This is a genomic window from Sulfurospirillum sp. 1612, from assembly GCF_036556685.1.
Lineage (GTDB): Bacteria > Campylobacterota > Campylobacteria > Campylobacterales > Sulfurospirillaceae > JAADIZ01.
Genome location: NZ_CP140614.1, coordinates 1,670,844 through 1,901,529 on the forward strand (window position 1 = coordinate 1,670,844; position 230,686 = coordinate 1,901,529).

Below are 230,686 nucleotides of genomic sequence, written 5' to 3' on the forward strand. Positions count from 1 at the left end.
TTTCAAACACTTCTTTGACTTTTTGAAATCCATCTTCTAAGATATTTTGTGCCAATAAGGACATCAAAACAATAGCAGCAACTCCGAGCATTGCCATGAGCAAAAATTTATATCGAATACTCAGGTAATTAATCATTGAGAATTCTGTATCCGACTCCTGAGAGATTTTTGATACATCCTTTTGGAAATTTTTGTCTGATATTTCGCACCAATGATTTGAGTGCATCATCACTCATGATATCATCTTGCCACACATAATCTTGGATCTCTTGATAACTCACGACCCGATGTTTGTTTTGAATCAAAAGTTCAAAAAATAAAATTTCTTTTTTATTGAGCTTGATTTCTTCACCCTCGCGTGTCAGAATTTTATTATCAAAATCATAGCAAAAACCACAGGGTAATATCTCTGTTACAGATCTGACTTTTAATATGGTCTCAATGCATTTTTGCAAGGATTTTTTTAAATCTTTTAAATTAATCGGCTTAATAATATATTGTTCTAAATGCAACTCAATAGCACTCAAAAGATAGTGCATATCGGTATGTGCGGTGGTGATGACAATCGGAATCTGATCGTCGCTTTGGCGCACTTGTTTGATAAACTCAATCCCATTCATCTTTGGCATTAAAATATCTGTGAAAATAATATCGGGATTTTTTTCTTTATAGAGTTTCAAACCACTCTCACCATCGGTGGCCTCAAACACTTCTTTACTATAATATCTAAGGGCATCGGAAATCTTTTTCCGAATACCCTCTTCATCTTCAACATAAAGAATCCGCAACGTTTTGAGCTTATTTAAAAAAAGATTATTCAAAGAAGACTCCTTTTATCAATAAAGAGATTTTACAATGTTTTTTCTTTATAAAAAGCATCAAGCACGCCTTGATATTAATCACTTTGTTTCAAAATACCATCTTTTGCAAAAGCTTTTAGAAATCGCATAATCAACTGATCTTGTTTATGAGAGATTTTTGCCTTTGGCGCCATACTACTAAATATAGCACTCCACTCCAACATCGTGTGTTTTTTAATCACTTTCGCATGATGACATTTTGTGCATTTATCATAAAAGAGATCAGAATTTTTCTCCCATGCCTCATCCATATCATCCGTCAATATTTTTTGGGGGACACTCAAAATGAGCACCCCTTTATCTTTGGATACTTGAATCTCATGCCTTTTACTTTTAACATGGGCGAACAAAAGACTGAGATTGCGAGTCGCAAACAATTTGGTATGATCGTCTTGAGCTACATATCCTATAATTTTAATCTGAGCTTGTTGCCCTTTTTTGGATATGATTTGAACAGGAGTACCATTATATAAAGCCACCCCTTGCTGGGTAACAAAAAGTGATTTTTTTCCTTGCGTATAGATATACGTGGCTCCTTGCATACTGATGTTCAAAAAACAACACGCTACTACCATCATGTAAAACAGTCTCATATCACTTGTCCTCCCTGACTCGTATTTAAATATTAGATACTTTTGGCATCAAATGTGCTTGATTGGGCACAATCTCACCTTTTGCTTTTCTAATCGCCACCAATGCCGTATTAGCAGAACAAGATTGCGACATTTCAGAAGTTGGGCGTGAAGAGGTCAAAACATTGACATTCCCACTATTGCCACGACTGCCTTTTATGGCAGCATTTTCAGGACTATACCAAGCACCTTCTTCAATAGCTACGACACCTTCGCGGACATCTTCTGTCACGACAGCTCCTGCCAACAATGTTCCACGAGCATTGTATACTTCTACCAAATCACCATCGCTGATGCCATATTTTTTGGCATCTTTTGGATTGATTCTGACCGGTTCTCTCCCTTTGATTTTATAAAGTTCTGCAATCCAGACATTATCCAATTGGGAATGTTTTCGATAAGTGGCATGAGGAGAGAGTAGATGCAATGGATATTGGTCTACTTCTTTGCTTCCCAGCCATTCAGCCGGTTCAAACCATGTCACATGCCCTTTGAAATCGTCATATCCATAATCAGCAAACTTTTTAGAAAAAATTTGAATTTTTCCACTTTCTGTTTTCAAAGGATTTTTAATAGGGTCTTCTCTAAAAGAGCTATGTCGAACGTATTTATATGCCTCTTTTGGAATTTGATATTGAATAAAGCCTTTCTCCCAGAACTCTTCAAAAGGAATCGTTTTAGCCGCATCAGATTGTGCATAAAATGATTTAATATGCTCCATCACGCTTTTACCTTCTGTAAATTTTTTATAGTGTTTTTCACTGAATTTTTTGGCTAAAAGCGCATAGATTTCATAATCATCTTTGGCCTCGTATGGGGTATCGACTACTTTACGCATCGCATAGATTTTATCACCTGAATAACTGCCGCTGAGCAAACTAATATCATCACGCTCCAATGTTGTGGTCGAAGGCAAGACAATATCGGCCATTTTTGCTGTTGGTGTCCACCATGGATCTTGTACGATAAGTGTATCGAGTCGCTTAATCCCTTCGATGAGTTCATTCATATCTTGTTGATGACCGACATTGTTAGCTCCCGCTACATACATCAATGAAATCTTTGGTAATTTTATTTTTTCTCCGGTAAAATTAATCTCTTTGCCCGGATGTAACAATGCTTCGTTGATCCTCGACGCGGGGATAATCGCTTCGACTCTGTTTCGGCCTTGAGAAAATCCTCCTGGACCGGCTTTGCCAGCAGCGGCTTGTCCGCCTCCACCGTAATGCATTGAAAAACCAAATCCACCACCAGGAATTCCGACTTGTCCAATCATGGAAGCGAGTGTGATAATCCCCCATTGGGCTTGTTCTCCATGATGGGCACGTTGCAATGCCCAGTTTCCTGCGATAAAGGTTCTCTTTGAGACAAATAAATCTGCTAATTCTTTGATTTTACTAACGGGAACTTCTGTGATTTTCTCTGCCCATTGCGGTGTTTTAGCAATACCATCAGTTTTTCCTAACAAATAAGGCACAAACTGTTCAAAACCATCGGTATATTTTTCAATAAATTTTTGATCATATTTTTTCGTAACATAGAGGTAATGCATCATCCCTAACATCAGAGCAACATCAGTGTTAGGACGAATATGAACACACTCGGCATCAAACATTTTAGCTGTTTGGGTTTTGATAGGATCAATTGAGATAAATTTGATATTAGATTTTTTATACTTTAGATAATACGCATCATTCTTACGATTTGCCACGGCAAAATCGATTTTATTGGTTTTGAATAAATCAGCACCCCACATGACATAAACTTGAGTATTGGCCAAGATTTGCTCATGGGTTGTTTGCAAGGAATATACTTCAATATCACCCACGATTGTTGGATTGGTACGAAGCGCTGCTCCGACACTGTAATCACCATCAGAATTAACTGATCCTCCTTTTACAATATTAAAAAATCTTCCCGCAAGAGTCGGACAATAATTGACCAATCCTGGATGAGCCCAACCATCTGTTGTACCATTGTAGATTTGATCGCGAGGTGTTTTTTTGAGTGCTCCTGCTACAAGATCGAGCGCTTTTTCCCAACTAACGCGTACAAATTCATCATTGCCACGAAGCGCTTTATTGTCAGCTTTTCCTTCTAGATAGGTTTTTCTAACATAAGGATATTTGACTCTGGAATTCGAATAATTTCGATCTACCAAAGCTTTCATCATTCCCGGTCTATCATCAGATTCTTGTGGCTCAACATCCACAATCTTGCCATCTTGAACATAGGCATAAAATGCCCCAAAATGACTGGCACTTGGAATCTTTTTGACAGGAGAAAACAATTCGGTTGCACTCATGGTGGTGCTACCAAGTACTGCGGTCGCAGCAGCACTTCCTTTAAGAAAGCCTCTTCTTGATATTTTCATTTTATATCCTTTCTATAAATTTTAAAGTAGTATAAAAGAAAAAAGAGGCAAAAAAGAGGCAAAATAATTCACCTACGGTTGAGAACCATAGAGGATTATGAATGCCTCTTTTTGTGAAGCATCATGATAGAAGATTAGGGTCTAATGTATCGATAGCCTTGGTCTTCAAGTTGTACAATACGCACAACGCCAGCAGGAACCACTTCAACACCGTCACTCAAAGCGGGGAATTTGCCTGTTTTATTTTTAATTTTTTGCATCGTGTTATGGCATGCTGAAAACTTCACATCACTCATCGCCAAACTCGATACGCGTTTTGAAAACTTACTCTTGCGCGTGAGGATACTCAATCCTGGACCATAGGCGACTATTTCTACCTTAACATTATCCATACCATAAAATTTTTGAAGATTAACGGCATTATTTAATGCTAAATTTTGTGTTTTTAGATTACTACTATCCACCTGAATCACCACTTTTTTGATCGCATCACTACTAGCATATATACTCGTGATACTGAGCATTAAAAGCACTAAGACGCTCCGAATCATGTTACTCATAAAGAGACTCCTTAATTTTTTATTATCATAATATTTTTTTATAAAATGATAGATTTGTTACATTAGTTAATATTATATCATAAGCATTTTATAAAAAATACAAATTTCAGAAAAATATCACTATTTAAAAAATCGTGCTAGAATTATAGTAACAATCAAGGAGGTTTACATGCTCAAATATTTTAAATTTCTCTCTTATGTGCTTTTGGCACTCTTTATGTTAGCAGGTTGTAGCCACAAGATTAATCCTCAAAGCATTAACACCAATATTTTACTCAAAGATGCTATCAGTATCCCCGATTTTATGGCATCAAAAACGTACAGTACCTATGATAGTCAATCCGAGAAAATCACGATGTATCATTTTAAGAAGATTGATGGAGCACTGCAAGTCTCTGAGGTAATTTCTTATATTCCTTTTGATTTTTATCATGAATTGTACCGTGAGTTTACCGATGTTCCTATGACACTAAGATCCCTCACCCACGGTCAAGAGAGCACGTTGGAGAGTGCGCTAGAGGCTGAGGCTGCAAGAAATCACTACACGCGACTCTTTAAGGATAAGGATGAGTTTATCATCGGCAATAACTTTGCCTTTGAAATTCAAACGGCTATTCGAAGATATAAAGAGAGAATGCAACGATATGAACGAGAAGATGACCGAGATAGGATCCGTCAACTCTGATAGTATGAGACCATTCTAAAATTTTGCTCTTTATGAGGAGGCACACGATGACCTATTATAAAACGATTGAGAACAGTGATCGTATTATCTGTCTTTTATGCCAGCATTATTGCAAAATTCCCCTCGGTGGTTTGGGTGTTTGTGGTGTCAATAAAAATGAAAATGGTGTGCTCAAAACACTGGTATATGGACATCCTAGTGCACTAAATATCGATCCGATTGAGAAAAAACCTCTCTTTCATATGCTCCCATCCACTCAAGCCCTCTCATTGGGCACAGTAGGGTGTAATTTCAAATGTCCCTTTTGTCAAAATTGGGAAATCTCTCAAGAACATACAATCGATGAACGTATCATGATAGAACCTCAACAAATTGTCGAGCTTGCCATCAAAAAGGGAGCGAAATCAATCGCTTATACGTACAATGAGCCGACGATTTTTTATCCTTTTGCCAAAGATATTGGAGTGTTGGCCAAAGAGCATGGACTGAAAAACATCTTTGTCACCAATGGCTTTGAATCACCCGAAGTACTCAATGATATGCAACAGTGGTGTGATGGCGCGAATGTCGATCTTAAAAGTTGGAATGAAGATTATTATAAAAAAACGTTAAAAGGCGGTTTGGATGCTGTCAAAAATACCCTAAAAACGATGGTATCCCTCGGTATTTGGGTTGAGATTACCACTCTTTTGATAGAAGGAGAAAATGACTCTAATGCGGATTTAAAAGCGATGGCCTCTTTTATTGCCGATGACTTAGGGGCCCATATTCCTTGGCATTTGAGTGCATTTCACCCTGATTACAAGATGCAAAATCATCACGCCACCACACTCAAAACACTCAAACGGGCACAAAAAATCGCAACAGATGCGGGGCTTTATTATGTTTACATGGGCAATCTTCGCACACAAGAAAACACCTACTGCCCGAAGTGTGGCACCTTGTTGATAGCGCGTGAGGGCTTTCGTATCCTTCAAAATCATCTCACTCATAACCAATGTCCCACATGCCAGCGTGTTATCGAAGGAATTTGGGAGTAGTTTTAACCTTTATCATGATAAAAAAAGGAGCGTGACATGACAATAAGAAAAACCGTTGTTGCAGGACAATTTTATCCAAACAGTGCAACAAAAATCCATGAAATGTTTGCCCACTATAATCAAATCATTGAAACCCACCGAGATTCGAAGGTTCGTGTCAATACAAAACCCCGTGCCATCATCGTCCCGCATGCGGGCTATATCTACTCAGGATTTACCGCAAGTGTCGCTTATAGCTTGCTTCAAAACACTAAACCAAAGCGCATTATCGTAATCGGTCCGAGTCATCGTGCCTATATTGATGGGATAAGTATTTGCGATTATGAACAGTATGAGACACCCCTTGGTGCACTAACTATCGATACCAATTTAGTAGAGGAGCTCAAAAACAGCTTTGATTTACACTTTCATCCAGAAGCTCAATTTGAACACAGTACCGAAGTACAGATGCCTTTTATTAAACACTATATTCCAGAGGCATCGGTGGTTGAATTGGTGTATGGAAGGCAAGCCCCAGAAGCATTGGCCAAACTCATCGCTTTGGTGCTCAAAGATCCCCAAAATGCTGTTGTGATTAGTACCGATTTAAGCCACTATTATGATATTAATAAAGCAAAAAATCTCGACACAGTTTGCTTGGACGCCATAGAGCATCTTGATACGGCCACCTTACATCAAGGGTGTGAAGCGTGTGGTATGATTGGCGTAGAGGCGATGCTTCTTTATGCCAAAAAAGCAAAGTGGCAACCGCTACTCTTAGATTATAGAACCAGTGCTGATGCTAGTGGCGATAAGAGCCAAGTGGTCGGCTATATGAGCGCGGCTTTTGTCCCTCGGGATTGATGTTGTTGAAAACGGGTTAAAAAAGCATTGAGCTGATTGGCAAACTCATGCGCATCTTTACGCCCAAAGGGTGCGGGGCCTCGTGTCTTCTCACCACTATCTCGAATCTCTTGCATCAGATTTCGCATCGCTAAGTATTGCTTGATATTCTCCTTGCTATAAAGAGCGCCTCTGTGGTCGATGGCGTGTGCATTCTTGTCGATAATGCGATCTGCCAAAGGAATATCAGCCGTAATGATTAAATCTCCCGCATCAGCCATCTCGACGATTTTATGATCAGCCTCATCGGCTCCTGCTGCTACGATGATATAAGAGATGTGCTTTGATTTGCCGATATCCACACGCTTGTTTGAGATAACATAAGTCTCTAATCCCAGACGCTCGATGGCACGCAAAAGGATGGGTTTGAGAATATTAGGAAAGGCATCACCATCTACAAACACTCTCACGTAGTTATCCTTTTTCTATCATGATACACCATCCGCCGGTTTTTTCCTCTTTTTTGGATAAGACTTTATGTCCTTCATTTTCAACAGAACCAGGCAGATTTTTGATAGCGGAGCCATCATCGATAAAGAGTTCTAAAATATCGCCTTGTTCCATCTGAGCCAAAACGAGCTTTGTTTTTGCAAAATTTACGGGACAGACAATCCCTCTGAAATCTTTTGTAACTTTTTTCATCTCTATCCTTCACAAATTTGTTGTTCATAATCATGCAATTGCGTGATTTTATTTTTTCCACAGACTCTACATTCTGGGTTTTTTGTAAATTTAACTTTATCAAAATCCATATTTAAAGCATCACATATCAGTAATTGATTGGTTAAAAGCGTGCCCTTTGCCACTAAGTATTTAATCGCTTCAGTCGCTTGAATACTTCCTAATATCCCAGCAATCGTACCAACCACGCCCGCTTGCGAGCACGAAGGCACACTGTTTGCCGGAGGTGGAGCATCAAACACGCAGGCATAACAAGCAGAGACATCAGGTACCACGGTCATCGTTTGTGCTACAAATCGTAAAATCCCGCCATGAGAAAAGGGCTTGTTGGCTAAGATGCACGCATCATTGATTAAAAATTTTGTCGCAAAATTATCAGCGCCATCGATAATAAAATCATAGTCTGAGACAATCTCTAAGATATTTGAAGCATTCAAAAATGTATCGTGCGTGATGATATTGATATCAGGATTAATCGCTTGCATTTTATCTTTTGCCGATTTGGTTTTCAAAACACCAACATCCTCAGTCGTATGAATGATTTGCCTTTGTAGATTACTCAAATCTACCCGGTCCCCATCAGCAATCCCAATCGTACCAACACCAGCTGCGGCCAAATACAAAGCCGCGGGACTTCCAAGTCCTCCCGCACCGATAATGAGAACTTTAGAGTTTAGGAGCTTTAATTGTCCTTCAATACCGATATCTTTGAGTATGATATGTCTAGCATAGCGCTCTATCTCATCCTCTTTAAAATCTGTTTTTGGCATCTTTTCTCACCTCTATAATATTAAAAAAAATTATTTTGCTAATGGTACCCAAGGAGAACTAATATGTCAACTACATGCCCAAAAACATATTCCAAGCGACAATGCTCACAAATGAGACGAGGATACCAAGTGCGAGGGCATTGATTGCGAGATTTTTATTGAGCCCGCCTTTGATGGCATAAACTGTAGCCATCGTCATCGGTGGCATGGCAATCTCTAAGAAGGTGACTTTTGACCATGTTTTTGTCATATCAAAAAACAGATGCATGAGGCCTAGCATCGCCAAAGGAGTTAAAAACATCTTGACAAACAATGCCAAAACGTTTTCTTTAAAATAACTCCCCAGCGATTTTAATTCGAGTTTCATCCCCACAATAATCGTAACAAGCGGGATGAGTGTGGCTTGGAGTTTATCCAAAATCCCTTCTAAATAAGCAGGGAAATCAACCCCATGAAAATAGACGGCCACCACAATGGCAATCAATGGAGGAGAGAGAAAGATTTGCTTGAGGACGTGCTCCTTGTGGCTATCTTGTTTGTTCGCACCCCATGAGATAATCGCAATCCCAAACGTCAACAATGCCACAAAAGTACCCAGTTGGTCATACACAAGCGCATAAACAACCTCTTTCATAGAATAAAGTGACTCTATATAAGAAAATCCCACAAAAGAGGTATTACCAAAGATAGAGACCATCATAAAAGTGGCTAAATCTTTGCGAGAGAGTTTCATCAATTTTCCCAAAGCCAAAGAGAACACAAAGGCGATAAACATGGCCACATAACTAATCCCAATCACTTTAAAGATAATATCATTGTATTCTAAATGTCGTATTTTAGACAGTGCGAGGGCAGGAAGTGAAAAGTAGATGACAAATTCGGTGAGCTCATGAGAGATATCTTCTTTGGCAACTTTAAAGATATATCCTATCAAAACAAACAAAAATACCGGTGCGATTTCTTCTATCATGACCAACTCCCAAAATAACTTTTTGTCTCTAAAGATTGCGCCAAAAGCTCCAAAAACTCCGCCCGCCTCATCTCCTGTGCCCCCATGGACTTGAGGTGATCGGTGGGAATTTGACAATCAATAAAATCTCCCCCTAAGGCATCGACTTTGGCACACAATCCAACCAAAGCAGCTTTGGATGCATCTGATTTGGTGCTAAACATCGACTCACCACAAAAAACGCCCCCCAGATAGAGTCCATACAATCCCCCTACCAATACCCCATCATGATAGGTCTCCACACTGTGTGCAAAATGCTCTAAATGTAGCGTATGAAAGAGTGATTGCAGTGCATCATTGATCCAGCTTTGCTCTCCTGATTGCACGCGCGTCATCCGGCACGCATTCATCACCGCATCAAATTGTGTATCATAGCGTATTTCATACTTTTTCATACTCTTTTTTAAGCTTTTGGAAATCTTTATATTTTGAGGATATAAAACCAAACGGGGATCGGGTGACCACCAAAGAATCGGATCATCGGCATTATACCAAGGAAAAATCCCCTGGGTATAAGCACTCAAAACACGATCTTTGTTGAGATCCCCTCCCCACGCGAGCAAGCCGGTTTTATGTGCTAAGTGTGGATCAGGAAAGATATAAGAAAAAGTATCAATCTTCGGGATAAAGCTATTCTCACGCAATCATCAATGTCCGTATCGAAATGTTAAGTCTTTTTTCTTATAATCAATACTAACCGTACCGCCTTTTTTCAGCTTTCCAAAGAGTATTTCATCACTCAATGGTGTTTTGATTTTCTCTTGAATCACCCGTCTCATGACACGCGCGCCCAACTCGGTACTGTACCCTTCTTGGGCTAAGTATTTTTTGGCGGCAAGACTCACTTTGATGGTGATTTTTTTATCTCTCAATTGTGCTTCTAATTCATCAATCATCTTTTGAACAATTGGGATCATAATCGCTTCACTCAAAGAGGTAAAATGGATAATATCATCCAATCTATTTCTAAATTCTGGGGCAAAAAAGTCCTTGATAGCTCGGTCTGCTTGGAAGGTTTCCTCTTTTTGGAATCCCACATGAACGCCCTCTTTGGAACCCAGATTTGATGTCATGATAATGATGACATTTCTAAAATCGGTCTTGATACCATTATTGTCTGTCAATACAGCACCATCAAAAATCTGCAACAGAACATTTAACAAATCCGGATGCGCTTTTTCGATTTCATCTAGCAATAACACAGAATACGGATGTTTTTTGATGCTCTCAGTCAACTGACCGCCCTCTTCAAATCCGACATAACCTGGAGGCGCCCCGATGAGTCTGCTCACGGTATGTTTCTCCATATATTCACTCATATCATAACGCTCAAAATGCACACCCAATTCACTGGCTAACTGTTTGGCCACTTCTGTTTTCCCCACACCCGTAGGTCCTGCAAATAAAAAAGACCCGATTGGGGCTTGTTGGTTTCCTAAACCGGCACGAGAGCGCTTGATAGCACGAACGAGGGCATGAATCGCATCATCTTGTCCAAATACTTTTGATTTGAGATTTTTTTCCAGATTTTCAATCACTTCACCCTCATCGGCATTAACATGACGATTTGGCATGTGCGCGATTTTTTCTAAAATATTTTCAATATCACCAATGCTGACACTTTTTCGCTTGCGTTTTAACAAATGAAACGATGCCCCCACTTCATCGATGAGATCAATCGCAGAATCAGGTAAAAAGCGGTCATTGATATATTTTTTTGCGAGTTCTACTGTCGTTTTTAAGACAGAGTGCGGGTATTTGACCCCATGATGTTGTTCGTAACGCTCTTTGAGACCGAGGAGGATTTTGTAACTATCATCCAAACTTGGCTCATCTATATCAATTTTTGAAAATCTACGACTAAGGGCGCGGTCTTTGTCAAAGAAATTTCGAAATTCTCCATAAGTCGTCGCCCCGATACACTTCATCTTGCCACTGGCTAGGGAGGGTTTTAAGAGATTGGAGAGATCCATCGACCCCCCACTAGTCGCTCCGGCTCCGACGATGGTGTGAATCTCATCGATAAACAAGATGGCTTTGTCTTCTTTTTCTAATTCACTCAAAATCTCTTTGAGCCTTTTTTCAAAATCACCTCGATATTTTGTACCGGATAAGAGTGCCCCCATATCTAGCGCATATAATGAGGCATCGGCTAAGATATCAGGAACCTTTTGCTCAACAATCATTTGTGCGATACCTTCAACGACGGCTGTTTTACCCACACCGGGTTCTCCGACTAATAGTGGATTGTTTTTCTTTCTCCTGCATAAGACTTGAATCACCCGATCACACTCATCTGCACGACCGATTAAAGGGTCTAACTGCTGTTCTTTTGCAAGCAGGGTGAGGTTGATGCAGTATTTTTGCAACGCGCCCTCTTCTTGCGATGCCTCTTTGTTCTCAGGAGCACTCACATGGGTGATGGCTTCTAAGATTTCTAGTCGGCTAATCCCTTGTTTTTCTAGTAATGAGGCACTAAAAGAATTTTCTTCTTGAAAGATGGAGACCAAGAGATCATAAACACTCGCTTCTATCTTGCCGCTTGATTTTGAGTGAAGCATCATATTTTCGATGACTCGAGAGAGCGCGATACTCTCATAAGGCTCATAATCTTCTTTGGTTACCACCATAGGAGAGTACATACTGAAGTGTTTGCGAAGAGAATCTGAGAGGGCATCCACATCAGCATGGCAGTAGTGTAACACCTCCAAGATGGATTTATTTTTTAGCATTGAGAAAAACAGATGTTCTATTGTGATGTATTCATAATGATGTTCTTTGACAAATTTTAGGGCATCACTAAAAAGTATATTTAATTCTTGACTGACCATTTTCTACTCCTCTTCCATAATAGCACGTAGCGGAAAGTTGTGTTCTTTTGCCAATGCATGTACTTGAGAGACTTTCGTCTCAGCAATCTCGTAGGTAAAAATACCGCAAACAGCCGATCCTTCTTCATGAATCTTAAACATGATGGCCGCCGCTTTTTCACTATTAAAATGAAACAATTCCATCAGTATCATGATAACAAAATCCATACTGGTAAAATCGTCATTTAATAATCGGACTTTATATAATCTTGGTTCATGTAACTCTAATTGTTCCGCACAATCACTTTCAAATTCTTCATTGATTTTTGCCATTTTTATTCCTACCTGTAATCTTTCATCGCTCTGGCTGTCTCTCGTTTGGCGTCTTTTTCTTTGAGTGCTTCTCGTTTATCATGAAGCGCCTTACCCTTCACAAGAGCGATTTGTAATTTAGCAAAGTTTTTCGAATTAAAATAGATACTAAGCGCTACGATACTCAAGCCGTCTTTTTTGACTTTCGCTTCTAACTTCTGTAGCTCTCTTTTGTGTAAAAGGAGCTTTCGGTCTCTTCTCTCATCAGGCGCAAAATGCATATTCACACTACTCATATGTGAGACATGCATCCCAAACAAAAATGCCTCTCCTTTGATGATTTTGACAAAGGAATCTTTGAGATTGACCCGTCCTAATCGTATGGCTTTGACCTCACTACCTTTTAATTCGATTCCAGCTTCATACTTCTCTAGTATCTCATAATCATGATATGCTTTTTTATTTCTTGCTATTGTTTCACCCATTTTTATCCGTCTCTTTCATGCTAAAAAAACTACTGCCACTACCGCTAAAAAACCAATCTTTTTTTCTATAATCCTCGATTTGTTTGTTGACTTTTATAGCCGGACTCAAAAGATCATTTAATTCATAATCTTGATATGTTTCTAGCAATGTTTTACTTTTCATGTGAGACATTTTATCAGATAATTCTAAATCAATCTTATAATGTTCCCGAAAAGCTTTATAAATTTCCGCAGTGTTACATTTAATATTAGGTGTGAACACGTCTAATTTCAAAGGAGGTTCTTCAAATGGCTCTACAATCTCACCAATACCGCTGACATTGGCACTGTGATAATTATAAACAAAAAAAGGCACATCTGCGCCCACCTTGATACCAATTTGTGCGAGGGTATCATGATCTAAATTTAATGCGGCCATATCATTGACAAGATGCAAGAAACTCGCCGCATCACTGCTTCCACCGCCCAATCCGGCAAAAGAGGGAATGTGTTTTTCTACGGTGAGACTATAGCGGTCAAATAATGCCGTTAACGCGGCTTTAAATCCCGCTTCTTGGAGTGCAACATAGGCTTTATAGATAGTATTCTGCTGCAATGCACATCCAAATTCTCCATGCAATTCAAAGGGCTCTTCGGTTTTTTTCGGCGTGAGGACAAGAACATCATAAAGATTCTCAACGCGCATAAATCGTGATTGCAATTCATGATAATGCCCTCTTTTCCCTACAATTTTAAGAAAAATATTGACTTTGGCAAATGCGTGATAGGTCATTTTTTTAATTTTTGACTGAGTTGAGATAATTCTTGCAAATTGACTTTTTGCACCGCTTGAATATTTGAATCCTTCACCGCCTCTTCTAACTCTTTTCTGAGAATTAAAACATCTTTTGGCGCATCGATACCAATACGCACGACGCCTTTTGAAACCTCAACGACGGTGATAGATATCGTCTCATCTATCAGGATAGATTCTCCAATTTTTCTCGATAATATTAACACAATTTTACCTTATTTAAAACATAATCTACCCCATCATCATGTAATTCAACGAGGGCAAATTCATCATTATTTACAATCTTGTAAATACCATTGTCTTGCTTGTCAAAGTTTTGTTTATCCAATTTTCTGCCCAATATGATATCTTCCATTTCACCACGATAATCAATCGATTCCACATTAATAAAATCAAGCGGCGCCAATGCTTTTTCATCATGATACTCAAAACGTCCCTCACTGAAGCGATGCAAAGCGCTCAAAATTCCATCAACGCCTAGTTTTTGAGCGAAAAGATTGCCAATGCTTCGGACATATCCTCCCTCGCTGATACTGATTTCAAAGGTGAGAAAAGGGTGCATATAATGCACAATTTTAAGATCATAAATCGTACTTTTTATTGTTTTGAGCTCAAAATCACACGCATCCCGTGCCAACTGATACGCCCGTTTACCAGCGATGCGTTTTGCGCTGTATTTGGGAGGTAAATATTCAAGCTCTCCGATGAAACTTTGAGCAACAATATTGATAGAATCCATAGAAAAAGGCATCAATGTTTTGACCTCTTCTACTTTTTCGATATCCAATGTGGGACTGCTCGCCCCAAGCCACAACGTCGCGCGGTATTTTTTGGGGGCCTTATCCAAAAAGCGAAAGAGTTTGGTGTATTGACCAAAGGCCATAATCAAAACACCCTCTGCAAAAGGGTCTAGTGTGCCGGAAAATCCTGCTTTTTTGACGCCGTATTTGCGTTTGATTTTCTTCAAGAAAAAATTTGACGAAATATTTTTCGGTTTATAAGCAACAAACAGTCTATTCATATTTTTTCTATAAAAGAGGCTAAAATATCTCTCTTGGTACCGCTAAAATTTATCTTGAGTTTAAATTCTCGCTGCACCTTGCTAATCTCAAAGACGCGACCGATACCAAAAATCTTGTGTTTGACCAAATCACCCTTTTTAAAAGAGGTCGTTTTCTCCAAGATTAAACTCCCTTTACAAACCCCTGATTCTTTCAAAAATCGGCTCTTCATGAGCTCTGCTCGGCGACCTTTATAAAATCTGCTATTTACAAAACTGAGCACCAACTCCCGCTTCGCTCGTGTAATCGCCACATAGCCAAGTCTGCGTTCTTCTTCGATATCACTACCATCTCCAATCAGCGGGAAAAATCCCTCTTCCAAACCGATGACAAAAAGATATTCAAATTCCAAACCTTTACTCGCATGCACGCTCATGATAGAAATATTTTCATTATCAATCTGGTCTTGGTCACTTTGCAATGCCAAATCATTGAGAAAATCTTCAGCGCCCATATCAGGATGTTGCTTGACGTAATCTCTAAAAAGACCATAAAATTCATCAATATTGGAAACCCGCTCAAGGGCATCGGGCATCATAGAGTAATATTCTCGTATCTTAATACAATTTTCTAATTCATAGATAAAATCATAAGTACTATCCGCACTGATTTCTTTGAGTTTTTGAATATTATGAATAAAATCCTCTAATGCGACAAAACTCTTCGCACTGGTGATTTTTTTGACTTCATCTTCATGCGTGACGATATACTCATACAGAGACATTTTGTGCTCATAAGCGAGTTTAAACAGTTTATCAATGGTCACCTTACCAAGCCCGCGCTTTGGCTTATTGATAACACGCTTAATCGAAAAATCATCATTAGCATTGGTAATCACTCTAAGATAGCTAATCAAATCTTTGATTTCTGTTCGCTCATAAAATTTGACACCACCGACCATGTTATAAGAGATACCCTCTTTATTAAGCCCCTCTTCCAAAGATCGACTCAAGGCATTGATACGATATAAAACGGCGATATTTTTAGGCTCAACACCGCCTTTAATCAACTTTTTAATGCGCGCGGCAATATTTTTAGACTCATAATTTTCATCAGGAGATTCGATAAATTCAATCTCTTTACCATCGCCATGAATGCTCTCAAGTTTCTTGCCAATACGCTCTCTGTTGTGCTCAATCAATTCATTGGCCGCTTTTAAGATTTGGTTGGTGGAGCGATAATTGACTTCTAATTTGGTGACTTTAACCGCATCAAAAGATTTATGAAATTCCAAAATGTTTTTAATATTAGCACCCCGCCAGCCATAGATACTCTGATCATCATCTCCCACGACACAGAGATTATTGTGCGCGGTACAGAGTTTTCGTAAAAGTTTGTATTGGAGTTCATTGGTATCTTGATACTCATCCACCATGATATATTGGTATCGTTCACTGATTTGATGAGCGAGTTCATCATCAAGATCTAATATCTTATAGGTGAGTGCCAATAAATCATCAAAATCGACTAAATTATTACTGGTGATGTAGTTTTCATATTGCTCATAGAGTTTGGCTATTTTTTTATAATTTTGTTGTTCTGCTTTATCAAAGGCTTCTTTGGGGGTGATGAGTGAATTTTTGTAGCGAGAGATTTCACTAGCGACTAAAGAGAGTGGCATGTCGGAGCCAAAACTCTTGAGAATACGCTTTTTATCATCGGTGTCAATCACGACAAAATTATTACTGCGTTCTAATTTATTGATATGAAATTTCAGAAACAAAAGTCCAAATTTGTGAAAAGTACACAACATCGGAGGGTAGCGCACTTGTCCTATCAAAGAGAGCGCGCGATCGCGCATCTCATTGGCGGCTTTATTCGTAAAGGTGAGGGTCAAAATATTTGCGGGGTCAATCCCTAAAGAAATCAGATAAGCAACTCGTGCTGTGATTGTCTTCGTCTTACCGCTGCCCGCTCCTGCGAGAATCAAAAGCGGTCCATCAATGTGTTCTGCTGCTGAGCGTTGCTCTTGGTTTAACTCTTTGAGTATGTCTTGCATTGTGTTCCAATTTGTTGTTATTTGTAAATATAATACACTAGGGCTGTTACACATCAACCCTTTATTATTATATTATATCCAAAAAAAAATAAAACCTACAAATAGCTATTGTATATACCATCAATTTTAGTTATAATTTAAAAATATAATAAATTGTAGTTATCATTAAGGAGAATATATGCTAAAAGATTTTACAAAACTCGAGACTTTTTTGACTGTAGTAAGAGAGAAAAGTTTCTCTAAAGCTTCAAAAAAATTAGGCATCAGTCAGCCTGCTGTTACGCAACAAATAAAATTATTGGAAGATTATATTGAAGACAAAATCGTGGATAGAAAAAAGAATGGTATCCGACTCACCAAAACGGGAGAAGAGTTGCACAAAATAGCCATCAAACTTGAAAAAGCCATCAATACCTCTGAAAAAGATATGATTAAGCTCATTGATAAAGATATCGCATTTATCATTGGAGCTTCTTTTATGATTGGAAATTACATTCTCCCGAACTTTTTCAACAAACTCCAAGAAGAAATCAAACGCGAAATCATGCTAAAAATCGATGATTCTGAAGAAATTACTGAAGAATTAATGGACAAAAAAGTAGATCTTGCTATCTTGGAAGCGCCTGTTTTTCGTGAAGATATCATCTTTAGAGAGTGGCTTGAAGATGAATTGTTTATCGTCAGTAAATCTCCCATTCCAAAAGTCGTCAAACCTGAAGATTTAGTCAGTTTTAGATGGATTTGTCGTGAAGAAAACTCTCACACACGCAAGATAGTCCAAGAGGCCTTTGATGCGATGGGTATTGATTGTAAATCTTTTGACATGAAAAGCGTCGTCACCAGTTCAACGGCGGTCAAGCAAATGATTCTCAAAACTGAAGTTGATGAAATCCCAACTGTCTCTATTATCTCCAAGCATATTATCAAAGATGAATTAGAAAGTGGTGAACTCTATTGCGCAAGAATCAAAGGTTACAAATTGGCACGCATTCTCTATATTGCCTACCTAAAAGACAGAAAACACGATGCTACAATCGATTCCATTGTCTCATTTTTGATGAATCGTAAAAGAGTATAATTATTTCTTGAATAATTTTTTATTTTCGGGGTTGGATAATAAGGCTTCCATAGATTTTTTGACCCCCGCTTGTTTTTCTATCTCTTCTTTTTCAAAAGATGGGATAGAGAGATTGATTAAAATGGGAGTTTCTTCTACCAAAATTTGAAGAATACTCAGCAAAGGTACCGAGACAAAAGAGCCAAAATTATGGGCACCAAAGCCTGCTTCAAAGACAATCTTTTCATCATCTAAAACCGTACTTTCAAAGGTATATCCCGCAATCACAAAAAGTGTAATTGGCTTAAAACTCCGCATAATCTCTTCAGGTAGTGGGGGGTCAAAGTTTACTTTTTCAATATTTAATAAAATCGAGAAGCTGATGCCTTTTGTCAAAAGATAATCAATGGTATCTTGTACATGAACTCTCATAATATCACAATATTCTTCATCACCTAACATCTCTTTAAGCATACACACTCCTATCTTTTCTTCTTTTTTGGGATGTACTCAATTTTTTATTATAGCCAATTTTCACAAATTCCCCTCATGCACTCTGATTATTTGGTGATGAGACTCTCTAATACGGCCATTCTCACAGCCACTCCATTTTTGACTTGTTCTAAGACTTTGCATCTTGGATCTTTCATCATGATATCATCAATATCCACATTCCTATGAACCGGTCCGGGATGCAATAGTAAAATATCACGGGTTCCTAATAACTCTTTGGTAATACAAAAATCCTCGGCATAATCTTTCAATGATGCATAAATTTGGTTCGTATGGCGTTCGGTTTGTGTTCTGAGGCTCATGATAATATCCACATCATCAATCACATCAGCAATCTTATGAGAAACACGCAAGTTTGTCTTGGGCAAAAAATGAGGTGGCGCGACTAAAATCACTTCTAATCCGGCGCGACTTAAGAGCTCAATATTACTATTAGCAACGCGTGAATTTTTGATATCTCCCACGATAGCAATTCGCTTGCCCGCAATATCATCATGAAAATGTTGTCGTATTGTAAAAAAATCTAGCAGGGCTTGTGTTGGATGCGCATGCGATCCATCCCCACCATTAATAATGGGACAATTGACATGCTTGGATAAGATATGAGGCACCCCTGCACTTTTATGTCGCACGACAATCGCATCTGGACCCATAGCATCTAGATTTGCAGCCGTATCAAAGAGGGTTTCACCCTTGCTTGAAGAGCTGTGTGAGACATCCAGACTCACCACACTCGCACCCAATCGCTTGGCCGCAATTTCAAAACTACTTCTTGTCCGTGTCGAGTTTTCGAAAAATATCGTAATAATCATGCGTCCTTGCAGAATATCGCGTTGCTTATTATCTAAAAACTCAGCGGCCCTAACAAAAAGGGTATCCACCTCTTGGAGCGTAAAATCTTGTGTATTTATCAGATGTTTCAAAAGCTCATCCCTCAATATTTTTTGTAATTTTATCAGATTTTCTTTTGAATAAGTGTAAAATATAAAAAAACTTTGGGGGAATATTTGAATTTTGACCTCACGCACATCATTTTATACCACAGTCTCATCGTTTTAGGTGAATTTATCATTATGTTTACTTTTGTACATATGATTTACAAGAGAAGATCTCCGGTGAGTATGATTGCCTGGTTTTTATTTATGATTTTATTGCCTTATGTGGCGGTAGTACTCTATTTTATCTTTGGTTTTAGAAAACGAAAAAGCCAATACCTCAAAAGACCCATATCGCTCAAAGAACAAACGTATCAGCAACACCATATCAACCCCATCTGTGATATTTTGAAAAGCTACAGTATCGCAGATGTCAGTATGCACGAACACTTTCGTCTCAGCAGCGATGCTCAAAAATCCTATGAATGGCTCATCGAACAAATCCATCAAGCACAAACGTCCATCTACTTCTCAACTTATGTCCTAAAATACGATTATGTCACAAAAAGAATCTTTGATGCTTTGATTCAAAAAGCCAATGCGGGAGTAAGCATCAAAATTCTAGCTGATACGCTAGGGTCTTGGCAACTCTATTTTTCGCCTTATCGACGCAAAAAACTCCAACGTGCGGGTATTGAGATTCGATTTTTTATGCCCATTTTTCAGATGCCCTTTCGCAACTACATTAATCTGAGAAATCATCGTAAAATCTACCTTTTTGACAATCACAAAGTCATCAGCGGCGGCATCAATCTGGCAAGTGAGTATATTGGCTATGATGCCAATGTCTCACGCTGGGAAGATATGCTTTTTATGGTCGAGGGGCAATCTGTGGCACGTTATTTTGAGATTTTTACCTCTGATTGGTATTATGCAACAAAAGAGCAACTAGTATTTCAACCACCCGATACAAAAGGCAAAGGGCACACCGCACTGCAAGTCGTCCCCTCCGGTCCAGATATGGAACATGATGTTTTGTATGAAGCATTGCTTAGTGCGATTTACAGCGCGACAACACGAATTTGGATTGTCACGCCTTATTTTGTACCGGATGCTTCGATTTTACAAGCACTCATCATCGCGCAGCACAAAGGCATCGATGTCAAACTCATCACGCCAAAACAGTCCAATCACGTCCTTGCAGACCTCGCGCGAAATTCTTATATACATGAATTGGAGGAATCGGGCATCGAAGTGGCCTTACATCATGGCGTTATGCTCCATGCCAAAGCTATTTTATTTGATGATGATAGCGTGATGCTAGGGAGTGTAAATTTGGATAATCGTAGCCTTTTTCTTAATTATGAAATCGCGACGTTTATCTACTCAAAAGATATTATTGAAGAGATAAAAACATGGATGCGCACATTATTGAGCGATTCATCACGTGACACCAAGGAGATATCATCAATCATGAAAATCTTAGAAAATGCGATGCGTATCGTCGCGCCCCAGTTATAATGTTCAAGCCAAATACCCAAATCCAGTGTATCAAAACACACCAGAATCCACCCAAAGATAATTTGGTGATGCTCTGCTGGAATGTCGCAAAACTCACCAATAAGGAGACGTTTACAACCTACTTAGATAGCATTATCAAAGAAAAAAATGTCGATATTTTGCTCTTTCAAGAATTCAAAAAAAGTGTCACCAAAGAGTTGCAAATGGGAGGTTTTTCTTATATTTTAGCCCCCAATATGCAAACTAAAAAAAATATTTTTGGTGTGTTGAGTGCCTTTAAAATTGACTGCAACACCATGCTAACACTCCTTAGCAAAAAACGTGAGTTGCATTATCTTACGCACAAAAGTGCTCTGATTACTCGCCACACTCTTGATGACTCCCATCAACTTCTAATTGCCAATATCCATGCGGTGAATTTTGTCAAAAATCGTGATTTCTTTGATGAAATGAATCAGATCAAAGAGGCCATTTACACCCATCAGGGTCCGATGATAATAGCCGGAGATTTTAACACTTGGAACAAAAAAAGGATGCAATTTTTAAAGATGATGATTCAGGAGTTATCACTCAAAGAAATTCTTCCCCAAGATAATCATTTTAGAAAGAAATTTTTCAAGCATCCACTCGATCATGTTTTCTATCGAGGCTTTGATGTGATGATGGCACAAGTTTTGAATAGTAGAAAAATTTCAGACCATAATCCGCTCTTGGTGACATTTAAAAATACAATTTGTTAAGAAAAACATAGTAGAATGAGCTAGAAGAAATAATTTTTAGGAGGAATATTATGAAAAAAATCTTATTTTTCACTTTGGTGGTCGCCTCTGTAACATCTTTGTTTGCAGAATCGTTCTCATACGAACAACATGTTCGCGTCATCAAAAGTACCCCAGAATATCGAACTGTTACGGTTAGAACCCCCTATCAAGAGTGTTGGGATGAACAAGTACCCGTGACAACCAATAGTGGTGGTAGCAATGATAATGTTGGTGCTTTGATCGGTGGGGTTGCCGGTGGTATTTTAGGTCATCAAGTCGGTGGTGGCAGTGGCAAAACAGCAGCCACAGTCGGAGGTGCGATTATCGGAACATTGGTGGGTAAAAACTTGTCTAACAATCAAAACGTACAAACCACTTCCTATCAAAATCAAAGACGATGTGTCACGCGATATAAAGAATCGACATCCAATAAATTTATCGGTTATCGAAATATTGCAAAATATAAAAACCAAACTATTGTTAAATTTAGCAATTCTCCATTAAAAACCATCAGAGTTCACATCAACGTCTCTTACTAAAAAATTAAAAAAACATACACCCTCACAATAAATTCACCCCTGTTATAGAGTAGAAAGACTCAAGCAGGGGTATGCTTGAAATATTTTTCTCCAAATATAGCGCTTCACAATCAATTCACGTTTAAATCATATCATTTCATAAATCAAATATAAGGAGTCGAAAATGAAAAAGGTACTTTTAATCATCTGTCTGACATTTGGAATGGCACAAGCAGATTCATGGAATCATCAAAACAAAAAAGCAGGATATAACACACAAAGGACGACGGTTGTCACCAAAACAATCTATGTCAAGCAAAACAGACAGCACATGAACCGAACCCAAGAAGTAAACCGTGTTCGTTATGTCACACAAAATCATCAAAATAATCGTGCCGTTGGTGCCGTTTTAGGTGGTGTTGTCGGTGGTATTATCGGAAATCAAATCGGAGGAGGCAGCGGCAATACTGTCGCCACTGTTGGTGGTGCTATCATCGGTACTGTCGTGGGTTCTAACCTTGCAAAAAACCACACAACACAGCGCGTTGTCTACTATAAAACAAGACCAACCCATCAATATAAAAGAGTCGCATCTGTGTCTCATGATAGATTTCACAGAAGAACTCATCGATAATCCCTATAACATCTCAGAAATTCTTTTGTAGGATTTCTGAGCCCCTTTATCAACACATTAACAAATATTTGATAAAATCATACATCTTACTTTTTCAAGGTATATGAATGAAAAAAATCATAAAATTCTTCCTAGACAATTCTCGGATGAATTACACTTTCTTTGTACTTATTTTGGCACTGGGTGTCTATTCTTACACCAAAATCCCAAAAGAAATATTTCCAACTTTTGATCTTGATAAGATTATGGTGAGAGGCAGCTACAGTGGAACCTCCATCAATATTTTAGATAAAATCGCTGTCAAAGATATTGAAGATGCTATCAAAGGTATCGAAGGTATTGATGACATGAATTCTGTCATTGTCCCGGGCTCTTTTTCTATCACACTTGATCTTTTAAAGGGATATGACAAATACAATATCGCCAATCAAATCAAAGATGCCATCAGCGATATTAGTCAAAATTTTCCAAGTGATATGAATGACCCCAAAGTGGTTGTCCTTAACACATCACGCAGTCTGCTCACGCTTGCAGTCTCTTCAGATAAAATTCCACGCGCCCAACTTAAAAAATTTGTCAAAGATTTAAGAACCAAAATTCTCAATGTCAAAGATATCTCTGATGTGACGATTTATGGGGATTCTGATATGTATTATGATGTTAAAGTGAACGAAAAAAAGCTGGATGCATTAGGAATCAATAAAACAACATTTTTCACCGCCCTCTCAAATATCTCCTATATCTATCCGATAGGAAAAATCGAAGGAACGGGGCAGCATTTTTATATCTCAACTTATAATGGTGCCAAAAATGCAAAAGAGATGGAAAAATCGATTATTAAAGTAGGTAATAAAACAATCTATCTCAGCGATGTCGCGACGGTAGAAAAGCGTTATGAAGATGCCACGACTCTTGCGACCATCGACACCCGCCCCTCTTTCAATCTCGCAATCACACAGATTGATGGCGGAAATGCGCTCAATGCAACAAAGAATATCGAAGCCATGCTCAAACCGATACGAGCCAAAAATAAAGAGATAAGCTTTCAAATCACGCGAGATGGCAGTAAAATTATCCGAGATCGTCTCAATATCGTAGTATCAAATATCCTCTTTAGTATGATTCTTGTCACCCTCTTACTGGCTATCTTGATCAATAGTAAGATGGCTTTTATCGTGGGACTTGGTATTCCAACCTCTATTATTATGGCGGTTGTCTATTTTCATTTCTTTGGTTACACTATCAATATGATCTCACTCATTGGGGTATTACTCGCCCTTGGGATTTTAGTGGATGATGCGATTGTTGTGGCTGAAAGTATTCAGCAGTACGTTGAAAAAGGTTATTCCACGTATGAGGCAGCGCTCACGGGAGCCTCTGATGTGGCTAAGCCCGTTATCATGGCATCGGTGACGACACTGTTTTCATTCATCCCGGTGTTGATGCTCTCTGGTACCATGGGAGAATTTATGAAATTGATTCCCATTGCTGTGTCTGCTTTATTGGTCGCCTCATTGGTTGAATCTTTTATTTTCTTACCCCTTCATGCATCACACATACTCAATGCCAAATCCAAAGTACTCTCATGGGACAAACTAAACAAACTCTATAATTATATTATTCACAAATTGATGACGTTCCGCAAAACATTCCTCTTTTTATTTTTGATTATCGTACCCGTTTTGACAGTATTGGGTATCAAACAGGCACGATTTCAAATGTTTCCGAAATTTGACTCTACTTTGATGACAATCTCTATGAAAGCAGACATCAATACCCCTATTGAGGAGACCTATAAAAAAGTCAATGCAATCGCACGAATTTTAAATCAAAACAAGAAAAAATTTGATATAGAATCCATCACAACCGTCGCAGGACATCGTACCAACGCAGAAGGAGGCGGAGAAACCTACCCTTATGTTGCCAATATTAATTTAGAACTCTACAAAATCAAACCAACGGATTTCGTGAACAAATTTGTCACCCCATATTTGAGTCTTTATTATGATAAAAGTGGACGAATACGTACCCAATCATCACAAGAAATTGCCAAAGAAATACGTCAATTTTTGAAAAAAGAAGGATTCAAAAAGAAATTAAAACTCGATGAATTATTTGTAGCAGAAAGACGTGCTGGTCCAGTAAAATCAGATATTAAAATCGGTATCATCTCCAATAAAGTCAAAGAGACACGATATGCCATCACGCAGATCAAAGAGGCCTTGAAAAAATTAAAAGGTATCAAATCTATCTCCGATGATGCAAAAAGTGGTATCGATGAGATAAAATTGAAGCTCAACTCTTATGGCGAAGAGCTAGGGCTCAGTGAGAAATCACTAGGGTCCATACTGTCTGACTTTTTTCTAGAACGCAAAATCAGCACCGCACTTGATTCTACGGATTTATTAGAAATCAAAACTCAAAGTATTGACAAAAATAATCTCCAAGCATTAAAAGATATGCTTATTCCGCTGGGAGATGGTAGAAAAGTGATGTTGCACCAAATCGTGGATTTTAATATTGTTAAATCGTTTGAAAAAGTCAATAAGAATTTTGGTGAAACAACCTTTTATGTTTATGCCAATGTCGATCCGAAGATTCTCACCGCATCTGAAGCCATTGAGAAAATCAAACCAGTCTTGAACACACTGCAAGAAAAAGGAATTCATCTACGATTATTGGGGGAACAAGAAAAAAGTGCTGAACTCAAAACCGATATGCTCAGCGCTACCTTTGTAGCTATTTTATTGATTTTGCTCAGTCTCTTGTATCTTTTTAACTCCTTTAAAGATACATTTATCATTGCTTCAGTGATTCCATTCTCATTTTTAGGCGTCATTATCGGGCATCAGATTATGGGCCTTAATCTTAGTATGCCTTCCATCATCGGCGCCCTTGGTCTTGCGGGTGTGGTCATCAATGACGGTATTTTAATGTTGACATACTTGCGCAAAACCAAAACATTGGATGAGTTTTTTGTCGAATCTTCAAAACGCTTAAGACCAATATTTTTGACCTCCATTACAACGCTTTTGGGTCTATCGACTTTGATTTTCTTTCCAACAGGTCAAGCGGTCATCTTCCAACCACTAGCCGTATCATTAGGCTTTGGATTGGGTTGGGGAACCTTCTTAAATCTCTTGTATGTACCAACACTTTATGCGGTATTGCACAAAAAACGTTACGAAAAAGAGTTGGCACAATATTAAGAAAGAGAAGATGTGGATTTCATGGTTAATGCTTGCAAAATTTTTCAAGGGGTCTACTCTTAAAGCGATACGATATCAAGAATCTAAAATTTAAGCTCACGCGCATCGTTCGTATGCGATGCGCGTGATTTGGTATCAGTCAAGATTCAAAAAGTGTTCGATAATCTCTTTTTTGGAGATTTTATGTTCACCACCACCATAAAGATTTTCTTCAAGTTTTTCTACAATTTGATTGATATAGACATCTGCTTTATCCACGCCTAAGAGCACATCAAAGAGTTCTTTATCCCCCTTAGCTTTTTTGATTTTTTTAATAAGAGGGGTTTCTTGTTGGTTTGAATCATGACGTTTCAAGCGAAGCACCAAGAGCGTACCTCCGATTCCAATCAAAAGTCCTGCCACAAAATACCAATATTTCAGCATATAATTTTCTGTGTTCATAACGGGTGCGGGGTTCACTTTTGAAGTGTTCGTTGTTGCGACTTCTGCCCCTGATGCTTTATGGATTTTTGGTGGTGGTGTCGTAATCGTGCTGCCCCCTTTGACCGTGATAGAAATCGGTCGGGTCGTCTTGGTCACAGCTAACTTTTTGTCTTTATCAAAATAACTAAATTTTAGTGCAGGTATCACAAAATCTTTATCCGCTATAAGCGCGATTTTTTGAGTGAATACTCCACCGTACTCTCCTGCTTTAAAACTCGATTTCAAAGAGGGTTCATCTGAATATTCCACGACATTTGGCAAATTGATAGCAAATTTTTTGATATCATCAATATTGCCAACTCCTGTAATCTTGATAGTCATATTCACAGGCTTATTGGCCACTGTTGTCGTTTTATCCACGCTGGCTTTGATATGAAAGGCCCCATAGACTTCTAAGTTATTTGGAAGGGGCTTGACATTGATGCTGAGTTGATTGGAAAAAATCTTTCTCCATTGAATTTGAGAGTTAAAGGCATTAAAAAACGGATCATTAAAAAAGCTTCCTCGACTTCCATTGGAGCGAGCTACCTTGCCGATATTTGCGACAACTGGGTCTATCGTAAAAGTTCCACTTTTTTGCGGGAATAAGAGATAATGATAGGTTTGAGTGATGCGATCACCATTCATACTTTGTGTTGGATTCGCATCTTTTTTCACCCAAAAATCCTCAGCTTTTGGTTCACTCACCGAAATTTTATCGATATTGGCATTTAATTTGTATTGAATTTTGACATCCAATCTCACCGGTTGTCCCACATATACTTTTGTGTGATCAGCCACAATGTGCACCGAATAAGCATCCCCGGGCTTTGAAGCGCTCGGCTTTACGACATTGACTTGTATCGGATTGGTTTCAAAAGTCTTTCCATCACTTTGTACTTTGAACGAAGGAATCGTGAAACTTTTCGTTGGTGCAATCGTATAAGACTTAGAGATGACACTCTTATAATCACCGTTGATGATATTCACGCGTTGTGATGATGAGACACCAAGGATAGTATTGCCACCAATATCTCTGATGTCTGGAAATTTTGGATTTTTTCCATCGATACTAATAGTATAGTTTAGATTATCTCCTGCATAAACAGCACTTTTATCGACGGTGGCCTTCACCCCGGCAAACAGTGGCAATGCCAATAAAAATATTACAAATATTTTACCAAGGATTTGTTTCATGATGCAAATCTCCTTTTGATTTTAATGGAAGCATAAGAGTATTAACGCCTCTGTTATTTAACATTTTTTGATATTTTCGCTCTTCCATATCACTGATTGGAGGAGCTTTTTTTATACTGCCTTGCGCTTGTTTTTTGCGCTGTTTTTTAGACTCAGGTGTACTTTTTTTCGCATCTTTATTCTGAGTTTTTTTCTGATTTTTATTGTGTTGCTCTTGGCTTTTGTTCTGTTGGTCTTTTTTCCTTTGGTCATTTTTGTTTTGATTGTTTTTATTTTGCTTATTTTGTTGATTCTTTTGATTTTGCTGATTTTTCTGATCATTTTTATTCTGTTTATTTTGCTGATTTTTACTGTTTTGCTTCTTGTCGTTTTTCTTGTTCTTTTGGTTTTTATTTTGTTTTTTTTGTTGCTCTTTTTTCTGTTTTTTCAGCAAATCCAGATTGTATTGGGTATCTTTATCTTTTTTGATTTTGAGTGCTGCTTCATAGCTTTTGATGGCATCATCAATCTTGCCAAGATGTGCATACGTATTACCTAAATTGTGCAATTTTTTGAATTCAAGCTTTTTATCTGTAATTTTTTCATACGATTCAAGTGCTTTTTTGTACTGCTTACTCTTATAGTAACTGTTTGCCAAATCATATCTTCCCCCTGCTTTATTTTCTAGCTTTTTATAGCTTTGAATCGCAGCTTTATAATCTTTGTTTTCATAACTTGTATGCGCCTTATTGACATCTAAAAAATCAAAAATTCCCGCATGCAACAAGGCCATCGTACCTAATAGTAATAAAACACCCCTCATCTTCGCCTCCGATTAATCGAAAAAATACTCAAGAAAAACAATAAAATAGCCACACCCAAAGGGTAATAAAACAACTCTTTTTTATCCACTATCTCTGTCTCTTTGGTGCCAATTGCCTTAAATTGAGATTTGATGGCATCACTCAGTGTCGTCATATCATGAGAAGAGAGCGAATCACGCAAATACGCCCCTCCGGTTTGAAGTGCTAGAGATTCAATATTTTTGTTGATTTTCACGACGACAATATTGCCATTTTTGTCTTTGAGAACGCCTTGTGGCGTCTTGATAACGCCTCCTTTTTCTGTTCCAATATTATAAATAAAGACAACAATATGATGGGCTTTGGCATACGCGATCTCTTTATCAAATCTCTTTTTATCACCACCATCTGTGAAAATCAAAAAGGCTTTTTTCTCTTCATTGCCATACAAATTTTGTGCCGCCTCAAGCGCGCTTAGGATATCTGTCCCACGAAGGCTGATATTGTCCATCCCCATATTTTTTACCAAAAATTCTAAGGAATTATAATCTTCACTCAAAGGAGCGACCAAAAAAGCACGTGAACTAAATGCGAGTACCCCTACTTTTGCATTTTTTAGATTTTTTAATAGCGCATCGAACTTCTGTTTTGCAAAAGCAAGGCGGTTTGGATAGATATCATTGGCAAACATTGAATTTGAGATATCAAATCCAACGACGAGATTAATAAAACTCGATTTGACCTTGACTTCGCCATTATTGATATAGGGTCTTGTGAGTGCTACAATCATAAAAAACAACGACAGTATCATCATGATATTTCGCATTTTTTTGCTCAAGCCTCGATTTTTGACACGGATTTTTTGTAGTACTTCTGCGGAAAAAATCATCTCCAAAGCATTTTTATTGCGTTTTAAAAAATAAAACAAAGGCAAGAGCAACAAAGCACCCCATAAATAATTCAAATGTTCGAATTCTATCATAGTGATTCCTTATTTCTCATGAGTAATAGTACCAACATCAAGCCCAATGCCCCAGCCAAAGGATAGGCAAATAAGTAACGTTTTTTCATGTATTTATTAGCTTTAATTTGGCTTTTTTCCAAGCGATTAATAGTGTCATATATGGCTTGTAGTTTATTCACGCTGTTGGCTTCAAAAAACTTTCCGCCACTCTTTTGTGCAATCTCATGCAAAATATTTGGGTCATAATCACCGGGATTTCCAATCCCTACAGTATAGACTTTGATGCCATATTTTTGTACGGTTTTAATGGCTACAGAGAGGGGAATTGTATTGACATTATTCATCCCATCAGTGAGTAGGATTGCTATTTTTTTCTTGGCATGAGAATGTTTAAAAAGATTCGAACTCAAAAAGAGTGCTTCATACAATGCGGTGGCCTGACTCCCGGCAACGCCGACATTTAATCGTGACAGTAATCTTTTGATACTCTCTTTATCATAAGTCAAAGGCACCGCTACATAGGCAAAATCACCAAAAATACTCAATCCAATCTTATCATGAACCCTTTTGTCTAAAAAGTTTCCGACAATCTGTTTGACAATGCCAAACTTGTTGTTTTCCGCCATCGAGCCACTCGCATCTAATATCAATGATATCTCATATCCTTTATCATTTTGGATACTGATTTCATCTTGTTTAATCGGTGATGCTAATGCGGTGCTTAATAACAATACAATTAAAAATTTGAGAATATTTTCTAGAAAAAGAGTTTTCTTGGCGGCTTTTTTCATAAACTTGATTGTAGGGAAAAAGAGCGCATCATTTTTTTGTTTGCAAAAAATTTGACATACAATAAAAACCAAAATAATCACAAAAGCAAGAGGATACTCAAATATGACTTGATTCAACATCTAATGTAACCTCCCAATAAAATCTTGGATCTCTTTTTTTAGTGCATCATCGAGCATCGGCACCTCTTTTTTGTATTTAAAACGTTCTAGTTTTTTTACTAATTCATTGTACTTGGCTTCATTTTTTTCATTCACAAAATAGATACTATTTAAACAAAATAGATAGGCTACTTCTTTTTGATTTTCAAAATTTATGTTTTTAAGTTTTTTTAAAGCTAATGCTTTGGCTGTGGGTTTTTTTCTTCTTCTCGGTTGCAAATACCAATATATCGCTAACCCTATTAATATCAAAATCACAACACAAAGTGCAATCAAATAGTAAAGAGAATAATCCGTAATAGCTACAATTCCCTTGATATCTCGTAGTTTTTCTGTCATATTAAGCCTTTAGTATTTGAGACATCTTGATAAAAACATCATCATCTGTATAAATTTTGCCATATTTAATACGGTGCATCAAAAAATGCTCATGAAGGGTTTCATCATGTGCTTGAATCAATCTTTTATACTCAGCAATATTGCTTTTATCTAAATTTAAGTTATCCTCTTCCAATGTGACTGGATCAACCAATGAAAAGTCACCTCCTAAGTGAGGATCCTCTTCAAAACGATCTCGAACCATCAAGGCATAGACTTCATTTTTGTGAGCAATAGATGATAAATCAATATCTTCATAAAAATCTCCGATTAAAAAGATTAATGATTTTCTCTTTAAGCTGATATTTATAAAATGACATAATTGCGTCATATCAATTTTTTTTGTCACAGGGTCTAGTGTCAATGCATGTTCAAGCACCTCATCTACCAGTCCCAAATTTTTAGTCGGTTTAAATAGTCTCTCAAGCGCTGAATCAAAAAATAGCGTCGTCAAATTATCGCCATTTCTTAGGGCTGTATAAGAAAGCATCCCCAAGACTTCAGCCATCACCTCTTGTTTGACGCGTTTGGTACCGAAATTAATTGAGCCATTGATCATGAAAACCGTCACAATGTTGAGCTCTCTTTCTTCGTTAAAAACATTGACCTTCAGCCCTACGCCTTTGGCGGAAGATTTCCAGTTGATACTTCTAACATCATCACCGATAACATAATCTTTGATTTCAGAAAAATCTAACCCCGTCCCTTTGAAGGTGCTAATATTATTGCCAAGATTCCCGGTAAAGACCTTTTTTTTGGCTTTTAAGAGTATCTGCTTGAATTTTTTTTCCATCATACGCTCTTTTTAAGGCGCTTTGATGGTGTTCATAATCTTTTGAATAACCGCATCGGTATCCATATTCGATGCTTCGGCCTGATAGCTGAGTATAATACGATGTCTCAAAATGCCATGTACTACTTTGGCGACATCTAGTGGTGTGACAAAGTCTTTCCCTCTTAGTAAAGCCATCGCTCGAGAAGCTCGGTATATATCGATAGATGCTCGTGGACTCGCACCAAATTCTATCATATCCTTGAGTGATTCTAAACCGTAATGTTCCGGCTCTCTTGTGGCAAAGATGATTTTGAGCATATATTGTTGTAATTCATCATCAACATGAACGTGTTGCAATGTTTCTCGCAAGGCTAAAATATCCTGGACAGAAGCCACTTGATGTACGGCTTCAAAACCATTACTAGCGACACGTTTGACGATTTCAAATTCTTCTTCAATGCTATTGTATCCCACCATCACTTTGAGCATAAATCGGTCGAGTTGCGCTTCAGGGAGTCGATACGTCCCCTCTTGTTCCACAGGGTTTTCTGTAGCCATAACCAAAAATGGCTCATCAAGTTTAAAAGTAGTATCAGAAATCGTAATCTGTTTTTCTTGCATCACTTCTAAAAGTGCTGATTGTACTTTTGCTGGCGCTCTGTTGATCTCATCAGCTAAAAGTAGATTGGTAAATATTGGACCTTTTCTGATGACAAAACTCGCATCTTTTTGGTTGTAAACCTCAGTTCCTACCACATCACTAGGCAGTAAATCTGGAGTAAATTGTATCCTTTTAAAATCCAATCCCAACGATTTTGAAAGGGCATTGATTGCTGTTGTCTTTGCCAATCCCGGAACGCCCTCTACTAAAATATGTCCGCCACTAATCAGACCTATTAATAGTGAATCGACGAGTTCTTCTTGACCGACAATGATTTTGCCAATCTCTTGTTTGATCTCTTCTATCTTGTTGTTCACGGCCTTTTCTCCTTGTTTGATGGTAAAATTGTAGTAGCAAAATTTAAATAAAATATTAACATCTGGTAAACTTATTTTGAATTATAGCCCTTTTGTTATCTTCATTATAGTAAAATATGTTTTTATAATCATATGCCCTTGATTGTGGTAAAATCAAGGCTAACACGAGGAATGCCCTATGATAAAATCTGTCATCTTTGATATGGATGGAACGTTGCTTGATTCCAGTTTTGCTATGACACAAACGGTCAATCAAATACGTGACACTTTAGGTTTGAAACCTATCTCGCAAGAATTTCTCGAATTTCACATCAATCAGCCGGATATTGATTTACCGATGACATTTTATGGACTCAAAGAGTACACTCCTGAATACAGAGCACTTTTTAAAGATATATACATGCAAAATTCTACCCGTTATGTCAAACCTTATGAGGGAGTTTTTGAATTACTACACTATCTCAAAGATCATGATATTTTTATGAGTATTGCGACAAATGCGTCAGATTTTTTTGCCAATCATATGCTAGAAGATTGTCATATGCTCGATTTTTTTGATTTGGTCATCGGTGCCAATAATGTTCCCAATAAAAAGCCCGAACCGGATATGGTGCATTTGATTTTAGATCAAAGCAACACCCATAAAGATGCATCAATTTTGATAGGAGATAGTATTAAAGATGAGTGGGCCGCCAAGCATTCAAATGTTCCCTTTATCTTTGCGGATTGGGGGTATGGAACCAGCAACACCGCAACGATGAAAATCGAAACTATCTCAAAACTCAGCGACTATTTTAAGGAGGTACTATAAGTTGATTGTCGCTTTAATTTTCGCCTTTACCGGCTAGATATAATGCAACCGCTTGAAATGGTTTCCCTTTGATTTTGCCGCAAAGGTTATTCTCTTGAATATACACTTTGGCTAATGCTGGTGTTGCAAATCTTATATCTGTTTTTTTACACATTTTGTTGTATATTTTTTTGCCCATCATGGCCATTTTGGCTTGTTTTTTCTTGATGCCCATAATTTCTTTTTTAAGATTTTTCCTGACAATTTTTGAAACTTGTGCATAAGACATAATCTTACCGCCAAATTTTTTAGAAAAATCCAACGCCGCTTTTTCTGTCCCAAAGGCATACTTACTTACCATAGACATGGTACTTGGTTTTTTAGAACCGACAACATAAAATGCTTTGTTGGCATCGATGAATTTCATCGTACTATTATCCACAGCACGTGGTTTCACTACTTTTGTTCCTTTTAACATCGCTTCTTCTATCATACAGTGAATAGAACAATACTGATGTACTTTTCCATTGACCACTGCGGTATGATTAGTACGATAAAATGACGGCAATGTCATACCACACACCGGACAAAACATCTTGGCTTTACCACTTTGTTCAATCTGCGCAGTAGCTGGCGAAACGGCTCTAAAGTCTTTCGCTACTTTCTTATCTTTTGCATTGGCTCCCACGACCAAAACCAAAGCCACACTCATCAAAGATAATAAAATTTTTCTCATCTTTAACTCCTTTTTTAGATTTTGTGAATTATAAGACAAGTTTGTTAAATTTGTGTTAATTAACATAAATTTAACAAATAAAAGATAGAATTCCATAATATTTTTTATAAGAATAAAAAAGGAAACATCATGAAAAAGGTTTTAATACTTGCCATACTTTTATGTGCGACTCATGTTTTTGCGCAGTTTTCAAAAGTCGCCACCCACACTCCAGTTTTAGTACAAGAGGCACACAATCCGTGGTGTCCTATCACAGGACAGAGTATTAAAGAGAACTATAAAACTTCTCTGATTGCTCGCTTGCAAACCAATGCAAGAGCACGACAATACAGTGCTTTAAGTGCTCTTGCCATCGACATGCAAGAGTATGGTATCGATACCAAAAGTATCCAAGCACTTGATGTTATCAGCCAAAAATATATCAATGCCAATAGCGCCTTTTTCTTAATAAATTCTCAAATCAAACCCACATTTGGTACCATCAGTGCGATTGCTTTTGCAAAAAAAGCCGATGCTGATTCTTATCGCAAAACCTATGGTGGCGACGTTGTTTCCTTTGAAGAAGCTCTCAAAAAAGTCACACAAAACCTCAAAAAATCTATCGCCTACATGAAGAAAATCTATAAGAAAAAAACCTATAAGATGGGAGAGCGAATTTACAAAAAAAAGTGTCAGGAGATAGACCCTACGGATTATATTGAGATTAATGATTTGAAAAAGGAAATTGTAGATCAACACTTGTGCGGAACATTAAACGAGCGCTATTTGCAAGCACTTGCTTTATATCTTTGGAATGTCAAAAGAGCCGGAGATTTAGGAGAAAATGAAGAGCGTGTCAAAGTCAATGAAGATGAAAAATGCCCAGTTTGCGGTATGTTTACATATAAATATCCAAGATGGGCCGCTCAAATTTTCTTCAAACACAAAGATCATGAGCATCACTACTCTTTTGATGGTGTTAAGGATATGATGAAATTTTATTTTAATCCTTCAAAATGGGGAAAATATGACTTTGTGACTCATGATAATATCACCAAAATGCTTGTGACGGATTACTACTCTCAAAAAGGAATCGATGCAAGAAGTGCATATTTTGTCGAAGGCAGTGATATTTATGGACCAATGGGACATGAATTAATCCCTTTTTCAACGCAAGACGAGGCTGAAAACTTCAAAAAAGACCACAAAGGTACTCGTATTTTGACTTTTGACCAGATTAAAGAATCTGAAGTTTATGATCTTGATAACCGCTAATGGGGGAGTAAAATCACAAAAATCGCACCCGATTTCACATTGCCCGCTTTAATGGAACCGTTGAATTTGCTCTCAATCACCATACGAGCCATATAAAGCCCAATACCAGTAGATTTGATAATCTTTTTACTGTTAAAGGGCTTAAAAATGTCATCCACCGGTGAGACTTCAATACCACCAGCATTGTCTTGAATACTCAACATGATATGTTTTTTTACATCTTTTAATGAGATGATGATTTCGGGATTTGCGATTTTTTTCGCTTTGAAAATATCCACCGCATTTTGTAAAATTGACAAAACAACTTGTGCTAAGGTATTGGAATTCCCATAGATAGAAATCTTAGAATCCACGTGCTTGATGAGTTTGATTTGATTCAATTTTAATACAGAATCGAGAATATTCAGTGCTTGATTGATAGAGACAATGGGATTAAAGACGGTATTTTTAGTATTTTTATAAAAATCTTCAAAATTCGTAATGGTTTCTGACATAAATTGTATGATGTCTTCATTTTTTTGTGCTTCGGCAATCAATTCTGGGTCTTTGAGTTTATTTCTGACATACATGCAGTTGAAATTTAGCTCAGCCAAAGGTTGCCGCCACTGGTGAGCAATCACGGCAATCATTTCACCAAGAGCTGCAAATTTTGCTTGATGTTGCAGGAGCTTATCTTTGAGTTTTTCTTTGGAAATATCTTGAATATTAGCCACAATAGCAACCGTTTCATTTTCTCCACTGGTACCAAATGATATCCGAATCGGAAACATTTGATTACGATTATTCACCCCTTCTACCTCTAATACTTCAGCTGTGGTGTCAAGCTTCAACGTCTTGATAAAATTTTCAACACCCATTTGTGACAAACGCTCATATTGCTGGGGCACAATCTTTCCGAACGAGGATTGATGCAACATCTGTGCTTTTGTATATCCAAAAATCTGCTCCGCCATTTTGTTATAAGTATGAATTCTCAAGTTTTTATCAAGCGTGATGATGGCATTGGTGCTTGATTCAATAACGGCATTAGAATAATCTTTTTCTTCTGTTAATTCTTGTGTTTTTTTATTGATATTTTTATTGGCCGGTCTGAAGATAAGTATCGCTTCAAAAAACAGTGTCGTTAAAGTCAAGATAAAAATATAAAATTCAAACTCTTTTAACTTTTTTGTATCTGCTCTTGATTGTTCCAAATACAAAGAGACGGCTTTATCCAAATCTAAAAGAAGTGAATTGGAATGCTTCAATAAATAGGTCAGACTCTTTCCATCGCGATGTTCTTCAAAACTTTTTGCATTTTTTAGATACGTTTTTACTTTCTGGTCCAACATCATAGGTTTACTAAAATATGCATGTTCCAATGCTTTTGTCATTGGGGAGGAAATCAAAAGATTGTGTGATGATTCCATCAAAATAAGATTTTTTTTCAGATTTTTGATTTTATAATAGATGGCGTGAAATGCTATCTGCTGCGCCAAAATTTTTTGTCGACTGCTAATACTAATCAGACGAGAATTATCTGATTGAATACTGATTAATTTGTCTAAGTTAAAGTAGGCTAAGGTTGACAAGGTGGCAGTGATACTCAGCGCCAAAACGTATCGTTTGGTGAAGCTGCTCGTTTTAAACATAGATAATGCCTTTAAAAGTTGACGATTAAAAGGTGAAGATTATACCATTATTTATGTTATAATCTATAATATTTCCCCCAAAGAGAGGTGATCATGAAAGAATCCTATGAAATACTACTACGACAAAGTTCCATTCTTCTTGCAGAAGATGACAAAAATGTCCGAGAGAGTTTCAAAAAAGTTTTACTGCTTTATGTCGATACCGTCTATGAAGCCAAAGATGGATACCAAGCCTATGAATTTTACAAAAAATACCATCCCGATATCCTCATCACCGACATTAAAATGCCCCTGCTCAACGGACTTGAATTAATCAAAAAAATTCGATCTGAAAATAGTGATATTCCCATCATTGTCACGAGTGCATTTGCCGACCAAGACTTTTTACTTGAGTCCATCAAGCTCTCACTCGTCGAATATGTCATCAAACCTATCAAAGGAAGTGACTTAACACGACTTTTGGAAGAGTGCGCCACGATTTTGATGAAAAAATCACAAACCATCATCATGCTAGATGAGAGGAGCTCTTATGATTATAAGAATAAGATTTTTACCCATCATGATGAGAGTATTCCCCTCACCCACAAAGAAATTGAATTTTTTGAACTTCTTTTATCGCATCGTGGCAACCTCGTCACAAAACGTAACATTGAAGATAAACTCTACATCTACGAAGAAGCACCCCCTAGTGCTTTGAAAAATCTTGTATTTAAACTCCGAAAAAAGCTAGGAACCGATCATATCAAAACCATAGGTAAACTCGGCTACATGATAGAATAAAATCATTTTACTTAGTAAACTCCTTCTGTATTTCCCTCCCAAAGGTCTCTTTTTGGTCTCTTTTTAAATAAAAAGTAAACGGAGACCAAAAAGAGACTCTAGATGCTGTAAAATTCTTAAAAGTGTTAATTTAGTGTTAAATGACATAAGATTTGTCTCTCTTGATACAAATCAAGGCTTTGCGAAAATTATCTTGTTATAGTTTTCGTTACACAATGTTGATAAGTTTGATTGTAAATTTTTTAAGGAGGATGTGCAATGAAAAGCATAATCACAAAGACATCATCTGTTCTAGCTACCGTAGCAATGATGGCAACGTTTGCCAGTGGTGCGACTGAGTTAGATAAGGTAATGAAAGAAAGAGGGTTGTCACAACAAGATCTCCTCGCAGCGGCTAAGACCTATACTCCAAGCGGCGGCAGAGACAAGTATGTGATTTTTAGTTCAGGTGGGCAATCTGGGCAAATGTTAGTTTATGGTGTTCCTTCAATGAGACTCCTAAAATATATCGGAGTATTCACGCCAGAACCTTGGCAAGGATGGGGATATGATGATGATACCAAAAAGATTTTGGCTGAAGGAAATATCCGAGGCAAAAAAATCACATGGGGAGATACCCATCACCCGGCACTTTCAGAAACCAATGGTGTTTATGATGGTAAATGGCTTGTCGTCAATGATAAAGCCAATCCAAGAATCGCTGTTATTGATTTAGAAGACTTTGTTACCAAACAAATCGTCGTCAACCCGGTACTAAAAAGTGACCACGGTGGCGCTTTTTTCACCCCAAATAGTGAGTATATCTTAGAAGCATGCCAATATGCTGCTCCATTTGATAATGAATGGCACTCTATGGATGATTATGCAGAATCATACCGAGGGGGCGTTACCATTTGGAAATTTGACCCTAAAAAAGGTAAAATCGATACTAAAAAATCATTCACTTTAGAATTACCACCTTATATGCAAGATTTAAGTGATGCCGGTAAAGAAGCGAGTGATGGTTGGGGTTTTACCAATAGCTTTAACTCAGAAATGTACACCGGTGGTATCGAAAAAGGTCTGCCTCCATTTGAAGCAGGCTGTTCTCGTAATGATACCGACTACTTGCATGTTTATAACTGGAAAAAATTAGCAAAACTTGCTGAAGACCCAAAAAATGTAAAAATCGTCAATGGCGCTAAAGTCATTCCTATGGATGTTGCTATTAAAAACAATGCATTGTTCTTAGTTCCTGAGCCAAAATCACCACATGGTGTCGATGTTTCTCCTGATGGTAAATACATTGTGGTTTGTGGAAAACTTGATACTCATGCAACCGTATATAGCTGGGCAAAAATCAAAAAAGCAATCGATAGTAAAGACTTTGTCGGTAAAGACCCTTATGGTATTCCTATTATTGATATGAAAAAAGCTGCCCATTGTCAAGCAGAACTAGGCCTTGGACCATTGCATAATCAATTTGGTAAAAACTGGAAAAAACAAGGTGAAATCTATACATCATTGTATGTTGATTCACAAGTTGTTAGATGGGACTATCTCACTTGTAAAGTTGTTGACAGACAAAATGTAAGCTACAACATCGGTCACCTTTGCGGTATGGAAGGCAAAAGTGAAGACCCACAAGGTGAATATATCATCGCACTCAATAAATTGGCGATTGATAGATTTAATGAAATCGGACCATTGCATCCACAAAATCACCAGTTGATTGATGTGAGCGGTAAAAAAATGCAACTCCTTTATGATATGCCAATTCCTCTAGGTGAACCACACCAAGCAGTCGCCATTCGTGCATCAAAATTGCATACAGATATGCGATATAAAATGGGTATCAATCCATTTACTGGAAAAATCCACAAAGGTAAAACACTAGCTGGTCAAGAAAAAATCGTAAGAAAAGGTAACCATGTTTACGTATATGGCACGATGGTACGATCACACATCAATCCAGAACATGTCAATGTCAATCTTGGCGATACTGTTACATTTTATCTCACAAACCTAGAGCGTGCCGAAGATGAGACACATGGATTTACGGTAGATCAATACAATGTTCATGCATCACTAGAACCTGGTAAAACCGTAGCCTTAACATTCAAAGCCGATCGCGAAGGGGTATTTCCATATTATTGTACAGAATTCTGTTCTGCACTTCACTTGGAAATGATGGGTTATCTTTTAGTTAAAGACCCAAGCAAAAAATATGTATCCGTTCAAAAACTAAAAATGGCAAAAATGAGTCCTGCTCAACTCAAAGCAGAATATGACAAAACGGTTGCCACAAATAGTGCGACTGATTCTGTTATCCAAAGTGTTGTGAAATTTTTGAAAGACAATCATTATGAGAAATACCCAACGGTAAAAAATCTCGTAACCGATGCGCTTGATCAATACAGTAAAATTGCAGAACAAAAGAAACTCTCTGATGAAGCAGTCAAAGCAGGCAATATCAACAAAGCGATTTTGTTTGAAAATATGATTTGGCAATATATGGTAAAAACAGCCGATGTTGGAATCAGAGCCAAAGATTTATTGGTTAAGAAAATTGCAACACCAATGAGTGCAGCAGCACAACGAGGTCATGCAGCGTACCTAGAAGGTGGTTGTAATGGTTGTCATGTTATCGGTAAAGTAAGCTCTGGACCGGATTTAGTCGGGGTACTTGGAAGACATGAAAATGGTGAAAAATGGGTCAAAGAGTGGATTTTACATCCTGAAAAAATGTATGACAACGATTACATTAAATCTATGACAAATTACTTCAACCTTAGAATGCCAAACCAAGGTATGACAGAAGCACAAGTCGATGATATGATAGAATATCTAAAATGGATTGATAAAAACGCAAACTTGTTTTAATCAAAACATCATAAAGATGTCGGCATCACAAAGATGTCGGCATCACCATTGTCTTAATTATGGTTATTTTAAAATAAACATAATTAAGACAAAAAATTAAACGTAAGGCAGAAACATGAAGAATTCACTCACGAAATCAAGGATTTTTTCTTTTGCAGCTCTTGTGCTTTTATTGTACTTTTTTGTTATTCCTGCTGTATTGACTCACAATATAGTAGATTTACAAAAAGAAGATAAAATCGACAAGATATCCGCACTCAATACAAATGTTTGGAACTACTACAGAAAAGGCCAATACATTAGTCCCACAATACCCAAAGATATTGCTCATGATTTAAAGAAACTCTTGGATGAAGATATGGAAATCGGCGTCGTTACCACACCGATCTGGTATGTGGCACTCGAAGCACCCAATTATCCAAAAGAATCTTTTCCTGATGGTATTCCAGTGTATTATCATTTTGATGGTTTTAGCGGCGATGTTTTTGAAATGGAAACTATCAACCATTTTATCGGTATGGATCCTATGGATCGAGGCGCCCCATATCTACGTATGTTAGCACCTTATGCGCTCACATTTGTTGCGTTAGTTATGGTTTTATTTATGCTTTATCGATCAAAATTCTTAAGCCTATTGATGCTCATTCCAGTTGCATTACCATTGATTTTTATCGGGTTTTATTCCTACTGGCTTTATTGGTTTGGACACCACATGCACGAATGGGGTGCCTTTAAGATCAAACCTTTTATGCCAACAGTTTTTGGAGATGGTAAGGTCGCACAATTTACGACACACTCCTATCCAACGACAGGTTTTTGGCTCTTAGTCATCATCAGTATATTGAGTCTTTTAGCAATTGTCTCAAAAAGAAAAGCCCTGAAACTAGAGGCGGATCAAAAGTAATATCATGAAAAGGTTATGGATACTGTGTCTCACTGTTTTACCATTGTTCGCTGCCAATATCTTACAAGAGGCTATCGATAAGGCAAAACCTGGTTCGTTACTAGAGTTGCCAGCGGGTGTTTACAAAGGGAATATTGTCATCAATAAACCTTTGATTATCGATGGCAAAGATCAAAAAGCGATTATTGAAGGTGATGGCAATGGTACGGTTGTGAGAATCAATAGCTCCTATGTTACCTTGAAAAATTTGACCATTCGACACAGTGGCGCCCAACATGAGCGCGTCGATGCGGGTGTGGCTTTGAAAAAGCTCAAACATGTCAAAATTTTGCATTGTAAACTTCTTGATGTCCTTTTTGGTATCGATTTACAAGAAGCAAGCCATTGTACGATTTCATACAATTACATCACATCCAAACCTTTTAGTTTAGGTCTTAGAGGTGATGCGATTCGACTTTGGTATAGCAATGATAATGTTTTAGATCACAATCATGTCTACAAATCTAGAGATTTTGTCGTCTGGTATAGCAATGGCAATCTCATCAAAAAAAATTTAGGGGAATATTGTAGATATTCTTTACATTTTATGTATACGGGTAAAAATATGGTCGAGGACAATGTCTACAAACACAACAGTGTCGGGATCTTTTTTATGTACTCCCAAGACACCATTGCCACGGGTAATGTTGTGGAAAATTCATTGGGGACTACCGGTCTTGGTATCGGTCTCAAAGATGCTTCAAATTTCACAATTAAAAACAATACGATAATCTATTGTGCACGGGGTATTTATGCAGATCGTTCCCCGTTTCAACCGGACACTTTCAATTATATTGAAAACAACAAATTGCTTTATAATAGTGAAGCCGTACATTTTCACTCGTTGAGTATTTCTAATATTTTCAAAAACAATGTGATTAAAGGAAACATTGAGAATGTCATCAATGATTCTTATAATACAAAAGTGGAAAAGAATACTTGGGATGGAAACTACTGGGATGATTATCAAGGATTTGATAAAAATCATGATGGTATTGGTGATACGCCACATGTAGAGAAGTATTATGCTGATAAAATGTGGCTCTTTAATCCAAGCGTGAAGTTTTTTTATGGTTCTCCAATCATAACCATTATCAACTTTCTCGCAAAATTAGCGCCAATATCTGAGCCGGTTATATTAGCGGTAGATAAACACCCAAAGACCAAGATAGGAGATAAATTTTGAAACAAGATGACAAAAAAAGAAGAGATTTCATCAAGCAAATGACAGGCCTTGGTATATTAGGGCTTGCCTGTGGTGCCGGTATATACTTTGCTCCTGAATTAAAGGCCAGTTCTCCAATCTTAAGGCCTCCGGGAGCAGTCAAAGAAGAAGACTTTTTGAAATTGTGTATCAAATGCGGCCAATGCCTCCAAGTATGTCCTTACGACTCAATTGAGCTAGAGGATATTGATGGAGGTGCGAGTGTCGGGATGGCTTTTATTGACCCAAGAAAACGTGGCTGTTATCTGTGTGAGGCATTTCCATGTATGCTCGCCTGCCCTACTGGAGCACTCGATCATGAGCACGACAATATCAAATACGTGCAGATGGGTATCGCCGTAGTAGCAGATATGAATGCCTGCCTCGCACTCACCAATAAACCCGTACCTAATAGTGCGGTTGATAGAATCTATGAGCACACTAAAGTACTCACAGCAGAAGAGCAACACAATAAAAAAGTTGTGCTACGAGGTGATGATAAGGAAAAAGTAAAATTACAAAAGAAAGTCTTAGAAGACCTCGACAAATTTAGAGACCAACCGTGTACTATTTGTGCCTCTTTATGTCCTTACCCAACGCCTGAAGACGCGATTGGAATGGTCAAAAAAGATGGAGGATTATTGCCAGAGATTCGAGAAGCTTGTGTGGGTTGTGGTGCATGTATTGAACTCTGCCCGACCAATGTCCTAAAAGTCATTCCTCGAGAAGACTATCTGAGTGTCTATAAGAAAGGTCAACAATGATGAATACAAAATCACTATTCGTATCTTTATGTGCTGCCGCATTGCTTTTCAATGGTTGTGGAGATAAAGATAAAAAAGATCAAGAATCAAAACAAGAGGTGACTGCCTCAAGTATCAAAGTAACTCAGGATGTCGTCAAGAAAGATGATACTAAAGAGGTTTCAAAAGAGAACAGCGGGCAGTTTTATTACTCTTACAATAAAGAGGGCAAATCAGACGAAGCTAAAAAGATCGACAAATATAATAGCGAAAGTTCAAAATCAAAAACCACCATTGATGCATACTTGCATGTCAAATCTCCATATGAGCACGTGCAAATCACGATGATGATTAAACAACTCAGCAAAAATTACATTATCAAATGTTCACCGTGTCATGATGATTATGCCAATGGTATCATCGGACCTTCACTATTGGATAAAGATAAGCAATTTATTTACCAAAAAATTATCGATTTTAAAACCGGTAAAAGCAAAAATGTCCTGATGGAAGAACTAGTCAAGCAAATTGATAACAAAGAGCTTGAGGATATCGCAGGAGAAATTGCAAACTTCAACAAAGAAATTAGAGAAATGAGGAAAAAAAGATGACAAAACATATCATTGCAGCAGCAGCGACACTCTTAACATTAGCCGCTTTTATCTACATGTTTAATTCAGATGTAGAGGTACAAAAGATGAAGAATATCGCTACTTTGATTGAGAAGAGTAAGATAGAGGTCAAATTAAGTAACAAAAATGAAATCAAACAAGAGATCAAGCAAGAGACAAGTGCGCAGTCCAATAAAAAAGAAGAGAGTGAGATGGACAAAAAGTTAAAAGCACTCAAAGACAAAGCGGGTAATATGGCAGCAATCAATGTCAGCCCACTCTACAAGAAAAACTGTTCTTCTTGTCATGGTACCGTGGGTGAGGGTATTATTGGGTCAAAACTTATTGGGAGATCTCATGATTATATCCTCAAAGCATTGATGGATTTCAAATCGGGAGCAAGAAAAAACTATGTTATGTATGGCTTGCTTGGAAATTTGAACCAAAAACAATTGGAAGAACTTTCAACGGAGATCAGTTTATTTCAAGAGAAATTAGACGCAGCAACAAAGAAATAAAGGGAATATCATGAACAGGTATAGCGGCAGTGTTAGAGAACTAGTCAATGCTTCTTTCTTCTCAACATTCTTAAGTAAGAACAAAGACGGGAAGACAAGGCTCTCATGGAGAGGGTGGCGATGGATCAGTATCATTTTGATGAATCTGCTCTTTTTCCTCTCTTTTCATATTGATATTCAAGTACTTGAGGGGACTTTGAATGGTTCGAGACTTTTGGGTTTCCATCTCATTGATCCCTTTACAGCTTTGGAGATTTTTGTCAGTGAGCATGGTATGCATATCAATGTCATCATTGGAAGTTTGACTTTATTGTTATTTTACTTTTTTGTAGGAGGCAAGGCCTATTGTGCATGGGTTTGCCCTTATGGACTCCTGAGTGAAATCGGAGAGAAAATTCATCTCAAACTTGTGAGCAAAAAAATCATCAAAGAGAGAAAGTTTGACCCAAGAATTCGTTTTTTCTTTTGGATTGTCTTTTTATTGGCTGCTTTTATTGATGGGTATTTGGTATTTGAAGTCATCAATCCTATTGGTATCATCAGTAGATTTATCACCTATGGCTGGAGCATTGCTTTGGTTTGGGTTGTGGTTATTCTTCTTTTTGAAATCTTTTTTTCAAGACGCGGCTGGTGTAAATACATCTGTCCGGTCGGTACGACTTATAATCTCGTCGGATGGGTAGGACTCACTAGGATCAAATGGGACATGGAGAAATGTGACCACTGCTCTGCATGTATCGCGGTTTGTCCTGAAGATCATGTTTTAGAGTTTATCAAACCAAAATACGATAAAGATAGAACCGCACAAGACAAAACAAAAGAGTACATCAAAAATGGTGACTGTATCCTCTGTGGAAGATGCGCCGATGTCTGCCATACTGATGCATATAACTTAGATTTTAGACTGAAAGATTTGGTGTAATATGTTAGTAGAAACACGAAACGTATATAAAAAATTTTTAGGAGAGAATGTTTTAGATAACATCTCTGTGGATATCAATCATGGCGATAGAATCGCCATGATGGGTCCTAATGGCGCAGGTAAAACAACCTTGATCCGTGCTATATTGGGATTTTATCATATTGACAAGGGTTCTATTCGTGTCAATGGTCATGATCCGATTAAAGAGCGTGTCAAAGTCTTAAAAGATATTAGTTTTATCCCACAACTTCCCCCACCCATCAAACTCAATCTTGATGAGATGATTGCTTTTATTGTAAAAAGTTCAAATATATCCAAAGAGATGATATTTGAAGAGGCTCTCAAGATGGATTTGAATATCGAGGGAAATTTGAATAAACAATTTTTTAAACTCTCAGGCGGTATGAAACAAAAGTTGCTCATCGCCATCGCACTCTCAAAGAAAAGTTCTCTTTTAATCTTTGATGAACCCACCGCCAATCTAGACCCAAAGGCACGAGAATATTTTTATAATCTACTACATGATTTAGATGATTCGTGCTCTACACTTTTTATTACACACCGATTAGATGAAATTAAAGATTTGGTTAACCGACAAATCTATATGGATTTGGGAAAGGTAGTTGAAGATGAAAAAATTTGAAATCCTCGCTAGCGTATTACTATTATTGGGGATTTTCCTCTCTGGATGTCAGAAAGAAAAATCAACAGACCCAACAAACATGCACTGGGATAGAGACATTTGCGAACGATGCAAGATGGCTATCAGCGAGAAAAAATTTGCATTTCAAATCGTCAATCCAAAAACCTCAAAAGTCTATAAATTTGACGATATTGGTTGTGGCGTTTTATGGATGGATGAAGAGAAAATACCATGGAAAGATAGTGCTATCTTGTGGGTGACTGATGCCAAAGATGGCAAGTGGATGAATGCAAGAACAGCACTTTACACTGATGATCGCATCACGCCAATGGCTTATGGGATTGCCGCATACAGAAAAGAGACGCTACCAAAAGGAGCGACGGTTATTACGTATGATCAAGCGCGAGATGTCATTTATGAAATTGAAAAATTAAACGTTCAAAAATTACGAGAAATGAGAACACAATGAAAAATCTATTTTTAGTTGCTTACTTAGATATTAAAGAGTCACTAAGGTCCAAGTGGTTTTATGTTTATGCTTTGGTTTTCGGTGGTATTATGGCCCTATTTTTCATATCCGGAATTTCAGATTCCGTGGTGATGGGATTTACGGGATTGAGCCGATTGTTGCTTGTGTTTATCCAAGTCACTATCATCATCTTACCTATTTTTATCCTCATCACTACTGTCAAATCAATTGTGGGAGATCGAGAAAGTAATGTCTTAGAATACATGCTCTCCTTCCCGATTTCTTTGGGCCATTATTATTGGGGAAAGGTTATCGGACGGTTTGCTACGGTCTTTTTACCCATTATTTTTGCACTCATTTTGGGTGTTGTTTTTGGCTTCTCACAAGGTGGCAACCTTCCCTGGGCGATGGTATTACTCTATAGTGCCCTACTCTTTTCCATGTGTTTTATCTTTTTGGGTATTGCATTTTTCGTATCCTCCATTGTAAAATCAACCGATATTGCAATCGGGAGTTCTTTTGCAATATGGATTATCCTATTGGCATTTATCGATATCGCACTCATTGGATTGATGCTACAAGGCGATGCTAATGATGGTTTGATTATCGGTATTGCGCTACTGAATCCAATCGAAGTATTTCGTATCGGAGCCATCTCATTATTTGACCCCGAACTCACGGTTATTGGGCCAGTTGCATATTATTTACTGGACACACTTGGCGCCAATGCATTAATGGTATATTCAATTATTTACCCTATAATTATAGGATTATTATTTTCGTTTTTGGGATACCTTGCATTTAAGAAAAAAGATTTACTATAAGGAGAAAGTGTTGAAAAAAATTATTTTAATTCTGGCCGTTTTATCTATGAGTATGTTCGCATCACAAATCAAACTACTCGATCAAAATGCCAGCGATATTGTCTATAAATTACCTCTCAAAAAATATCCGCAATTATTGTGTGAGGCGACACTTGAAAATGGTGATACCTTGCAGTTTGTATCGGTAAAAGCGATGATGCAAGTATTTTTACATCAAGATTATTTCAAGAAACATCACCTCTTGAAATCTTCTATCAAAGAGATGTTTGTGCAAGATTACTTGACGAAAGAAAAGATAAATATCAAAAATGCTGTCTTTGTATTTGGTAGTAAAATCATCGGCGCACACGGTGATGATTTGATTCCACTCAAAAACCAAGCCAATGCAAAACTTTTTGAAATGAAATATGGTGGCACTAAAATATTGCCATACCAAAAAATCACTGTTGGACTCATTCGTTATTTAGATATGTGATAATTGAGATACAGATGAATAAAAAATTGAGCGTTTCTATACTATTTTTTAGTGCGACTGTCATTCTTTTGACGTTCATACAAATTGTTTATCTTGAGAGCAGAAATACTCATATGAGCGAAAAGCGTTTGCTTGTCAAAAAAACTGCATTGCCAGATCTTGCACTCTCTACCGAAGCGCATTTTATTAGGCATCGCAGTTTGAGTGATCTCTTTTCTATTTTTAGTAATGCTCCGATGTTATTAGAGTATTTCCCCTCAACCTTTGTGTATCACTATTCTGGTGTGACACAGCAAAAAAACCCGGCAAGGATCGAGCTTGAAAAGTAAATTAAACTTCTTATTGTTTGAATTTTCTCTCTCCTCTATTTTTAGGCATGGAGCAAAAAATATCTTTATTTTTTTTGTTTTTACCCTCTTGACCTTTTTGTTAAGTTCGGTACTTTTTGTCTCTAATTCAATCAAAAGTGAGCTTGATGCGACCCTAGATTCATTACCAGATATTACCGTGCAAAAATTACAAGCGGGAAGACAAACCAATATACCCGTTTCTCGTGTTGATGAACTACTGGCTATCCAAGGAGTTAGCAAAGCCGTTCCGAGAATTTGGGGTTACTACTATTTTGCTAAGGCGGGAGTCAATTTTTCAGTCTTAGGAATTGATAGTTTTGATGATCAATATAAATCTTTGTACCGCAAACTCGCAGATCAGTATGATTTTTCAAATTTTGCTGACAAATCTTTGATGCTCGTAGGCAAAGGAGTTGATGGTATTTTAAGAGAGAATTATTATAAAGGCTATTTTAACTTTATCAAACCCGATGGTACATTTGTCAAGATGAATATCGGAGGTATCTTCACCGGTGATACCAGAATGGAATCTAATGATTTAATTTTGATGCCAAAAAGCAAAGCTTTAGAGATTTTTGGCATGCACGATGATGAAGCGACAGACATCGTCATCCGTGTTGCCAATCCTGTTGAAATCCCAAATATTGCTACAAAAATTAGTCTCAAATATCCCGATTGTAGGGTGATTACAAAAGAAGATTTGGTGATTAGCTATCAAAATATATTTGATTATAAAGGGGGACTTTTCTTGGCACTTTTTGTCATCAGTGGGTTTACATTTTTTATGATTATCTACGACAAGGCCAGTGGGCTTAGCTCTGAAGAAAAAAGAGAAATTGGAATTTTAAAAGCATTGGGTTGGAAGGTTGATGATATTTTAAAAGAGAAATTTTACGAAGCTTTTGCTATCTCCTTTCTCTCCTTTATCACCGCCATTTGTATGTCGATGTTTTTTGTCTATTTTTTAAATGCCCCATTCTTGCGCAATATTTTTATCGGATACTCTACTTTAAAACCCGATTTTATCTTGCCTTTTAGTCTCAATTTTCAAACGCTTTCGGTCATCTTTTTTGTGACCGTCCCAATTTATATCGCCGCCACAATCGTCCCATCATGGCGTGTGGCATCGATGGATGCAGATGAGGTGATGCGATGATTGAGTTCAAAAATGTCAGTAAAGTATTTGAAGTCGGCAACAAAAACCGCGTCACAGCGCTTCATGATGTCAATTTTAGTATCAATAAAGGAGAAATTGTCCTTTTAGAAGGTCCAAGTGGTAGTGGGAAAAGTACAATTTTATCACTCTTGGCAGCATTGAGTAAACCAAGTAGTGGCGAAATCATCGTCGCACAGAAAAGAATTTCAAAACTAAGCGATGATTTTACAGCAATCTTTAGACGTGAAAATATCGGATTTATCTTTCAAAAGTTCAATCTCATTCCCACACTAAGTGCAAAAGAAAATGCGATGGTACCGCTCATCCCATCAAATCCTGATGTCAAACAACTTGAAGCACACATTCATACCTTATTTGAAAAATTTTCGATTTTGCCAAAATTAAATATCATGGCAAAAAATCTCTCAGGAGGAGAACAACAGCGTGTCGCAATCTCAAGGGCGCTTATTAATAATCCCTCTATCATCATTGCTGATGAACCCACAGCAAATCTTGATAAATCGCTCTCTTTAGAGTTTATAGAGATTGTCAAAAAGCTCAAAGATGGTCACAATACTATTATTATTGCCTCTCATGATCCACTCTTTTTTGATTTGGATTTTATCGATAGGCGCATTTACATCAAAAATGGAGAGATAGACTCATGCTCTTAACGCCTGAAATTATTTCGATTTTAACGCTTGATTTTATCTTTTTAGCCTTTGGGTTGATTGCCTTTTTGATTAGTCTCAAAATCTATCTCAAATGGAATATCGATTCAACACGCCCAGAACAATACAAACTCGAAAAACAGAGCCATTTGGTAGCGACAATTATCAAGTACATCTTTATTTTAAAATTGCCGTTATTCCTATTTTTTGTCTTCACCTCCGATAAACTCTCTCACGTCATACCAGGAGCCATGTGTGCCGCAGGTGTGGTGGATTCTGTGAATTTTAGTACTGAAATGTTTTTCTTCAAGATATTAAACTTATATATCTTTGGGTTTTGGTTGGTGCTACACTCTTATGATATCAAAAATGAAAAACTCCCCTTTACCCGGTATAAATTTTTGCTCTATTGTATCGGCTTTATTTTATTGGTCATTGAGATATTTTATGAAATTTCATTTTTTACCTCATTGGATATTAGCAAAATTGTCAGTTGTTGCGGGACTATCTTTTCTACCGCTTCTACTTCAGGTTTGGCCTTTATCTTCCAAATCGATAACCGCTATTATGTCATAGCGTTTTATCTCTCATTGAGTGTAGTTTTTCTCTTTTATTGGCTCAAAAATGATTTGCTTTTTTTAATCTCAAATTTCATTTATCTCATCTTATCCATCATTTCATTGATTATGTTTTTTGGGACGTACATCTATCAATTACCGACACACCATTGCCCTTTTTGCATGCTACAAAAAGATTACTATTATGTTGGTTATGGGCTATATATCAGTCTTTATATCGGGACATTTTACGGTATAAGTGGAGCCATAATGGGCTTAATACTTAAAAAACAGCAAAAGAGATACTACAATATCTCAATCACTTTTAATATCATATATGCGCTCATTGTCAGTGCGTATGTGATGGTTTATTTTATAAAAAATGGAGTATGGCTATGATTAAAAAAACGATTTTAATACTGCTACCTATCTTGGTATTAGCAGGACTGTTTTATTACAAAACAACACAAAATATGACAGCAGAAGATATCAAAAATACCGACAAAGTACCACTCGAGTTCCAAGACAATAAAATTCAATGCCCGGTATGTAAGATGTACTTAGTAGGGAAAACTTTTAGTGCGCAAGTCATTACCAAAGATCACAAAACACATTTTTTTGATGATCCAGGATGCGTGGCACTATGGCTTGAGTCCAATAAAATCGATAAAAAAGATGTCACCATCTGGATTTATACTATTGATACCAAACGTTACATCGATGCAACAAAAGCACATTATAGTATTTATGATTATGCCGATCCGATGCATTATGGATTTGGAGCGTATGAGCATAATAAAAAAGGCTTTATCGACTTTGATGAGATGGTACTAAGAATGCTGCGAGGTGAGAATATGACCAATCCAAAAATCAGAAAAAAAATATTACAAGATTTAAAAAAGGATCAACAATGAAAAGACCAGAACCAAGAGATGAAGAGATCATCCTAAATAGAAATAAATATATCGAATCCCAAACCGACACCAAAGGAATTATCACCGATTGTAATGATTATTTTGCCGAAATTTCAGGATATACCAAAGAAGAGCTCATCGGAAAAGCACACAACCTCATCCGACATCCCGATATGCCACGCATCATCTTTAAACTTCTTTGGAATCGTATTCAAAATGGTCATAACATCATTGCCGTTATCAAAAACCTGGCCAAAGATGGCAGATATTATTGGGTTTTTACACATTTTGAGATTATTCGTGACATCAATACAAAAGAGATAACAGGTTATCGGGCCTATCGTAAATATGTCTCCAAACATATCACGGCGGTCCTGACTCCTTTGTATAAAAAGTTGGTTGAACTGGAAAAAGAAGGGGGCATGGAAGCGAGTGAAACCTATCTCAATGCCTTTTTAAAAGAAAAAGGTGAGCATATTACAATCGACAATCTTATGGAAGAAATCTATAGATTTTATTAGTCTTAGTATGGTATCATAGCGTTTAATCCATATAAGAGAAGTCACCATGAATCAAACGCTTAGAGAATTAGAACTGTTTAAAGAATTAAATGATGAAGAGGTACAATATCTCGCTAGTATATCCGTATTGAGGTCTTATGATAAAGACAGTATCGTGTTTTATAGCGGCGAGGAATCCTCGTACCTCCATGTCCTCATAGAGGGAAGTGTCAAGATTTATAAAAGTACGCAGAAAAACAATGAGATTACACTCAAAAAAATCACACGCCCCTCATTAATTGCTGAATTATCCAACTTCAAACACATTCCATACCCATCAAATTGTGCCACGCTGAGTGACTCAAAAATCTTATTGGTGGATTATAAAAAGTTTGAAGAAATCATCTTGCAAAATAGCAGTTATCTCAGACGTTTTATGGATTCGATGGCTGAATCATTGGTAGACCTCAATAGAGTCGTCGCGACTTTTGCCCTCGATGCTACGGCCAAAGTGGCAAAATATATCTTTGAATTTGAAGAAGACTTTAAAAAAAATACCTTCATTCAATCCGCCACGCTTCTTAATATGACCCCTGAGACGTTCTCACGAAGTATCAAAAAGCTCAAAGATGAAGGAGCGTTGCGTGATAAAAAAACAGCCGATAAAGAGAAATTAAAAGACTACTTCTAAGCGAGCAATCAACCACGTCAGACAGAGCAAATCCGCGCTACCTCCGGGGGAGAGATTTTTGGCGGTAAATTCCTGATCCAAGCGCCGTAATGCTGTATCTAAATCTGAGATTTTTGTGTTCTTGAGACATTGTTGTGATTTGTGCTGCACAAAAGTGAGCCCGGCTAATCCTCCTCTTGCAAAAAGATTACTATCTTCAGATTGGCTCATGATAAACAGTAAGGTCATCTTTAAGGCGATGTCATCACCGTAGTGTTGCTGCTTTTCTAAGAAAAAAGGCAAGGATTGATGAAAAATCGTAGGATACCCATTTTGAGCCTCCCCTCGTATACCGCTTTTTTTAGTATCATGATAAAACTGCTCACCATGCGTCATCGCGTGATGCAATAAACCAAAATCTTTTTGTACCAAATCTTTACAGATTTTTTTGATCATCGTTTGCAAATTTTGATAGGTCAATGAAAAAGGACTCGTTTGCAACTTCCCCATGGCTCCTAAAATCACAGCAAGAGAGAAAACCATCCCTTTATGCGTGTTGATTCCTTGGGTTGCGGCAAACATCGCATCTTCACACAATTTTCCCACACGTCTGAGTTCCTCAAAGAGATATTTTAACTCTTTATTTTGTGTTCCCACTTCAAAAAAAATCAGAGCAAACGGCTTGATGGCATGGGCACTTTTATAAAAAGTTTGGATATCCATATCCACATGGGCACCATTGTTCTCTTTATCAACCAAACCGGGTTTTGGGGTGAGTTCTACTTCTTTGATTAATGCCTCAAAGACGAGTTTTTCGATTGTGCTCAAAGTGTTCTACTTTTTCATGAATATGTCTCAATAATGCTGCCAGTGAATGGGTCTGTTCTCTAGCACACACAATAGCGGGTCGGTCGCAAAGGTAGCACGTTCGTTTGGCACTAAGTTGTGCCGCTCTTGAGAGAATCATGCCCTGCTCATCCATCACATCAAGATCCATAAATCGCCCCAATAAATGCGTCTCTTCTATCGAAATCATCGCATTTTTTAGCTCATGCGCGTTTGCATGAACACAAAAAATAGCTTCAAAACCACTAGGAGTATTGAGATTTATCTCTGTCATGATATGAAATTTTTGCTGTTTTATCTCATGCAAAGCCGCTTCAAAAATCACACGAGCATCATGAGAGGATTTTTCTCGGCCGGGAATATTAATACTGATTGAAATCAGAGGAAGATGATAGGTGGCAATCATCTCCTTTTGTCTTCTCGCCCGTGCCTCTTTAGCTTCTAAGATTTGCTCCGGTATTACCATTTATGCCAGTGCCTTGACAACATCCAAAATAGACCCATCGCGATAACGAATCGTGGCGACTACTTTATCGCTGTATGCGATATCCTTTGGTTTACCACATATTTTGATTGCTTTTTCATAAAGTGCATCGATATCAATCAATGTAATCCCTGCTTTTTTTAATCGTTGTTTTAATTCAGGATTCTTAGGATTCACCGCAACGCCCTGATCGGTCACCAAAACATCTACGGTACTACCGGGTGTGATGATGGTATTGACGCGTTTCACCACAGTAGGAATCCGACCACGCGTCAGCGGTGCCACGATGATGGAGAGTTTGGCTTCAGCTGCCGTATCACAATGTCCACCACTCGCACCTCTAAGGAGCCCTTTTGAACCGGTGATTACATTAACATTAAAATCTAAATCAATTTCAAGCGCACTTAAAACGACAACATCCAACTGTTTGACAGCCGCACCTTTGGAGCTGGGATTGGCATATTGATTGGCGCTTATTTCGATGTGATTGGGATTTTCACCCAATGATTTGGCGGCAAATTCATCAAAACTTTGCACATCCAATAACGTTCTGACTTGTCCTTGTTTGAGCATATATACCAAGGTCCCCGTAATACCACCGAGTGCGAAACTGGCCGTTATATTCTCCTCTTGCATCTTTTCACTCAAGAAAATCGTCGTAGCCAATGAGGCACCACCGGTACCGGTTTGAAGGCTGTATCCCTCTTTAAAATATCCAGAATTGACGATCACTTTAGCCGTCCTTCTAGCCAAAAGTAACTCTTTGGGATTGGTCGTCATTCGCGTCGCACCTTCGCCGATTTGAGAAGGGTCTCCCACTTCATCAACCAGCACAATAGCATCCACTTCATCTTGTGAAATAGAGGCTGGAAAATTAGGATACTCTTCCAAACTCTCGGTAATCATGACAACATACTTGGCATAATGTGCATCGCTCATCGCATACCCCAGTGAACCGCATTTTGACCGTCCCTTGTATCCTGTGGCATTTCCAAATTTATCACTAATAGGCACCCCAATAAAGGCCACATCGATGTTAAGTTCTCCAGATTGTATCAAATGTACCCTTCCCCCATGGGAGTGGATTTGAACTGGCTTTTCCATGAGGCCATGAGAGATGGCTTCCCCCAGTTTACTGCGCAATCCTGACGTATAAATCTGTGTCACCACTCCATTTTTGATATGCTCTATTAAGGGGTCATGCACACTAGCTAAAGAACTCGGTGCCAAAGTCAAATCTTTAAACCCCATCTTGGCAATCACATCCATGACTTTATTCAATACCTTATCTCCGCCACGAAAAGCATGGTGAAAGGAGATAGTCATCCCATCTTTGAGCCCAGAGCGTCGAATACTCTCTTCAATACTCGCACATAATTTTGAATCTCTCTCAGCCTCTGTGATATTTTTCTCTTTTTTTTCAAAAAATTTTTCTTGATTTGGCGTCAATACCGCTTTATTTTTTATATCATTGTCATTTATCATTCATCACCTCCTAGCATCCCCGATGCTTTGGCCAATTCTAACGTCCATTCTGCTCTTAGTATCACCGGTGCATCGACCATTTTCCCATCAATGGACACGACGCCCAAATTATTTTCTTTGGCATCTTTTGCCGCTTCGATGACATCAAGTGCCCACTCAACATCTTTTTTGGAAGGGGCAAATACTTTATGTAAAATCGAAATTTGATTGGGGTTAATCAAAGATTTACCATCAAATCCCAACCCTTTGATATATTCGGCCTCATGAATAAATCCCTCTTTATCCTTGACATCAGAAAAGACAGAATCAAAAGCATTGATTTTAGCAGCCCTAGCAGCTAATAAAATCTGGGCACGTGCAGCCACTAATTCAGATCCACTCTTGGTTCTTTGCGTGTGCAAATCACGGACAAAATCTTCAGCCCCCAAAGCAATCCCCATCAATCGATCACTACATCGTGCAATATCAACCGCATTGACAACCCCTTGCGCACTCTCAATAGCGGCTAAAAGTTTGGTTTTTTTCTTGCTACCGATTTTCTTTTCAATCTTCTCCACCACAGCTTGCATTTGCAACACATCTTCCACGCTATCTGTTTTAGGGAGTCTGATAATATCCGTCCCTGCTCGTATCACCGCCTCGATATCCAAAAGTCCATAACTACTATTGAGCGGATTAACGCGTACGGCGGTTTCTAAATTGGCATAAGTAAAATGTTGCAAAGCATGGTAAACCATCAATCGGGCAGAATCTTTTTCACTGAGTGCTACTGAATCTTCCAAATCAAACATCACCGTATCGGGTCTATAAATAAAAGCGTTACAAACCATCGCCGTATTGGAACCAGGCACAAAAAGCATACTTCTTCTTAATTTCATAATTTTTCCCATGTTATCTCAGCGTCTTCACTCGCTCTTAAAATGGCCGCTTGAACTCTTGCTTTTATCACAAAATCCAAAGCACCTTTATCTTGCACCGCAATACTGATAGCATGAACACCCAAGCGATTGACTACTTCCATAATAGAGGCTCTAATGTCATCACCATACAGCTCTTCCACACTGCTTTGCAGTTCGATTTTAATCGTATCTTCTTCTAAGGGCACCACTTCCACGAAGGCATCGCTAGACTCCAAAGTGCCGGCAATGGCGCGTTTTTTTATTTTATTCATGTATTCTCCTGTTGGTGTTTAAAAACTCAAAAGTACTCTTAGGTACCAATTCTTTTAAAAGTTCGAGATTATTATCGCACAAGAGTTGTCGTACTCTTGAGGCCGAAATGGGTAGTGAATGATGCTGACATCTTGGCACTTCAATGACTTCGATTGGATCTGATTGTGAACGCTCATCTTCGAGTACTTTTTTCATATTTTGATTATAATTATCCGTAACAACACAATACGGTTCTGTCCCCACAAACCGATGAGTAATCCCCAAAACTGGGGCAATATGATCCCTAAAAAGGCTCAAATCAAGCTGGGCATAAGTCGCATCAATCTTTCGTTTGTCTTTGATAAAATAGGTCGGAAAGGTTGTCTTGGAGATAATATAATCAGACCCCTCATGAATCGTCACATTTTTTATATGAGCCACACCTTGCTTGACAAGTTCTAATCGGTCTTTGAATTTAAATTCGGAGGCATCCTCTCGCACAACAAAAAGGTGCAACCAATCACAGGCACGGCTAGCCTGCTCAGCCAAATATTGATGTCCTAGGGTAAACGGATTGGCATTCATGACAATACTGCCTATCGTACGCCCATTTTGTTTCTGTGATTTGAGAGATTGTTTATATTTATGAATATTTTGATTGTTTTCCATCAAAATGACACTGTTTTTGTATTTTTGAATGAGGTGAAAGCCACAGCCTTCAAAAAGAGCTTGATTGTTAGGAGTGCTAAAGAGAAACAAATCTTTTTGGTTTCTTTCATAGGCGATATTAATCAACCCCGTCATCAGTGCGAGGATAATCCCCTCACCTCGTCTCTGTGGTAAAACCGCGATACCTTTTAATATTTTGCCAGAGAGTCCTCCCACCGCGATGAGTTCATCATGATCTTTGGCCGTCACGAATATATCCATACCAGAAGGAAGTTCTAAACCAAGGTTTTCTAAAAAAACTTTTATTTTCTCAACGCGCCTGATATTTGAGCTATAAACTTCTGAAAATTTTATTTCTGGGTTCACAAATATCCTATCACATCTATAAATTTCACGCCATTATAGCACGTATAGCTTTTTATTAGTTTAGTAGTTATGAATTAGGATTCGTTTTCGTAGAATAAATCTATCCTCGAAGAGGAAAGGAAGTGTTAAGCGACCCTGAGGGCCGCCTTTTGTGGATTATTTTCTAAGTTCTCTAATTTTTGCAGCTTTTCCGCGTCTTTCTCTAAGATAAAATAATTTAGATCTTCTTACACGGCCTTTTCTAAGCACAGTAATGGTATCAATGCTATCAGAGTATAGAGGAAAAATTCGCTCTACGCCGATTGAGTTTGCACCGATTTTTCTTACGATAAAAGTACAACCCGTACCCGTACCTCTTTTTGCAATACAAACGCCTTCAAAATTTTGAACTCTCTCTTTTTCGCCCTCTTTAATCTTAACAGCAACTCTTAGTGTATCGCCTGCTCTAAAATCAGGTACGTTTTTCTCAGTAACTTGTGCTTGTTCAAAAGCTTCTACATATTTATTTCTCATCAGATAATCCTTTTTAATCTCAATGCTTTATATTTTTACGACAAAATAAGTCTGGTCTGAAATATTGCGTCTTCAGAATAGACATTTCATTTTTTAAGGTGCTGATTTTAGCATGATTTCCCTTTAAAAACTCTGAGGGGATTTCATAATCTTCATATTTTTTTGGTTTTCCAAAAGAAGGTGCTTCCAAGAGTCCCTCTTCAAAACTCTCTTCCATCAAAGAATCAACATTGCCCAACACGCCTTCGATGTTTCTGCTTATCGCATCACACATCACTAAACTCGGCAACTCGCCACCGGTGAGTACGTAATCTCCTATCGAAAACAACTCATCTCCAAATACTTCTATTACCCGTTCATCAATACCCTCATACCGACCACTGACAAAAACAATATGCTCTTTTTTTGATAATCTTTTTGCATCAATTTGCTTAAAAGGCTTACCCGCCGGTACCGGAAAGACAATATGTGCTTGGGGGTCTTGTTGTTTTATGTGACGTAAGACATCAAACAAAGGTTGAGTAAACATCAAAAGACCAGCACCGCCACCTGCTTGGTAATCATCAACTTTGTGATGTTTATTGCGGGTATAATCTCTAGGATTTTCAAAATTGATCTCGATGATTTTCGCATCTAGGGATCGTTTTAATATAGAATCTTCAAAATACGGTGCGATAAGATTTTCAAAAAGCGTCACAAAGGTAAAGGTCATGATGATACTTTATGAGTGTTCTAACAATCCGTAGGCATCTTTCGTCAAGACGATTTTTGCTTCAGGATCAAATCGTTGGATATATCTTTCGATATAAGGGACATAAAAGATTTTGGGTAGATTTTGTGCCACGAGTTTAGGATCTGTTTCAATCAATAAATAATCACATGAGGCAATACGTTCAATATCTTGAACGACGCCTAACACTCGTGACTCTTCTTGGACTGAAGCTCCAATCACATCAAACCAAAAGAACTCATCTTCTTGTAGATGACAATGTGAACTTGAGTCTTCTTTGCTAGTAAAAAGATTGGCATTCACCAACGGGGCAGCGGATTCTCTAGTGTGATGTTCTTTGAAGATGACCGTACCTTTGGCAGGATGATACGTCTCAATCGTCAATCGTCTATCATGATCACTCAAAAACGATGCGCCCGGCTTAAATTGCTCGGGAAAATCACATTGGATATGGAGTTTTAACTCACCCCGTAAGCCGACAAGTCGCCCAATCTTGGCAACTTGTAATAGCTCTGTATCACTCATCGTTCGCTTTAACACTCACTCTGTATGATTTTCCATCTTTTGCTTTGCATCCTGATATGATAGTCTTCAAAGAATTTATCATTTTTCCGTCTTTTCCTATCAATTTGCCAGTATCGCCTTTATTGGCAAAAATAGTGATTTCACAAAAAGTATCATCAATGTCTTTTTTTTCGACTTTTACAGATTCAGGATTATCAACTAAAAGTCTTGCAAATTCATAAAAAAATTGATCGATCATGATTATATGCCGGAGATTTTTGCTACCCTGTCGCTTATTTTTGCGCCGACACTTTTCCAGTAGTTCAATCGTTCCATGTCAATATTTACGACTACTGGATCTGATACTGGATTATAATATCCAATTGATTCAATCCAACCACTGTCTCTTCTTTTTCTACTATCTGTTACTACGACTCTATAAAATGGTTTTTTCTTTCTTCCCATTCGAGTTAATCTTACTGCTGTTGCCATTGATATGGTCTCCTTAAAAAAATTTACGACTTAGATGTACATGTAGCATCACATATACATATAAATAGTAGTATATTGCTCAACTATTTTATCTTGGTATGCCTTGTCTATTGGACGCCGATAGCATATTTTGCAAATCTTGCATCCCTCGTTTTCCTGAAAATTTCTTGGCCATTTTAGCTGCATTTTTAAATTGCTTCAAAAATCTATTGACTTCCATCTGGGAGAGTCCGGCACCTTCGGATATTCTTCTTTTTCTACTGTTATTTAAAAGATCAGGATTTTCTCGCTCTTTTTGAGTCATGGAGCCAATCATTGCTTTGATGCGCTTCATCTCAACCGAATTTTCCAAATCGACATCTTTGAGTTGTCCGGCCACAGAAGAGAGTCCGGGAATCATTCCCATCAAAGATTTCATACTTCCTAATTTTTTCATTTGCTCCATTTGAGCTAAAAAATCATTGAAGTTAAATTGACCTTTTTTAATCTTGTTGGTGAGCTTTTTCGCCTCTTTTTCATTGATAACCGCACTGGTTTTCTCCGCCAATGTTTCAAGATCTCCCTCGCCCATCAAACGATTGACGATACGATCTGGCATAAAAAGTTCTAAATCCGCAACTTTTTCACCCACCCCGATAAATCGTAATGGCACACCGACTTGACTCGCAATACCAAGGGCAACACCGCCTTTGCTATCCCCATCATATTTACTGAGGATGACACCGCTAATGCCCATCTTTTCATGGAAGGTATTAGCACTGCGTACCGCATCTTGTCCACTGAGAGAGTCCGCTACATAAAAGACTTCATCCGGGTCTAGCGCCTTATTTACATCGCCTAATTCTTGCATCAATTCTTCATCAATTGCCAAGCGTCCTGCGGTATCCACAATCAACACATCATACAATCCTGCTTTGGCTTTTTTCAACGCTTCTTTAGCGATTTTGACGGGATTTGATTCTTGCTCATTTGCATATAAATCAATCTCATTTTGCTCGCACAGTTGCTTGAGTTGTTCCACTGCTGCCAATCGCTGTAAGTCACACGCCGCAATCAAGACTTTCTTTTGTCGTTGCTTGAGATAATTTGCTAATTTAACCGTAGTGGTCGTTTTACCACTTCCTTGCAGACCAATCATCAAAGCCACCGTTGGAGGCTTAGAAGAAAAGACAAATCCTTGTCTTCCTGGTGCGCTTAGGATGGTGTTTAAGTTTGTTTTGAGAGATTTTAAAAAATTTAGCTGTCCAATGCCCGCTTGTTTTGTTTCTAATTCTACGGTTCTCAAAAGGTCTTTGACGACTTTATGATGAACATCAGCTTTTAACAATGATTTTTTGAGCGTATCCAAGGCTTTTTTCAAAGACTTTTCGTCATCTGCAAATCGAATTTTGTTAATAGCGGTCTTAAACGAATCAGTTAAAACTCCAAACAATACCTATCCTTTTATATATATTTAATGCGTATTACCCCATTAAAGGAATGCAATAGTACACAAAAATTGCTTTAAGTTAGATAAAAGAAAATATAATACCCTCTTTGTCAGGACTCATTATTAAGAAAACTTAACTATAATTCATCCAATAAATATCAATCAGGAAAGAGAACAATACCATGGATACCGATCTCACTCAAGGCTCTGTAAAGAAACATCTTCATGCCATTGCCTTACCCTCAGCCATCGGCTATGTTTTTCAGACGATGTTCAACGTAACCGATACTTTTTTTGCCGGTCAAATTTCAACACAAGCAGTCGCCGCACTCTCTTTGACTTTTTCTATCTTCTTCATGATAATTGCACTCGCTGGTGGGATGAGTCAAGGGGTCACCGCCCTGATTGGCAACGCTCTTGGAGAAAACAACAAAGACCATGCCAAACAAATGGTCATGCATTCGTTTATATTGTTTGTTGTCTTATCAGTGACACTGTGTATTATCGGACTCTTTTTTGCACCCTATCTCATGAGACTCTTAGGAGCTCATGGCGCCTACTTAAAAGAGGCCCTTGCTTATATTAATATTATTATCTATGGGTCATCATTTTTTATTGCCGTCTTTTTTACCAATGCCATCCTCATCGCTATTGGCAATACAAAAGTCTTTCGAAATTTTTTAATTTTTGGATTTTTTTTAAATACCCTTTTGGATTACTGGTTTGTCAAAGGAGGATTTGGTATCCCAGCTATGGGAGTGAGAGGGATTGGATTGGCCACGATTATCATCGAATTTATAGGCATGGTCTATTTATTTATCCATCTAAAACGTTCGTATCTTTTAAAAAATATGCCACGATTCAAATTTGATAGTACGATATTGTATGCATTTGTCAAACAAGGCTTGCCCCCGACTGCCAATATGCTATTGATGGCCTTAGGGATGTTTATCATCACGTATTTCATCGCGATTTTTGGCAAACATGTCGTGGCTGCTTATGGTATATCGGTGCGAATCGAACAAATCTTTTTATTGCCGAGCATCGGTATCAATGTGGCCGTTTTATCCATCGTTTCTCAAAATAATGGCGCCAAATTATACACAAGAATCAAAGAGACTGTCGATTATGCGCAAAAACTTGGCTTGATATTATGGATTTTAGGGATGATTCTTATCTATCTGTTTGGTAGGGATTTGATGCTTATTTTTACAAAAGATTCACAGGTTATTTCCGCGGGATTGGGATACCTCTACGCCGCAGCAACCTCTTTGTACGCTTATATGCTTGTCTTTATCAATATCTCGTTGCTTCAAGGCATCAAAAAACCAGCCCTTTTGGTCTATCTGAGTTTGGCGCGGCAATTGATTGTCCCCATTTTACTTTTTAGTGCGTTAAAATACTTTTCTATGCCTCTTATTTTTTATTGGTATGGTATTGTCATGATGATTTGGTTGTCTGCTTTTTTTATCCTGTGGTATGCCAAAAGAGAATTAAATATATTAAATCTATAGATTTACTTGACTTTAAAAATTATTTAGCTATAATTCATAATAATTTCTAATATATGAAGGATTACCTATGTCACAATCATGCCCGATATCAAACCGAAAAATCAATGGCAATCTGGTACGTGTTTATTCGATTCAAGTTGTCCTCTTAGGCATGCTCTTACTGATCACGACCATGCCGATATTTGCACTCATTTTATTATATGATTTTTCGATTAGAGCATTGCGTCTTCCCAATCTCAGTCCCATCCATTTGATTGGCAAATTTATCATAGAAACACTTCATATCAAACCCGAGATGACCGATGAAGCACCCAAGCGCTTTGCCCTTTTTATTGGACTCTTTTTTTCACTCTCACTCAGCATTTTATATGCAGGAGGATCATTCGTACTTGGTGCTGTGATTGCAGGTATCTTAGTTGTGTGTGCCCTTCTTGAGGCACTATTTAATTATTGTGTCGGATGCAAAGTGTATCAACTGTTGCAATTGCTAAAAAAGTAGTGCCCGATGGTAGATTTTGATTATTATAATACGCTATTGGTACAACATATTGGTGACAAAGTCGGAGCAACCGCACCAACAATCACGCCATCTGCTTCTTATGGATATCGCGATGCCAACGAAGCTGAGGCCATTTTTGCGGGGAGAGAAAATCTCCCACTTTATGCTAGAGTCGGAAACCCCACCAATGCAAAATTAGAATCTGTTGTGAGCCTTGTAGAAGGCGGCGTAGGTGCGATTGCCACCTCATCTGGAATGGGCGCACTCTCTATGGTATTGACTGCGTATTTAAAAGCAGGAGATGAAATTCTTTGTATCGGTGGTTTTTTTGGAGGAACGTACTCTTTGGTTGATGAAACATTGCGTCGCTTTGGTATTACAAATAGCTTTTGCGACGTGGATGATTTTGCACACCTAGAATCGCGTTTGCAAGCTGGAATCAAGATGGTGTTGATGGAGAGTGTGGGCAACCCGTCTTTGCGTCTGCCTGATCTCCAAAAGATTGCAAATTTATGTGCCACCTACCAGACATTACTCGTCGTTGACAATACCGCCACTCCTCTTTTGGTACAACCCTTACAATTAGGAGCAGACATCGTCATCCACTCATCAACCAAAAATATGAGTGGGCATAGTGCCGCACTGGGGGGCATCGCTGTCTTTCGAAAATACACCCCGGGTGATAAACTTCAAAACAAGAAGTATCATGATATCCATCCCCTGCTTGAAAAATTGGGGGAGAAGGCCTTGATGGGGATTGCCAAAAAAAGAGCGCTGCGCGATATGGGGATGAGCGCCAATGCCTTTGGGTCTTTTTTAACGCTTCTGGGTCTTGAAACGCTAGCACTCAGAATGCCACGTGTCAATGAAAACCTGACACAGATAGTCACCCAACTGCATGCTTCCATTGGTCATAAAATCGTCATCCATCACCCCTCTTTAAAGACTGATAAACATCATGATAGATATGTACAGCATTTTGCTCAAGGTTGTGGTCCTATCTTTACGATTGATTGTCATACCAAAGCTCGCGCCTATGCACTTTTAAATCAGCTCAAAAGGGTCACATTAACGGCCAATATCGGTGATAACAGAACATTGGCACTCCATATGGATAGCACCATCTTTAGAGAATTTTCTCCTGAAGCAAAACGTTTCTTAGGTGTCAATGAAGGGTTGATACGCGTTTCTGTTGGGCTAGAAAGTCCTGAACACATTGTCCAAGACTTTCTACAAGCCGCTTCGTATTTATAACGCGATATCAGTATCAATAATAGGGTATTTTTTCACAAATATTGGATCTTTGATATGTAAAAGTGGTACCAAGCTTTTTTTGACCAAGCGGTACCAAATCGCAACCTTTGCTTGCGTTGCTCCGGTTGGAATTTTGAGTTTGTATGTTCGCTTTTCATAAGGGTTTAACCGTGTATCTGAAGCCATTTTCGTCGCGATATATGCCAATGTTTCAGCGCCATGCTTATCAACATAGAGCGTATTGATGCGTTTGATTAACGTCTTTAATCGTTTGGAATTTTGATAATATGAGACTTCAATCACAATCTCGCGTCCGGTAAAACCTGTGGGGAGTTTGTGTGGCGTGATATTCTCCAAATCTAACAGCAATGTATCATTATGTTTTGATGTTTGGAGTTTCAGAGCACTTTTGAGAATATCGCTATTTCTAGCCCCCTTGAAAAGATGCGCTCGAGTCTCTCTCTCAACGGCTTTGACTTTTCCTTGTACGATAGGGGCGATGATACTTTTTTCATGTTTTGACATGTGACAATCGACACATTTTTGATCACTTTTAACAGAATCGTATTCTAATCCCGTAGCATAAAAGTAGACCCCTTTTTCTTTGTATCCATCATGACAGACTTTACACAAAGTATTCACATCATCTCTAAAGTAACTTTTCTGAACCATTTTATGATAGGTTGTCCGATGACTCTCTTTAAAAGGCCCTGACATCACGTTACTCGGCCCAAAAGTCACCGCTTCAAAACCACGGGTATTCAGATGGTGTGTTTGCTTGATATTGGCAATATTATGACAGATAATACAAGAAATTCCATCTTGTGCTGTTTCATTATGAATTGCTTGATGAACTGCTTTTGTCTCTTGGGTTTCAATGCCTAAAGCTTTTGAAATCGCATAAGAAGCATCCACCTTTTTTACGCCCATCTTTGGACTGTGGCATTGCGCACAATTTACTTCTAAATCTTCTGCGCTTTTATAACTCATTGAAGCCATATAATCTAATACCTTGGCATAAAGAATATTAGAACTCCTATTGGACCTCGAATGCCATGTACTTTTCCAATCTTTGCCTTGTTGAACATGGCACCCCACACAATATTTACTACTAGAATAACGCTCTGGAATTTTAGCCTCTAAAGTCTGCGCCCACAGAACCAAGAGAATGACAAAAATACGTATCATGATAACCACTCCTGAAGGGATATTCATTTATTATACTAATATTTTTATTAAGTTGTTATTAAGTTATCATTTTAAAATAGTCCGGTTATACCCTCATCCAACCGTGCATTTTTTTAGCAGAAATAGCATCATATTCGGCATCTAAATCGATAGTATTAATCGCCACGAAATTATTCTCTTCCAACAGCATAGCAACCATATCGGCATCTTGCTTTTTCACTACGATAAAGAGATTGGCTGCATTTTTAATCGCACGATAAATCTTTTTTGAGATCTCTTTTAACCTACTCACATCATCCAAGTCCGCTAATAAAAATAAAAAATCGTATTGAAGAGATTTGCTATTATAAACCGCATTGTCAAAAGAAAAAGATTCTTCATGAATCAACGCATCATGATAGGCATGAGGCATCTGTAAATATTTGATATAAAGGTTCGCCTCAATAGTATGACTGAAATCGACTAGTTTTGATACACTCTCATGATGAGCATCATCGACAATCAGGGCGATATTTTGTCCCGGATGAGGAGGAATCACTTCAAACAACATTCCAATATCATACATATTAAGCTCCTAATTGATGCAATTCTTTAAAAATAAAAGCTTCAACAATATCATCAACAAATCTTTGAGTCGGCGCCACCAACACTTCAATACCCTCATCTTGAAAGGGACGTACCTCTTCTTCTTGATGCTGTACGATAATATAATCTACTAACTCTGGTATGGCGCTATGTGAATCATAAAAACCTTGCTCTTTGATGGTACCACCTTCAAGGAGGATTCCCATCCAAGAGACGCGATCTTTTAGAGGACAAATGGCAAGTTCATCGAGATCTTTTGAAGCCACCGGTATTATCATCATCATCCGGCAAACCTCGCAAACTCTTTGGGTTCAGGACTGATAAATTCATATCCTAAGAGTGAGATTTTATGGGCATGCAACATCAAGCGCTTGGATTCTCTGCCGCCATAGGTAGTATCACCAAGAATTGGAAATCCAAGACTTTTGAGATGCACGCGTATTTGATGTGTTCGGCCTGTTTCGATGACAACTTTGATTTTGGATTGTTTGCCCTCCACCATCATCGGCGTGATGTGCGTGATGGCATCTTTGCCATTTTTGCTGATTTTACTATAAACAATATTGCCTTTTTTAATGCTGATAATCGGCTCATTAACACTGATGGGCTCGACAATCTTGCCACTCACTACAGCAAGATACTCTTTATACACTGTTCTGTTTTTAAAAGCGCTAATCGCCTCTTTTTGAAAGGTTTCATCCTTTACAAGCAAGACCACGCCACTTGTCCCTTTGTCAAGACGGTGTAAGAGTTTGGCATCAAACTTTTTTTCGACCTCATCAGAGGTGAGAAATGCCGGTTTGTCCACAGCAATCAAAAACTCATCTTCAAATATGACTTTGACTTCGGCTAACTTTTCAACGCGAAATTTTGCATCTGCTTCTAAAAGACCTCGTGCTACATTGATTTTCTTACCTTGGCAATAGACCAATCCTCGGTCAATCAACTCTTTTGCCACGCGGTTGGATATCCCCTCTTGCATGGCCAATAATTTATATGCTTTTTCTTTTTCCATTGTTATTTGTGTTCTCCGGTTATATGTTGCAAGAGCGTCTCTAATGCTCCACTTTGCAAGATTTTAGAATGCTTAATGGTACTAAAATCTATCGTGCCGAGCTCTTCTAGTGAGCATACTCTGATATTTGAAACCTTTTTAAAAAGGGCCTTTTGATTAAAGACAAAAGGACCACTGATGATTTTCTTCTCAAAAAATGCAGGTTCGAGTGGATTGTGCCCGCCCACTCCATCGATAAAAGAACCACACAACAGCACCACGTCACTGATGGGATACAGATTAATCAACTCACCCATCTTATCACACAAAACAACATCTGCATCCACGCTCTTGCTGTCACTTAGTTTGGAAAAACTAAGATGATGACGCTTGGCATATTCTCGCAATAAGACCTCGACGGATTTAAATCGTTCCGGATGACGGGGGACGACGAGCAACATCTCATCTGCTTGCTGCTTCAAAGATTCTAAAATCAACGCCTCTTCTCCTTCATGAGAACTGGCTATGGTGATCACTTTTTTATCGGGTTTTGCATACGTTTTGCTCACTTTTGGCTGTGAGAAGGTTTTGATATTTCCCAACACTTCCACATCGCGTGCTCCCAATTCTCGCAAGCGATTTTCATCCTCTTCACTTTGCGCAAAGACCTTATCAACCTGAGCAAAAACCCAGCGATAAAACCACGAAAAATTTTTATAAGAGTGATAGGAGTGGTCGCTAATCCTAGCATTTAATAAAATTGTTTTTATCCCTTTGGCCTTAGCCACATAAAATAACAAAGGCCAAAGTTCTGCCTCTGTGACTACTAATGTCTTGTGTTTGCTAATCCAAAACGGTAAGAAAATCTCAAAAGGGAGGTATCTAACATCACAATTTTTTATATTTTTTGCTCGGTTGTAACCCGTCTGTGTCGTCACACTCAAATCCACATCATACCCTTCTAATCGCTCAATAATGGTCTCTAGTGAATTGACTTCGCCCAAAGAGCACGCATGAAACCAAATATCATGATGGGTAAATCTTGGGTTTTTTCTCAAAAAAAATCGTGCCGGGATGGAGTGGTGGTATTTGCTCTTGAAACTAAGGTATAAGAGAAACGGTATTGCGATGATATAAAGACACAATACCGCCGTATAATATATAAAGACTTTTATTCGTTTTCCTGTGTCTCTTTATAGAGAATTCTACCACAATGTGGGCATGTCACAATATCTTCTTGTTTTAGAACAGAAGCATATACCTTGTCATTAAGTCGCATAAAACATCCATAACAAGCTTGTTTTCTTACAGGAGCCACAGCGGTATTACCTGCCCATTTTCTGATTTTTTCATAAAATGTCAAGATTTTTTGATCGATTTGAGGTAGCAATTTTTGTTTGTGTTCATAAACCGCTTCACGCTCTTTTTCGATCGCAGCCAATTCTTCTGAGATAGAATCACGAATCGTTTCCACTTCTTGAGAGATTACTTCAAGTTTGGCTTGTTCTTCTTCTATAGATTTATTTCTAGATTCAATATAACTGTCCAATCGTTCGATTTCTTCATTGGCAAAATCACATTGCTCTTTTGCAATCTCTTCTTCAAGTTGCAAGGCTTTGACTTCTTTGGCCGTTTTTACAATGGAGGATTTTTTGGAAAGTTCTTGCAATTTATCCGATAACTCACTCAAATGTATCTCATTTTTTCCTTTTTTGAGTTCGGATTCTTTAATCTCTTCTTCAAAAATTTTGATATTTGATTTAATCTTGCTCTCTTTTTCCAAAGAAATTTTTAAAGATTTTTCTATTTTTTGAACTCTAGGCTCAAATCCATCTATACTTTTGTCAATACTTGACAACTCAATCAATTGTTCTAAATACTTATTCATGCTTTTTTGTGTCCATATCTATAATCAAACGGATTTTTTGAATTTGACATTATAACCTTTAATGGCAAATTTTTCAAATGGGGAGCCAAACACTCTCCAAAAAACCTCTCACTTTCAAAATGTCCAATGTCTATCAAAGACAAACCATTTTCTTTCGCTTCGAGGGCTTGGTGATATTTAAAATCACCGCTCAAGAAGCAATCTGCATCCACATTTGCAATCAAATCTCCTCCCGATCCTGTGGTAATGGCGCATGTTTTAATCAATTTATTCTCACCACTTACCCGCAAATGTTTTATTCCTAAGGCACGTTTCAAATCCTCACACAAGTCATCAAACATTTTATCGATGTGAACATAGCAAATAAACTCATCCACCGATACAATATCATAACCGAGTATATCATGTGCGACGAAACGATTCAAGTGAGTCTTGTCAAAATTCGTATGCATCGAAATCAAAGCGATGTTTTTTTGTACCATTTTTTGAATCAAATTTGAAGGATAAAGCGCATAATTAATCTTTTTTAATCCTCGAAATATCAAAGGATGGTGGGTGATAATCAGCGAGTTTTCAGCAACCGTATCAATCAAAGCCGCATCAATATCTAAACTCAAATAAATCTGTTCTATTTCATGATTATAATCACCCAAAATCAACCCGCTATTGTCCCACTCGCTTTGCAAGTCAAAAGGACTGAGGCGGTTTAAGACATCATAAATCTCACGAATTTGCATCGAGACTTTCTTTGTACTCATAAGCACACCCTTTGGCGAGTTCTCTGATTTTTAAGATATAATTTTGGCGCTGGGTCACAGATATGGCTTTTCGTGCATCCAAAACATTGAAAATATGAGAGGCCATCAAACAGTAATCATAAGCTGGCAGTGCGATTTTTTTCTCCAAGCATCGCTTGCACTCCGCGCGCGCATTGTCAAACATTTCCAAAAGCATCTTGACATCAGCGACTTCAAAGTTGTACGTGGAGAACTCATACTCACTACGTTTGTGAACATCGCCATATGTCGTCACTCCTTTGGAATTTTCGTTCCATATCAAATCATAAACGGAATCTTTTTCTTGTAGATACATCGCCAATCGCTCTACCCCATAGGTAATCTCTACAGAAACCGGATCACAAGCAATACCACCGACTTGTTGAAAATAGGTAAATTGGGTCACTTCCATACCATCTAACCAAATCTCCCATCCCAATCCCCATGCACCTAATGTTGGAGATTCCCAATTGTCCTCAATGAAACGAATATCATGCTGGCTAAGATCCAATCCCAACGCTTCCAAACTTCGCAAATAAATCTCTTGAATATTATCAGGGCTGGGTTTGATTAGAACTTGAAATTGATAATAAGCACCCAAGCGGTTTGGATTTTCTCCATATCGTCCATCAGTCGGTCTACGACTCGGTGCCACATAAGCAGTCGCCCAAGGTTTATCCCCAAGACTTCTTAAAAACGTGGCATTATGAAACGTGCCGGCTCCTGCTGGTATATCATAAGGTTGTACAATCGTACATCCCTCTTCCTGCCAAAATGTTTGTAATTTTAATAGCATCTCACTAAACGTTAACAATTTCATCATCCTTTTTCATTTAATTTCTCACTCAAGTTTTCACCGTGTGAAGTATCGCTTCTATCGGTCTATATTTTTGAACCCGTCCAAAAAATTACGCTTACACAGAGTAGCTCCACTCTTGGCTACTCTTTTGGTTTGTAATTTTCTATGACTTTATTCCACATCATCTTGTATTTTCTTTTCGTGAACTCTAACTCTTCTTGTGAGTATTTCAGCTGTTCATTCAAAGTCTCAATCGTCTTTCGATCATTATCATAAAGTTCTTGCATCGAGAAGAGTGCCTCTTTGAGAAACTTATTCTCACTCTTTAGTGCATCAACCGTTTCATCTTTGGCATCGAGCACTTTTTCATGAAGATTCAAGATCGTACCGATTGTCTTTTCTATAAAATCAGCTCCCGGTAAAGAGGGGGCATTGATATTGTCATTTTGAGGTTGTTGCACCAAAGAACGCGATGCGCCAATGGCTTCAATAAATCGTCTGCCATTTTCTTCTTTAACACTCAAACGACCTTTGGCAATCATCTCTTCAATCGTACTAAGATTCAAATGAACCAATTTACTAAACTCTTCAATCTCCAGCCAATTTTGCATAGCGTTCCCTTTTACAGTATCGCCTCTAGCGATGCGGAATCTGTCTCAACTTTTTTTGCCTTCAATACTCTATCTTCGAGTAGTTTCGTTTTTAGCTCCTCATCTTCAAGTGCTAAAATTTGCATGGCAAGATACGCACTATTAATCGCGCCGGCTTTACCAATCGCTACGGTAGCCACTGGCATTCCCGCGGGCATTTGCACTGTAGACAACAGAGCATCAATGCCACCTAGAGTCGAGCCCTCCATCGGTACGCCTATCACGGGTTTGGTCGTCAATGAGGCTACTACGCCCCCAAGATGGGCTGCCATCCCTGCTGCTGCGATGAAAACTTGTGCGCCTTTTTCTTCTGCTGTTTTGACATATGTGTGGGTACGCTCCGGACTTCTATGTGCAGAGGAGATGATGAATTCGTGCATCACACTAAATTTCTCTAAGATTTTAGCACACTCTTGCATGACCTCATAATCACTTTTACTTCCCAATATAATCGATACAAATTTCATGGTTGCTCTTTTCCTCGTTTTATATATTTTCTTTTCTCAAAAATGTAAATGCCGGTAATACGCCTGGCAATACTATGGCATGGGTGTTGCCACTGTGAATCGCTTCAAAAAGTTTGCCATTTTGACTTTGGAGTTTTTTAAATACAATACACCAACCTGATTCATCTTTGTAAATTTTACCAAATTCATTATCAATTTCTTCTATATTACTCTTTGGCAAGACCAATTCATACACCACATTAGGCTCCAATTTATCCTTGGCCAAGCAATGCATACCATCTTCATTCACCATAGCATAGACTTGATGGGTCCCTTCACTAATAGAGTGTTCTAAATTTTGGCTATCGTTTTTCTCATACGGTCGTTTGACCAAATAGCCATCGTTAAAGCCACGATTTTTCGTACTGGAGAGTTCTTTTTCATACTTTTTGGCATCAAATTGACCCTGCATATAATCATCAATCGCCATGCGATACGTCTTGGTCGTCAAGCCCACATAATAGGTACTTTTGGTTCGCCCTTCAATCTTGAGTGAATCAATCACATCACTGTCTAAAATATCATCAACATACGCACTAAGATTGAGATCTTTGGCATTCATGATATGCGTACCCTCTTCGCTCTCTTCTATTTTAAAGAGTGTTCCACTGGCTTCATTGTGGGCATACATCGTATATGGAAATCGGCAATCATTGGCACAACTACCTCGGTTTGACACGCGCCCGCTTTGAAGCGAACTAATCAAACAACGTCCACTATAAGCAAAACACATCGAACCGTGAACAAAAACTTCAAGCTCTAATTCGGGCAGATGCTTTTTGATTTGTTTCAAATCTTTCAGACTCACTTCTCTCGCCGCAATGATACGCTTAACACCCAAATCCCAATAAATCTCAGCATCAAGATAACTCAAGACATTGGCCTGAGTAGAGAGATGAATCGGAATATGCGGAGCAATCTCTTTCACTAACTTAATCACTCCCGGTGCGGCCACGATAAAGGCATCAGGATTCATCGCTGCCACTTTTTCAATATGCTTTTTTAACAATTCAATTTGTGCATTAAAAGGAAATCCATTGATAGTGACATAAATTTTTTTGCCCCGTGCATGCGTATAAACAATCGCTTCTTCAAAACTCTCATAAGTAAACTCTTTGCCCGATCGTATGCGAAGTGAAAAGTGACTCACTCCCGCATATACGGCATCTGCGCCATACGCTAATGCAATTTTTAATTTTTCAAAATTTCCTGCTGGTGATAATAATTCAATAGTACGCACTTATTTTTTCTTCCCTAAACTCTCAATTATTGCTTCAATATCTTCACTGGTGACCAAATCATCCGTACTCTCATCTCCTGCAATATGCACCGCAGACCCAACACGTTTCGTATCATCAATGGAGCCTTCAAAAAGTAGACTAATATATTTGCTCAGTGCTCTCATGACATTGATAACCCGCTCGATTTTTTGTCTGTGAATATCTTGGTATTGCATGATATCCATCACATTGATAATATCATCTTCTGCTTTTTGAGTATGATTTACCAATGTTTTGATGATCTCTTGGACTTGTTGCGTGTTGTCACGCGCAGTGCCAAATTGACTGATGTTTGGAAATTTATCAATCAACTTTTCAAAAAGTGCCATATTGGATTCTAAAAGCGGTGAAACGAGAGAGAAATCTGCATGCATTTGCGTCAAAACTTCACTCATAGATTCGAGTTTGTCAAATATCTCTGTTGCTTTTTTTTCAGAATCTTTTGTTACATCATCCAATTGTGATACCATCTTGTGCTCTTGAGTCGGTGGTGGTGGTGGCCAAGATTTATTGGCATCCATTTTATACGATTCTGCGCCACAATGATCGTGCTCTTGTTCTTGTTCTTCTTCGTTTGGCGAAGATGCAGGGGGTGTGGCTTCTGTCATATCATTTTCGAAATCTTCCAAGCCTCCGGCCATCAAAGCATCAAGTTCTTCTTGTGTCATGATCCGCTCCTAAACATTTTATGCTTAATTATAGTTAACTTTTCATATAATTCTACTTTAAAAGGAAAAAATATGATAGTCGATATGCACAATCACACTACTTTATGCAATCATGCTGAGGGAAGCATCGAGGATTTTGTCCTAACAGCGATAAAAAATAAAATCGATGTTTTTGGATTTTCAGATCATGCCCCTATGAATTTTGATGAAAAATATCGCATGCGTTTTGATCAAATGGCGCAGTATGAAGCCGAGGTCTTAGCGGCCAAAAAAAAGTATCATGATGACATTAAAATTTTATTTGCTTATGAAGTGGATTTTCTCGAAGGCTTGATTGACCCTAGAGTACTGAGTTCGGATGTGGATTATCTGATTGGTTCGGTACATTTTATCAACCGATGGGGATTTGATAATCCTGAATTTATCGGTGGGTACAAAGATAGAGATATTGACGAAATTTGGGAAGCTTATTTTGGTGCTATTACGCAGATGGCAAAGAGTCGATTGTTTGATATTGTCGGACACATTGACTTGATTAAAGTCTTCAATTTTTTACCCAAAAAAGAGATTAAACTCATAGCGCAAGAGGCCATCAAAGAGATTAAAAAAGCCGATATGGTCGTAGAATTTAACACAGCAGGATACCGAAAACCGATTCAAGAATTATACCCATCACATGAGATTATTGAACTTCTAGCCTATCATGATATCCCTATCACCTTTAGCTCAGATGCCCACAAAATAGAGGACATCAACTACAAAAAAGAAGAAGCCATGGCATTGGCAAAAACCTACGGGTACAAAAAATGTGCAATTTTTGAAAATCGCGAGAGAAAAATGGTTAAATTTTAATCACCCTCGTTACGGAGCATTTGAGAATTTTTGATATACTTCTAATAAAATAAAACTTGCGAGGAGCATTCATGGGAAAATTTGTTAAAGATATAAAAGGTTTTTTTAAATATTGTGATGAGAATGAAGTAGAATTCGTTGATTTTAGATTTACAGATATCAAAGGCGCATGGCATCATCTTTCATATAAATATTCAGCGATAGAGGAAGAATCTCTTTCTCACGGTATTCCATTTGATGGCTCATCTATCGATGCATGGCAGCCTATCAACAAATCAGATATGCTTTTGAAACCAGAAGCAGAAACTGCATTTTTAGATCCATTTACAGCAGATCCTACCATCGTAGTATTTTGTGATGTTTTTGATATCTACAAAGGTGAACTTTATGAAAAATGCCCAAGAAGTATCGCAAAAAAAGCATTAGCACATTTACAAGAAACCGGACTGGGCGATGTCGCTTATTTTGGTCCTGAAAATGAATTTTTTATTTTTGATGATGTAAAAATTCGTGATGATATTAACTGTGCGTATTATGAAGTGGATTCAGAAGAAGGTGAATGGAACTATGGTACTACCTATCCTGATGGATACAACACCGGCCACAGACCTGGCACAAAAGGTGGGTATTTTCCATGTCAACCAACCGATTCAATGGTCGATTTAAGAGCAGAAATGGTACAAGTATTAGAACAAATTGGACTTGAAACCTTTGTGGTACATCATGAAGTAGCACAAGCACAAGGTGAAATCGGTGTCAAATTTGGTACGTTAGTAGAAGCCGCTGATAATGTACAAAAATACAAATATGTCGTCAAAATGGTCGCACATCTTAATGGCAAAACAGCGACATTTATGCCAAAACCACTTTATGGTGATAATGGTAATGGTATGCATGTACATCAATCAATCTGGAAAAACGGTAAAAACCTATTTTTCAAAGCAGGCGAATATGGAAATCTTAGCGACATGGCACGATATTACATCGGTGGTGTCCTCAAACACGCACAAAGTGTTGCTGCCTTTACCAATCCATCAACCAACTCTTATAAAAGATTAATTCCTGGTTTTGAAGCGCCTTCAATCTTGACGTACTCTTCTCAAAATAGAAGTGCAAGTTGTCGTATTCCTTATGGTGCGGGTGAAAAATCTGTCCGAGCTGAGATGCGATTCCCAGATTCAACAGCATGCCCTTACCTAGCCTTTACAGCACTCTTGCTTGCAGGACTTGATGGTATCAAAAACAAATATGAACCCGTAGGTCCTATGGATGAAGATTTATTTGAATTGAGTCTTGATGAAATCCGAGAAAAAGGAATCGAACAAATGCCACACACATTACGTGAAGCATTGGAATCATTGATTAAAGATAATGACTATCTTAAAACGGTCATGACACCTGAATTTTTGAACGTGTATAAAACTTATAAATTCCAAACACAAGTCTGGCCAGATGAAGCAAGACCGACTGCCTTTGAATTTAAATCAACCTACTCTTGCTAATCATTTAGGGCACACTCTTTAGTGTGTCCTACTCCTTTTTGCTTTCAATAACATCAACGCCATCGGCATCGAAATCATCATAATTTAGTTTCGTACTTTTGAGTGACTTGGTTGTTTTTGCTCCCAATGTCTTGAGCTCTTCTACACGTTTCATGACATTGCCACCCCCCTCTGTTAATTGTGTTTTTGCCTTTTCATAAGTGTGCTCAAGTGTTTGAATTTGATCACCGACTCGGTTAAAATTATCGGCGAAATTGACCATCTTATCATAAAGTTTTCCCGCGACTTGGAACATTTTGAGGGCATTTGAATTGGATTGTTCACTTTGCCAATACAGATAAATAGTCCGCAAAGATACCGTCAAAGTAGAGGGATTCACAATCGCAATATGCTTATCAAGCGCGTATTCATAAAGATCAGGATTTTCCTGCACGGCCAAAGCAAACGCCCCTTCAATAGGCACAAACATAAAAACATACTGCAATGTGCCGACTTGATAATGGGCATAATCTTTGGAATCTAGTGTATCAATATGATTTTTAAAAGCACTCACCACGCCCTTGGACGCAATCATTCGTGCCTCATCACTCTCAGCTCGGATGTAGCGGTCATAATCATTCAAAGAGACTTTGGAATCGATAATAATGGAGCGATCTTGTGGCAATTTGATAATCACATCCGGACGCTTCATCTTGCCTGATTCATCTTTATAGCTCTCTTGCGTGATGTAATGCGTCCCATAGTGAAGTCCCGAATACTCCAAAACACTCTCCAATATCATCTCACCCCAACTGCCTTGTGTCTGTTTTTTACCTTTGAGTGCTTGGGCTAGATTTTCCGCCTCTTTACCGATGTGCATTCCCGCTTTGGTTACCTGCTCAATCTCTTTTGAAAGTTTGGCAAACTTGATTGTCGCGTGCTCTTGCGAGGCTTCAATTTTGTGCTTGAAATCATCTAGATTGTCTTTGAATGGCTTCAAAATATCATGCATGGATTGCAGTGATGTGGCATCGAATTTCTTAATTTTCAAATCCAGATTTTTTTGCATTATTTCATTAAGACGGAGTTCTAATTTTTGACTTTGTGATAAAAAATCTTCTTGCAATTTTTCATGGCTCTCTTGTTGTGCTTGCCATCTTGCTTCAGCTTTTGATTTTTCAGAATTTAAAATATAAATTTTATCTTGTGCCTCTGCTAGTCTATTTTCAACTCTCTCAAGCGTGCTTTGCGTATTTTGTAATTGTGACTCCAAAACAGAGTGATGTATCTTTTGCTCATTGTTTTCTCTACGCAAACTCTTCACAACTTGGTCATGTTTATGTTTGATAAAGAATAATGCTCCGATTAAACACACTATAATCAAGAGACACACTATCAAGATACTCATCAAAATCATCTCACTACTCATCGGTGCTCCTTCATCTGTACTCTCTCATGTAAGCTTTCAAAAAATCAAATTGCCTTGGTTTTGATTCTCTGGATTTTGCCCACTTGGTAATGGAGATGTATCGGTAAAATAAAGCTTTGTATTATGTGAGGTTTTATACTTGACCCCATCTGGCACATTAAATCTTCGTTGCGTTTGTGGATAAAGACGCAGATAATTTTGCACAAAATGTTTAAATGAAGGCCCCGCACTTCGTCCCCCGGTCTCACCACGCCCCATGGGAGTATTATCATCATTACCATACCACGTCACGACTTCGATATCAGGGGTAAAGCCACAAAACCACGCATCAACATAGCGATTGGTTGTACCCGTTTTCCCCGCAACTTCGACGCCTTTGACATTGGCTTTCCGTCCGGTTCCTCTTGAGACAACACTTTTGAGAATATCAATCATGAGATAAGCTTGAGCGGGAGAAGTAATCTTCGTTTTTTGGACGCCAAAGTCTTGTTCATCACCAAATTTATTGATAATCTTCGTAATTAATCTGGGTTTTACCCGTTCACCATAATTTGAAAATGTCGTATAAAATCCACTAAAATCATAAGGTGAGATTCCAAAAGTCCCCAGTGCGATGGAGAGGTCATTGGGTAAATTCTTGAATCCTTCATCTTTCAATTTACGATGCACATCATCCATACCAAGAGAATCCAACAGATTGATGGTTGCCAAGTTTCGTGAATGCACCAATGCATTTTTGAGTGTAATCATCCCCTCAAAATTCTCTTCATAATTTTTAGGTTTCCACTCCTTGTCTGTTTTCTTATCTACATAAACTCTGGAAATATCCGGGATTTTACTCTGGGCATTGTATCCGACATTGAGCGCTTGCAAATAGATAAAAGGCTTAAAGCTACTTCCGGGTTGGCGCTTACTTTGTGTGGCACGATTGAAGTGACTTTTAGTATAATCCACCCCACCTACCATCGCTCTAATATCACCGGTTTTATTATCAAGCACCATCATCGCACCATTGAGATTGCTAGCATTTTCATCTTTTTGTCGCTTCAAAATGCCATCATATCCTACCTTCAGTGATTCTCGTGCTAATTCTTGCAATTTTAAATCCAACCCAAGATAAATCTTGTAACCGCCAGTTTTTAAATCACTGTACTTTTTGCTTAATCTTTTAATCACCTCATCGACAACATAAGGGGCTTTGTTTTTTGTGAGCGTTTCGTCATAAACCACAGGATACTCGCGCGTCGCTTTTTCGTACTCTTGCTTACTAATCCACCCTAAATGGAACATTCGGTAAATAACACGGTTGGCTCGACTCAGTGAAATATCAATATGTCGTGTGGGATCATACGCACTAGGAGCTCTCGGCAAGCCCACTAAAATCGCAATCTCTTTCAGGCTGAGTTGATCTAAATTTTTGTTAAAATATCCTCTTGCTGCTGTCTTGATACCATAATATCCGTGTCCAAAATAGACTTGATTCATGTACCGCTCTAAAATCTGCTCTTTGGTGAGGACACTCTCTAATTTAAAAGCAAGCATGGCTTCATTCAATTTTCTTGAGAGTGTCTTTTTGCGAGTTAGGACTGTATTTTTTATGAGCTGCTGTGTCAACGTACTGGCACCTTCGACCAATTTCATTGCTTTGATATCTTTGATTAAAGCACGAAAAATCGCTTCAAAATTGATACCACCATGCTCAAAAAACGAAGTATCTTCTATCGCCAGTAAGGCCTCAACCATACGGGGTGGAATGTCTTTGTATTTCACATACAGCCTATTTTCACCCTCAAATATATTGGCCACCAGCTCATGATTTCTATCAAATATTTGGGTGGTTAATTTGGGTTTATAATCTATGATTTTATAAGCATCAAATCGAACTTGTGAATACATATATACAACCATGCCACCCACTGCGATAATACCAATAAAAATGATTGACAAAAGGTATTTCATTGTCTAAATCCTCTCTTTTCAAAACTAGAACCAATCAGCTCTTTTGTGTACTCTTCTTGCGGGTTATGCAACACTTGCTCCATCGTTGCACTCTCGATAATACGTCCTGCTTTGATAATCCCAATCTCATCACATAAATGTGCTACAGAAGCGATATCATGAGTCACAAATAACATATCATAACCGTCTCGCTCTTGCAATACTTTTAAAAGCTTCAAGATAGCACTCTTAGTCGATAAATCCAAGGCCGTTGTGGGTTCATCTAAAAGTAACAGTTTAGGCTGCATTGAAAGCGCCATAGCGATGATGACTCTTTGGAGTTGTCCACCACTCAATTCAGAAGGAAAACGCTCCACAATGCCATCGTCCAACCCCACACGTCTGATGTATTCTAACATCTGTGCTCTACCAATAAAAAATTGCTTTTTTATTCGTGTTAGCGGGGAGAGCGCGGTAAAAGGATTTTGTGGAATCATCGCGATGGTTTGCCCCCGTATTAAGTCATAATCTGCATGTACACGCATCTGAACATTCAGAGATTCTGGCAACATTCCCAAGATGGCTTTGAGTGTCAAACTCTTGCCACTGCCACTTTGTCCGATTAAAGCAAAAGATTTTTCAAATTGAAATGAAAGATCAAGCAACGGCTTATCATGATAGGAGATACTGAGGTGCTCACATTGAAACATTTCAGTACTTTCTCACACGTTTTTTGATATTTTGCCTCAGGCTATACCGCATCTTGTGACTCCAAAAATGGTAGCAAACGTTCGACACTCAAGCCCATCGCGGTACTTTGAAGTCCCTCGACTTTTTTGATGTAGGATTTGCAAAATCCCTCGACCATACAAGCGCCCGCCTTGCCTTCCCAATCGCCACTATTCAAGTATGCTTCGAGTTTTTGCATATCAAAGGGCATGAAAAGATACCGTGTTTCTGAAATATCAATAAACTTTTTATGAGGGGATTGATACATCAAACAGCTAATAATACTCACCGCATTGTCACTTTGTTTTAATAAAATCTCTCTCGCCTCGTCACGACTTTTGGCTTTTCTTAGGATTTCTCCATTCGCACAAATGACCGTATCGGCACATAAGACGGGATTGTTATCATGATGCTTACCAAGATAAGCTTCTAATTTTCCTTTAGTAGCAAGATAGACAAAATCTTTCGGGATGGTCGCTTCGATTGCATCTTCATCAAAATCAATCGCAATCTGTTTGAAAGAGATGCCAAATTGCCTTAAAAGCATCGCGCGTGTGGGTGAAGTCGAAGCTAAAATCAATGCCATCAGTAACTACTTATAACAATACCCAAATACGCTGCGATAATCGATACCAAAAGGTTGAGCGGAATCAGATATTTTACAATTAAAATGATGTTCTCTTGCGCTACTAAAAGGTCTTGTTCTTCAAATGCTTTTTTGGCATTCAAATATTTTTTAAAGGCATAAACAAAATTAAATGCGATAAAAATCCAAATCGTCTCTTTGATATGGATGATAATCATCGCGGAGGGGTCACCGTATTCAAAGCCCATGCCGACATTCATGAAAAACGATGCTGAGACGACAACCAACATGACCGGAATCAAAAATATGATATACCGTCTCAAGATTTTCAAGCAATTCGCACACTTTTTGTCAATATCTTTCACTGACGCGCTCGCCGGTCTGACGATGAAGATCATCACGAACATGCTTCCAATCAATATGGAAGCACTCATGATATGCAAGAATATAATAAGCGTCCTGAAATCTTCAAAGATATCGATGACCGTATTAATCATGCATCTTCTTGCAATATTTTTTTAGCATAACTCAATGCCGCTTTTTTTGCCGCATCGATTTGGCTAGGATCTTTACCTCCAGCTTGAGCAAAATCATCACGGCCACCGCCGCCACCTCCTACAATTGGCGCTATTTCTTTAATCCATGCTCCTGCTTTAATCGGCGCATTTTTAACCCCGCTTGCAATCATGACTTTATTATTTTTCACTTGAAATAAAATAATCGCGACAGAATCTTTTTGATTTTTTACATCATCAATCTTCGCTTTGATATCACCCGCATCTAAACGCTCAACAATCACATCAACGCCTTGAATCGTCTGTGCCTCGATACTTTTTCCGACATTGGCACTAAGGGCCTCAATCTCTTGTTTCAATCGTACAATCTCTTTTTTCTGCCTATTGATGCCCACAAAGATATCTTTGTTTTTGAGTTCATCTTCTGCTTTGTGCACCGTATTTCTCAGCGTCGTCGCAAATTCATAAGCACTTTTGCCACATACCGCTTCGATTCTACGCACACCCGAACTCACGCCGCTCTCTTTGATGATAAAAAAGCTACCGATATTGGCGACATTTTTCACATGCGTCCCACCACAAAGCTCAACGCTCACATCACCAAAAGAGACCACCCGCACTTCATCTCCGTATTTCTCACCAAAGAGTGCCATGGCGCCACTATTCTTAGCATCTTCCACGCTCATGATCTCTGTTTTTGCATCAACACCACTGAAAATCATCGCATTCACTCGTGCTTCCACTGCGGCGATTTCTTCTTCACTCATCGCTTTAGGATGAGAAAAATCAAATCGCAATCTGTCTTTTTCAACCGAAGAACCCGCTTGTGCAACATGCTCTCCCAAGATTTCTCTCAAGGCACGATGCAACAGGTGCGTCGCTGAGTGATGTTTTTCTATCTCTTTTCTTGAACTATCTACAACCACATCGACTTTATCCCCGACTTCTAGAGGGTTTTGTAACGCAACCTGAGAGAGATTCAAATCAAAAAATTTCTTAGTATCTAAGACCTCGCCATATCCAGAAATTTCCCCACTATCGCCACATTGTCCTCCACTTTGAGCGTAAAACGGTGTTTGATGAAACATCACCCAGCCGCTTTTTTCCAAGCGTTGTACTTCTGTGAAATCATCATCTAAGAGTGCCACGACACTCACATGATCTTGCGTTTGAGTATAACCGGTAAATTCATTAGCCCCAAATCGCTCCAGTAATATTTTAAAATCACCATGTGCCACTTTGTCGCCGCTACCTTTCCATGAAGCTTTGGAGCGTTGTTTTTGCTCCGCCATCAAGGCATCAAATTTTTCAACATCGGCTTCCATATCTTTTTCACGCAACATATCTTGTGTGAGATCAAGCGGGAATCCAAACGTATCATAAAGTTTAAAAGCCACAGCTCCACTGAAGATTTTTTGGGTTTGGGACAATTCTTTTTCAAAGAGTTCCAATCCTGATGCAATCGTGGTCAAAAATCGTTCTTCTTCCAATCGAATTTGTTCACTAATCGCCTCTTTCTTTTCTATTAAATAAGGATAATGCTCTCCCATGAGATCATTGAGCGTATCTAAGAGTTTGTACATAAAAGGCTCTTTAATACCTAAAAGATAGCCATGGCGAATCGCACGTCTGGTAATCCGACGCAAGACATACCCTCGTCCCTCTTTATCAAAGTTGATTCCTTGTGCTAGTAAAAATGCTACGGAGCGAATATGATCGGCAATCACCCGATAACTCGCACCCTCTTCATAATGATAAGGTTTGCCACAAAGCTCGGCAACTTTATTGATAAGTGGCATAAACAACGTGGAGTCATAATTGCTCTGTTTGCCTTCACAAACCGCCACAACACGCTCCAATCCCATACCCGTATCAATCGAAGGTTTTGGCAGTGGTGTCAACACACCCTTTTCATCGCGATAATATTGCATAAAAACAAGATTCCAAATCTCCAAAAATCGGTCGCCATCACCACCCATGTGATCTTCTGGACCGTGAAAATGCTCTGCTCCTTGGTCGATAAAAATTTCACTACAAGGGCCACAAGGTCCCACATCGCCCATCTGCCAAAAATTATCTTTATCACCAAAACGCTTGATACGCTCAAGCGGTACATGACGCTGCCACAAAGTCTCAGCCTCATCATCGCTATCATGAACCGTAACCCAAAGTTTTTCTTCAGGCAATTTCAGGACTTTAGTGACAAATTCCCAGGCGTTGGCAATCGCATCTTCTTTAAAATAATCTCCAAATGAAAAATTACCCAACATTTCAAAAAAAGTGTGATGTCGAGCCGTATAGCCGACATTGTCCAAGTCATTGTGCTTGCCACCGGCTCGGATACAAGTTTGGCAACTCGTCGCACGAGGCGGATTAGGTCTTGGGATTTCTCCTGTGAAAATGCTCTTAAAAGGCACCATTCCCGCGTTAACAAAAAGCAATGTCGCATCGTCCGGAACAAGCGGTGCACTTGGCACAATCGTGTGCCCTTTTTGTTTAAAAAAGTTTAAAAATTCTGCTCTAACATCCATACGTATTCCCCAATTATGTATTAAATCGTCTTATTTTATCTAAAAAACTATTAAATAAAGCTACTTATCACAATAATTATACAAAAGCTTTAACTGCACAAAAGTAACTTTGATGTATAATTTCTCCTACTCAATTTACAAAGGCTTATATATGAAAATACCATTTATAGATTTAAAAACACAATATGAAACGCACAAAGCAGAAATCAATCAAGCCGTTTTGGACGTATTAGATTCTACACAATTTATTTTAGGACCCAATGTAACAAAACTCGAAGAAAATTTAGCAACCTTTACTGGTTCAAAACATGCGATTGCGTGTTCATCTGGGACCGATGCCCTGCTTTTGGCCTTGATGGCTTTAGATATTAAAGCCGGCGATGAAGTTATCACGACACCCTTTACCTTTATCTCGACAGCAGAAGTCGTCTCACTCGTTGGAGCGACACCGGTTTTCGTCGATATTGATGAGACCACTTATACATTAGACCCAAAATTAATAGAAGCAAAAATCACTAAAAACACTAAAGCAATCATGCCGGTATCTTTGTTTGGTCAATGCGCCGATATGGATGCGATTAACGCCATCGCAAAAAAACACAATATTCCTGTTGTTGAAGATGGATGTCAAAGTTTTGGTGCCACTTATAAAGGCAAGAAATCATGCAACTTAAGTGAGATTGGCTGTACGAGTTTCTTCCCATCAAAACCACTGGGTTGTTATGGTGATGGCGGTGCGATTTTCACCAACGATGACGCTCTGGCACACAAACTCAGAACACTCGCCAATCACGGGCAAGAAGAGCGATACAAGCACAAATACATCGGAACCAACGGCCGACTCGATGCTATTCAAGCGGCTATTTTAAATGTTAAAATGAAATATTTCCAAAAAGAGATTGAATTACGTGAAAAAATCGGAGCGCGTTATGGTGAAATGCTACAAGATAGCCACGTTATCACCCCTAAGATTATGGATGATAGAACCAGCGTCTTTGCACAATACTCCATTCGGGCACAAGATAGAGCCGCTTTGGTTATGGCACTCAATAAAGCTGAAATTCCAACAGCGGTGCACTATCCTATCGCATTGCATGAGCAAGAAGCTTATGCTTATTTGGGATACAAACATGGAGATTTTCCGGTGAGTGAGCGTGTTGCTTCTGAGATCATGAGCCTTCCGATGAGTCCGTTTTTGACACAAGAACAACAAGATTTCATCGTGCAAAATATAAAAGAGGCCATATGAAAAATATAGCATTAATCGGACTCGGTTCTATGGGGAGAAATCACTATAGAATCATCAAAAATATTCCAGATTTTAAACTCGTAGCTATCTGTGATGTTGTCAAAACAGGCGATTATGAGGAGCCTTTTTTCACCAGTGTGGATGAGATGCTTGAAACGGCCCAAATCGATGCATGCGTCATCGTCGTCCCTACGTTTTTACATAAAGAGGTCGCCATCAAGTGTCTCAATGCGGGCAAAGATATCTTTATTGAAAAACCGGTCGCTTCAACGGTCGAAGAAGCCCGAGATATCTTAGAAGTCGCCAATGCCAAAAAGGCTAAAGTCGCCGTCGGATATATCGAACGCTTTAATCCTGTCGTCAGTGCGCTTAAAGAAGAGATTAAAGATGATGAGATTTATAGTATCGGTATCACGCGTGTGGGACCCTTCCCTCCTCGTATTGCTGATGTAGGAATTTTGACTGATTTATCGGTTCATGATATCGACCTCATTCGCTATATCACCCAACAAGAGATTGTCAAAACCAATATTTACCGATCTCGTAAAATCCACAACCATCACGAAGACAATGCGATGCTTTCCTTTAAACTCGAACACGATATCGTCGCAAGCATCACAACAAACTGGCTGACACCATTTCGAAAAAGAACCATTGAAGTCGCAACCAAAAATGCTTATTATGAAGCAGATTTGATGGCACAAGACCTCACAGAATACTCAGAATATCAAAAAAACAACTCATTTGTCATCAGAAAATGTATGGTCAAAAAAGAGGAACCTTTATTGCGAGAACATGTCGCATTTTCACAGTTTCTCCAAACAGGCGACCGCCATGGACTTAGCACTATTGAAGATAGTATTATCACACTAGAAATATCTGCAAAAAAAAGAATTATTGATTAGATAAGGAGGGTTTTAAAAACCCTTCTTCCACCAATTTATCCACAATCTCTCTAAAAGTCGGAACAGCCGTTTGAGAGGCATAATAGTGATACCGTTTTTCCGGGTCACGCACTAATACTCCAATCGTATATCGACTCGTTTTATCATTGGCAAATCCAAAAAATGAACTGTTATATTTATTGGTATAGCCCCCTCCTCCCGCGATGTGTGCCGTACCGGTTTTGCCACCAATCTCAAGCCCATCGTAAATCGCCGCTTTTCCTGTTCCTTTGAGGACGGTTTTGATGAGAATCTTGTGCATGCGTTTGGCAACGGCTACGGGAATCACTTGTTTTTGAGACATATAATCATCAAGATTATACTTTCCATCATCAGAAGAGATGCGTTTGGCAATCTTAGGCGTCACCATTCTGCCATTATTATTAAAGACGCTGTATGCTTTGAGTACTTGCATAAAATTGGCATCCAACCCATAACCGTATCCGATGGTGGCCTTGTAAATTTCTGATTCAAATTTATGCAATGGAGGAATGGCGCCTTTGGCTTCATAAGGCAAATCAATCCCGCTTTTTTTAGAAAATCCAAAATCTTTCAAACCCTTATAAAATTCTATAGGATCGAGCTTTTGCGCCAATTGAGAAATCCCTACATTACTTGAATGGACGATGACATCTTCAGCACTTAACCATTCAAAGTCATGAGTATCATGAATCACCTTGCGTCCGATTCGATATTTGCCTCCAAAAATGCGTACCAAGTCAAAAGGATTGACTTTATTTGCCTCCAACAACAAAGAAAAAGTGATGGGTTTCATAACAGACCCTGGCTCATAAGAGTACTCAATCGCACTCACGTTTAATGAAGGATAATCCACCCTTCTGATAAAATCTGGGTTGTATCTATTGCTCGTCGCCAATGCTAGTATCGCTCCGGTTTTGCTGTCCATCACACAAGCAATAATCTCTTGTGCTTCTAAATCTTTCTTTTTATCATCGAGTATTTTTTCGATGACCTTTTGGAGTTTCAAAGAGATGTTTAAATAGACGTTTAATCCATCCATACGCTTTGTGTACATGCTATATCTATCTAATATCACCGTATTGGCGATATCGCGATGTCCTTTTAAAATCGAATCTTGAATGGGAGCCAGTTTATCTTCATAATACTTCTCGATTCCCTTCACCCCCGTGATGGTTGTCATACGATTTTTTTCTATTTTTCTGATATAGCCTACCACAGGCGTCAACGTATCTTTTGCTGGATAAATTCTTTTTTCACCACTCTCCTCAACACTCATCCCATGTATAAAGTCATCTTTAGTTTTTGGGTCTTCATAGCTAATAAAAACTTTGAGAGAAAAGAGTTTTCGTGCAAGATTTTTAAGATATTTGGCTTTTTTGGAATCAATACTATAAGAGAGCACCACACTACCAAATCTACTATTGATAGTTTTGAGCACTTTCCTCGCATCATCACCGCTATAGAGTGAGTAGAGTTTCACAAAAAGCTCTTTTTTTTGAGGGTCAATATTTCTGGTATCTACGGTAACTTTATAGAGTTTTTTGCTCGTCGCGACTCTAAAATCATCCCGACTGATGATATCACCTCGCATCGCATGCGTCACCTCTTTGTAGGTGAGTGTCGGCAAACGTCTTGGTGCTGTTGCCCAATAAAAAGTGGCACTGAGAAAAATGACAAATCCGATAAATATAAGGGAAAAAAGAAAAAGTATCTTGTAGGTTTTAGGTTTAATACTCTGCATTAAAAAGAATGTGCCACGCTTATATCTGAGTTTTGGATATCTCTTTATATGCGCTTAATGCTTTGTTTCTGACCTCTAACATCAATTTCATACTAATCTGTGCTTTATCAATTGCAATCGCGGCTTGGTGTAGGTCTTTGACTTCTCCTGTTGCGATATCAGCCATTGCTTTATCACCAACTTGTTGTGCTTTATTGACTTCTGAAAGTGTATTTTCTAAAACTTTTGAAAAATCTCCACTAGGCGCCACTTTAGTAGCATCTTTTTTTGCATCAGTAAGATTTCCTAATGATGAGATTTTATCAAGACTATTTTGCATCAAATTATCCTTTCAAAATATCTATAGCGCTTTGTGCCATTGATTTGGCACTTTGAAAAGCAGCTACATTCGCTTGGTATGCCCGTGTCGCTTCAATCAAATCTGACATCTCAATAACAGGATTGACGTTGGGATACGCCACATAGCCATCTTTATTAGCATCAGGATTGGTAGGGTCATATTTCATTTTAAAATTGCTACTGTCTCTCACGACTTTGTCGACTGCCACACTCATTACAGATGGGTCAGCATCATTGGGGGCACTCGAATCATCGAGAGGATTCTCGTATTTTAACATATTATTGCTGTTTTCAATAGCATTGTTGAGTGTTTTATCAAAATTTATCGCTTTAAAGATCACTTCTCGCCTACGATAGGGACCGCCTTCACTCGTCCTAGTCGTATCTGCATTTGCGATATTGGAACTGATAACATTCATCCTGAAGCGTTGCGCGGAGAGTCCATAACCACTAATATCAAAATTACTTAAAAATGCCATTTATACGCTCCTATACTCTTGATGATGCTTCAATGACACTTTTGAAAATCGTACTGTCTTTCTTCAAAGCAGCCGATAGTGCATTAAACATCATGTTATTTTTACCCAGTTCGGTCGTCTCAATATCAAGGTCCACCGTATTGCCATCATTTCTTTGTGTGTGACCATCTCTGAGATAAATCGTAGGTTTTGAAATATCACTATCATGATAACCGCTGAGATGCTTTTGATTGGTTTGTGCCATTTTGAGCTGTGCTACTTGATGCGCTCCATAAAGCTTTTGTGCACTGTGTGCCAATGAGGCTTCAAAATCAATATCCCGTGCTTTATAATTTGGCGTATCAATATTGGCAATATTGCCCGCTATCATCTCTTGTCTTAGTGCTCTGGCGTTTAATCCTTGCTCCATCAATCCAAACGATTTGCTGATTTCAAATGACATACGATCCTCTCTTTACTCAATATGTCAAATATAAGCAAAAATCATTCCTTTTTATACAAGCATCTTTTTAATCTTTTTGATGTAAAATAAAATAAAAAAAGAGATCAATGTCAGCAGATAAAACTCTATTTATATTAGTGTCATTTTGTATCTTTGTGGGGATCGTTTTTTCTCTTTCCTTGCCGGTATTTACCAATCTGTATTTCGGATACAATGAGTTTCATTTTTTCATTCGTCAATTTAGCGTCGGTATGCTCTCGATTCTCATCATGTGGTCGCTCTCGCAATTAAATGCGGACAAAAGTTTGACCATTATCGCTTTTGGTATCTTTTTTATTTGTCTCTTCTTGATGGGCATCATGCATTATCTTCCTGAGAGTATGGTCACGAGTGCGGGGGGAGCCAAAAGATGGATTCGATTGCCCGGTTTTTCATTTGCCCCTGTAGAATTTTTTAAAATCGGATTTGTCTATTTTCTTGCCTGGAGTTTTGCCAGAAAATTGGATGAAAAAAAGAAATCACTCAAAGAGGAAATCAAGCTCATCTTCCCTTATGTTGCGGTGTTTATCTTGGTGGTTTATCTCATTGCCGTCATGCAAAATGACTTAGGTCAAGTGATTGTTCTAGCCGTGACGTTGGCGGTTATGTTACTCTTTGCAGGCACAAGTAAAAGATTGTTTATGCTCACCGTCATCGGTGCTATTATTGTTTTTATTGTCGCTGTTTTTACCTCAGAACATCGAATTTTAAGAATCAAAATATGGTGGGGAACCATCCAAAATATGGTTTTGTCCATCTTACCCGATGGTATTGCAAAAGCACTGCGCGTTGAAAATGCACCTGAGCCTTATCAGATATCTTATTCACTCAATGCCATCAAACACGGGGGACTTTTTGGGCAAGGTATTGGTGCGGGGTCTTTTAAATTGGGATTTTTAAGTGAGGTACACACTGACTTTGTTTTAGCCGGAATCGCAGAAGAGATTGGATTTTTTGGTGTTTTGGTTATCACAGCAGCCATCTTTTTGATTGTGTACCGCATCTTTCGAATTTCCAACCGAAGTGAAAACCGTGTCTATTACCTCTTCTCTTTAGGTATGGGATTGTTGATTGTTTTTTCATTTTTGATGAATGCTTATGGTATCACCTCTCTCACCCCAATCAAGGGAATTGCTGTACCGTTTATCAGCTATGGAGGTAGCTCTATCTTGGCTTTGAGTGTCGGGATTGGGATGGTTCTCATGATTAGCAAAAAGGCAAAACTATGATAGCACTCACAGGAGGAGGAACCGGTGGACATTTAGCCATCGTTCGTGCCTTGAAAAATGCCCTAAATCAAAGAGGAATCCAGCCCATTTATATTGGCTCAACCAACGGACAAGATCGCGCTTGGTTTGAACATGAGACAGGTTTTTCAGAGAAATTTTTCCTCAACTCACAAGGGGTTGTCAATAAAAAGGGATGGAAAAAACTCACCTCCTTAGGCGAGATTTTAAATACCTCTCGCCAATGCAAAAAAATCTTCAAACGCTACCACGTCACTGATCTTGTATCTGTGGGTGGATACTCAGCCGCGCCAGCTTCTTTTGCAACACTGACCTCGCATGTGAAGCTTTATATTCATGAGCAAAATGCGGCGATGGGAAAACTCAATAAAATTCTAAAACCCTTTGCAACAGAATTTTTTAGCTCTTATGATCCACACAGTAAAATCAAAGACTATCCTGTCGATACGGCATTTTTCACCAAAAGAAAACCCATCAAAAAGCTCGAAACTATCATTTTTTTAGGCGGTTCTCAAGGTGCTAAGGCCATCAATACCTTAGCGATGCAACTGGCAAAAAAGCTCAGTGAAAACAACATCCACATCATCCATCAATGTGGGAAAAACAACTTAGAGGAGATGCTACAGTTCTATCATGATAACCATATCAATGCTGATGTCTTTGACTTTGATCCACAACTGAGAGAGAAAATCTTGCAAGCTGATTTTGCGATCAGTCGTAGTGGGGCAAGTACCCTTTGGGAACTCTGCGCACTGGGTGTGCCATCACTTTTTATCCCCTATCCTTATGCGGCAAGCGACCATCAATACTACAATGCAAAGGCATTAGTCGATGAGGATTTAGCCTTGTTGAGACGTGAATCAGAGGTGGATTCACACGCCATCTATGAAAGTATCATGATGCTTGATTTGCAACATATTTCTACAAAACTCAAGCAACATATCGCCCCCAATGGAGCAGAGAAAATTATCGATTTTATTATCAATCATCACACATAACACAAAATAAAATAAAAACATATGCAAAAAGGAGAAAAAATCATGCATATTAATAAATTAGTAGTCGTCGGCGTAGGCCATGTCGGCTCATATGTTTTGGCAGATGCCATGAAAGTCGGATTATTTGGAGAAATCGGTGTAATAGACATCTTGGAAGATGTTGCTTACGGCGAAGCACTAGACCAAGCACAAGCAACGGCTATGACGTATATGAACAATATCAATATAACCAGTGGTGGGTACGAACAATGTGCCGACGCTGATGTGATTATCGTAGCAGCAGGACCTAGTGTCATCCCTGATCCCAATAACCCAAAAGCAGAACCTGATCGCGCCCTCTTGACACAAACAAATTGCAGCGTTATTCGTGAGGTCATGAGCGGTATCACACAATACACCAAAGAGGCCATCGTCATCTTGATTACCAATCCTTTGGATACGATGGTGTATATCGCTGAAAATGAATTTTCTTACCCAAAAGGACGTGTTTTTGGAACCGGAACCATGCTGGATTCTGCAAGATTGCGTCATCTTGTGGCACAAACTTACGATGTAGATCCAAAATCTATCAGTGGATATATGATGGGTGAACACGGGAAAACTGCCTTTCCGGTATTGAGTCATCTCAGTATCGCAGGCATTCCTTTTGATGATTTAGAAAACTATTTTACGGCAAATGCGGATATTAAAAATCCTGAAAATGTCAAAAAAGAGATTATCAGTGCTGCCTATAAAGTGCTCAATGGCAAAGGGTGGACCAATGCAGGCGTCGCTCAAGCAGCCATCACGATGGCAAAAGCTGTTTTATTAGATGAAAAAAGTGTCTATCCAGCATCCACAACACTTCATGGCCAATATCATCATGATGGCGATGTTGCTTTGAGTATGCCCTGTATCATAGGACGTGAAGGAATACTCAAACAAATTCCCGTCACACTCAATGCATGGGAATATGAAAAACTAGAAGAATCGATTGCGTATATTCAAGAAACAATGAAAGATGCAAAAACTGGGATTGAATTTATAAAATAGAAGTTTATTGGTGCAGAAAAAAATGGTGCGCTCAGAGCGATTCGAACGCCCGACCGCTGGTACCGCAAACCAGTGCTCTATCCAACTGAGCTATGAACGCACAACCATTTGAGGACGATATTATATCCTAATTTTTTAAAAATTCAAAGTGTTTTTCTTGGTTTTTTTTGCTGCACCAATAAACCGGCTACAATTAGTATCAATCCTACAAAAGTTGACCAATAAATTGTCTCTCCTACAAAGAAGTGTATAAAAACCAATGACACAAAAGGAGAGATAAAAATAAGATTGGCAATTTTTGAACTGTTGGTTGTGAGCTTCATCGCCTTGAGCCAAAAGACATATGTCACGCCCATCTCAAAAAAGCCAACATAAATCGAACCCAAAAATCCATACCAATCAAAAATCAAAGCATGAGACGAAAGTATCATATAGAGAATAATTAAAACAAATCCTGAAACAAAACTAATAAAAAGACCAACCACCGGATCAAGACGTGATTTGGTATTAAAAATCCAATAAAAAGCCCATAAAATTGTCGATAAAAAAGCCAAAATCACACCCTGTGCTGATGAAAACTGAAAGCTCAAAAGTTCTCCATGTGTTGAAATCACCAAAACACCAAAATAACAAATAATACCGGCTAAAAAATCATAAATACTCAGTTTGTGTTTTAATATAAAAAAGGAGAGATAGCTCAACGTCAAAGCCCACGTATAATTGATAGGTTGTGCCTCTTGTGCCGGTAGGAGGTCATACGCTTTAAATAACACTAAATAATATAAAAAAGGATTAAGTACCCCAAGAAGTGAGGCACGCAAATAAGCAGTTTTTGGATATTGGCGCAGTAAAGGTAGCTTTTTTTCTTTGAGTATAATCATAAAAAGCATCACAATAGAAGCCCCAACTGAATAAAACAACAATTGTGTCGGAGTAAAGTAAGCAAGCGATAATTTAAAGGCACTCGCGACCGTTGACCACAACAATACAGAGAGGAGTCCGAAAAGATATGCTTTTTTCTGATTCGAGTTTATTATCATATAAGATTATACTATTTTTTTAGCCTATGTATGATAAAATTTTAATAAATTTTTTCAAAAAAAGAGGGTAAAAATGAACGATAAAGTGATCGCATATCAAGGTGTCGAGGGAGCGTATTCTCACCTAGCATGCAAAAACACGTTTCCAAAATCTATATCAATCGCTTGTGAGAGTTTTGAAAAGGCGATGAAACTGGTAGAGATGAAAACAGCAGACTTTGCTATGATACCGGTAGAAAACTCCACAGCAGGACGCGTGGAGGAGATTTATCGACTCATACCAAAATTATCACTCTACATTGTAAAAGAACATTTTGAGCCGGTCAACCACTGTCTTTTGGGTACACAAGATGCCAGAATTGAAGATATAAAATATGTAGGTTCACATCCTCAAGCTCTCGCACAATGCTACAAAAATATTATAGATTTAGATTTAAATGCAATGGCTAAATTTGACACGGCCGGTTCGGCAAAAGAGGTCAGTGAAAAGAATGATGTGCAATATGGGGCTATTGCTTCAAAATTAGCAGCAAAACTTTATAATTTAAAAATATTACAAGAAAACTTTTCAGATTTAGCGGGCAATGTGACACGATTTATTATTCTCTCTCGAGATGAAGTGATACCAGAATTTGTAGCAGATAAACGCTATATTACCTCAGTCATATTTCAAGTTAGAGATATCCCTGCTGCCTTATTTAAAGCACTTGGAGGATTTGCCACCAATGGTGTCAACCTACTCAAATTAGAGAGTTACTCAATGGCTGGGTCGATGCAAGTGAGTCGTTTTCATATTGATATTGATGCCCATCCTCATGAAAGAAGATTGAAACTGGCATTAGAAGAGTTATCTTTTTTTGCCAACAAAATCAAGCATCTTGGAGTCTATGAAAAAAATCCATTGCGCGATCAATACAAGCTATTACAATAACAATATTGTAATGGCACTTCGAAATAAAGAGTTAAAAAAAATTGTTATGGGAAAGGATTGTTGTTGGATAAGTAAGTAAAAAGAAACAAGAATCCGGCAGCGACCTACATTCCCACAACAGTAAGCTGCAGTATTATCGGCGATGAGTTGCTTAGCTTCCAGGTTCGAAATGGGACTGGGCGTTTCCAACTCTCTATAGCCACCGGAAATCTTGAAGTAAATCTATGAATGATAAACTTACTTCAAGATTTTGATTCTTGAGTGTTTATTGTTATGTCAACAAGACGCTACATTAAAAACAATGACTTTAGATTTCTCTAAACCCTTGTAGCCTCTTATTATACTTAATAAGAAAGTGATACAATTGAATATAAAATTTAAGCCAAACGACCTATTAGTACTGGTCAGCTAAAGGGCTTTCACCCATTACACACCCAGCCTATCAAACATGTAGTCTTCATGAGGTCTTCAGGGAAAGTTCATCTTGGAGTTGGCTTCCCGCTTAGATGCTTTCAGCGGTTATCTCATCCGAACATAGCTACCCAGCGGTGCCCTTGGCAGGACAACTGGTACACCAGTGGTTCGTTCAACCCGGTCCTCTCGTACTAGGGTCAAATCTCCTCAACTTTCCTACGCCCACGGCAGATAGGGACCGAACTGTCTCACGACGTTCTGAACCCAGCTCGCGTACCGCTTTAAATGGCGAACAGCCATACCCTTGGGACCTGCTCCAGCCCCAGGATGCGATGAGCCGACATCGAGGTGCCAAACCTCCCCGTCGATGTGAGCTCTTGGGGGAGATCAGCCTGTTATCCCCGGGGTACCTTTTATCCTTTGAGCGATGGCCCTTCCACACAGAACCACCGGATCACTATGACCGACTTTCGTCTCTGCTCGACATGTATGTCTCACAGTCAAGCTGGCTTGTACCATTATACTCTGCGGACGATTTCCAACCGTCCTGAGCCAACCTTTGTAAGCCTCCGTTACTTTTTAGGAGGCGACCGCCCCAGTCAAACTACCCACCAGACATTGTCCTGCTTGAGGATAACTCAAGCCAGTTAGCTATCAGAATAAAGAAGAGTGGTATCTCAACAATGGCTCATCATGATCTAGCGACCATGAATCAAAGCCTCCCACCTATCCTGCACATCTTTATCCCAACAGCAGTGTCAAGCTGTAGTAAAGGTCCACGGGGTCTTTCCGTCTTGCCGCGGGTAGGAGGAATTTTCACCTCCACTACAATTTCACTGGATTCCTGGTCGAGACAGCTCCCATCTCGTTACGCCATTCATGCAGGTCGGTATTTAACCGACAAGGAATTTCGCTACCTTAGGACCGTTATAGTTACGGCCGCCGTTTACTGGGGCTTCGATCAACTGCTTCGACGAATCTAACAGCATCAATTAACCTTCCAGCACCGGGCAGGCGTCACACCCTATACATCCTCTTACGAGTTAGCAGAGTGCTGTGTTTTTGGTAAACAGTCGGGAGGGACTCTTTGTTGTAACCTTCAATGCTCCACCCGCAGGGGTTTCACAAAGGGAGGCACACCTTATACCGAAGATACGGTGCTATTTTGCAGAGTTCCTTAACCAGGATTCTTCCACGCGCCTTAGAATACTCATCTCACCCACCTGTGTCGGTTTGCGGTACGGGTAATTATAGATATACTTAGAAACTTTTCTTGGCTCGACGGCATCAACGATTCACCGTCCACTCCGAAGAGTATCAAGTGCCTATCAGGTCTCGAATAAAAGATCACGGATTTGCCAATGATCTAATCTACACCCTTCGACCAACTATTCCATCAGTTGGCTCGTTTAGCCCTAAGCGTCCTTCCATCGCGCTCTATAATTAGTGTTGGAATATTAACCAACTTTCCATCGTCTACCCCTTTCGGACTCGACTTAGGTCCCGACTAACCCTACGATGACGAGCATCGCGTAGGAAACCTTGGGTTTTCGGCGAAGGGGATTCTCACCCCTTTTATCGCTACTCATGCCTGCATGCTCACTTCCGCACGCTCCACCACTCCTTACCGGTATGGCTTCAACGCTGAGCGGAACGCTCTCCTACCACTTGAAATAAATTTCAAATCTACAGCTTCGGTGGATATTTTTAGCCCCGTTATATTTTCCGCGCAGAATCACTAGACCAGTGAGCTATTACGCTTTCTTTAAAGGATGGCTGCTTCTAAGCCAACCTCCTGGTTGTCTAAGTAACTCCACATCGTTTTCCACTTAAATATCACTTTGGGACCTTAGCTGGTAGTCTGGGTTGTTTCCCTCTTGACGACGCATTTTATCACCCGCCGCCTGACTGCCAAGATTACGCATAGGGTATTCGGAGTTTGACAGGGTTTGGTACATTGGTGTATGCCCTAGCCCAATCAGTGCTCTACCCCCCTATGTTACGACTTGACGCTATACCTAAATATATTTCGGAGAGAACCAGCTATCACGAAGTTTGATTGGCCTTTCACCCCTATCCACAGTTCATCCGGTGAGTTTTCAACCTCAATCGGTTCGGTCCTCCACTAGTTCTTACACCAGCTTCAACCTGACCATGGATAGATCACTTCGCTTCGGGTCTGCAGCCAGTGACTAAATCGCCCTATTAAGACTCGCTTTCGCTACGGCTCCGGGTTTCCTTAACCTTGCCACTGACCACAACTCGCAGGCTCATTATGCAAAAGGCAGTCCATCACCCTGATAAATCATAGGGCTCTGAATGATTGTAAGTAAATGGTTTCAGGTTCTATTTCACTCCCCTCACTGGGGTTCTTTTCACCTTTCCCTCACGGTACTGGTTCACTATCGGTCTGTAAGTAGTATTTAGGGTTGGAGGGTGGTCCCCCCGGATTCAGACAGAATAACACGTGTTCCGCCCTACTCAGGATACTGCTATGTTGTTATCAAGTTTCGTGTACGAGACTATCACTCTCTATGGCTAAACTTTCCAGATTATTCCACTACTATCTAACATACAATATCGCAGTCCTACAACCCCTGTTGTAAACAACAGGTTTGCCCTAATCCACGTTCGCTCGCCGCTACTAGCAGAATCTCATTTGATTTCTCTTCCTCTGGCTACTGAGATGTTTCACTTCACCAGGTTAGCCCCCCGCAGGGTAACTGACATCACTGCCAGCTGGGTTGTCCCATTCGGAAATTCACGGATCAAAGCCTCTTGACGGCTCCCCGTGACTTATCGCAGTCTAGTACGTCCTTCATCGCCTCTTACAGCCAAGGCATCCACCATTCACTCTTAATAGCTTACCTTTTATATTCTAATTAACGTATCACTTCCTTATTAAACATAATAAAACGTTTAACAATGAAATTGTTTTTTATTTGCGTTTGTTGACATTAACAATAATAATTTAATGAACATAATCTTTAAATATTAAAGATTAATTTTTAGACTTATAAAGTCTAATATGAATATTAGTATTAATACTCATATTAAACCTCTAAAGTACTTCAATGTTAATTGGTGGAGAATAGCGGGATCGAACCGCTGACCTCCTGCGTGCAAAGCAGGCGCTCTCCCAGCTGAGCTAATTCCCCTACTGGTGTGTTTCAATCTCTTTTTAGAAGACTGCTGATAAGTATTAGCTGAACGAAGCAACAAGATGCGAAGCTTACTATAAGTAAGTGAGCAGATTGTTAACGATGTTCAAGGCTAAGAATGGTGGGCCTAACAAGATTTGAACTTGTGACCTCACCCTTATCAGGGGTGCGCTCTAACCAACTGAGCTATAGGCCCCTTGACATCAATCTTTCAAAACTAAACAAGCAACACTTAATCCTTTGGTTACCCGGGTAAACATTGTGAGACGTTTACCCTATACTCTAGAAAGGAGGTGATCCAACCGCAGGTTCTCCTACGGTTACCTTGTTACGACTTCACCCCAGTCGCTGAACCCACCGTGGTCGGTAACTACTTTAGTATTCCGACTTCGGGTGAATTCAACTCCCATGGTGTGACGGGCGGTGAGTACAAGACCCGGGAACGTATTCACCGTAGCATAGCTGATCTACGATTACTAGCGATTCCAGCTTCATGGAGTCGAGTTGCAGACTCCAATCCGAACTGAGACTAGGTTTTAAGATTTGCTCCACCTCACGGTATTGCATCTCTTTGTCCTAACCATTGTAGCACGTGTGTAGCCCTGGACATAAGGGCCATGATGACTTGACGTCGTCCTCACCTTCCTCCTCCTTACGAAGGCAGTCTCCTTAGAGTGCTCAGCCGAACTGTTAGCAACTAAGGACGAGGGTTGCGCTCGTTGCGGGACTTAACCCAACATCTCACGACACGAGCTGACGACAGCCGTGCAGCACCTGTCACTTGGCTCTAGTAAACTAGCACTCTCATATCTCTATAAGATTCCAAGGATATCAAGTCCAGGTAAGGTTCTTCGTGTATCTTCGAATTAAACCACATGCTCCACCGCTTGTGCGGGTCCCCGTCTATTCCTTTGAGTTTTAATCTTGCGACCGTACTCCCCAGGCGGCACACTTAATCTGTTAAGTGTATTACTGAAGTGACTAGCACTCCAACAACTAGTGTGCATCGTTTAGGGCGTGGACTACCAGGGTATCTAATCCTGTTTGCTCCCCACGCTTTCATGCCTCAGCGTCAGTTAAGTTCCAGCAGATCGCCTTCGCAATCGGTATTCCTGGTGATATCTACGGATTTTACCCCTACACCACCAATTCCATCTGCCTCTCCCTTACTCTAGGTTACCAGTTTCAGAAGCAGTTCAACGGTTAAGCCGTTGGATTTCACTTCTGACTTGGCATCCAGCCTACGCATCCTTTACGCCCAGTGATTCCGAGTAACGCTTGCACCCTCCGTATTACCGCGGCTGCTGGCACGGAGTTAGCCGGTGCTTATTCATATGATACCGTCATTATCTTCTCATATAAAAGGAGTTTACGCACCGAAATGTGTCATCCTCCACGCGGCGTTGCTGCATCAGGGTTTCCCCCATTGTGCAATATTCCCCACTGCTGCCTCCCGTAGGAGTCTGGACCGTGTCTCAGTTCCAGTGTGGCTGATCATCCTCTCAGACCAGCTAGGCGTCATAGTCTTGGTGAGCCATTACCTCACCAACTAACTGATACCGTACAACCCCATCCTTTAGCACCGGAGTTTTCCCGACTTATCTTATGATAAGAAGGAGTATGGGGTATTAGCAGTCGTTTCCAACTGTTGTCCCCCACTAAAGGGCAGGTTAGTTATATATTACTCACCCGTGCGCCACTAATCCGTTCTAGTAAACTAAAACTTCATCGTTCGACTTGCATGTGTTAAGCACGCCGCCAGCGTTCACTCTGAGCCAGGATCAAACTCTCCATTAAAATGAAGTGTTTAACTTGTTCAGAGATAGTTAATCTCATTTTTTAGTAACCTTAAAGTACTCAAGGTCGCTTGTTTAGATTTCAAAGATTGAATAATTAACATTGATAAATTTAATGAACTTGAATCCCTAAACTTGGGACTCTTTAACACCCGTTCTCTCAAACGAGGACGAAATTATATACAATCATTCCTTAGAACTAGCTTAGTTTTTTTCGGGTTTTTTAGAAAAATTCAAAAAATTGAAAATTTATAAAATATGAGCGTATCCTGTCTCTGGTTCAATCGCAATCGTCACGCTGGTTGTTCCATCTGTGATTGTGATGGCACATTGACTCGTCAGTAGGGAGATGGTCGCACTTGTTGCTCGATATGGAGAGATGTCGCTACTAATATTTCCTTTAATAGGTCGGCCTAAATAATCAAAAGCAATTCTTTTGGCTCCCGCACATCCTGAGGTCGTCACATTGGTGATTCCATATTTTGACCCAATATTCAATGCTTTTGTAGCCCGTTCATCTTCCCAATCCAACGTGTTACTAAAACCACCGCTTAAGAGCTTGGTATTGTCTAGCGGATTCGTAGCAATTTCACCGGGGTCTGGATTTCCACTCGTGCTGGTGTCACTAAATATCGTATATGCATAATATCCACCACTATTTAAGGTACCACTACTTGATTTTCCAATCAAGAGTTGCCATCTTTTTTCATACCAGTTTGGATCGCTAGGGTTATATTGGTCATCAATCATGGCAAGGTGTTGGGTGTAACGGATGTGGCTGATAAGTTGGTCTGCGGCTTCTCGTACTGAGTTTCTTTGAAAATTTGGAGCAATCATGGCAGATATAATGCCAATTATCACTATAACAAAAACAAGTTCCATCATCGTAAATGCTTTTTTCATGACCTACTCTTTATATATATAAAATCTTGCTACCATTGTACCATAATATGTTATGGGTATTATCTGAGACGCTTTGGCGCCATATAATGCCATAGAGAGGACTTCGTCTCCACCGTATTGGATGCCATAAAATTTCAACCGTATTTGCAAGGCATGATCGAGTGTCTTGATCTGATGGATGTCCATTGCTTTTAATTTCTCGGCAAGTTCTTTCGCGACTTCATACTTATAGGCAAAATGATGTTTTGGATTTGGGTATAGGGCATATAGGGGCTTGTTCACAAAGATGAAAAATGTATTGATCACCAAAAAAACTAAGACAAATACCGATATCACTTTGTGCCATCTCCTATATTGGGGCAAACGCACGCGATAACTATTGAGAAAAACTTTGACCATGAGGGGAATCGCTAAAATCACAAAAGGGGCAAAATCCTCCAGATGCAATCGTTGGCGCAGTGATAAAAAGAGTGAGAACATCAATGCCACAAAAGAGATATACCAAAGCAGATTTTTTTCTTCTTTGATTAAAATCCTATAAAGCGTATAGATATAGTATAAAAACAAAAAAGGAGAAAAGATGGCAGAATAGATACCAAGCGTATCCAAGAAGTAACCTTTTGGCTTGCCACTGTCATCAAAGCCATAAATATACATGGACATTCCAAATAAAATCAAAGAAAAAATCAGCAGTTTATTGTCTTTTTTAGAGATCGCATAGAAAAAGAGTGAGAGATACAAAATAGAAAATGAATTATCTACTAACAATGAGAAAATCAAAATCCAATAAGAGTAAGTTTTGTATCCATACATATATAAAAACACAAATAATAGGGTCAAGAATATAACCGGCGTGGCCGAATTGACTAAAATGGCTGCTGAATTGATACCAGGAAGTAGCGCAAATATAGCAGTAGAGAGAATTCTATCTCCTTTGCGCTTCAAAAAAAGTTTGCCGATTTTGTAAATTAAAAACAGAGAGAGGACGTGTAATATAATAAAAGGTAGACGAATAGCGAGATCATTTTGTCCTAAAATACCGGTGAACAGATGAGAGAGATAATACAGCACACCATGTGCACCAAAATAAATCTGTGCCTCACCGTGTGAAATCGATATGGATTGTGTCTCCAATATCAAACATACAGAGCTCACAAAGAGGATAAAAAAAATCTGTAAATTTTCTTTCATAATTTTAAAAAATTATCCAATATTTCATAGCCGTGTTCGCTCAGAATTGATTCTGGGTGAAACTGCACCCCGTAGATATTTTTATTTTTGATTTCTAATGACATGATTTCATCATCATCCATACTATAAGAAGTAGGAACGATATCTTGGGGTAAATCTTGTTTTTGCACCGTCAAAGAATGATAGCGTGTCATCGTGAATTCTTCGGGTAGTCCTTTGAATAAGCATGTTTCTTGGGTTTTGTGAATTTTAGAGGTTTTACCATGCATCATCTGTTCAGCACGGACTACTTTCCCGCCAAAGGCTTGGGCGATGGCCTGATGTCCCAAACAAATCCCCAAAATCGGAAGTTTGTCTTTGAAATAGTCGATAACCGCTAGTGTCACACCCGCATCATCGGGGGTGGCAGGACCGGGAGAGAGGATAATCTTCTCAGGATGCAGGGCGTCAATCTCGTCCACGCTTAACTCATCATTTCGTATCACTTTGAGATCCGCACCTAATTCCAAACAATACTGTACGATATTGTAAGTGAAACTATCGTAATTGTCTATCATCAAAATCATATTTTACCTCAGTAACGCACCTTATTATGGCGTTGTAAATTTTATGTATTATACAATTAATTCTGTTGGTTTCCAATAAATCAATGATTTTCGCCCACGTTGTAGATTTTTTAGATAACTGGGCGTTTGAGTTTTGTGTAATACAGTGATGGTAGTGCCAATCCAAAGGCAATCGCCCCAAGTATTGCAATCGCATGCAAGCCATTTTCTATAAATTGAAACAATAGCGGCTGACTCACGCCTTGTGAATTCATCGACATCAGACTAATCATCATGTTATACGCATAAGTACCCGGAATCATCGGGATAATGGAAGCGACGGTATAAACTGGTCTTGGCATGATGTATTTTCGTGACCAATACACCCCCACAATACCAATCGCCGTTGAGGCGATGAAAGTAGAGAGCTCAATCGTCAAGCCATTGAGTAGCAAAATCTCACGAAACACGTACGTCAAACCGCCACCCATACCGCAAAAAACCAGCGTCGAGGCAGGAACATTGAAAATCATGGCAAACCCAATCGCAGGAATAGCCGCCCACAAAGCACTTTGTATTAAATCTAAAATTAAAGCCATCATCTTACCATCCTTGAATTTTTAAAAGGCTCATGGCTAAAATCATACCAATCGATGTCATGAACGTCAAAACCGTAGCTTGCATCCAACGCCCCCATGCCATACTCAAATAGCCTTTGAACACATCCAGAATCGCATTGATATAGGGAAATCCAGGAACAAGAAGCAAAACACTTGATGATAGTACAATATTACTCGTCGCACTGATATCATGATAAGAAGATAAACTCGCCACCAGCGTGATGACAAAAGCACTCAGCGCAAAGACGATTGATGGAGCAAAATCTTTGCTTGAGAGTAATATCCGCACCCCCATACCGATACTTGCAGCTAGAAATGTTATCCCAAAACCAACCCAATCGGATCCGTGAAGATGGCTAAAAGCCGCACATGAGAGTCCTATCGTCACAATCAAGAGCCACTTGTTATAATAATTTCTACGAATGGCATGCAATTTGTCACGGACTATTTGTACGTTATCATGATGGTGTTCACAAGAGATACAGATCTGTAAGATTTCATGGACCACCGACATATTAATCGGCTGTCTGTGAGCTCTTCGAGTCGTGGTATGGGAATTTTCAGATACCAACGTTGTCAAAACTACTGCGGAGGGGATGAGCGACATCTCAACCGAATCACAGCCCAAAGCCTTGCCGAAACGCAAGGATATCTGCTCAATCAGCCGACTTTCGGCACCGTGTTCTAAAAGCATCACCGCCGCTTTGATGATAACCGTCGTGATGCTTTTCTGCTCTTCTATGGAAATTTGGTTCATATGGGACTACTTTTTTATCATTTTTTAAATTAAAGTAGAATTTTACAACTAAGTAAATATTTTTTTACTTAAAGTTGTCATTTTTATCTCTAATCTGATAAATAATACTCTACCGTTGAGACAACACGGACCTTCTTGATTTGTGGATTATTTTTGTCACGTTGTGTGATACTAAAGCTTCCCTGAGAGGCTCTCTTGATTTTGCCCAATTTGCTGTGTGAATCTAGAGCGAATTTCTCAGCTACTTCTCGAGCTTTTTTTGTGGCCTCTTCGATCATGCCGGGCTTGACTTCATTGAGACGCGAAAAGAGGTATTCGGTCCTAGATTGATAATCATGGTTTGTAAAGACAATACCCTCTTTGCCAAGTGAGGATAATGCGCTCATGATCGCACGCACTTTCTCGACATGTTTGGAATAAACAGTGACTGTTTGCGAGGCGATATATCGAAAGTTTGGTTTTGTATTGTTGCCATATTCTTGCGCCGATTTATCCGTGATTGAGGGAGTTGAGAGTGTGATTTCATCGGATTTTATACCATGAGTCAGTAAAAAAGATTTGATTTTTTGTGTATCTTTTTCGACCGATTCATACAGTTGGCTCAAGTTGTTGCTCGCAGAGGTAAATTGTATCGGCCAGATGACAATATCTGCGGGGTACTCACGCTCGGAGAGCCCTTTGACGGTGACACTGCGATCAAATTGTTTGTATTGAATCAGTGCGTTGGAGAGCAAATATCCCAAAGAAGAGAGCCCAAGGAAGATAAAAATCCCTAAAATGAAAAAACTGATACGTTGATTTTGTGACATGAAAATCTCCTGTTATTGAAATGGTTTTTGCGCATCGATCCATCGGATGCATGCATACAACATCATCATCACCAAAGCAAAAGCGATGAAGATACTAGGACTAAAGTATACCAAAAGCAAGGAGGTGATGTTGATCATGATAGAGGCCAACACGACTTTGCTATGACTCCATCCGCTTTGATTCAATCGCTGATAGGCATGCTTTTTGTGGGCGATGCTCAGTCGTTCGCCATTTTTGAATCGTCTCAAAAGTGTGAGCGTTGCATCGAACCAAAATGCTCCAAATAAAATAATCCAAATCCAAAAGTTTAAACTCGATTGATTGGCATAATAAATCGTAAAGATGGCAACATTGTAGCCCAAAAGTGTGCTGCCCACATCGCCCATGAATATCTTCGCCCGATGCCAGTTCCAAAATAAAAATCCCAAAACCGCCACGGCCAAAACCAAGAAATGGCTCCCGCCAAAGAGCAAAAAGGCCGCCAAAGATAAAAACAGCGCTTCACTACCAGCATACCCATCAATCCCATCTAAAAAGTTATAAAGATTGATAAACCAGATGATTAAGAAAAATGCGAAAAGATTGGTAACGATGGGATTATCAATCGTAAAAAGCCCCAGATTGAGCGTCGAAAATCCACCCAAGCAGTACAGCCCCAACACCGCGACAATGGCTTGTACGGCCAAGCGACTCTTCGCTTTGAGAGTAAAGAGATCATCCAGATAAGAAACACCCGAGATAAGCATCCCCACCAAAAGCGCATCAAAAAGCGTTTTGGGTATATCATGATGATAATATAAAAAGAGTATTCCTGCAAACCAAGTCAGCGCAATCGCGATTCCACCGCCATGAGGCGTCGGAGTGGTGTGTGAACTGCGCGCATTGGGGATATCAAGCAGCGACTTTTTAATCGCATAGTTTTTGATTATATAGGTCAGAAAAAATGAAATGAGAAATAAAAGCAAATAAATCATATTTTATTCCCCATCATCAGAGCAATCCCCTCTTGGGTGCTGTAAGGATTTCTCAGATTTAGTTTTGCTTTGGTCTGGCTATTGTCAACCACGAGATTGCCGTAGAGTCTTTTGTGAAAGGATGGTTTTAAAAGCTTTAGGGCATTTTCAAAAAAAGGTATTTTGATGAGATATATGGTCTTGTCAAGATTTTTGGCAATCTGAGTGATCAGTGCGCTCGTACTAATCGGCGCATCATCACTCGCTAAAAAAATACCGCTAGCTTTTTGCCCAATCACCGCATCGATCAAGTGACACAGATTGCCGATGTAGATGAAGCTTCTTTTGTTGGGAATATTGCCCAAGGGTAGGATCGGCACTTTTTTCACCAAATCGATGAGATTTTTGATATTGGCTTTGACGCCGTATCCATAGACAATCGGCGTCCGGATGATACTCACATGAAAGTTTTCATCTTGGAGCTTTTGTAGCTCAAGTTCAGCTTTGAGTTTGCTTTTGCCATACTCATCTTCAGGATGACAAGCGCTATCTTCACGATATACCTCATCGCTCTCTTCCCCATACACTTTCACCGTGCTCATGAAAATAAACTGCGCCACGCCGCCCTCTTTGGCTTTTTTCGCAAGCGCTAAAGTCTGCGTGACATTGATTCGCTCGTAGGCTTCGGCACTCGCACCACCCATCTGATGCACAAGAGCTGAGAGATGGAGCACGACATCTATATCGCTTACATGTAAACTTTTAAAATCATCTTTTAAAAAGGAAAATCTTGTGATATCGCAACTATCGCTGTATTTATTGATAAAATAGCTGCCAACAAAACCGCTTGAGCCTGTGATGAGCAACTTCATTTTTGATTGCCTTCCAACCACCGCATAAAATTCAATTCATAGCTTTCTTTATGCTGTTTTACAATAGTATCTAATATAAATCCACTGAACAATGACACAATTGATATCAGCATTAAGCCAACGGATAAGATAGCAGAAGGGACTTTTTTGATATATGAGGTATCAATAAATTCATTAATAACAGGAATTCCCACGGCCAGACTCAATACAAAAAACAATAATGACAATATCGTGAAGAAAGCTAAAGGTTTATAATCTTTGAATAACCAAAATATCGTTTTAATTACAAGCATGCCATCACTAAATGTATGCAACTTAGAGAAACTTCCCTTGGGTCTATCCCTGTATTCTATAGGTATCTCTTTTAATAAAAAGTTTTTATCTAGTGCATGCAACGTCATTTCGGTTTCAATCTCAAAACCACCGCTATGAATAGCAATATTTTTAACAAATTTTTTATTAAATACCCGATAACCACTCATGATATCTTTGAGCTCGGCATGAAATAATTTATTTATCATACTTTTTACTAAATTATTACCAAAATTATGTAATGGACGTTTATTTTCATCTTTGTAGGCTCCGCTACTATGCCGATCGCCTACCACCATGTCCGCTTCATTATCAATAATTGGTTGTATCAGTTGATTAATAAACTTAGCAGGATAGGTGTCATCTCCATCTATCATGATATAAATATCTGAATCAATATCTCTAAACATTGATTTCACCACATGACCTTTGCCTTGCCTTTTTTCTGTTTTGATGATCGCACCATTTGCTCTTGCATGTTTCATCGAATCATCGGTAGAATTATTATCATATACATATATCTTAGCTTTTGGTAACTCTTTTTGAAAATCTTTGATGACTTTAGCGATTGTCAATTCCTCATTAAAACAAGGTATCAATATTGCAATTTCTTCTTTTGGATTCATGTTACCCTCACGATTATCATTGGTTTTTTATATTATAACTAATGGATACTTCAATTTTTAAAAACAAATTCTCTATTTAAATAAAAAGATGCAACCGCACATGGAAAAATTGCTAAAAACCCTGCTATATAATAATTTTCTATCAATATATGAAATAATTTTATCAATAACAAATTGAGACAAAACAATACAATATATACCCCAATAAATTTAAAGATCAGCCTTGTGTCATCATTATAAAACACATATTTACCAAAACTTTTAAAATTAAATAATACTCCAAGGATCGTTGCTAAAGCTACGGAGATTTTATAATCAAATCCCAAGAACAGGAACAAACTGTATAAAGTATAATAAACAATCGTATTCATCACTCCCACAATAAGAAATCTCATAACTTGATGATTGAACATGTATTTTACCTTCATATTATGGGTTTTAGCTGAAATGAATGGCCATCTAAGTTAACTTTGTATAAGACAAAAATATGCTTTTTGTCTTTGGCTTTTAAAAGCATTTTACTTTTATCAAAAATCTCCTTGTTCAAAGAAGCAAACCAAATATAATCGTATTGACTAAATATTTCTATCATCTGCTCTGGTGTTTTATCGGCAAATGTAGCTTTACTGATAGTTGCTCTTGTTGGGATGAGTGAATATTTTAGGATATTGTTTAGACTACCATTATTTTTGATGGGGAAGATGACAAATAGTTTCTTCTTTTGAGGTACTTTGCTGACAATATTTTTTGTTGCTAAATCGACATTTTTTCTAAAACCATTTTCTAATTGTGAATACAATGGCTTCATGTAAGGTTTGGTAATCACGATAAGCGCAATTAATATAGCACACATCGCAAAAAACTGTCTCATGGTGGAACTTTTATCTTGAAACAGAGGCAGTAACAAACTAAATTGGACTACAAGTATCGGTAAAATAATAGTGTTGATATATCTAACATATGAGGGGATCCTAAGTCCTCCAGTACCAAATCCATTGCGATAACTTAGATACAATAGCCCCACATGAATCGCAAAAATAACGATCAAAAATAGATTAATGATAATAAGATTGAGATTTCTTTCACTTTTTTTTGTGCTAAAATAAACAACGATAGAAAAAAGAAGTATCAAAAAGAATACACCCAAACCTGTCAATTTTAGAGTATCTTTATAGGTAGGCATGATGCCGAAACTAAATTCATTGTAATTGAGTGAATTTTGGTTTTTGCTGACTTGTTGTGAAACAAATACATGGGAAAATCTACGACTGATTTCAGCTTCCATTTGCTCCGTTTTGGGGCTAAGAGGCTCTGTCATATGCGTGATAATTTGACCCATCGTAATACCATTGTTGTGGATACCTTCTGATTCTTGTCTAATATTCCAAGCTTTAAATGCAGCAAAAACTAGAATAAAAAGGATAACAAGAGTGGCAATCGTTTTTTTATTATTTTTGATACTTTGAAGATAGGATACTTGATTTTCTCGTGAGGAATTGATAATATGAACAATAAAGACAAAGCCTAGGAAAAATAAATCCAATATAAAGCCCACTTCTTTGATCAGGTTCAGCGCAAGCAATGGAAAGATAAATAAATACAAATTTTTAATCGAGAATTTTTCATCTATAAAACTCAAAATCAATCCCGCAAACACGGCACCGACAACATGGTCCACATAAATCGAGCTAAAACCATGTCCAAAATCTGCAAAGAGAACCATCTGAACGACAAAAATCAAGCCGATCCAGTGGATTTGTTTAAAAGACAATCTCTCATACATCATCAAGGTAGCACTAAAGAGTATCAAAAAATATGCGAAATACAAGCCTCCTTCACTAAAACCAATGGGCTTAATGATAAAATAATCCCATATCGATATCCCAGGAGGATAGCTCAAATTTGCAGCAACACTGGATGCATCATAAAAATGATCAAAATAATACATCTCTTTTATAAATGCACCCCAATGTGAATACTCATCCCAAAAAAACAAATGCGCATCTTTCATCAAATAGAGATAAATCACACTACAAAAAACAAACATCATAAAAGGCACAGATTTCATTGCTTGAAGCATTTTAGTTTGAAACTTTAAGGCTAAAAATAAAAAAAGCACGAACCCAAAATAAAAAAGTAAATAAGCTCCATATTTCAAAACATCAAACATCCCAAAAATATAGAGGACAGAGATAATCGCAGAAATGGAAAAAAATATTGAAACGGACACGGATTTTCTAAAATAAATATAGAAAATCGATGCATACCCAAAGATTGGTAATAACGAAATCATCGCTGTCATAATTTTACTCCTAGTATTAAAATTTTCATCTTTGAAACAATCCTAATATTTTTCGAGGATATTTTGATAACACCATAAACCAGTTGGTGTATATATTATTTTCTTTGCAAGCACGGATAATCTCTTTATTTAATATATAATTACTTTTAAGCCCTTGCGTGCTAATACCACCTATTCTCATCTTTATTATTGGTTCTTTTAGATAACTATAGCTAATAGAGTATTTTGCTAAAAATCTGGTTAAGATTTCATAATCTGCAGCTATTTTATAATCTGTTTTAAATACACCATATTTTCTGTAATATTTTCTTTTCACAAAGAATGTAGGATGTGCAGGCATCCATCCATAAGCGAATTTGGAAGGGGTAAAATAACTACTATCATAATATCTCACCACTTTATTGACATCATCTGGCTTTACATAAACCAAATCAGCAAATACACTATCCACATGCTTGGATTCAAATTCTTTTGCAATTTTTTCTATCACGAACTCATCTGTATAGAAATCATCACTGTTGAGGATACCGATAGCATCACCGGTGGCCAATGCAATCCCTTTATTCATAGCATCATAAAGCCCTTTATCCGATTCACTCACAAATTTTGAGATTCTATCTCCATAACTTTGTATTATTTCAACAGTTCCATCAGTACTCGCACCATCAATCACGATATATTCTATATCTTTATATGTTTGATTTAAAACTGAGTCTATTGCATCTTGTATAGTATTTTTATTATTCCAGACTACTGTGATGATTGATATTTTCATTTGTTTTCCAATATATTTTTATATATCTTAATTTGCTTTTCTATTACACAATCATTTTCATAAAATCTTGCTGTATTATTAGCATTTACACTTAAAGTTTCATACTCTTTATAATCAAAAGATTTTTCTATAATTTTTTTTAATTCATTAACTTCACTCAAAAAACCATTTATACCATCATCTATAAAATCTCTACGAGTTCCTATATCAAAACCTATAACTGGAACACCAAAACTCATAGCTTCTATGATAGTTAACCCAAATGTTTCATACAATAGAGAAGGTTGTATCAAATACTTTGACTTTGATATTGTTTTAAGAGTTTCTTCTCTTGAGCACTTGCCTTTAAACATAATATTTTTCTTTGTATATTTTGCTCTTAATTCTTCTTCTATATCTCCACCACCTATAATAGTCAAGATATATTTTTCATCCAATTCATCCCATATTCTCAAAAGCTCAAAAATACCTTTAGACTCTTCAAGCCTTCCTACATAGATGTAACCATTTTTATCTTTAGATATATCAACTGAAATATTTAAACTATTTGGCTTTAAAATGATTTGACTCTCTTTTATTCCTAATAATTGTACTTTTTCTTTTTGAAAATTTGTCAACACAAAAAAATAATCAATATTATCAAATACATTAGTAGCCCTATAATACCAAAAAGAAAATTGAGCTAGTAGACTTTGGATGAGAGATTTTCTAAAACATTTATTGAAAATCCCTTTTAACGAAAACCTATTTTTTGTACATAGTTCACATATGCCAAATCCATCCCTATAAAATACACCAGATATACACCAAAGTCTATAATTATGTAAGGTATGAACAACTTTAGCTCCAGCATCTTTTGCAGCTATAAAAGCACTAGGAGTAAGTAGTGGATAAAAGTTATGTACATGTACTAAATCTACATTATTATCCTCAACAATACTTCTTATTTCTTTATAATATTTCTTTGAAAACCAAATTCCAAAAATTAATTTAAATTTGCTTATATCATCATTTGAAACTTCATAAGAGAGTACATTTTCTTTACCTAATTTCTTTTGTAAAGATTGTAATTCATTAACATAAACTATATCTTCTCCACCTATGTTGTTTGATTGGTATTTATTATGGATTATTAGGAGTTTCATAGATATATTTGCACCTGTTCAGTATCTTTTTTTCTCACAGACAACTCATTAACAAAATGAACTAACTTCTGATAAATATTATCATCAATATTTAATATAGTGCTCTTCAAACTATTAGAATAGTCTAAATCAACAACATAGCCATTGACCTTATCTTTTATAAGCTCACTAGCACCACAGTTTTTACTAACGATCACAGGCATACCAAAGTATAATGCTTCTTCAACTACAAGTCCCCAAGGCTCAGCCATACTAGGCAATATAAAAATATCATTTATTTCAAAATACTGTTTTATCTTTTGATTTTCTACTTGACCTTCAAAAATTATATTTGATTTTGCTTTGTCTTTTAGTTTTTGTTCCAATGGTCCTACTCCTACAACAGTTAGTGTAAGTTGCTCTAGTTCGTTAAAAATATCAATTAATAACTCAATATTCTTTTCAACTGAAAGTCTACCTATAAATAAAAATCTTTTTCTATACTCTTTTTTTATATTATCTATGTTTGGTTTGTTGATAATACCAACACCTTTTGTAATTTTTATTTCACTCTTATATTTTAGTGCTTTTAAAAGTTCTACATGAAGTTTTCCAGATGCAAAGACAGTTGATATACGACTTAAAAATATCTTTTTAATAAATCCTCTTATGCCACCTACTCTACTCTCATTTATAGTTGATTCTAGTGCTAAACAATTTTTTACTTTTGGATTTGTAAATATTAAGTACCAAAACTCTTTTAAGTCCCATCCACTGACTAAGAGTTTTTTATATTCTATTTGCTTTAGTAATTTTACTAATTTTTGTATATTTTCAATCACATCTCTTGCTTGAAAATCACCATCAAATAGTACTTTATATTTGAACTTTGCATTGTTAAGCACTATAAAGTCATCTGCTCTTTTTTCAGCCGTATTTGAAGCTATGAAAACAACCAGTATATTTAAGTTTTTAGCTAGTTCATTATAAAGATTTACTTTATAAAATGCGGGGATATGAGTAACGATTATGTACTCATACATATTTTAGTATTCCCCGATGAGCAAACTTTAATTTTATAAAGAGTAAACATTGAAGTAATGCTAGTGATATAAATAGCTTTAAGTACCAATCTCCAAAATGCAATTTTTCAACAACAATGTGAGCAATATTGTTTGTATATGGATGGATAATAAAAAGTAACATAGTGTTGCCTCCCCATAGTGTCAATATTTGACTTTTTATGTTTAGTTTTTTAAAGATGATTACTAAAGTTCCTACCATAGCTACTGCCCAAGCAATATTTAAAATAATGGGTCCATAACTTTTTGTTGACATATCTAAAGTAGGTATACCAAATAAAAAATATGAACTTATTAGTAAAAAAGGCAATACATAAACTATTTTATTATCTTGATGGAATCTAAAAAATATATTTCCAATAAATACAAATATTAAAGCATTCATAGCATTATCAATGCCAAAAGGTAAATCTATGTAAAAACTACTAATAAACACCGTAAAGACAAATACTAATTGAAGTAAAATATTTTGTATATATTTATTAAGAATAACTAAAATAACTCTTGCAAAAAACAAAGCTGGTAAGAACCATAGAACAAAGGCATAAGTATGTAAGAGTGATGTCATATCCATCCAAATAAATGCTGCTTTAAACTCGTTTACGTAATCCAAAGCTTCTCTATGCAATGCTATTCGTTTTAAAGTTTCCATAATTAATCCCACGATAACAAAGATAAAATATGGAATCATTAGTCTCTTAAAATCTTTGATAATCAATTCTTTGAGGCTCAAATCAAATCTAACAAAAAAACCAGCCAACATAAAAAACAGAGGCATATGCCAAGAAAAGATAAAACTGCCAAAGGGTGAAGCAATATGCCCTAATATAACAGCTAAGATTCCTAAAGCTTTTATATTATCTATCCAATTAATTTTTTGTTTAATCATTTTTTATTAACTTCCGCAAATAGTATTTAAATAAAATCCAATATTTCACGTAATCAAGCACCAAAGTACTCGCTATCTTGTTTTCTCTTTTTATTTTGTCATATTCATTGTATATCTCTAATGTTCGACCATTCCCAAGTCCATCTGCTCTCCATTTTGCGACTATTATATTTTTTGTTACAACTTTCGGAAAGTGATGATAGGCCCTAAGTAAATGATCATAATCCATACAAAAAGTGTTATCAATATCAAACAATCCATATTTTTGAAAATACCTTTTATGTGTAAAAAGTCCTTGATGAGGCATAGACATCCTAAAAAGTAATGTTTTAGGATTAAAACGCTCTACATATTTAGAGACAAATAGTTCACTTCCATCTACCTGTGTTCTTTGTATCCTTGCACTCACAAATATATCTTCTTTTGGATTAACATCTTTCAAAACATTTTCTAAGGCATCATCTGATACAAAACCATCACCATCGCCTTGGAAATTGATATAGTCGCCACGAGAAGCTTTTACCCCTTTATTAAAAGCATCACTAATTCCAGCATCTTTTTCACTCACCCAATAGTCTATCTGGTCTTCATACTTTTTGATGATATCAACCGTGTTATCTTTAGAGCCACCATCTATGATGATGTACTCTACATTATCATAAGTTTGATTGATGACGCTTTGGATGGTTTCTTCGAGGTATTTTTCACCATTGTAAACGACGGTGATGATGCTGATGAGAGGTTTGTCTTCATGACTTTTTTTGAAGTATCCCCTCATCCTAAGTCCACCCTCACCTTGTCGTTCTTCGCTCACGGGTAAAAAAAGTACACTTTCAAACTTATCTTTGGGATGATTTTCAATCTTTGGCTTTTCTTTGGTCAAAAGTCTTGTGGTGCTGTAGTTTTCATCTAAACATATTGTATTAGGCATTTAAAATATCCTCATAAAGTTTAATACACTTCCCAGCTACAACTTTTGCTTCAAACTCTTTTACTACTTTATCTCTGGCATTGAGACAAAATTCAGCATGCTTGCTTACATGTAAGACAAAAATTTTCATCCTAAAACCTTATCAATTTTATTTTTCACACTCTCAACACTTATCTCATTTATATCCAATTTACTTCCAAACCCATAACTATTAGAAAGTTTTTTATAATCATCCAAATCTTTCTCAATCTCAGGATGATAAATCACATGATAGTTTTCACTTACTTCTTTTGGATATGGAGTAAACCTCCCGTAATGATTTCCGTTATAGATGACAAATATATTTGTCATCTCTAACGCAACCGCTGCGTGAGGTGCACTCGTCTCATTTGCTATCATTAGATTTCCGTTATAGATGACATGTAAAAGCTCAACTAAACTAGTTTTACCTACCAAATCTACATAATCACCCATAAAAAGAGTTTTAAATTTTAAAGCATCTTCACTGTCACTTGCTGCTCCGCAAAGAACTATTTCATATCCGAACTTCTCTTTGAGATACTTCCCAATGTTCACAAACCCTTCAATATTCCACTTTCTATAACTAGCACTTGCCCCGATAAACAGTATTGCATATTTTTGTGGCAGTTCAAAGAGTAACTTTTTTGGTTTTAAATCAATATGTGGTTTTTTAATATCAAGCCTTACATGTAAGAGATTTTCAAAAAACTCTTTGTTTCTACTAAACTCAAACATTAACTCATCTTTTGCAAAAATAAGTTTTGTATAATATTTATCACTTATCCTCTTTTGCCATCTTCTTATATTTGACAAGTCTCCAGAACTACCTATCTTTTCTTTTGCACTTACAAGATTTACAATAGTATCACCATAAAAAAATTCTCTGCTATACACAGGACTCAAAACTACTTCATACCCTTGAGATGTTATCTTTTTAAGTTTTTGGTATCTATACACAATGTCTTTATAAAATTTATTTCTATCCAACCATATAAATTCATCTATATACTCACTATCAAGCTCTTTTGATAAACTTTCCCAAGCACTATTTCCAAATAAAGTAATTTTATATTCTTGATATTTTTCACTTTTTTTAAGTATTTCAATAAAGTTTCTAAACATTATATAATCACCAATCGCATCAAGACGAATAAGTAAAAGAGATTTTGGTTTTATCTCTTTTGATGGTGATATGATTAGATTTATAAAATAGTAAATTATAAATTTTATTAGAGTTTTTAGTTTACTCATTTTATAACATTTTTTCCTATAATCATTCTTGCTAATTTATTTATTATCCTTATGAAAATATTCTTCTTTTTACTTTGCAAATATTTTTTTACTAAGTTCTTTTGTATACTATCTTCTAAAATATTTTTTGTAAAATTAATTTCACTTGAATAATTCAGAATATCTATATCTTTTTCATAAGAATTTCCACAATGTATTCCACTACCATCATGACCAATATTAGTTACAAATGATGTATATGGATTTAAGCATAAACCTTTATTTTTAAATATACTTGTATGCCAAAAAACAGCCCAAGTATTAATTTTTCCATCATAATTATTAATTACTTGTTGCCAATTGGAATCGATTCCATCTAAATCAAATTCTTTAATCTCATTATTATTAAATAAATTCATGAGTTCTTTTGGATTTTTGTCAAAATATCCCCATCTATCTTTCCAAGTAGCCCATCCCCAGCAATTCATTTTTTTCCATAAAAATGTTTCATTTTTTTCGATAGAATATATTGGATAGTTCCACCCACTCACATGCCAAACTTTCTTTTCATCCTTATAAAACTCCAAAGCCTCATTCATAAACTTCAAAAAATAAGGACTAGTAACTAAGTCATCTTCAAGAACTATAATCTTTCCATATTCGTTGACTATACTAGTAACACCATCAATGATAGAGTTAGCTAGTCCCCAGTTTTTCTCTCGCTTAATTATAGTAACTTTCTTAAATCCATCTATAGACTCAAGATACTTTCTTACTTCATCTACACTTTTTCGTGCATTCTCATTTTTAGCTTCATCACTATATACAAAAAGTTCACTTTTATTTGCTAACTCATTTTTTTGTAGTGCTTCTACTGTTTGTTTTGTGTGGTCTGGTCTATTATATACAAATAGGACTATTGGGGCTAAATTCATTTTATTTATATCTTTCGTTATAAAATTTATCATTTATAAATATAACTGTATTTACAGCTTTAGCATAAACTGAGTAGTTATATTGTTTTAAAAATTTTGATATTTCATTATCATCAATATCAGATAAACTACTACCAAGTATCTATATCAAAATAACCTTTGGTTTGTATTTTTCAAAATTATTTGATTTTAACACCATAAAATCAAGCCCTTCAACATCAATAGATAAAAAATCTATTTGTTGATTTTTAGGTAAATTATTGTCAAGTATCTCTTCTAGTGTAGAAGTCTCTATATCTTTTTCAAATATAATATGATAATTATTATTTGCACTTGCTCTATCTTCCGATAGCTCGTTTGAAAATCCATTAAGTGCTGGTTCATTAAATGCATAATATGTCAAAACTTGTTTTTTATCAGAGACAGGCTTTTCTACATTTGTATCTCTTGGACGAATTTTATTAAAAGGTTTCATACTATCTGGCATCGCATCTATATTTACACCGTTCCAACCTTGTTTATAAAAAAAATAAGTATTTGAAAATCTCATTGGATGATGAGCACCAACATCAATATAAAACCCTGTTTGCTGTTTTTCAAACAACCTTCTCAAAATCATATCTTCACCCTCTTGCGAATATGACTTTAAAGCATAGCCATCAAAATAGTTGTTTTTAATATCAACTAATTTTTCTTTAGCACTTTTTGGTAAAATTGATTTAATCATTTTTTTTAACATTAAATATCCTTATAAATAATAAACTTTTTGATAAATTTAAAAAATTAATCCTTGTCTTATTCCAAAATAATAGACTCAAATAAGCAGCAACAAAATATGATATTAATGTCGCCCAAGCTGCACCAACAACACCGATTTCTTTTATTAGTATATAGTTTAATACAATATTCACAACTGCTCCTATTGAAGTATTTATAGTTGAAAATATTTGTAAGTTTTCAGTTAATAGCCACTTCCCACTAGCAACTCCCAAGAACACAAAAATCCCAGCCCAAATATGAATCATCAGCACACTTCCAGCTTGATTATATTGCTCTCCATAAAGTAGCCCTACAACCCAATCACTCAAAAAAGTCATAGGAAGAGCAATAGCTATTGCCATCCATACCATTAGGTCATACAGTTTTTGAAGTCTTGAATAATACAACTCTTCACTCTGTTTTTTGGCATTTATAATAGCTGGAAAAAGAGAAGATGCTATCACCATTGGGATGAAGTACCAAAGCTCACTTATACGGACTGCTGCTGCATATTGTCCTACTGCTTCATTGTCTAACATCTCCTTTATCATCACTTGGTCTATCTTCATGTATATGGAAATAACTATGCCACTTAGTATGAGTGGCCAAGAGTCTTTCAAAAGAGAAAGTGCAGTTTCTTTTTTAAATGTTAAGTTCCACATATTAAATGTTGAATTGTTTTTTATATAGAAATAAATAAACCCACATGCTAAAACAAAACTATCAAAAAGTATAACCCATGCAAATGCAATTAATGGTGCTTCGTTGAGTATCAGTGTGACTTTTACTATACTTGATATCAAAAGTGAAATCACATTTGCATAGACTACATAACGACTGAGTACTTTACTCTGAAAATAAAAGTCTATTACATTAAAAGACTGAAATATCGTGGCACTTGCTATGATGAATACTAGTGTATTGGTATAGCTGTCGTTTGATGTGAAGTTTACAGCTATGGCCAGGATGAGTAAAACGCCAAAGGCACCCATTACCTTGAGCCAAAACGCTGTACCTATGAGTTCATCTCTGCGACTCTCGTCTTTAACAAGTTCACGCACCACTATGCCATCAAGCCCAAGAGTAGCGATGGCGGTAAAGAGCCCTACAAAACTCTGCGCATAAGAAAAAAGTCCAAACTGTTCAGGACCTAGGTATCTAGCTACCCAAACACCGACGAACAATCCCACAATCATCCGCAGTATTTTTTCTCCAAAGAGCCATGAGGTGTTTTTGAAATACTTCATAAAACCTTGATGCTCTTTGAGAGCTTTTATCTTAGATATCATTTGTTATTTAAATACCACTCATACACTATTTTAATCCCCTCTTCTAGCTCTACTTTGTGTTTCCATCCAAGGGCGTGGAGTTTGGAAGGGTCTGTGCGCTTCAACATCGTGCCATCGGGTTTGTCGGTGTTGAAGGTGAGCTCGCCTTCATATCCTACTATCTTTTTGATGAGATTGGCCAGCTCTTTGATGCTGATATCCTCACCCGTTCCGATGTTGATGTGGGTGTTTCGGACTTCCTGAAGAGTTTTGGGTTTTGGGTTTTGGGTTTTGGGTGCTTGGTTTATGATGTCTTTAAAATCTATGTTTTGCATCAAAAACACACAGGCATCTGCCATATCTTCAGAGTAGAGAAACTCTCGTCTTGGCGTGCCACTGCCCCAAATCTCTATACTAGTGCTAGGTGCTAAGTGTTTAGTGTTAAGAAGTTTAATTCCGTATTTTTCTAAGATATTTAGTATCTCTTCTTTTGTGTTTTCCCTTGTGATTCCCTCTATCGGATTACGATTTAGGTCAACTTTGATTTTTTCCCAGTTTTCATCACTCTTAGCACTTAGCTCTTCCCACTTAACACTCTCAAGACATTTACCAAGATGTATCTTTCTCAAAAGTGCGGGCAATACATGAGAGGTCTCTAGATCAAAGTTATCATTGGGTCCGTAGAGATTGGTCGGCATGACGCTGATGAAGTTGGTGCCGTATTGGAGATTGTAGCTTTCACACATCTTGATACCGGCAATCTTTGCTATAGCATAGGGTTCGTTGGTGTATTCTAGCTCACTAGTAAGCAAACAATCTTCCTTCATCGGTTGTCGTGCATTTTTTGGGTAGATGCAGGTACTGCCTAAAAACAACAGTTTTTTGACTTTGTGCACATAACTTTGATAGATGACATTGTTTTGGATCTGAAGATTTTCGTAGATAAAATCCGCTCTATAGATGCTATTGGCTACGATGCCACCTACTTTGGCCGCGGCTAAGATGACATATTCTGGTTTTTCACGCTCAAAAAACTCTGCCACAGCTTGCTGGTTTGTGAGGTCTAGCTCATGATGTGTTCTTGTGATGAGATTATGATAGCCCTTTTGCTGCAAATTTTTAGATATAGCACTTCCGACTAAACCGCGATGTCCTGCTACGTAGATTTTACTGTTTTTTTTCATCTTTAGCCTACTCAAAATAGTTCATGATGGTATATCCACCATCTTTGAGGTATTGCTCTTTTGTCATGAGCTTGAGATCATTGGCCATCATATCATCGACCAACTCTTGTAGATTGTACTCTCGATTCCATCCGAGTTGTTTCTCTGCTTTGCTAGGATCCCCCAACAATAGATCAACTTCTGTCGGCCTAAAATACGCAGGATCAACTCCTACGAGGACTTGTCCCGGCGATAGATGGGAGAGATCGAGATTTAGTTTTTGAGCTTTTTCTTGATCAATCGCATCGACAATTCCGACTTCATCAAGCCCTTCATTTTCAAATCGCAACACAATCCCCGCATATTCAAATGCAAATTTTACAAAATCTCGCACGGCGGTAGTTTTGCCTGTGGCGATTACCCAGTCTTCGGGTTCATCTGTTTGTAGGATCATCCACATCATGCGTACGTAATCTTTGGCGTGTCCCCAGTCGCGTTTGGCGTCCAAGTTCCCAAGATAGAGTTTGTCTTGCAATCCCAGAGCGATTTTGCTCGCCGCACGGGTGATCTTTCTCGTGACAAATGTCTCCCCACGCACTGGAGATTCATGATTGAAAAGGATGCCATTGCATGCAAACATCCCATAGGCTTCACGGTAGTTGACTGTGATCCAGTAAGCGTACATCTTCGCTACAGCATAAGGGCTACGCGGATAAAACGGTGTCGTTTCGCTTTGGGGAGTTTCTTGGACTTTTCCAAAGAGCTCTGAAGTACTCGCTTGGTAGATTCTCGTCTTTTTCTCTAGTCCCAGCAATCGCACCGCTTCCAAAATCCTAAGCGTTCCCGTGCCATCTGCATTGGCGACGTATTCGGGTGTTTCAAATGAAACAGCCACATGACTCATCGCCGCGAGATTATAGATCTCATCAGGTTGTGTCTCTTGGATAATACGTGTGAGATTCATACTGTCTGTCATATCACTAAAGTGTAGATGGAGATTGACATTTTTTTCATGAGGGTCTTGATACAAATGATCAATCCTGTCTGTGTTGAACAGTGAGCTACGTCGCTTGAGTCCATGAACCTCATAGCCTTTTTTGAGCAAAAATTCTGCCAGATAGCTTCCATCTTGTCCTGTAATCCCTGTGATAAGTGCTACTTTCTTCGTTTCCATTTAATTCCTTTCAAAGTCATCTTCGAGTCTGATGATATCATCTTCGCCTGTGTATTCGCCTACTTGTACTTCTATGATCACCAAGGGCAATTTTCCTTTATTTTCGAGTCTGTGAATATCACCGGCTTTGATGTAGGTGCTCTCATTTGGGCTCACCATAAAGACGCGCTCTCCTATCGTCACCGTCGCACAACCGCTCAGTACAATCCAGTGCTCATTTCTGTGGAAATGTTTCTGCAAGGAGAGTCTTTTGCCTTGTTTGACGACGATGCGCTTGATCTTGTAACCGCTTGAATCTTCTAGTACTGTGTACGTCCCCCACGGGCGATGCCCTGTCAAGTGAATATTGGGGAGGTCTGATTTTTCGCTTTTGAGTCTGGTGACAATCTCCTTGACTTTTTGGCTGCTGCCTTTTTTGCACACCAAAAGGGCATCTTCCGTATCGATGATGATGGAGTCTTGTATGTCTATGGTCTCGACATTTTTGTTGGAGATGATCAGGTTGTTGTGGATATCATTGGGTAGTTCGCATGAGAGCGCATCGAAACTCCCCACATCGCTCCATGAGATATCGGATGGGATGATTTTCACTTTTTGGGACTTTTCCATCACGGCATAATCGATACTATCTTGTGGAATTTTGGACATATCTTCATAAGAGATTCGGATTAGATTGTCTTTTTTGCTATTTTCGTACGCGTATTTGGAGGTCTCATAGATTTTGGGGGCGTAGTGTTTCAATTCTGCCAAGAAAACACCGGCTCTGAAGCAAAACATCCCGCTGTTCCAATAGTAGTTCCCCGCTTTTAGATACTGTGTCGCCGTAGCAAAATCGGGCTTTTCATGAAATGCACGCACCGCTTCACCTTCTGCTTCGATGTAGCCAAATCCCGTCTCTGCAAAAGTTGGCTGTATGCCAAAAGTCACGAGAGCGTCTCCTTGTGCGAGCACGGCCGCTCGGGCTAGGACCTTTTCGTACGCGGCTTGGTCTTTGATCAAATGATCCGATGGCGTGACGAGGACCACCTCATCTGCGGGCAGTGCCAAACACGCTAGTGCGATGGCTGGCGCGGTATTTCGCCCGATGGGTTCGAGTAGGTACATGTTGTTGTGCGCGCCCAACTCTTCTAGCTGATCGAGAGCGAGAAAATACTGCTCGGCATTTGAGACGACAAACTGCTTCTGGCAAAACTGCGAATTGCGCTCCACTGTGAGCTGAAATAGGGATTGATCTTGGAAAAGTTTCACAAATTGCTTGGGATACAGCGTACGGCTGATCGGCCACAATCTCGTGCCGTTTCCGCCACACAGGATGATGTTTGTCATAGCTAGCCTTTCATCTTTTCGAGTTCTTTGACGAGTTCATCGTACTCTTTTTTCTTTCGTTCTATAAATTTTTCGGTCAATATCAGCTTCTCTTTCATCCCTTTTGGGGTGAGAATATAGCGATATTGGTTTTTGTTTTTGTTGGCAAAAAAGTTTTCCGCTTTGATAAAACCCTTGTCGATGAGTGCCTTCATGACATAGTTGATTTTGCCGACACTGAGGCCGAGCTTGTCCGCTAGTGATTTTTGAGTCTTGATATCATCAAGATGTCTCAATACCTCAAGAGTAAGTTCTTCATTTTGCAAACGCAACACTCCTTTATAAAATTCATTTATTGAATTTTACAGTATTTGGCTTTAGGGAAGATTAATCTTATTCATTTTATCCACAGCCAATTGCCTTTTTTGAATACCTGTAAAAATCATATAAAACAATACAAAAATCAATCCGAATCCTACAAACGCACCAAATGGTACCCATCCCGTCGTATCATGTTGGATGACACCAATCAAGATGTAACCACTCGTACTAAATATCGTCTGCAATATAATCAAAAATAGTACCGTTTTTTTTACATTGTTTTCAAAAAATCTAACCAAAATATGATGCATGTGCGTCTTATCCGCATGGAACGGTGACTTGCCTCGTCGGTACCGTCGCACCATCACGATCAATGTATCCAACACAGGTAAAGCCCCAAGATAAAGTGTGACGACAGGAGGTATATAGTGGATGCTGAGCATTGATAAAATACTGATGACAAACCCCAAAGTCAGGCTCCCACTATCTCCCATAAATATTTTGGCAGGATTCCAGTTGAGAAGCATAAAACCACACAAACTAAACAGCATCACCGATGATATCATCACAATCGAATGATCATGATGTTTGAGACCGATGAACCAAAAGGTACAAAATATCACGATACTAACACCACCAGCCAATCCATCAAGCCCATCGATGAGATTGAGAGCATTGGTCAAACCCGCGATAGCAAACATCCCAAAAGGAAGTGCAATCCACCACGGCAAATCAATCCGATGCCCAAACCACGTACCTAGAGTGTAGATGCTATAATTATCCATCCATAAGATATACACAGCCAAAAAGATTGTGAAAAATTTGAACCGTGCAGAGATTCCGTGGTGATCATCGATGATACCTGCAATAAAAACGATTAAGATAGACACAAACATCCACCGATCTATCAAAAACACAGAAGGATAGCATATCAAGCACCCAATAAAAAAGGCAAATACAAATCCCACTCCAGCACCACGGGGGAGGACCTCAACATGCTGGCTTCGTTCATTTGGCAGATCCAAAAAATCCAATCTCACAGCTTGCTTTTGAACAAGCTTGATGGATAGGTAGGATAAAAGTGCAATCGACATGAGCTTAAGTGTCAGCATAATTTTGTCTCATTTGTTATAATCTCTCTCTAGTTAATTCATTATTTCATTGTATCAAACATTATTTTAAATTATTGTATAAATAAGCAATAAACTTCTACCCTAGACTTTTTATTGTCGAATTTATTGTAATTCGAAATTTCAAGACGGCAATCAATAGATTTTTGATTGTATGTCACCAATATTTTGCATCTGTTTTCTTTTTTCTTCAGATTATTTTCCTAACCGCTGCTTCGACTGAAAAAGTTGATTTCAAAAGCTCTTGAGCATTTTCTCCAATTTTTTTTCTATAATCTTCATCTAAAAGTTGTATCGCATTGGTAAGAAGAGTTTCATCATCTCCATTGATTGTTATCAATCCAGCTTCATACTTTTCGACGATTTCTTTGAGATCATTTCCTTCGTTGATACTTCCAAGTATTGGCAGCTTTTGTACCATATAGCCCAGTAATTTACCAGGAAAATTATGCGTTGTGTGATCTTTGTGAAGTGTAAATAAACCAACATCAAATTCAGCTAACATTTGCTTAAACTCATCTTGTCCAACTGATGGCAAAAGTGTCATATTTGTTAGCCTACTTTTTTCTATTGCATCCCTTACCAACACCACTTCATCACCAGCGCCTACTAAAACGAAGTGGGCTTTATCATGAGAATTCATGTTTTTAGCTAGTCTGACGATGTTCATCATATCCTGAGCATGGCCTATATTTCCACCATAAAAATAAACAACTTTATCTTCAATTTTAAGTGCCTTTTTATAAAAATTACGAGACTCTACAGGTGTATTTGCAGCCCAATTATACAAAACTTCTAATTTCACATTTGTAGCAACAGTTTGTTTAAACCACTCTAAATTTTTCTGAGACATTAGTCCAATTGTATTTGCAGCAGCATAATTTCTTTTTTCAAAATAACGAAAATATTTTTCTATTATTGAGCCTTTTCGAATCAAACCTTGGTCGACAGCCCACTGAGGGAAAAGGTCTCGCAATATCAAGTAGCTAGGAGCATCCCAGGTTTTTTTGAGTTGTTTTACCAATCCACTCCAAAAAATTGAAGGCGAATAATAAACAATCATGTCATGCCTATTATCTTCGAAGTAAGACTTAAAGTTTTTCCATGCATAGTAAGATAATAGTGTTTCATTGATTGCTCTTTTAATCTTGCCTACATTTTTGATTGCACCACTTTTAAATCGGCAAACCGTTACATCATCAAGTTTAGTTATTTCAGTATTCTTATTGAGTTCTGGAGATGGTGTGATGACAGTCACTTCATGACCTTGATTGATAAACTCACAAGCCAATTCATGCATCATCTTAGCAGCAACCTTGATGCTATGGGGCATATAATCATCAACTATTAAGCAAATTTTCATATTACATCTTTTTCCAAACCGTTTTATTCACATAATCAGTATAAGACAAGATGATTCTCAATACTTTATCAGACACATTCGGCATACTATAATCAGCAACATTTCTTAAAGTATCATTTTCTTGTGTTTTCAACACTTCTAGTCCTTGGAGTATTCGCTCTTTTTCAAGTCCTACCATCATCACAGATGCTTCTTCCATCGCCTCTGGTCTTTCATGTGCTTCTCTTATGTTTAAAGCCCGAAATCTTAAAATGGACGATTCTTCACTGATAGTACCACTATCACTTAAAACAGCTTTTGCATCTTTTTGAAGTTTGACATAATCATTAAATCCCATAGGTTTCATCAAAGAGATTAAAGAGTTAAACTTCACACCTTGTTCTTCAATCTTATTTTTTGTTCTTGGATGCGTTGAGATTATGATTGGCAATTTATAAATATCAGCGATAGCATTAAGAGTATCCACTAAATCTAAAAAGTTTTTATCTGAGCTGATGTTTTCTTCACGATGAGCAGACACCACAAAATACCCTTGAGGTTTTAAAGAGAGTTGCTCTAAAATATTTGAGTTATTTATATCGTCCAGCTTACTATTTATAACTTCAAACATAGGACTTCCAGTCTTGATGATTCTATCAGCTGGCAAACCTTCTCTCAGTAAATATTCTCTTGCTATATCACTATATGTAAGATTTACATCACTTGTGTGGTCTACTATCTTTCTGTTCGTCTCTTCTGGCACTCTTTGATCAAAACATCTATTACCTGCCTCCATGTGAAAGATAGGGATATGCCTTTTTTTAGCAGGAATTGCACATAAACAACTATTTGTATCACCTAAAATTAAAACTGCCTCCGGATTTTCTTTTTCCAAAATAGGATCAATGGCTATAATTATTCTACCAATGGTTTCAGACGCCCCACCACCTGCTGCATCCAAAAAGTAATCTGGTTTTCTAAGATTGAAATCATTAAAGAATACTTCATTGAGTTCATAGTCATAATTTTGTCCCGTATGCACAAGTATATGCTCTATCGCGTCAGAACTCTCCAACTTTGCTATCACAGATGATAATCTGATGATTTCTGGTCTTGTCCCAACAATCGTCATCACTTTTAATTTTTTTATCATGTTACACCTCTAAAAAATAAGTATCTGGATTATCTTGGTCAAAACTCTCATTTGCCCAAAGAAATAGTATCATCTCTTCATCACCAGTATTTTTGATATTATGCGTATATCCAGGTATCATCTCGACAATCTCCATCTTTTTATCACTCACTTTATAACTGATAATCTCATGTGTCATGATGTGACGAAACTCTATAACTGCTTCACCTTTCACTACCAAAAACTTTTCATTTTTGGTATGGTGGTAGTGATTGCCTCGCGTGACTCCTGGTGCAGTAGTAGAGAGTGAAAATTGACCACTATCTAGCGTTTTTAGAATTTCATAAAAAGTACCTCTATCATCTTGATGACCTTTGAGTTCATACGAAAAATCATCGGGAGATAAATAACTCAAATAGGTACCATATAAAGCTCGCTCAAATCCACGCCCAACATTTGGTATTAAGAGAGTTTTTCTATTTTCTTTAAATTGATAAAGTAAGCTCTCTATCTCGCCCAATGTTTTTTTGTAAACCGTTTCAATACAAACATATGGCTCATCGCCAGCTAGGTCAAGTTTTGAGATGAATGATTTCACGACATCATCTACATGTACCAGAGTCAATTCTACACTTCTATCACTCACATGAATCTCAATATTATTGGCGATATTATAGCACCAAGTAGCTACGACACTATTATAGTTTGGTTTGCACCATTTTCCAAAGATATTGGGTAATCTGTATATATAAATCAAAGCACCTGTCTCTTTTGCATAATCAAGCAAAATATTTTCGGCTTCAAGTTTACTTTTCCCATAATCATTATTTAATTCTGCTTGAATGGAAGAGGATAATAGTATGGGGGTATTTTTATTGGCTTCTTTTAAAATTTCTACAATCATCTTAGTAAGATTACTATTGCCTTCATAAAACTCACTTGCATCTTTTGGTCTATTGACACCTGCGAGATGAAATATAAAATCAACCTCTTTTACATAGGCTTCAAGTAGATTTATAGAATCTTTTTTACTGTATAAATAAAGCTCTATACTTTCATCTCTTTTGAGATGCTCTATCATATTTTTAGCCAAAAAACCATTTGAACCCGTGATGAGAACTTTCATCTAAATCACTCCAAATTCTTTCAGATCATCTTGGATCTCATATAAATCTATTAGCATTTTTCTTAGTTCTGTTTCGTCAAGTCTATGCGTATTGTGAGAATGATACTCTCCAGCTTGTGTTACCACTTCTTCTCCATCTTCTACAAACTTAGTATAGTTCAAATCACGATTATCAGAAGGGATTCTATAGTAATCACCCATGTCTAAAGCTTTTACCATCTCCTCTTTTGTAAGAAGTGTTTCGTAAAGCTTCTCTCCGTGGCGTGTGCCTATGATCTTTACTTCATGTTCTGGTCTGTTTAGCATGTTTTTGAGAGTTTTTGTCAAAAGCTCTATAGTAGCTGCTGGAGCTTTTTGTACGAAAATATCTCCATTTTTACCATTTTTAAATGCAAAAAGCACTAAATCAACAGCTTGATCTAAACTCATCATAAACCTTGTCATAGCAGGGTCGGTAATCGTAATCGTTTTGCCAGCCCTAATCTGGTCGATGAAAAGTGGTATAACCGAACCACGAGATGCCATGACATTGCCATATCTCGTACATGCTATCATCGTGTCGTTATCATCAAGGTTTCTACTCTTTGCGACTGCTACTCGCTCCATCATAGCCTTGCTTATGCCCATCGCATTGATAGGATAGACTGCTTTGTCTGTACTCAGGACTATCACCTTTTTCACTTTAGCATTTATCGCGGCATTTAGAACATTTTCAGTACCGATGACATTTGTCTGAACTGCTTGCATCGGGTAAAATTCACAAGATGGCACTTGTTTTAGAGCTGCCGCATGAAATATAAAATCAACACCACGAACTGCATCGATGACAGAATTGATATCTCTAACATCGCCAAGATAAAATTTAAGCTTGTCGTTGTTATATACTTTCCTCATATCATCCTGTTTTTTCTCATCACGCGAAAAGATTCTGATCTCTTTTATATCTGTATCTAAAAAACCTCTTAGCACTGCATTCCCGAAAGAACCTGTTCCTCCCGTGATTAATAAGACTTTATTTTTAAACATTTACTCGTCCTCTTTTTTTCTTTGTAAAACATCAATATTATATTTATCTTTTATAAACTTCAAAATAGCATTTTTATCTTTACCAGCATTATGATAAATCTCATATATTTTTGCATCTATATAAAAACGATACCAAAATCCTTGCAAAAAATGCCAAATAAATCCTTGTTTGCCATCTAAAAACCCTAACTTAAAAAAATAACGATAGTGAAAATAGATAATTGGTCTCACAAACAATGGTAAACTATCATACTTTTGTCTAAGCCATCTTTTTCTTTCTATCTTTGTACCAAACAACTTCCCCTCTTCTATATCAGCATCAACAAAGTTATAAATTTTATTTAGTCCATCAATTGCTTCTTTTGTTGCATAGCTATTATGTTTCTCTGTCCAGGCCGTTAGTCCATTTTTATTATCATCTACTAAATCATTTTCAAATTCAACTGTATTTCCAGAAGTTAGTTTTATATGTTCATCCATCCAGCGCTGTTCCATCTGTCCATGACCAGATCTCCAAATACGCAACAGCCACACAGGATAATATCCACCGTTTTTTATCCATCTATCCAAAAAATATAATCGGCGTTTTATATATATTCCAGATATATCATTATCAAGTGTATTGAGTTTACTGTTAATTTCACTTGCAAGTTCAGGAAGTACATATTCATCAGCATCTATCTTCATAATCCACTTAGTTTTTATAAGACAATTATCTAGTCCCCATTGAAACTGTTTGGCATGATTCCCTGGCCATTTATTTTTATAAACTTTAGCACCTAATGATTCAGCAATTTCAACAGTTTTATCAGTCGAGTTACTGTCTACTATAAAAATTTCTTTTGTAAAAGGCAACAATGATTTTATGCATCGTTCTATATGTTTTTCTTCATTGAAGGTTAATATTATTACTGATATGTCTTGTGTCATTTTTACTTCACCATTTTTTCAAAGACTTCTTTAAATTGTACCGCAATATTTTCCCAATCATATTTTTTTGCTAATTTTTTTGCATTCACTCGCATTACTTCCCTATCTTGTTTTAACATTTCCAATATTGCTATAGAAGTTTCGTTTACACTATTGTGAACCCATTTTCCACAATTTTCTTTTTCCACCTCTTGCCAAGGTGTACCAGTACTTGCAACAATAGGTGTTCCAGAAGCCAAGCTTTCTACATACACATTTCCAAAGTTTTCATTATGAGATGGCAATGCAAACACATCAGCATTTGCTAAAAAGTCGATTTTATCTTGATTGCTAATCGAACCCACTAAATATATTTGATTTTCTAGTTTCAAATCTTTTATTAAATTTTCTAAATTTTTTTGTTCACCTTCATCTGGACCTGCAATCAAAAGTACTGAGTCAGGAAATTTTTCCAAAACAAAAACAAAAGATTTGATTAAAATATCAAATCCTTTTTTAGCATGTAGCCTACTCATAGAAACTATGATATGAGATGGAGTGACATCTTTATCTATGTACTTTTTCATATACTCATTTTTACTCAGGAAATTATATACATCATATGATTTTACATCAACTCCGTTTGGGATAATTACAATCTTTGCTTCAGGAAATATATTTAAAATATCTTTTTTTTCAGCCTCACATGTAGCATGCCAATAAACATTTTTTATAAATGGTTTTATAAAAAAATTTAGCCATATTTGTTTAAAGCTATTTCCTTGCCCTATGCACCATTTACACAATGCACCTCTCGTAGATATTAGAATTGGTTTTTGAAACAATTTTGCATACAATAAAGATATAGGTACGGGTGTGTTAAATATAGCTTGAATATTTACAACATCAGATTGTTTTATATCTTTATAGATATTTAAAAATAGTGCTAAAGAAAATTTTCCTACAATAGTTTCATTGTAATATTTTACATATAAGTCATTTTCAAGTTCTATATATTTATTGGTCTCTACATCAAGTTTAGAAGTCATATTCGTGTTTGTTGTAGATACAAATACTTCCACATTATCTAATGCAGCTAACTCCTTAGATGTATTTAATGAGGAAAATATTGGTCCACCATAGACTACTGCTGGATAGAATGATGGGATTATTATATTAATTTTCATTTTTGTTTTCTCTTTATCTTGATAATTAAGTATATATTTGACAGACTTTTGTATAATATGCTTAATAATATTATATTTCTTATATTTATAATCATTCCAGTAATACTTCCTTCAATATTAAATAATGTATATATCGAATATGTTACTATGATAAGATATAGTAAATTTTTATTTTTATTTATCTTTAATAAAAATAAAATAAAAACAATATATAAAATCATAAATAAGGGATATAAAACAACGGCGAATATACCAAAATCAACTAAAAAACTTGCTAAAATATTAGTTGGATAATCAGTGCTTCTTATATGCATAAATTGTGCAATCATTTCATCTGAAGATAAGACTTTTTTATTTGTATATAATATAGAAGGTATAGTGTTTAAAATATTTTGATTTAATATAGCTCCATATGTGGGAGAAATATTTTTATTAATTAGTTGGTTCATCAATAAAGATGTAAAATCAAAAATTGCCATCCTATCTTGCACATTCGCTTCACTTGCTTCAGAATCAAAAGCTAATTCTAAAATATTCTTGTTTAATTCAAAACTTGTGCCTGCCATAATAGACTCCGCAATGTCAAGTCTTATATTTTCGTAAATATTATTTGCTATGAAAACAAATAATAAAAACACTAGCATAATGGGAATCTTATATACACTAAAAATATTCTTCTTTTTTTTATACATCAGAATAAATACGATTAATAGTAATGCAAGTAGTAACTCTCGTCTACTGTAAAATAAAAAATATACCAAAATTAATCCAAAAATTACTGTGTATAGATAATAGGGAAGACGTGTTCTATGCTTACTAGACAATATAATAATCAATAATAAGTAAAAAATAGGTATAACAAATGATGAGATAACTATACCATATGTATTTACTGCATTGAGATCAGATAATTCTGGAAGGCGGAAAATAAACCCATATGTTTTAAAAAAATATAAAACTGTTCCAAACGAAAATGCCGATAAAATTATTACTATAGGTACCGATACACAAGAAGCTCGTTGTATAATAAAATCAAATAACATAAGATTAGTATAATGTTTAGGTATAAAAAATTTAATTAACAAAATTAAAATTACTGTTGTTAAAAATATATATCCAATAGTCAATATCTGTGCTTGAATGTCAATATCTGAATGTTGTTTTATCTTATAGACAAGAGTCAAAAGAATAAATGAAAGAAATATACCAACTACATACATACTAAAGATATTTATTCTTTTAAAATCCTTATACATATAAAACCAGGTACACATAATAATTATTATTAAAACAGACATCACCATTTCAGAACCAATCTACAAGCATATTAAGTACATATGATTTTCTATAAAAAATGGCTTGATTCAAATTAAGCTCAGCAAAATAAGACTTATGAAAAGAATAAATTATTATAAACATTCTCATGATAGCACCGATAAAAAACAATATAAGCAAAAGTATTCCAAAACCTTTTGCTTGGTCAATTACCTTTCCCTCAACTCGCTTTACACTTTTCATTTATTATTCCCTTTTGACTTTAAATTAATAGAATCTGAAGACAAATATTGTTCACTTTTTATCATGATACTTTCTTATTCCTTTCTAAAAAATCTATTTTCAATAAATAAGACAAGTACCAATTAATTAATTCTACACTGAAAAATATTAACAAAATAATCTATTGTCTTAAAGCTAAATTTTTCTATTATTAAAATATAAAATATTGTTATTAACATTACGATTGACAATGAAAAAGGAATTATCTGAAAATCATTTATCCTTAAATAATAATTTTTATCTATTAGTATATTAAGTGGAGTAAGCGAAATTGAAAAAATAAATAATATATACATATAAAAATGAATCAAATAAATATTTTTTTTAATCAATAATGGCATAATAATTAATGAAATTATATAATAAATAGATAAATAAATATCAATCATCTAATTACTTTTCTTTTTTATTAAATATTTCTGAATATTTATAGTATTCTTTTCAAATACGAAAAATAATAAATACACATACAAATATATAAGCAGCATAAAAGAAAAATAATACAATAAATTAGTTATTGTTGGTTGCATAAGTATTGAATTTACACCATAAATATAAAAAACTGATATCAAGAAAACAAAAAAAGGAAAATGAAACAGATATAAACTATAAGAAAAGTCAGCCATTTTATGATTTAGATTTTTAAAATACACCCTACTAGAGATATCATTTTTCAATGAATTAATTAATAAAGATATTGATAAAGCTAAAGCTAAATCAATATAAAATTCATTATATTTTCTTGATAAAATTAAAATAATAAATAAAATTGTTACTGCTAAATATCTATGAATTAATCGTTTTTTTACTAATACAATATAACTACCCATGAACCAAATAGATGAATAAATAAGAATATCAATATTTTTAAAAACCAATAACACAACTATTCCTAGAAATAATATACGAGTCCAATTGTTGATAAATAGTAAGATAAATAGTATATAATAACTCCACTCATTTGCTAACGACCATAAAGGACCATTTGTACCCAAAGTTGATACAAATATAGTTTGTAAATTTAACATATTACCAACTAAAGTCAACAAACTTAAGTGTTCACTTACATTACTATTCATACTACTTATATGAAAAACATTTGTATATAAATCAGAAAAATTTATATTTCCATAGTAATCCAAGATATAACCTATTATAAGTGCAGGAATCAATACTATATAAATCCTTGTAAATCTTTTTATAAAATATGATTTTATATATTCATTATTTAGTTTATTTTCTTTATACTTTTTTAACACTGCCCCCCCTACTAAATATCCAGATATTACAAAAAACACGATAACTGCCTGATGCCCAAATCCGGTAATAAAATAAAATAATTTTATAAAAATAGTTTTATTTTCAACTAGATTATATTCTACAAAAAGAAAAGACCTTAAATGACCAACTACGACCATGAGTGCAGCAAACCATCGTAAAAAGTTTAAAGTATTACTTAATTGATTATTCATCTCTATACTTCCTAATATATATTAACTGTAATAACAAAATAACTAAATATGCTAAAAAAGTAGAAATAGAAGCGGCTATTATTCCATACTCTTGTATAAAAAAGTTACCAATAATATTTACAATAAAGGCAGCTACATAAATATATGCTAAAACATTCAACTTTTTAAATAATGTCAAATACATACTCAGTGCTGTTTGAATTAATGTAAAAAATATAGCAAAAACTAAAATAATAAAAGCATTAAAATAATAACTATTATTGATTACCTCTGGTTCTAATAATAGTTCATATATAGATGTTGGCAATAGATATGCAACTAAACCTAAAAATGCAAAAATAATAGATAAAATAATAATTGATTTTTTCAAATAATTTAAAGCTATAGTTTTATCTTCTTCATAATACTTCAATACTTTTGGATTTACATACATACTATATACTTGGCCTATGACCTGACCCATACCCGCTACTTGTGCAAGTATTGCATAAAGTGCGACATCTTTACTAGTCATATAATAATCTATAAAATATCTATCTGAAAATGAAATCCCCCAACTAAATATCGCTACAAATACAATGGGGTAAGCAAATATAAAATACTTCTTTAAATTTTCAAGATTGATAATAAAACTAAATTTATAATCTTTTAAATATCTTTGTATAAACATAAATGAAAATATATAGCCACAGACTATTCCATATAGAAATGATTCAAGAGATTGAAACGAGATATAAAATAGTATTGGCAATAAAAACTTTGATGAGGCTTCCAGTGTTTTTAAAATAAAATATTTTTTTCTTTCTAAATTCAATAAGAATATTTGTTGATTAAATGTATAGTTATTTAAAATCAAGAAATATATAAATATAAGAGTTAGTATTTCATAAGAAAATCGCTCCATAAATAAACCATAAATATATATAATAAAAATACTTATAATATTAATAAAAATCAATAATGTTCTAAATTCATTGACAAATTCTACTTTATCTGTGGCACTATTATAAAATCTATTATATGCCTGTGATGGGATTTGTAAAAAGATATAAGACAATGCTACTATTAAAGTTTGCAATAATATAAAATTACCATATATATCTTTATCTACATTGTATGAAACATATCTTATAAAGAATAATTGCATCAACAATGGAACACCTACAGTGAACATTGTTATTAAAAAAGATTTATTTATTTTTGGCAACTAAAATTCTCTCTAAATTTTTTATATATCTATCTCCATAATCATCCCAAGTAAATCCACTAGAAACTCTTGCTTTCGCTTTCTTACCCATCTCTTTAGCAATATCTTGATTTTCATACAAAAAAAGTATTTTTTCTTTTATAGCTTCAACATTACGAATTGGGATAACAAAACCTTCTTCTCCATCTTTAGTAATTAAATCATCACCACCTGTATTTGTAGTACAAACTAAAGGTAATCCACAAGCCATTGCTTGTAACTGAACCATTGCCATACCTTCTTGAATAGAAGGCATTATGAATACACTTCCTTGAGAATAATACTTGTACAATTCGTTTTGTGGTTTATGTCCCAAAAACTTTATATTCTCATTTTTATACTTTTCAATATATGGTCTCATCTCTTCGTTTATAGAGCCTAAATGCCATAACTCACAATTTTCTAACGAAAGCTCATTAAAAGCTTGTAATAAATAATGACTACCCTTTTGAAATGTCAATCCTCCTGCATATATAATCCTAAAAATTTTATCAGTTTTAGGAATCTGTTTAAATTTACTTAAATCAACACCATAAGGATTGACAAGAAGTTTTTCTTCTGGTATTCCATGTTCTAAAAAACTTCGTTTTACAAACGAAGATGGTATCGATATATAATCAGCAAGCTCATATTCCAAAAGTTCTCTTTGCCAACAAGGATAATCAGGATTATATTTTAATCCTTGCAATGAAAATTCTTCAGTTAAAATATTCTGTTGATAATTATAATGAGAACATCCTCTCTCTATAATAGTTACTATACCTTCTTCTTTTGCCTTTATTAATGTCTCTAAACTCGATCCACTCGATCCAATGAAGACATCATTTTTTTTTAATTCTTTAGATACTTTATTAGAAAATAAAGTTTTTAGAAAACTATTAAACCAATAATTTTTAATTCCAGTTTTATATGTCAATCTCATTATTATTTCATATATGACTTTACTTACTATTTTCTCTTTTGTTAGTCCCCATTCCTTGACCTTATACTTTGGGTATGTTGTAAAGAGTTTATTCATCACTCCTGATTTATTTAGTTGTTTAGCTAAATCAAATAAGTGAAATCTTCCAAATACTAATATATCAACCTTAAAATTTCTCATTTTCAATCTCCAATTATATCTATTATTTTATTTGATGTTATATTTTTCAAGCAGCTTAAATGCTCACAAGTTTCTTTGTAACATAAATTACACTCAATATTATTATCTCTTAAAACTATTCCTAAGTCCTTTGGTGGATACCACTTACCTCTAAAACCTCTAGCACTAAAAATACCTATTACTTTTGTTCCTACAGCATAAGATAGATGCATTGGACCTGTGTCATTTGATATTGTAAATTCTACCCTTTTTAAAAACTCAGCACTCTCAAGAGGAGTTAACTTGCCACATAAATTAACTACTCTTTCTTTTAGTAGTTCTACTAAAATATTATCTTCATTCCCACCAATTATTACAGGAATATAGTTAGTATTTGTATTTATATACTTAATAACTTCATTAAAATATTCTATTGGCCATCTAGTTGTTATTCTTTTAGAACCAACCACAATTGCTATAATTTTTTTGTCTTTTAAATCTTTTTCGTCTATTAACAAATCTATTTTTTCTATCTCATTTTTTGTGATATTTAGTATAAACTCTCTATCAATGCTTATTTTGTATTTTTTTATCAAATTCAAATATCTTTCTAATTCAGAACCTACTAAATTATATTTATCTTGAAATTTTCGCAAAAAAGAAAGTTCTGAGATTTCCCAACCTATTGCTTTATTGATACCCAGATATCTAAATACTATCATATTTCTTACAGTCCTAAAAAGACTTGAAGGTTGAGTCAAGTCTATAACTAAATCAAATTTCTTATCTTGTAAAAGGCGTACAAATTCTTTTTTACTCTTTCCTGTGTAATTTATAAATTCTTCTACATACGACTTATCTATCAAGTTTTCTATTGAAACAGGACTTTTACCGCTATTTGTCAAAATTGTGATTTTGATATTAGGATATTGTTTTTTTATAGAAGCTATTGTAGGAAGAGTAATAATATTATCTCCCATAGAGCCAACTTTAAAAAATAAGATATTTTCTATATTATTAAAATCAATAACTTTCTTATATCCCAATAGAACATAAAATATATTTATCACTTTATTTAGTATTTTTTTTAAAGTATTTAAAAAAAATTTCATTTAAGACAACTCATTATCAATTATTTGACAGATTATATGACCAAATCGTATATGTATCTCTTGGATTCTGGGTGTATCATCTGATGGTACTACTAAGTTTATGTCAAAATACTCATTCATATCTCCGCCATCACGACCTGATAAGCCTATAATTTTACATCCAAGTTTTTGTCCTGTTCTAAAAGTATTTATTACATTTTCTGAATTTTCTGAAGTTGATATTTTAATTAAAACATCTCCTTTATTTGCCAATGATTCTACTTGTTTATCAAATACTCTATCATAACCGTAGTCATTTCCAATAGCTGTAAGAGCAGAAGTATCAGTTGTAAGTGCAATACCAGGTAATCCTCTTCCTTCAGTTTTATAACGTTCTGTTAATTCTGCAGCTATATGTTGAGCATCAGCAGCACTTCCCCCATTTCCAAAAAGAAGAATTTTATTTCCTTTTTTTAAAGCTTCAACCGCAATTAATGAAACTTTTTCAAGTGGTTTCTGCATAGTCTCAATTACTTTTTTGTATCATTTCTATATGACCTAAAAACTCTTTTTCAATTACATTCTTCACTATAATTTTCCTTTTGTATTTTTTCAATAGTTTGAGTAGTACTTTTACCATCTACAAACTGAACTAGTTTAAGCTAAAGTTACATATCTGAGGAGTATCTCTCCGACATATAAGCCTTAGTCATACCTCTTTGATGTTGTAAGGATTAGTTCCTCTATACTGCCATTTTGAAGGGGTCACATTTTGTGACACCATAAGCTCAAGTTCTTCATCCAAAATTTTATAAACATAATTTTTTAGAAATTTATAAGTTTATTCTCTAATGTTTCAAATTTAACTATACTCATAAATCACCTAACTATCGCAATTAAATATATCACGAGAATAGACTTTTTCTTTTACATCATCGAGCATGTTTTCAAGTCTATTGGCTACTATGACATCACTTATATTTTTAAACTCATCTATATCTTTTATGACTTTAGAGTTAAAGAACTCATTTTCTTGCATCACAGGTTCATAGATGACTACTTCTACACCCTTTGCTTTTATGCGTTTCATGATGCCTTGGATAGCAGAACTTCTGAAGTTGTCACTACCTGATTTCATCACGAGTCTGTAGATGCCTACAGTTTTTTTAGAAGTATGTGGATTTGTAAGTGAGTTATTGAGTTGTTTAATAATACTATCTGCTATAAAATCTTTTCTTGTAGAGTTAGCACTGACTATTGCCTCTATCAAGTTACTTGGTACATCCTTGTAGTTTGCTAGAAGTTGTTTCGTGTCTTTTGGCAAGCAGTAGCCACCATACCCAAAGCTTGGGTTATTGTAATGTGTCCCGATGCGGGGGTCAAGTCCTACACCTTCTATGATCTGTCTCGTATCAAGTCCATGTGCTTCTGCATACGAGTCAAGTTCGTTGAAGTAGGCTACTCTCATAGCAAGATAAGTGTTGGCAAAGAGTTTTATCGCTTCTGCTTCTGTCGAGTCTGTAAAGAGAATATCTATGTTCTCTTTTTTTGCACCCTCTGCCAAAAGATTTGCAAATGTTGTCGCTCTTTGGCTCTTCTCACCGACTATGATTCTTGATGGGTAGAGGTTATCAAAAAGAGCTTTTCCCTCGCGTAAAAACTCAGGAGAGAAGATGATGTTTGTAGTGTGAAACTGCTCACGCAACATTTTAGTGTAGCCCACGGGTATGGTAGACTTTATGACCATAGTAGCGTTTGGATTTATGCTAAGAACATCAGCTATGACATACTCTATAGACTTCGTGTTGAAGTAGTTTGTCTCAGGATCATAGTCTGTCGGTGTCGCTATGATGACATACTCTGCATCTATGTAAGCCTCTTCTTTATCAAGTGTCGCTGTGAAGTTTAAATCATCACGAAGCAGATACTCTTCTATCTCTTTATCTTCAATGGGAGATTTTTTAGCTTGAAGCATCGCTACTTTTTCAGGGATGATGTCAAGTGCTACCACTTCGTTGTGTTGTGAGAGTAAGATTCCATTAGAGAGTCCTACGTATCCTGTCCCAGCTATTGCTATCTTCATTCATTATTGCCTTGATTATACTTCCCCAAATACCACTCCACCGTCTTTACGATACCCGTATCAAAGGTCTCATAATAGCTTCGCACAATCATATCGCTACTGGCTTTGCTCGCCTCATCAAATGACGCGACACCATTGAGGGTTGTACGATATACGAAAATGCCATACCCAAATCACTACCATCACCTAAGAGATCTCGAAATCGCGGCAAATCTTTTTCGGTAGAGATAATCAAAATCTCTCTCATTCCCGCCAACATCAAGATAGAAAGCGGATAATAAATCATCGGTTTATCATAAATAGGTACCAATTGCTTGCTCACCCCTTTGGTGATAGGATAGAGCCTCGTACCGCTCCCTCCCGCTAAGATGATGCCTTTCACAGCTTCTTTTCCCACTCATACGCACTGTGGCAGATGAGTGCGAGGTCCTTGTATTTTGGAATCCATTGCATTTTGGATTTTATCTTAGTGTTATCAGAGATGAGTGCCGCAGGATCACCAGCACGTCTTGGGGCATGTTCCACTGGAAAATCCGTCTCTGTGACCTCTTTCATCGCTTCGATGACTTGTCTCACGCTAAAACCTTGTCCATAGCCCACATTGAAGATATCACTAGGATTTTCATCTAGATAATGTATCGCTTTGATATGTGCATCGGCGAGGTCATCCACATGGATATAATCCCGCACACCCGTACCATCAATCGTATAAAAATCATCGCCAAATATCGCCATCTTTTCGCGTTTGCCCACCGCACATTCACTCGCTATTTTGATAAGATGGGTAGCATTGGGAAAGCTTTGACCGATACGGGGGTTGAGCTGTGTGTGTGCACTATCATCATAGTAGATATCTGCCCCTGCGACATTGAAATAGCGAAAAATCACATATTTAAAATCAGCATTAGCCTTGGCGGCATCTTGGATCACTTGCTCACTCATGAGCTTGCTCATCCCATAAGGATTAATCGGTTTGGTAGGAAAATTTTCATCGATACCATTAATCGGCAAGCTATCAGGCTCGCCATAAGTCGCCGCTGTTGAGCTAAAGACAAACTTACCCACGCCATTTTCTAAGGCGCATTTGATGAGATTGGTGGTATTGACTGTGTTATTCATATAATATTTCAGTGGATTTTCGACCGATTCGGGGACGACGATACTCGCCGCAAAGTGGATAATCGTATCGATTTGGTGTTTTTGGAGTACCTCTGGGATTTTATCAAACGCTTTTAGATCCAGTTTTACAAACTCAAAATCCCGTATTGTTTTGAGCGTTTCTAGTGTTTTAGGACTTCCCGTACTGAGATTATCCAGTATGGTGATCGTATGATCTGTCGTTTCAAGCAACTGTTTTGCAACATGACTTCCAATGTATCCAGCTCCGCCGGTGATGAGTATATTCACGACTGCTCCTTTGTCATTCAAAGATTGAATCTTATCACTACTTCACTTAAATAAATGTAAATGAAATGTAAACAAAATATACTTTTGTGTGATAAAAAAGAGCCTATTATAGCTATTTTTAATAATTCTCTATCAGACTTTTCGTCACTTCATCCAAGATAACAAAGGAGTACTTGCCTGAGATATTTTGCTTATCAAGTATCGGATTGATTTCTGCACTCTCCCAACAGCAAACTTTTGGGTTTTTTATCAATTCCATATTTAACTGCAAGGCTTGCTCAAAGCTGATACCCCCATCTGATGGAGTGCCCGTACCGGGGATATAAAGCGGGTCGATACTATCAACATCAAAAGAGACATAGATATGATCACAATGCGCTAAATCTTCAAAAATATTCTCGACGACTTTTTTGACGCCTTCATAAGTGATTTTGGAAGTGGAGTAGTTTTTGATGCCGTATTGTTCCAAGAGATGTGCCTCTGCGGGCTCATAATCTCGAAGGGCACAAAAGACGATATCTCGTGGGTCTATCGCCCGCGTTCCCGCCAAGGATTTCAACGCATCCCAATGTGCACGCTCCGCAACACTTGGCGTTTGGATGGCGACTTCTTGATTGTCCAAATCCGTCGCAATCGCCAAAGGCATCCCGTGCATATTGCCAGAGGGTGAGGTAAAAGGCGTGTGAAAGTCCGCATGCGCATCGATATAGACCACCCCAATCCTATCATGAGGATAGGCCATCTTCAAGCCCAACATCGTCCCCGCACAAGTAGAGTGATCTCCTGCCATCACGATAGGAAACAGCGCCTGCTCTTTGGTTTTTTTGACCTCTTCTGCGACACGCTCAATCACAAGAGCGACTTTATCGATGTACTTTGCGCACGTATGTGGCGTGCCATCATAGACCGCGCGATTTTCATCTTGGATGACAACAGAAGGGAAATCCTCAAAATACTTGGAGCCATCATGAAGACTGGAGAGTTTCAGTGCATTGATTCCCATACTCGCACCGCTTTTTGCTCCGGCTAAATCTGAAGGCACTTCGATGAGTTTGATTTTGGCTTTTGACATCTTATTTGGTAAACGATTCAAATAGATTTTTAGGATCACGCATCACGGGAATCATATCCATCTTCTTGCCGATATTATACTCTTTGGCCAGTTTATAGACCAACTTCAACACCGAAAAATCCTCAATAGCAAATCCCACCGAATCAAAAAGCGTCACTTCAGTGGCATCTTTTCTGCCGTCTCTCTCGCCTTTGATGACTTCATGCAATGCAGTAGTCGGAAAATCATCAGGCATTTGTTGGATTTCCCCTTCGATTTTTGTCTGTGGAAGGTACTCGATAAACACAGAGGCATGGTTCAAGACTTCTTTATCCATCTCAGTTTTACCCGGACAATCACCACCGACTCCATTGATAAACATCCCCTTTTCTATCATATCTTGGGTGAGGATGGTCTGGTTTTTCTTATCCGCCGTAATCGTCGTGACGATATCCGCACCCTTTAGGGCTTCTTTGGCATCATGACATCGTGTGAGTTTGAAACCAAAAGAGGCAATGTTTTTTTCAAACTTATCCATCGCTTTGGGGTCAATATCAAAATAGCGTATCTCTTGTATATCAAATTGTGTCTTAAAGGCTAACGATTGGAACTCACTCTGAGCACCGGTACCTATCAAGCACAAGACTTTTGAGTCTTTTCTGGCTAGATATTTACCTGCCATCGCAGAAGTGGCTCCCGTACGCAGTGCGGTGAGGAGTGTCATCTCTGAAATCATCACAGGCTCTCCCGTATCGATGGTAGAGAGTTGTCCGGTTGCCATGACGGTAGTCTTGTTAAAGGTTGGATTTTGTGGATGTCCGGTGACATATTTATAACCATAATACTCTTCATCACTCGTGGGCATCAATTCCAATACCCCATAAGAAAAATGCGTCGCAATGCGTGGCATCTTGTCGAAATGGTCCCAATTTTTATAATCATGTTCCAAAGTAGTGATGAGTTTAAGAAAAAAATCTTGAAACCCGACTTTATCTAAAATCGCTCTAATATCATAAACATCTAAAACAAGCATATCTTTCCTTTTTGTTCGCTTTTAAGCTATGGTTTTAAGTTCGAGGAGAAGGAGCGTATGGCTCCTTTTATTTGTAATTGTCGATCGAGAAATCCCAAAAAAATTCAATCCACTCTGTCGCCTCACGCGCCGTGAAATCTGGTCGCATCAGTGCTTTTTCTTTATAAAATACTGAGGCGACTTTGATAGTGACATCAGGAAAGCGTTGGTTGAGTACTTTGATGACTTCCACCATCGTCTCCCCACTATCGATGATGTCATCGACGATAACGACACGCTTTGTTTTTGAGAGATCAGGGATATTAAAAATCTCAAAAGTATCGAGTTTGCGTGTCTCTTCATAGTGTATCGAGTTAATCGAGTACAAATCTCGCATCTCTAATGCTTCTGCGAGAAAATGCCCCAAAGTCATCCCCCCGCGTGCGATTGCTAAAATCGCATCGGGGTCAAATGACCGGATTTCTTTAGCCAACATATTGACATCGACTTTAAATTCTTCATAACTGTAAAACTTCAATACCTCTCCTAATGCACGATAAAGACGATCAAGCTGATCAATCCCAAAAAGACAATACCGGTATTGATATCATCAAACTCTTTTTTTAATAATTTGATTAACAAATAAGCCAAAAATCCAAATGCCAAACCATTAGTAATCGAATAGGTCAATGGCATCATGATAACAATCAAAAAGGTCGCTACCGAAATCGCAGGGTCTTTAAAATTGATATTGGCAAGTTCTGAAAACATCAAAACCCCAACCATCACCAAAACCGGATAGATAGCATTTTCAGGAATCGCTTGAAATAGTGGCATCATAAACAGTGTCAAGATGAAAAACATCCCGGTAAACACCGCAGTCAAACCCGTACGTCCGCCTTCTTCAACCCCACTGGCACTCTCTACGAAACTGGTCGTAGTAGAAACCCCGATAAGTGAGCCCACAACCGTAGCAGCGGCATCCACTTCGAGTGTTTTTTGAAGCTCTTTACTGTCATCTTTGAAAAGTCCTGCACGAAATCCAACACCTGAGAGTGTCCCAAGAGAGTCAAACATATCCGTAATCAAAAAGGTGATGATGACAGGCAATAGTGAGAGTTTCAGTGCAGACATCACATCCAAATGCATCACAATCCCTGACATGGAAGCGGGCATGGAGACAAATTCTGTCGGATACGCAGCCAAACCACTCACCCAAGCGATCACAGAAGTCGCAAGAATCGCGAGGATAAAGGCGCCTTTGAGTTTCCAAGCATTGAAGGCAAACACAAAAACCAGTCCTAAAACGCCAAGCAAAAGATTAGCATCATCAAAATTACCCAATCCTACCAAAACCGCAGGATTTGCCACGACAATTCCCATCTGTTTGAGCCCGATAAAAGCGATAAATGCCCCGATACCCGCACTAATAGCACGCCTTAAATCATACGGAACACTTTGCAACACCCAAACGCGAAACTTCGTAAAAGATAGCACCAAAAACAAAAGTCCTGAGAGAAAGACGACACCCAAAGCACTTTGCCACGGTATCTTCATCCCTAGTACTAAACCAAACGTAAAATACGCATTCAATCCCATGCCCACACTCATCGCGATTGGTGTGTTTGCCCACAAACCATTAAGCACTGTCGAAAAAATCGTAATCAGTGCAGTGGCTGTGATTAATGCGCCCATTGGCATCCCTGTCTTACTCATGATAATCGCATTGACAGGGACGATATACATCATCGTCAAAAATGTCGTAAACCCAGCCCGAAGTTCGGTTTTGACATTCGTGTTATGCGCTTCAAGTTTAAAAAAACTCAATTGCTCTCCTTCATAGTTAATATATTTTTCACGTCTCTTTTGCAAGACTTCACATTTAGAATTTTAGCTAAATCTTTCGTCGTTATTTCAAATTTTGTGCTTATTTATTGGTCGTATACTTTTAGTTCATGATACAAACTATCACGCTCCACAGGAATAAACCCACTGGTTTGGATGAGTTCCAAGAACGTATTAAGATCCAAGCCATGAGAACTAGCGGCTCCGGCAGCTGATTGGATGGACTCTTTTTCGATGGTACCGTCTAAATCATCGGCTCCAAATTCTTGTGCGATCAGTGCGAGATTGATGGTAGACGTCGCCCAATATGCTTTGATATGTGGGATATTATCCAACATCAATCGGCTAATCGCATAGGTTTTGAGGATTTCTATCGGACTCAAAAATTTCTCAACCCTCAAGTAATTGTTATCTCGTTGGTACACCAATGGAATAAAAGCATTAAATCCCCCACTCTCATCTTGTAAATCTCTCAACCGCAACATATGATCAATCCGATGACCGCGGTCTTCTACATGACCGAACAACATCGTCGCATTGGATTGTTTGCCACGTGAATGCCATATCTTGTGAATTTCAAGCCACTCTTTGGAGTTTACTTTGCCTTTGCAGATATATTCACGGACTTTTTCATCAAAAATCTCAGCACCACCACCAGGGAGTGAGTCCACGCCCGCTTCAATCATACGATCAATCATCGTTTCGAAACTCATATTATAAGTGGTCGCCAAAAAGTTGATTTCAGCTGCGGTGAGTGCCTTGATATGAAGATTGGGATACTTGGCTCTGATTTTAGAGAACATCCCCAAATACCACTCCAACCCAGCATCAGGATTGTGGGCTGAGACGATATGTACTTCGGTGATATTGTGGGTGATAGAGGTATCTAATACTTCGATGATTTCCTCATGTGAGAGGGTGTAAGGGTTGGGGTTTTTACGATTTGCGCTAAAAGCACAAAATTTGCAGATGTCTTTACAAATATTGGTCGGATTGATATGACGGTTGATATTGAAGAAGGCCTTCTTCCCGTACAAGGCCTTTCTTCTCTCATTGGCATATTTTCCTAGAGTAAAAAGATCAAGCTCATAAAGTGCCAATCCATCCTCATAACTCAAACGCTCTTTGGATTCTAATTTGTCTATTAGGTTCATAAAAAACTTTCAGTAATAAATTTAAAAGCATATTTTATCCAAAAAAGATTATAGGTATATAAAAAAATCTTTATAGATATTTTTCAGGCGGATAGTGCGCTTCTACAAAGTCAATATCCTTGTCCCCTCTTCCGCTTAGATTCACCAAAATTGACTCGTATTTTTTCTCTTTGGCAAGTTTCATCGCATACGCCACAGCATGCGCACTCTCTAATGCAGGGATGATACCTTCAAATTTACACAAATCATAAAAGGCTTGTATCGCCTCTTCATCATCAATCGCTACCGCATGGGTTCTGTTTTCACTAAAGAGATAAGCATGCTCTGGTCCAACAGAAGGATAATCAAGTCCACTAGCAATCGAATAAACCGGTGCAGGAGTGCCATCAGTATTTTGTAACATGATAGAATTAAATCCATGCAACACACCCTCGCTTCCATAATTCAAACTCGCCGCATGTTCTCCTAATTTCGTACCCCGTCCGAGTGGTTCGACGCCATAAATTTCACAAGGGTCTTCGATAAAGGCAGAAAAGAGTCCCATCGCATTGCTACCGCCACCCACACAAGCGACTAGATTGTCAGGCAAGTTTCCCGTCATCTCAAAAAATTGCTCTTTGGCTTCGATTCCCACGATACTTTGAAAATCGCGCACCATTTTTGGAAACGGATGCGGACCCACGACGGAGCCAATCGCATAAATCGCACGGTCTGATTCTTTTAGGTACGCATCAAATGCTGAATCGACCGCTTCTTTGAGTGTTTTGGCACCAAAACTCACCGGTACCACTTTGGCCCCTAACATCTTCATACGAATCACATTGGGATGCTCTTTTTCGATATCCACCTCACCCATATGAATCTCACACTCTAGACCAAAATACGCAGCCGCAGTAGCCAGTGCCACACCATGTTGTCCTGCACCGGTTTCTGCTATGAGTTTCTCTTTGCCCAAATATTTTGCCAGCAAGGCCTCACCCATACAGTGATTGAGCTTGTGCGCTCCGGTGTGATTTAAATCTTCTCTTTTGAGATAAATTCGTCCACCGCCGACATATTCGGTCAATCGTTTGGCATAATACACCGGCGTCGGTCTGCCTTGGTAATGTTTGCGAATATCTCGCAACTCTTGTATAAAATTGTGAGAATTTCCAATCGTCAAATAGGCTTTTTCGATTTGTTTAAATTGCTCGATGAGCTGGGGTGGCAAAAAGGCACCTCCAAATTTACCAAAATACCCCTCAGCATTTGGGAACGCTTGCAAATACGGCTTTTGTTTCATCTTCTGACTCCTTTTTGGATCTATCATGATCGCTTATAAATATTTTGCATATTGTAAGCAAATTTGGCTTAAAGGGTATAATATATACATTCAAAATCAGAAAAAAAAGTCATTTTTCAGTATAATAAGGTTATGAATTTAGAAGAAAAAATAGAAGAGCTTTTCAATGCAAAAGCCGATGACTTTAAAATATCTAAGGTGATCAAAGAGCATATCGGTGATTATCTAAACTCGTTAGATAAAATTTTTATAGAAAATCAAGGAAAAGATTTTTTAGTCAAGCACACCCGAAGAATCGATAATTTCATCAAGATTATCTACAAATATGCACTCAGAAAGTACTTTGGAAATTATATGCCTTTTTCCAACTCCATCCCGCTGGTTTTGGTCGGTATGGGCAGTTATGGCAGGGAAGAGTTGTGTGTCTATTCGGATGTCGATTTGATGATTGTTTACAAAAAAATCAAAGGCTACAATATCGAGCCTATCATCAAAGATATCCTCACCCTTGCATGGGATGCGGGGATGAAACTCGGACACAGAACGCATCTAGTAGAGGAGCTTTTAGAAGCGAGCAATACTGACCTTTCAATCAAAACGGCCATGCTCGAATCACGATTTTTGTGCGGTTCTAAAATCCTCTGGATAGAGACGCAACGGGAATTAGAATCCATACGAAATTACAACAAAAAAGAGACCATCAAAGCACTCTTAGAGGCTTATCACAAACGTATTGCAGAAAATCCTATCAAGATGGAACCCAATATCAAAGAAAACGAAGGGGGACTCAGAGATGCCAATACGCTTTTTTGGCTGTGTAAAATCATATACGGTATCGAAAAGCTCAAAGACCTCTCTGATTTTATCTTGGACGAAGAAGAGTTCAAAGAGTTTCGCCATGCTCTTGAATTTTTATACCGCACGCGCTCAGCGACACATCTGAGTGCCAAACGGAAACAGGACGTCTTGAATCTTGAGTATATTCCCGATGTCGCCAAAAAGCTGGGCTTTCAAGATAAAGTACTCAAAAGTGCGCAAATGCAACTCTCTCACAGAATCTTGCAATCGATGAATACGCTCAAAATCACCAGTCATATCTTTATCAACAAAGTCACCGCTCCTTTGATGGCGGATCTCTCCCAATATCCCGCACTCAAAAAAGCGCGCATCGAGCCGCAACTCTATGTCTATCATGATACACTCTATGCAACCTATCGTAAAAAAGATATGACGCTTTTGGAGGTCTTAAAGCAGTTAAACCAACACTACTACGATCACATCAAATTTGACATAAGCTATGTCAATCTAATCCGCAGATGCGACATCCCCGCACACAACAACAAACAAATCTATGACGCGTTCAAAGCGCTCTTGTATAAAGAACATATTTATGAAATCTTCAAAGCGCTCGATGATGCCTCACTCTTGCATCACATCGCCAAACCCTTTGCCAAAGTGAAGTTTCTCGCGCAATTTGATGGCTATCATAAATATCCTGTCGATAAGCATACGATTCAATCATTGTATCATTTAGAACACATCGCAGACCCTTTTATCGCCTCTCTACAAGCGGCACTTGAGGAAGAACAAAAAGCGATGATGCGCTTGGTGATATTTTTTCATGATATCGGCAAAGGTCGTCGGGGCAATCACAGTGACATTGGCGCTAAGATTTTCAAAGCGTATGCGATGAAGTTGGGATTTTCAACCCAAGCCATCCAAGATGGATACGTCTTAATCAAGCACCACACGTTGATGAGCAACATCGCTAATCGTGAGAATATCTACAATGACAAAGTCGTCCTCGCTTTTGTCTCAAAATTGCACAGTATTAAAATTCTCAATATGCTCTATATCCTCACCTATGCTGATATTAATGGTGTTGGAGAGAAGACCTATACGAACTTTACGGCAAAATTGCTCAAAGATTTATACGATGTCTCTATCAAATCTTTTGAAAATCCCGAACTCATCGGTGAGGCAGGCAAACGGATACGACGTGAGAATATACTCAAAAAAAGCGAAGCATTCCAAAAGCTCAAACCCATCATGCAACGCAAAATTCTCAATATCAATTCAAACTTTTTCTTTTTGAAACACAGCTCTGTTGAAATCATGGAAATTGCAGAGCGCACCGATAAGATGCAACGATTTGAATATCGTATCACTACATCACCCTACCTCAGCATCGAGGTCATTCGATTTGATGATTTTAATATCGGGTACCTTTTGGGAAAACTCGGGTTTTTAGACCTTGTCAATATGGAAATCTATAAACTTTTTGATGGGAAAAAGTATTTTAAACTCGAATTTAACGAAGAGTTGGGCCATGATGATGCGATGAGTCTCAACTATCTCATCGAGGATTCGTTTGACATGAGCAAAACAACCACCCTCACCAAACCCAACATTCTCAAAAATGAGATTCGTCTCGATTGCGAACACTCACTCTGCTCTGCGGGGATGAGTATCAACACGAAAAACCAAAAAGGATTGATGGCGTATGTGATGTCACGTTTTGATGAAGAAAAAATCGACATCTCCATGGCAAAAATCCAAACCATCAAAGGCAAAACTCGAAATCTTTTCTTAATCGAAAAGACACTATACTTATGCGAGAACAAAGACAAAATACTAAATTTATTTATCACGGAGTAATTATATGTGCGGTATTGTAGGCTATATAGGCAAAAAAGAGAAAAAAACATTTTTATTAAACGGATTAAAAGAATTAGAATACAGAGGGTATGACAGTGCCGGTATTGCGGTACTTCATCAAAATGAAATCAACTACTTTAAAGCAGCGGGAAAACTGGAGAATTTAGTCAATAAAACCAAAGATTTCAGCTCCAATGGATTTGGTTTGGGCATCGCGCACACCAGATGGGCAACGCACGGCAAGCCCACAGAAATCAATGCACATCCGCATTGGGGTGCCTTCTCTTTAGTCATTCACAATGGTATTATCGAAAATTATATGGAAATCAAAAAAGAGCTCCAAGAAGACGGCGTCGAATTTGTGAGCCAAACCGACACGGAAATCATCGTGCATCTTTTTGAGAAATTTATCGCTTTGGATTTTGAACCGCATGTCGCATTTGAAAAGACCATCCAATCCTTGCATGGTGCTTATGCGATACTTTTGATTTCCAAAGTCGCACCCGATACGATATTTTTCGCTAAAAATGCCGTGCCGTTGATTCTTGGACGCAACAGCGAATCAGAACTCTTTTTTGGCTCTTCTGATGCGCCTTTGATTGGATTTGCACAAGAGGTCTCCTATCTTGAAGATGGCACTTATGGATGGGCCAGTGAAAAAGAGATCGCACTCTTTCATCATGATGAAAAAATCAAACCAAATTTTAAACCCCTTAATTCCAGTAAAATCTACGCACAAAAAGATGGCTACCGATTTTTCATGGAAAAAGAGATTTACGAACAATCCAGTGTTGTGAGTGAAACTTTGATGGGACGTATCAAAGATGATGTTGTGTTTTTGGAAGAATTAAAAGATTATGACTTTAACACAATCGATGAAATCAAAATCTGCGCTTGCGGTACGAGCTACCACGCCGCACTCACAGCAAGCTACTTGATAGAACGCTTAGCAAAAATTCGATGCTCTGTTGAAATCGCCAGTGAATTTCGATACAAAGAGCCGCTCTTAGATACCAAAACCCTCTTTTTGGTCATCAGTCAAAGCGGAGAAACGGCCGATACCCTTGAAGCACTCAAGATGGCCAAAAAAGCTGGCCTCAAAACCCTCTCTGTGTGTAATGTAGACAACTCCTCGATTGTCAGAGTCAGTGATGCTACCATCCTCACCCGAGCGGGAATCGAAAAAGGGGTGGCAAGTACCAAAGCTTTTGCAACACAAGTGTTGACCTTGTGGCTCTTAGCGCTCTATGTCGCCAAAGCTAAAAACACGCTAGAAGAGGCCCACTATGAGGCAGAAATCAAAGCATTACGCGCGATTCCTACGGTGTTAAAAGTCGATGAGCGTGTTCATGAAAAACTCCACCGACTCTCCAAACGCTACTTGCACGGACACGGATTTTTCTTTATTGGAAGAGATATCTTTTTTCCGCTCGCACTTGAGGGAGCACTCAAACTCAAAGAGATCAGCTATCTGCATGCAGAGGGATATCCATCCGGTGAGATGAAACACGGCCCTATCGCACTGGCTGATAGTAATCTTTTTACTATTGCGTTGATGCCACGCACCTTATTGTATGAAAAAACAAAAAGCAATGTCGAAGAATTAAGCGCACGTGATGCTACGATTTTAGCCATCAGTCCACAAGAGTTCGAGCTTGCTGATGATTTTATCAAAACCAAAGTCTATACGCATCCAATGTGTGAATTTTTCGAGATGATGGTCATCACACAACTGTTGGCACTTGAAGTATCGATTCGATTGGGTAATGATGTCGATATGCCAAGAAACCTCGCCAAAAGCGTCACTGTAGAATAGTCATAAAGAGCTAAAGCATATAGAAAAAGGGATAAAATGAAATATTTCAAAGCGTTTATAATGGCTGTAGTGGTAATAGTTTTTTTCTCTGGCTTTTGGTCTGGAAAAAGTAATATCACCATAAAAGCAGAGCGTGTCAAAACCAGTCAAAAGACATTACAAACACTCTATAAATATGCTCCAAAAGCAAGGAGGATGATCGCGGATGCTTACGGCTATGCGACCTTTTCAAATCTCGGTGTCAATCTTGTACTCTTCTCAGCAGAAGGGGGCAAGGGCTTGGCACACAACAACAAAACCGGCAAAAATATCTATATGAATATGGCATCAGGTGGTGTCGGTTTTGGGTTGGGCGTCAAAGATTTTAGGATTATCTTTATTTTTGAAAATAAAAAAGTATTTGAAAATTTTGTCAATCACGGTTGGGAAGCCAATGCCCAAGCTGACGCCGCGGCAAAAGTGGGCAAAGATGGGGGAGCTCTCAATGCCGCTATTACAGTAGAACCAGGGATTCGCATCTATAAACTCACACAAAATGGTCTGGCACTACAAGCAACCATACAAGGCACAAAATACTGGAAAGATGGGGATTTGAATTAAAAAAGTCCAATCCCTTTATGCTCACCCACAAAGAGATTTATGACACAATTCTCAAGCAAGCGCGATAGACGCAATCGCAAAAGACGCTGAGATTGTGATATTTACCCCTCAAAAGAGCACCTTCATCTCATCCAACACCTGATAAAAAAGGTAAAAAGCTAATAAAAAAATTTAACTTATACAACAATAATATAACAAACATCAATTTGTTTAATACAAAATTAACATATGTGCCGTATAATTCTTTAAATTGTTGCTAATTTATTTTTTAAAAGGAGGATTTTAGACACGATTACTCAAGCATAACAGTGAATAAATCAAAGATTAAGTCGCTTACCTGTCCAAAATTTGGCGATCGCGAACAGATAAGCTTACTACCTAAGTAGACTCTAATTATATCATATAAAAATAGAGACTACTACTATTATCTATTTAGTAGGAGAAACAAATGGAATACATAGGGATGTTTCCGCTATTTTATTTTCCAAATATTGGTTCGGCTTGGATTATGGGCATCACAGGCACCATCCATATCTTGGCATCTCACACCTCTGTGGGAGCGGCAATACTTTTTGCCTATCTCGCACACAAAGCATACAAAGAAAACAGACCAGAACTCTACACCTACATGAAAAAATATGGGATGTTTTTACTCATCTTTTCTTATGTCATCGGCTCAATTACGGGTCCTGGTATTTGGTACACCGCAACGGCTGCGAGCCCTCGAGGTATTAGCGCCTTGATACACAATTTTGTCTGGGTTTGGGCCACCGAGTGGGTCTTTTTCGTTTTTGAAGTCTTAGGTGTTTTCGCTTTGGTCTATTTTATCGATAAAATTGACAGAAAAACACACTTGAAACTCACCTACTCATTTGCACTGGCTTCATTAGGAACCCTCTTTTTGATTATCGGAATCATCAGCTTCATGATGTGGCCAGGCGACAATGCCTTTTATCTCACAGGCTCTGCAAGTGATGCATTTTTTGGTACCAACACATTTCCACATATGTTTTTGAGAATTGGATTTATGATCATGATGTCTGGCGTCATCGGATTGATAATCTCCAGTGCCATGAAGAAAGAAAACCTTCCATTAGCCAATGAATTGACAAAGACAATGGGTGTCGTGAGTCTCATCGGTGGCTTTTTGGTGATGATTTCTTTCATGTGGTATGTCAATACTTTGCCATCTAATGCGGAAGCTTTATTGCCAATCTATCTACCGGGTATCATTCAAACGCGTATCATACTCATCGTTGCATTTACACTCTACTTTTTACTGGCCATTTTCAAGCCGCAATACATCGGGAAGACCATCGCTATTACGATGCTATTTGTCATTGCAATCTTGGGCGTTTGGCCGGGTGAAAAACTACGGGAGAGTTTGAGGAAACCTTATATTGCAGGACAATACATCTACAGCAATCAAATCATATCACGAGATGTTCCTGGCAAAAAAATCAAAAATGAAGTACCAATCGTAGCACAATACGGTCTTCTCAAAGTCAATCCTTGGATTCCAAAAAGGCTTCGAACAATCACCAATGAAAACAAACTAGAAGTGGGACAACTTTTGACAAAAATCGCTTGTTCAAATTGTCACTCCTTGGATAAAGGGGCGCTTTTTAGGCCTTTGATGGTACGGTTTAAGGGATTTGATGCTCCGGGAATCAAAACTTTTTTGAAAGATGCACTGGGGACTGGCTCCATCCCATATATGCCAAAAATAGCATTACCGGATGAAGAGTATGACGCGATGGCAGCATGGATTGCCACACAAAATAAATAAGGAATAACAATGGATGCAACTATATTAAATACACTCAGAGATCCTGCGGGTGTCCCTTTTTATCCCGTAGTATTTCAAGCACTTTATATCTTGACATGGGCGCTTCATATCGCTTTTGTATTGCTGGCTATGGGCTCCATGGGACTCTCTTTGTTTGGAAGAGTGAAACAAAAAACAGATACTAATTGGAAAATTTTGACACCCCACTTGATACAAACGGGGAAATTAAGCGTCTCCATACTGATAGTCTTAGGGGTCGCTCCGCTTTTATTTACGCAAGTGATTTATGATCCAAACTGGTACGTCACCAACGCACTCTCTGGGGTTTGGGTTTTTTCATTTATCTATATCATGATAGTCGCTTATGCAATGTATTATTGGTATTATTATGCTAATAAAAAAGACTCAAGCAAAAGCACACTAATTGGTAGCGTATCCTTTCTACTCTTCTTATGTGCGGGGGTCTTGATGCATGTTTTTTCAGTAGAGGCAATACAACCGGACAAATGGATGCAATGGTATGCGCCACAAGGGAGGGTTGATACCTCAGGATTGAGTTTTCATCTAGATTTTATTCGCCTTGCTTTTATGGTGTCATTGTCTCTGCCAGTGGTTGGGATTTTCTTGAAAAATTACAGCAATTTCTTGAGCACTAGAGCAGACTTTAGCGCGACATATATTGATTTTTGTAATAAACTCGGCACCAAATTGTCAAGTATCGGCTTAGTCATTAGTGCGGTTTTATTTGTCTTGTGGATGTTGCAAATCAACTTGTTATTCTCACCATTGTCACTTGCTATCATCATCTCGGTATTGCTACTTCTTTTTATGGTGATGCGGGTCAAAAAAAGTTACTATACGACAGGATTCTTAGTCATTGTCGCTCTTTTGATTTCAGGTATGCGTGAATTTATAAAATACACCATTATGGTCAATCATGGCTATGATATTTACAATTATCCTATGAATATCGACTGGCCTTCTGTCATCATGTTTTTATTGACTTTTGTATTCCTTGGATTTACAGGGGTTGGTTTTATCACAACTATGGCATGGAAAGTAGGCAAAACTCAGGGTATCTTTGATGCGAGTAAGGATGTCGTCGTGACAAAACTGGCCAATGCCACCCTCATAATCGTATCGGTTTGGTGTGTGATTTATTTTGGATGGGGAATGTTTGCGCTCTTTAAAAATACACTATAACAAGCTATAAAAAAGGCCGGGAAAAGCGCCCGGCCTAGCCATTTAGTTGGCGAGATTAATAGTCGCCCCTTCTTTGAGAAGTTGTGCTTTTCGCATTTGTGAATATTCATGATACGTCTTGTATTTTTTATAATACTCACCACTCACATATCGCAATCTTTCTTTGAAATGGAAACTATACAAAAGAGCATCAATCGTCAATCGAAGTTTCTTTTGATTGTACAACAAAATGGTCGGTCTGTAATTGAGATTCATCTTCAAAGCCATCTCTTTTGGCGTCGTTTTGTGCCCAGATACATCGATAATCGGTTTATTTGATGAGGCATCAAGTCGCACAATGGTGTATTTTTTCAATTGTTTTGCCACATCTTTATTTTTAAACGTCACATTGTGCAGATAATCACATTGTGTACAACTGCCATCTTCAAGAATGACAGCCAATGGTGTCGAGACTTTGGAGAGGTCTGTGATATTTGAAAAGAGTTTGTTAGGTTTTAATTTATAAAGATTTTTATTTTTGACTTTGTTCAAAAAGACATCTAGTTTCATCTTTTTATAATATTTACCATTGACGTATTTGAGGATATTCAGAAAATTTTCAGGAGAACGGTACCCATCAACTCGGGCGACAATATTTTTATTTCCATCCAAGAATAGCATCGTCGGAGTAAAATAGACTTTCATCTTCTTGGCAAAGGCTTTCTCACTCATCGTCGTATCATCATCCCATGTCACATCGCGATCTCCTGTGATGCGAATCTGTACGACATCAAAATGTGCTTTGATGAAATCACTCGTTTTATTTTTTGGAAAAAAACTATCATGAAGCATTTTCGCACAATAAGGGCAGCCATCCAAATCCAAAAATAACATCAAATGCTTGTTGTTTTCAGCCGCTTCTTGCGCATCATCACTAATATCAAGAAAACTCAGTTTGAACCAACTTGGCATATCATGTGCGGCCCCACCTACTACTTTGCCCGTAGCTGCATTTAAAAAAGTAACCGAAAGCAACAGGGTTGCAAACGTCATCAAAATCTTTTTAATCATAAATCTCTCCTTAAAAGATAACATTATTATTACATTATATTATCTCAAATTTGCTTATGCTCGCCTTTTGAAACGATATCAGTTGTTTTTATTAGCTTCTGCTAATTTATCTGAGATCTGTCTTAGCATCGGTGGATAGTCATGTTTATCAAAAAATACCTCTACCATTTTAGCACCATCTTTTTTGATGGCATCCAATTGTTCAAAAAACTCTTTGAATGTTTTGACACTAATAGTCTCCTTGATACCCAACGATTTTGCAAAATCCAAATAATGCCACACTGCGATGTCATTGTAGGATTGATTGGGCCCATGGATGGCGCGTTCTATCGTATAGCCATCATTATTGATTAAAAAGATTGTAATATCAAGTTGGTATCGGGTGATGAGACTGATCTCTTGTGCGGTCAACTGAAATGAACCATCTCCAATAAAGAGCAACACACGGCGATGTGGGGATGCGATGGCTGAGCCAATAGCCGCAGGCAAGGTATAACCGATTGATGCCCAGAGTATTTGTGAGACAAAATCAATCCCCGCGGGCAAGTTTTCTTGTACCAAACCAAACAGTGACGAACCTGCCTCTGCGACGACGATATCGCCCTCTTTGATGATATGATGACGCACCAATGGCCAAAAATCTTTGTGATTGAGTTTTGTCCCTTTTGGATCCTCATTTAAAGGCGGTTTGGTACTCAAAAGATCCGCCGTCACCCAAGGCTCTTTTTTCTCTGAAAGTTGGGCGATGAGATAGTCCAACAACATCATCACGCTGACACCAGAATATATCTTTTTGCCGATTTTTATCGTATCCGGACGGATAGTCATCACGCGCGACAAATCGATACCATCTTCGCTAAATCCCCCCGTATTAAGATCGGTATCGACCGTACCGATGGAGATGATACAATCTGATTCTTGCATCACTTTTTCGATACCTGGCGTGCTATAATCCCCCGCATAAATACCGATATAATTGGGCTGTGCGACATTGGTCTCATTGATGATGGATTTGCCCATCAGTGTTGTTGTAAATTTTGATTGTGTTTTTTTCAACAATGTCGTCATCTGTTCACGCCACCCAAATCTCGCGATATTGACCCCTAACAAAAACATCGGTTTTTTGGCCTGATTGTATCGCTCGATGATAAGATCACCCACTGCTTCGACTCGGTACGTATCATGATTTTGATAATTAAATGAAATGTCATCAAGCGTTTCTGAGATATCCATATCCACAAGATTGGTCGGTATGCCCAAATAACAAGGTTTTTTGGTGCGTAACATATCTAATACCACCCGTTGAATCTCCGTGAGATAATTCTCAGCTGTCAAAATCGTAGCGGCTCCTGTAATCGAATTAAATGACTCTAAAAAGCTATTTTTCTTATAATTGGCCAAGGTATGATGCACAGGAATATCATGATCTAAAATCACACTATTGGGATAGCCGACAATATGAAGAATCGGGATATTGTGAGCATAACTACCAGCAATACCATTGGCCGCACTCAACTCTCCTACACCATGAGTCGTAACCAAAACACCGATACCATTTTCTCTCGCATACCCATCTGCGGCATAAGACGCATTGAGTTCGTTGCAATTACCAATCCACTGAACCTCATCATTTTCTACTACATAATCCAAAAATCTCAGATTATAATCTCCCGGTACGCCAAAAATATGCTTGACGCCTAATTGTTTTACGACTTCGACTACCAAATCTCCTAATGTCATTGATTGACTCCTTTTATTTATTGTAACATGCTCCAAAGTGATTCTGAAAGTGTCGGATGGGCAAACACCATATCTTTCAAATCCTCTTTGGTTGCTTTTTTATTGATAGCGACAAGCACTTCATGAATCAGCTCAGTCGCATCATGACCGACAATCGACCCGCCTAAAATCAAACCATTTTCTTTGTCACACAAGAGTTTGATAAAGCCACTATCATCTCCATTAATCTTGGCTTTGGCACTGGATTTAAAAAACGATTTGATGACATCAAATTCTATATTTTCTTCCTTTAGCTCTCGTTCATGCCATCCCACGCTGGCCACTTGAGGCTGACAAAATGTCACAAATGGAATCACCGATGAGGGAGTTTTTTGACGTTCATGACACAAATTGTGTGCGACGACTTTAGCCTCGTCATAAGCAACATGTGCCAAAGCAGGAGTCGGGACCACATCCCCGAGCGCATAGATGTTTGGGTTACTTGTTTGCAAGTATTCATCCACATGGACAAAGCCGCGTTCGGTTGTGACTTTTGCCTTTTCGAGTTGCAAGTCTGCAATATTTGGTATCCTGCCGATAGAGACCAACACCAGTGCTGCCTCTTCGGTAACATCACCTCGAGACGTTTTCAAAGTCAAGGCAACACTATTCTCTTTTTTTTCATAGGCTGTAACATTAGTACTCAGTGAGATTTTGATACCCTTTCGCTCCAACTCACGCTTGAGTGCGGAGGCGACATCGGCATCTTCTGCGGGGACGAGATGGGAGGTAAATTCTACAATATGAACCCGACTCCCAAGGGCATGGAAAAAGGTCGCAAATTCACAACCAATCGCGCCCCCTCCGACGATGACAATTGATTTGGGTATGGTCTCTAAGCCAAACACATCATCACTGCAAAGAATCTGTTGGTGGTCGATTTTTAAAAGCGGATGTTTTCGGTACGTAGACCCTGTTGCAATCGCGAAGGAATCCGCTTCGATGATTTGATTATTGACCTGTACTGCATCCTCATTGACAAAGGATGCCGTCCCAAAAATCATATCGATACTCGTCTTTTTTACACTTGCCATCGCGCCGGTACGCAGTTGATTTAACAGCATCTCTTTTTGAGCTAAAAGTGTCGGCATCTCAAATGAGACCGACGCGACGTTAAGGCCACAACGCTCCAAATAAGCCTTTTTATCCAAAAAGCTCACACTCTCTAAAAAAAGTTTGGTTGGGATACACCCCTCATTGAGACATGTGCCTCCGATATGGTTTGCATCTTTTTCGATTAAACAAACCCGTTTTCCCTCTTTTTCCAAGTGCATCGCCGTGCTTTTACCGCCCGGTCCTGCACCGATTACAACGACATCATACTGCATCTTTTTTCCCTTCAAAATATTCATGTGCCATATAAGAACTCCTCGTATATGGCGAACTTTTTACAAATTCAAATCCCATCTCTTGTGCCATTTTTCCATATTCTTCAAATTTTTCTGGTCGTATATACTCTTTGACGCGCACATGTCCTTTGCTAGGAGCGAGATATTGCCCCATCGTCAAAAGCGTACAATCCACAGCAAGCAAATCACGCCAAACCGCTTTTAGCTCCTCTTCTCTCTCACCCAGACCTAACATCAAAGCACTTTTGGTTTTTATCTTTGGATTGAGATCTTTAAGCGTTTTTAAAACTTCCAAAGAACGCCCATAATGCGCCCCTCTTCTCACCGCATAGAGTCTCGGAACGGTTTCCATATTATGACCTATAATCTCAGCGCCGCAGTGTGCAACGACCTCAAGTGCCTTTGTATTGTTTTTTAAATCCGGTATCAAAAGCTCAACTGTAATCGTCGCATCTATGGCTTTGATTGCCGCGACACAACGCCTAAATATCTCAGCGCCACCATCACTCAAATCATCTCGTGTTACGCTTGTAATCACCACATGTCGTAGCCCCAAAGCTCTCACCGCTTCGGCCACTTTTTGCGGTTCTTCCCAGTCAAGCTCGTGTGGCTTGCCTTTGTTGACATTGCAAAAAGTGCATGTTCTTGTGCAGGTATCACCCAAAATCATAAAAGTCGCATTTTTTTTAGAAAAACACTCCGAGATATTAGGACACATGGCCTCTTGACATACGGTATGAATTCCGATGCTTTTTAGTTTCTGTTCTACTTCTTTTTTTTGGGAGAAAAATAGTTTTTTATGAAGCCACTCGGGTTTTCTTTCGGTCACGTCATATCCTTTATTAGACCTTTATTCTATAAAGATTGTAGCACGTTTTCTTTTAGAATTGCTTTATCAAATGTTCATATTCTAACCACCCTATAATCAGGATAGCACCTTGTGTTTTATCAGCTTTTGCTTCGTATATCATAGGTATCACAAAAACTTTTTTTTAATAACGCTTTGGTCTTTTTTATATCAAGTGAAATACCAAAAGCCTCCAATGAATATCCTGCCTGTGCTCTTGGGTCATTTTGTATTGGAATTGAGCCGTGTTGAAGTATGACATCTTTGGTTCTCTTTTGCGCATTGCCCCCTATCTTTTTCCCCTCAATGATAATATCATAAGGCTCAAAACCTTCTTGACAAAAAGAGCTATGAGAGAGTGAATCGGGTAAAATATCTTTTGCCCAATGGGGATGTAAACCCAAATTTTTATAAAAATTTAGGAGAAATTCACAGATATATTCATAGCTTTGTTTGACGCTTCTTTTTCCCAGCATGGCTATGGGCATCACAACAGTATAAGAGACATCAAATCCATGCAATAACAATCCCCCGCCGGTGATTCTTTGCGCCCACTTCTTGCCATATATATGCCAATCTTTTATCTCTTCTATCTTTTGAAATCTACCGATACTAAAACAGTTTGGCTCCCACGAATAGAGCCTAAAGACGGGCAAATTAGCACCGGTAAGCAACGATGCATCGATTGACATATTTTCCTGGGCGCTTAGGCTGGGCGAATCGATAAATCTCCACTCTGTATTCAACGCTCTTGCCATCTGATATTGAGACTCCTTGCCGCTTTGGTCTCATCGGCTCTACAAATCGGCAAAGTTTTAGGATAGTCCTCAAAAGCTTTGGGATTCGTTTTGGCCAATGCAATCGCCTCGATGATAGTATCGCAAAATTCATCAATCGTATCGATATTTTCACTCTCTGTTGGTTCTATCATGATAGCTTCTTTGACAATCAGCGGGAAATAAATCGTCGGAGCATGAAAACCAAAATCAAGCAGATATTTGGCAATATCTAGTGCTCTTACATGATACTCTTTGGCAAGAGTGGCCGCACTAAGGACGCATTCATGCATACAAAAAGTATCAAAAGGAGCATCCAGATGCTCTTTGAGACGTGCCAGGATATAGTTGGCATTGAGTACTGCTTTTTTGCTGACATTAATCATCCCCTCTTTTCCTAAAGTCTGCATATAAACCAAAGCGCGAAGAAGCACCATAAAGTTACCAAAAAAAGGCGCAACCTTACCGATACTCACAGGGCTTTGAGGCAAGAGACAATAGCCTTTTTCTTTCTCATAGCCGACGCGAAGATCGGGTAAGAATGCTATCAATTCTTTTTTGACACCCACCGGCCCCGCACCCGGTCCACCGCCACCATGAGGGGTGGCAAACGTTTTATGCAAATTGAGATGTACCACATCAAAGCCGATATCTCCGGGTCTAATGAAACCTAAAATCGCATTGAGATTCGCACCATCATAATACATCAGAGCATCATGAGCATGGGCAATATCACAAATTTCTTTGATTTTAGGATTAAAGAGTCCCAGCGTATTGGGCACGGTCATCATGACAGCAGCCACTTCATCACTCATCACCGCTTTAAAGGCATCAATATCCATATCACCGTTTGCTCCAGATTTCACGGTGATGACTTCATAATCCACCATCGCCGCACTGGCTGGATTGGTACCATGGGAGGAGTCTGGTACAATGACGTAGCGTTTTTTATTGCCTTTTTTCTTGTGGTAAGCTCCAATGATCATGATACCACTCATCTCACCATGAGCACCTGCCTCAGGCGTCAAGGTAAAGGCATCCATTCCCGTGATTTCAACCAAATCATCTTCGAGAATTTTGAGCATTTCAAGCGCACCTTGCATGGCATCAGTATCCTCATTCGTGATGTGATGGGGATGAAGATTGGCAAACCCATCCAATCCTGCGGCGCGTTCTTGTACTTTGGGATTGTACTTCATCGTACAACTACCTAGCGGATAAAAATTGGCATCGATAGAAAAATTTTTCTTTGATAGATTGGTAAAGTGTCGTACGACGTCAAATTCACTCAACTGCGGCAAACCAAGATCACTATGCCTGAGTAGGGAATCATCCAAAGCCTTGGCATGTTTGATTTCAGATTTTGGTAATTTTACCCCACATCGTCCGATATGAGATTTTTCAAATACGGTCGCACTCATACTAGCTCCTTAACGCTTGCGACAAAAGCATCAAGTTGCGCTTTTGTTCTCTTTTCGGTGACACTGATTAGCACTCTATTGTCAAAATTTTCATATAAAGCATCAAGTTTCAATCCTGCAAAAAATCCCTTCTCTCTCATCTGTGACAAAAACTGCTCTGAGGTCATCGGCACGTCAATCACAAATTCATTGAAGGTAGGATTTTGATTGTAGATTTTTATCTTTTCAATTTTTGCCAATTCCTCTTTGAGGTAGTTTGCTTTATGGTAATTTTGCTCAGCAAGTGCTTTGAATCCCTCTTTGCCCAAAAGCGACAAAAATATCGTAGCTCTTAGTGCCATAAGATTTTGATTGCTGCAGATATTGGAGGTGGCTTTATTCCGTCTGATGTGTTGTTCTCGGGCTTGAAGTGTCAATACATAAGCACGTTTCCCCGCTTTGTCATCGGTCATCCCCACAATGCGACCGGGTAGATTTCGGATATACTTCTCTTTGGTCGCTAATATCCCAAATGAAGGGCCGCCAAATCCAAGATAATTTCCCAAACTCTGTCCATCCCCACAATAGATATCGACATCCATTTCACCGGGAGTTTTTATAAGTCCCAAGGCAATCGGATACGCACTCATAATCGCAAGGGCTTTGGCCTCATGTAGCGCATCGACAATCGCGCTATAATCTTCAAGAGACCCAAAAAAGTTCGGATTTTGAAAGATATAACCTGCCACACTTTCATCAATCAAAGCAACATCCATCGAGGATTGATCACCTGTAACATCCAAACAGATGACTTCAAGATCATGATAGGCCAAATACGTTTTGACAATTTTGGAATAAATCGGATTTACCCCACTGTCAATGAGGATTTTCTTCTTGCGCGTAATGCGTACGGCCATCAAAGCCGCTTCTGCCATCGCCGTACCACCATCGTACATCGAGGCATTGGTCGCTTCCATGCCACTCAGATTGCAAATCATACTTTGATATTCATACAGTGCTTGCAAAGTGCCTTGTGATGCTTCGGCTTGGTAGGGTGTATATGCGGTATAAAATTCGGAGCGCATGGAGAGGGCATCCACCGCCGCGGGGATAATATGGTCATAATAGCCGCCACCGATAAAACAGGTCTTGGCTGTATCATTTTTCGCTGCGAGTGCTTTGAAGGTTTCAAAGACTTCAAATTCGCTTTGACCCTCTGCTAGGTTGAAACTTTTTGCGCGCAATGCTTCAGGAACAGCAGCAAAAAGTTCTGACTCATCTTCGATGCCTATTTGTGCCAACATTGTCTGCACATCTTCTTGGGTATGAGGAGTATATGGCATGAAAAACTCTAAAGGGTTTCGATATAAGATAGATACGCCGCTTCATCCATCAAAGTCTCAAATTCAGACGCATCATCTACGGTAATTTTCATCACCCAAGTCCCCTCAGCATCGTCATTCAAAAGTTCCGGCGCACTCTCAAGCGACTCATTGACAGCGATCACTTCGCCCCCTAATGGCAAATAAATATCGCTAGCGGCTTTCACCGATTCAATAAAGGCAATGCTCTCATCTTTGGCTGCTCGTTGCGTGATTTGTGGTAACTCAACAAAAGTAATATCTCCGAGTTGTTCTACGGCGTATTTAGAGAGTCCGATGGTCGCCGTATCTCCTTCTAATATTGCCCATTCGTGTTCAAGACTGTATCGTTTCATATAGTATCATCTCCCGTTTATGTTATGATTTTTTATAAAAAGGAAGTGTGGTTTCATAGATGGCTACCGCACCTCTTTCATTTTTGATTTCTAAAGGTTCACCCTGTTGGTATTGTGCACATGTCACCAGTCCTAAACCAATGCCCTCTCCTACAGAGGGAGAAAAAGTTCCACTGGTTACCATACCAATCTTTTGACCGTTTTGAAAGATTTCAAAACCATGTCGAGGGGCGCGTTTTGTACGAGTGCTAAAGGCGATTATTTTGCGAGGGATACCCTCTTTTTTTTGTATCTCTAGTGCCTCTTTACCAATATAAGGTCGGTTGAATTTGACAAAAAATCCTAAACTGGCCTCCAATGGCGTAATGGTCTCATCCAATTCATGACCATACAAGCTGTATCCCATCTCCATCCTCAGAACATCTCTAGCTCCCAATCCAGCAGGGGTAGCGCCAAGCGCGATGAGTTGGTCCCACAATTTGGGAGCCGTTTCATTGTCGATGTACAATTCATAGCCCAATTCTCCCGTATAGCCCGTACGACTGACGATAGCAGGGGCATCTAAGAGCGTGGTTTCTGTGAAGCCAAAGTATTGGAGTTCATCAAGATCAAAAGAGCACAGTGTTTGTAGTAGTGCTTTTGATTTGGGGCCTTGGATATCGATTTTAGCCGTCACATTAGATTTATCTTCAAATATACCACTTTTAATGTGAGATTTTATCTGTTGAAAATCCGCATCAATCCTCGCCGCATTAACGACAAACATGAGACGGTTTGGACTGAGTTTATAGACAATCAAATCATCTATGACACCGCCTTTTTCATTGAGCAAAAAGCCATATTTGCATTTGCCCACCGGCAAAGCGACAAAATCCGTCGTCGAAACTTCATTGACCCCGCTCTCTTCAAGGTTTCCCTCATAAAAAAACTCTCCCATATGTGAGATATCAAACAGTGCCGCATCCTGGCGACACGCTTGGTGCTCTTTGATGATTCCCTCATATTGTACGGGCATCTCCCAACCCCCAAACCCTATGCTTTTGGCTTGTAATTGTTGATGCTTTTCAAACAAAACGGTTCTTTTTAGTTGATCCATGGCAACCCTTTTTTGTAAATTTTGTTCTACTTTTCTTGTCTAAAATTATATTTGAATATTTTCAAAGTGGCAGCAAAAATGTGTTTATAATTTACACAATTATAAAAATATGATGCCACTTCGCTTCCCGCGTGCTACTACAATGCACTGAGTGCTTCAGAGAGTTCTTTCGCTATGGTTTTATAGTTTCTCACTTCTAGCAATCGCTCCTGTCCCAATTCGCCCATCTTTTGAATCTTATCTTTTGGAAGATCGATAATATGCTCAAGATGAGTGCCAATCGAGTCCACTTCAAAATCACAAAGCCATCCATGAGTGCCATCTTCAAAGATAGAACGGTTGAGTTCATTATTGGACATTAAAGCCGGAATACCACTGGTATAATAATCCATGATTTTAAGATGTACCGATGTATTGAAGATGCTAAGGTCTGGCAATAAAGATAAGCCCACATCACATTGTGACATAAAATCCAAAAGTTCTTCTTTGGTTTTGACTTTAAGAATCGACACTTTATCTGCAATCTGGCTACACGTTTGCAAGCACGCCGTCGCATATTCGACATCATTGGTAGAAATTTTTAATTCCCAATTCTCTTTTTTCAGCGCACAAAATGCTTCTAAAACCCGTTCAAAATTTCGCAGTTTTGTGATGGTACCAATATAAGAAAATACGGTTTTTCCATCCTCTCGTGTCTCTTTCTTTTGAATTCTTTCGGGATCAATGGCAGATGGCAAAGTGAACATTTTAACCGATACATCAGGATAATAAACCGCTTGCATCTGTTTTGAGGTAGGGATAAAAATATCACATTGATTGATTAATTTGGATTTGATATACGTTTTGATTTTGTGGTCGACAACTTGAATCAAACTGGACCGATTCTCCGCCTTAGCGCGCTCTAATGAGGCAGAGACCTTTGGAAAAGAGAGGCGGTACCCGACTTTAATATTGTATTTTTCTTTTCTATCTAGAACATATTCTAAAACATCATGCATATTACGTACGATGACAACATCGTATTGGGCGACATCAACACCACTATCTTCTAAGCATGGAAATAGATTTTTCTTTTCAAATTCCGGGATGATGAGATGGTTTCCCTTGCGTCCCATAGTACTTTTGTATTTTGAAAAATAGATGATATCAATAGCAACATGAAGCGGTAGATATTTTTCAAAGAGTGGTCCTATAAAATTGTGTTCTGAATACTCTTCCCGGTCTGTAATATATAATATTTTTTTCATATATTCTCCTCTTAAAAGTTATTAAAGGCCTAGCAAGTAGCCTCATACATTGTAACAAAAAAAATCTTTTTTCTATGCTTTTATAAAGGATTTTTGCAAAAACAGAAATCACGTTCTACATTTCTACACAATCGGCATAAAAATAGTACAATACGAATTCAAATCATCTTGGGAGACTACCATGTCAAATAAAATTTATGAAGAACCTCTTTTGTATATCGAAGTTGAAAAATCCGAAATCCCCTGGCTCAAAATCTTCCCCAATGCCACAGTAAAAGAGTGGAGTGATTGTGACACATCTACGCGTGAACGACTCTTTGAGGTCATGCTCATTGTAGAAAAACAGATGCGCGCTTATTATCAACCCGAAAAAATCAATATCGCCTCATTCGGTAACTATGTGCCACAATTGCACATCCATGTGATGGCACGATTTCAGGAGGATTCTTATTATCCAGAGTCAATGTGGGGTGTGAAACAACGTGATGCCAAGCTCACGCTTCCTTCTTTTGAGGGATTTCTTAGCGCTTTACACAAGGCTTTGTCATAACCATCTTCTTGTGTGGTAGAATTTTTGTTTATCTTTGAGGGATATAATTCTCTTCAGAGCAACGCAAAAAGGAATGTATCGTGCAACACAATGAAAACAAAGCCTTTGGGCTATGGAGTAGTGTTTTTTTAGGAATCGGTTCTATGGTCGGTGCGGGAATTTTCATCGTGGTAGGACAAGCCGGCGCCATTGCTGGCAACTTGCTCACGCTCTCTTTTGTACTGGCCGGCATTATCGCACTCTTGTGTGGTTATTCTCTGAGTAAATTAGCGACGACCTACCCCAGTCGTGGCGGTATTATCGAGTATTTAGTCCATGCTTACGCTGAGGGAGCATTCTCTGGAGCCTTAGGGATTTTATTTTATTTATCCCAGCTCATCACAACGGCTGCGGTAGCAAAATCTTTTGGCACGTATGCGGCAACCTATCTGCACGGTGGGGTCACTCCATTTCACACCAATAGCTTTGCCCTGTTGATTTTAGGAGTTTTTGTACTCATCAATCTTATTGGCGCTTCGTTTGTCGCAAAAGCAGAATCCACGATTGTCATCATTAAACTTACCGCACTTTCAGCATTCACCATCGCCGCGATGTTTTTCATCAAGACAAGCCATCTCAATCCCACCAATGCCCCTAGTATGAATCATGTATTTTTTGCACTTGGCTTGACATTTTTTGCTTTTCAGGGTTTTAGCGTGATTACTAATAGTGTCGAGGATATGGAAAATCCCAAAAAAATCATGCTCAAGTCGATGATACTCTCTGTAGTGTTGGTAGGAATTTTGTATCTTGCTGTTAGTGTGGCTGTTTTTGGTACGCTTTCGTTGCCAGAGATTATACAAAGCAAAGATTTTGCACTCGCCAAAGCGGCACAACCGATTTTTGGAGCTATTGGATTCAAAATCATCGCCGCAACCGCACTGCTCGCCACTGCTTCTGCCATCAATGCGACCTTGTATGCCATCACCCAAATCAGCTACACTTTGGCCAAAGAGGGAACCCTTCCAGATGTTTATGAGCGCCATATCTTCCACAATACAGAGGGATTAATCATCTCGGCTCTTTTGATTGTACCGATGATTCTTTTTTTGGATTTGAGCCAAATCGCTTCAATCGCAGCGATTATCGTCTTGCTAATACAGGGATTTACACATATTGGACATCTTTTGAAAATCAAAGAGACTCACGCCAATATTTATCTTGTTAGTTTAGCCGTATTGGGCACACTGGGTGCTTCAGGATTTGCTATTTATTATACATCCCAATCAATCCCACACTTTACACTTTATATACTCTTGAGCTTTGTGATTGCTTTTGTGCTTGAAATGGTTCTTAGAGTCATGAAAAAACGAACCATCAAACAACAAGTTCATCGCTAAGATTACATTGAGATTTTATACGCGACAGAACCTCTTGTGATGACACCGCCTTTGATGATTTTGCAGTACAATCCCCGATGATTTTTGATGAGTTTGGGTAGTTTGGCGCCAAAAACGCTAAGATGATTGCAGAGTGTGCATTTTTGGGTTATTTCGATAATAGCATCGCCGACTTTGAGTCGATTGGTAACATCAAGTTCATGAGGGTCAAAATCAAACAAGATATTTTCACCATAACTTCCCGGTTTCAAATCCATACCGTGCGCTTTGGCCATATCATAAGAATGTGTCCCAATAATCATCACGGTTTTTTCTAAATCACCGCCAGCAAACTTATCCTGCTCAATTCCATACCCTTCTTTTAAGATTAATGTTTCGACAAGAGGTCGTGGCAACCCGCTTGAACTTTTATCCGCACTGCATACTTCTTTGACGATACCCAATTGTATTTTTTCCAAGACTCTACCCTTAAAATATTACTTTATTGACATTATATAATATTTTGTTTTAATAGAGATAAATTTATCTTTGGTTATATTTACTTCAATTTTTTAAGCACCATACCATGAAACTTTGCTACAATAATGCTGAAAAAAAATTACTGGGAGGTAATTCATGAAGAAAATTTTAATAATGGCGTTGTTATTTGTGACAACAATCGCTTTTGCAGCGCCAAAATACGGTGGCGTATTGGTATTTGGTAGAGGTGGGGATTCTTCTACTATTGACCCAGGACATGCAACTGATGGTGAGAGTTTTTATGCTTCCACTCAGGTTTATGACAATCTTGTCCAATTTAAATACGGCACAACGCAACTCGAACCTGGACTGGCTAAGTCTTGGGATATTTCAAAAGACGGTTTATCCTATACGTTTCACTTAAGAAAAGGTGTTTATTTCCATCCGACAAAATTCTTCAAGAAAAAAGTCGAATTTACAGCAGATGATGTTGTTTTTTCTTTGAAGCGACAATTTGATAAAACCAATCCATATTATAAAGTCGGCGGTGCTTATGAGTACTGGTCTGCTATGGATATGGATAATATCGTCAAAGATGTTATTAAAGTCGATAAATATACCGTAAAAATCTTACTAAAAAAACGTGAAGCTCCTTTTATGGCGAACATGGCAATGGACTTTGCTTCAATTCTCTCTAAATCTTTTGCCGATCAACTCCTAAAAGAGGGAAGAGCTGATGATCTCAACCGTTTGGCAGTTGGAACAGGCCCTTTTTATCTTATCAAATGGATCAAAGATGATCGTATGATATTTGGTGCTAATGAAGATTACTGGGGTGGCAAACCTTATGTCAAAAAATTGATTTTTAAAGTCATTCCAAACAACTCAGTACGTGCAGCTGAACTCAAAACGGGCTCCATCCAAATCATGGACTTCCCAAATCCTGAAGAAGTCAATGCTTTGAGAAATAATCCAAAACTCAAACTGATTGAGCAAGAGGGTTTAAATGTTGGATATTTGGCCTTTAACACACAAAAGAAACCTTTTACTGATGTCAAAGTCAGACAAGCTATCAACTATGCTATTGACAAAGCCGCCATCGTAAAAGCAATCTATGCAGGACTTGGTAAAGTAGCTATCAATCCAATTCCACCGACAATGTGGGGCTACAATAAAAAGATCAAAGATTATCCTTATGATCCAGCAAAAGCCAAAGAATTACTCAAAGAAGCGGGTTATCCAAATGGTTTTGAAACCACACTTTGGGCAATGCCAGTACCACGACCGTACAATCCAAACGGAAGAAAAGTAGCTGAAGCAATGCAAGCAGACCTTGCCAAAGTTGGTATCAAAGCAAAAATAGTCAGTTATGATTGGGGTACCTATCTTCAAAAAACCAAAATGGGTGAACATGATATGGCGCTCCTTGGTTGGACCGGTGATAATGGTGATCCAGATAACTTCCTCTATACATTGTTAAGCAAAGCTGCGGCCAATCTACCCGCATCAAACATCGCACTTTGGAAAGACAATGCCTTTGACAAACTGGTCACAGAAGCTAAAGAGACACCTGATGTCGCTAAAAGAACTGAATTATACAAAAAAGCGCAAGTCGTGTTTCATGAGCAAGCACCATGGGTCACACTCGCCAATTCAATCGTTGTAGAACCGATGGCCAAAAATGTCCACGGATTCAAACTAGACCCTGTTGGAAAAAGACGATTCAACACCGTTTGGTTATCAAAATAAAAATATCTTTCAACGCCGACACACTGTATGTGTCGGCAAAAATCAATTGAGGAGTCTATTTGTTCAGTTATATTATCAAGCGCTTACTGTGGTCCATTCCGACACTTTTTGGCGTTTCGCTACTTGTATTTTTTATGATTCATCTAAGCCCTGGGGATCCTGCTATTATGCTACTTGGCGATCATGCCAACAAAACATCGGTAGAAAAAGTCCGCAAAGAGATGGGTTTTGATAAGCCATTATATGTACAATATTTAATATTTGCCAACAGAGCATTGCATGGAGATTTTGGAAAATCACTCAAAAGTAAACAACCCGTGATTCAAGAGTTTAAAGACCGTTTCCCTGCAACCGTAGAGTTGGCCGGTGTGGCCATGATATTGGCCATCATATTCGGCATTGGTGCCGGTGTCGTTTCTGCGATTAAGCGCTATTCTATTTTTGATTATAGCAGTATGTTTGTCGCTCTTGCGGGTGTATCGATGCCGGTCTTTTGGCTGGGGTTAGTGATGATTTACTTTTTCTCAGTCAAACTCGGTTGGCTTCCCGTATCCGGACGACTGAGTTATGAATTTGATATCGACCATATCACAGGATTTTATTTGATCGATTCTTTGTTGACCAATAATTATGAAGCCTTTTGGGACGCGCTCAAACATCTCATTTTGCCCGCCATTGCGCTTGGGACTATCCCGATGGCCATCATCGCGAGGATGACGCGTTCTGCGATGATTGAAGTCATGAAAGAGGACTATATCCGAACCGCAAAAGCCAAAGGATGCTCTACTTTTTCAGTCATCTTTATCCATGCGCTGAAAAATGCCATGATGCCGGTCATCACGGTCATCGGCTTGATGTTGGGAACTTTGTTTGCAGGAGCTATCCTTACTGAGACGACATTTTCATGGCCGGGTATCGGTAAGTGGATTGTCAATGCGGTGTATCAGAGAGATTTTCCGATTATTCAATCGGCGACACTGATTATCGCGACGATGTTTATTATCGTGAATCTTTTAGTCGATCTCATGTATGCCCTCATCAATCCAAAGATAAGGTTGAGCTAATGAATAATATTACGAGAATTTTAGAATTTATCAAACAATTCAAAAAAAATAAATCCGCCGTATTTGGATTTTTTATCATCTTGATTTTAATCATCTTCGCCATCTTCGCGCCGTGGATTGCACCTCATGGTCCCATTGATCAAGACCTTGCTAAGAGACTGATTCCACCGGTTTGGGATGAAGGCGGTCATATCTCTCATATCTTGGGAACGGATGATTTTGGACGTGACCTCTTCTCACGAATCGTCTATGGAGCGAGAATCTCTATCATGATCGGTGCTATTTCTGTGGGAATTTCACTCTTTTTTGGTCTTATTATGGGACTGTTTGCTGGATATTTTGGAAAAAAAGTCGACGCGATTATCATGCGTATTGTTGATATTATGCTCTCCATTCCTGCCATTTTGCTCGCGATTGTCATCGTTTCCATCTTAGGACCGAGCCTTTTCAATGCCATGATTGCCATCGGGATTGTGGGGATTCCAACATATGCGAGAATCGTCAGAGCTTCGGTTTTGGGCGAAAAAGAGAAAGAGTATGTCGTCGCAAGTCGTGTCAATGGCTCTAGCAATAGCCGCTTGATGTTCAAAGTCATCTTGCCAAATTGTACCACACCCATCATCGTACAAGCCACGATGGGTTTTGCCTCTGCGGTACTTGAAGCAGCGGGGCTAAGTTTCTTGGGTCTTGGTGCACAACCGCCAACGCCAGAATGGGGCGCCATGCTAGCAGATTCACTCCAATACATCACTACGGCCTCTTGGATGATTTTCTATCCGGGTCTTGCCATCTTTCTCACCGTGCTTGGTTTTAACCTCGTGGGTGATGGATTGATGGATGTTTTAGATCCAAAGTTAAAGGAGAAGTGATGTTATTAGAAGTCAAAAACTTAATCACCCGATTTTATGCGGATGAACATGTCAATACTGCTGTTAATGATGTCTCTTTTTCTATTCCTAAGGGCAAAACTGTTTGTATTGTAGGAGAAAGTGGTAGCGGTAAGAGTATTACCTCCTTATCAATATTGAGATTAATCGATAAGCCCGGTCGTATTGATGGGGGAGAGATTATCTTCAAAGGGGAGGATTTACTGCAACAAAATATCAAAGAGATGCGCAAGATTAGAGGGAAAGAGATTGCGATGATTTTCCAAGAACCCATGACCTCTTTGAATCCCTCATATACGATAGGATTCCAAATCGATGAATCTTTGAAATTGCATCAAAAACATCTGAACAAAAAAGAGCGTTATAACAAGGTCATCGAAGCCTTGGAACTAGTGAGTATGCCAAATCCAAAAGATAAATATCATGAGTATCCTTTCAAACTCAGTGGAGGACAGAGACAACGTGTCATGATTGCCATGGCGATGGCATGTGAGCCTAGTCTTTTGATTGCAGATGAACCGACCACGGCATTGGATGTCACCATCCAAGCGCAAGTGTTGGACTTGATGCGCGAATTGCAAGAGAAAAAAGGCACCTCCATCCTCTTTATCACCCATGATTTGGGTGTCGTGTACCAAATCGCTGATGAAGTCGTGGTCATGTATAAAGGACATATCGTAGAGAAGGCCTCAGCCAAAGAGCTTTTTGCCGACCCAAGACACCCTTATACAAAAGCGCTTTTAAATTCCATACCGATACCGGGTAAAGTGGCACGAAAGGCTCATCTTGATACGGTTGATGATCACATTGATTATCTACAATTTCCAAAGGAGATTCGATGAGTGATATACTATTTGAAGTTAAAAATCTCAAAAAACATTATGAAATCTCTCAAGGGCTCTTCAAAGCGCCCAATATCGTCAAAGCGGTCAATAATATCTCCTTTAATGTAAAAAAAGGTGAAATCCTCAGTATTGTGGGTGAGAGTGGCTGTGGAAAATCTACCACAGCAAAAATGCTCATGACCATCGAAAAACCAACAGAAGGCGCCATCATCTTCCAAGGTCAGGATATCACCAAATTTACACCGCATGAGTTGAAAGAGTATCGAAAAAAGGTGCAAATCATCTTTCAAGACCCCTACTCTTCGCTTAATCCGAGATGGAAAGTCGGCAAGATTATCGCAGAACCTTTGAAACTCAACACCGATTTGAGTGATCAAGAAATCGAGAAAAAAGTATATGAGATTATGGATAAAGTGGGACTTCAAAAAGATTGGTTTCACCGCTATCCGCATCAATTTTCTGGGGGTCAAAGACAACGAATCGGCATCGCTAGAGCGCTCATACTCAACCCTGAGATTATCATCTGTGATGAACCCGTCAGTGCGCTTGATGTCTCAATACAAGCACAAGTACTCAATCTCTTGCTTGATTTGCAAGAAGAGTTTAATCTCACTTATGTTTTTATCTCACATGATTTAAGTGTCGTTGAGCATATTTCAGATAGAATAGTAGTGATGTATTTTGGTGATATTGTCGAAGAGAAAAACGTCGAAGATCTTTTTGCCAATCCAGAAGCAGCTTACACAAAAAAACTCTTGGGAGCAATCCCTAAAATAGACATATAAACGGGAGGGAAGATGGAAAAATCCAATATAAAAGACCGATTCATAGCATATTTGTTCAATATTAAAGAGTGGGGAATCTTCTTGAAGCGATTCTTGGCTCTTTTTGTCGTAGCAGCCTTATCGTTACTTTTGTGGTATTTTCCCATCAGCCTCTTTGTAGCGCCGTTTTATTCAATCACGACCGATCGGGTGCCTGTGGTTAAAGAATACAAAGACCTAGTAGGCAAAAGTACGACCGTCGCACTCCGAGATGGTCTTCAAAATCTCATTAATGAGGGATTGGTGACCAATTTCATCGGGGTGAGAACGTGGATTGATAATAAATACTACCAACAAGTCGGAGAGATTGAGATGTTTCGTATCGGCGTTAATATACTCGAAAACAACCTAGCGAGAAATCGCGGTACGGGTGGGGCTAATCGGTACATTGTCCAAGCACGATCGGATATCTACTCTGATTTTAGAATACCAATTTTTACGAGCTATACAACAAGAGTGAAACAAGCCATCTCAAATATTGATCGTTATTTGGTGCAACTCAAAGCCGACCAAAACAAGGAAATGAGCCAAAAAAGAGCCGTTTTTATCGTTAATTCTGATAATCTAGCGACTGCTCTTGATAAGCTCAAACAACAACTCCAAACCAACCTCATGACACAAACGACCTGGAGGACACAAGATGACAAGTTTTATCGTATTAAGGGCAATTTAATTGCAATGTATGATATACTTAAGGGAATTGATTATGATTTCAAAGACAAGATGATTGATAAATCTTCTTATAATGAAAACTTTATCCCCATTATGGAACTTTTGAAACAAGCCATAGCACAAAATCATCTTGTGATATTAGAGTCAATGGGCCATCTCTCAAAGTTAGAGAAAGATGCCAATTTAATCGCACAAAAGCTTTCAGAGCTGAGAGATAAACTCAACAACGGCTAAGGAGATACCATGCAAGTCATCATAGCATACTGCACCGTTTGAAACTATTTGCCACGAGCTTCCCGGGTGGAAGATGAAATAAAAGCAGCCTTTAGCGATGCAATCGTTAAAAAAATACCAGGTGAACGTGGTCAATTTGATATTAGTGTCGATGGTAACGTTATCTTTTCAAAACTTAACAAAATCGGTACCTATATTGAGCGATTTCCCGACCCGGGAGAGATTGTCACCTTATTGAAAAAAGCGTTATAATTAACCTTTTTTCAAAAGATACTCATATGAAAGTCTAAAATGTCAACGCATACAGATGTAGAGAAACTAAAAAAAGTCCTGAATAATTTCACGGTTCTTTACATAGAAAAAAATGAAAATTTAAAAACCAAAGTCGGTTCGTTTCTTTCTAAAATCTTTTCGAAAACCTATATAACATCTCATGCGCAAGAGGGTTTGGAACTTTTTGAACAACACCACCCTGCATTTGTCATATCATGTATTCAACTCGAAGATATGGATGGCTTGAAACTTGCAAAAAAATTACGAAATATCTGTCCAAAAGTCAGGATTATCATCACCTCATCAAAAGATGACAAAGACCATCTACTTGAAGCGATTAATCTACATGTTGATGGTTATTTGATGAAGCCTTTTCGTATCAGCAGTCTAGCCAAGCTTTTGCATTCGCACTCAGAAAAGATGCTAGAGGAACTCAATCATGTACAATTCAATCAATACATGTACAAAATATTTAACAAGCAACAAAATCTCATTGCCCTCATCCGAGACGATCATCTTGTCCTCACCAATGAAACCTTTTTAAACTTTTTTGGTCTTAAAACGCAGTTAGAGTTGAGAGAAAGAGCGATGAAATTAGATGAAATTTTGTTGCCACATCCAAATTTTTTGTATCGTAAAGAAGATGATACAAAGAGTTGCCTGGAAAAAATCAAACAAAATATCGACCGATTGTACAATATCAAGATCCATGATACAGAGAACGTAGAACACCATTTTATCTTGAAACTAGCGAGTATTAACGAAAACAATGATGCTTATATTTTGTCATTGACCGATATCACACCGCTCAATCTCCTTGGTCTTTATGCTAAAAAAAGAATAGAAGATGATACGATTCTCTCTAACAAAGAGACGATTTTGCATCTTTTTAATGCCGCCAAAGAAGCCGATGCGACGATTAAATTGTATAATTTCTATAAAGGCCTCATGATATCGAGTGATGGCAAGATTATCGAGACTTCGCTCAATCATTATACCTTTAAGACATCAATAAATCAGCTGAAATCTGTGAGATTTGAACAAAAAACCGTCATACATTGTGATCTGTTTCCGTTTGATATAGAATCAAGCGACATCAAAGATATTAACTTTGCAAAGCAGACGATAGAAGCCGAAAATTGCTCGATGTTAAAAACAACACCGAGTGAGAGAAAATCACTGATTTTGGAACCTGATGAACACCATAGTGTTTCATTGGTATTTCGAGAAAAGATTTATGACCAAGAGATGTACATCAAAGATATGTCTAAAGAAGCCGTTAAAATCTCTCTACCAAGTATTCCAGAAGGCATGGCTGAGGAAGATGAAATCTATATCAGCCTCTCTTTTAAAGACCAACCAAAGCCCACTATCATCCGCACCAAAGCCCGCGTTTTTAAAATATTACCACATAAAGAAGCATTTTATATCATTGCTGATTTTGTCCCAACAGCACCCTCACATAAGGCTATTGTCAATTATCTAATATCTCGACAGATGACGCTTGTACGGGAATTTAAAGGCCTCAGTATCTAGCTTGAGACCCTTTCATTCATTTGATCTTCACTTCTACGACATCACTTTCTCTGATATTACCCATCATATCATACGCTTTGAGCTTGTAAAAGTAAGTTCTCTTACCCAATAAATGTTTATCGGTGAAACTGTTCCCTTTTTGAAAATTAGAAATATTATAGTAGCGCTTGTCGCTACCACTGCTTCTGAATACTTCAAATCCCTTGTAGTCTTTATCCTTGCAACTAAAAGATATCTTCGTACCCTCTTTGATCTTTTTCACAGTGACGTTTGTTATCGTGACCGGTTTTAAGTCTAAAGCGTTAATCTTTTGTGATTGATTTTTGGCAGATTCATTGCCACTTTTATCCACTGCTGTGATGATATACTCATTGATACCTTTTTGAGGTTTGGTATCTATAAAGTGGTTACGAATCAGTGGCTTTGTATTGAGTTTGATGATATTCTTGCCTTTTTTTCTATAAAGATTGTAGTGATCAAAATCATACACGATGATTCGGTTCCAATCGAGAACAATCTTGTTTGGATATACGATGAACTTTGTCACTATCGGTTGGGACGGTGGAGTGACATCGGGAAGTTTTATCATGACACTATTTGAAGGGGCACTTTCATTGAAATTTTTATCCACAGCACTCACACGATAATAATAAACATGGCGACTCAAGGTTTTTGGGCGTTTGTGCACAAAAGTCGTCTTAGATATCGCTTCTTTAGTGACCATCGCCCACTGTTTTGCCGTTTTATCCATAGACATATATATTTTGTAACCCAATAAATCTTTCGCTTTCACACCACGCCATGAAAGCGTCACCAAGCCTGCCTTTACGCTTGCTTTGAGATTCAAAGGAAATGGCGGTGGCGTTGCATCTTTGGCATATGCGAGCATCTTCTTTGATGCTTTGGATTCTCCTTGCATATTGATAGTAGTAATGTAGTAGTAATAATTTTGTCCCAACTTAAAATTTCTATCAAAGAAGACCGCTTTTTTGATGGGTTTTTGATTGAGCTTGATAAAACCTCCACCGTAATTGGTGCTTCTATAAACATTGTAGCCCAAAATTTTGTCGATTTTCCCCCAGCGAAGGATAATCTGTCTGTCGCTGTTTTTGAGAAAAATATCTTTCACTATCTTGGGTTGGGTATTGATGCTTTTTTTCACATTGATATGATAGGTCGGTTTTCCTTTTTTGCCAAATATATCGATCTTTTGAACATAATAACTCGCTTCTTCTTTTGGGGTAAGATGCAAATCACGAAAGAGTGTTTTATGCTTTAGTGCAAAAGATTTATCTATAAATATTGGATTTTGATTGAGTTTCTGGAATCTATTTTGCGTCTTTTTCTTCCTATAAATATCATAAAAAGCACTCGAATTAGCAATATCCCAATTGAGCAAAACGCCATGATTCGTTCTGGTACCTTGAAGCCACTTGATGCTATTGTTTCTCTTATAATACGCGGTATCAACTAAAATGATTTTTTGCAGTATCTTTTTCCCATTGTTTTCTAGTATAATTTTATAACGATATTTTGTATCTTTTTTGATATTAGGATCACTAAAATATTGTCCAAGATTTTTAGCAAACTGCAAATTTTTTGCCAATTGTATGATTCTAAAGACATTAATCTTTTCATCTATCTGACGAATTCGTATCCTATCATCGAGCGTCTTGGCCCCTTTATAAGGATAAAATTGAAAGATATAATCCTCAGAATACCCATCTCTTTTAAGCTTTTCATAGGATATCGGCTTAACAATGCCTATAAGCTTTTCAGGCTCACCTTTGGCACTTCTATATATCTTATAAACATTGGCACTAGAGTAGTTTTTGACAATCCACTTGAGTTCGATTTTATTTTTTTGTACATCAGCATAAATTCCAATATCATTTTTGATCATTTCAGCTTGAATACTCATCGCCAATAACACCAATATTAGTATAAATTTCTTCATGATCACATTCCTAACTTAAAATTTTGTATCACTCCGCCGTCAAAACCACCAGGGATTGCGCCGCCAGGGATTCCACCAGGGATGCCTCCACCAGGGACTAAACCTCCTCCTGGTGTTGAACTTCCCGGATTATCAAAAATATTCTCTTGCAATGATGCTTTATCTACCATATCATTGACTTGGGCTTCCCTTTCTTCTGCTTCTGCTGTGGAGTAGGCATCCCCATTAACAAAACCAATATTCTCAATCGTAAATAGGTCTCGTTTCGTTCCACCTTCATCTACATAATAGGTAATATTAGCACGTCTTAATGCCATTATATCGTGCCCTTCAAAACGCACTTCAGGAAGTCTTCCATATTTACCTTTGTCATTCCAATCATTTTCTTTTATCACCGTTCCTAAACCTTCTACCTCCCATGTTGTCGTGATTTTATATAAAATACTATGATGGGTAATGCCAATATTATCTAAATCTGAATAAATTTCAATCCTCGCTTCATCACCACGTGCTGGATTGACGTTATAACTTATACTTAGGCTTGGATGCAATTGGTCTTTCATCTCATCAAACCGTCTTTCTTCTTCTTTAAGGATGTTGTTCCCACTGACAGAAAACGTTGAGTAATAGACAATTTGATTTTTACTTTTATCCGTCACGGTAATATTGTAGGCATTGTTGGTATAATAAGAATAACTCTCATCATCGCCCCCCTCACGTGAACCAGAGCCTCGTGAACTCCCATCATAATATTTCCCTAGATTGACATTCTCAAGCTTCGTTTTGCTGATTCTTGAGGGAACGGTAACGGGGGATGCATCATTTCCCACCGCTCCATCTACTTTATACCCATTGAAAGGATTCAAATACTCTCCTTGTGCAGTTTTAAAAGTCTCCATCACACTCCCATCACTATTTCTGACACAATAATGATAAATCCTAAGAGGGGTTGCGGGCACAAAATAAGCCCTCAAATGCTCACTATTGTAGCTATAAGTTCCACTAATCGCTTCATTTTTAGAATTTGCAACCTGTACTTCATAGTTACTAAAAAGCTCATTGTCCTCTTTTAAATATTTCATAATTTCTTTGTATTGTATGGTCACAGGTTCTTCTTCAAAGACATTCGTTCTACCATTTTCAGGAGTAATACTGGCGACAATCTCGCTAAATTCTAAACGATTTAATTTTGTCGTCTTGAAATCTTTTTTAAAATTCTCAGTCGTATCTTCTGTATTATCATGATAGTGAAGTGTTCCACTTAGGGTATACTTACTATCAGGAGCGAGGGGAGATGATGGTATCACAATAATCTCTTTGGGCTCTGTTTTATATGACTTATCGATACCAACAGGCACATCGACTCCGGTACTTTTTTTGGTTAATTTGACATCTTCGAAACTCGTGATACTCTTATTGAACATTGAGACAATTTTAAACTCAGGCATCACGCTAATATCAATTTCATTATAAGGCTCTATATGGTCAAACAATAGTTTAGATTTTTTTTGCCCTCCATCAGGACGACCACTTCCGTAAATGTAACCTGAGAAATGAAAGGTTTCACCCAACGCAGAAATTCCAACCTTTCCCCATAGGTATGAGGGGTTTGGTGTGGCAAGTTCCATTTTGACATCAGCACCCAAAGAAGTATCCAAACCGGCATACCCTACAGAAAAGGTCGCGCCAGCTTCTGCATACATCAGCATAAAGAAAGGGTTATACCGCATCAACGCACCCGCTTCGGCATCAACCTCCGCACTAGCCCAAGGATTTGGACCAGTCCAATCTAATGACCATTTTTTGTAGAAATGATATCCAAGGCCAAAAGCCAACTGTCTGGTATCAATCATGAAATAACCACTCGCATCGAGCCCAAGAACCGTTATAGTGATTGGATTGTTTGTAGCATTGGAAAATCCTTCGATGGCTTTTTGGCCCACAAAGATATGTTTCTCTCCTGTGGATAATAAAATATCGACGGCATTATTCTCAGCTTTCAGTCCAATGCCAAAAAATGTGATATTTGCCGATGCACTGATATGCAGTGATGCTGGAGAATTTGCATACTCTATGCGTCCTGACACCTTTCTATTTTCAGGTTCACCCTCTTTGGTACTGATGATATAAGTGCGCTCAGCATTGATGGTAAACTGACCTGCTGTATCAATCATCATCTCGACATTACCATGCCAAGTATAGCCCATATCTGGGGTTCCAAGAAGTGCTGAAAAGATGATGATGCTATTGTGTTCTCCACTTGGAGCAAAAGTATAACTTTTCCCCACCTTCGTATAGCTCATGTTGTAAACAACACCACCTCCGAGTCCATAGATGCTCAAAGGTCCCAAAGGAATCCCACTGCCACCAATACTTCCAGCTGCTTTTGCCATCCAATAAAAGCCTTTTTCTGGATGTTCTCCTATCTTAAATTCACCCTCAACACTAAAAACATTGGCAAGTTTTAACTGCAGTGGTGACAAAGTCCCAAAGCCATTACCATAAATCGGATCGTTTTTATACCAAGCAATCTCTCCATTAAAGGTAACACCGGGATTGGATACTTTTATCTTGATACTATCCACATCAACATCGCCATCACTATAAAGTTTTAGCCCCGCTCCCGCTTCTGCAACACTTGCAAGTGAGAGCACCCCTTTGGTGCTAACAAAAAGTTTATTGCTTGAAAAACCAAGACCCAATTTTTCAATTGAAAGCGAAAATCCGCCAAGGCTTCCACTCGCCCCACTGACATCAAATTCCATACCGGCACTCTCAATACTAATACCCTCTTTTGAAATCTTCAATCCTTGATACTCAAGTTCGCTGGCCACCGAAAAGATAGCATTGGTCGGTTTAATCGTACCATTAAAGCTCATCCAAAAATCATCAAATGATGGAGCCACACGCACAGATGGAAAGGTCATCTTTGCAAAATCTGGTATTTCAATCGCTTCTAATGCATTGGTATTGACTGTAAAATTTTTAATACCATTTCTATCAATTACCGAGCTTAGCCCGACATGTAAATTTTTACTAGAGCCTAAAAAGTCACTCTTATCGTATGTTAATCCCGCACTTCCCTCGATATTTGCAGGAGTAAATGTCGCGCTTAATGCACTCAATTTCAATCCATCGACCCCAGGGATAGCAACCGTTGTTCCATCGGCTAACTTGATGGTTCCACTTAAACCACTACTTGAGATTTTGAAACTGTTGAGCTCTAAAGCAAGATTATCGATGCCTTTGTAGCTAAAAATTCCATTGAGTCCAATCTTGATATCTTCAAGAGAACTCTCAAGATCAAAAGAGCCACTGAGATTTTTAAAGATAAAATTATCATTATTTATATGTAGATCATGAGGCATGCTCCATCTGACATCAGAGTCAACCAAACTCAATAATGCTTTGGCTTGAGCACTTGATTCTGTAAAGATCGGACTCAAATCCAAAAATCCATCAAACGCATTAATCGCAAGCGGAATATTTTTGGTCGAGTCAATATGTACCCCCACTTTGCTTAGGACAAGTGAGGCATGTCCGGCCACAAGGGTCATCACTTTAGCCGGTGCGAACGCTGCTGATATATCACCGGCAAAACCACTACTGCTCACTTCCAAATTTCCAATCGTAAGATTTCCGACATTAAACTGTGACAGCAATGCTGCATGCACTACTGAATTGCCTTGGAGCGACACTTTATATTTACTTCCTACTTTTTTTACGATGCCACTCACTCCGCTTAAGACCACAGAGTTATCCCCTTTTTTATAAGTAAAGACTTGATTTGTTGAAAAAGAGTAGGTTCCCGAACTTTGATATGTAAGCGCAATGGGTTCCACATTACCATCAAAAAGTTTACCAAAATAGAGTCTGCCATCAGCTTGATCAATGCCGCCACTGCCACTGCTGCTCGCATGACCGTCTATATTTGAAAGCTCAATTCTGACATCTTCACTTCTCGTTCCCAAATCAAGAATTGTAAGTTCAACTGCTGCCCCTTCAAATGCCATATTCCAATAGATACCTTCTCGTGATATAGTAGCATCATCAAGCGTGACGTGTCCAAGTGTCGCGGTACCAATCTGATAATGCGTAAAATCTGCTGCCGCATCAAAGGTTATGATTGGATTCAATAGATTATTGAGATCAATCGTGCCACTGATACTCGTCACACTGACATATTTATTCGCATTGTTTTCATCTTGTAATAAAGTATGAGAGCTTTGCAATGACCATTTATAAATGCCTTTTTGCGTTTGTGTATCGCTGATATTTTGCCCTATTTTTTTGAAATCACTGGGACTTCTTCGACCTCTAGTGGGCATGGTTCTACCCTTTGTTGCTTGTTGCAATGCATCGTCTACTGTCGTGCTAGAGAGTGGAGATAATGCAATAATCTCGCCATCTAATAAAGAGCCAAAATTAATATTGGCATTGATATCAGATAATCCTATCTTAAAATCATCTCGCGTCAAAGTGAGACTTACAGTAGGAGTCGTACCGCTTGGAAATTCTACTTTTACATTTTTTTCCGGCCAAACATCAAAACCATTGAGACCGATACTCAAATCTCCTTTGAATCCCTCTTTTGAAATCGTCGAGTTCTCCAAAGAGACCGCTGTAATATTTTCTAAAATTCCACCATTGGCACTCAGATCAACCGAACCATTCACATTCAAAGTCGGATTTTTTAAATCGGATAAATCAATAGTTCCTAACATCTCTTTGATTTTAAGGGAAGTCCCTTGTATGTCATGAATCCCGCTTAAATTCCAGCTATAAATATCACCACTTAAACTCGATAGGGTCGCTTTAGCATTATCGAGCAAATCTCCGAAGAATACATCAGCACTGAAGTCTTTGAATCCGATTTTCAACCCACTGGTAGTAACACTGAGTTTGATCATTGGTGGTTTATCCTGATTAAAGAGAAGTTTGACATTCTTATCCTTCCAGATATCGACATCACTCAGTGTAGCAAATAGTGTGGCTTCAAAACCACTTTTTGAAAGCATCGCATTTTCGACTCCTGCATTCGTAACATACTCAAATACAGTACCATAATTATGTAAATCTGCCAGGGCATTAAACGCAATGGAAGGATTGCTGAAATCACTCAAATCGATACTACCACTGAGATTTTTAAGTAACACACTACTACCTGCTAGCAAATGCTCTCCTGTGATGCTCCAAGTGTAGTTTTGTGCCGTATTGCTTAACTCTTGGACTTTATCTACAGCGGAGTTAACACCATCGAGATTGGGGGCACTACTTTGTATCTCAGCGGTTGCATCAGCGAGTAATGTACCAAAATTTAGATTTGCATGCAGATTAGAGAGCCCCATTTTAAAGTCATTTTTACTAATAGCGATATTGAAAGTCGGATCTTGCGTAAAGTTAAGCTTCACGCCTTTTTCTGACCAAATATCAACACTGGTAAGATGCGGGCTTAAACTCGCGCTAAAACCCTCTTTTGAGATATCTGCGTTCATATTGATGGCATCTACAGAGGTTAATAACCCACCATATTCATGTAAGTCTGCCGTCGAGGTAAAGTGTATTTGAGGGTTTTCCAATTTGGAAATATCCAGCGTACCACTCAAAGACGTCAATAACACTTTCGAATCATTGATAAGTTTTTTTGAACCGCTGATTGCCCAATCGTACTGACCATTGATAGAAGCCCCCAGATTATCGGTAATGGCATTAAGTTGTGCCTCTGCTCCTTGCAGTAAATCTCCAAAATACAATTTGGCCGCACCACCACTCAATCCAAGAGACACTTCATCTGCCGCTAATGCCAACTTAATAGTCGGTGGCGTGATAAACTTCATCCTCACGCTGTTTTCAACGCTTCCTCGATCCAATATCGTAATAGGGTCCGATTCCCCACTGGCACTAATACTACCCACAAAACCTGATGGCGACACATCGAGATGCACAGAAGCTTCTTTAATCGCTTGCAAAAGAGGATTGCTTATGATAGTGAGATCAAGGGTACTGTCCAAATGTACGGATCGGTTTGTTAAATCAAAACTTGCATTGATTCCCTTGAGTGAAAAATTACTTCCTAATAGATAGACTTTTGTAGACGTTGGAAAACTCAAAGTATATTTTTTGGCATTGTCGATACTATTACCGAGTGTGGCAACAACATGTGAAATCATGCCGCCTGTGCTGTTTTGGGCACCTTGTAAGAGATCTCCGAAATCCACCTTAGCGTTTAATTCTCCAAAATCAAAATCAATGCCATTTTGGCTAATATTAACCCCAACCGAAGGAGTGCCCGTCACTTTTAAAATGACATCTTTACCCGGACCTCCTCTATCTAAAAGCGTGATATCATCAATTCCGGCATCTGCTTGCAAATGGGCACTAAATCCTTGTGAAGAAATCGTCGCACTGATGGTTGAACCACTGAGTTTTTTCAAAATCGGATCGCTATAATCATCTAAATTAACACTAATATTGCCAAGGGAGATGATTTTGGTATCATAATTAAATTTAAAGTTTCCATCCAATCCCTCTAGAGCAAAATTGCTCCCTAACAGATAGGCTTTGGAAATATTACTAAAATTGAGAGAAAATTCTTTTGTTTCATCTAATGTGAGATCAATATCTGCTTTGAGAGAGCTAATTGCTCCCCCTGCTTCGCTTTTTGCGCTTTGAATAATATCACCAAAGTCAAGCGTGGCGCTGACACCTGAGAGATCAAATGAAGGCATACTCTGGGTATCTGCTATATTGATAGAAAAACTCGGAAGAGTCTGTGATGAAAAATCTAGTTTGACATCTTTTCCGACACCGCCCCGATCCAAAATCGTCATTGATGGCAATGCAGCAGCTAGCGTAATCGAGGCACTCATACCATTTTTTGAAATATTCGCACTCAAAGTTGCATCGCGCATCTGTTTCAAGATAAGATTATCATACGCGCTAAAATCAACCTTGGATACCAATGATAGTTTCGGAAGCAGATAATTAGAGATATCTAAGCCCAGATTAAAATCACTCAATTTTATCTTTTTACCCAACAGATAAGCTTCAGCATTATTCATGGTTAGCGCATAGCTATCGGTTGCATTTTCATCTAAGTTTTCAAGGGTTGCTGTGATTGCGTTTGCAGTATCTGAGACATCTGTCAAAAGGGTACCAAACGCTAAAGTAGCATTGAGACCACTCATATCTATCTGAGGAAGGTTGTCTCCTATATGATAACTGACATTGACATTTCCAGAATTTATTGCCAATTTAACATTTTTTGAAGGCCATATTGTGATATCTTTCTGACTGACAGGGATATCGAGACTAAAAGTATTAGGCAATAATTTACTCGTATCAGAGAGATCAATACTAGACAATGTACTCAAAAATCCCTTTAAAGTAATCTTCCCTTCTACTTTATTATTAGCAGGAGTCGCTGAGATGACTATTTTGCTAATTGCAATATCGGCAATATCAGAATTCAAAGCCAATGGCGTATTGTAGGTAATATCGCCCATGGTAATATTGTGATCTCTCACGTGGAGATTGCTAAAGTCAACCGGTATGGTGTTATCAATATTAAAGTGATCCAGGTAGGGAATCGTAATCGTACCACTTCCTGAAATCTTGCCATCTGCAATCGCAACACTTGCATCAAGTGTTAATTTAAAACCTGCGATATAATATATCCCCTCCACGCCGATAGTATCTGTTTTTTCTTCGCTACTTTCTTTCACAACTCTCAATGAAAATTCATAGGATTGTTCCAATTGTGGGGTGAAACTCCATGTCCAAATACCCGTTCCTTTTGCCCGACTCCACGTCGCTCCTCCATCGGTTGTGATTTCAACATGCAATTTTTCTACAGGGGTATTTTTATCATCACTCTCCAAAAGCCCTCTTACAATGACTCTACCATTTTTTAAATCCTCTTGATAAAATTCAATCTCATGAGGTAAGGAATCAAATTCTCTACCATTGATTGTAATTTCATCTACAAAACCTATATCATCGGCATTTACATAAGTATTGGCCCAGGAAAAAACTGTAAAAATCAGTAATAATAAAAAAGCTTTCAAAGCGGCTCCTTCTCAGAGATAGAATTTTATAAGCATCATGATAAACATCATGCTTATAAAATCTGTTAATCTAGAAATTTAGAGAGTAAGAGAGTTTCCCTCTAAATTGGTTGTAACTATTAGTCGCATCATCTTCGACATCATAATGAATCTGTTCTAGCAGCAATCTGATGATTTGTCGTCCTTTTGGGTCCAATCGATAGGTCACTCTAAACTGATAGGTACTGTTTTGAGTATCATTGCTGATATCTTGATAGGCATAGCGACTCAGGTAATAAAAATCCAATGCCAATCTTCGACTGTAGTCATATCCCATGTCCAGCTTGATGCCATAATTATTGTTGACATTACTGGATTTGACTCTTTGATAATTCAATCCCACGGTCACACGATATGATTTTTCTTTATCGATTCTCTTTTTATATCCGATTGTTGTGCGAATTGAATTTGTGGTCGAAGTATTGAGCGAAGAGTTGTGGTCGGTCAATTTATTGTATTCATACCCCACACCATATCTCCAGCCATCTTTTCGTCTCACATTCATATCAATACCTGCGGTTTGAGAACCGGTATCGGTACCTCTTCCTTTGGTATCACGATTGGAAAATCGTACATTGATATCCGATCTTTTGATAAAATCGGGACGATATGAAAAAGAGAGATTTTCATAATAGACTCGCTGCGTACCCCCCAGACTTCCATCCAGATTATCGCGTCTTGCACGCAATCCTAATCTCGCACTTAATTTTTGATTGATTCTCCACGTATTTGAATTTTCAAATTGTTCGGTATCTTGTGGTGCACTGCCAGAGAGCGAAATAAAATCTGTGCCAACTCGTGTATAGGTAAAATTACTTCGAATAGATCGCAAATTTGGTTTTGTGAGGACTTTCAATAACAAAGCATTACTCGAAGACGTGGGTTTGCCATGGGATAAATCATCGGTAGCATCTACGATGGCAAATTGCCCTTTTAGGGTAACATATCTGTTAAATCGCCATCGTCCATCTACGCCGATACTCACACCTTTTTTACCCAAATTGGTGCTATTGGTATCGCCAGTGGAGAGATCATCCTGATAAGACGCTGCGCTGATGGCAATCTCTTTGGAACGCTCATGAATATATTTTGCTTCAAACGCGCCAGAATATCCCGTCGGTACCTCATATTGGTCTTTCGTATACACTTCTCTCCACAGGCTCTTTTTATACCCTGCAATCATCGAATAGTTCCACGTGTGATCTTTCTTGGGCGAAGTATAAACAGCCTTGATACCCTTGACACTACCACCATAAACATAGGGATTATAAGAAGCAGCAACATCACCGACTTCTAAACGCCAGATTTTAGTGATGAAATACGCGTGTAAGTACAATAATTCAAATCCATCTTTTTGTATTCTACTATCATTGGTACCCCGCGCTCTGATATCCACTCCAGCTTGTCCCCCCTGTAGAGGGCCTGCAAATCGCAAGGACAACTCTTCATCATGAGTCGTTCCCTCTTTATCACTCGTACTAGAGCCACCACTCACATCGATATTTTCAATATAAGCATTCAACCGACCACTCGCTCTCCATTCATCTGCAATATCTGCTGCATAAACTCCTGAGGTTAGGAGTGATGCAATAATAAGTAAATTTTTCATAGAGTAGCACTCTCTTCATTATTGAATTCATCAGATTCAATAATATTATCACTAGGGTCAATCGTAATAGTAATGGGGCTACTAGAAGGACAAACATAAGCAGGCATGGGTTTTGAAAGAGTTTGAGTTTCCCCTGGCGCGAGATTACCATCATAATTATAGGTAGCATTGTTGCCACAATAACTAATCCTATACGTAATCGGAGCGATGGCTGTACCTGCTCCAATATTCATAATTTTAAAATATACTTCAGAAACGGATGCATCTATAATCGTTACTGTGAGATCTGGCAATGCACCACCTGCGGCAGCAGGAGCACCACTTGCGGTCTGATAGACTTCTTGACCGGCAATTTTTGGAACATCGCGTGTCCACTCACCCAAACTCTCACCCCAGAGATTATTGCCCGCTAATTCAATCAACTTGTATTGACCATTAATCTCATCAAACAAAAATCTAGAATACCCTACTTTTTTGATTTGTGTTGTACCATTGGTTACTTCGTAGCGTTTATCCCATTTGACATAAAGATAACGTTTGATGCCATCACTAGTAATTTTATCGACCCAATAATCAAAGCTTAGGATATCGTAAGTTCTAAAGTCTTTTTCAATAGCTTCACTAAAAATCATATAGTCTTGAATAAACCGATCCTCTGAGACTAAAGAGAAAAATCCTTGTGAATCTTGTTCTTCATAATATCCCATGAGTTGCTTAAAGACCTCTTTGACTTTATCATCTCGACTTTGATCCAAAACCACGATGTCTTTATCATACTGAGAATCTGCAAAACTCGGCATAACAAACAGTAACAACATCATGAAGACAATATTTTTCATCATTTTCTTGCCCTCCCCTTTAATATTTTTATCCTTAATATTACTACGAAGGCATTGCAAAAGCATTGCAAAATGAACAAATTGTTAATAAATTGTTAATAAAATGTTAATCTGTGATTATGTGTGTCATTTTAGAGAAAGTTTTAAAGAAGCGGTTATCATACAATCGGAAACAAAATCATATGTTTTTTGTTTCCGATTTTCAATTGATACACTAGAGGTTATTGCCAGCCAGGCAAGCTCTCACCCCACAGTATATCACCTGATAATCCAATCAGTTTATATTTACCTTTGATAGTTTCAAATAATAATCGTGTTGTCCCTGTTTGTCGATGCTCTTTCGTATTATTAATGATAGTGTAACGTTTATCCCATCTGACATAAAGATAACGCTTGGTACCATCACTGGTGATTTTATCGACCCAATACTGAAACCCAAGAATATGATACGTATTAAAATCTTGTTCTATTGCTTCTTGAAAGGCCATATAATCTTGATGAAATCCACGCCGTGAGACAAAGGTAAAGAATTTTTGTATATTTTGTGCTTGATACTGATTCATCAGTCGTTTAAATGTTTATTCGACTTTGACATAGCTGATGTCTTCTCCTGCAACGATGTTGTTATTTTGTTGTGGTGTTTTCATGCAACCCCATGAAAAAAATAACAAAAACACAATCATCAATATTTTTTTTATCATCATTTTATCTCCTTTTTATGAATCATTCCATCATACTCAATAGACATTGCAAATTCATTGCATTTTAATCCACAAGTACAATGCGGTAGCCAATCGCAGGCAAAGTTTCTATAAATTTGTATTTTAGTTTTGCTCGCAACCTACTCACAAGTGCCCGAAGCGTATTGACATTATAATCTTTTTCTGGCCAAATATGATTTTCAATATCGTAAAGAGAGACCACCTGATTGGCCGATTCCATGAGCAATACCAACAGTTCGCTCTCTTTTTTTGTCAATTTTACAAATCCACCCCTATAATAGAGTTGATGCAATTTAGAATCAAAGCGAAACTCGTGATCCAATCCAATATCACCTTTTTGTTCCTCTGTATGAGCATTCAAAAACGCGATTTCTATCGCTGCTTTTAGCGCACCAATATCAAAAGGCTTCACCAAATAAGCAGATGGGTTTGTCATGATGGCTCTATTGATATCTTCCTCACTATTCAGTGCCGTAATATAAATAATCGGCACATCATGATGCGATTTTATCTGTGTTGCCACAGAAATACCATCTTTGGAATCTTTGAGATAGATGTCCATCAATACCAAGTCCGGTTTTGTTTGCGCCTCCAAAGCAATCGCATCATCAAAATTTGACGCAATGCCAGCAACCGCATAACCTGATGATGTCAGTATCGCAGATAAATCCATCGCCACCAAACTTTCATCTTCCACAATCAAAATCTTTTTCATATCTCAATGACTCATCGAGGAAAACAGATGGTATAGTGGGTATGGTTTTGGCTCACGACATCAATCGTCCCATGAAGTTGGCGCACCACCAAAGAATCAACCAATTTCAATCCCAATGTTTTGTCTTCTGTCATACTATTATCGAATCCTTTCCCATTATCAAAAATTTTCAACATATACTGATCTCCCTTTTCTTCTAAACTGATTTCTATCTCGCCTTTATTGTCATCAAAGGCATATTTCAGAGAATTTAGAACCAATTCGTTGATGACCAAACCAACATAAACAGCCTTATTTATCGGTAATCTAGTATCAATATGATAGGAAATCTTGATACTTTGAGTCATAAAACTCTCTTTAATCTCTTCGCACAACTCCCTCATGTAAGAATTCATATCAATGTACTCCATCTCATCTGTTGAGCAGAGCATCTCATGACTTCTTGCAATCGAACTCACCCGTGCTTCCAATTTACAAAACTGCTCGATTGCCGGTTCGTCTTTAATATTATAACGCTGTAATCTTGTGATGGAGAGTATCAGTTGTAGATTATTTTTGACACGGTGATGTAACTCTTTTAACAGTATTGATTTATCTTGAAGTGCTCCTTGGAGATCTTTTGTTTTTTGTTTCACTTCTTTTTTAATGAAACTATTCCTGTTTGACATCTCTTCAAAGAGTTTCTGATTTAATACTTTTTTCTGCATACTTAAAATATGGATTTTATCGACAAAGGCCAGCAATAAAAAGAGCGCTTCAAAGACCGTCAGCCATAAAATAAGCTCCGGAAAATGATGCATCAGTGAAAACAATCCGAGCGCATCAAAGATCATGACCAGATACCCAATAATCAAGAAAATCCAACCGATAATAAAAAATCTTGCCTGCTTGTTGCCGTGTCGATAGACATAAAACCCACAGAATGTATTGAAAATAACAAAGACAAACCCTGTCACGACAGAGACTTCGGGGACATAAAACCATGGGGTTCCAAAGAATGGCATCTGTATAATCAAAAATAAAATAATATAATTGTAGATTTTATGAATAATGGGAAATGCCTTGGTCTTGAGAAAATTCTTGGCAAACATCGCTGCAGCAATAATCATCAACGAGACTTTAGGCACCACGATGAGATTATCAATATACGTGAAGGATTCCGATGTATATAAAGGCAAAAATCCGATGAAAGTCAACTGCTGAAAGAGTAAGAAAAACAGATACGTTGCATACAATAGATAACTGACATTTTTCGTATAAAAGAATAGCGTCAAAGAATACAAAAGAAACGCACCTAAAACACCACTGAGAAAAATGATAGAGACTTGCTCATTCCATTCTTGTTGTTCCACCGTTTTTCGGTCCATCATGTGGATACCAAATTGCAATGCTGTGGTTGTATTTTGAATCTTAATATAGATCTCTTTATGCTGCTTGGGGGCGAGATGGAAGTGATAATAGGGATAAATATATTTTTGTGATGGGGTAATATGTAGCATCCCTCGCTCATGAGGGCGATACCCATCACTTGAATCATAAAACACGACATGTTCTAAGAGGGGATTATTGATTTTGATGATGGGCTTGAGTGTTTTGGTTGTGGTATTGACACAGTATAACTTCACCCAAACGCGCTTTGTTTGGGTGAAGCCTAGATTAATATGCTCATCTTTAAAATCACGAAAATGTTGAGTTTTTCGTACGGCATTGAGATCAAGAGGTGCTGATGTGATAAAAATTTGTGACGTACATATAGGAGCGACGCGCGTTTTATCATGATTCACATTGGTAGCAAAACATGCTATTGTGAAGATGGCCCACAAAACTATTATTTTTTTCAATCAACACACCTAAGTAAGATATTGATCTATTTTACATAAATACTCCTTAAATCATTTTACATTTCTTACTCTTTGGGTCCAATCATATCTTCAGGTTTGACGATAGTATCAAATTCCTCAGCACTCAATAAGCCAGATTCTAAGGCAGACTCTCGCAAACTGATGCCTTTTTTATGCGCATTTTTAGCGATTTTGGCCGCATTTTCATAGCCAATATGTGGATTTAAAGCTGTCACGAGCATCAGCGAATTGTGCAGATTAAAATCAATCTTCTCAGGAATCGGCTCCAACCCCACAGCACAATGATCATTGAAAGATCGCAATACATCACTCAAAAGACGTACCGATTGCAAATAGGCATTGATTAAGACCGGTTTAAAGACATTGAGTTGAAAATTGCCTTGACTGGCCGCCATTGCAATGGTTGTGTCATTTCCAAAAACCTGACAGGTCACCATCGTCACGGCTTCTGCTTGTGTGGGATTGACTTTGCCTGGCATAATCGAGCTTCCCGGTTCATTTTCAGGGATTTTATACTCTCCAATACCGCATCTTGGGCCCGAACTGAGCCATCTGACATCATTGGCGATTTTCATCATATCAGCCGCCAATGCTTTGAGCGCACCGTGAGAAAAAGCCAACCCATCATGACTGGTGAGGGCATGGAATTTATTTGGAGCGGTAATATACTCTTTTTGTGTAAAACTACTAATCTCCTCAGCAACCATTTCACCGAGTTTCGGATGCGCATTGAGCCCAGTTCCTACAGCCGTACCTCCAAGTGCCAATTCTCGAAGAGGTGGGAGGGAGACCATAATCATCTCTTGGGTTTTTTTGAGCATCTCTACCCATCCGCTCATCTCTTGTCCCACACTCAGCGGCGTGGCATCTTGCAAATGGGTTCTTCCTATCTTTACGAGAGATTGGTATTGTTCTGATTTTTGTGTTAATGTTGTCTTTAAAAGCTCAATACTAGGCAACAGTGCATCTTCTAATTCCATCACTGCGGCGATGTGCATGGCTGTGGGAAACGTGTCATTGGAGCTTTGAGATTTATTGACATCATCATTGGGATGGACCCGCTTCTCTTTTCTAAAATCACCTCCCATTTTATTGGTCGCAATATTGGCAATCACTTCGTTGACATTCATATTCGTCTGTGTACCGCTTCCGGTTTGCCAAATACTCAAAGGGAACTCTTTGTCATGTTCACCCTCTAAAATCTCATCACACGCCAATACAATCGCGCGAGTCTTCTTTTCATCAAGCTTTCCCAAACGATTATTAACAATAGCAACAGAGCGCTTCAAAATAGCAAAAGCATAAATAATACTTTTTGGCATCTTTTCCTCGCCGATTTTAAAGTTCATCAAACTTCGAGCACTTTGCGCACCCCATAAGGCATTTTCAGGGACTTCTATCTCTCCCATCGTATCTTTTTCTATTCTCATGATAAAGCTCCTTATATCTATAAAATAATAGATTTGATTATAATCAAAAAGAATAAACTTAAATTAAATGTAATGCTGTGTAAAAAGTGAGGAGGAGGTGTTACGCCAAGTAAAAGACTTAGCGTAACATGTGTTTTTAATTTGCTACAGGGAGTGAAGTTCGAGAGTATTCATACATAGAACCGTCAAAATCACCAACATTTTTCACACCGGCTAAAAACTTAGCAGCAAACCACGTACCAGTTGCTAAGTGACCTGTGTTACAATAAGTAATGATAGGTTTGTTCAATGCAACGCCCGCTTTTTTGAAAATAGCTTTGGCTTCAGCAGGACTTACCATTTTAAAGAGTTTGCCATCTTTTTTTGTGAAATAGTAAGCAGAAACTTTTTTAGCACCTTCAATATGGCCATGTCGTACCAATCGTTTGTCGGTATCTTTGCCCACATAATGAGCTTCTTCTCTGGCATCAACCAATTGTGCATTTTTATTCACAAGCGCACTTTTGATATCGACCAAACTTTTAACATTTGAACTATAAAATTTCTTGACTTTAAAGTTACCTTTTTTAGCCATTGTTGGAGTTGTCGTCAACTTTTGACCATGGGCAACCCATGCTTCGATACCACCATCTAAAATCGCAACTTTTCGCATACCATATACCCAAGCAGTCCAAAATCCTCGTGTCATATCTGAGTATTTTTTGCTAGCTTTGACATGTGATACAAAAACAACGGTACTGTTATTTGAAATACCCGCATTGCTAAAAAGTTGTGATACTTGTGTAGGAGTATCAAGAAGGGCTTTAATATTACCAGCACGTCCTAAGAAAAACTTCTCTTTTGGTATATTAACAGCACCAGGAATATGACCCATTTTATACTCTTTTGGGCTACTAACATCAACAATCACGACATGCTTCGCATTTTTGCTCAACCATGCAGCTGATACGACATGATTTTTAGGAACACTGACGGCAAATGATGGAATCACCATCATAGCAACTAATACTAAAACTGAAAAAAACTTTTTCATATTTACTCCTTGAATTTTACATTATCCACAAAAAAAATCAGCCAATACTGACTTATCTTGTGGATAAAGTCTTGGCAAAATTATAATCTTACAATAGAGATAAGCTATTAATATCCGCTAATCTCGACGCTTAACATCCCATATCGGCACTGTCATCTTCTGACATATCAGGTGCCGGTGCTACAGGTGCTGCTGTTTCTTGGGTAGCCGGTTTATATTTGGCTTCCATTACTTTGTTATAAGCATCAAATCCTGCTGTTCCTTTTGGATTGGCGCTAATCGCCAATTTGGCATATTTTAAAGCACTACTAATATCACCGTTTTGAAGTGCTGTGTCTGATTTACTCACATATTCTGTCGTTAATTTTTTTTGATTGGCGATAATGGTTTCTCCATTACTCGACACTACAAAAGATAACACAATGGCGGCGACCAATAATCCGGCACCGACTATCATGGATAAAAATTTCATACTATTATTTCCCCTCATTCTTATTAATGGTTGATTTCATAACATTCATAAACACACCCAAACATATCGCCATGACAATGGTCACGAGATAAGAGGTCGTGTACATATTACCGCCTACTAATTTGTCAATCGTATAGCGTCCGATATATCCTGAATTGGCAAAATCTGCAATTTTATCATACTCAATAAAGTAAAAATACATACCGCTGAGCATACCGAGCATAAATACAGCCGCATCAATCTTGCCTGATGCAAACCCAACGACTGCAGTACCAGGACACCAGCCTGCCATCACCATACCAGCGCCAAATATCGCACCTCCGACTAAGTATGGCCAAACATACACCAACGGAATAAACATTTGATCATAATCAACCCAACCAAAATACGATGCAATCACAATCCACGTGGCTGCTGTGACGATAGCGGAAATCATCGTCTGCGAAACCCTTAGATTTTTAAAGTGAAAGATTGCTGCTATAACTTTTGAATTTCCAAAGCCAACACGCTCAAGAATAAATCCAAAAAACATTCCAAGAATCAAACCATATAATAGATTCGTATTGCCATCAATAGAGCCAGTTGTAAACAAGGGATACATCGGTGTTGCTTCTGCTATCATGACCACTGCTTTTTAAATAATGGCGCCAGTAAAAATCCCGCACCAAAGGCTGCTATCATGAAAATCCAAGCACCTACTGAAAATGACGCAGCCCCATCTAAGGCTTGTCCACTGGTACATCCACGAGCTAAACGTGTCGCAGGTCCGATTAAAAATCCACCGAAAAACGCCCAAAACAATCGCTTTGATGCAGAATAATTCTCACCGCGCTCAATGCTTTGTTTGATGCGTCCTGCCATCGCCGCACTAATAAAACCGCCTAAAAAGACACCCACCACTTCGACAACTGTCCAGTTTGCCAAAGCATTGCCGTGTTTTAGGTAAGCTCCGGCATAACCATTTGCGGCAAAAGTGGCATCATACAAGTAAGCAAGTTGTGCACTCACTCGCGCAAAAGCACCACTCGCACCCAATCCCTGCCCCGCTACTATAAAGCTCACAAATAGCAAGGTGCCGAGAAAAAATCCTCCAACAAGAGGATGCCAATATCTCTGTTCTTTATTCATTTTAAGTTTTCCTTTTGATTTTCTAAAAATTCATCAAGTATCTGTTCAAACTTTTTCAAATTCGTAAACAAGCTTTTTATCTCCTCTTCATCTTTTAGCATTGAGAGTATCTCTTCATGATATTTTATATATTTCTCTCGTACTTCAGTCGCATATTCTCTACCTTTTTTTGTCAACGTGACTTTGATAATACGTCTGTCTTTATTGGAAATTTTTCGCTGAATGTAGCCTTTTGATTCCAGATTGTTTAACAAATTGGTAATGCGTGAGGGGGTGAGTTCCATATTGTCAGCTAACTCTTTGACTTGTAGGAATGTTGTTTTAAGCAGATATCTAAGACATCGAAATTGTATCGGGCTTAGATTAATCGTTGCACAAAATAATGCCTCCTTAGCGGTGCACATTTTTTGCATATTAAAAGTGAGTTTAGAAATCTCATCTGCGTATTGCTCAAGACTCTTATCTTCAATCATTTACAACCTCAATAGTTTATACTGTAAACTATCATACTATAATATATTTAAAATTTGCTTTAATATAGTGATAAAAATAAAACTTTTAAAGTTTCCGTTTATCCTTGTAACGTTTGAAGTAGGATTAATATCTTAGATAAAAGGGACGATAAGAAAAAGACTGGCCATACACACTAAAGTCTGAAATGTGATTATTGACGCCATCAAGGTCACATCACCGCCAAGTTCTCGTGCTAGTATATAACCAGAAACGGCCGTTGGCATCGCACCAAAGATGATAGCAACACTCAAGGGAATACCCGATAAACCCAAAAGCGCCCCCATGGCATAAATGATACTAGGAAAATAAAATAGCTTGGCAATCGTCGCAACAACCAACTCTTTTTTAGCTTCATGTAAGTACTTTAATTCCAATCCAACGCCCACAGAAAGTAGCCCCATAGGAAGTGCCGCATGACTCAAGAGTCCAAAAGATTTGAAGATGACAGCAGGCAGCGGAATATTACTATAATTAATCAAACCACCAATAGCACAAGCACCTATTAGAGGATTTTTGATGATGGTCATCAAAAAAGCTTTTAGGGAAAAATCTTTGTGACGCACATAGAGCGCAAATGTAGAGATACATAAAATATTGAGATAGGGAATCACAAAGGCCAACACAATCGCCGCTAGGACCAACCCTTTATCTCCATATACTGAAGCAACAAATGCCAAGAAAACATAAGAGTTAAAACGAATGCCTCCTTGCATGATAGAGGTGAAAGCGCGCTTTTCAAATTTGAAAAACACATTGATAATAATAAGAGTGAGGAAAACAACTGTAATACTCAACAGTGTCGTACCCACGAGATTGATGGTGTGACTCAAATCGATTTTGGCGTTGGAGAGTTTATAAACAAGCAGTGCGGGCATCAGCACATAATAGGTCAATTTATCAGCCATCGGCCAAAAGTCGGTGGAAGGAAATTTGATGCGTTTTAAAAAATAGCCCGTGGCTATCAACATGAAAATCGGTATCAAAGTGTTGATAATATAGTCCATAAATCCTTCTTATTTTTTTGTTCTAAAACCTTGTTGTTTGAGTAATTCTTTTAATTTTACTTGGCACTCACCTTGGAATTCCATCCAACCCTCTTTTGACGTACCGCCGGTTCCGAGTTGTTTTTTGAGCGCTTTGCACAACGCTTTTATCTCCGTCTCTGGTAGAAAAAATTCTCCAACCAAACTGACGATTTTACCGCGTCTTTTCTCTTTTTTGAAAACCAAAGCGTGCTGATTTCGCGCTTTGGTCTCCTTGATTATTTTTTGAGATGGGGATTTTTCAACATTCCATGGCTTATCATGATCGAGCTTGGAGCCCATCTCGAAAAGATTCTTACGCACCAATATGCTCATTATACGTTTCGTAATCACCTTTAAAATCTATAAAAGTGCCATCAGGTTTTAATTCGATGATTCGATTTGCAAATGCGTCGATGAGTTCTCTATCGTGTGTCGCACAAATAACATTGCCGCCAAAATTATACAACCCCTCGCCTAATGCGATGATGGCTTCAAGATCAAGGTGATTGTCTGGCTCATCAAGAAGCAAAAAATTACCCCGTTGCAACATCATTTTGGAGAGCATCATACGATGTTTTTCTCCCCCGCTGATACTTTTGATACTCTTTTTTTGTTCTTCTCCGGAAAAGAGCATGCGACCTAAACATTTTCTGACCTCATCCAAATCTTTTTTCTCATCATACGTTTGAAGCCATTCATAGAGCAATTCATCCCCGTTGATGATATCTGTGGTATTTTGAGGAAAATAGCTCGGCTCAATCGTAGCGCCCCATTTAATCTCACCACTATCAGCGGACAAGGCATCTACGATGATACTCAACAGCGTCGTTTTTCCCACACCATTGGGACCAATCAATGCGATTTTATCGCCTTTTTCCACTTTAAAACCAATATCACGCAAAACAACATTGTCTCCATAAGCCTTGTTAATGCCTTCCACTTCTAAGACTTCATTGCCGATTTCGCGTTTTAATTTAAACACAATGCTCGGATCTCTGCGGGTTGATGTTTGGACATCTTCAATAACCAATTTTTCGAGTCTTTTTTGCCTACTTGTCGCTTGTTTCGCCTTGGAAGCATTCGCAGAAAAACGCCTAACAAACGCTTCTAATTCTTCTTTTTCTTTCTGTTTTTTGCCTTGTTCTAACTCTTGTTGTTTTAAAATCAGGTTAGAAGCGATGTACCAATCATCATAATTTCCACTAAATTCACGGATTTTTTTATAATCCACATCCAAGATATTGGTACAAATTGAATTCAAAAAGTGTCTATCATGAGAGATGACAACCATCGTGCCTTCGTGTTTCTTGAGTTGGTCTTCCAACCATGAAATCGCTGGCAAATCCAAGTTATTAGTCGGCTCATCCAAAAACAGTACATCAGGTCGTGGAAATAAAACTTGTGCGAGTAAGATTTTGAATTTGTCGCCACCGGTGAGTGAACTCATCAAATCATCGTGCATCTCAATAGGAAATCCCAGTGAGCTTAAAATCTTCTCAATATTGACATCAACCTCATAAGTCGGGTCTTCCTCCGCACAAATAATCTCTAATTCGGAGAGACGGTCGTTGACTTTCTCATCTTCAAAATCGCCATTGAGATAGAGCGCTTCCTTCTCCTTGATGGCATCATAGAGTCTTTTATTGCCATACATCACGGCATCTTTTAGCGTGAAGTTCTCGTAGGCATATTGGTTTTGACTCAGCGTTCCCACACGGAGACCATTTTGCACCGATATATTGCCACTTGTAGGAGGGATTTCGCCTGAGAGGATTTTCATAAAGGTACTTTTTCCCGCACCATTTGCGCCTATTAACCCGTATCTTTTGCCAACGTCAAATTTTAGATTGATGTTTTCAAATAAAATACGCGAACCATATCTCATCGTTACACTATTGACTTCTACCATATATTGTCTACTTTCAAAATTATATTATGTTGCGATTATAACATAATATTAGAGGGAGGAATTTGATTTTGGAGCGTAAAACGCTCCAAAATCAATGTAGTTCGCTGTTTAAGACGATTTCTCTTTGGCTTCTTGAGGCCATAATCATACCGTTGGTACTATTTTGTCGAAAGTGCACGCCATGGAGTTCTGCCAAATCCAAACCTTTGAAAAATTGAATTTGATCACTCTCTTTGGCCACAAAATCAGGATTGACGGCTTTGATTTTCGCCAATTGTTCTGGCATGATAGCAATCTTCGTACCCTCTAATATCGAAATACCCGCATCAACGATACAGCCATCTCCTAAAGGAATACCCGTCACAGAATTAGCCCCCAGTAGAGTATTTTCACCAATACTCACAGGGTTTCCATTGGTGCCACTTAAAACACCTAAAATACTAGCTCCACCACCGACATCGCTACCTTTGCCAACGACAGCAGAAGAGCTAATACGTCCTTCAACCATCACAGCACCAAGACTGCCAGCATTAAAGTTAATATAACTCGCTCCTGGCATCACGGTCGTTCCTGCGGCTAGTTGTGCGCCCATTCTTACTTTGGAACTATCTAAAATTCGCGTATTATCAGCCGGAATAACATGAGAGAGAAAACGTGGAAATTTATCCACAGAATCGATGGTCGGATAGCCACCCAACAATTTTAACTCAATCTCATTTTCTCGAAGCCATGCTAACTCTATCGCCTCACGTCCACTCCATGCGACATTAGGCAATACCCCAAAAGCGCCATTGAGATTCAGACTACGAAGCGCTGCTTTTCCGGTTGAGAGTGCATAAAGTTTCAAGTAGACACTCTCCACGCTTTGTGGTTTGTCATCTTCAAAAATCAATACGATTTTATAATCAGATAAATCGATATCTTTTCGCATCCATCGCAATACATTAATCACTTGGACATTTTTATGGGCATCTCCATTCGCTTCGTCTATAAATGGGTTAAACGCTTTGTAAGCAAATTTGATAAATTTCTTATTGATATTAGCAACAAATTCACTGGCTTGAAAATCCACAGCAACATCGCTTTGATTGAGCGCTTCTATAAATATGGCTGCAGAGCCAAAGTTTTCATTCCAATTGACCACTGGAAAATTTGCTTGCAAAATAAGATCGGGATTGAGTTGACCCCGATCTACTTTTGCAATACCGAAGCCTAAAGGTCTTCGGTATCCCTCTTTGGCTTCAATTCTTGCTACTAACGCTTTGAATTCTTCCACGTTTTCTATAACTTTTGACAACGCTATTCCTTTGTATCTTCTTGATTTCTAGTGGCAACCACAACCTGAGCCGCAACTTCCGTCATCTTTTTTTGATTCAGGTGCCGCTGCTGCTGTTGAACATGCGCTTGGAGCGCCATTGATACCCATTGTTGGTTGGATGGACTCATTGCTGACGCCACCTTCATCGTTGATTTTTTCGATATCTTCCCACAATCTTGCTGCGGCTTGTTGGTATCGTTTGGCACTTTGACTCTCAGGGTTGAAAAATACGACTGGTTTACCCGCATCGCCACCTTCTCGGATTGCTGGTTCTATTGGTATTTCTCCCAAGATGCTCGTATCAAATTTCTCAGCTAATGGTTCGGTTGTTCCTTTGCCAAAGATATCATACTCTTTATTCGTTTCTGGGCAGATAAATCCACTCATGTTTTCCATAATACCGGCAATTGGAATATGAAGTTTTTTGAACATATCCAAACTTCGCTCCGTATCATCAAGGGCAACTTGTTGTGGCGTAGTCACACAAATTCCCGTAGTCACCGGTACGCTTTGCGCCAAAGTAAGTTGTGCATCACCCGTTCCTGGAGGCATGTCGATAAATAATACATCCAGTTCACTCCAAAGGATATCACGAAGCAATTGCTCGATTGCCTTCATGATCATCGCCCCTCTCCAAATAAGAGATTGTCCCTCTTCCATCAAACTTCCCATACTCATCATCTCAACACCATGGGCTAAAATAGGTTTGACTTTATTGCCGACAACTTCTGGGTTTTTGCCCACAGTTCCCATCATACGAGGTACATTTGGACCATAAATATCCGCATCTAAAAGTCCTACTTTTTTACCTTGGCTAGCGAGTGCAATGGCAAGATTGACTGTCGTAGTTGTTTTACCAACGCCCCCTTTACCAGAGCTTACCATCACAAAGTTTTTGATATGTGGTGCAATATTTTTACCGCTTTGTGAGTTACTTTTTTCTGTTGGCGCTTTTGGCTGTTTGATGGCGACATCAACACGGGTTGCACCTATAGAAGACAGTTTTGCTTCGATATTTTTTTTGAGTTCTTTTGCGACATCTTGGCTCGAAGATACAATGTCTAATTCGACATAAACATTAGTATCTTTTACATCGATATCTTTAACAAAACCAAATGCGACGATATCCTTCTCAAAACCTGGATAAATCACCTCTTTTAGTTTTTCATTTATACTGTTTTTATCTAGCATAAAAATTCTCCCTTTGTTTTTTTACTATATTTATTAAAGCTTTAGCGAGTCTTGACTCAAGCGACTCATCTTTTTCTAGATTTTTTTGCTTTCGTCTTTCGTCAAGCGAGACTACAATTCTAGTATCCGGAATTTATCACAAAAAAGATAAAAAAAAGCTTTTGTAGTGTATAATATTGTAACACTTTAAATAAAAAGGACAAAAATTGCCCGATTTGTCTCTTGTCATGTTAGGAGCTGGAAATTCGTCTCGTTTCGAACATACAGTTAAAAAGCAATGGCTTCGTTTTGATGATACTCCATTATGGCTTTATGCCACGCATAATATCGCCCAAAAAGCACAATTTGCTAAAATCATCATCGTAGCCCATCATGATGAACTCGCATACATGAAGCGGTTTGAAGAAGAGTATCTCTATGTCGAGGGTGGAAATTCCAGGCAAGAATCCCTGAAAAATGCCTTGCAGCACGTCGATACACCCTTTGTACTCGTCAGTGATATTGCAAGAGTTTGTATCAGCGAGGGATTATTGCAAAGGATTTTAGCACAAAAAGATTTCAGCGATATCGTCGTGCCATTTCTGCACGTCAGTGATACGGTAGTCTATGATGAGACCCCTATCGCTCGCGATAAGGTAAAACTCATACAAACACCGCAACTCTCACGCACCGATATACTCAAATCAGCCCTCAATACGGATATCACCTATACCGATGACAGTAGTGCCATCAAAGCCATAGGCGGTAGCGTTTCGTTTGTGGAGGGAGAAAATCATGCGACAAAATTGACAAGAATCCGTGATTTAGCACAGATTCCATGTAAGTATCCCCCTTCAAAAGATATATTTGTCGGCAATGGATTTGATGTCCATGAATTTGAAACAGCCAAACCGATGATGCTCGGTGGCGTGAAGATTCGTGATGATTTTGGATTTAGGGCACACTCCGATGGAGATGTCGCGATTCATGCCTTGATTGACGCGCTTCTGGGTGCAATGGGAGCGGGAGATGTCGGTGAATTATTCCCAGATCATGATGATCGTTTCAAAAATATTGACTCCAAAACATTGCTCACACAAGTGGTGACATTCCTCACGCAAGTGGGATTTGAGATTGTAAACTGTGATATCACTATCATCGCACAAACTCCGAAAATCGGCGATTTTAAACGTGAAATGGCACGCACTATAGCGGCCATCCTCAACATCAAGCCGATTCACGTCAATATAAAAGCCACCACAACAGAGCACTTAGGCTTTATAGGTAGAAAAGAAGGTGTTGGCGTCAACGCCACTGCAACATTAAAATATATAGATTGGACACACATATGAAAATTCTCATCGTTGAAAATGAAATATACCTCGCTCAGAGCATTGCCTCCAAGCTTACGACACTAGGATATCACTGTGATATTGCCACAACAATCAAGGATGCCTTGACAGACGAAAAATACGATTCTGTTTTGCTTTCTACTAATGTATCAGGACAGAACTTTTATCCGGTTATCAAAAAACATCAATCGAGTATCATTATTCTCATGATCTCTTATATTAGTAATGACACCGTTTCCAACCCAATCAAAGCTGGAGCGAATGATTACATTCAAAAGCCTTTCATGATAGAAGAATTGGTACGCAAACTCAAACATCTCAATGATTTTGATATGTTGGAAAAAGAGAACAATACCTACAAAGATTATCTCGCCCATACTTTTGAAAGCACCAATTTACCTAAGATAAATACAAAAGTTCATTTTCCTGCTATTATCAAGACCAATTCACAAAAGATGGCCGATGCCCTCGTCTTTGATTATTGTGCAAATATCGGTAAATCCTTCACCTTTATCTCGCTGACAAGTTCCAATGCCATCGAACAGATATTGAGAACCAAACAAAACGAAATCATCTATTTGGTTGATTTACAAAAACTCAAAAAAAGTGAAAAAACCAAAGTCTTTAATGCCATCGAAGATAAGAGGGTTTTCATATCAACAACCGATTCAACGGAAAATGCCCCTTATTTTTATATCGAAGTCAACAACAACAATAAAATACTCAATCAAGGCGAAATACTATCAATCGATGATTATGTGAAATATATCATCTTAAACTTTCAAAGCAAATTTCCCGATACTGAATTATCCAAAAAATTAGGAATCTCAAGAAAAAGCCTTTGGGAAAAAAGGAAAAAATATGGAATCAACAAAAAAGTATAGACAAATAGAGCTTGACAGACAAGCATTAGCCACGCTTTCGTATGCCCAAGAGGGGATTTTTAAACCCGTCGATAGACTGATGAATCAAGAAGAAGCGATTGATGTCGATAACACAGGATTTTATAAAGGAAGACCCTTTCCGTTTCCATTTATCCTAGCCCCTGCCGGAATTGAAAACGAGAAAGTCATCTCTTCTGTAAAACCTAACGAACGTATTGATATCGTCGTTGATGGTGAGATTCGAGGTTATATCATCGCACAAGGTTTTTTTGAAGTCGATCGCAAAAGAAGAATTGAACAAATTTTTGGCAATTATGATATCAACAATGAAGCGACAATCGAATACCTTCAACGATTAGGTAAATACTCGATTTATGGAGATTATCAAGTCGATTTTGATGATATTAAAGCCGTCAAAGAGTGCATCAAAACCAAAATCGCAGAAACTGGCGCCAAAAGTGTTGCGGCGATTATGGCCAAAGCCAATCCCTTTCATAGAGCGCATGAGCGATTATTTCGTATCACGCTTGAGCGTAGTGATTTGTTGGTAGTCTTTTTATCAAAACCTTCAGAAGATGGACTCTTATCTTATGATTTACGCTATAGATCACTCAAATATTTCACAGACAATTATTTGCCTAAAAACAGAGTCCTGATTGTCCCTTTTGAGAGCACCTACCTCTTCGCGGGATTTAATGATGCGATATTAGACTGTATTTGTGCCAATAATTTTGGGTGCAACAAATTCATAATCGGACAGCACCACACCGGGATTGGAATGTATTATGACAAAAATGAAATCAAATCCATTTTGAGTAAATACGAATCGTTAGATATTGAAATCGAAGTTGTATCACGCTATGTTTATTGTCGTGAGTGTAAAACATTGGTCAATACCAATACCTGCCCTCATGGGTCACACCAACATATCAAATACAATGCCAAAGCACTGTTGAAATTTTTCGAAACCGGATTATTGCCTCCTGCCATGCTGATGAGAACCAATCTCTCTTCGATGATTCTCAGTGAGATCATGCCCAACCGATTTGAGAACCTTAGCACTTTATATGATGATGTTTTTCCAAATGAAGGCTTGTTAGAAAACCATACAGAAGAAGAATTTTATCGCAATCTTCTCAAGCTTCACCAAACCACATCATTGACATAAGACGAGAGATTGCAACGTAAAATTTTAAGAGGAATATAACGATGAGAAAACTTTTTTTGACATTTTTTTATAGTGGGCTTTCGCCATATGCACCCGGGACTGCGGGGAGTATTCTAGCCAGTATTGTTGGATTTGGAATTTTGCATTATCTGCCACTAGAGACACTATTTTTGCTCACGATATTATTGACATTGGTGGCTATCAAAGAGATTAATATTTATAAAAAACTCACCCAAACTCATGATGATAAAAGTATCGTCATTGATGAAGTGGTAGGCGTCTGGCTCGCTTTTGTTTTGAGTTCTGGTACCACCGCACAAATGGTGCTCAGTTTTATATATTTTAGAATTTTTGACATTTGGAAACCTTCTATTATCGGTAAAATCGATAAAAATGTCACAGGAGGCTGGGGTGTCATGGGCGATGATATTGTCGCAGGAATCGTCGCAGGAATTTGCAGTGCGGGAACATGGCAACTTTATATGTATCTTTTTAGTGCCTAAGTCCATCACCCCATCAGATGAAAGCCATCGCGTTCATATGATGAGGCAAATGCCAAAAAAGATGCGCTTTCACGTTCGCTAAGATTGAGCTCCCAAACAATTCCCTCTCCCTCATATTCACGCTTTGGGAAGGGAATTCCCTCATGTTTCAAAAAATGTTCAAATCGAGCCACTAACGTATAGCGCGTAAAAAATCTCACACTATGACGTGCTTCAAATAGTTGTAAATCCGCCCTATCAATCACCGCTTTGGCACAACTACTATAAGCTCGCACCAAACCGCCAGTACCCAGTTTGATTCCACCAAAATAACGCACAATCAAAATCGCACACTCAATCAAATTACTGCCACGCATCACATTGAGTACCGGAGGTCCTGAAGTACCTTTGGGCTCGCCATCATCGCTACTATTCTCTACAATTTGCTGGTATTCATTCAAATAGCGCTTCGCCCAAACAATGTGTCTGGCTTTGGGGTGTTCTTCTTTTAAGCGTTCATAAAGAGTATCAATCTGCGATAGGGGCGTCAAGTATCCTATAAATGTCGATTTTTTGACTTCGATTTGTTCGTGAAACAGTTCTGTGACACTCTGCACTACCGATTCCTTTTTTATGAGTTATTATGTTATTATAACATTAATAATCAATGAAAAAAGGGGAATGGATGACAAAATTGGTGGATACGATACTGGACTTTGCTATTATTGTAGGCGTCAGCTTAATCCTATTTTATGGGCTCACCTTTCTCGGTGCGCCATTGTGGCTCAGTTTGATTTGTGTCGCTATTTGGGGTGGATTTACCGGTTATAAACCTAAAATTGTCAGAAAACCCTTTAAGTTTTTATACAAAGATGACCAAGAGAAATAAAGATTGCTCTCTTAGAGCAATCTTATTTCTGCTTTGATGTCTGAGGGCTTGCCAAAATAAAGTGCAGATGTCACCAAAATATCAACACCTGATGCGGCTATTGCTTCAACATTCTGAAGATTGACACCCCCTGCGGCACTCACTTTACTTTGAGTCGATATTTTTTTGATTTCACTGACGGTTTGGGTGAGCATTTCGGGACTAAATTTGTCCAATTGAATGATATCTATCTGAGCGCGGGCTAGTTTCAAAGCATCTTCAGGGTTGTGAGCTTCCACCGCAATCTTTTTCTCACACGATTGTTGTTTCAATTCATCTAATCGCTCCAAAAATCGGTCCAATCCACCGATAAATTCTAAATGTTCTTGAAATACCAAGATACTCTCACTCAAACCCAAACGGTGCGGATATGCCCCACCTGAGAGAATCGCTTTCATCGCAAGTGCCTTGGTTCCAGGGATATTTTTACGCGTTGTCACCACTTCTATTTTCGGATTGATTTTTTTGGCTAAATCAACAAATGTTTTCGTCCGTGTTGCAATTCCTGAGCCACTTTCTAAAATATTGACGCAAACTTTCCATACAATATGAATCGCATCGGCGCGACCGCGCCCCTCAATCAAAACGGCACCTTTTTTTACAAAGGTTCCTGATTTTTGATAAGTGAGAAGTTCGATATCATATTTTTCAAATATTTTTTTTACTTCTTCGGTTCCGCATATGCACAAATCTTCTCTGGCAACATAACGCAAGCTTCCTTCTTGGGTTTCAATCCCTAAAAGATGACTGGTGAGATCCATATATGGAAGATCTTCTTCTACAAATTTTTCTAACATACTGTCTGATATATACATCATGATACTTATCTATTTCCTATTTTTTAACACATTATAATACATTTTATAAAAAAGCTCCTTGACTCACGTCACTGCCTATTTTGATAGACTTTGAGCTTTTTCATAAGCTGCGCGCATCGCTTTGATAAAACTATCGCGCACGCCTCCCTCTTCTAACGCAGCGATTCCTGCGATGGTCGTGCCATTGGGAGAGGTCACCTGGTCTTTTAAGATGGCTGGATGCGTCTGTTCAAGCACACTACCCACGCCTTCAAAAAGTGCGGAGATAAACTGATAACTCTCAGCACGTTTGAGCCCAAGATTGACCGCGCCATCGCTCAGTGACTCTGCCACTAATGCCAACCACGCCGGAGCCGATCCGGCAAGTGCTGAAGCGATATCGAGCGCATTTTCACTTTGTAACCAAAAACATTTACCGATAGAATTCAAAATCTCAATGGCTTGATCTTTTAATGCCTCATCACCACACAGCGAGGTCGCTGATTTTTGTACAGAGGCAGCCATATTTGGCATCGCACGCACATAATAAGTCGCATCAATTTTGCTTTTTAGTCTTTCTATGGGAGTTCCTGCCAATATAGAAATCAATCCTGCGGCATGACCTTTGATTTCTAAAGCATCTAAAGATTGTGGCTTGATAGCCAAAATCACGATAAAACCATCGATTGAATCCACGGCATTCACCACATTGATATCAGGGTAGCGCTCCTTCAACTTTGTGGCGCGTTCTGTTTTTCTTTCTATGACAGTAATATCGTATTGGCAGAGGCCTTTTAACATCGCTCCGCCCATATTCCCAGCTCCGATTAATAATAACTTCACACTACTTCCTTTCTATTTTCCAAATACTTTTTTCAAAAGTGACGTCGTTTGTTCTACGGGATTTTCTCTAATCTTCTTCTCTTGTTGTGCTATCATGACAAACAATCCGTCGATCGCTTTTTGGGTAACATAATCATTTAGATTTTCTTCACTCGCATCAGGCAAATACGCATCTGCCCCAAATTTTTTGGCAAACGAGCCAATCGTACTATTTTGAACATATTTTTTACCATATTGTTGATAATAATTATTAAAGGTATCGTAATATTTTGCGACATTATTGTCATTCATACTGGTCTCAACAATTGGCGCAATGAGTGTTTTGAGTGACGCATCGGTATGTGATTTGAAATACTCCGTAGCCGCCTCATTGCCTCCATTTAAAATGGTTTTGGCATCCGCAAGACTCATCTTTTTGATAGCGTCAATAAAAATTTCAGCTGTTTTTGGAGCTGCTTTTGAGGCTGCAGTGTTCATGGATTGAATCAAATCATCTGCAATTTTATCACCTCCGGCTTTGCGCACCAACGACTCAACCTTTTGTAGCGTCTCAGGCAATGGGATTTTCACTAAGTTATTATTCAGATACCCATCTTTTTTACCTAAACTTGTTGTGGCATATTGAACACCTTTTTGCAAGGCTTCTTTTAGCGCGCTGGAGATGGTATCGTTGCTTAGAGCACTCTTTGAACTCTCCGTATTGCTTGCTGTATCTGTTGTGGTACTTTTCACCACACTTTTGGCAAAATTTTCCAGATTAAAACCAAACAATATCGAAACGGAAACGAGTAATAAAATACATAATTTTTTCATCATCTTGATCCTCAAATTTTATTTAATTATACACTATTTTAGCTGTATTCATGTGATAATTCAATGCAATATCATGAAAAATGACCCTGAATACAAAGGTGCCTTGATAAGCCAAACTTCTCATCTTCGATAAAAATATGATACAATTTTTACAAATCTCTTTTTCAAGATGATTTCAAAAACACGCAAACGCAATCTAGGAGGTAAGAGATGCAATTAAAATTTTTGGGCACCGCAGATAGTGGTGGGATTCCTTCTCACAATTGTATGTGTAGTATCTGTCAAGATTACCGAAAAAAAGGCGATGTCAACCTCGCTACTGCGGCGTATATTGAATGTGATAATGGAGAGATTATTTTGCTTGATGCAGGAGTGGAAAATATTGCTACGATTTTTGATGGACGCAACATCAAGGCAGTATTTTTGACACATTTTCACGCCGACCATGTTATGGGATTGTTACGACTTCGGTACAGCAGCCATCCAATCGATTGCTATCATCCTAAGGATAAACTAGGCTTTGCTGATATTTATAAAAATCATCGTGCCCTCAATTTTCAAGAGAACACACCCTTTCAAGGCATCACACACAATGGCATCACATTTTTTCCTGTGCCCCTATTTCACTCCAAAAACACCACCGGATACATCATCCAATCCAACGATGAAACCATCGCCTATCTCACCGATTGTGCAGGTATGAGCGAGGAATCCTTGAATTTTATCAAAAGTTTTGATCTTGATACGTGCTATCTTGATGCTTGCTTGGCTCCGAATTTTGACAATGGCAACCATCTCAATTATGAGCAGGCCACCATATTGCTCGATGATATTGGGGCAAAAAATTCACATTTAATACACAGCAGTCATTATACATTGGATTACATCAAAACCAATCATGTCACGCTGAAATATGACTACATCCTACCCCATCACCTCTCTTCTTAGATAATCGTTCCATTAGCCGCTAGGATATCTTTACCCTCTTCGCTAATCTTATCAATATCCCAAGGGGGATCAAAAACAAGATTGACATAAGCCTCATCGATTTGATCCATCGATTTAACGATAAATTTCACTTGGTCGACTAACATATCAGAGACCGAACATCCCGGAGCCGTCAACGTCATATCGATGAGACAGTAGGTATAATTGTTCTCTTCTTCAAACTTTATGTCATAAATCAAACCCAAATCATAGAGATTTATCGGTATCTCAGGGTCATAAATCGTTTTGATATTCTCAATCACTGCCTCTTTTAATTTTTCTTCTACTTCTTTAGTCATGATAAGCCTCTTGTGCATAAGTTTTGATTCTCTCAATCATACTTTTTAAACCATTTTGACGATTGGGTGTGATAATCTCTGAGAGTCCGAGAACTCCTAATCTATCGGTATCAAAATCAACAATTTCTTTCGGTGTCAGATCTGAAAATATCTTGATAATTAACGCCACTAAACCTTTGACGATGACGGTATTACTATCGCCTCTAAAGATTAATTTCCCATCTGTATTTTCACAGATAAGCCACACTTGTGAGGTGCATCCTTGAATCAGATATTGTTCTTGTTTTTCATCCTCGCTCAAAGGAGAAAGCGCTTTACCTGTATCGACTAGATATTCATATTTTTCAAGTTCATCATCAAAAAATGACAACTCTTCTACAATCTCTTCTATTCTGGTTTCTATCTCGCTACTCATTATTATCCTTTTAATATCTGCAAGGCTCTTTTGAGATTCTTGATGAGCATATCTATGTCATGCAAATCATTATAAATTCCCAAACTCACTCTTGCAGTCCCCTGTAATCCTAACTTTTTCATAATCGGTTGCGCACAATGGTGTCCGTACCGGATACTCACATTCATCTTATCGAGCAATACGCCTACATCATCTGCCATAGCTCCTTTGACATTGAAACTCAAACTTCCAATACAATTGATACTATCGGTGTAGAGTTGTATGTCTTCAATCTCGCTTAATTGTTCATACATATACTCATAGATTCCCGCTTCATAATCGATGATGCGATCATATTCTAGCATCTGTATAAATTTTAATGCTTGAGCGAATCCAATAACTCCGGCGATATTTTGTGTTCCTGCTTCAAATTTAAAAGGAGAATCTAACAAAATACTGCGGTCATAGCTCACATCACTAATCGTCGCACCGCCGGTTTGATAGGCTTTGACATCTTTGAGATGTTCTTTTTTGATATACATCGCTCCAACACCGGTAGGACCATAACTCTTGTGTGAAGAGAGGGCATAAAAATCGACATCCAAATCTTGAACATCCACATTAAAATGCACCAGACTCTGCGCACCGTCTATCATGACAGGCACCCCATATTTATGAGCAATATGGATAATATTTTTAACCGGATTGATTCTTCCAAATGCATTGGACACATGCGTGATGCTCACAAAAGCATTGGGATTTTCTTGCAACAATTGTTCAAAGTGTTCCATATCAAAAGAGAGATTCTCATCACAATTTACCACTTCTAAGCCCTGATGCAAACTTCGGCCTTGCATATGCCATGGCACAATATTAGAGTGATGCTCAAGCGAGGAGATAATCACCGTGTCAAAACGATCTTTGACAAACGATGAGGCAATAAAATTCAAAGATTCAGTGACCCCTTTGGTAAAGATAATCTCCTCATCATGAGCGGCATTGATAAATGATTTGAGCGTGCTTCTGGCATTTTCAAATTCCGTCGTTGCACGGTTGGCATTACCAAAATTACTTCGATGTGTATTGGCGCAGTATTTTGTATAATACTCCTGCACGGCCTCAAGCACGACTTTTGGTTTTTGAGTCGTGGAGGCACTATCTAAATAGATATTTTTATTATCATGAAAATATTCAAAATATTTTTTGTACACGAGCTATTCCCCTATAAAACGAAGTGCGAGTTCTTTCATCGACTCGTTTTCAATTTTTTCGATTACTTGTAATTCTATCGCATTGATGAGCATTTTCTCTGCATCTTGCAATTTTATACCGCGACTTTGCATATAGTAGAGTGCTTCTTCATCCAAAGAACCACTAGTCGCTCCATGTGCTGCTTCTAACTCATCAGTATGCAAGATCAATTTTGGATTGGCATTGATGCGTGCGCCATCTTTTAGTAAAATGGTTTGAGAGTTTTGAAATGTCTTGGAAAACCTAGCATCATGATTGACCGTAGATTTGACTTCAAACAGTGCTTGTGAGGCATCATCTAGGAGATGTTTGCTAGAGATATAACTCTCCGTATATTCTCCATCATGAACAATAGAGATGATATTCCCACTTCGGTTTCTACCGCTCAATTTCAAAATACTTTCAAATGAAAAAGTCGTATGGGCCTGTGCGAGTGTCGCGTTGATAATATTCAAAGCCGTATGCGAATCTAGCTCAAGTCCGACGATATGACAGCGTCCTGATTCATCCAGTATCGGCTCAATATTGGTAATCAAAGTATTCTCACCACGAGATCGCTCTAGCTTTGTATAATCGAGTGTCGCATCTGCTTTCACACTCAAACGCACATTGGCATTGACAAACGCTTGTCTCACATCTTCTTCCACATGAACGGCTACTATCTGTGCGTGTACCTTTTCATTCACGACGATGTGAAGTGACGTCGGGATAAAAGCATCATGCCCACTATAAGCATTGACAATCATCAAAGGCTTATCCAAATTTGCATCAATAAAAAGCGTGGTCTCCTCTTCAAGATAGGATTCACTCAGATAAAACAAAGCATTCGGACTTTGATGTGGTGTTTTTGTCCCTTGCGTACATCGTACCTCATTAGGCAAAATGGAGTGCGCCAAATCAGGAGTCCCATTGAGGATATATAATGTATAGAAATTGGCATCGCGTTTGGCATTTAATGCCTCAGAAAACGCTACTTTAGCCGTAGTCGTAGCAAAATCCTGATTCAAAACGGCATGAATAGGAAATTCTCGAAACTCTTCTGTCCGCTTGTGGGGCAATCCAATCTCTTGAAGTCGTTTGTAAGCGTCGCGATCTTTTATCGCAAGATCTGAGTTTAGATCATTTATTTTCATGACCCGTTCCTATCCCCTCATATCCTTGTTCATCAATCTTTAATGCGAGCGTATAATCACCACTCTTGACGATTTTACCGCCGCTGAGTACATGCACAAAGTCGGGTTTAATCAGCTCCAATAGACGATCATAGTGTGTAATCATAAGCACAGAACGCTTGCCATCTAAAAGGGATTTGACGCCATTAGCAATCATCTTGATTGCATCTACATCCAGTCCTGAATCAATCTCATCTAACAAAATCAAATCCGGCTCCAAGGTCAGCATTTGCAAGAGTTCATTTTTCTTTTTTTCACCCCCGGAAAACCCTTCATTGACATCTCTTTTGAGCATTTTATCATCCAAACCAAAGGTTTTGACTGTGGATTTTATCTTTTTCAAAAATTGTGCGATATTAATCTCATCTTCTTTATGATGCGCTCGTTTGGCGTTGAGCGCTGTTTTGAGAAAGTACATATTATTAACACCAGGGATTTCAGTCGGATTTTGGAAACTCATAAAAATTCCCTCATTAGCCCGTTCATCCACACTCATATCCATGAGATTTTTCCCTTTGTATTGCATCTCTCCACCGGTTACTTCGCAATCAAAATGCGCACTGAGGGTCTTCACCAAGGTTGATTTTCCTGCGCCATTGGTCCCCATCAATGCATGTACTTCACCTGGATTAATCGTGAGGTTCAAGCCTTTTAAAATCTCTTTGTCTTTGATTGATACATTTAAATTTTTTATTTCTAACATCAGTTTTCCTATCCTACGCTGCCTTCCAATGAGATGCTAAGAAGCGCTCGTGCTTCTACTGCAAATTCCATTGGTAATTCTTCTAAAATCTCTTTACAAAATCCATTGACTATGAGAGACACCGCATTTTCTTGTTCAATCCCGCGTTGGGTAATATAAAAAAGTTGCTCATCGCTGATCTTTGAAGTCGTCGCTTCGTGTTCAATCTTGGCACTTTTATTTCTCACATCTTGATATGGGAAGGTATTAGCTGAGCAATCACCTCCGATTAAGAGTGAGTCACATTGTGAAAAATTTCTCGCATTTTCAGCATCTTTTCCAACTTTAACCAAACCACGATAAGCATTGACTCCTTTGAGGGCAGACACTCCTTTTGAGATGATAGTGGACTTGGTATTTTTGCCTAGATGAATCATCTTGGTTCCGGTATCGGCTTGTTGCGATAATGATGTCAGTGCAACCGAATAAAATTCTCCCACACTCTCATCTCCTTTTAACACACAACTTGGATATTTCCATGTCAAAGAGGAGCCAGTTTCTACTTGTGTCCATGAGATTTTCGAGCGATCGCCCTTGCACAAACCTCTTTTGGTTACAAAATTGTAAATTCCCCCTTTGCCATTTTCATCGCCGGGATACCAGTTTTGAATCGTCGAATATTTTATTTGTGCATCTTTGAGTGCTACCAATTCAACTACCGCAGCATGGAGCTGGTTTTCATCACGCATCGGAGCGGAACAGCCTTCATTATACGAGACATAGCTACCTTCATCTGCGATGATCAAAGTCCGCTCAAACTGTCCGGTATTGAGGGCATTGATTCTAAAGTAGGTCGAAAGCTCCATCGGACATTTTGTATTCTTTGGAATATACACAAACGAACCATCGGTAAAAACAGCACAATTAAGTGTCGCAAAATAATTATCATTATAAGGGACTACCGAAGCGAGATATTTTTTCAAAAGTTCCGGATGTTCACGCGCGGCTTCGCTGATAGAACAAAAGATAATCCCTTTTTCACTGAGTTCTTTTTGAAAGGTTGTCTTCACAGAAACCGAATCAAACACAGCATCCACAGCAATTCCTGCTAGTGCTTTTTGCTCTTCAAGAGGAATACCCAATTTATTGTAGGTATCCAAAATTTGAGGGTCTACTTCATCAAGCGAATCGGGCCCTTTTTTGGGAGCTGAATAGTAACTAATACTTTGATAATCAATCGGGTCATGCTCCAAATCCGCCCAATGAGGCTCTTCCATCGTCAACCATTTTTTATACGCTTTGAGTCTAAAATCAAGCAGCCAATCGGGTTCTTCTTTTTTGGCAGAGATTGCCTTGATAACATCTTCATTCAAGCCGGGAGGAAAAGTATCGGATTGGACCATCGTCTCAAATCCCAAGGCATAATCATTCGAAATTATGTCTTTTACAATTTTGTTTTCCATTTTTTGTTCTCCTAGTCTTAATAGGATACTTTTTATCCTATTTAAATTTGAGTATACCACAAAATTATTAAAAAAACATTAGTTTTATTATATATTTTATTTTATACAAATATGGGTAAAATATCAATATATTTTTATCAAAAAGGAAGTATCGTGCCCAAACGATTAAAAGGCTTGTATGCCATCACAGATGAGCGATTGACACCAGAGAATACGATTATAGACCAATGTCATGAGGCCTTAGATTGTGGCATCAAAATCTTGCAATATCGGGATAAGACACACAAGGATGAGGAGATTGAACAAACTTGCGCTACCTTGCAAGCGTTATGTCAACGGTATGAGGCAGCCTTCATCATCAACGACCGTCCCTATCTTGCACAAAAAATCAATGCCGATGGTCTGCATGTAGGAAAAGATGACATGAGCCTAAGCAAAACACGTCAAATATTTACAGATGGGATGATTGGAGTCTCTTGTTATGGTAGTCTTGAAATGGCACAAGAGGCACAAAAGATGGGAGCGACTTATGTCGCATTTGGTGCTTTTTTCCCGACACCAACAAAACCCGATGCAGGCGTCTTTCCGATGGAAGTTCTCTCACAAGCCAAAGCACACCTCTCACTGCCTGTGTGTGCTATCGGCGGTATCAATATCCAAACGATTCAATCCATCAATCATCACCAACCCGATATGCTTTGCTGTGTGAGTGCTATATTTGCCGGCAATATTAAAGATAATATTCAGCAACTTAATCAAAAGATACAAAGAGGATTTTAGGATGAGGCGCTCTCATCCTAAAGTTGGTTTAGCTATTGGCTTCTTCCAAAGCGGCTTGGACGTATAATTCACGTAGTTTTGTTGCCATAGGACCGGGTTTTCCATCGCCGATTTTTTGACCGTCAATCTCGATAATTGGCAATACAAATACCGTAGCACTTGACATAAAGGCCTCATCGGCATCAAGCGCTTCTTCTAAAGTAAAGAGTCGCTCTTCTACTTTGATATCATGATCTTTTGTCAAAGACATCAAAATCTTGCGGCGAATTCCCGGAAGGATGAGATTGGAAAGTGGGCGCGTGATAATCACGCCATCTTTAACGATATAGGCCGATGAAGAGGTTCCCTCTGTGACAAAACCATCTTCAATCATCCAACCTTCAAAAGCACCTTTTTGATGAACTTCTTCTTTGGCAAGAACTTGTCCTAGAAGTGAGATGGATTTGATATCCCGTCGTTTCCATCTAATATCGGTGACACTTGAGACTTTCACACCGCTTTTTGCTAAAGGCGTATGGATAATCTCTTTTTTGAAAATAAAAGCCATAAAAGTGCTCGGAGTATCACTCGGAAAGAAAAATTCTCGCGGTGCAACCCCTCGAGTCACTTGCATATAAATGCCCCCTTCTACTAAATTGTTTTTTTCAATCAAGGTATTCAAGATTTCCATAACCTCTTCGCGATTATAAGGAGATTGCAACTCTATTTTGCTCAAACTTCCTTCAAATCGCTCAAAAAACGGTGCTTTATCCACAACTTTTGAATTAATAACAGGAACCACTTCATAAATCCCATCACCAAAAAGAAATCCTCTATCAAAGATTGATACTTTTGCATCTTCTTTTTCTAGATAATCACCATTTAAAAACACTATATTACTCATCGTTATACTCCATTTTTATATTAGATTACGCAAAGATTGTCGTTTAGTTTGTCACTTTCAAATCAACATGATCTAATAAGAATTTTTTATTTCTACTATTATTTATAATATCCATAGCACTAATACCTGTGGCATTTTTACTACGTACAATCATCGTGATGCGACGCTTGTTGTCTTTCAAAACATTTTCCACAGTATTTAAAAGATCAAGAGCCAAAGGATCGCTGAGGGTTGCCTTCTTTTTTTGAATATTCATCAATATTCTTGTCACAAATTTATGCCATTGATTTTCAATCATAGCATCTGTGAGTTTTGGATTTGAAGAAAGAATCTTGTAAATTTTGGCAAACGTCTCTTTCTTGTGTTGTAAATCCATACCGAATTGAATCTTCGTAAAGGAGACATTTCTAGGGTCTTGTTTTGCTCCAAGTTTGTCTGAACCACTCACGATTAAATCAAAAGGAAAAAGATTGTTGTCATAGACAAAACCAAAATCATCAAATCGATGTAATTTTTTATTTTCAAACTCCAAATGTCCCTTGATGAACATATCACCTTGGACTAAGAGTCTGGCAATTTTTTCGATATGCATCGCATCGGTTTGAGAGAGATGTTTCCCGGTCATCATAGTGAAAAGCATCATTTTGTTTTGGAAATTCGTCGTATCTGAATCGATTCCCTTCAGCTCAATATTGAGATTAATACTCGCAGATTTTTCTTCTGCTACTGTAGCAAATTGTTCAAAATTTTTGAAGATAATTTGTTCAATTTTAGTACCATCACCCAACGATACGTGATTCACATGACAGGTCATCGAGAGGATTCCTCGACAATTAATATCATGATATTGAATCTGTCCTTTTTGAAGTGCGTGGGTCAATCCCGCAACTGCCTTTTGTTGCGCTTGTTCCATAAAATAATAACCTGCTCCTGCGAGTATCACCACCGTTGCGATTATTGTGATAAACACTTTAGAACTTTTTTTCCCTATGGGCATCGTTTCTCCTTTTAATTTTGACATTATGCCATATTTTCTAAAGTTTTTAAGAACACTTTTTGTATAAATTTGCCTAAAATTTAGTATAAAAACGCTAAAATAGCTCATTAGAAAATAAGGATATCTATGGGAAATATCACCAACAACAGTGTAAAGATGGAAAACGGCTATAAATTAGCAGCATTATACAACCAACAAAAAAAATCATTCATCGCCTCACAAAAACAAAAAGAACGAGAACCCGGAGCCATCAACTCCAATACCGCAAAAGTCAGTGACGCAAAAAAAGCCAAAGCCAAAGCGAAGGCAAAAAAGGCAAAAAAAGACCGTAGAAGGAATCAATAATGCCCCTCTCTCTTTGGACGTTTTTAATTGCCATTACTATCTTGACGATGACACCGGGCGTCGATACGATGATGATCTTCCGCAACACCTTAAGAGGTGGCGCTAAAGATGGGCTTGCTTCAAGTCTGGGCATCTGCTTGGGATTGTTTGTTCATGCGTTTTTATCTGCAGTGGGTATTTCTGCTATTTTACTCTACTCGCTCACCGCTTTTACCATCCTCAAAACCATCGGGGCGCTTTATCTGATATGGTTAGGATTTCACAGTCTCAAAGCCTTTTGGAATTTTAAAAAACAAAAAGACATCCAAACCGTCAAACGCGAGTTTTATTTTTGGCGCTCGTTGCGAGAGGGATTTTTATCCAACGTTCTCAATCCTAAGACTATCGTGTTTTATATGGCGTTTTTACCCCAATTTATAGCGCCCCATCACTCAGCACTCGCACAATCGATGTTTTTGGCATCTTTGCATTTTATCATCGCAACCCTCTGGCAAGGATTGTTGGTCTATACCTTGCATTCTGCCAATGGATTTATCCTCAAACCTATCGTGCGACGCAGTTTGGATTTTATCTCAGGTTCGGTCATGATTGCCTTGGGAATCAAACTCTTTTTAGCCAAAAAATAAAAACCTGCTTTCAACGCTTAGAGTATTCGCATCACAGCACTCTTTCTCTATGATAGTGCGTTTGTCCCTTATCGTATAGGAAGACGCGCTTATGGAACTCTTGGATCAAGTTGTGAAAGTTCAGCCCCTGAGGTCACTGGCATCGAGACAAAGACACTCATATCATCATCAGCCACTCGTTTTTTAGAGAGTGCGTAAAAAGTCAGAAAGATTCCCAAAAGAGAGAAAATCACGAAAATAGCCCCATGAAAATATTCCATCAAAAAGCCCATAAATGCCGGAGCCATAAACGAGCCTACACCATAAACAAATAACAGCGCACGACTGATTTCGACAATATTTTTGTTTTCGTCCACCACGTCATTGGCTCGTGCAACACCAAGAGGATAGATTGAAAACATAGCAAATCCAAATAAAAATCCCAAAATATAAATCACGAGAATATGATGCGTGGCAAATAAAAACAGTATCGAAATAATCGCAGTAAAAAATCCACATCCTGCGATTAATTTCCGTCTTCCAAATTTATCCGATAGCATACCAATGGGCCATTGCGAGAGCAAGCCTCCGAACAATGTCATGATCATAAAATATGACACCACCTCAACAGAGTGAAACAGCGTCAAAATATAAACCGGCACCATCGTAAACAATCCGCCCACAAAAATACCAGCCAAAAAACAAGCACTCAAAGCCAAAGGGACGATGGAGTAGATTTTGGGAAAACTATAATGAACAAGAGGCTCTAGTACCGGTTCTTTGATTTTCGTCAGCGCAATGGCTACCACAGAGAAGAGCACTAAAACGGACCCTGCGATAAAAACAGTCTCACTCAAGGTAATATCAAAAGATAAGAAAAATTGCCCAATGGCGGTAAATAGATAAAACACGACCGTATAAGTAGCCAAAACCATCCCTCTATCATCGGAGGTACTTTTTTCATTGAGCCAACTCTCGATGATAATCAACAATCCATAATATGCAAATCCGGCGAAAAATCGCAACACGCCCCACAATATTTCATTGGAGAAAAGCGTTTGCAATAAAAAAGTCACCACCATCACAGAAGCAAAAGCGGAGAAACTGCGAATATGTCCCACTTGTGAGATGATTTTCTGGCTAAAGATAGAAGAAGCAATCGAGCCCATAAAAAACGCTGCATTAATCATCCCAATCACAGCATTGCTGATATGTTCTCCTTTGAGATAGATACCAATATAGGTAAAAATCATACCATAGCCAAGAGCCAAGAACCCAATCGCGACAAAAAGTGAGGAAATTTGAAGCACGGAGCGCGTATTTTTTGTCATCTTTTATACTGCCTTTTTAGACTCAAAAATTTTACAGTATTGTAGCAAACTTATTGACTTTTTTATGTCATTATTTGTACTTTCTATTGAAAAAATGTCCCCGTACCAATGTGCCGTAAAAATATTCAAAACCAATAGAAAGTATGATAAATACAAAAAACACGACAATCGCTTTGGGGTCTTTGGTATAGGTATGCCCTAAGAGTGTCAACAAGGACAACACGCTCACAATAGAAGAGATCATGATGAGGATTTTATTGCCATTGATATGGCGGTAGAGTTTGTACGCACTGATATTGACCAGTGAGAAAATCAATAAAAATCCAGCACTTCCGATAATCGCAATCTCTTTGAGGTCAATGGTATTGGCAATAAAAAGACTAATCAGTGTGGTCATGATGACGCCCATCATCGGGATATCACGCTTTTGTTCATCTAATACTTGTGGTAACTCTCCTTCTTTTGCGATAATATAACCCAATCTTGCATTGCCATAAATGGTCGCATTAATCGCCGAAAACGTCGCCAACAAAGCCGCAATGGAAACCGCCACAAAACCAACATGACCCAAAGAGGGTTTCGCCGCAATAGCCAGCGCATAATCTTTGGCCGCCATCAATTCACTCTGCGAAACTGACCCCACCGTAATCACGGCAATCAAAAGGTAGAGCAAAATCACAAAAATGACTGACCCATAAAAAGCTCGGGGGAGATTGATTGTGGGATTTTTGATCTCTTCTGCGGTATTGGCTATCAACTCAAATCCCTCATAAGCCACGAAGATAATCATCCCTGCGGCAATGATAGAAAGGGGAGATTCCCAATGGCTCACAGAGAGGCGGTTCATATCCACATGAGAGGCGCCAAAAAATATAATAATCACCAATAATATAATCTTAATCGCCACGATGATTGATTCGGATTTGCTGACAAAAGTCGCATTGAGCAGATTAATCCCCGCTGGCAATAAAATCGCCAAACTGATGAACACATGGCGCAACCACGTCATACTCTCACCATCATGAACAAAAGTCAGACCATAAGAAGCAAAGGCACTCGCATAGAGTGAAATCGTCACAAGATAGCTTAGCCATAGAAACAGATTGATGCCACCTGAGAGCAGGTTGTGTTTAAAAGCATTGTCGATAAATACCACCGTACCGCCTCGATTTTGATAAGCAACGGAGAGTTTGGCATACGAATAGGAACTCAACAACGCGACCAATCCTGCAACCAAAAAAGCGACTGCAGTAGCGCCGCTAGCTAAGGAGACCGCTTCCCCTAAGACCGCAAAGATACCGCCGCCAACCATGCCACCCACACCAATAGCTATCGCACCTAATAATCCTACACTACTGTTTTTTGTACTGTTTTTTGTACTGTTTTTTGTACTGTTATTGTCTGCTTTCATAACATCCCGTTGTATCGATTTATCGCACATTATAGCGCCTTTTCCTAAATAAAAATTCTACTTTAATCTCTCAATAGCAGTCGTTTTAACACACGAATAAAAAAGCCAAAATCAAGAGTCACATCACGCTTTCCTCTCCACAATTCAACCATCTGTTTTTGGATGTAACGGTGCTTGAAGAGTCTCATCATGATAGCAATCATAAAATCATTATATAAGAAGATTTTTTGTAAGCGTCGCAACGTCATAAATACTTTGGCATAGTGTTCATTCCAGCGCTTTTCGTATTCTTTGGGTGCTTGGTCTTCACTCACGACATCGGCTAAAATCTTCGCCGAAGCCATCGCATAATAAATCCCTTCAAAGGTAAAAGGTAGCACTTGAGACGCACTATCTCCCACAAAAAAAACACGATTTTTATAAAAAAGATTATTTTCAAATTCAGGAATCGCATAGCCACGATTTTTTGTGGGAGTATCGATATGCAATTGCGCTTTTAGTTGTGTGAGTGTGGTCTCACAACCAACAACCGTGCCGATATTGGCTCCTTGCGCATGAGGAAAGGCCCAAGCATAATACTGACCTGCAACTTTGGAGCCAAAATGAAAAGCGCAGGTATCATAGCTTTGGGAGTGAATATCAGCATAACATGTGAGTAATGAGGGAACGTGGTCTTTGTTGATGCGTTGGCGAATTTTTGAATTAACCCCATCGGCGGCGATGAGATAACGTGAGCGCACGAAAACATAGCGGTCTGCTTGTTTGATTTTGGAGACGATATGCGTATCAAAAATTTCACAATCAATCCAGCGTGCTTCGTATAACTGTGCCCCTGCTTGTACTGCTTTTTCTCGCAATGCAGTATCAAATGCTACACGATCTACAATCGCTAAGGGGGCGTGGGAAATATCTACGAGGACTCTTTTATCTTTGTAAACTAATGTTATGGTATTGACACGTTTTTGAATGAGATCATGATCTAATTCAAAGGTTTCAAACGCATCCATACGAAGACCACCGCCACAGGGCTTTTTAAACGCTAAATGACGCTGAATCAAAATGGTATCTTTACCACCCTTCGCTAAATATCGTGCGGCTGATGCTCCTGCTGGGCCACCTCCGACTACGAGTATTTCTGTCTCAATCATCTTTTCCATACAAACTCACAATCCTTTGATGTTATAGATTTTCTCAAAATTTATTGGAGATATTTTATCTAACTCTCACAAAAAAATCATAGATACGGCTAAAAAATCGATAAAATATACAGGCTGTCTCTTTGATAATTCTCACTATTTGTATATAATAACAAAAAATCAACAAACAACATAATTTTCGACAAAAGTAGGATTAAGGCTTCCCATGACAAACAGTGCGCTCTTGACTTCAACATTATACTTATTTGCAGTCGCTACCTTGCTCGTGGCCTTCTCAAAAAGATTAGGTCTTGGCAGTATTTTAGGATTGTTATTAGTGGGAGTCATCGTGGGGCCCTATTCTCCTGGTCCCATTTTAACCAAAGAGGTCGATACCGTACGGCATATCACAGAATTTGGTGTCGTACTCTTACTCTTTGTAATCGGCTTAGAGATGCAACCTAAAAAACTGTGGCGTATGCGAAAAGAGGTCTTTGGGCTAGGAAGCGGGCAGATTTTGCTCTCAGGTTCACTGATTTATCTTTACAGTCTTTTTTATGCCTCTTCATGGCAGGCTGCTCTCATCATCGGATTGACTTTTGCCCTCTCATCGACTGCTTTTGTGATGCAAATCCTCCAAGACAAAGGAATCTTTTATTCAGATGTCGGTAAAAGTGGATTTGCGATTTTATTGATGCAAGATTTGGCCGTCGTACCGCTTTTAGCCTTGGTACCTATCTTGGCCGACAAAGGGGAACTCTCCACAGGTCATCCTCTAGGGTATCAAATCTTTATCACCATCGGATCGATTGGTATTTTGATTGGTTTGGGCAAATACATTATCCCGCGACTCTTAGATTATTTGGTCAAATACAAAAATCGTGATGCTTTCTTTTTTACCGTGATGCTCTCTGTCATCTTTGCCGCATGGGCGATGGAACATGCCGGACTCTCTATGGCGTTGGGTGCGTTTATTATGGGTATGATGCTCTCAAGTTCCAAGTACCATTATCAAATTCAAGCCAGTGTTGAGCCTTATAAAGGGCTTCTGATGACACTGTTTTTTATTGCGGTGGGGATGTCTGTGGATCTGCCCTCCATCATGAATCATCCGGTGATTTTGCTGCAACATTTAGTGGCCATTATGGGCATTAAAATCGCAACGCTGTTTCTCTTGATGCTCTATCTTGGATACCAACGCTCTACGGCGATTTCTGTCTCATTTTTATTGGCACAAAGTGGAGAATTTGGTTTTGTATTATTTGGCTCAGCCAAGGCATTGGGCGTCATTGATGATACGATGTTTGTCGTAGCTATCACTATCATATCCTTTAGTATGCTTTTGACACCACTCATCGTCAATCTCGGAGAAAAATTGGCCATCAAATTCAACGATACTCCACCCAAAATCCAATCAGCCTATGTTCCTGATGGATTTTACAAAGGCGTGGTCATCGCAGGATACGGACGAGTGGGACGATTGATTGCAACCATGCTACAACACGCCAATGTCCCTTATATCGCATTTGATATTGATCCAAAACGCGTCGCTTTAGGACAAGAAGAGGACCGTTATGTTTATTATGGGGAGTTGAGCGATTATAATTTTATCTCTCATATTAATTTAGAGCGTGCGCAAGCGGTCATCGTGACAGTGGATAATCACAACAATTCATCCAAAATCATTTCACATATAAGAAGCCTCTACCCCACACTGCGCATTCTCTCACGAACGCGCAACATGCAAACACGCGATATTTTAATCGATTATGGTGCCACATGGGCGATGCCTGAATCAGTGGAGGGGAGTTTACGTCTTGGTGCTGAGACCTTGCTAGGACTCGGACACTCTTCCGAAGAGGTTGATAATCTACTCAACTTTTTTAGAAAAGAGGATTATGAGACCATCCGTATGTTACATAAAAAAGAGACCGATTCTGTTTAAGAGATTGTCGTATTTTCATCCCACAAAATATACGCTCGTGTTCCGTTTGATTTCATGACGCCACCCATGGCTTTGCCTTGTTTGGTCAGAGTAAAATTTTTGCCTTTTTTCTCCAAATACCCCATCGCTACAAATATTTTATTGAGTTCATTTGTTTTGAGACCTAATGTTACGGCCAATTTTGAAGTGGTGAGTTTGGTAGATTCACGAATTTGCTTGGCTGTTTTCGCACGAGTTGTCTCGCTGTTTTTTGTATCCATTGGATTCCTCTTTATTTTTTGTGTATTGTATCTAAGTTCGTAGAGCTTTTAGAAAAATGAGCCATTAATCTTGATGAATATCAAACTGCATCATCAATATTTAGAGTATACTTTCTTGTTACAACATAAGTAAAACTAATTTACAGGAGTATCAATGTTCATACCAGCACAGAAAAAACAAAACTATTTTTTATCCCAACCGCATCAGCCTTTTTTCGTCCTTGGCGTCATCAATGCGATTATCATGATGCTTCTTTTTGCTCTCAATTACAAAGGGGTCTTAGCCCTTCAAATATCAAATTTGCTTTTTCATACCTATTCTTTGATTTTTTTGGTCTTTTTGAATGTTTTCATCGGCTTTTTGTTGACAACTTTTCCCAAGTTCAATCACACTCACGTTGTCAAAAAATCTTTTTATCTCACGATTTTTTATGCCAATGTCTTAGGATCAATTCTTTTTTTATTAGGCGCTCTTCTTTTTAAAAGTGGTGTTATCCTTGCGATTGTTCTGCTCATGATATCTCAAATATTTATAGTGTTAAAACTTCAAAACATCTATGAAATCAGTCAAGCCACCAATAAATCAGACTCATTTTGGATTTTAGTGAGTTCTTATCTTGGAATTTTAGGCAACCTTTTATTTGGTGTGAGTTTGGTGATTCCTGTATTACAAAAGAGTGCCATTACCATCTCTTTTTATCTTTTTGTTATCTTTTTGACTTTTAGTGTCGCCCAACGCATGGTTCCGGCCTTTTCACAATCAACTGCCGCCAAAAACAAAAACTTTGTCGCCATCACGTTTCTTTTGTTTATCATGATGAGTATTTTTCGGATATTTGAGTTTACAATAGCAGAAATTTTTGTCGATTTTGCACTTTTTGTTTATCTGCTTCGCGAATTTTTACGCTGGAGGCTGCATCCCCTTAGGTCTCCTGCTATCTTGTGGATTTTACATCTTGCTCTCTTTTGGTTTCCTTTTTCTTTTTTATTCTCAGCCCTTAGTTTCTCTGCTGAGTTACTTTGGCAGCGATCATTTTATTTTTTAGGGGTACACCTATTGGCACTTGGATTTCTCACTACGATTTTAATCGGATTTGGGACGCGCGTCATCTATGGACACTCCGGGCAAGTCATTCATGCTGATAAAATGGCTATTTTTCTCTTTTATTTTACACAATTTCTCGTACTTGCAAGAGCACTCTATAGCGTCAATATCGCCTTTGGATGGGACATGAATTTTTTGTTTGACATCTCTTTTAGTGCGTGGCTTGTTTTATTTATCTTTTGGGGTGGCAGATATGGGCGTATCTTACTCTTTGGGAGCAAAACCAAACATATCGTCAAATGGTCTTAAGGTAGAGTTTTTCTACTTTTTCTCTCGCCCAAGGCGTTCTTCTTAAAAATTTTAAGCTCGATTTGACCGATGGGTCGATATTAAAACATTTGATATTGATGCGTCGGCCGAGTTCTTCCCAGCCATAATATTCATATAAATATGTCACAATATGTTCGAGTGTGATGTTATGCATTGGGTTATTGGGTTGTTTATTCATGCCCGTATTATAGCTGATTTTGATTGATAAGGATATGCTCAGTGTTTAAAAAAAACTGATAAACAATAAAATATTGAGAATGGTTAAAATCACACCAATGCTGACCAATAAAAATTGCATTAATTTTGAATTTTTATACACACCCATCACTTTTTGTGATGATGTCAAATAAATTTGTAAAAAAACAGTAATCGGTAATTGAATACTGAGTATCATCTGGGAATAAATCAATCCTTTAAAGGGATTTGAAATCAAAAATATGATTAATGTCGCAAAAATCAACACCCCAGCAACGCCCACTTTAGTATGAATATCTCGAATATTATAAGGCTCTCTAAAAGCACCCGCATAGACCGTCCCTCCTGCGATTCCTGCGGTAATTGTTGATGCAATCCCCGCCAATAACAACGCCACAGCAAAAACAAGTGCGGCTTGGGAGCCTAGCATCGGACTCAATAAGTGTTGGGCTTGTTCTAATTCATTGACGACAATCTTCTTATCAAAAAAAGCAGCAGCAGCGAGAATAATCATCGCACTATTGATGGCCCAGCCGATGAGCATGGAGACAAAGGTATCGGTAAATTCATATTTTAATTGCTTTTTCATAATCGTCGCATCTTCTTTGTTCCATTGTCTGCTTTGAATCACCTCAGAATGCAAAAAAAGATTATGCGGCATCACCACAGCACCCAGTACGGCCATGACGATAATCATCGAGCCATCGGGAATGCTAATACTCACCCAACTTTTGAGCGCTTCGGGCCAATCAATCGTGACGATACTCATCTCATATAAAAAAGAAAACCCAATAATTGAGACAAATCCGATAATCAATTTTTCTAACCTATTGTAAGTATTGGTAAATAATAATACCAGCACTACGGCCAAAATCATCACCGCACCGATGACAATGGGAATATTAAAAAGCATCTGTAATGCAATCGCACCACCGAGTATTTCAGCCAATCCGGTCGAGATAATCGCTAGCAATGCACTTAAGAGAATCAACCTCGCAACATGAATATTGAGATGTTTCATCGCAGATTCTGCCAAGCAATCTCCGGTGACAATACCAAGCTGAGCCACATTATGCTGTAACAAAATCAACATCACCGTAGAGAGCGTCACCATCCACAATAGTGTGTATCCAAACATCGAACCCGCTGCTATATTTGAAGCCCAATTTCCTGGGTCAATAAAGCCAACAGTCACCAGCAAACCGGGACCTAGGTATTGAAAGATTTCACTCAAGCCATATTTCTTTTTATGCTCAGGATTGGGTGTAAAAAATGATTTAATCCTCATGATACCTCCAATGATTATTACGATTCAATAAGACTCAAACCTACTTTTCCCGTCTCATAATCAACCGATACGACTGTGATTTGTGGCAAATATTGGTTGAGGGCTAAGACTTCCAGAGGATGGGATATTCTTTTTTCACGCATCTTTGAGATGTGAATCATCCCATCATGTTTTAATCCAATATCTACAAAAGCACCAAAATCAGTGATATTGCGCACGATTCCTGAGACCACACTGCCCTCTTTTATCATGGTGATGTCAGTAACATCATTTTTAAAAGGGATAGCCGGTAATGTACTTCGTGGATCAAAACCCGGTTTTTTCAGTTCAAAAATAATATCTTTGAGTGTCAACACGCCAACACCCAACGTGGATGCACACGCATTGAGATTGATAGAGTCCAAATCCATCGGTTCAAGTTTTTGGGCAATAGTATAACTCTCAGGATGAATGCCACTATTGTCAAATGGATTCTCACCCTCTTTGATGCGGATAAATCCGGCCGCTTGTTCGTAGGCCTTTTGCCCCAAGCCTTTGACTTTAAGTAAATCTGATTTGGTACGAAAATTACCATTTTCATTGCGATATTTTATGATATTTGCCGCAATACTCGGCCCAATACCTGCGACATAAGAGAGCAAAGAGAGGGATGCTGAGTTGATATCCACCCCTACGCGATTGACAAGATCGGTAGTGATATCACGAAGTTTTTTTTCTAATAATTTTTGATTGACATCATGTTGATATTGTCCAATTCCCAATGATTTGGGATCAATTTTCACAAAAGTAGCCATCGGGTCTCGCAACCGTTGGGCGATGGAGATGGCGCCTCGTATCGTCACATCTAGCATAGGATATTCATCTTGTGCCAATTTTGAAGCAGAATAGATTGACGCTCCCGCTTCTGAGACAACCGTATAGTCGAGTTTGATACCATCACGATTGAGCTTGGCAAAGAACTCTTGCGTTTCTCTTGAGGCCGTTCCATTTCCAATGGCCACCGCCCTAATATGATATTTTTCTGTGAGTTTTGCTACGGTTTTTTTAGAGTTTTCATAATCATTTTTGGGTGCGGTTGGATAAATCACCACATGTTCTAAATAATTACCGTTTTCATCGATAACAGCCAGTTTACAGCCACTCACAAAGGCAGGATCCACCCCTAATATCACACGCTTTGTCACCGGTGGCGTGAGCAGAAGCTGTGCTAAATTTTTACCAAAAACCGTGACAGCCGCTTCATCGGCTCGCTCTTTTAAAATCGCATGAACTTCACGCTCAATAGAAGGAAAAAGCAATCGTTTAAAACCATCTAAATACGCGTCAAAAAGAAGCGCCTTGGAATCTGCCGCATTGTGGGGGATGGTGTGTCTTTTGATGTCTGCTTCTACCCGCTCTAGGGCAATGGATATTTTAACACTCAACTCTTTTTCATGAACTCCTCTCATGATAGCCAAATAACGATGCGATGGTATGTAGGATATCTTTTCTTTTTTATCTATAAAGTTTTTAAAGAGACCCTTTTCTTGAAAGTTTTTTGTTTTTTTAATCTCCATAATCCCAGAGCGAAGCATACTCGCTCGAAGCGCCTCTCGGTTGTTAGAATCTTCTGCATAGCGTTGGGCTAAAATATCTTGGGCTCCTTTGATAGCGGCATCAATCGAGGTAATGGTCTCATTTAAAAAATTCTGAGCCAGCTGACGAAGTGCTGCAATACTATGCCTTCCGCTTTGGAGTTGCTGCGCCAATGGCTCTAAACCACTAGCAATCGCCATACCCCCACGTGATGTTTTGTTCTCTTTAAAGGGGCGATAAATATCCTCTAAGACTCTCAGATTATCCGCCGCTTCAATGCGTTTTCGTATCGCATCACTCAAAGTGGCGCGCTCTTGAATCAGTCGGGTGATTTCTTCTTTTTTTTCTAATAATCTTTTGCTGCTAAGATACAACGTCTCAAACTCACGCAACACTTCATCACTCGCCCCACCACTCATCTCTTTTCGGTAGCGTGCGATAAAGGGAATCGTAGCCCCATCTTGTAATAATTTCAAAATATTTTCTATTTGCTGTTTTGATAGCGTTGTCTTTTGCACCAGAT

At 38.2% G+C, this 230,686-nt stretch carries 225 protein-coding genes, 3 tRNA genes, 3 rRNA genes and 2 pseudogenes (2 of these 233 only partly in view); 67 read left to right on the plus strand and 166 right to left on the minus strand.

The genetic code is table 11. The annotated features are described in order from the left end of the window. From SFB89_RS08285 to SFB89_RS08305, 5 genes are all read right to left on the minus strand, one after another. Positions 1 to 136 carry the 5' portion of a sensor histidine kinase gene (locus SFB89_RS08285; RefSeq protein ID WP_331774217.1) on the minus strand. It extends 1,568 nt beyond the left edge of the window, so 136 of the gene's 1,704 nt are visible here — the first part of the coding sequence; the start codon lies at positions 134 to 136; its stop codon lies off the left edge, out of view. After that, positions 129 to 821, minus strand: a complete 693-nt coding sequence (locus SFB89_RS08290; RefSeq protein WP_331774218.1) for a response regulator transcription factor — start codon at positions 819 to 821, stop codon at positions 129 to 131. The genes SFB89_RS08285 and SFB89_RS08290 overlap by 8 nt, the downstream gene beginning before the upstream one ends. A gap of 74 nt (positions 822 to 895) precedes the next feature. Continuing rightward, complete coding sequence (locus SFB89_RS08295; RefSeq protein ID WP_331774219.1) at positions 896 to 1,453, minus strand: hypothetical protein; 558 nt, start codon at positions 1,451 to 1,453, stop codon at positions 896 to 898. A 25-nt stretch (positions 1,454 to 1,478) separates the two neighbouring features. Beyond that, positions 1,479 to 3,866, minus strand: coding sequence for a molybdopterin-dependent oxidoreductase (locus SFB89_RS08300; RefSeq protein ID WP_331774220.1), 2,388 nt, complete (start codon positions 3,864 to 3,866; stop codon positions 1,479 to 1,481). Positions 3,867 to 4,000: 134 nt separating this feature from the next. Further along, positions 4,001 to 4,426 (minus strand): DsrE family protein, encoded by a 426-nt coding sequence (locus tag SFB89_RS08305; RefSeq protein WP_331774221.1) that lies wholly within the window; start codon positions 4,424 to 4,426, stop codon positions 4,001 to 4,003. A 169-nt stretch (positions 4,427 to 4,595) separates the two neighbouring features. Between SFB89_RS08305 and SFB89_RS08310 the strand changes: the two genes are divergently transcribed. From SFB89_RS08310 to amrB, 3 genes are read left to right on the plus strand one after another with little or no spacing between them, the layout of a single operon-like run. Next, positions 4,596 to 5,111, plus strand: coding sequence for a hypothetical protein (locus SFB89_RS08310; RefSeq protein ID WP_331774222.1), 516 nt, complete (start codon positions 4,596 to 4,598; stop codon positions 5,109 to 5,111). Between the two features lie 47 nt (positions 5,112 to 5,158). Then, a complete protein-coding gene (amrS, locus tag SFB89_RS08315) occupies positions 5,159 to 6,151 on the plus strand; it encodes an AmmeMemoRadiSam system radical SAM enzyme (RefSeq protein WP_331774223.1) in 993 nt (330 codons plus the stop codon). A 36-nt stretch (positions 6,152 to 6,187) separates the two neighbouring features. After that, positions 6,188 to 6,994, plus strand: coding sequence for an AmmeMemoRadiSam system protein B (gene amrB, locus SFB89_RS08320; protein WP_331774224.1), 807 nt, complete (start codon positions 6,188 to 6,190; stop codon positions 6,992 to 6,994). Here amrB and SFB89_RS08325 read toward each other — a convergent pair. From SFB89_RS08325 to SFB89_RS08380, 12 genes are all read right to left on the minus strand, one after another. Then, positions 6,961 to 7,443 (minus strand): YaiI/YqxD family protein, encoded by a 483-nt coding sequence (locus SFB89_RS08325; protein WP_331774225.1) that lies wholly within the window; start codon positions 7,441 to 7,443, stop codon positions 6,961 to 6,963. The two genes, amrB and SFB89_RS08325, sit on opposite strands and share 34 nt — an antisense overlap. A gap of 4 nt (positions 7,444 to 7,447) precedes the next feature. Continuing rightward, complete coding sequence (locus tag SFB89_RS08330) at positions 7,448 to 7,675, minus strand: sulfurtransferase TusA family protein (protein ID WP_331774226.1); 228 nt, start codon at positions 7,673 to 7,675, stop codon at positions 7,448 to 7,450. 2 nt (positions 7,676 to 7,677) lie between these two features. Next, positions 7,678 to 8,484: a HesA/MoeB/ThiF family protein gene (locus SFB89_RS08335; protein WP_331774227.1), complete on the minus strand. Its 807-nt coding sequence runs from the start codon at positions 8,482 to 8,484 to the stop codon at positions 7,678 to 7,680. Between the two features lie 70 nt (positions 8,485 to 8,554). Next, the gene (locus SFB89_RS08340) at positions 8,555 to 9,454 is read right to left on the minus strand and encodes an AEC family transporter (RefSeq protein ID WP_331774228.1); all 900 of its coding nucleotides are present in this window, start codon (positions 9,452 to 9,454) and stop codon (positions 8,555 to 8,557) included. After that, positions 9,451 to 10,137: a leucyl/phenylalanyl-tRNA--protein transferase gene (aat, locus tag SFB89_RS08345; protein WP_331774229.1), complete on the minus strand. Its 687-nt coding sequence runs from the start codon at positions 10,135 to 10,137 to the stop codon at positions 9,451 to 9,453. The genes SFB89_RS08340 and aat overlap by 4 nt, the downstream gene beginning before the upstream one ends. Positions 10,138 to 10,140: 3 nt before the next feature. Continuing rightward, positions 10,141 to 12,324, minus strand: coding sequence for an ATP-dependent Clp protease ATP-binding subunit ClpA (clpA, locus tag SFB89_RS08350; RefSeq protein ID WP_331774230.1), 2,184 nt, complete (start codon positions 12,322 to 12,324; stop codon positions 10,141 to 10,143). Between the two features lie 3 nt (positions 12,325 to 12,327). After that, the gene (locus SFB89_RS08355; protein WP_331774231.1) at positions 12,328 to 12,636 is read right to left on the minus strand and encodes an ATP-dependent Clp protease adaptor ClpS; all 309 of its coding nucleotides are present in this window, start codon (positions 12,634 to 12,636) and stop codon (positions 12,328 to 12,330) included. A gap of 8 nt (positions 12,637 to 12,644) precedes the next feature. Then, entirely contained in the window at positions 12,645 to 13,100 is a 456-nt protein-coding gene (smpB, locus tag SFB89_RS08360; protein ID WP_331774232.1) for an SsrA-binding protein SmpB, read from the minus strand. Next, entirely contained in the window at positions 13,093 to 13,872 is a 780-nt protein-coding gene (locus SFB89_RS08365) for a 4-(cytidine 5'-diphospho)-2-C-methyl-D-erythritol kinase (RefSeq protein WP_331774233.1), read from the minus strand. Before SFB89_RS08365 ends, smpB begins: the two co-directional genes overlap by 8 nt. Beyond that, positions 13,869 to 14,099: a carbon storage regulator CsrA gene (gene csrA, locus SFB89_RS08370; RefSeq protein WP_331774234.1), complete on the minus strand. Its 231-nt coding sequence runs from the start codon at positions 14,097 to 14,099 to the stop codon at positions 13,869 to 13,871. The genes SFB89_RS08365 and csrA overlap by 4 nt, the downstream gene beginning before the upstream one ends. Further along, positions 14,093 to 14,914, minus strand: coding sequence for a tRNA pseudouridine(55) synthase TruB (truB, locus tag SFB89_RS08375; protein ID WP_331774235.1), 822 nt, complete (start codon positions 14,912 to 14,914; stop codon positions 14,093 to 14,095). The genes csrA and truB overlap by 7 nt, the downstream gene beginning before the upstream one ends. Then, on the minus strand, positions 14,911 to 16,953 hold the full coding sequence (locus SFB89_RS08380) for an ATP-dependent helicase (protein WP_331774236.1): 2,043 nt from the start codon (positions 16,951 to 16,953) through the stop codon (positions 14,911 to 14,913). Before SFB89_RS08380 ends, truB begins: the two co-directional genes overlap by 4 nt. A gap of 178 nt (positions 16,954 to 17,131) precedes the next feature. Between SFB89_RS08380 and SFB89_RS08385 the strand changes: the two genes are divergently transcribed. Then, positions 17,132 to 18,031 carry a LysR family transcriptional regulator gene (locus tag SFB89_RS08385; protein WP_331774237.1) on the plus strand — a complete coding sequence of 300 codons (900 nt, stop codon included), beginning with the start codon at positions 17,132 to 17,134 and terminating at the stop codon, positions 18,029 to 18,031. Here the strand turns inward: SFB89_RS08385 and SFB89_RS08390 are convergent, their stop codons facing one another. Both SFB89_RS08390 and SFB89_RS08395 read right to left on the minus strand, forming a co-directional pair. After that, the gene (locus SFB89_RS08390; protein WP_331774238.1) at positions 18,032 to 18,484 is read right to left on the minus strand and encodes a hypothetical protein; all 453 of its coding nucleotides are present in this window, start codon (positions 18,482 to 18,484) and stop codon (positions 18,032 to 18,034) included. An 86-nt stretch (positions 18,485 to 18,570) separates the two neighbouring features. After that, positions 18,571 to 19,446: an aspartate carbamoyltransferase catalytic subunit gene (locus SFB89_RS08395; protein WP_331774239.1), complete on the minus strand. Its 876-nt coding sequence runs from the start codon at positions 19,444 to 19,446 to the stop codon at positions 18,571 to 18,573. A gap of 84 nt (positions 19,447 to 19,530) precedes the next feature. Here SFB89_RS08395 and SFB89_RS08400 point away from each other — a divergent pair, with 84 nt between their 5' ends. From SFB89_RS08400 to SFB89_RS08420, 5 genes are all read left to right on the plus strand, one after another. Further along, complete coding sequence (locus SFB89_RS08400; RefSeq protein WP_331774240.1) at positions 19,531 to 20,919, plus strand: phospholipase D-like domain-containing protein; 1,389 nt, start codon at positions 19,531 to 19,533, stop codon at positions 20,917 to 20,919. After that, positions 20,919 to 21,659 carry an endonuclease/exonuclease/phosphatase family protein gene (locus tag SFB89_RS08405; protein WP_331774241.1) on the plus strand — a complete coding sequence of 247 codons (741 nt, stop codon included), beginning with the start codon at positions 20,919 to 20,921 and terminating at the stop codon, positions 21,657 to 21,659. Before SFB89_RS08400 ends, SFB89_RS08405 begins: the two co-directional genes overlap by 1 nt. 50 nt (positions 21,660 to 21,709) lie before the next feature. Further along, positions 21,710 to 22,219 carry a glycine zipper 2TM domain-containing protein gene (locus tag SFB89_RS08410; RefSeq protein WP_331774242.1) on the plus strand — a complete coding sequence of 170 codons (510 nt, stop codon included), beginning with the start codon at positions 21,710 to 21,712 and terminating at the stop codon, positions 22,217 to 22,219. A 163-nt stretch (positions 22,220 to 22,382) separates the two neighbouring features. Then, positions 22,383 to 22,832 carry a glycine zipper 2TM domain-containing protein gene (locus SFB89_RS08415; protein WP_331774243.1) on the plus strand — a complete coding sequence of 150 codons (450 nt, stop codon included), beginning with the start codon at positions 22,383 to 22,385 and terminating at the stop codon, positions 22,830 to 22,832. 107 nt (positions 22,833 to 22,939) lie between these two features. Next, the gene (locus tag SFB89_RS08420; RefSeq protein ID WP_331774244.1) at positions 22,940 to 26,041 is read left to right on the plus strand and encodes an efflux RND transporter permease subunit; all 3,102 of its coding nucleotides are present in this window, start codon (positions 22,940 to 22,942) and stop codon (positions 26,039 to 26,041) included. Between the two features lie 135 nt (positions 26,042 to 26,176). Here the strand turns inward: SFB89_RS08420 and SFB89_RS08425 are convergent, their stop codons facing one another. The 7 genes from SFB89_RS08425 to SFB89_RS08455 are packed head-to-tail and all read right to left on the minus strand — an operon-like array spanning position 26,177 to position 32,527. After that, the gene (locus SFB89_RS08425) at positions 26,177 to 27,700 is read right to left on the minus strand and encodes a BatD family protein (protein WP_331774245.1); all 1,524 of its coding nucleotides are present in this window, start codon (positions 27,698 to 27,700) and stop codon (positions 26,177 to 26,179) included. Then, positions 27,681 to 28,502, minus strand: coding sequence for a tetratricopeptide repeat protein (locus SFB89_RS08430; protein ID WP_331774246.1), 822 nt, complete (start codon positions 28,500 to 28,502; stop codon positions 27,681 to 27,683). The genes SFB89_RS08425 and SFB89_RS08430 overlap by 20 nt, the downstream gene beginning before the upstream one ends. Continuing rightward, positions 28,499 to 29,464 carry a vWA domain-containing protein gene (locus tag SFB89_RS08435; RefSeq protein ID WP_331774247.1) on the minus strand — a complete coding sequence of 322 codons (966 nt, stop codon included), beginning with the start codon at positions 29,462 to 29,464 and terminating at the stop codon, positions 28,499 to 28,501. Before SFB89_RS08435 ends, SFB89_RS08430 begins: the two co-directional genes overlap by 4 nt. Continuing rightward, complete coding sequence (locus SFB89_RS08440) at positions 29,461 to 30,357, minus strand: vWA domain-containing protein (protein ID WP_331774248.1); 897 nt, start codon at positions 30,355 to 30,357, stop codon at positions 29,461 to 29,463. The genes SFB89_RS08435 and SFB89_RS08440 overlap by 4 nt, the downstream gene beginning before the upstream one ends. Then, positions 30,358 to 30,735, minus strand: a complete 378-nt coding sequence (locus tag SFB89_RS08445; protein WP_331774249.1) for a hypothetical protein — start codon at positions 30,733 to 30,735, stop codon at positions 30,358 to 30,360. A 1-nt stretch (position 30,736) separates the two neighbouring features. After that, positions 30,737 to 31,567 carry a DUF58 domain-containing protein gene (locus SFB89_RS08450; RefSeq protein WP_331774250.1) on the minus strand — a complete coding sequence of 277 codons (831 nt, stop codon included), beginning with the start codon at positions 31,565 to 31,567 and terminating at the stop codon, positions 30,737 to 30,739. Positions 31,568 to 31,579: 12 nt separating this feature from the next. Beyond that, positions 31,580 to 32,527 (minus strand): AAA family ATPase, encoded by a 948-nt coding sequence (locus SFB89_RS08455; protein ID WP_331774251.1) that lies wholly within the window; start codon positions 32,525 to 32,527, stop codon positions 31,580 to 31,582. 178 nt (positions 32,528 to 32,705) lie between these two features. Here SFB89_RS08455 and SFB89_RS08460 point away from each other — a divergent pair, with 178 nt between their 5' ends. Beyond that, positions 32,706 to 33,338, plus strand: a complete 633-nt coding sequence (locus SFB89_RS08460) for an HAD family hydrolase (protein ID WP_331774252.1) — start codon at positions 32,706 to 32,708, stop codon at positions 33,336 to 33,338. 13 nt (positions 33,339 to 33,351) lie between these two features. Here the strand turns inward: SFB89_RS08460 and SFB89_RS08465 are convergent, their stop codons facing one another. Then, positions 33,352 to 34,053 (minus strand): nitrous oxide reductase accessory protein NosL, encoded by a 702-nt coding sequence (locus SFB89_RS08465; RefSeq protein WP_331774253.1) that lies wholly within the window; start codon positions 34,051 to 34,053, stop codon positions 33,352 to 33,354. A gap of 129 nt (positions 34,054 to 34,182) precedes the next feature. Here SFB89_RS08465 and SFB89_RS08470 point away from each other — a divergent pair, with 129 nt between their 5' ends. Then, positions 34,183 to 35,307 carry a nitrous oxide reductase accessory protein NosL gene (locus SFB89_RS08470; protein ID WP_331774254.1) on the plus strand — a complete coding sequence of 375 codons (1,125 nt, stop codon included), beginning with the start codon at positions 34,183 to 34,185 and terminating at the stop codon, positions 35,305 to 35,307. Here SFB89_RS08470 and SFB89_RS08475 read toward each other — a convergent pair. Then, on the minus strand, positions 35,304 to 36,938 hold the full coding sequence (locus tag SFB89_RS08475) for a PAS domain-containing sensor histidine kinase (protein WP_331774255.1): 1,635 nt from the start codon (positions 36,936 to 36,938) through the stop codon (positions 35,304 to 35,306). The two genes, SFB89_RS08470 and SFB89_RS08475, sit on opposite strands and share 4 nt — an antisense overlap. Before the next feature lie 93 nt (positions 36,939 to 37,031). Between SFB89_RS08475 and SFB89_RS08480 the strand changes: the two genes are divergently transcribed. The 19 genes from SFB89_RS08480 to SFB89_RS08570 all read left to right on the plus strand — a co-directional run bounded on the left by SFB89_RS08480 (position 37,032) and on the right by SFB89_RS08570 (position 52,771). After that, positions 37,032 to 37,718: a response regulator transcription factor gene (locus SFB89_RS08480; RefSeq protein ID WP_331774256.1), complete on the plus strand. Its 687-nt coding sequence runs from the start codon at positions 37,032 to 37,034 to the stop codon at positions 37,716 to 37,718. A 306-nt stretch (positions 37,719 to 38,024) separates the two neighbouring features. Then, positions 38,025 to 40,580, plus strand: coding sequence for a Sec-dependent nitrous-oxide reductase (gene nosZ / locus SFB89_RS08485; protein WP_331776074.1), 2,556 nt, complete (start codon positions 38,025 to 38,027; stop codon positions 40,578 to 40,580). Positions 40,581 to 40,695: 115 nt separating this feature from the next. After that, positions 40,696 to 41,484: a cytochrome C gene (locus SFB89_RS08490; RefSeq protein WP_331774257.1), complete on the plus strand. Its 789-nt coding sequence runs from the start codon at positions 40,696 to 40,698 to the stop codon at positions 41,482 to 41,484. A 4-nt stretch (positions 41,485 to 41,488) separates the two neighbouring features. Further along, positions 41,489 to 42,709: a nitrous oxide reductase family maturation protein NosD gene (locus SFB89_RS08495; RefSeq protein WP_331774258.1), complete on the plus strand. Its 1,221-nt coding sequence runs from the start codon at positions 41,489 to 41,491 to the stop codon at positions 42,707 to 42,709. Continuing rightward, positions 42,706 to 43,491 (plus strand): 4Fe-4S dicluster domain-containing protein, encoded by a 786-nt coding sequence (locus SFB89_RS08500; protein WP_331774259.1) that lies wholly within the window; start codon positions 42,706 to 42,708, stop codon positions 43,489 to 43,491. The genes SFB89_RS08495 and SFB89_RS08500 overlap by 4 nt, the downstream gene beginning before the upstream one ends. Further along, on the plus strand, positions 43,488 to 44,081 hold the full coding sequence (locus SFB89_RS08505; RefSeq protein WP_331774260.1) for a c-type cytochrome: 594 nt from the start codon (positions 43,488 to 43,490) through the stop codon (positions 44,079 to 44,081). Before SFB89_RS08500 ends, SFB89_RS08505 begins: the two co-directional genes overlap by 4 nt. Further along, positions 44,078 to 44,599, plus strand: coding sequence for a c-type cytochrome (locus SFB89_RS08510; protein ID WP_331774261.1), 522 nt, complete (start codon positions 44,078 to 44,080; stop codon positions 44,597 to 44,599). The genes SFB89_RS08505 and SFB89_RS08510 overlap by 4 nt, the downstream gene beginning before the upstream one ends. Positions 44,600 to 44,609: 10 nt before the next feature. Beyond that, a complete protein-coding gene (locus SFB89_RS08515) occupies positions 44,610 to 45,521 on the plus strand; it encodes a NapH/MauN family ferredoxin-type protein (protein ID WP_331774262.1) in 912 nt (303 codons plus the stop codon). Between the two features lies 1 nt (position 45,522). After that, positions 45,523 to 46,164 (plus strand): ABC transporter ATP-binding protein, encoded by a 642-nt coding sequence (locus SFB89_RS08520; RefSeq protein ID WP_331774263.1) that lies wholly within the window; start codon positions 45,523 to 45,525, stop codon positions 46,162 to 46,164. After that, the gene (locus SFB89_RS08525) at positions 46,151 to 46,633 is read left to right on the plus strand and encodes a hypothetical protein (protein WP_331774264.1); all 483 of its coding nucleotides are present in this window, start codon (positions 46,151 to 46,153) and stop codon (positions 46,631 to 46,633) included. The genes SFB89_RS08520 and SFB89_RS08525 overlap by 14 nt, the downstream gene beginning before the upstream one ends. Further along, on the plus strand, positions 46,630 to 47,457 hold the full coding sequence (locus SFB89_RS08530; RefSeq protein ID WP_331774265.1) for an ABC transporter permease: 828 nt from the start codon (positions 46,630 to 46,632) through the stop codon (positions 47,455 to 47,457). Before SFB89_RS08525 ends, SFB89_RS08530 begins: the two co-directional genes overlap by 4 nt. Positions 47,458 to 47,467: 10 nt before the next feature. Beyond that, positions 47,468 to 47,932, plus strand: coding sequence for a nitrous oxide reductase accessory protein NosL (locus SFB89_RS08535; RefSeq protein ID WP_331774266.1), 465 nt, complete (start codon positions 47,468 to 47,470; stop codon positions 47,930 to 47,932). 14 nt (positions 47,933 to 47,946) lie between these two features. Continuing rightward, positions 47,947 to 48,261, plus strand: coding sequence for a hypothetical protein (locus SFB89_RS08540; RefSeq protein WP_331774267.1), 315 nt, complete (start codon positions 47,947 to 47,949; stop codon positions 48,259 to 48,261). Continuing rightward, positions 48,251 to 49,438, plus strand: a complete 1,188-nt coding sequence (locus SFB89_RS08545) for an ABC transporter permease (RefSeq protein ID WP_331774268.1) — start codon at positions 48,251 to 48,253, stop codon at positions 49,436 to 49,438. Before SFB89_RS08540 ends, SFB89_RS08545 begins: the two co-directional genes overlap by 11 nt. Beyond that, positions 49,435 to 50,112: an ABC transporter ATP-binding protein gene (locus tag SFB89_RS08550; RefSeq protein ID WP_331774269.1), complete on the plus strand. Its 678-nt coding sequence runs from the start codon at positions 49,435 to 49,437 to the stop codon at positions 50,110 to 50,112. Before SFB89_RS08545 ends, SFB89_RS08550 begins: the two co-directional genes overlap by 4 nt. Then, entirely contained in the window at positions 50,103 to 51,065 is a 963-nt protein-coding gene (locus SFB89_RS08555; protein WP_331774270.1) for a hypothetical protein, read from the plus strand. The genes SFB89_RS08550 and SFB89_RS08555 overlap by 10 nt, the downstream gene beginning before the upstream one ends. Beyond that, complete coding sequence (locus SFB89_RS08560) at positions 51,062 to 51,580, plus strand: hypothetical protein (protein ID WP_331774271.1); 519 nt, start codon at positions 51,062 to 51,064, stop codon at positions 51,578 to 51,580. The genes SFB89_RS08555 and SFB89_RS08560 overlap by 4 nt, the downstream gene beginning before the upstream one ends. Then, entirely contained in the window at positions 51,577 to 52,101 is a 525-nt protein-coding gene (locus SFB89_RS08565; protein WP_331774272.1) for a PAS domain-containing protein, read from the plus strand. The genes SFB89_RS08560 and SFB89_RS08565 overlap by 4 nt, the downstream gene beginning before the upstream one ends. 46 nt (positions 52,102 to 52,147) lie before the next feature. Then, on the plus strand, positions 52,148 to 52,771 hold the full coding sequence (locus SFB89_RS08570) for a Crp/Fnr family transcriptional regulator (RefSeq protein ID WP_331774273.1): 624 nt from the start codon (positions 52,148 to 52,150) through the stop codon (positions 52,769 to 52,771). Here the strand turns inward: SFB89_RS08570 and citG are convergent. The 12 genes from citG to ffh all read right to left on the minus strand — a co-directional run bounded on the left by citG (position 52,754) and on the right by ffh (position 61,422). After that, positions 52,754 to 53,578, minus strand: coding sequence for a triphosphoribosyl-dephospho-CoA synthase CitG (citG, locus tag SFB89_RS08575; RefSeq protein WP_331774274.1), 825 nt, complete (start codon positions 53,576 to 53,578; stop codon positions 52,754 to 52,756). The genes SFB89_RS08570 and citG overlap by 18 nt on opposite strands. Further along, on the minus strand, positions 53,550 to 54,062 hold the full coding sequence (citX, locus tag SFB89_RS08580) for a citrate lyase holo-[acyl-carrier protein] synthase (protein ID WP_331774275.1): 513 nt from the start codon (positions 54,060 to 54,062) through the stop codon (positions 53,550 to 53,552). The genes citG and citX overlap by 29 nt, the downstream gene beginning before the upstream one ends. Continuing rightward, a complete protein-coding gene (gene citF / locus SFB89_RS08585; RefSeq protein WP_331774276.1) occupies positions 54,063 to 55,565 on the minus strand; it encodes a citrate lyase subunit alpha in 1,503 nt (500 codons plus the stop codon). It abuts the gene before it with no gap. After that, positions 55,562 to 56,443 carry an aldolase/citrate lyase family protein gene (locus SFB89_RS08590; RefSeq protein WP_331774277.1) on the minus strand — a complete coding sequence of 294 codons (882 nt, stop codon included), beginning with the start codon at positions 56,441 to 56,443 and terminating at the stop codon, positions 55,562 to 55,564. Before SFB89_RS08590 ends, citF begins: the two co-directional genes overlap by 4 nt. Then, entirely contained in the window at positions 56,440 to 56,736 is a 297-nt protein-coding gene (citD, locus tag SFB89_RS08595; protein ID WP_331774278.1) for a citrate lyase acyl carrier protein, read from the minus strand. Before citD ends, SFB89_RS08590 begins: the two co-directional genes overlap by 4 nt. Beyond that, a complete protein-coding gene (citC, locus tag SFB89_RS08600; protein WP_331774279.1) occupies positions 56,729 to 57,751 on the minus strand; it encodes a [citrate (pro-3S)-lyase] ligase in 1,023 nt (340 codons plus the stop codon). Before citC ends, citD begins: the two co-directional genes overlap by 8 nt. A 156-nt stretch (positions 57,752 to 57,907) precedes the next feature. Beyond that, the gene (gene rplS / locus SFB89_RS08605; RefSeq protein WP_331774280.1) at positions 57,908 to 58,264 is read right to left on the minus strand and encodes a 50S ribosomal protein L19; all 357 of its coding nucleotides are present in this window, start codon (positions 58,262 to 58,264) and stop codon (positions 57,908 to 57,910) included. Positions 58,265 to 58,283: 19 nt separating this feature from the next. Then, complete coding sequence (gene trmD / locus SFB89_RS08610) at positions 58,284 to 58,976, minus strand: tRNA (guanosine(37)-N1)-methyltransferase TrmD (protein ID WP_331774281.1); 693 nt, start codon at positions 58,974 to 58,976, stop codon at positions 58,284 to 58,286. A gap of 9 nt (positions 58,977 to 58,985) precedes the next feature. Further along, positions 58,986 to 59,519 carry a ribosome maturation factor RimM gene (gene rimM, locus SFB89_RS08615; protein ID WP_331774282.1) on the minus strand — a complete coding sequence of 178 codons (534 nt, stop codon included), beginning with the start codon at positions 59,517 to 59,519 and terminating at the stop codon, positions 58,986 to 58,988. Beyond that, positions 59,512 to 59,757: a KH domain-containing protein gene (locus SFB89_RS08620; protein WP_331774283.1), complete on the minus strand. Its 246-nt coding sequence runs from the start codon at positions 59,755 to 59,757 to the stop codon at positions 59,512 to 59,514. The genes rimM and SFB89_RS08620 overlap by 8 nt, the downstream gene beginning before the upstream one ends. Positions 59,758 to 59,759: 2 nt before the next feature. Continuing rightward, on the minus strand, positions 59,760 to 59,990 hold the full coding sequence (gene rpsP, locus SFB89_RS08625) for a 30S ribosomal protein S16 (RefSeq protein ID WP_331774284.1): 231 nt from the start codon (positions 59,988 to 59,990) through the stop codon (positions 59,760 to 59,762). A gap of 88 nt (positions 59,991 to 60,078) precedes the next feature. Further along, positions 60,079 to 61,422: a signal recognition particle protein gene (gene ffh, locus SFB89_RS08630; protein ID WP_331774285.1), complete on the minus strand. Its 1,344-nt coding sequence runs from the start codon at positions 61,420 to 61,422 to the stop codon at positions 60,079 to 60,081. Positions 61,423 to 61,601: 179 nt separating this feature from the next. Here ffh and SFB89_RS08635 point away from each other — a divergent pair, with 179 nt between their 5' ends. The 3 genes from SFB89_RS08635 (at position 61,602) to SFB89_RS08645 (ending at position 64,686) form a co-directional block, all read left to right on the plus strand. Then, the gene (locus SFB89_RS08635; protein ID WP_331774286.1) at positions 61,602 to 62,933 is read left to right on the plus strand and encodes an MATE family efflux transporter; all 1,332 of its coding nucleotides are present in this window, start codon (positions 61,602 to 61,604) and stop codon (positions 62,931 to 62,933) included. 67 nt (positions 62,934 to 63,000) lie between these two features. Beyond that, on the plus strand, positions 63,001 to 63,432 hold the full coding sequence (locus tag SFB89_RS08640) for a DUF4395 domain-containing protein (protein ID WP_331774287.1): 432 nt from the start codon (positions 63,001 to 63,003) through the stop codon (positions 63,430 to 63,432). A gap of 6 nt (positions 63,433 to 63,438) precedes the next feature. Then, the gene (locus SFB89_RS08645) at positions 63,439 to 64,686 is read left to right on the plus strand and encodes an aminotransferase class I/II-fold pyridoxal phosphate-dependent enzyme (protein ID WP_331774288.1); all 1,248 of its coding nucleotides are present in this window, start codon (positions 63,439 to 63,441) and stop codon (positions 64,684 to 64,686) included. On the opposite strand, the gene SFB89_RS08650 is transcribed toward SFB89_RS08645, so the two are convergent. From SFB89_RS08650 to SFB89_RS08705, 12 genes are all read right to left on the minus strand, one after another. Further along, on the minus strand, positions 64,681 to 65,874 hold the full coding sequence (locus SFB89_RS08650) for a multiheme c-type cytochrome (protein WP_331774289.1): 1,194 nt from the start codon (positions 65,872 to 65,874) through the stop codon (positions 64,681 to 64,683). The genes SFB89_RS08645 and SFB89_RS08650 overlap by 6 nt on opposite strands. Positions 65,875 to 65,959: 85 nt before the next feature. Further along, on the minus strand, positions 65,960 to 66,439 hold the full coding sequence (locus SFB89_RS08655) for a hypothetical protein (RefSeq protein ID WP_331774290.1): 480 nt from the start codon (positions 66,437 to 66,439) through the stop codon (positions 65,960 to 65,962). A 1-nt stretch (position 66,440) separates the two neighbouring features. Next, complete coding sequence (locus tag SFB89_RS08660; RefSeq protein WP_331774291.1) at positions 66,441 to 66,743, minus strand: hypothetical protein; 303 nt, start codon at positions 66,741 to 66,743, stop codon at positions 66,441 to 66,443. Next, positions 66,740 to 67,474, minus strand: coding sequence for an RluA family pseudouridine synthase (locus SFB89_RS08665; RefSeq protein WP_331774292.1), 735 nt, complete (start codon positions 67,472 to 67,474; stop codon positions 66,740 to 66,742). Before SFB89_RS08665 ends, SFB89_RS08660 begins: the two co-directional genes overlap by 4 nt. Positions 67,475 to 67,476: 2 nt before the next feature. Beyond that, the gene (gene waaA, locus SFB89_RS08670; protein WP_331776075.1) at positions 67,477 to 68,628 is read right to left on the minus strand and encodes a lipid IV(A) 3-deoxy-D-manno-octulosonic acid transferase; all 1,152 of its coding nucleotides are present in this window, start codon (positions 68,626 to 68,628) and stop codon (positions 67,477 to 67,479) included. After that, the gene (locus SFB89_RS08675; RefSeq protein WP_331774293.1) at positions 68,625 to 69,341 is read right to left on the minus strand and encodes a zinc ribbon domain-containing protein; all 717 of its coding nucleotides are present in this window, start codon (positions 69,339 to 69,341) and stop codon (positions 68,625 to 68,627) included. The genes waaA and SFB89_RS08675 overlap by 4 nt, the downstream gene beginning before the upstream one ends. Further along, on the minus strand, positions 69,338 to 70,078 hold the full coding sequence (locus SFB89_RS08680) for a Nif3-like dinuclear metal center hexameric protein (RefSeq protein ID WP_331776076.1): 741 nt from the start codon (positions 70,076 to 70,078) through the stop codon (positions 69,338 to 69,340). Before SFB89_RS08680 ends, SFB89_RS08675 begins: the two co-directional genes overlap by 4 nt. Continuing rightward, positions 70,065 to 70,931 (minus strand): glycine--tRNA ligase subunit alpha, encoded by an 867-nt coding sequence (gene glyQ, locus SFB89_RS08685; protein WP_331774294.1) that lies wholly within the window; start codon positions 70,929 to 70,931, stop codon positions 70,065 to 70,067. Before glyQ ends, SFB89_RS08680 begins: the two co-directional genes overlap by 14 nt. 125 nt (positions 70,932 to 71,056) lie before the next feature. Then, positions 71,057 to 71,527 carry a DUF3972 domain-containing protein gene (locus SFB89_RS08690; RefSeq protein WP_331774295.1) on the minus strand — a complete coding sequence of 157 codons (471 nt, stop codon included), beginning with the start codon at positions 71,525 to 71,527 and terminating at the stop codon, positions 71,057 to 71,059. 11 nt (positions 71,528 to 71,538) lie between these two features. Beyond that, complete coding sequence (gene purE / locus SFB89_RS08695; protein WP_331774296.1) at positions 71,539 to 72,033, minus strand: 5-(carboxyamino)imidazole ribonucleotide mutase; 495 nt, start codon at positions 72,031 to 72,033, stop codon at positions 71,539 to 71,541. 19 nt (positions 72,034 to 72,052) lie between these two features. Then, a complete protein-coding gene (locus SFB89_RS08700; protein WP_331774297.1) occupies positions 72,053 to 73,312 on the minus strand; it encodes a peptidase U32 family protein in 1,260 nt (419 codons plus the stop codon). Continuing rightward, positions 73,313 to 74,020 carry a chemotaxis protein gene (locus tag SFB89_RS08705; RefSeq protein ID WP_331774298.1) on the minus strand — a complete coding sequence of 236 codons (708 nt, stop codon included), beginning with the start codon at positions 74,018 to 74,020 and terminating at the stop codon, positions 73,313 to 73,315. Positions 74,021 to 74,092: 72 nt separating this feature from the next. Here SFB89_RS08705 and SFB89_RS08710 point away from each other — a divergent pair, with 72 nt between their 5' ends. Both SFB89_RS08710 and glnA read left to right on the plus strand, forming a co-directional pair. Continuing rightward, positions 74,093 to 74,872, plus strand: coding sequence for a histidinol-phosphatase (locus SFB89_RS08710; protein WP_331774299.1), 780 nt, complete (start codon positions 74,093 to 74,095; stop codon positions 74,870 to 74,872). 71 nt (positions 74,873 to 74,943) lie between these two features. Then, entirely contained in the window at positions 74,944 to 76,374 is a 1,431-nt protein-coding gene (gene glnA / locus SFB89_RS08715; RefSeq protein WP_331774300.1) for a type I glutamate--ammonia ligase, read from the plus strand. A 28-nt stretch (positions 76,375 to 76,402) separates the two neighbouring features. Here the strand turns inward: glnA and rmuC are convergent, their stop codons facing one another. The 6 genes from rmuC to alaS are packed head-to-tail and all read right to left on the minus strand — an operon-like array spanning position 76,403 to position 84,081. After that, entirely contained in the window at positions 76,403 to 77,782 is a 1,380-nt protein-coding gene (gene rmuC, locus SFB89_RS08720) for a DNA recombination protein RmuC (RefSeq protein ID WP_331774301.1), read from the minus strand. Positions 77,783 to 77,818: 36 nt separating this feature from the next. Beyond that, entirely contained in the window at positions 77,819 to 79,741 is a 1,923-nt protein-coding gene (locus SFB89_RS08725; protein ID WP_331774302.1) for a penicillin-binding protein 1A, read from the minus strand. Beyond that, entirely contained in the window at positions 79,738 to 80,430 is a 693-nt protein-coding gene (locus SFB89_RS08730; RefSeq protein ID WP_331774303.1) for an ATP-binding cassette domain-containing protein, read from the minus strand. Before SFB89_RS08730 ends, SFB89_RS08725 begins: the two co-directional genes overlap by 4 nt. 41 nt (positions 80,431 to 80,471) lie before the next feature. After that, positions 80,472 to 81,035 carry a septum formation inhibitor Maf gene (gene maf / locus SFB89_RS08735; RefSeq protein WP_331774304.1) on the minus strand — a complete coding sequence of 188 codons (564 nt, stop codon included), beginning with the start codon at positions 81,033 to 81,035 and terminating at the stop codon, positions 80,472 to 80,474. Next, positions 81,035 to 81,532, minus strand: a complete 498-nt coding sequence (locus SFB89_RS08740; protein WP_331774305.1) for a hypothetical protein — start codon at positions 81,530 to 81,532, stop codon at positions 81,035 to 81,037. Before SFB89_RS08740 ends, maf begins: the two co-directional genes overlap by 1 nt. Beyond that, positions 81,529 to 84,081, minus strand: coding sequence for an alanine--tRNA ligase (gene alaS, locus SFB89_RS08745; protein ID WP_331774306.1), 2,553 nt, complete (start codon positions 84,079 to 84,081; stop codon positions 81,529 to 81,531). Before alaS ends, SFB89_RS08740 begins: the two co-directional genes overlap by 4 nt. A 151-nt stretch (positions 84,082 to 84,232) precedes the next feature. Between alaS and SFB89_RS08750 the strand changes: the two genes are divergently transcribed. After that, positions 84,233 to 85,330, plus strand: coding sequence for a DegT/DnrJ/EryC1/StrS family aminotransferase (locus SFB89_RS08750; protein ID WP_331774307.1), 1,098 nt, complete (start codon positions 84,233 to 84,235; stop codon positions 85,328 to 85,330). Then, entirely contained in the window at positions 85,327 to 86,235 is a 909-nt protein-coding gene (locus tag SFB89_RS08755) for a Gfo/Idh/MocA family oxidoreductase (RefSeq protein WP_331774308.1), read from the plus strand. Before SFB89_RS08750 ends, SFB89_RS08755 begins: the two co-directional genes overlap by 4 nt. On the opposite strand, the gene SFB89_RS08760 is transcribed toward SFB89_RS08755, so the two are convergent. Genes SFB89_RS08760 through flgB form a run of 4 tightly spaced genes read right to left on the minus strand, consistent with a single transcriptional unit; the run spans position 86,225 to position 89,257 of the window. After that, a complete protein-coding gene (locus SFB89_RS08760; RefSeq protein WP_331774309.1) occupies positions 86,225 to 87,997 on the minus strand; it encodes a peptidoglycan D,D-transpeptidase FtsI family protein in 1,773 nt (590 codons plus the stop codon). The two genes, SFB89_RS08755 and SFB89_RS08760, sit on opposite strands and share 11 nt — an antisense overlap. Before the next feature lie 19 nt (positions 87,998 to 88,016). Further along, positions 88,017 to 88,316, minus strand: a complete 300-nt coding sequence (fliE, locus tag SFB89_RS08765; protein WP_331774310.1) for a flagellar hook-basal body complex protein FliE — start codon at positions 88,314 to 88,316, stop codon at positions 88,017 to 88,019. Positions 88,317 to 88,320: 4 nt separating this feature from the next. Further along, the gene (gene flgC / locus SFB89_RS08770) at positions 88,321 to 88,815 is read right to left on the minus strand and encodes a flagellar basal body rod protein FlgC (RefSeq protein WP_331774311.1); all 495 of its coding nucleotides are present in this window, start codon (positions 88,813 to 88,815) and stop codon (positions 88,321 to 88,323) included. A gap of 10 nt (positions 88,816 to 88,825) precedes the next feature. Then, a complete protein-coding gene (gene flgB, locus SFB89_RS08775; protein ID WP_331774312.1) occupies positions 88,826 to 89,257 on the minus strand; it encodes a flagellar basal body rod protein FlgB in 432 nt (143 codons plus the stop codon). 107 nt (positions 89,258 to 89,364) lie between these two features. Between flgB and SFB89_RS08780 the strand changes: the two genes are divergently transcribed. The 3 genes from SFB89_RS08780 to SFB89_RS08790 are packed head-to-tail and all read left to right on the plus strand — an operon-like array spanning position 89,365 to position 92,573. Beyond that, on the plus strand, positions 89,365 to 90,525 hold the full coding sequence (locus tag SFB89_RS08780; protein WP_331774313.1) for an FtsW/RodA/SpoVE family cell cycle protein: 1,161 nt from the start codon (positions 89,365 to 89,367) through the stop codon (positions 90,523 to 90,525). Next, entirely contained in the window at positions 90,522 to 91,541 is a 1,020-nt protein-coding gene (locus tag SFB89_RS08785) for a UDP-N-acetylglucosamine--N-acetylmuramyl-(pentapeptide) pyrophosphoryl-undecaprenol N-acetylglucosamine transferase (RefSeq protein WP_331774314.1), read from the plus strand. Before SFB89_RS08780 ends, SFB89_RS08785 begins: the two co-directional genes overlap by 4 nt. Before the next feature lie 42 nt (positions 91,542 to 91,583). Then, complete coding sequence (locus SFB89_RS08790) at positions 91,584 to 92,573, plus strand: lactate/malate family dehydrogenase (RefSeq protein WP_331774315.1); 990 nt, start codon at positions 91,584 to 91,586, stop codon at positions 92,571 to 92,573. 23 nt (positions 92,574 to 92,596) lie between these two features. Here the strand turns inward: SFB89_RS08790 and SFB89_RS08795 are convergent. Continuing rightward, positions 92,597 to 92,673 (minus strand) — tRNA-Arg (locus SFB89_RS08795). Between the two features lie 43 nt (positions 92,674 to 92,716). Then, the gene (locus SFB89_RS08800) at positions 92,717 to 93,613 is read right to left on the minus strand and encodes a DMT family transporter (RefSeq protein WP_331774316.1); all 897 of its coding nucleotides are present in this window, start codon (positions 93,611 to 93,613) and stop codon (positions 92,717 to 92,719) included. A 73-nt stretch (positions 93,614 to 93,686) separates the two neighbouring features. On the opposite strand from SFB89_RS08800, the gene SFB89_RS08805 reads away from it, so the two are divergent. Continuing rightward, complete coding sequence (locus SFB89_RS08805) at positions 93,687 to 94,544, plus strand: prephenate dehydratase (RefSeq protein WP_331774317.1); 858 nt, start codon at positions 93,687 to 93,689, stop codon at positions 94,542 to 94,544. Positions 94,545 to 94,635: 91 nt separating this feature from the next. Here the strand turns inward: SFB89_RS08805 and rrf are convergent. The 53 genes and pseudogenes from rrf to trpB form a co-directional block, all read right to left on the minus strand. After that, a 5S ribosomal RNA gene (gene rrf / locus SFB89_RS08810) occupies positions 94,636 to 94,751 on the minus strand. A 166-nt stretch (positions 94,752 to 94,917) separates the two neighbouring features. Further along, a 23S ribosomal RNA gene (locus SFB89_RS08815) occupies positions 94,918 to 97,828 on the minus strand. Positions 97,829 to 98,040: 212 nt separating this feature from the next. Beyond that, positions 98,041 to 98,116 (minus strand) — tRNA-Ala (locus tag SFB89_RS08820). Between the two features lie 122 nt (positions 98,117 to 98,238). Continuing rightward, positions 98,239 to 98,315, minus strand: a tRNA-Ile gene (locus SFB89_RS08825). 90 nt (positions 98,316 to 98,405) lie between these two features. Beyond that, positions 98,406 to 99,916 (minus strand): 16S ribosomal RNA (locus SFB89_RS08830). Together the 16S, 23S and 5S rRNA genes with 2 tRNA genes alongside form the textbook arrangement of a ribosomal RNA operon. 248 nt (positions 99,917 to 100,164) lie before the next feature. Next, positions 100,165 to 100,818, minus strand: a complete 654-nt coding sequence (locus SFB89_RS08835) for a prepilin-type N-terminal cleavage/methylation domain-containing protein (RefSeq protein WP_331774318.1) — start codon at positions 100,816 to 100,818, stop codon at positions 100,165 to 100,167. A gap of 3 nt (positions 100,819 to 100,821) precedes the next feature. Next, positions 100,822 to 102,009 carry an ArnT family glycosyltransferase gene (locus tag SFB89_RS08840; RefSeq protein WP_331774319.1) on the minus strand — a complete coding sequence of 396 codons (1,188 nt, stop codon included), beginning with the start codon at positions 102,007 to 102,009 and terminating at the stop codon, positions 100,822 to 100,824. After that, positions 102,006 to 102,575, minus strand: coding sequence for an aminodeoxychorismate/anthranilate synthase component II (locus SFB89_RS08845; protein WP_331774320.1), 570 nt, complete (start codon positions 102,573 to 102,575; stop codon positions 102,006 to 102,008). The genes SFB89_RS08840 and SFB89_RS08845 overlap by 4 nt, the downstream gene beginning before the upstream one ends. A 110-nt stretch (positions 102,576 to 102,685) precedes the next feature. Beyond that, positions 102,686 to 103,156 carry a threonine/serine exporter family protein gene (locus SFB89_RS08850; RefSeq protein WP_331774321.1) on the minus strand — a complete coding sequence of 157 codons (471 nt, stop codon included), beginning with the start codon at positions 103,154 to 103,156 and terminating at the stop codon, positions 102,686 to 102,688. 1 nt (position 103,157) lies between these two features. Then, on the minus strand, positions 103,158 to 103,931 hold the full coding sequence (locus SFB89_RS08855) for a threonine/serine ThrE exporter family protein (protein ID WP_331774322.1): 774 nt from the start codon (positions 103,929 to 103,931) through the stop codon (positions 103,158 to 103,160). An 89-nt stretch (positions 103,932 to 104,020) separates the two neighbouring features. Continuing rightward, positions 104,021 to 104,740, minus strand: coding sequence for an SIMPL domain-containing protein (locus SFB89_RS08860; RefSeq protein WP_331774323.1), 720 nt, complete (start codon positions 104,738 to 104,740; stop codon positions 104,021 to 104,023). 12 nt (positions 104,741 to 104,752) lie between these two features. Further along, the gene (locus SFB89_RS08865) at positions 104,753 to 105,715 is read right to left on the minus strand and encodes an MraY family glycosyltransferase (protein ID WP_331774324.1); all 963 of its coding nucleotides are present in this window, start codon (positions 105,713 to 105,715) and stop codon (positions 104,753 to 104,755) included. Next, complete coding sequence (locus SFB89_RS08870) at positions 105,712 to 106,566, minus strand: NAD-dependent epimerase/dehydratase family protein (protein WP_331774325.1); 855 nt, start codon at positions 106,564 to 106,566, stop codon at positions 105,712 to 105,714. The genes SFB89_RS08865 and SFB89_RS08870 overlap by 4 nt, the downstream gene beginning before the upstream one ends. After that, positions 106,563 to 107,504, minus strand: a complete 942-nt coding sequence (locus tag SFB89_RS08875; protein ID WP_331774326.1) for a glycosyltransferase family 2 protein — start codon at positions 107,502 to 107,504, stop codon at positions 106,563 to 106,565. Before SFB89_RS08875 ends, SFB89_RS08870 begins: the two co-directional genes overlap by 4 nt. A 50-nt stretch (positions 107,505 to 107,554) precedes the next feature. After that, positions 107,555 to 107,932 (minus strand): GtrA family protein, encoded by a 378-nt coding sequence (locus SFB89_RS11955; RefSeq protein WP_443082171.1) that lies wholly within the window; start codon positions 107,930 to 107,932, stop codon positions 107,555 to 107,557. Beyond that, positions 107,929 to 109,806, minus strand: coding sequence for a hypothetical protein (locus SFB89_RS08880; RefSeq protein ID WP_331774327.1), 1,878 nt, complete (start codon positions 109,804 to 109,806; stop codon positions 107,929 to 107,931). Before SFB89_RS08880 ends, SFB89_RS11955 begins: the two co-directional genes overlap by 4 nt. Positions 109,807 to 109,831: 25 nt before the next feature. Beyond that, positions 109,832 to 110,581 (minus strand): glycosyltransferase family 2 protein, encoded by a 750-nt coding sequence (locus SFB89_RS08885; protein WP_331774328.1) that lies wholly within the window; start codon positions 110,579 to 110,581, stop codon positions 109,832 to 109,834. Beyond that, positions 110,578 to 111,726 carry a glycosyltransferase family 4 protein gene (locus SFB89_RS08890; RefSeq protein WP_331774329.1) on the minus strand — a complete coding sequence of 383 codons (1,149 nt, stop codon included), beginning with the start codon at positions 111,724 to 111,726 and terminating at the stop codon, positions 110,578 to 110,580. The genes SFB89_RS08885 and SFB89_RS08890 overlap by 4 nt, the downstream gene beginning before the upstream one ends. Continuing rightward, entirely contained in the window at positions 111,723 to 112,748 is a 1,026-nt protein-coding gene (locus SFB89_RS08895; RefSeq protein ID WP_331774330.1) for a glycosyltransferase, read from the minus strand. The genes SFB89_RS08890 and SFB89_RS08895 overlap by 4 nt, the downstream gene beginning before the upstream one ends. Continuing rightward, positions 112,741 to 113,676, minus strand: coding sequence for an acyltransferase family protein (locus tag SFB89_RS08900; protein ID WP_331774331.1), 936 nt, complete (start codon positions 113,674 to 113,676; stop codon positions 112,741 to 112,743). The genes SFB89_RS08895 and SFB89_RS08900 overlap by 8 nt, the downstream gene beginning before the upstream one ends. Next, on the minus strand, positions 113,669 to 114,607 hold the full coding sequence (locus tag SFB89_RS08905) for a glycosyltransferase family 2 protein (RefSeq protein WP_331774332.1): 939 nt from the start codon (positions 114,605 to 114,607) through the stop codon (positions 113,669 to 113,671). Before SFB89_RS08905 ends, SFB89_RS08900 begins: the two co-directional genes overlap by 8 nt. Further along, the gene (locus tag SFB89_RS08910; RefSeq protein WP_331774333.1) at positions 114,600 to 114,737 is read right to left on the minus strand and encodes a hypothetical protein; all 138 of its coding nucleotides are present in this window, start codon (positions 114,735 to 114,737) and stop codon (positions 114,600 to 114,602) included. The genes SFB89_RS08905 and SFB89_RS08910 overlap by 8 nt, the downstream gene beginning before the upstream one ends. Further along, entirely contained in the window at positions 114,734 to 115,879 is a 1,146-nt protein-coding gene (locus SFB89_RS08915) for a glycosyltransferase family 9 protein (RefSeq protein WP_331774334.1), read from the minus strand. The genes SFB89_RS08910 and SFB89_RS08915 overlap by 4 nt, the downstream gene beginning before the upstream one ends. Continuing rightward, positions 115,876 to 116,793 (minus strand): glycosyltransferase, encoded by a 918-nt coding sequence (locus tag SFB89_RS08920; protein ID WP_331774335.1) that lies wholly within the window; start codon positions 116,791 to 116,793, stop codon positions 115,876 to 115,878. Before SFB89_RS08920 ends, SFB89_RS08915 begins: the two co-directional genes overlap by 4 nt. Positions 116,794 to 116,935: 142 nt before the next feature. Then, entirely contained in the window at positions 116,936 to 117,532 is a 597-nt protein-coding gene (locus SFB89_RS08925) for an FkbM family methyltransferase (RefSeq protein WP_331774336.1), read from the minus strand. Further along, positions 117,513 to 118,799 carry a flippase gene (locus SFB89_RS08930; RefSeq protein WP_331774337.1) on the minus strand — a complete coding sequence of 429 codons (1,287 nt, stop codon included), beginning with the start codon at positions 118,797 to 118,799 and terminating at the stop codon, positions 117,513 to 117,515. The genes SFB89_RS08925 and SFB89_RS08930 overlap by 20 nt, the downstream gene beginning before the upstream one ends. 38 nt (positions 118,800 to 118,837) lie before the next feature. After that, the gene (locus SFB89_RS08935) at positions 118,838 to 120,004 is read right to left on the minus strand and encodes a GDP-L-fucose synthase family protein (RefSeq protein ID WP_331774338.1); all 1,167 of its coding nucleotides are present in this window, start codon (positions 120,002 to 120,004) and stop codon (positions 118,838 to 118,840) included. 7 nt (positions 120,005 to 120,011) lie between these two features. Next, the gene (gene gmd, locus SFB89_RS08940) at positions 120,012 to 121,157 is read right to left on the minus strand and encodes a GDP-mannose 4,6-dehydratase (RefSeq protein ID WP_331774339.1); all 1,146 of its coding nucleotides are present in this window, start codon (positions 121,155 to 121,157) and stop codon (positions 120,012 to 120,014) included. Beyond that, positions 121,158 to 122,483 carry a mannose-1-phosphate guanylyltransferase/mannose-6-phosphate isomerase gene (locus tag SFB89_RS08945; RefSeq protein WP_331774340.1) on the minus strand — a complete coding sequence of 442 codons (1,326 nt, stop codon included), beginning with the start codon at positions 122,481 to 122,483 and terminating at the stop codon, positions 121,158 to 121,160. It lies immediately after the preceding gene. A gap of 2 nt (positions 122,484 to 122,485) precedes the next feature. Beyond that, on the minus strand, positions 122,486 to 122,797 hold the full coding sequence (locus SFB89_RS08950; protein WP_331774341.1) for a MarR family EPS-associated transcriptional regulator: 312 nt from the start codon (positions 122,795 to 122,797) through the stop codon (positions 122,486 to 122,488). Between the two features lie 42 nt (positions 122,798 to 122,839). Next, positions 122,840 to 123,895: a glycosyltransferase family 4 protein gene (locus tag SFB89_RS08955; RefSeq protein WP_331774342.1), complete on the minus strand. Its 1,056-nt coding sequence runs from the start codon at positions 123,893 to 123,895 to the stop codon at positions 122,840 to 122,842. A gap of 208 nt (positions 123,896 to 124,103) precedes the next feature. Next, positions 124,104 to 125,276: a glycosyltransferase family 4 protein gene (locus tag SFB89_RS08960; protein WP_331774343.1), complete on the minus strand. Its 1,173-nt coding sequence runs from the start codon at positions 125,274 to 125,276 to the stop codon at positions 124,104 to 124,106. A 1-nt stretch (position 125,277) separates the two neighbouring features. Beyond that, positions 125,278 to 126,408, minus strand: a complete 1,131-nt coding sequence (gene wecB, locus SFB89_RS08965; protein ID WP_331774344.1) for a non-hydrolyzing UDP-N-acetylglucosamine 2-epimerase — start codon at positions 126,406 to 126,408, stop codon at positions 125,278 to 125,280. Between the two features lies 1 nt (position 126,409). Next, on the minus strand, positions 126,410 to 127,513 hold the full coding sequence (locus tag SFB89_RS08970) for a polysaccharide biosynthesis C-terminal domain-containing protein (protein WP_331774345.1): 1,104 nt from the start codon (positions 127,511 to 127,513) through the stop codon (positions 126,410 to 126,412). Next, positions 127,514 to 128,539: a polysaccharide biosynthesis protein gene (locus SFB89_RS08975; protein WP_331774346.1), complete on the minus strand. Its 1,026-nt coding sequence runs from the start codon at positions 128,537 to 128,539 to the stop codon at positions 127,514 to 127,516. Next, entirely contained in the window at positions 128,540 to 129,469 is a 930-nt protein-coding gene (locus SFB89_RS08980; protein WP_331774347.1) for a glycosyltransferase family 2 protein, read from the minus strand. Positions 129,470 to 129,471: 2 nt separating this feature from the next. Beyond that, the gene (locus tag SFB89_RS08985; protein ID WP_331774348.1) at positions 129,472 to 130,635 is read right to left on the minus strand and encodes a glycosyltransferase; all 1,164 of its coding nucleotides are present in this window, start codon (positions 130,633 to 130,635) and stop codon (positions 129,472 to 129,474) included. Further along, positions 130,632 to 131,939, minus strand: a complete 1,308-nt coding sequence (locus SFB89_RS08990; protein WP_331774349.1) for an O-antigen polymerase — start codon at positions 131,937 to 131,939, stop codon at positions 130,632 to 130,634. Before SFB89_RS08990 ends, SFB89_RS08985 begins: the two co-directional genes overlap by 4 nt. Before the next feature lies 1 nt (position 131,940). After that, entirely contained in the window at positions 131,941 to 132,153 is a 213-nt protein-coding gene (locus SFB89_RS08995; RefSeq protein ID WP_331774350.1) for a hypothetical protein, read from the minus strand. 428 nt (positions 132,154 to 132,581) lie between these two features. Further along, positions 132,582 to 133,664 (minus strand): acyltransferase family protein, encoded by a 1,083-nt coding sequence (locus tag SFB89_RS09000; protein WP_331774351.1) that lies wholly within the window; start codon positions 133,662 to 133,664, stop codon positions 132,582 to 132,584. Then, on the minus strand, positions 133,657 to 134,871 hold the full coding sequence (locus SFB89_RS09005) for a polysaccharide biosynthesis C-terminal domain-containing protein (RefSeq protein WP_331774352.1): 1,215 nt from the start codon (positions 134,869 to 134,871) through the stop codon (positions 133,657 to 133,659). The genes SFB89_RS09000 and SFB89_RS09005 overlap by 8 nt, the downstream gene beginning before the upstream one ends. Further along, positions 134,855 to 136,012 carry a glycosyltransferase family 4 protein gene (locus SFB89_RS09010; RefSeq protein WP_331774353.1) on the minus strand — a complete coding sequence of 386 codons (1,158 nt, stop codon included), beginning with the start codon at positions 136,010 to 136,012 and terminating at the stop codon, positions 134,855 to 134,857. Before SFB89_RS09010 ends, SFB89_RS09005 begins: the two co-directional genes overlap by 17 nt. Before the next feature lie 2 nt (positions 136,013 to 136,014). Continuing rightward, positions 136,015 to 137,103: a glycosyltransferase family 9 protein gene (locus tag SFB89_RS09015; RefSeq protein ID WP_331774354.1), complete on the minus strand. Its 1,089-nt coding sequence runs from the start codon at positions 137,101 to 137,103 to the stop codon at positions 136,015 to 136,017. After that, positions 137,104 to 137,671, minus strand: a pseudogene (locus tag SFB89_RS09020) (D-sedoheptulose 7-phosphate isomerase). Positions 137,672 to 137,965: 294 nt separating this feature from the next. Beyond that, positions 137,966 to 139,165, minus strand: coding sequence for a nucleotide sugar dehydrogenase (locus SFB89_RS09025; RefSeq protein ID WP_331774355.1), 1,200 nt, complete (start codon positions 139,163 to 139,165; stop codon positions 137,966 to 137,968). A 136-nt stretch (positions 139,166 to 139,301) separates the two neighbouring features. Continuing rightward, a pseudogene (locus SFB89_RS09030) lies at positions 139,302 to 139,547 on the minus strand (sugar phosphate nucleotidyltransferase); the annotation flags it as partial. Continuing rightward, complete coding sequence (galE, locus tag SFB89_RS09035) at positions 139,544 to 140,572, minus strand: UDP-glucose 4-epimerase GalE (protein ID WP_331774356.1); 1,029 nt, start codon at positions 140,570 to 140,572, stop codon at positions 139,544 to 139,546. The pseudogene SFB89_RS09030 and the gene galE, both read right to left, overlap by 4 nt. Before the next feature lie 118 nt (positions 140,573 to 140,690). Then, on the minus strand, positions 140,691 to 141,665 hold the full coding sequence (locus SFB89_RS09040; RefSeq protein WP_331774357.1) for an arginase: 975 nt from the start codon (positions 141,663 to 141,665) through the stop codon (positions 140,691 to 140,693). Continuing rightward, positions 141,646 to 142,656 carry an ornithine cyclodeaminase gene (locus tag SFB89_RS09045; protein WP_331774358.1) on the minus strand — a complete coding sequence of 337 codons (1,011 nt, stop codon included), beginning with the start codon at positions 142,654 to 142,656 and terminating at the stop codon, positions 141,646 to 141,648. The genes SFB89_RS09040 and SFB89_RS09045 overlap by 20 nt, the downstream gene beginning before the upstream one ends. A gap of 67 nt (positions 142,657 to 142,723) precedes the next feature. Then, positions 142,724 to 143,173 carry a phosphoribosyltransferase gene (locus SFB89_RS09050; protein WP_331774359.1) on the minus strand — a complete coding sequence of 150 codons (450 nt, stop codon included), beginning with the start codon at positions 143,171 to 143,173 and terminating at the stop codon, positions 142,724 to 142,726. An 8-nt stretch (positions 143,174 to 143,181) separates the two neighbouring features. Beyond that, on the minus strand, positions 143,182 to 144,462 hold the full coding sequence (locus SFB89_RS09055) for an NCS2 family permease (protein ID WP_331774360.1): 1,281 nt from the start codon (positions 144,460 to 144,462) through the stop codon (positions 143,182 to 143,184). Between the two features lie 104 nt (positions 144,463 to 144,566). Then, entirely contained in the window at positions 144,567 to 145,634 is a 1,068-nt protein-coding gene (gene mqnE, locus SFB89_RS09060) for an aminofutalosine synthase MqnE (RefSeq protein ID WP_331774361.1), read from the minus strand. Positions 145,635 to 145,704: 70 nt separating this feature from the next. Next, positions 145,705 to 146,916, minus strand: coding sequence for a tryptophan synthase subunit beta (gene trpB / locus SFB89_RS09065; protein ID WP_331774362.1), 1,212 nt, complete (start codon positions 146,914 to 146,916; stop codon positions 145,705 to 145,707). 132 nt (positions 146,917 to 147,048) lie between these two features. On the opposite strand from trpB, the gene SFB89_RS09070 reads away from it, so the two are divergent. From SFB89_RS09070 to SFB89_RS09090, 5 genes are all read left to right on the plus strand, one after another. After that, positions 147,049 to 149,574, plus strand: coding sequence for an HD domain-containing protein (locus tag SFB89_RS09070; RefSeq protein WP_331774363.1), 2,526 nt, complete (start codon positions 147,049 to 147,051; stop codon positions 149,572 to 149,574). 4 nt (positions 149,575 to 149,578) lie between these two features. Beyond that, on the plus strand, positions 149,579 to 151,390 hold the full coding sequence (gene glmS / locus SFB89_RS09075; protein WP_331774364.1) for a glutamine--fructose-6-phosphate transaminase (isomerizing): 1,812 nt from the start codon (positions 149,579 to 149,581) through the stop codon (positions 151,388 to 151,390). 36 nt (positions 151,391 to 151,426) lie between these two features. Beyond that, on the plus strand, positions 151,427 to 151,990 hold the full coding sequence (locus SFB89_RS09080; protein ID WP_331774365.1) for a hypothetical protein: 564 nt from the start codon (positions 151,427 to 151,429) through the stop codon (positions 151,988 to 151,990). Positions 151,991 to 152,438: 448 nt separating this feature from the next. Beyond that, entirely contained in the window at positions 152,439 to 153,779 is a 1,341-nt protein-coding gene (locus tag SFB89_RS09085; RefSeq protein ID WP_331774366.1) for a c-type cytochrome, read from the plus strand. A gap of 9 nt (positions 153,780 to 153,788) precedes the next feature. Beyond that, the gene (locus SFB89_RS09090; RefSeq protein WP_331774367.1) at positions 153,789 to 154,982 is read left to right on the plus strand and encodes a hypothetical protein; all 1,194 of its coding nucleotides are present in this window, start codon (positions 153,789 to 153,791) and stop codon (positions 154,980 to 154,982) included. A 42-nt stretch (positions 154,983 to 155,024) separates the two neighbouring features. On the opposite strand, the gene SFB89_RS09095 is transcribed toward SFB89_RS09090, so the two are convergent. The 10 genes from SFB89_RS09095 to SFB89_RS09140 all read right to left on the minus strand — a co-directional run bounded on the left by SFB89_RS09095 (position 155,025) and on the right by SFB89_RS09140 (position 166,243). Then, positions 155,025 to 156,032 carry a thioredoxin family protein gene (locus tag SFB89_RS09095; protein ID WP_331774368.1) on the minus strand — a complete coding sequence of 336 codons (1,008 nt, stop codon included), beginning with the start codon at positions 156,030 to 156,032 and terminating at the stop codon, positions 155,025 to 155,027. Positions 156,033 to 156,110: 78 nt separating this feature from the next. After that, the gene (locus tag SFB89_RS09100; RefSeq protein WP_331774369.1) at positions 156,111 to 157,772 is read right to left on the minus strand and encodes an alpha-keto acid decarboxylase family protein; all 1,662 of its coding nucleotides are present in this window, start codon (positions 157,770 to 157,772) and stop codon (positions 156,111 to 156,113) included. Between the two features lie 17 nt (positions 157,773 to 157,789). Then, positions 157,790 to 159,139, minus strand: a complete 1,350-nt coding sequence (lpdA, locus tag SFB89_RS09105; protein ID WP_331774370.1) for a dihydrolipoyl dehydrogenase — start codon at positions 159,137 to 159,139, stop codon at positions 157,790 to 157,792. Next, positions 159,129 to 159,989, minus strand: a complete 861-nt coding sequence (gene lipA, locus SFB89_RS09110) for a lipoyl synthase (RefSeq protein WP_331774371.1) — start codon at positions 159,987 to 159,989, stop codon at positions 159,129 to 159,131. The genes lpdA and lipA overlap by 11 nt, the downstream gene beginning before the upstream one ends. A 119-nt stretch (positions 159,990 to 160,108) precedes the next feature. After that, positions 160,109 to 160,765, minus strand: a complete 657-nt coding sequence (locus SFB89_RS09115) for a lipoate--protein ligase family protein (protein ID WP_331774372.1) — start codon at positions 160,763 to 160,765, stop codon at positions 160,109 to 160,111. Next, the gene (gene gcvPB, locus SFB89_RS09120; protein WP_331774373.1) at positions 160,750 to 162,204 is read right to left on the minus strand and encodes an aminomethyl-transferring glycine dehydrogenase subunit GcvPB; all 1,455 of its coding nucleotides are present in this window, start codon (positions 162,202 to 162,204) and stop codon (positions 160,750 to 160,752) included. Before gcvPB ends, SFB89_RS09115 begins: the two co-directional genes overlap by 16 nt. Further along, a complete protein-coding gene (gene gcvPA / locus SFB89_RS09125) occupies positions 162,201 to 163,526 on the minus strand; it encodes an aminomethyl-transferring glycine dehydrogenase subunit GcvPA (protein WP_331774374.1) in 1,326 nt (441 codons plus the stop codon). Before gcvPA ends, gcvPB begins: the two co-directional genes overlap by 4 nt. Before the next feature lie 8 nt (positions 163,527 to 163,534). Continuing rightward, positions 163,535 to 163,900, minus strand: coding sequence for a glycine cleavage system protein GcvH (gcvH, locus tag SFB89_RS09130; protein WP_331774375.1), 366 nt, complete (start codon positions 163,898 to 163,900; stop codon positions 163,535 to 163,537). 22 nt (positions 163,901 to 163,922) lie between these two features. Continuing rightward, the gene (gcvT, locus tag SFB89_RS09135; RefSeq protein WP_331774376.1) at positions 163,923 to 164,996 is read right to left on the minus strand and encodes a glycine cleavage system aminomethyltransferase GcvT; all 1,074 of its coding nucleotides are present in this window, start codon (positions 164,994 to 164,996) and stop codon (positions 163,923 to 163,925) included. A gap of 137 nt (positions 164,997 to 165,133) precedes the next feature. After that, a complete protein-coding gene (locus SFB89_RS09140; protein WP_331774377.1) occupies positions 165,134 to 166,243 on the minus strand; it encodes a glycosyltransferase family 4 protein in 1,110 nt (369 codons plus the stop codon). 181 nt (positions 166,244 to 166,424) lie between these two features. Between SFB89_RS09140 and SFB89_RS09145 the strand changes: the two genes are divergently transcribed. Both SFB89_RS09145 and SFB89_RS09150 read left to right on the plus strand, forming a co-directional pair. Further along, positions 166,425 to 166,793, plus strand: a complete 369-nt coding sequence (locus SFB89_RS09145) for an HIT family protein (protein WP_331774378.1) — start codon at positions 166,425 to 166,427, stop codon at positions 166,791 to 166,793. Positions 166,794 to 166,873: 80 nt separating this feature from the next. Next, the gene (locus tag SFB89_RS09150) at positions 166,874 to 168,172 is read left to right on the plus strand and encodes an APC family permease (protein WP_331774379.1); all 1,299 of its coding nucleotides are present in this window, start codon (positions 166,874 to 166,876) and stop codon (positions 168,170 to 168,172) included. Between the two features lie 2 nt (positions 168,173 to 168,174). On the opposite strand, the gene SFB89_RS09155 is transcribed toward SFB89_RS09150, so the two are convergent. Further along, on the minus strand, positions 168,175 to 168,630 hold the full coding sequence (locus SFB89_RS09155; RefSeq protein WP_331774380.1) for an MOSC domain-containing protein: 456 nt from the start codon (positions 168,628 to 168,630) through the stop codon (positions 168,175 to 168,177). Between the two features lie 157 nt (positions 168,631 to 168,787). Between SFB89_RS09155 and SFB89_RS09160 the strand changes: the two genes are divergently transcribed. Genes SFB89_RS09160 through SFB89_RS09195 form a run of 8 tightly spaced genes read left to right on the plus strand, consistent with a single transcriptional unit; the run spans position 168,788 to position 176,715 of the window. Next, positions 168,788 to 170,380, plus strand: a complete 1,593-nt coding sequence (locus SFB89_RS09160) for an ABC transporter substrate-binding protein (RefSeq protein WP_331774381.1) — start codon at positions 168,788 to 168,790, stop codon at positions 170,378 to 170,380. Positions 170,381 to 170,439: 59 nt separating this feature from the next. Next, entirely contained in the window at positions 170,440 to 171,444 is a 1,005-nt protein-coding gene (locus tag SFB89_RS09165) for an ABC transporter permease (RefSeq protein WP_331774382.1), read from the plus strand. Next, positions 171,444 to 172,313: an ABC transporter permease gene (locus SFB89_RS09170; RefSeq protein ID WP_331774383.1), complete on the plus strand. Its 870-nt coding sequence runs from the start codon at positions 171,444 to 171,446 to the stop codon at positions 172,311 to 172,313. Before SFB89_RS09165 ends, SFB89_RS09170 begins: the two co-directional genes overlap by 1 nt. Next, positions 172,313 to 173,173 (plus strand): ABC transporter ATP-binding protein, encoded by an 861-nt coding sequence (locus tag SFB89_RS09175; protein ID WP_331774384.1) that lies wholly within the window; start codon positions 172,313 to 172,315, stop codon positions 173,171 to 173,173. The genes SFB89_RS09170 and SFB89_RS09175 overlap by 1 nt, the downstream gene beginning before the upstream one ends. Beyond that, positions 173,170 to 173,961 (plus strand): ABC transporter ATP-binding protein, encoded by a 792-nt coding sequence (locus tag SFB89_RS09180; protein ID WP_331774385.1) that lies wholly within the window; start codon positions 173,170 to 173,172, stop codon positions 173,959 to 173,961. Before SFB89_RS09175 ends, SFB89_RS09180 begins: the two co-directional genes overlap by 4 nt. A 12-nt stretch (positions 173,962 to 173,973) precedes the next feature. Next, positions 173,974 to 174,906 (plus strand): DUF2333 family protein, encoded by a 933-nt coding sequence (locus SFB89_RS09185; RefSeq protein ID WP_331774386.1) that lies wholly within the window; start codon positions 173,974 to 173,976, stop codon positions 174,904 to 174,906. Positions 174,907 to 174,954: 48 nt separating this feature from the next. After that, positions 174,955 to 175,158 carry an Rdx family protein gene (locus SFB89_RS09190; RefSeq protein ID WP_331774387.1) on the plus strand — a complete coding sequence of 68 codons (204 nt, stop codon included), beginning with the start codon at positions 174,955 to 174,957 and terminating at the stop codon, positions 175,156 to 175,158. A gap of 39 nt (positions 175,159 to 175,197) precedes the next feature. Continuing rightward, on the plus strand, positions 175,198 to 176,715 hold the full coding sequence (locus SFB89_RS09195; protein ID WP_331774388.1) for a response regulator transcription factor: 1,518 nt from the start codon (positions 175,198 to 175,200) through the stop codon (positions 176,713 to 176,715). A 16-nt stretch (positions 176,716 to 176,731) separates the two neighbouring features. Here SFB89_RS09195 and SFB89_RS09200 read toward each other — a convergent pair whose 3' ends face one another. From SFB89_RS09200 to SFB89_RS09290, 19 genes are all read right to left on the minus strand, one after another. Continuing rightward, positions 176,732 to 178,672: a hypothetical protein gene (locus SFB89_RS09200; RefSeq protein ID WP_331774389.1), complete on the minus strand. Its 1,941-nt coding sequence runs from the start codon at positions 178,670 to 178,672 to the stop codon at positions 176,732 to 176,734. Positions 178,673 to 178,674: 2 nt separating this feature from the next. Next, positions 178,675 to 186,738 (minus strand): hypothetical protein, encoded by an 8,064-nt coding sequence (locus SFB89_RS09205; protein WP_331774390.1) that lies wholly within the window; start codon positions 186,736 to 186,738, stop codon positions 178,675 to 178,677. Positions 186,739 to 186,808: 70 nt separating this feature from the next. After that, the gene (locus SFB89_RS09210; protein WP_331774391.1) at positions 186,809 to 188,386 is read right to left on the minus strand and encodes a hypothetical protein; all 1,578 of its coding nucleotides are present in this window, start codon (positions 188,384 to 188,386) and stop codon (positions 186,809 to 186,811) included. After that, positions 188,383 to 189,228, minus strand: coding sequence for a CARDB domain-containing protein (locus SFB89_RS09215; protein WP_331774392.1), 846 nt, complete (start codon positions 189,226 to 189,228; stop codon positions 188,383 to 188,385). Before SFB89_RS09215 ends, SFB89_RS09210 begins: the two co-directional genes overlap by 4 nt. A 218-nt stretch (positions 189,229 to 189,446) precedes the next feature. Further along, positions 189,447 to 189,788: a hypothetical protein gene (locus SFB89_RS09220; RefSeq protein WP_331774393.1), complete on the minus strand. Its 342-nt coding sequence runs from the start codon at positions 189,786 to 189,788 to the stop codon at positions 189,447 to 189,449. Positions 189,789 to 189,803: 15 nt separating this feature from the next. Continuing rightward, the gene (locus tag SFB89_RS09225; protein WP_331774394.1) at positions 189,804 to 189,929 is read right to left on the minus strand and encodes a hypothetical protein; all 126 of its coding nucleotides are present in this window, start codon (positions 189,927 to 189,929) and stop codon (positions 189,804 to 189,806) included. 61 nt (positions 189,930 to 189,990) lie between these two features. After that, a complete protein-coding gene (locus tag SFB89_RS09230) occupies positions 189,991 to 190,662 on the minus strand; it encodes a response regulator (protein ID WP_331774395.1) in 672 nt (223 codons plus the stop codon). A gap of 11 nt (positions 190,663 to 190,673) precedes the next feature. Further along, a complete protein-coding gene (locus tag SFB89_RS09235) occupies positions 190,674 to 192,503 on the minus strand; it encodes a 7TM diverse intracellular signaling domain-containing protein (RefSeq protein WP_331774396.1) in 1,830 nt (609 codons plus the stop codon). A gap of 65 nt (positions 192,504 to 192,568) precedes the next feature. Then, the gene (gene fumC, locus SFB89_RS09240; protein WP_331774397.1) at positions 192,569 to 193,954 is read right to left on the minus strand and encodes a class II fumarate hydratase; all 1,386 of its coding nucleotides are present in this window, start codon (positions 193,952 to 193,954) and stop codon (positions 192,569 to 192,571) included. Positions 193,955 to 194,090: 136 nt separating this feature from the next. Further along, positions 194,091 to 194,987: a sulfurtransferase gene (locus tag SFB89_RS09245; protein ID WP_331774398.1), complete on the minus strand. Its 897-nt coding sequence runs from the start codon at positions 194,985 to 194,987 to the stop codon at positions 194,091 to 194,093. 130 nt (positions 194,988 to 195,117) lie between these two features. Further along, positions 195,118 to 195,459, minus strand: coding sequence for a hypothetical protein (locus tag SFB89_RS09250; RefSeq protein WP_331774399.1), 342 nt, complete (start codon positions 195,457 to 195,459; stop codon positions 195,118 to 195,120). A gap of 4 nt (positions 195,460 to 195,463) precedes the next feature. Then, a complete protein-coding gene (locus tag SFB89_RS09255; RefSeq protein ID WP_331774400.1) occupies positions 195,464 to 196,081 on the minus strand; it encodes a YeeE/YedE thiosulfate transporter family protein in 618 nt (205 codons plus the stop codon). Beyond that, positions 196,078 to 196,587: a YeeE/YedE thiosulfate transporter family protein gene (locus tag SFB89_RS09260; RefSeq protein WP_331774401.1), complete on the minus strand. Its 510-nt coding sequence runs from the start codon at positions 196,585 to 196,587 to the stop codon at positions 196,078 to 196,080. Before SFB89_RS09260 ends, SFB89_RS09255 begins: the two co-directional genes overlap by 4 nt. After that, positions 196,584 to 197,060, minus strand: a complete 477-nt coding sequence (locus SFB89_RS09265) for a MarR family winged helix-turn-helix transcriptional regulator (protein ID WP_331774402.1) — start codon at positions 197,058 to 197,060, stop codon at positions 196,584 to 196,586. Before SFB89_RS09265 ends, SFB89_RS09260 begins: the two co-directional genes overlap by 4 nt. Before the next feature lie 132 nt (positions 197,061 to 197,192). After that, complete coding sequence (locus SFB89_RS09270; protein WP_331774403.1) at positions 197,193 to 198,104, minus strand: AEC family transporter; 912 nt, start codon at positions 198,102 to 198,104, stop codon at positions 197,193 to 197,195. A 9-nt stretch (positions 198,105 to 198,113) separates the two neighbouring features. Beyond that, positions 198,114 to 198,446, minus strand: coding sequence for a translation initiation factor (locus SFB89_RS09275; protein ID WP_331774404.1), 333 nt, complete (start codon positions 198,444 to 198,446; stop codon positions 198,114 to 198,116). Beyond that, the gene (locus SFB89_RS09280) at positions 198,439 to 200,034 is read right to left on the minus strand and encodes an ABC-F family ATP-binding cassette domain-containing protein (RefSeq protein WP_331774405.1); all 1,596 of its coding nucleotides are present in this window, start codon (positions 200,032 to 200,034) and stop codon (positions 198,439 to 198,441) included. The genes SFB89_RS09275 and SFB89_RS09280 overlap by 8 nt, the downstream gene beginning before the upstream one ends. 91 nt (positions 200,035 to 200,125) lie before the next feature. After that, on the minus strand, positions 200,126 to 201,331 hold the full coding sequence (locus tag SFB89_RS09285) for a tetrahydrodipicolinate N-succinyltransferase N-terminal domain-containing protein (protein ID WP_331774406.1): 1,206 nt from the start codon (positions 201,329 to 201,331) through the stop codon (positions 200,126 to 200,128). A gap of 27 nt (positions 201,332 to 201,358) precedes the next feature. After that, the gene (locus SFB89_RS09290; protein WP_331774407.1) at positions 201,359 to 202,543 is read right to left on the minus strand and encodes an Mrp/NBP35 family ATP-binding protein; all 1,185 of its coding nucleotides are present in this window, start codon (positions 202,541 to 202,543) and stop codon (positions 201,359 to 201,361) included. A gap of 206 nt (positions 202,544 to 202,749) precedes the next feature. On the opposite strand from SFB89_RS09290, the gene SFB89_RS09295 reads away from it, so the two are divergent. From SFB89_RS09295 to SFB89_RS09310, 4 genes are read left to right on the plus strand one after another with little or no spacing between them, the layout of a single operon-like run. Then, the gene (locus tag SFB89_RS09295; protein WP_331774408.1) at positions 202,750 to 203,874 is read left to right on the plus strand and encodes a bifunctional 2-C-methyl-D-erythritol 4-phosphate cytidylyltransferase/2-C-methyl-D-erythritol 2,4-cyclodiphosphate synthase; all 1,125 of its coding nucleotides are present in this window, start codon (positions 202,750 to 202,752) and stop codon (positions 203,872 to 203,874) included. After that, entirely contained in the window at positions 203,871 to 204,758 is an 888-nt protein-coding gene (locus SFB89_RS09300) for a response regulator (protein WP_331774409.1), read from the plus strand. The genes SFB89_RS09295 and SFB89_RS09300 overlap by 4 nt, the downstream gene beginning before the upstream one ends. Beyond that, positions 204,736 to 205,926: a sulfate adenylyltransferase gene (locus SFB89_RS09305; RefSeq protein WP_331774410.1), complete on the plus strand. Its 1,191-nt coding sequence runs from the start codon at positions 204,736 to 204,738 to the stop codon at positions 205,924 to 205,926. Before SFB89_RS09300 ends, SFB89_RS09305 begins: the two co-directional genes overlap by 23 nt. A gap of 41 nt (positions 205,927 to 205,967) precedes the next feature. Then, positions 205,968 to 206,429, plus strand: a complete 462-nt coding sequence (locus tag SFB89_RS09310; RefSeq protein ID WP_331774411.1) for a phosphatidylglycerophosphatase A family protein — start codon at positions 205,968 to 205,970, stop codon at positions 206,427 to 206,429. A 5-nt stretch (positions 206,430 to 206,434) separates the two neighbouring features. Here SFB89_RS09310 and SFB89_RS09315 read toward each other — a convergent pair whose 3' ends face one another. Continuing rightward, positions 206,435 to 207,025: an IMPACT family protein gene (locus tag SFB89_RS09315; RefSeq protein WP_331774412.1), complete on the minus strand. Its 591-nt coding sequence runs from the start codon at positions 207,023 to 207,025 to the stop codon at positions 206,435 to 206,437. A 68-nt stretch (positions 207,026 to 207,093) separates the two neighbouring features. Between SFB89_RS09315 and SFB89_RS09320 the strand changes: the two genes are divergently transcribed. Continuing rightward, positions 207,094 to 207,297 carry a hypothetical protein gene (locus SFB89_RS09320; RefSeq protein ID WP_331774413.1) on the plus strand — a complete coding sequence of 68 codons (204 nt, stop codon included), beginning with the start codon at positions 207,094 to 207,096 and terminating at the stop codon, positions 207,295 to 207,297. An 11-nt stretch (positions 207,298 to 207,308) separates the two neighbouring features. Here the strand turns inward: SFB89_RS09320 and modD are convergent, their stop codons facing one another. The 3 genes from modD to SFB89_RS09335 form a co-directional block, all read right to left on the minus strand. Beyond that, a complete protein-coding gene (gene modD, locus SFB89_RS09325) occupies positions 207,309 to 208,154 on the minus strand; it encodes a ModD protein (protein WP_331774414.1) in 846 nt (281 codons plus the stop codon). Between the two features lie 75 nt (positions 208,155 to 208,229). Next, complete coding sequence (gene proC, locus SFB89_RS09330; RefSeq protein WP_331774415.1) at positions 208,230 to 208,976, minus strand: pyrroline-5-carboxylate reductase; 747 nt, start codon at positions 208,974 to 208,976, stop codon at positions 208,230 to 208,232. A 12-nt stretch (positions 208,977 to 208,988) separates the two neighbouring features. Continuing rightward, a complete protein-coding gene (locus SFB89_RS09335; protein WP_331774416.1) occupies positions 208,989 to 209,789 on the minus strand; it encodes a DUF4197 domain-containing protein in 801 nt (266 codons plus the stop codon). A gap of 210 nt (positions 209,790 to 209,999) precedes the next feature. Here SFB89_RS09335 and SFB89_RS09340 point away from each other — a divergent pair, with 210 nt between their 5' ends. After that, on the plus strand, positions 210,000 to 210,737 hold the full coding sequence (locus SFB89_RS09340; protein WP_331774417.1) for an MBL fold metallo-hydrolase: 738 nt from the start codon (positions 210,000 to 210,002) through the stop codon (positions 210,735 to 210,737). On the opposite strand, the gene SFB89_RS09345 is transcribed toward SFB89_RS09340, so the two are convergent. Genes SFB89_RS09345 through sufB form a run of 6 tightly spaced genes read right to left on the minus strand, consistent with a single transcriptional unit; the run spans position 210,734 to position 216,037 of the window. Then, the gene (locus tag SFB89_RS09345; RefSeq protein ID WP_331774418.1) at positions 210,734 to 211,075 is read right to left on the minus strand and encodes a metal-sulfur cluster assembly factor; all 342 of its coding nucleotides are present in this window, start codon (positions 211,073 to 211,075) and stop codon (positions 210,734 to 210,736) included. The genes SFB89_RS09340 and SFB89_RS09345 overlap by 4 nt on opposite strands. Further along, positions 211,068 to 211,490, minus strand: a complete 423-nt coding sequence (locus SFB89_RS09350; protein ID WP_331774419.1) for a SufE family protein — start codon at positions 211,488 to 211,490, stop codon at positions 211,068 to 211,070. Before SFB89_RS09350 ends, SFB89_RS09345 begins: the two co-directional genes overlap by 8 nt. Before the next feature lie 2 nt (positions 211,491 to 211,492). Continuing rightward, the gene (locus SFB89_RS09355) at positions 211,493 to 212,680 is read right to left on the minus strand and encodes an aminotransferase class V-fold PLP-dependent enzyme (RefSeq protein ID WP_331774420.1); all 1,188 of its coding nucleotides are present in this window, start codon (positions 212,678 to 212,680) and stop codon (positions 211,493 to 211,495) included. A gap of 3 nt (positions 212,681 to 212,683) precedes the next feature. Continuing rightward, positions 212,684 to 213,853: a SufD family Fe-S cluster assembly protein gene (locus SFB89_RS09360; RefSeq protein ID WP_331774421.1), complete on the minus strand. Its 1,170-nt coding sequence runs from the start codon at positions 213,851 to 213,853 to the stop codon at positions 212,684 to 212,686. Further along, positions 213,840 to 214,595, minus strand: coding sequence for a Fe-S cluster assembly ATPase SufC (gene sufC, locus SFB89_RS09365; RefSeq protein ID WP_331774422.1), 756 nt, complete (start codon positions 214,593 to 214,595; stop codon positions 213,840 to 213,842). The genes SFB89_RS09360 and sufC overlap by 14 nt, the downstream gene beginning before the upstream one ends. An 8-nt stretch (positions 214,596 to 214,603) precedes the next feature. Next, positions 214,604 to 216,037 (minus strand): Fe-S cluster assembly protein SufB, encoded by a 1,434-nt coding sequence (gene sufB, locus SFB89_RS09370; RefSeq protein ID WP_331774423.1) that lies wholly within the window; start codon positions 216,035 to 216,037, stop codon positions 214,604 to 214,606. A 153-nt stretch (positions 216,038 to 216,190) separates the two neighbouring features. Here sufB and thiE point away from each other — a divergent pair, with 153 nt between their 5' ends. After that, positions 216,191 to 216,817 carry a thiamine phosphate synthase gene (thiE, locus tag SFB89_RS09375; RefSeq protein ID WP_331774424.1) on the plus strand — a complete coding sequence of 209 codons (627 nt, stop codon included), beginning with the start codon at positions 216,191 to 216,193 and terminating at the stop codon, positions 216,815 to 216,817. A 28-nt stretch (positions 216,818 to 216,845) separates the two neighbouring features. On the opposite strand, the gene dat is transcribed toward thiE, so the two are convergent. Together dat and SFB89_RS09385 are read right to left on the minus strand one after the other, a co-directional pair. Then, positions 216,846 to 217,700, minus strand: coding sequence for a D-amino-acid transaminase (gene dat / locus SFB89_RS09380; protein ID WP_331774425.1), 855 nt, complete (start codon positions 217,698 to 217,700; stop codon positions 216,846 to 216,848). A gap of 43 nt (positions 217,701 to 217,743) precedes the next feature. Next, positions 217,744 to 218,697 carry a hypothetical protein gene (locus tag SFB89_RS09385; RefSeq protein WP_331774426.1) on the minus strand — a complete coding sequence of 318 codons (954 nt, stop codon included), beginning with the start codon at positions 218,695 to 218,697 and terminating at the stop codon, positions 217,744 to 217,746. Between the two features lie 126 nt (positions 218,698 to 218,823). Between SFB89_RS09385 and SFB89_RS09390 the strand changes: the two genes are divergently transcribed. Then, positions 218,824 to 219,042, plus strand: a complete 219-nt coding sequence (locus SFB89_RS09390) for a hypothetical protein (RefSeq protein WP_331774427.1) — start codon at positions 218,824 to 218,826, stop codon at positions 219,040 to 219,042. Further along, positions 219,042 to 219,668 carry a LysE family translocator gene (locus tag SFB89_RS09395; protein ID WP_331774428.1) on the plus strand — a complete coding sequence of 209 codons (627 nt, stop codon included), beginning with the start codon at positions 219,042 to 219,044 and terminating at the stop codon, positions 219,666 to 219,668. Before SFB89_RS09390 ends, SFB89_RS09395 begins: the two co-directional genes overlap by 1 nt. 89 nt (positions 219,669 to 219,757) lie before the next feature. Here the strand turns inward: SFB89_RS09395 and SFB89_RS09400 are convergent, their stop codons facing one another. The 3 genes from SFB89_RS09400 to SFB89_RS09410 all read right to left on the minus strand — a co-directional run bounded on the left by SFB89_RS09400 (position 219,758) and on the right by SFB89_RS09410 (position 223,546). Further along, the gene (locus SFB89_RS09400; RefSeq protein ID WP_331774429.1) at positions 219,758 to 220,978 is read right to left on the minus strand and encodes an MFS transporter; all 1,221 of its coding nucleotides are present in this window, start codon (positions 220,976 to 220,978) and stop codon (positions 219,758 to 219,760) included. Positions 220,979 to 221,048: 70 nt separating this feature from the next. Continuing rightward, positions 221,049 to 222,419 (minus strand): APC family permease, encoded by a 1,371-nt coding sequence (locus SFB89_RS09405; protein WP_331774430.1) that lies wholly within the window; start codon positions 222,417 to 222,419, stop codon positions 221,049 to 221,051. Positions 222,420 to 222,451: 32 nt separating this feature from the next. Beyond that, positions 222,452 to 223,546 (minus strand): geranylgeranyl reductase family protein, encoded by a 1,095-nt coding sequence (locus SFB89_RS09410; protein ID WP_331774431.1) that lies wholly within the window; start codon positions 223,544 to 223,546, stop codon positions 222,452 to 222,454. 205 nt (positions 223,547 to 223,751) lie between these two features. Between SFB89_RS09410 and SFB89_RS09415 the strand changes: the two genes are divergently transcribed. Beyond that, complete coding sequence (locus SFB89_RS09415) at positions 223,752 to 225,470, plus strand: cation:proton antiporter domain-containing protein (RefSeq protein ID WP_331774432.1); 1,719 nt, start codon at positions 223,752 to 223,754, stop codon at positions 225,468 to 225,470. On the opposite strand, the gene SFB89_RS09420 is transcribed toward SFB89_RS09415, so the two are convergent. After that, on the minus strand, positions 225,467 to 225,730 hold the full coding sequence (locus SFB89_RS09420; RefSeq protein WP_331774433.1) for a hypothetical protein: 264 nt from the start codon (positions 225,728 to 225,730) through the stop codon (positions 225,467 to 225,469). The genes SFB89_RS09415 and SFB89_RS09420 overlap by 4 nt on opposite strands. Positions 225,731 to 225,884: 154 nt before the next feature. Here SFB89_RS09420 and SFB89_RS09425 point away from each other — a divergent pair, with 154 nt between their 5' ends. After that, complete coding sequence (locus SFB89_RS09425) at positions 225,885 to 227,084, plus strand: NnrS family protein (RefSeq protein ID WP_331774434.1); 1,200 nt, start codon at positions 225,885 to 225,887, stop codon at positions 227,082 to 227,084. Here SFB89_RS09425 and SFB89_RS09430 read toward each other — a convergent pair. The 3 genes in view from SFB89_RS09430 to SFB89_RS09440 are tightly spaced (at most 45 nt apart) and all read right to left on the minus strand, a layout consistent with a single transcriptional unit that may run on beyond the window. Next, the gene (locus SFB89_RS09430) at positions 227,071 to 227,283 is read right to left on the minus strand and encodes a VF530 family protein (RefSeq protein ID WP_331774435.1); all 213 of its coding nucleotides are present in this window, start codon (positions 227,281 to 227,283) and stop codon (positions 227,071 to 227,073) included. The two genes, SFB89_RS09425 and SFB89_RS09430, sit on opposite strands and share 14 nt — an antisense overlap. 45 nt (positions 227,284 to 227,328) lie before the next feature. Further along, on the minus strand, positions 227,329 to 228,588 hold the full coding sequence (locus tag SFB89_RS09435) for an Nramp family divalent metal transporter (protein WP_331774436.1): 1,260 nt from the start codon (positions 228,586 to 228,588) through the stop codon (positions 227,329 to 227,331). A 17-nt stretch (positions 228,589 to 228,605) separates the two neighbouring features. After that, a protein-coding gene (locus SFB89_RS09440) for a helix-hairpin-helix domain-containing protein (protein ID WP_331774437.1) crosses the window boundary here: on the minus strand, positions 228,606 to 230,686 show its 3' portion. The gene runs 19 nt beyond the window's last position; 2,081 of the gene's 2,100 nt are visible here — the last part of the coding sequence; the start codon falls outside the window, past its right edge; the stop codon is at positions 228,606 to 228,608.

Bases quoted from the DNA above. Each gene is read 5' to 3' on its own strand.
- maf (WP_331774304.1), bottom strand. From the start codon at position 81,035: ATGGCATTGATTTTAGCTTCGACTTCACCCACACGCGCGATGCTTTTA.
- SFB89_RS08390 (WP_331774238.1), bottom strand. From the start codon at position 18,484: ATGCTTAAAGAGATGTTAGGTGATGAAGAATATTGTGATATTATGAGA.
- SFB89_RS08835 (WP_331774318.1), bottom strand. From the start codon at position 100,818: ATGAAAAAAGCATTTACGATGATGGAACTTGTTTTTGTTATAGTGATA.
- SFB89_RS08490 (WP_331774257.1), top strand. From the start codon at position 40,696: ATGAAGAATTCACTCACGAAATCAAGGATTTTTTCTTTTGCAGCTCTT.
- SFB89_RS08425 (WP_331774245.1), bottom strand. From the start codon at position 27,700: ATGAAACAAATCCTTGGTAAAATATTTGTAATATTTTTATTGGCATTG.
- SFB89_RS08475 (WP_331774255.1), bottom strand. From the start codon at position 36,938: ATGTTTAAAACGAGCAGCTTCACCAAACGATACGTTTTGGCGCTGAGT.
- SFB89_RS09185 (WP_331774386.1), top strand. From the start codon at position 173,974: ATGGAAAAATCCAATATAAAAGACCGATTCATAGCATATTTGTTCAAT.
- SFB89_RS08445 (WP_331774249.1), bottom strand. From the start codon at position 30,735: ATGACAGAAAAACTACGAGATATCAAGGGAATTGTAGCTATTACGGAT.
- mqnE (WP_331774361.1), bottom strand. From the start codon at position 145,634: ATGAACCTAATAGACAAATTAGAATCCAAAGAGCGTTTGAGTTATGAG.
- SFB89_RS08620 (WP_331774283.1), bottom strand. From the start codon at position 59,757: ATGATCGATCAATTTTTTTATGAATTTGCAAGACTTTTAGTTGATAAT.
- sufC (WP_331774422.1), bottom strand. From the start codon at position 214,595: ATGTTAGAAATAAAAAATTTAAATGTATCAATCAAAGACAAAGAGATT.
- SFB89_RS08440 (WP_331774248.1), bottom strand. From the start codon at position 30,357: ATGTTGAATCAAGTCATATTTGAGTATCCTCTTGCTTTTGTGATTATT.
- SFB89_RS09305 (WP_331774410.1), top strand. From the start codon at position 204,736: ATGGAATCAACAAAAAAGTATAGACAAATAGAGCTTGACAGACAAGCA.
- SFB89_RS08750 (WP_331774307.1), top strand. From the start codon at position 84,233: ATGAAAATACCATTTATAGATTTAAAAACACAATATGAAACGCACAAA.
- SFB89_RS09245 (WP_331774398.1), bottom strand. From the start codon at position 194,987: ATGAAAAAGTTTTTTTCAGTTTTAGTATTAGTTGCTATGATGGTGATT.
- SFB89_RS08560 (WP_331774271.1), top strand. From the start codon at position 51,062: ATGATTAAAAAAACGATTTTAATACTGCTACCTATCTTGGTATTAGCA.
- SFB89_RS08800 (WP_331774316.1), bottom strand. From the start codon at position 93,613: ATGATAATAAACTCGAATCAGAAAAAAGCATATCTTTTCGGACTCCTC.
- citD (WP_331774278.1), bottom strand. From the start codon at position 56,736: ATGAATAAAATAAAAAAACGCGCCATTGCCGGCACTTTGGAGTCTAGC.
- SFB89_RS08740 (WP_331774305.1), bottom strand. From the start codon at position 81,532: ATGATTAATACGGTCATCGATATCTTTGAAGATTTCAGGACGCTTATT.
- SFB89_RS08330 (WP_331774226.1), bottom strand. From the start codon at position 7,675: ATGAAAAAAGTTACAAAAGATTTCAGAGGGATTGTCTGTCCCGTAAAT.
- SFB89_RS09420 (WP_331774433.1), bottom strand. From the start codon at position 225,730: ATGGATACAAAAAACAGCGAGACAACTCGTGCGAAAACAGCCAAGCAA.
- SFB89_RS09000 (WP_331774351.1), bottom strand. From the start codon at position 133,664: ATGAATAATCAATTAAGTAATACTTTAAACTTTTTACGATGGTTTGCT.
- SFB89_RS08755 (WP_331774308.1), top strand. From the start codon at position 85,327: ATGAAAAATATAGCATTAATCGGACTCGGTTCTATGGGGAGAAATCAC.
- SFB89_RS09425 (WP_331774434.1), top strand. From the start codon at position 225,885: ATGTTCATACCAGCACAGAAAAAACAAAACTATTTTTTATCCCAACCG.
- SFB89_RS08790 (WP_331774315.1), top strand. From the start codon at position 91,584: ATGCATATTAATAAATTAGTAGTCGTCGGCGTAGGCCATGTCGGCTCA.
- SFB89_RS08355 (WP_331774231.1), bottom strand. From the start codon at position 12,636: ATGGCAAAAATCAATGAAGAATTTGAAAGTGATTGTGCGGAACAATTA.
- SFB89_RS08505 (WP_331774260.1), top strand. From the start codon at position 43,488: ATGATGAATACAAAATCACTATTCGTATCTTTATGTGCTGCCGCATTG.
- SFB89_RS08845 (WP_331774320.1), bottom strand. From the start codon at position 102,575: ATGATTTTGATGATAGACAATTACGATAGTTTCACTTACAATATCGTA.
- citX (WP_331774275.1), bottom strand. From the start codon at position 54,062: ATGGTAATACCGGAGCAAATCTTAGAAGCTAAAGAGGCACGGGCGAGA.
- SFB89_RS08990 (WP_331774349.1), bottom strand. From the start codon at position 131,939: ATGGTGATGTCTGTTTTAATAATAATTATTATGTGTACCTGGTTTTAT.
- SFB89_RS08365 (WP_331774233.1), bottom strand. From the start codon at position 13,872: ATGACCTATCACGCATTTGCCAAAGTCAATATTTTTCTTAAAATTGTA.
- SFB89_RS08905 (WP_331774332.1), bottom strand. From the start codon at position 114,607: ATGCCTAATACAATATGTTTAGATGAAAACTACAGCACCACAAGACTT.
- SFB89_RS08420 (WP_331774244.1), top strand. From the start codon at position 22,940: ATGAAAAAAATCATAAAATTCTTCCTAGACAATTCTCGGATGAATTAC.
- SFB89_RS08780 (WP_331774313.1), top strand. From the start codon at position 89,365: ATGTCAGCAGATAAAACTCTATTTATATTAGTGTCATTTTGTATCTTT.
- purE (WP_331774296.1), bottom strand. From the start codon at position 72,033: ATGAAATTTGTATCGATTATATTGGGAAGTAAAAGTGATTATGAGGTC.
- SFB89_RS08335 (WP_331774227.1), bottom strand. From the start codon at position 8,484: ATGCCAAAAACAGATTTTAAAGAGGATGAGATAGAGCGCTATGCTAGA.
- SFB89_RS08530 (WP_331774265.1), top strand. From the start codon at position 46,630: ATGAAAAATCTATTTTTAGTTGCTTACTTAGATATTAAAGAGTCACTA.
- SFB89_RS08930 (WP_331774337.1), bottom strand. From the start codon at position 118,799: ATGAAGTATTTCAAAAACACCTCATGGCTCTTTGGAGAAAAAATACTG.
- SFB89_RS08295 (WP_331774219.1), bottom strand. From the start codon at position 1,453: ATGAGACTGTTTTACATGATGGTAGTAGCGTGTTGTTTTTTGAACATC.
- SFB89_RS08915 (WP_331774334.1), bottom strand. From the start codon at position 115,879: ATGAGTAAACTAAAAACTCTAATAAAATTTATAATTTACTATTTTATA.
- SFB89_RS08305 (WP_331774221.1), bottom strand. From the start codon at position 4,426: ATGAGTAACATGATTCGGAGCGTCTTAGTGCTTTTAATGCTCAGTATC.
- SFB89_RS08510 (WP_331774261.1), top strand. From the start codon at position 44,078: ATGACAAAACATATCATTGCAGCAGCAGCGACACTCTTAACATTAGCC.
- rmuC (WP_331774301.1), bottom strand. From the start codon at position 77,782: ATGAGTAGTGAGATGATTTTGATGAGTATCTTGATAGTGTGTCTCTTG.
- SFB89_RS08405 (WP_331774241.1), top strand. From the start codon at position 20,919: ATGTTCAAGCCAAATACCCAAATCCAGTGTATCAAAACACACCAGAAT.
- SFB89_RS09090 (WP_331774367.1), top strand. From the start codon at position 153,789: ATGGATGCAACTATATTAAATACACTCAGAGATCCTGCGGGTGTCCCT.
- SFB89_RS09180 (WP_331774385.1), top strand. From the start codon at position 173,170: ATGAGTGATATACTATTTGAAGTTAAAAATCTCAAAAAACATTATGAA.
- SFB89_RS08705 (WP_331774298.1), bottom strand. From the start codon at position 74,020: ATGACACAAGAAGAACTTGATGCTTTGATGGCCGGAGGCTTGGAAGAT.
- SFB89_RS08880 (WP_331774327.1), bottom strand. From the start codon at position 109,806: ATGACAGCGATGATTTCGTTATTACCAATCTTTGGGTATGCATCGATT.
- SFB89_RS08565 (WP_331774272.1), top strand. From the start codon at position 51,577: ATGAAAAGACCAGAACCAAGAGATGAAGAGATCATCCTAAATAGAAAT.
- SFB89_RS09115 (WP_331774372.1), bottom strand. From the start codon at position 160,765: ATGGCAAGAGCGTTGAATACAGAGTGGAGATTTATCGATTCGCCCAGC.
- SFB89_RS09160 (WP_331774381.1), top strand. From the start codon at position 168,788: ATGAAGAAAATTTTAATAATGGCGTTGTTATTTGTGACAACAATCGCT.
- smpB (WP_331774232.1), bottom strand. From the start codon at position 13,100: ATGGGTGAAACAATAGCAAGAAATAAAAAAGCATATCATGATTATGAG.
- SFB89_RS08850 (WP_331774321.1), bottom strand. From the start codon at position 103,156: ATGATGGCTTTAATTTTAGATTTAATACAAAGTGCTTTGTGGGCGGCT.
- SFB89_RS09390 (WP_331774427.1), top strand. From the start codon at position 218,824: ATGGGAAATATCACCAACAACAGTGTAAAGATGGAAAACGGCTATAAA.
- SFB89_RS08710 (WP_331774299.1), top strand. From the start codon at position 74,093: ATGATAGTCGATATGCACAATCACACTACTTTATGCAATCATGCTGAG.
- SFB89_RS08730 (WP_331774303.1), bottom strand. From the start codon at position 80,430: ATGTTTCAATGTGAGCACCTCAGTATCTCCTATCATGATAAGCCGTTG.
- SFB89_RS08480 (WP_331774256.1), top strand. From the start codon at position 37,032: ATGAAAGAATCCTATGAAATACTACTACGACAAAGTTCCATTCTTCTT.
- SFB89_RS09230 (WP_331774395.1), bottom strand. From the start codon at position 190,662: ATGAAAAAGATTTTGATTGTGGAAGATGAAAGTTTGGTGGCGATGGAT.
- gcvT (WP_331774376.1), bottom strand. From the start codon at position 164,996: ATGGATCAACTAAAAAGAACCGTTTTGTTTGAAAAGCATCAACAATTA.
- SFB89_RS08760 (WP_331774309.1), bottom strand. From the start codon at position 87,997: ATGCAGAGTATTAAACCTAAAACCTACAAGATACTTTTTCTTTTTTCC.
- wecB (WP_331774344.1), bottom strand. From the start codon at position 126,408: ATGATAAAAAAATTAAAAGTGATGACGATTGTTGGGACAAGACCAGAA.
- SFB89_RS08875 (WP_331774326.1), bottom strand. From the start codon at position 107,504: ATGAATCCAAAAGAAGAAATTGCAATATTGATACCTTGTTTTAATGAG.
- citF (WP_331774276.1), bottom strand. From the start codon at position 55,565: ATGATAAATGACAATGATATAAAAAATAAAGCGGTATTGACGCCAAAT.
- SFB89_RS09410 (WP_331774431.1), bottom strand. From the start codon at position 223,546: ATGGAAAAGATGATTGAGACAGAAATACTCGTAGTCGGAGGTGGCCCA.
- SFB89_RS08550 (WP_331774269.1), top strand. From the start codon at position 49,435: ATGATTGAGTTCAAAAATGTCAGTAAAGTATTTGAAGTCGGCAACAAA.
- SFB89_RS09345 (WP_331774418.1), bottom strand. From the start codon at position 211,075: ATGACTAAAGAAGTAGAAGAAAAATTAAAAGAGGCAGTGATTGAGAAT.
- SFB89_RS08310 (WP_331774222.1), top strand. From the start codon at position 4,596: ATGCTCAAATATTTTAAATTTCTCTCTTATGTGCTTTTGGCACTCTTT.
- SFB89_RS09195 (WP_331774388.1), top strand. From the start codon at position 175,198: ATGTCAACGCATACAGATGTAGAGAAACTAAAAAAAGTCCTGAATAAT.
- SFB89_RS08885 (WP_331774328.1), bottom strand. From the start codon at position 110,581: ATGAAAATATCAATCATCACAGTAGTCTGGAATAATAAAAATACTATA.
- gmd (WP_331774339.1), bottom strand. From the start codon at position 121,157: ATGGAAACGAAGAAAGTAGCACTTATCACAGGGATTACAGGACAAGAT.
- SFB89_RS09080 (WP_331774365.1), top strand. From the start codon at position 151,427: ATGAAATATTTCAAAGCGTTTATAATGGCTGTAGTGGTAATAGTTTTT.
- SFB89_RS09360 (WP_331774421.1), bottom strand. From the start codon at position 213,853: ATGAAAATAAATGATCTAAACTCAGATCTTGCGATAAAAGATCGCGAC.
- SFB89_RS08525 (WP_331774264.1), top strand. From the start codon at position 46,151: ATGAAAAAATTTGAAATCCTCGCTAGCGTATTACTATTATTGGGGATT.
- trpB (WP_331774362.1), bottom strand. From the start codon at position 146,916: ATGAAACAAAAGCCGTATTTGCAAGCGTTCCCAAATGCTGAGGGGTAT.
- SFB89_RS09085 (WP_331774366.1), top strand. From the start codon at position 152,439: ATGGAATACATAGGGATGTTTCCGCTATTTTATTTTCCAAATATTGGT.
- SFB89_RS09320 (WP_331774413.1), top strand. From the start codon at position 207,094: ATGACAAAATTGGTGGATACGATACTGGACTTTGCTATTATTGTAGGC.
- SFB89_RS09045 (WP_331774358.1), bottom strand. From the start codon at position 142,656: ATGCTTGTTTTAGATGTTTATGATATTAGAGCGATTTTAGATAAAGTC.
- SFB89_RS09385 (WP_331774426.1), bottom strand. From the start codon at position 218,697: ATGCCCATAGGGAAAAAAAGTTCTAAAGTGTTTATCACAATAATCGCA.
- SFB89_RS08515 (WP_331774262.1), top strand. From the start codon at position 44,610: ATGAACAGGTATAGCGGCAGTGTTAGAGAACTAGTCAATGCTTCTTTC.
- SFB89_RS08840 (WP_331774319.1), bottom strand. From the start codon at position 102,009: ATGAAAGAAAATTTACAGATTTTTTTTATCCTCTTTGTGAGCTCTGTA.
- SFB89_RS08725 (WP_331774302.1), bottom strand. From the start codon at position 79,741: ATGAAATACCTTTTGTCAATCATTTTTATTGGTATTATCGCAGTGGGT.
- SFB89_RS08945 (WP_331774340.1), bottom strand. From the start codon at position 122,483: ATGACAAACATCATCCTGTGTGGCGGAAACGGCACGAGATTGTGGCCG.
- SFB89_RS08860 (WP_331774323.1), bottom strand. From the start codon at position 104,740: ATGTCACAAAATCAACGTATCAGTTTTTTCATTTTAGGGATTTTTATC.
- SFB89_RS09225 (WP_331774394.1), bottom strand. From the start codon at position 189,929: ATGATGATAAAAAAAATATTGATGATTGTGTTTTTGTTATTTTTTTCA.
- truB (WP_331774235.1), bottom strand. From the start codon at position 14,914: ATGAATAGACTGTTTGTTGCTTATAAACCGAAAAATATTTCGTCAAAT.
- SFB89_RS09435 (WP_331774436.1), bottom strand. From the start codon at position 228,588: ATGAGGATTAAATCATTTTTTACACCCAATCCTGAGCATAAAAAGAAA.
- SFB89_RS09430 (WP_331774435.1), bottom strand. From the start codon at position 227,283: ATGAATAAACAACCCAATAACCCAATGCATAACATCACACTCGAACAT.
- SFB89_RS08890 (WP_331774329.1), bottom strand. From the start codon at position 111,726: ATGAAACTCCTAATAATCCATAATAAATACCAATCAAACAACATAGGT.
- SFB89_RS08980 (WP_331774347.1), bottom strand. From the start codon at position 129,469: ATGACACAAGACATATCAGTAATAATATTAACCTTCAATGAAGAAAAA.
- SFB89_RS08680 (WP_331776076.1), bottom strand. From the start codon at position 70,078: ATGCAAATTCGTGAGATTTATGATGTCTTAAACCGCCTCAGTCCTTTT.
- SFB89_RS08960 (WP_331774343.1), bottom strand. From the start codon at position 125,276: ATGAAAATTTGCTTAATAGTTGATGATTATATGCCCCATAGCATCAAG.
- SFB89_RS08925 (WP_331774336.1), bottom strand. From the start codon at position 117,532: ATGTTAAAAAAAATGATTAAATCAATTTTACCAAAAAGTGCTAAAGAA.
- SFB89_RS08955 (WP_331774342.1), bottom strand. From the start codon at position 123,895: ATGCTGACACTTAAGCTCATGTCGATTGCACTTTTATCCTACCTATCC.
- SFB89_RS08450 (WP_331774250.1), bottom strand. From the start codon at position 31,567: ATGGAAAAAAAATTCAAGCAGATACTCTTAAAAGCCAAAAAAAAGGTC.
- SFB89_RS09405 (WP_331774430.1), bottom strand. From the start codon at position 222,419: ATGTGCGATAAATCGATACAACGGGATGTTATGAAAGCAGACAATAAC.
- alaS (WP_331774306.1), bottom strand. From the start codon at position 84,081: ATGGATGTTAGAGCAGAATTTTTAAACTTTTTTAAACAAAAAGGGCAC.
- SFB89_RS09200 (WP_331774389.1), bottom strand. From the start codon at position 178,672: ATGAAGAAATTTATACTAATATTGGTGTTATTGGCGATGAGTATTCAA.
- SFB89_RS08935 (WP_331774338.1), bottom strand. From the start codon at position 120,004: ATGAAAAAAAACAGTAAAATCTACGTAGCAGGACATCGCGGTTTAGTC.
- SFB89_RS08645 (WP_331774288.1), top strand. From the start codon at position 63,439: ATGGTAGATTTTGATTATTATAATACGCTATTGGTACAACATATTGGT.
- SFB89_RS11955 (WP_443082171.1), bottom strand. From the start codon at position 107,932: ATGAAGGTAAAATACATGTTCAATCATCAAGTTATGAGATTTCTTATT.
- SFB89_RS08410 (WP_331774242.1), top strand. From the start codon at position 21,710: ATGAAAAAAATCTTATTTTTCACTTTGGTGGTCGCCTCTGTAACATCT.
- SFB89_RS08805 (WP_331774317.1), top strand. From the start codon at position 93,687: ATGAACGATAAAGTGATCGCATATCAAGGTGTCGAGGGAGCGTATTCT.
- SFB89_RS08380 (WP_331774236.1), bottom strand. From the start codon at position 16,953: ATGCAAGACATACTCAAAGAGTTAAACCAAGAGCAACGCTCAGCAGCA.
- SFB89_RS08415 (WP_331774243.1), top strand. From the start codon at position 22,383: ATGAAAAAGGTACTTTTAATCATCTGTCTGACATTTGGAATGGCACAA.
- SFB89_RS09015 (WP_331774354.1), bottom strand. From the start codon at position 137,103: ATGAAATTTTTTTTAAATACTTTAAAAAAAATACTAAATAAAGTGATA.
- SFB89_RS08970 (WP_331774345.1), bottom strand. From the start codon at position 127,513: ATGAAAGTTCTCATCACGGGTTCAAATGGTTTTTTGGCTAAAAATATG.
- SFB89_RS08470 (WP_331774254.1), top strand. From the start codon at position 34,183: ATGAAAAAGGTTTTAATACTTGCCATACTTTTATGTGCGACTCATGTT.
- SFB89_RS08650 (WP_331774289.1), bottom strand. From the start codon at position 65,874: ATGATACGTATTTTTGTCATTCTCTTGGTTCTGTGGGCGCAGACTTTA.
- SFB89_RS08465 (WP_331774253.1), bottom strand. From the start codon at position 34,053: ATGAGAAAAATTTTATTATCTTTGATGAGTGTGGCTTTGGTTTTGGTC.
- lpdA (WP_331774370.1), bottom strand. From the start codon at position 159,139: ATGCAGTATGATGTCGTTGTAATCGGTGCAGGACCGGGCGGTAAAAGC.
- SFB89_RS08855 (WP_331774322.1), bottom strand. From the start codon at position 103,931: ATGAACCAAATTTCCATAGAAGAGCAGAAAAGCATCACGACGGTTATC.
- fliE (WP_331774310.1), bottom strand. From the start codon at position 88,316: ATGCAAAATAGTCTTGATAAAATCTCATCATTAGGAAATCTTACTGAT.
- SFB89_RS09210 (WP_331774391.1), bottom strand. From the start codon at position 188,386: ATGAAAAATTTACTTATTATTGCATCACTCCTAACCTCAGGAGTTTAT.
- SFB89_RS08995 (WP_331774350.1), bottom strand. From the start codon at position 132,153: ATGAAAAGTGTAAAGCGAGTTGAGGGAAAGGTAATTGACCAAGCAAAA.
- SFB89_RS08635 (WP_331774286.1), top strand. From the start codon at position 61,602: ATGGATACCGATCTCACTCAAGGCTCTGTAAAGAAACATCTTCATGCC.
- SFB89_RS09335 (WP_331774416.1), bottom strand. From the start codon at position 209,789: ATGAAAAAATTATGTATTTTATTACTCGTTTCCGTTTCGATATTGTTT.
- SFB89_RS08675 (WP_331774293.1), bottom strand. From the start codon at position 69,341: ATGAATAAGTATTTAGAACAATTGATTGAGTTGTCAAGTATTGACAAA.
- flgB (WP_331774312.1), bottom strand. From the start codon at position 89,257: ATGTCATTTGAAATCAGCAAATCGTTTGGATTGATGGAGCAAGGATTA.
- SFB89_RS09310 (WP_331774411.1), top strand. From the start codon at position 205,968: ATGAGAAAACTTTTTTTGACATTTTTTTATAGTGGGCTTTCGCCATAT.
- SFB89_RS08435 (WP_331774247.1), bottom strand. From the start codon at position 29,464: ATGATAGAATTCGAACATTTGAATTATTTATGGGGTGCTTTGTTGCTC.
- gcvH (WP_331774375.1), bottom strand. From the start codon at position 163,900: ATGAAACGATACAGTCTTGAACACGAATGGGCAATATTAGAAGGAGAT.
- flgC (WP_331774311.1), bottom strand. From the start codon at position 88,815: ATGGCATTTTTAAGTAATTTTGATATTAGTGGTTATGGACTCTCCGCG.
- glnA (WP_331774300.1), top strand. From the start codon at position 74,944: ATGGGAAAATTTGTTAAAGATATAAAAGGTTTTTTTAAATATTGTGAT.
- dat (WP_331774425.1), bottom strand. From the start codon at position 217,700: ATGAGTAATATAGTGTTTTTAAATGGTGATTATCTAGAAAAAGAAGAT.
- gcvPB (WP_331774373.1), bottom strand. From the start codon at position 162,204: ATGAGTGCGACCGTATTTGAAAAATCTCATATCGGACGATGTGGGGTA.
- SFB89_RS09350 (WP_331774419.1), bottom strand. From the start codon at position 211,490: ATGAGTAGCGAGATAGAAACCAGAATAGAAGAGATTGTAGAAGAGTTG.
- SFB89_RS08870 (WP_331774325.1), bottom strand. From the start codon at position 106,566: ATGAAGTTGCTCATCACAGGCTCAAGCGGTTTTGTTGGCAGCTATTTT.
- SFB89_RS08910 (WP_331774333.1), bottom strand. From the start codon at position 114,737: ATGAAAATTTTTGTCTTACATGTAAGCAAGCATGCTGAATTTTGTCTC.
- SFB89_RS08900 (WP_331774331.1), bottom strand. From the start codon at position 113,676: ATGATTAAACAAAAAATTAATTGGATAGATAATATAAAAGCTTTAGGA.
- rimM (WP_331774282.1), bottom strand. From the start codon at position 59,519: ATGAGTGATACAGAGCTATTACAAGTTGCCAAGATTGGGCGACTTGTC.
- amrS (WP_331774223.1), top strand. From the start codon at position 5,159: ATGACCTATTATAAAACGATTGAGAACAGTGATCGTATTATCTGTCTT.
- glmS (WP_331774364.1), top strand. From the start codon at position 149,579: ATGTGCGGTATTGTAGGCTATATAGGCAAAAAAGAGAAAAAAACATTT.
- SFB89_RS08655 (WP_331774290.1), bottom strand. From the start codon at position 66,439: ATGTATGATATTGGAATGTTGTTTGAAGTGATTCCTCCTCATCCGGGA.
- modD (WP_331774414.1), bottom strand. From the start codon at position 208,154: ATGATGTATATATCAGACAGTATGTTAGAAAAATTTGTAGAAGAAGAT.
- amrB (WP_331774224.1), top strand. From the start codon at position 6,188: ATGACAATAAGAAAAACCGTTGTTGCAGGACAATTTTATCCAAACAGT.
- sufB (WP_331774423.1), bottom strand. From the start codon at position 216,037: ATGGAAAACAAAATTGTAAAAGACATAATTTCGAATGATTATGCCTTG.
- SFB89_RS08540 (WP_331774267.1), top strand. From the start codon at position 47,947: ATGAATAAAAAATTGAGCGTTTCTATACTATTTTTTAGTGCGACTGTC.
- SFB89_RS08495 (WP_331774258.1), top strand. From the start codon at position 41,489: ATGAAAAGGTTATGGATACTGTGTCTCACTGTTTTACCATTGTTCGCT.
- SFB89_RS09255 (WP_331774400.1), bottom strand. From the start codon at position 196,081: ATGATAGCAGAAGCAACACCGATGTATCCCTTGTTTACAACTGGCTCT.
- trmD (WP_331774281.1), bottom strand. From the start codon at position 58,976: ATGACCTTTACCTTTGTGACGCTTTTTGAAAATCTTATCGCACCGTAT.
- SFB89_RS09145 (WP_331774378.1), top strand. From the start codon at position 166,425: ATGTCAAATAAAATTTATGAAGAACCTCTTTTGTATATCGAAGTTGAA.
- SFB89_RS08975 (WP_331774346.1), bottom strand. From the start codon at position 128,539: ATGTTTAAAAATAAAGTCTTATTAATCACGGGAGGAACAGGTTCTTTC.
- SFB89_RS08665 (WP_331774292.1), bottom strand. From the start codon at position 67,474: ATGGAAAAAGAAAAAGCATATAAATTATTGGCCATGCAAGAGGGGATA.
- SFB89_RS08460 (WP_331774252.1), top strand. From the start codon at position 32,706: ATGATAAAATCTGTCATCTTTGATATGGATGGAACGTTGCTTGATTCC.
- SFB89_RS09400 (WP_331774429.1), bottom strand. From the start codon at position 220,978: ATGACAAAAAATACGCGCTCCGTGCTTCAAATTTCCTCACTTTTTGTC.
- SFB89_RS09175 (WP_331774384.1), top strand. From the start codon at position 172,313: ATGTTATTAGAAGTCAAAAACTTAATCACCCGATTTTATGCGGATGAA.
- SFB89_RS09215 (WP_331774392.1), bottom strand. From the start codon at position 189,228: ATGATGAAAAATATTGTCTTCATGATGTTGTTACTGTTTGTTATGCCG.
- SFB89_RS09260 (WP_331774401.1), bottom strand. From the start codon at position 196,587: ATGAATAAAGAACAGAGATATTGGCATCCTCTTGTTGGAGGATTTTTT.
- SFB89_RS08640 (WP_331774287.1), top strand. From the start codon at position 63,001: ATGTCACAATCATGCCCGATATCAAACCGAAAAATCAATGGCAATCTG.
- SFB89_RS09220 (WP_331774393.1), bottom strand. From the start codon at position 189,788: ATGAATCAGTATCAAGCACAAAATATACAAAAATTCTTTACCTTTGTC.
- SFB89_RS08385 (WP_331774237.1), top strand. From the start codon at position 17,132: ATGCTAAAAGATTTTACAAAACTCGAGACTTTTTTGACTGTAGTAAGA.
- SFB89_RS09270 (WP_331774403.1), bottom strand. From the start codon at position 198,104: ATGGACTATATTATCAACACTTTGATACCGATTTTCATGTTGATAGCC.
- SFB89_RS08985 (WP_331774348.1), bottom strand. From the start codon at position 130,635: ATGAAAATTAATATAATAATCCCATCATTCTATCCAGCAGTAGTCTAT.
- SFB89_RS08520 (WP_331774263.1), top strand. From the start codon at position 45,523: ATGTTAGTAGAAACACGAAACGTATATAAAAAATTTTTAGGAGAGAAT.
- SFB89_RS08340 (WP_331774228.1), bottom strand. From the start codon at position 9,454: ATGATAGAAGAAATCGCACCGGTATTTTTGTTTGTTTTGATAGGATAT.
- SFB89_RS09290 (WP_331774407.1), bottom strand. From the start codon at position 202,543: ATGCTAGATAAAAACAGTATAAATGAAAAACTAAAAGAGGTGATTTAT.
- SFB89_RS09280 (WP_331774405.1), bottom strand. From the start codon at position 200,034: ATGGTAGAAGTCAATAGTGTAACGATGAGATATGGTTCGCGTATTTTA.
- nosZ (WP_331776074.1), top strand. From the start codon at position 38,025: ATGATGGCAACGTTTGCCAGTGGTGCGACTGAGTTAGATAAGGTAATG.
- SFB89_RS08895 (WP_331774330.1), bottom strand. From the start codon at position 112,748: ATGTATGAGTACATAATCGTTACTCATATCCCCGCATTTTATAAAGTA.
- fumC (WP_331774397.1), bottom strand. From the start codon at position 193,954: ATGAGAATAGAAAAAGATACGATGGGAGAGATAGAAGTCCCTGAAAAT.
- SFB89_RS08570 (WP_331774273.1), top strand. From the start codon at position 52,148: ATGAATCAAACGCTTAGAGAATTAGAACTGTTTAAAGAATTAAATGAT.
- SFB89_RS08865 (WP_331774324.1), bottom strand. From the start codon at position 105,715: ATGATTTATTTGCTTTTATTTCTCATTTCATTTTTTCTGACCTATATA.
- SFB89_RS08920 (WP_331774335.1), bottom strand. From the start codon at position 116,793: ATGAATTTAGCCCCAATAGTCCTATTTGTATATAATAGACCAGACCAC.
- SFB89_RS09340 (WP_331774417.1), top strand. From the start codon at position 210,000: ATGCAATTAAAATTTTTGGGCACCGCAGATAGTGGTGGGATTCCTTCT.
- SFB89_RS09300 (WP_331774409.1), top strand. From the start codon at position 203,871: ATGAAAATTCTCATCGTTGAAAATGAAATATACCTCGCTCAGAGCATT.
- SFB89_RS08785 (WP_331774314.1), top strand. From the start codon at position 90,522: ATGATAGCACTCACAGGAGGAGGAACCGGTGGACATTTAGCCATCGTT.
- SFB89_RS09095 (WP_331774368.1), bottom strand. From the start codon at position 156,032: ATGATTAAAAAGATTTTGATGACGTTTGCAACCCTGTTGCTTTCGGTT.
- SFB89_RS09170 (WP_331774383.1), top strand. From the start codon at position 171,444: ATGAATAATATTACGAGAATTTTAGAATTTATCAAACAATTCAAAAAA.
- SFB89_RS09025 (WP_331774355.1), bottom strand. From the start codon at position 139,165: ATGAAGATAGCAATAGCTGGGACAGGATACGTAGGACTCTCTAATGGA.
- SFB89_RS09265 (WP_331774402.1), bottom strand. From the start codon at position 197,060: ATGATTGAAGATAAGAGTCTTGAGCAATACGCAGATGAGATTTCTAAA.
- SFB89_RS08430 (WP_331774246.1), bottom strand. From the start codon at position 28,502: ATGAGGGGTGTTTTATTACTATTAGGTACGATGGCCTTGTTGCATGCG.
- SFB89_RS09140 (WP_331774377.1), bottom strand. From the start codon at position 166,243: ATGAAAAAAATATTATATATTACAGACCGGGAAGAGTATTCAGAACAC.
- SFB89_RS08590 (WP_331774277.1), bottom strand. From the start codon at position 56,443: ATGAAATTAAGAAGAAGTATGCTTTTTGTGCCTGGTTCCAATACGGCG.
- SFB89_RS09100 (WP_331774369.1), bottom strand. From the start codon at position 157,772: ATGACATTAGGAGATTTGGTAGTCGAAGTCGTAAAACAATTAGGCGTC.
- SFB89_RS09415 (WP_331774432.1), top strand. From the start codon at position 223,752: ATGACAAACAGTGCGCTCTTGACTTCAACATTATACTTATTTGCAGTC.
- SFB89_RS08690 (WP_331774295.1), bottom strand. From the start codon at position 71,527: ATGCAAAATTGGCTGGAGATTGAAGAGTTTAGTAAATTGGTTCATTTG.
- gcvPA (WP_331774374.1), bottom strand. From the start codon at position 163,526: ATGCCATATACTCCTCATACCCAAGAAGATGTGCAGACAATGTTGGCA.
- SFB89_RS09250 (WP_331774399.1), bottom strand. From the start codon at position 195,459: ATGAAATTTTTATCCATGATAGTCGGTGCCGGATTATTGGTCGCCGCC.
- SFB89_RS08660 (WP_331774291.1), bottom strand. From the start codon at position 66,743: ATGATGATGATAATACCGGTGGCTTCAAAAGATCTCGATGAACTTGCC.
- SFB89_RS09010 (WP_331774353.1), bottom strand. From the start codon at position 136,012: ATGAGAAATTTTAAGGTTGATATATTAGTATTTGGAAGATTTCACTTA.
- SFB89_RS08300 (WP_331774220.1), bottom strand. From the start codon at position 3,866: ATGAAAATATCAAGAAGAGGCTTTCTTAAAGGAAGTGCTGCTGCGACC.
- SFB89_RS08555 (WP_331774270.1), top strand. From the start codon at position 50,103: ATGCTCTTAACGCCTGAAATTATTTCGATTTTAACGCTTGATTTTATC.
- SFB89_RS09395 (WP_331774428.1), top strand. From the start codon at position 219,042: ATGCCCCTCTCTCTTTGGACGTTTTTAATTGCCATTACTATCTTGACG.
- rplS (WP_331774280.1), bottom strand. From the start codon at position 58,264: ATGAGAAATAAATATGTAGAAGCTTTTGAACAAGCACAAGTTACTGAG.
- rpsP (WP_331774284.1), bottom strand. From the start codon at position 59,990: ATGGCAACAGCAGTAAGATTAACTCGAATGGGAAGAAAGAAAAAACCA.
- clpA (WP_331774230.1), bottom strand. From the start codon at position 12,324: ATGGTCAGTCAAGAATTAAATATACTTTTTAGTGATGCCCTAAAATTT.
- SFB89_RS09070 (WP_331774363.1), top strand. From the start codon at position 147,049: ATGAATTTAGAAGAAAAAATAGAAGAGCTTTTCAATGCAAAAGCCGAT.